The organism is Virgisporangium aurantiacum (assembly GCF_016863635.1).
GTDB lineage: Bacteria > Actinomycetota > Actinomycetes > Mycobacteriales > Micromonosporaceae > Virgisporangium > Virgisporangium aurantiacum.
On record NZ_BOPG01000043.1, the window covers coordinates 1 to 183,352 of the forward strand.

General features: G+C 70.7%; 169 protein-coding genes, 1 tRNA gene and 5 pseudogenes. 111 read left to right on the forward strand and 64 right to left on the reverse strand.

Annotated features, from left to right (window positions below):
• Window positions 1–316, forward strand: a 316-nt coding sequence (locus Vau01_RS31210; RefSeq protein ID WP_203999981.1) for an NUDIX hydrolase, incomplete at its 5' end; no start/stop codon positions are given.
• Between the two features lie 248 nt (window positions 317–564).
• Window positions 565–1,521, forward strand: a complete 957-nt coding sequence (locus Vau01_RS31215) for a CDP-alcohol phosphatidyltransferase family protein (protein WP_373320336.1) — start codon at window positions 565–567, stop codon at window positions 1,519–1,521.
• A gap of 70 nt (window positions 1,522–1,591) precedes the next feature.
• On the opposite strand, the gene Vau01_RS31220 is transcribed toward Vau01_RS31215, so the two are convergent.
• The 3 genes from Vau01_RS31220 to Vau01_RS31230 all read right to left on the reverse strand — a co-directional run bounded on the left by Vau01_RS31220 (window position 1,592) and on the right by Vau01_RS31230 (window position 4,807).
• A complete protein-coding gene (locus Vau01_RS31220; protein WP_203999987.1) occupies window positions 1,592–2,824 on the reverse strand; it encodes a phosphatidylserine decarboxylase in 1,233 nt (410 codons plus the stop codon).
• 109 nt (window positions 2,825–2,933) lie between these two features.
• Entirely contained in the window at window positions 2,934–3,158 is a 225-nt protein-coding gene (locus tag Vau01_RS31225) for a hypothetical protein (protein ID WP_203999990.1), read from the reverse strand.
• The gene (locus Vau01_RS31230) at window positions 3,155–4,807 is read right to left on the reverse strand and encodes a PspC domain-containing protein (protein ID WP_203999993.1); all 1,653 of its coding nucleotides are present in this window, start codon (window positions 4,805–4,807) and stop codon (window positions 3,155–3,157) included. The genes Vau01_RS31225 and Vau01_RS31230 overlap by 4 nt, the downstream gene beginning before the upstream one ends.
• 525 nt (window positions 4,808–5,332) lie before the next feature.
• Here Vau01_RS31230 and Vau01_RS31235 point away from each other — a divergent pair.
• Together Vau01_RS31235 and Vau01_RS31240 are read left to right on the forward strand one after the other, a co-directional pair.
• Window positions 5,333–6,634: an ATP-binding protein gene (locus Vau01_RS31235; RefSeq protein WP_203999995.1), complete on the forward strand. Its 1,302-nt coding sequence runs from the start codon at window positions 5,333–5,335 to the stop codon at window positions 6,632–6,634.
• On the forward strand, window positions 6,631–7,284 hold the full coding sequence (locus Vau01_RS31240) for a response regulator (protein ID WP_203999999.1): 654 nt from the start codon (window positions 6,631–6,633) through the stop codon (window positions 7,282–7,284). Before Vau01_RS31235 ends, Vau01_RS31240 begins: the two co-directional genes overlap by 4 nt.
• On the opposite strand, the gene Vau01_RS31245 is transcribed toward Vau01_RS31240, so the two are convergent.
• The gene (locus Vau01_RS31245; RefSeq protein WP_204000002.1) at window positions 7,285–7,608 is read right to left on the reverse strand and encodes a chorismate mutase; all 324 of its coding nucleotides are present in this window, start codon (window positions 7,606–7,608) and stop codon (window positions 7,285–7,287) included.
• A 233-nt stretch (window positions 7,609–7,841) separates the two neighbouring features.
• On the opposite strand from Vau01_RS31245, the gene pcrA reads away from it, so the two are divergent.
• Window positions 7,842–10,247: a DNA helicase PcrA gene (gene pcrA / locus Vau01_RS31250; RefSeq protein WP_204000005.1), complete on the forward strand. Its 2,406-nt coding sequence runs from the start codon at window positions 7,842–7,844 to the stop codon at window positions 10,245–10,247.
• 5 nt (window positions 10,248–10,252) lie between these two features.
• Here pcrA and Vau01_RS31255 read toward each other — a convergent pair whose 3' ends face one another.
• Complete coding sequence (locus Vau01_RS31255) at window positions 10,253–10,888, reverse strand: M23 family metallopeptidase (RefSeq protein ID WP_204000008.1); 636 nt, start codon at window positions 10,886–10,888, stop codon at window positions 10,253–10,255.
• A gap of 725 nt (window positions 10,889–11,613) precedes the next feature.
• Here Vau01_RS31255 and sucC point away from each other — a divergent pair.
• The 3 genes from sucC to Vau01_RS31270 all read left to right on the forward strand — a co-directional run bounded on the left by sucC (window position 11,614) and on the right by Vau01_RS31270 (window position 15,039).
• Window positions 11,614–12,792 carry an ADP-forming succinate--CoA ligase subunit beta gene (sucC, locus tag Vau01_RS31260; protein WP_204000010.1) on the forward strand — a complete coding sequence of 393 codons (1,179 nt, stop codon included), beginning with the start codon at window positions 11,614–11,616 and terminating at the stop codon, window positions 12,790–12,792.
• 1 nt (window position 12,793) lies between these two features.
• Window positions 12,794–13,681, forward strand: coding sequence for a succinate--CoA ligase subunit alpha (gene sucD, locus Vau01_RS31265; protein ID WP_204000012.1), 888 nt, complete (start codon window positions 12,794–12,796; stop codon window positions 13,679–13,681).
• Window positions 13,682–13,752: 71 nt separating this feature from the next.
• A complete protein-coding gene (locus Vau01_RS31270; protein WP_275423970.1) occupies window positions 13,753–15,039 on the forward strand; it encodes a cell division protein PerM in 1,287 nt (428 codons plus the stop codon).
• 54 nt (window positions 15,040–15,093) lie between these two features.
• Here the strand turns inward: Vau01_RS31270 and Vau01_RS31275 are convergent, their stop codons facing one another.
• Window positions 15,094–15,363 carry a DUF4190 domain-containing protein gene (locus Vau01_RS31275; protein ID WP_204000014.1) on the reverse strand — a complete coding sequence of 90 codons (270 nt, stop codon included), beginning with the start codon at window positions 15,361–15,363 and terminating at the stop codon, window positions 15,094–15,096.
• Between the two features lie 27 nt (window positions 15,364–15,390).
• Window positions 15,391–16,170, reverse strand: a complete 780-nt coding sequence (locus tag Vau01_RS64720) for a DUF4190 domain-containing protein (RefSeq protein WP_204000015.1) — start codon at window positions 16,168–16,170, stop codon at window positions 15,391–15,393.
• Window positions 16,171–16,327: 157 nt separating this feature from the next.
• Between Vau01_RS64720 and purN the strand changes: the two genes are divergently transcribed.
• Window positions 16,328–16,945 (forward strand): phosphoribosylglycinamide formyltransferase, encoded by a 618-nt coding sequence (gene purN / locus Vau01_RS31285; protein WP_204000017.1) that lies wholly within the window; start codon window positions 16,328–16,330, stop codon window positions 16,943–16,945.
• Complete coding sequence (purH, locus tag Vau01_RS31290; protein ID WP_204000019.1) at window positions 16,932–18,491, forward strand: bifunctional phosphoribosylaminoimidazolecarboxamide formyltransferase/IMP cyclohydrolase; 1,560 nt, start codon at window positions 16,932–16,934, stop codon at window positions 18,489–18,491. The genes purN and purH overlap by 14 nt, the downstream gene beginning before the upstream one ends.
• Before the next feature lie 5 nt (window positions 18,492–18,496).
• Here the strand turns inward: purH and Vau01_RS31295 are convergent, their stop codons facing one another.
• Window positions 18,497–19,396, reverse strand: coding sequence for a serine hydrolase (locus Vau01_RS31295; RefSeq protein WP_204000022.1), 900 nt, complete (start codon window positions 19,394–19,396; stop codon window positions 18,497–18,499).
• Window positions 19,397–19,448: 52 nt separating this feature from the next.
• Here Vau01_RS31295 and Vau01_RS31300 point away from each other — a divergent pair, with 52 nt between their 5' ends.
• Window positions 19,449–20,312: a bifunctional methylenetetrahydrofolate dehydrogenase/methenyltetrahydrofolate cyclohydrolase gene (locus tag Vau01_RS31300; RefSeq protein WP_204000024.1), complete on the forward strand. Its 864-nt coding sequence runs from the start codon at window positions 19,449–19,451 to the stop codon at window positions 20,310–20,312.
• Here Vau01_RS31300 and Vau01_RS31305 read toward each other — a convergent pair.
• On the reverse strand, window positions 20,304–21,899 hold the full coding sequence (locus Vau01_RS31305; RefSeq protein WP_204000026.1) for an outer membrane protein assembly factor BamB family protein: 1,596 nt from the start codon (window positions 21,897–21,899) through the stop codon (window positions 20,304–20,306). The genes Vau01_RS31300 and Vau01_RS31305 overlap by 9 nt on opposite strands.
• A 78-nt stretch (window positions 21,900–21,977) precedes the next feature.
• Between Vau01_RS31305 and mdh the strand changes: the two genes are divergently transcribed.
• From mdh to Vau01_RS31355, 10 genes are all read left to right on the forward strand, one after another.
• Window positions 21,978–22,928 (forward strand): malate dehydrogenase, encoded by a 951-nt coding sequence (gene mdh / locus Vau01_RS31310; protein ID WP_204000028.1) that lies wholly within the window; start codon window positions 21,978–21,980, stop codon window positions 22,926–22,928.
• A 91-nt stretch (window positions 22,929–23,019) separates the two neighbouring features.
• Window positions 23,020–25,359: a sensor histidine kinase gene (locus Vau01_RS31315; RefSeq protein ID WP_204000030.1), complete on the forward strand. Its 2,340-nt coding sequence runs from the start codon at window positions 23,020–23,022 to the stop codon at window positions 25,357–25,359.
• Window positions 25,359–26,009 (forward strand): response regulator, encoded by a 651-nt coding sequence (locus Vau01_RS31320; protein WP_239152011.1) that lies wholly within the window; start codon window positions 25,359–25,361, stop codon window positions 26,007–26,009. Before Vau01_RS31315 ends, Vau01_RS31320 begins: the two co-directional genes overlap by 1 nt.
• A gap of 168 nt (window positions 26,010–26,177) precedes the next feature.
• Window positions 26,178–27,893 (forward strand): Wzz/FepE/Etk N-terminal domain-containing protein, encoded by a 1,716-nt coding sequence (locus Vau01_RS31325; protein WP_239151987.1) that lies wholly within the window; start codon window positions 26,178–26,180, stop codon window positions 27,891–27,893.
• The gene (locus Vau01_RS31330; protein WP_204000034.1) at window positions 27,890–29,230 is read left to right on the forward strand and encodes an O-antigen ligase family protein; all 1,341 of its coding nucleotides are present in this window, start codon (window positions 27,890–27,892) and stop codon (window positions 29,228–29,230) included. The genes Vau01_RS31325 and Vau01_RS31330 overlap by 4 nt, the downstream gene beginning before the upstream one ends.
• Window positions 29,220–30,434 (forward strand): hypothetical protein, encoded by a 1,215-nt coding sequence (locus Vau01_RS31335; protein WP_204000036.1) that lies wholly within the window; start codon window positions 29,220–29,222, stop codon window positions 30,432–30,434. The genes Vau01_RS31330 and Vau01_RS31335 overlap by 11 nt, the downstream gene beginning before the upstream one ends.
• Window positions 30,431–31,321 carry a sulfotransferase gene (locus tag Vau01_RS31340; protein ID WP_239151988.1) on the forward strand — a complete coding sequence of 297 codons (891 nt, stop codon included), beginning with the start codon at window positions 30,431–30,433 and terminating at the stop codon, window positions 31,319–31,321. Before Vau01_RS31335 ends, Vau01_RS31340 begins: the two co-directional genes overlap by 4 nt.
• Window positions 31,309–32,811, forward strand: a complete 1,503-nt coding sequence (locus tag Vau01_RS31345; RefSeq protein WP_239151989.1) for a lipopolysaccharide biosynthesis protein — start codon at window positions 31,309–31,311, stop codon at window positions 32,809–32,811. The genes Vau01_RS31340 and Vau01_RS31345 overlap by 13 nt, the downstream gene beginning before the upstream one ends.
• Complete coding sequence (locus Vau01_RS31350) at window positions 32,808–33,551, forward strand: methyltransferase domain-containing protein (RefSeq protein ID WP_204000039.1); 744 nt, start codon at window positions 32,808–32,810, stop codon at window positions 33,549–33,551. The genes Vau01_RS31345 and Vau01_RS31350 overlap by 4 nt, the downstream gene beginning before the upstream one ends.
• Window positions 33,548–34,546, forward strand: coding sequence for a glycoside hydrolase family 26 protein (locus tag Vau01_RS31355; protein ID WP_204000041.1), 999 nt, complete (start codon window positions 33,548–33,550; stop codon window positions 34,544–34,546). The genes Vau01_RS31350 and Vau01_RS31355 overlap by 4 nt, the downstream gene beginning before the upstream one ends.
• An 80-nt stretch (window positions 34,547–34,626) precedes the next feature.
• Here Vau01_RS31355 and Vau01_RS31360 read toward each other — a convergent pair whose 3' ends face one another.
• Complete coding sequence (locus Vau01_RS31360) at window positions 34,627–35,586, reverse strand: WecB/TagA/CpsF family glycosyltransferase (protein WP_204000044.1); 960 nt, start codon at window positions 35,584–35,586, stop codon at window positions 34,627–34,629.
• A gap of 58 nt (window positions 35,587–35,644) precedes the next feature.
• Here Vau01_RS31360 and Vau01_RS31365 point away from each other — a divergent pair, with 58 nt between their 5' ends.
• The 3 genes from Vau01_RS31365 (at window position 35,645) to Vau01_RS31375 (ending at window position 38,768) form a co-directional block, all read left to right on the forward strand.
• A complete protein-coding gene (locus Vau01_RS31365; RefSeq protein ID WP_204000047.1) occupies window positions 35,645–36,577 on the forward strand; it encodes a sulfotransferase family protein in 933 nt (310 codons plus the stop codon).
• Window positions 36,574–37,482 (forward strand): glycosyltransferase family 2 protein, encoded by a 909-nt coding sequence (locus tag Vau01_RS31370; RefSeq protein WP_204000050.1) that lies wholly within the window; start codon window positions 36,574–36,576, stop codon window positions 37,480–37,482. The genes Vau01_RS31365 and Vau01_RS31370 overlap by 4 nt, the downstream gene beginning before the upstream one ends.
• A 149-nt stretch (window positions 37,483–37,631) precedes the next feature.
• On the forward strand, window positions 37,632–38,768 hold the full coding sequence (locus tag Vau01_RS31375; RefSeq protein WP_204000053.1) for a DUF1775 domain-containing protein: 1,137 nt from the start codon (window positions 37,632–37,634) through the stop codon (window positions 38,766–38,768).
• A gap of 271 nt (window positions 38,769–39,039) precedes the next feature.
• On the opposite strand, the gene Vau01_RS31380 is transcribed toward Vau01_RS31375, so the two are convergent.
• A complete protein-coding gene (locus tag Vau01_RS31380; RefSeq protein WP_204000056.1) occupies window positions 39,040–39,723 on the reverse strand; it encodes a hypothetical protein in 684 nt (227 codons plus the stop codon).
• Between Vau01_RS31380 and Vau01_RS31385 the strand changes: the two genes are divergently transcribed.
• Window positions 39,713–40,081, forward strand: coding sequence for a hypothetical protein (locus Vau01_RS31385; RefSeq protein WP_204000058.1), 369 nt, complete (start codon window positions 39,713–39,715; stop codon window positions 40,079–40,081). The two genes, Vau01_RS31380 and Vau01_RS31385, sit on opposite strands and share 11 nt — an antisense overlap.
• Window positions 40,082–40,136: 55 nt before the next feature.
• Here Vau01_RS31385 and Vau01_RS31390 read toward each other — a convergent pair whose 3' ends face one another.
• Window positions 40,137–41,351 (reverse strand): NADP-dependent isocitrate dehydrogenase, encoded by a 1,215-nt coding sequence (locus tag Vau01_RS31390; RefSeq protein ID WP_204000062.1) that lies wholly within the window; start codon window positions 41,349–41,351, stop codon window positions 40,137–40,139.
• Window positions 41,352–41,475: 124 nt separating this feature from the next.
• On the opposite strand from Vau01_RS31390, the gene Vau01_RS31395 reads away from it, so the two are divergent.
• On the forward strand, window positions 41,476–42,366 hold the full coding sequence (locus Vau01_RS31395) for a hypothetical protein (RefSeq protein ID WP_204000064.1): 891 nt from the start codon (window positions 41,476–41,478) through the stop codon (window positions 42,364–42,366).
• Here the strand turns inward: Vau01_RS31395 and cysC are convergent.
• The 3 genes from cysC to ppc are packed head-to-tail and all read right to left on the reverse strand — an operon-like array spanning window position 42,363 to window position 47,259.
• Window positions 42,363–43,919, reverse strand: a complete 1,557-nt coding sequence (gene cysC / locus Vau01_RS31400) for an adenylyl-sulfate kinase (protein ID WP_204000067.1) — start codon at window positions 43,917–43,919, stop codon at window positions 42,363–42,365. The two genes, Vau01_RS31395 and cysC, sit on opposite strands and share 4 nt — an antisense overlap.
• 39 nt (window positions 43,920–43,958) lie before the next feature.
• Window positions 43,959–44,486 (reverse strand): DM13 domain-containing protein, encoded by a 528-nt coding sequence (locus tag Vau01_RS31405; RefSeq protein WP_204000072.1) that lies wholly within the window; start codon window positions 44,484–44,486, stop codon window positions 43,959–43,961.
• A 34-nt stretch (window positions 44,487–44,520) separates the two neighbouring features.
• Window positions 44,521–47,259, reverse strand: coding sequence for a phosphoenolpyruvate carboxylase (ppc, locus tag Vau01_RS31410; RefSeq protein ID WP_239151991.1), 2,739 nt, complete (start codon window positions 47,257–47,259; stop codon window positions 44,521–44,523).
• 49 nt (window positions 47,260–47,308) lie between these two features.
• Between ppc and Vau01_RS31415 the strand changes: the two genes are divergently transcribed.
• Entirely contained in the window at window positions 47,309–47,674 is a 366-nt protein-coding gene (locus Vau01_RS31415) for a VOC family protein (RefSeq protein ID WP_204000076.1), read from the forward strand.
• A gap of 75 nt (window positions 47,675–47,749) precedes the next feature.
• Entirely contained in the window at window positions 47,750–48,409 is a 660-nt protein-coding gene (locus Vau01_RS31420) for a DedA family protein (protein WP_204000079.1), read from the forward strand.
• Here the strand turns inward: Vau01_RS31420 and Vau01_RS31425 are convergent.
• The gene (locus tag Vau01_RS31425) at window positions 48,394–49,038 is read right to left on the reverse strand and encodes a response regulator (RefSeq protein WP_204000081.1); all 645 of its coding nucleotides are present in this window, start codon (window positions 49,036–49,038) and stop codon (window positions 48,394–48,396) included. The genes Vau01_RS31420 and Vau01_RS31425 overlap by 16 nt on opposite strands.
• Complete coding sequence (locus tag Vau01_RS31430) at window positions 49,029–50,177, reverse strand: sensor histidine kinase (RefSeq protein WP_239151992.1); 1,149 nt, start codon at window positions 50,175–50,177, stop codon at window positions 49,029–49,031. Before Vau01_RS31430 ends, Vau01_RS31425 begins: the two co-directional genes overlap by 10 nt.
• Window positions 50,178–50,275: 98 nt before the next feature.
• Between Vau01_RS31430 and mfd the strand changes: the two genes are divergently transcribed.
• The 5 genes from mfd to Vau01_RS63635 are packed head-to-tail and all read left to right on the forward strand — an operon-like array spanning window position 50,276 to window position 56,939.
• Window positions 50,276–53,878 (forward strand): transcription-repair coupling factor, encoded by a 3,603-nt coding sequence (mfd, locus tag Vau01_RS31435; protein WP_204000082.1) that lies wholly within the window; start codon window positions 50,276–50,278, stop codon window positions 53,876–53,878.
• Window positions 53,878–54,657, forward strand: a complete 780-nt coding sequence (locus Vau01_RS31440; RefSeq protein ID WP_204000084.1) for a helix-turn-helix domain-containing protein — start codon at window positions 53,878–53,880, stop codon at window positions 54,655–54,657. Before mfd ends, Vau01_RS31440 begins: the two co-directional genes overlap by 1 nt.
• Before the next feature lie 29 nt (window positions 54,658–54,686).
• Window positions 54,687–55,244 (forward strand): TIGR03086 family metal-binding protein, encoded by a 558-nt coding sequence (locus Vau01_RS31445; RefSeq protein ID WP_204000085.1) that lies wholly within the window; start codon window positions 54,687–54,689, stop codon window positions 55,242–55,244.
• Between the two features lie 36 nt (window positions 55,245–55,280).
• Entirely contained in the window at window positions 55,281–55,940 is a 660-nt protein-coding gene (locus Vau01_RS31450; RefSeq protein WP_204000090.1) for a hypothetical protein, read from the forward strand.
• Entirely contained in the window at window positions 55,941–56,939 is a 999-nt protein-coding gene (locus tag Vau01_RS63635) for a nucleoside triphosphate pyrophosphohydrolase (protein ID WP_239151993.1), read from the forward strand.
• Between the two features lie 12 nt (window positions 56,940–56,951).
• On the opposite strand, the pseudogene Vau01_RS31455 reads toward Vau01_RS63635, so the two are convergent.
• Window positions 56,952–57,731: pseudogene (locus Vau01_RS31455) on the reverse strand (DMT family transporter); the annotation flags it as partial.
• A gap of 100 nt (window positions 57,732–57,831) precedes the next feature.
• Here Vau01_RS31455 and Vau01_RS31460 point away from each other — a divergent pair.
• On the forward strand, window positions 57,832–59,451 hold the full coding sequence (locus Vau01_RS31460) for a DUF885 domain-containing protein (protein ID WP_204000099.1): 1,620 nt from the start codon (window positions 57,832–57,834) through the stop codon (window positions 59,449–59,451).
• Here Vau01_RS31460 and Vau01_RS31465 read toward each other — a convergent pair.
• Window positions 59,448–60,146 (reverse strand): hypothetical protein, encoded by a 699-nt coding sequence (locus Vau01_RS31465; RefSeq protein ID WP_204000102.1) that lies wholly within the window; start codon window positions 60,144–60,146, stop codon window positions 59,448–59,450. The genes Vau01_RS31460 and Vau01_RS31465 overlap by 4 nt on opposite strands.
• Window positions 60,147–60,243: 97 nt before the next feature.
• Here Vau01_RS31465 and eno point away from each other — a divergent pair, with 97 nt between their 5' ends.
• Genes eno through Vau01_RS31480 form a run of 3 tightly spaced genes read left to right on the forward strand, consistent with a single transcriptional unit; the run spans window position 60,244 to window position 62,746 of the window.
• A complete protein-coding gene (gene eno, locus Vau01_RS31470; RefSeq protein WP_204000105.1) occupies window positions 60,244–61,527 on the forward strand; it encodes a phosphopyruvate hydratase in 1,284 nt (427 codons plus the stop codon).
• A gap of 56 nt (window positions 61,528–61,583) precedes the next feature.
• The gene (locus Vau01_RS31475) at window positions 61,584–62,237 is read left to right on the forward strand and encodes a septum formation initiator family protein (RefSeq protein WP_204000107.1); all 654 of its coding nucleotides are present in this window, start codon (window positions 61,584–61,586) and stop codon (window positions 62,235–62,237) included.
• Entirely contained in the window at window positions 62,234–62,746 is a 513-nt protein-coding gene (locus tag Vau01_RS31480) for a DUF501 domain-containing protein (RefSeq protein ID WP_204000110.1), read from the forward strand. Before Vau01_RS31475 ends, Vau01_RS31480 begins: the two co-directional genes overlap by 4 nt.
• On the opposite strand, the gene Vau01_RS31485 is transcribed toward Vau01_RS31480, so the two are convergent.
• Entirely contained in the window at window positions 62,726–63,652 is a 927-nt protein-coding gene (locus Vau01_RS31485; protein ID WP_204000112.1) for an RNA ligase family protein, read from the reverse strand. The genes Vau01_RS31480 and Vau01_RS31485 overlap by 21 nt on opposite strands.
• A gap of 42 nt (window positions 63,653–63,694) precedes the next feature.
• On the opposite strand from Vau01_RS31485, the gene Vau01_RS31490 reads away from it, so the two are divergent.
• The 3 genes from Vau01_RS31490 to Vau01_RS31500 are packed head-to-tail and all read left to right on the forward strand — an operon-like array spanning window position 63,695 to window position 65,598.
• Window positions 63,695–64,207: an amino-acid N-acetyltransferase gene (locus Vau01_RS31490; protein WP_239151995.1), complete on the forward strand. Its 513-nt coding sequence runs from the start codon at window positions 63,695–63,697 to the stop codon at window positions 64,205–64,207.
• Window positions 64,204–65,130, forward strand: a complete 927-nt coding sequence (locus Vau01_RS31495; RefSeq protein WP_204000118.1) for a Ppx/GppA phosphatase family protein — start codon at window positions 64,204–64,206, stop codon at window positions 65,128–65,130. Before Vau01_RS31490 ends, Vau01_RS31495 begins: the two co-directional genes overlap by 4 nt.
• A 42-nt stretch (window positions 65,131–65,172) precedes the next feature.
• Window positions 65,173–65,598, forward strand: a complete 426-nt coding sequence (locus Vau01_RS31500; RefSeq protein WP_204000119.1) for a hypothetical protein — start codon at window positions 65,173–65,175, stop codon at window positions 65,596–65,598.
• On the opposite strand, the gene Vau01_RS31505 is transcribed toward Vau01_RS31500, so the two are convergent.
• Window positions 65,595–66,017, reverse strand: a complete 423-nt coding sequence (locus Vau01_RS31505) for a hypothetical protein (protein ID WP_204000123.1) — start codon at window positions 66,015–66,017, stop codon at window positions 65,595–65,597. The two genes, Vau01_RS31500 and Vau01_RS31505, sit on opposite strands and share 4 nt — an antisense overlap.
• A 143-nt stretch (window positions 66,018–66,160) precedes the next feature.
• Between Vau01_RS31505 and Vau01_RS63640 the strand changes: the two genes are divergently transcribed.
• Genes Vau01_RS63640 through Vau01_RS31540 form a run of 7 tightly spaced genes read left to right on the forward strand, consistent with a single transcriptional unit; the run spans window position 66,161 to window position 71,972 of the window.
• A complete protein-coding gene (locus Vau01_RS63640; protein WP_239151996.1) occupies window positions 66,161–67,054 on the forward strand; it encodes an LppU/SCO3897 family protein in 894 nt (297 codons plus the stop codon).
• A complete protein-coding gene (locus Vau01_RS31515; RefSeq protein WP_275423971.1) occupies window positions 67,051–67,779 on the forward strand; it encodes a uracil-DNA glycosylase in 729 nt (242 codons plus the stop codon). The genes Vau01_RS63640 and Vau01_RS31515 overlap by 4 nt, the downstream gene beginning before the upstream one ends.
• Before the next feature lie 30 nt (window positions 67,780–67,809).
• Window positions 67,810–68,496 (forward strand): DUF4129 domain-containing protein, encoded by a 687-nt coding sequence (locus Vau01_RS31520; RefSeq protein ID WP_204000126.1) that lies wholly within the window; start codon window positions 67,810–67,812, stop codon window positions 68,494–68,496.
• Complete coding sequence (locus tag Vau01_RS31525) at window positions 68,493–69,092, forward strand: hypothetical protein (RefSeq protein WP_204000129.1); 600 nt, start codon at window positions 68,493–68,495, stop codon at window positions 69,090–69,092. The genes Vau01_RS31520 and Vau01_RS31525 overlap by 4 nt, the downstream gene beginning before the upstream one ends.
• Complete coding sequence (locus tag Vau01_RS31530; protein WP_204000132.1) at window positions 69,089–70,069, forward strand: AAA family ATPase; 981 nt, start codon at window positions 69,089–69,091, stop codon at window positions 70,067–70,069. The genes Vau01_RS31525 and Vau01_RS31530 overlap by 4 nt, the downstream gene beginning before the upstream one ends.
• Window positions 70,066–71,388, forward strand: a complete 1,323-nt coding sequence (locus Vau01_RS31535) for a DUF58 domain-containing protein (protein ID WP_204000135.1) — start codon at window positions 70,066–70,068, stop codon at window positions 71,386–71,388. The genes Vau01_RS31530 and Vau01_RS31535 overlap by 4 nt, the downstream gene beginning before the upstream one ends.
• The gene (locus Vau01_RS31540) at window positions 71,385–71,972 is read left to right on the forward strand and encodes a hypothetical protein (protein WP_204000138.1); all 588 of its coding nucleotides are present in this window, start codon (window positions 71,385–71,387) and stop codon (window positions 71,970–71,972) included. Before Vau01_RS31535 ends, Vau01_RS31540 begins: the two co-directional genes overlap by 4 nt.
• 6 nt (window positions 71,973–71,978) lie before the next feature.
• On the opposite strand, the gene Vau01_RS31545 is transcribed toward Vau01_RS31540, so the two are convergent.
• Window positions 71,979–73,721, reverse strand: a complete 1,743-nt coding sequence (locus Vau01_RS31545) for a VWA domain-containing protein (RefSeq protein WP_204000141.1) — start codon at window positions 73,719–73,721, stop codon at window positions 71,979–71,981.
• A gap of 106 nt (window positions 73,722–73,827) precedes the next feature.
• Between Vau01_RS31545 and Vau01_RS31550 the strand changes: the two genes are divergently transcribed.
• Window positions 73,828–75,186, forward strand: coding sequence for an NAD(P)/FAD-dependent oxidoreductase (locus tag Vau01_RS31550; RefSeq protein ID WP_204000145.1), 1,359 nt, complete (start codon window positions 73,828–73,830; stop codon window positions 75,184–75,186).
• Here Vau01_RS31550 and Vau01_RS31555 read toward each other — a convergent pair.
• Window positions 75,183–77,093, reverse strand: a complete 1,911-nt coding sequence (locus Vau01_RS31555) for a DUF6311 domain-containing protein (protein WP_239151997.1) — start codon at window positions 77,091–77,093, stop codon at window positions 75,183–75,185. The genes Vau01_RS31550 and Vau01_RS31555 overlap by 4 nt on opposite strands.
• A 95-nt stretch (window positions 77,094–77,188) precedes the next feature.
• Between Vau01_RS31555 and Vau01_RS31560 the strand changes: the two genes are divergently transcribed.
• The 4 genes from Vau01_RS31560 (at window position 77,189) to Vau01_RS31575 (ending at window position 79,261) form a co-directional block, all read left to right on the forward strand.
• A tRNA-Leu gene (locus Vau01_RS31560) sits at window positions 77,189–77,269 on the forward strand.
• Between the two features lie 66 nt (window positions 77,270–77,335).
• Window positions 77,336–78,202 carry a Bax inhibitor-1/YccA family protein gene (locus Vau01_RS31565; RefSeq protein ID WP_204000148.1) on the forward strand — a complete coding sequence of 289 codons (867 nt, stop codon included), beginning with the start codon at window positions 77,336–77,338 and terminating at the stop codon, window positions 78,200–78,202.
• Window positions 78,199–78,522 carry a hypothetical protein gene (locus Vau01_RS31570; RefSeq protein ID WP_204000151.1) on the forward strand — a complete coding sequence of 108 codons (324 nt, stop codon included), beginning with the start codon at window positions 78,199–78,201 and terminating at the stop codon, window positions 78,520–78,522. The genes Vau01_RS31565 and Vau01_RS31570 overlap by 4 nt, the downstream gene beginning before the upstream one ends.
• Before the next feature lies 1 nt (window position 78,523).
• Window positions 78,524–79,261 (forward strand): SDR family NAD(P)-dependent oxidoreductase, encoded by a 738-nt coding sequence (locus Vau01_RS31575; RefSeq protein ID WP_239151998.1) that lies wholly within the window; start codon window positions 78,524–78,526, stop codon window positions 79,259–79,261.
• Here the strand turns inward: Vau01_RS31575 and Vau01_RS31580 are convergent.
• Window positions 79,258–80,628, reverse strand: coding sequence for a cystathionine beta-synthase (locus Vau01_RS31580; protein ID WP_204000154.1), 1,371 nt, complete (start codon window positions 80,626–80,628; stop codon window positions 79,258–79,260). The two genes, Vau01_RS31575 and Vau01_RS31580, sit on opposite strands and share 4 nt — an antisense overlap.
• Window positions 80,629–80,647: 19 nt before the next feature.
• Complete coding sequence (locus tag Vau01_RS31585; RefSeq protein WP_204000157.1) at window positions 80,648–81,016, reverse strand: YkvA family protein; 369 nt, start codon at window positions 81,014–81,016, stop codon at window positions 80,648–80,650.
• Between the two features lie 154 nt (window positions 81,017–81,170).
• Here Vau01_RS31585 and Vau01_RS31590 point away from each other — a divergent pair, with 154 nt between their 5' ends.
• From Vau01_RS31590 to Vau01_RS31600, 3 genes are read left to right on the forward strand one after another with little or no spacing between them, the layout of a single operon-like run.
• A complete protein-coding gene (locus tag Vau01_RS31590; RefSeq protein ID WP_373320335.1) occupies window positions 81,171–82,187 on the forward strand; it encodes an SGNH/GDSL hydrolase family protein in 1,017 nt (338 codons plus the stop codon).
• A gap of 21 nt (window positions 82,188–82,208) precedes the next feature.
• The gene (locus Vau01_RS31595; RefSeq protein ID WP_204000162.1) at window positions 82,209–83,024 is read left to right on the forward strand and encodes an SGNH/GDSL hydrolase family protein; all 816 of its coding nucleotides are present in this window, start codon (window positions 82,209–82,211) and stop codon (window positions 83,022–83,024) included.
• A gap of 33 nt (window positions 83,025–83,057) precedes the next feature.
• Window positions 83,058–84,302 carry an acetyl-CoA C-acetyltransferase gene (locus Vau01_RS31600; protein WP_204000165.1) on the forward strand — a complete coding sequence of 415 codons (1,245 nt, stop codon included), beginning with the start codon at window positions 83,058–83,060 and terminating at the stop codon, window positions 84,300–84,302.
• Here Vau01_RS31600 and Vau01_RS31605 read toward each other — a convergent pair.
• Window positions 84,299–85,270 (reverse strand): S1C family serine protease, encoded by a 972-nt coding sequence (locus Vau01_RS31605; protein ID WP_204000167.1) that lies wholly within the window; start codon window positions 85,268–85,270, stop codon window positions 84,299–84,301. The two genes, Vau01_RS31600 and Vau01_RS31605, sit on opposite strands and share 4 nt — an antisense overlap.
• 38 nt (window positions 85,271–85,308) lie before the next feature.
• Window positions 85,309–85,755 carry a MarR family winged helix-turn-helix transcriptional regulator gene (locus Vau01_RS31610; RefSeq protein WP_204000170.1) on the reverse strand — a complete coding sequence of 149 codons (447 nt, stop codon included), beginning with the start codon at window positions 85,753–85,755 and terminating at the stop codon, window positions 85,309–85,311.
• A gap of 48 nt (window positions 85,756–85,803) precedes the next feature.
• On the opposite strand from Vau01_RS31610, the gene Vau01_RS31615 reads away from it, so the two are divergent.
• Window positions 85,804–86,175, forward strand: a complete 372-nt coding sequence (locus Vau01_RS31615) for a cupin domain-containing protein (protein WP_204000172.1) — start codon at window positions 85,804–85,806, stop codon at window positions 86,173–86,175.
• Between the two features lie 7 nt (window positions 86,176–86,182).
• On the opposite strand, the gene Vau01_RS31620 is transcribed toward Vau01_RS31615, so the two are convergent.
• Window positions 86,183–87,907, reverse strand: a complete 1,725-nt coding sequence (locus Vau01_RS31620; RefSeq protein WP_204000174.1) for an aminotransferase class V-fold PLP-dependent enzyme — start codon at window positions 87,905–87,907, stop codon at window positions 86,183–86,185.
• A 403-nt stretch (window positions 87,908–88,310) separates the two neighbouring features.
• Here Vau01_RS31620 and Vau01_RS31625 point away from each other — a divergent pair, with 403 nt between their 5' ends.
• On the forward strand, window positions 88,311–89,687 hold the full coding sequence (locus Vau01_RS31625; RefSeq protein ID WP_204000176.1) for an SMI1/KNR4 family protein: 1,377 nt from the start codon (window positions 88,311–88,313) through the stop codon (window positions 89,685–89,687).
• On the opposite strand, the gene Vau01_RS31630 is transcribed toward Vau01_RS31625, so the two are convergent.
• The 4 genes from Vau01_RS31630 to Vau01_RS31645 all read right to left on the reverse strand — a co-directional run bounded on the left by Vau01_RS31630 (window position 89,684) and on the right by Vau01_RS31645 (window position 93,141).
• Complete coding sequence (locus Vau01_RS31630; protein ID WP_204000178.1) at window positions 89,684–90,214, reverse strand: type II toxin-antitoxin system RelE family toxin; 531 nt, start codon at window positions 90,212–90,214, stop codon at window positions 89,684–89,686. The genes Vau01_RS31625 and Vau01_RS31630 overlap by 4 nt on opposite strands.
• A 3-nt stretch (window positions 90,215–90,217) precedes the next feature.
• Window positions 90,218–90,526, reverse strand: a complete 309-nt coding sequence (locus Vau01_RS31635; protein ID WP_204000180.1) for a type II toxin-antitoxin system prevent-host-death family antitoxin — start codon at window positions 90,524–90,526, stop codon at window positions 90,218–90,220.
• A 64-nt stretch (window positions 90,527–90,590) separates the two neighbouring features.
• Window positions 90,591–92,003, reverse strand: a complete 1,413-nt coding sequence (locus Vau01_RS31640) for an amidase (protein WP_204000182.1) — start codon at window positions 92,001–92,003, stop codon at window positions 90,591–90,593.
• 10 nt (window positions 92,004–92,013) lie between these two features.
• On the reverse strand, window positions 92,014–93,141 hold the full coding sequence (locus Vau01_RS31645; protein ID WP_204000184.1) for a cystathionine gamma-synthase: 1,128 nt from the start codon (window positions 93,139–93,141) through the stop codon (window positions 92,014–92,016).
• A 34-nt stretch (window positions 93,142–93,175) separates the two neighbouring features.
• On the opposite strand from Vau01_RS31645, the gene Vau01_RS31650 reads away from it, so the two are divergent.
• From Vau01_RS31650 to ilvA, 5 genes are read left to right on the forward strand one after another with little or no spacing between them, the layout of a single operon-like run.
• Window positions 93,176–93,598, forward strand: coding sequence for an HIT family protein (locus Vau01_RS31650; protein WP_204000187.1), 423 nt, complete (start codon window positions 93,176–93,178; stop codon window positions 93,596–93,598).
• Window positions 93,599–93,641: 43 nt separating this feature from the next.
• On the forward strand, window positions 93,642–94,295 hold the full coding sequence (gene msrA / locus Vau01_RS31655; protein WP_204000190.1) for a peptide-methionine (S)-S-oxide reductase MsrA: 654 nt from the start codon (window positions 93,642–93,644) through the stop codon (window positions 94,293–94,295).
• Window positions 94,296–94,355: 60 nt separating this feature from the next.
• Window positions 94,356–94,637: a type II toxin-antitoxin system TacA family antitoxin gene (locus tag Vau01_RS31660; protein ID WP_204000193.1), complete on the forward strand. Its 282-nt coding sequence runs from the start codon at window positions 94,356–94,358 to the stop codon at window positions 94,635–94,637.
• 3 nt (window positions 94,638–94,640) lie between these two features.
• On the forward strand, window positions 94,641–95,120 hold the full coding sequence (locus tag Vau01_RS31665) for a GNAT family N-acetyltransferase (protein ID WP_204000196.1): 480 nt from the start codon (window positions 94,641–94,643) through the stop codon (window positions 95,118–95,120).
• Window positions 95,121–95,143: 23 nt separating this feature from the next.
• The gene (gene ilvA, locus Vau01_RS31670; protein WP_204000200.1) at window positions 95,144–96,361 is read left to right on the forward strand and encodes a threonine ammonia-lyase; all 1,218 of its coding nucleotides are present in this window, start codon (window positions 95,144–95,146) and stop codon (window positions 96,359–96,361) included.
• On the opposite strand, the gene greA is transcribed toward ilvA, so the two are convergent.
• Window positions 96,358–96,870, reverse strand: a complete 513-nt coding sequence (gene greA / locus Vau01_RS31675) for a transcription elongation factor GreA (RefSeq protein ID WP_204000202.1) — start codon at window positions 96,868–96,870, stop codon at window positions 96,358–96,360. The two genes, ilvA and greA, sit on opposite strands and share 4 nt — an antisense overlap.
• A gap of 96 nt (window positions 96,871–96,966) precedes the next feature.
• Window positions 96,967–97,380 (reverse strand): DUF4307 domain-containing protein, encoded by a 414-nt coding sequence (locus tag Vau01_RS31680; protein ID WP_204000204.1) that lies wholly within the window; start codon window positions 97,378–97,380, stop codon window positions 96,967–96,969.
• A gap of 90 nt (window positions 97,381–97,470) precedes the next feature.
• Between Vau01_RS31680 and mca the strand changes: the two genes are divergently transcribed.
• The 3 genes from mca to Vau01_RS31695 all read left to right on the forward strand — a co-directional run bounded on the left by mca (window position 97,471) and on the right by Vau01_RS31695 (window position 101,386).
• Window positions 97,471–98,346 (forward strand): mycothiol conjugate amidase Mca, encoded by an 876-nt coding sequence (gene mca / locus Vau01_RS31685; protein WP_204000206.1) that lies wholly within the window; start codon window positions 97,471–97,473, stop codon window positions 98,344–98,346.
• Window positions 98,347–98,365: 19 nt separating this feature from the next.
• Entirely contained in the window at window positions 98,366–98,563 is a 198-nt protein-coding gene (locus Vau01_RS31690) for a hypothetical protein (protein WP_204000404.1), read from the forward strand.
• A gap of 216 nt (window positions 98,564–98,779) precedes the next feature.
• Window positions 98,780–101,386 carry a putative bifunctional diguanylate cyclase/phosphodiesterase gene (locus Vau01_RS31695; RefSeq protein WP_204000208.1) on the forward strand — a complete coding sequence of 869 codons (2,607 nt, stop codon included), beginning with the start codon at window positions 98,780–98,782 and terminating at the stop codon, window positions 101,384–101,386.
• On the opposite strand, the gene Vau01_RS31700 is transcribed toward Vau01_RS31695, so the two are convergent.
• The gene (locus Vau01_RS31700; RefSeq protein WP_204000225.1) at window positions 101,319–103,013 is read right to left on the reverse strand and encodes an alkaline phosphatase D family protein; all 1,695 of its coding nucleotides are present in this window, start codon (window positions 103,011–103,013) and stop codon (window positions 101,319–101,321) included. The genes Vau01_RS31695 and Vau01_RS31700 overlap by 68 nt on opposite strands.
• Before the next feature lie 63 nt (window positions 103,014–103,076).
• Here Vau01_RS31700 and ftsY point away from each other — a divergent pair, with 63 nt between their 5' ends.
• The 7 genes and pseudogenes from ftsY to Vau01_RS31735 all read left to right on the forward strand — a co-directional run bounded on the left by ftsY (window position 103,077) and on the right by Vau01_RS31735 (window position 111,954).
• Window positions 103,077–104,264, forward strand: coding sequence for a signal recognition particle-docking protein FtsY (gene ftsY / locus Vau01_RS31705; RefSeq protein ID WP_204000227.1), 1,188 nt, complete (start codon window positions 103,077–103,079; stop codon window positions 104,262–104,264).
• A 33-nt stretch (window positions 104,265–104,297) separates the two neighbouring features.
• Window positions 104,298–105,086 (forward strand): phosphotransferase, encoded by a 789-nt coding sequence (locus Vau01_RS31710; RefSeq protein WP_204000229.1) that lies wholly within the window; start codon window positions 104,298–104,300, stop codon window positions 105,084–105,086.
• A 254-nt stretch (window positions 105,087–105,340) separates the two neighbouring features.
• Window positions 105,341–106,651 (forward strand): ammonium transporter, encoded by a 1,311-nt coding sequence (locus Vau01_RS31715; RefSeq protein ID WP_204000389.1) that lies wholly within the window; start codon window positions 105,341–105,343, stop codon window positions 106,649–106,651.
• A 24-nt stretch (window positions 106,652–106,675) separates the two neighbouring features.
• The gene (locus tag Vau01_RS31720) at window positions 106,676–107,014 is read left to right on the forward strand and encodes a P-II family nitrogen regulator (protein WP_203925194.1); all 339 of its coding nucleotides are present in this window, start codon (window positions 106,676–106,678) and stop codon (window positions 107,012–107,014) included.
• Window positions 107,015–107,033: 19 nt separating this feature from the next.
• A pseudogene (locus tag Vau01_RS31725) lies at window positions 107,034–109,223 on the forward strand ([protein-PII] uridylyltransferase); the annotation flags it as partial.
• A gap of 147 nt (window positions 109,224–109,370) precedes the next feature.
• On the forward strand, window positions 109,371–110,879 hold the full coding sequence (ffh, locus tag Vau01_RS31730; RefSeq protein ID WP_204000233.1) for a signal recognition particle protein: 1,509 nt from the start codon (window positions 109,371–109,373) through the stop codon (window positions 110,877–110,879).
• Window positions 110,872–111,954, forward strand: coding sequence for an amidohydrolase family protein (locus Vau01_RS31735; RefSeq protein ID WP_204000235.1), 1,083 nt, complete (start codon window positions 110,872–110,874; stop codon window positions 111,952–111,954). The genes ffh and Vau01_RS31735 overlap by 8 nt, the downstream gene beginning before the upstream one ends.
• Window positions 111,955–111,994: 40 nt before the next feature.
• On the opposite strand, the gene Vau01_RS31740 is transcribed toward Vau01_RS31735, so the two are convergent.
• On the reverse strand, window positions 111,995–112,876 hold the full coding sequence (locus tag Vau01_RS31740) for a type IV toxin-antitoxin system AbiEi family antitoxin (protein ID WP_204000238.1): 882 nt from the start codon (window positions 112,874–112,876) through the stop codon (window positions 111,995–111,997).
• 126 nt (window positions 112,877–113,002) lie between these two features.
• Here Vau01_RS31740 and proS point away from each other — a divergent pair, with 126 nt between their 5' ends.
• From proS to Vau01_RS31755, 3 genes are read left to right on the forward strand one after another with little or no spacing between them, the layout of a single operon-like run.
• A complete protein-coding gene (proS, locus tag Vau01_RS31745) occupies window positions 113,003–114,409 on the forward strand; it encodes a proline--tRNA ligase (protein WP_204000240.1) in 1,407 nt (468 codons plus the stop codon).
• 5 nt (window positions 114,410–114,414) lie between these two features.
• Window positions 114,415–115,062: a ribonuclease FAU-1 family protein gene (locus Vau01_RS31750; protein WP_239152000.1), complete on the forward strand. Its 648-nt coding sequence runs from the start codon at window positions 114,415–114,417 to the stop codon at window positions 115,060–115,062.
• Entirely contained in the window at window positions 115,059–115,712 is a 654-nt protein-coding gene (locus Vau01_RS31755; protein ID WP_204000243.1) for a ribonuclease FAU-1 family protein, read from the forward strand. Before Vau01_RS31750 ends, Vau01_RS31755 begins: the two co-directional genes overlap by 4 nt.
• Window positions 115,713–115,719: 7 nt before the next feature.
• Here the strand turns inward: Vau01_RS31755 and Vau01_RS31760 are convergent, their stop codons facing one another.
• On the reverse strand, window positions 115,720–116,742 hold the full coding sequence (locus tag Vau01_RS31760; protein WP_204000245.1) for a damage-control phosphatase ARMT1 family protein: 1,023 nt from the start codon (window positions 116,740–116,742) through the stop codon (window positions 115,720–115,722).
• Between the two features lie 50 nt (window positions 116,743–116,792).
• Between Vau01_RS31760 and Vau01_RS31765 the strand changes: the two genes are divergently transcribed.
• The 12 genes from Vau01_RS31765 (at window position 116,793) to Vau01_RS31820 (ending at window position 124,340) form a co-directional block, all read left to right on the forward strand.
• Window positions 116,793–117,647 carry a PPK2 family polyphosphate kinase gene (locus Vau01_RS31765; RefSeq protein WP_204000247.1) on the forward strand — a complete coding sequence of 285 codons (855 nt, stop codon included), beginning with the start codon at window positions 116,793–116,795 and terminating at the stop codon, window positions 117,645–117,647.
• 151 nt (window positions 117,648–117,798) lie between these two features.
• Window positions 117,799–118,341: a 30S ribosomal protein S16 gene (gene rpsP / locus Vau01_RS31770; protein ID WP_204000249.1), complete on the forward strand. Its 543-nt coding sequence runs from the start codon at window positions 117,799–117,801 to the stop codon at window positions 118,339–118,341.
• On the forward strand, window positions 118,316–118,597 hold the full coding sequence (locus tag Vau01_RS31775) for an RNA-binding protein (protein WP_239152001.1): 282 nt from the start codon (window positions 118,316–118,318) through the stop codon (window positions 118,595–118,597). Before rpsP ends, Vau01_RS31775 begins: the two co-directional genes overlap by 26 nt.
• Before the next feature lie 7 nt (window positions 118,598–118,604).
• Entirely contained in the window at window positions 118,605–119,111 is a 507-nt protein-coding gene (gene rimM, locus Vau01_RS31780) for a ribosome maturation factor RimM (RefSeq protein ID WP_204000393.1), read from the forward strand.
• On the forward strand, window positions 119,111–119,854 hold the full coding sequence (gene trmD / locus Vau01_RS31785) for a tRNA (guanosine(37)-N1)-methyltransferase TrmD (RefSeq protein WP_204000251.1): 744 nt from the start codon (window positions 119,111–119,113) through the stop codon (window positions 119,852–119,854). The genes rimM and trmD overlap by 1 nt, the downstream gene beginning before the upstream one ends.
• Before the next feature lie 64 nt (window positions 119,855–119,918).
• A complete protein-coding gene (gene rplS / locus Vau01_RS31790; protein WP_204000253.1) occupies window positions 119,919–120,278 on the forward strand; it encodes a 50S ribosomal protein L19 in 360 nt (119 codons plus the stop codon).
• A 350-nt stretch (window positions 120,279–120,628) separates the two neighbouring features.
• Entirely contained in the window at window positions 120,629–121,495 is an 867-nt protein-coding gene (gene lepB / locus Vau01_RS31795; protein WP_239152014.1) for a signal peptidase I, read from the forward strand.
• Window positions 121,492–122,133: a signal peptidase I gene (gene lepB / locus Vau01_RS31800; protein WP_204000255.1), complete on the forward strand. Its 642-nt coding sequence runs from the start codon at window positions 121,492–121,494 to the stop codon at window positions 122,131–122,133. The genes lepB (Vau01_RS31795) and lepB (Vau01_RS31800) overlap by 4 nt, the downstream gene beginning before the upstream one ends.
• Before the next feature lie 31 nt (window positions 122,134–122,164).
• Window positions 122,165–122,626 carry an NUDIX hydrolase gene (locus tag Vau01_RS31805; RefSeq protein WP_204000257.1) on the forward strand — a complete coding sequence of 154 codons (462 nt, stop codon included), beginning with the start codon at window positions 122,165–122,167 and terminating at the stop codon, window positions 122,624–122,626.
• Window positions 122,626–123,396, forward strand: a complete 771-nt coding sequence (locus tag Vau01_RS31810) for a ribonuclease HII (protein WP_204000259.1) — start codon at window positions 122,626–122,628, stop codon at window positions 123,394–123,396. Before Vau01_RS31805 ends, Vau01_RS31810 begins: the two co-directional genes overlap by 1 nt.
• Complete coding sequence (locus Vau01_RS31815; RefSeq protein WP_203925179.1) at window positions 123,393–123,713, forward strand: DUF2469 domain-containing protein; 321 nt, start codon at window positions 123,393–123,395, stop codon at window positions 123,711–123,713. Before Vau01_RS31810 ends, Vau01_RS31815 begins: the two co-directional genes overlap by 4 nt.
• Window positions 123,714–123,818: 105 nt before the next feature.
• A complete protein-coding gene (locus Vau01_RS31820; protein WP_204000262.1) occupies window positions 123,819–124,340 on the forward strand; it encodes a M23 family metallopeptidase in 522 nt (173 codons plus the stop codon).
• Here Vau01_RS31820 and Vau01_RS31825 read toward each other — a convergent pair.
• The 5 genes from Vau01_RS31825 to Vau01_RS31845 form a co-directional block, all read right to left on the reverse strand.
• Complete coding sequence (locus Vau01_RS31825; protein ID WP_239152002.1) at window positions 124,327–125,517, reverse strand: aminotransferase class V-fold PLP-dependent enzyme; 1,191 nt, start codon at window positions 125,515–125,517, stop codon at window positions 124,327–124,329. The genes Vau01_RS31820 and Vau01_RS31825 overlap by 14 nt on opposite strands.
• 8 nt (window positions 125,518–125,525) lie before the next feature.
• Window positions 125,526–126,764 (reverse strand): tyrosine recombinase XerC, encoded by a 1,239-nt coding sequence (locus Vau01_RS31830; protein WP_308440495.1) that lies wholly within the window; start codon window positions 126,762–126,764, stop codon window positions 125,526–125,528.
• A gap of 32 nt (window positions 126,765–126,796) precedes the next feature.
• Window positions 126,797–127,957: a DNA-processing protein DprA gene (gene dprA, locus Vau01_RS31835; protein ID WP_204000268.1), complete on the reverse strand. Its 1,161-nt coding sequence runs from the start codon at window positions 127,955–127,957 to the stop codon at window positions 126,797–126,799.
• Window positions 127,954–129,456, reverse strand: a complete 1,503-nt coding sequence (locus Vau01_RS31840) for a YifB family Mg chelatase-like AAA ATPase (protein WP_204000271.1) — start codon at window positions 129,454–129,456, stop codon at window positions 127,954–127,956. The genes dprA and Vau01_RS31840 overlap by 4 nt, the downstream gene beginning before the upstream one ends.
• A 75-nt stretch (window positions 129,457–129,531) precedes the next feature.
• Window positions 129,532–129,894, reverse strand: a complete 363-nt coding sequence (locus tag Vau01_RS31845; protein WP_204000274.1) for a YraN family protein — start codon at window positions 129,892–129,894, stop codon at window positions 129,532–129,534.
• A gap of 327 nt (window positions 129,895–130,221) precedes the next feature.
• On the opposite strand from Vau01_RS31845, the pseudogene Vau01_RS64725 reads away from it, so the two are divergent.
• Window positions 130,222–130,353 (forward strand): annotated as a pseudogene (locus Vau01_RS64725) (ACT domain-containing protein); the annotation flags it as partial.
• An 87-nt stretch (window positions 130,354–130,440) separates the two neighbouring features.
• Here Vau01_RS64725 and Vau01_RS31850 read toward each other — a convergent pair.
• Window positions 130,441–131,583: a pyridoxal phosphate-dependent aminotransferase gene (locus Vau01_RS31850; RefSeq protein WP_239152018.1), complete on the reverse strand. Its 1,143-nt coding sequence runs from the start codon at window positions 131,581–131,583 to the stop codon at window positions 130,441–130,443.
• Between the two features lie 84 nt (window positions 131,584–131,667).
• Between Vau01_RS31850 and Vau01_RS31855 the strand changes: the two genes are divergently transcribed.
• The 9 genes and pseudogenes from Vau01_RS31855 to Vau01_RS31895 all read left to right on the forward strand — a co-directional run bounded on the left by Vau01_RS31855 (window position 131,668) and on the right by Vau01_RS31895 (window position 141,818).
• On the forward strand, window positions 131,668–132,417 hold the full coding sequence (locus Vau01_RS31855; RefSeq protein ID WP_204000279.1) for a hypothetical protein: 750 nt from the start codon (window positions 131,668–131,670) through the stop codon (window positions 132,415–132,417).
• A gap of 245 nt (window positions 132,418–132,662) precedes the next feature.
• Window positions 132,663–133,484 (forward strand): 30S ribosomal protein S2, encoded by an 822-nt coding sequence (gene rpsB, locus Vau01_RS31860; RefSeq protein WP_204000282.1) that lies wholly within the window; start codon window positions 132,663–132,665, stop codon window positions 133,482–133,484.
• A gap of 29 nt (window positions 133,485–133,513) precedes the next feature.
• Window positions 133,514–134,341, forward strand: coding sequence for a translation elongation factor Ts (gene tsf / locus Vau01_RS31865; protein WP_204000285.1), 828 nt, complete (start codon window positions 133,514–133,516; stop codon window positions 134,339–134,341).
• A gap of 56 nt (window positions 134,342–134,397) precedes the next feature.
• On the forward strand, window positions 134,398–135,153 hold the full coding sequence (gene pyrH / locus Vau01_RS31870) for a UMP kinase (RefSeq protein WP_204000286.1): 756 nt from the start codon (window positions 134,398–134,400) through the stop codon (window positions 135,151–135,153).
• Window positions 135,154–135,220: 67 nt separating this feature from the next.
• Window positions 135,221–135,778, forward strand: coding sequence for a ribosome recycling factor (frr, locus tag Vau01_RS31875; protein ID WP_204000288.1), 558 nt, complete (start codon window positions 135,221–135,223; stop codon window positions 135,776–135,778).
• On the forward strand, window positions 135,778–136,710 hold the full coding sequence (locus Vau01_RS31880) for a phosphatidate cytidylyltransferase (RefSeq protein WP_204000290.1): 933 nt from the start codon (window positions 135,778–135,780) through the stop codon (window positions 136,708–136,710). The genes frr and Vau01_RS31880 overlap by 1 nt, the downstream gene beginning before the upstream one ends.
• A 75-nt stretch (window positions 136,711–136,785) precedes the next feature.
• Complete coding sequence (rlmN, locus tag Vau01_RS31885; RefSeq protein ID WP_204000292.1) at window positions 136,786–137,910, forward strand: dual-specificity RNA methyltransferase RlmN; 1,125 nt, start codon at window positions 136,786–136,788, stop codon at window positions 137,908–137,910.
• A gap of 142 nt (window positions 137,911–138,052) precedes the next feature.
• Window positions 138,053–138,511, forward strand: a pseudogene (locus Vau01_RS65700) (DivIVA domain-containing protein); the annotation flags it as partial.
• A 1,294-nt stretch (window positions 138,512–139,805) separates the two neighbouring features.
• Complete coding sequence (locus Vau01_RS31895) at window positions 139,806–141,818, forward strand: ArnT family glycosyltransferase (protein WP_204000294.1); 2,013 nt, start codon at window positions 139,806–139,808, stop codon at window positions 141,816–141,818.
• On the opposite strand, the gene Vau01_RS31900 is transcribed toward Vau01_RS31895, so the two are convergent.
• A complete protein-coding gene (locus Vau01_RS31900) occupies window positions 141,815–141,985 on the reverse strand; it encodes a DUF2631 domain-containing protein (protein WP_204000398.1) in 171 nt (56 codons plus the stop codon). The two genes, Vau01_RS31895 and Vau01_RS31900, sit on opposite strands and share 4 nt — an antisense overlap.
• A gap of 183 nt (window positions 141,986–142,168) precedes the next feature.
• Between Vau01_RS31900 and Vau01_RS31905 the strand changes: the two genes are divergently transcribed.
• Window positions 142,169–143,716, forward strand: a complete 1,548-nt coding sequence (locus tag Vau01_RS31905) for a Rieske 2Fe-2S domain-containing protein (protein ID WP_204000400.1) — start codon at window positions 142,169–142,171, stop codon at window positions 143,714–143,716.
• Here Vau01_RS31905 and Vau01_RS31910 read toward each other — a convergent pair.
• A complete protein-coding gene (locus Vau01_RS31910; protein WP_204000296.1) occupies window positions 143,667–144,386 on the reverse strand; it encodes a TetR/AcrR family transcriptional regulator in 720 nt (239 codons plus the stop codon). The genes Vau01_RS31905 and Vau01_RS31910 overlap by 50 nt on opposite strands.
• A 94-nt stretch (window positions 144,387–144,480) precedes the next feature.
• Between Vau01_RS31910 and Vau01_RS31915 the strand changes: the two genes are divergently transcribed.
• The 3 genes from Vau01_RS31915 to Vau01_RS31925 are packed head-to-tail and all read left to right on the forward strand — an operon-like array spanning window position 144,481 to window position 149,097.
• Complete coding sequence (locus Vau01_RS31915) at window positions 144,481–146,613, forward strand: MMPL family transporter (RefSeq protein WP_204000298.1); 2,133 nt, start codon at window positions 144,481–144,483, stop codon at window positions 146,611–146,613.
• Window positions 146,610–147,125 carry a GNAT family N-acetyltransferase gene (locus Vau01_RS31920; RefSeq protein WP_204000301.1) on the forward strand — a complete coding sequence of 172 codons (516 nt, stop codon included), beginning with the start codon at window positions 146,610–146,612 and terminating at the stop codon, window positions 147,123–147,125. The genes Vau01_RS31915 and Vau01_RS31920 overlap by 4 nt, the downstream gene beginning before the upstream one ends.
• 28 nt (window positions 147,126–147,153) lie before the next feature.
• Complete coding sequence (locus tag Vau01_RS31925) at window positions 147,154–149,097, forward strand: bifunctional metallophosphatase/5'-nucleotidase (protein ID WP_239152005.1); 1,944 nt, start codon at window positions 147,154–147,156, stop codon at window positions 149,095–149,097.
• 516 nt (window positions 149,098–149,613) lie between these two features.
• Here the strand turns inward: Vau01_RS31925 and Vau01_RS31930 are convergent.
• A complete protein-coding gene (locus tag Vau01_RS31930; RefSeq protein WP_204000303.1) occupies window positions 149,614–150,000 on the reverse strand; it encodes a hypothetical protein in 387 nt (128 codons plus the stop codon).
• A gap of 211 nt (window positions 150,001–150,211) precedes the next feature.
• Entirely contained in the window at window positions 150,212–150,676 is a 465-nt protein-coding gene (locus tag Vau01_RS31935; protein ID WP_204000305.1) for a hypothetical protein, read from the reverse strand.
• Between the two features lie 396 nt (window positions 150,677–151,072).
• Here Vau01_RS31935 and Vau01_RS31940 point away from each other — a divergent pair, with 396 nt between their 5' ends.
• The gene (locus Vau01_RS31940; protein WP_239152019.1) at window positions 151,073–151,456 is read left to right on the forward strand and encodes a transposase; all 384 of its coding nucleotides are present in this window, start codon (window positions 151,073–151,075) and stop codon (window positions 151,454–151,456) included.
• Between the two features lie 636 nt (window positions 151,457–152,092).
• Here the strand turns inward: Vau01_RS31940 and Vau01_RS65325 are convergent.
• Window positions 152,093–152,556, reverse strand: a pseudogene (locus Vau01_RS65325) (transposase); the annotation flags it as partial.
• A gap of 278 nt (window positions 152,557–152,834) precedes the next feature.
• Entirely contained in the window at window positions 152,835–153,953 is a 1,119-nt protein-coding gene (locus tag Vau01_RS31950) for a putative glycoside hydrolase (protein WP_204000311.1), read from the reverse strand.
• A gap of 233 nt (window positions 153,954–154,186) precedes the next feature.
• On the opposite strand from Vau01_RS31950, the gene Vau01_RS31955 reads away from it, so the two are divergent.
• From Vau01_RS31955 to Vau01_RS31965, 3 genes are all read left to right on the forward strand, one after another.
• Window positions 154,187–155,596: a hypothetical protein gene (locus Vau01_RS31955; protein ID WP_204000313.1), complete on the forward strand. Its 1,410-nt coding sequence runs from the start codon at window positions 154,187–154,189 to the stop codon at window positions 155,594–155,596.
• Window positions 155,597–155,637: 41 nt separating this feature from the next.
• Window positions 155,638–157,509, forward strand: a complete 1,872-nt coding sequence (pelF, locus tag Vau01_RS31960; protein WP_204000316.1) for a GT4 family glycosyltransferase PelF — start codon at window positions 155,638–155,640, stop codon at window positions 157,507–157,509.
• A gap of 82 nt (window positions 157,510–157,591) precedes the next feature.
• Window positions 157,592–157,741, forward strand: coding sequence for a hypothetical protein (locus Vau01_RS31965; RefSeq protein WP_204000319.1), 150 nt, complete (start codon window positions 157,592–157,594; stop codon window positions 157,739–157,741).
• A gap of 439 nt (window positions 157,742–158,180) precedes the next feature.
• On the opposite strand, the gene Vau01_RS31970 is transcribed toward Vau01_RS31965, so the two are convergent.
• From Vau01_RS31970 to Vau01_RS31980, 3 genes are all read right to left on the reverse strand, one after another.
• Complete coding sequence (locus Vau01_RS31970; protein ID WP_204000322.1) at window positions 158,181–158,489, reverse strand: hypothetical protein; 309 nt, start codon at window positions 158,487–158,489, stop codon at window positions 158,181–158,183.
• A gap of 84 nt (window positions 158,490–158,573) precedes the next feature.
• On the reverse strand, window positions 158,574–158,873 hold the full coding sequence (locus tag Vau01_RS31975; protein ID WP_204000326.1) for a hypothetical protein: 300 nt from the start codon (window positions 158,871–158,873) through the stop codon (window positions 158,574–158,576).
• Window positions 158,874–159,009: 136 nt separating this feature from the next.
• Window positions 159,010–161,907, reverse strand: coding sequence for an ATP-binding protein (locus tag Vau01_RS31980; protein WP_204000328.1), 2,898 nt, complete (start codon window positions 161,905–161,907; stop codon window positions 159,010–159,012).
• A gap of 71 nt (window positions 161,908–161,978) precedes the next feature.
• Here Vau01_RS31980 and Vau01_RS31985 point away from each other — a divergent pair, with 71 nt between their 5' ends.
• The gene (locus tag Vau01_RS31985; protein WP_204000330.1) at window positions 161,979–162,974 is read left to right on the forward strand and encodes a serine hydrolase domain-containing protein; all 996 of its coding nucleotides are present in this window, start codon (window positions 161,979–161,981) and stop codon (window positions 162,972–162,974) included.
• A 12-nt stretch (window positions 162,975–162,986) separates the two neighbouring features.
• On the opposite strand, the gene Vau01_RS31990 is transcribed toward Vau01_RS31985, so the two are convergent.
• Window positions 162,987–163,310: a rhodanese-like domain-containing protein gene (locus tag Vau01_RS31990; RefSeq protein ID WP_204000332.1), complete on the reverse strand. Its 324-nt coding sequence runs from the start codon at window positions 163,308–163,310 to the stop codon at window positions 162,987–162,989.
• A 32-nt stretch (window positions 163,311–163,342) separates the two neighbouring features.
• Window positions 163,343–163,918, reverse strand: coding sequence for a hypothetical protein (locus Vau01_RS31995; RefSeq protein WP_204000334.1), 576 nt, complete (start codon window positions 163,916–163,918; stop codon window positions 163,343–163,345).
• Window positions 163,919–164,079: 161 nt separating this feature from the next.
• Here Vau01_RS31995 and Vau01_RS32000 point away from each other — a divergent pair, with 161 nt between their 5' ends.
• The 4 genes from Vau01_RS32000 (at window position 164,080) to Vau01_RS32015 (ending at window position 169,482) form a co-directional block, all read left to right on the forward strand.
• Window positions 164,080–165,030 (forward strand): hypothetical protein, encoded by a 951-nt coding sequence (locus tag Vau01_RS32000; RefSeq protein ID WP_204000336.1) that lies wholly within the window; start codon window positions 164,080–164,082, stop codon window positions 165,028–165,030.
• Window positions 165,027–166,694: a M16 family metallopeptidase gene (locus Vau01_RS32005; RefSeq protein ID WP_204000338.1), complete on the forward strand. Its 1,668-nt coding sequence runs from the start codon at window positions 165,027–165,029 to the stop codon at window positions 166,692–166,694. The genes Vau01_RS32000 and Vau01_RS32005 overlap by 4 nt, the downstream gene beginning before the upstream one ends.
• A gap of 5 nt (window positions 166,695–166,699) precedes the next feature.
• Entirely contained in the window at window positions 166,700–168,076 is a 1,377-nt protein-coding gene (locus tag Vau01_RS32010; RefSeq protein WP_204000340.1) for a tetratricopeptide repeat protein, read from the forward strand.
• A gap of 74 nt (window positions 168,077–168,150) precedes the next feature.
• Window positions 168,151–169,482, forward strand: a complete 1,332-nt coding sequence (locus Vau01_RS32015; RefSeq protein WP_204000343.1) for a serine hydrolase domain-containing protein — start codon at window positions 168,151–168,153, stop codon at window positions 169,480–169,482.
• 60 nt (window positions 169,483–169,542) lie between these two features.
• Here the strand turns inward: Vau01_RS32015 and Vau01_RS32020 are convergent, their stop codons facing one another.
• From Vau01_RS32020 to Vau01_RS32035, 4 genes are all read right to left on the reverse strand, one after another.
• Window positions 169,543–171,147 (reverse strand): MDR family MFS transporter, encoded by a 1,605-nt coding sequence (locus Vau01_RS32020; RefSeq protein ID WP_204000345.1) that lies wholly within the window; start codon window positions 171,145–171,147, stop codon window positions 169,543–169,545.
• 103 nt (window positions 171,148–171,250) lie between these two features.
• Window positions 171,251–172,351 carry a S26 family signal peptidase gene (locus Vau01_RS32025; RefSeq protein ID WP_204000347.1) on the reverse strand — a complete coding sequence of 367 codons (1,101 nt, stop codon included), beginning with the start codon at window positions 172,349–172,351 and terminating at the stop codon, window positions 171,251–171,253.
• Window positions 172,348–174,147 (reverse strand): ABC transporter ATP-binding protein, encoded by a 1,800-nt coding sequence (locus Vau01_RS32030; protein ID WP_239152006.1) that lies wholly within the window; start codon window positions 174,145–174,147, stop codon window positions 172,348–172,350. The genes Vau01_RS32025 and Vau01_RS32030 overlap by 4 nt, the downstream gene beginning before the upstream one ends.
• A gap of 37 nt (window positions 174,148–174,184) precedes the next feature.
• Entirely contained in the window at window positions 174,185–174,691 is a 507-nt protein-coding gene (locus Vau01_RS32035; protein ID WP_204000351.1) for a TlpA family protein disulfide reductase, read from the reverse strand.
• Between the two features lie 147 nt (window positions 174,692–174,838).
• Here Vau01_RS32035 and Vau01_RS32040 point away from each other — a divergent pair, with 147 nt between their 5' ends.
• Window positions 174,839–175,081, forward strand: coding sequence for a hypothetical protein (locus Vau01_RS32040; protein ID WP_204000353.1), 243 nt, complete (start codon window positions 174,839–174,841; stop codon window positions 175,079–175,081).
• Window positions 175,082–175,208: 127 nt separating this feature from the next.
• Here the strand turns inward: Vau01_RS32040 and Vau01_RS32045 are convergent, their stop codons facing one another.
• The 6 genes from Vau01_RS32045 to Vau01_RS32070 form a co-directional block, all read right to left on the reverse strand.
• Window positions 175,209–177,050 carry a type IV secretory system conjugative DNA transfer family protein gene (locus Vau01_RS32045; RefSeq protein ID WP_204000356.1) on the reverse strand — a complete coding sequence of 614 codons (1,842 nt, stop codon included), beginning with the start codon at window positions 177,048–177,050 and terminating at the stop codon, window positions 175,209–175,211.
• Complete coding sequence (locus tag Vau01_RS32050; RefSeq protein ID WP_204000359.1) at window positions 177,047–178,108, reverse strand: hypothetical protein; 1,062 nt, start codon at window positions 178,106–178,108, stop codon at window positions 177,047–177,049. The genes Vau01_RS32045 and Vau01_RS32050 overlap by 4 nt, the downstream gene beginning before the upstream one ends.
• A gap of 2 nt (window positions 178,109–178,110) precedes the next feature.
• Window positions 178,111–179,754 (reverse strand): peptidoglycan DD-metalloendopeptidase family protein, encoded by a 1,644-nt coding sequence (locus Vau01_RS32055; RefSeq protein ID WP_204000362.1) that lies wholly within the window; start codon window positions 179,752–179,754, stop codon window positions 178,111–178,113.
• Complete coding sequence (locus Vau01_RS32060; RefSeq protein WP_204000365.1) at window positions 179,744–180,424, reverse strand: hypothetical protein; 681 nt, start codon at window positions 180,422–180,424, stop codon at window positions 179,744–179,746. The genes Vau01_RS32055 and Vau01_RS32060 overlap by 11 nt, the downstream gene beginning before the upstream one ends.
• The gene (locus Vau01_RS32065; protein WP_204000368.1) at window positions 180,421–182,469 is read right to left on the reverse strand and encodes a hypothetical protein; all 2,049 of its coding nucleotides are present in this window, start codon (window positions 182,467–182,469) and stop codon (window positions 180,421–180,423) included. The genes Vau01_RS32060 and Vau01_RS32065 overlap by 4 nt, the downstream gene beginning before the upstream one ends.
• Window positions 182,470–182,478: 9 nt before the next feature.
• The coding region (locus tag Vau01_RS32070) for an ATP-binding protein (RefSeq protein ID WP_204000370.1) at window positions 182,479–183,352 on the reverse strand (874 nt) is incomplete at its 5' end.

A 183,352-nucleotide genomic window follows, 5' to 3' on the forward strand; every position in this document is an offset into this window, starting at 1 on the left:
CCTGCCCGGCGGCGGCACCGAGGTCGGCGAAGCGCCGTCGGACGCGCTGTTGCGTGAGGTGGCGGAGGAGACCGGTCAGGTCGGGACGATCGGCCGGTTACTGAGCGTATCCCACCGGCATAACCCGGTTGCCCGTGGCTGGGAGGGGTATCCGATCAACTGGCACACCATCCGGGTCGTGTACGAGATGGCGGTCGAGGAGCCGACCGAACCTCGGGTCACCGAGACGGCCGGTTCTACCGTTGAGGCAACATGGATGCGGCCGGCGGAGATCGACAGGAGGGCGCTGACGGATCTGGCGTCATCGGTTCTGTGACGGGTCCTGGACTCGTCGGTGAAGCACGACTACTCTAAGCTACGGTCGTTTGAATGGTATTTGACCGGGTTTAGCCCATAAGAGAAGCTGTTTGACCGTCGCGAAATCACATATTGATGTGCGATGGTATAGGCCGCATCCGCGCGGGTGGGAACGGAACAAGGAGGTTCTACGTGCCGACAGCCCCATGGCGCCGGCGCCGCGTGAACGACATCCCCCGCCCGGCAGGGCGCAGGTGGGCCGGCCGGTTGCGGCGCGGTGGAACGTTGGCACGTCGGGTGCTTGTTGGTCCGCTCACCGATCCCGCGTCCCCGCCGGGCACCGATGCCTTGCCGACGCGTCGCCGCTTCACGCTGAGTCGCGGCGCCGCCGGTCGGGGTGGAACCGCGGTCGCGAGCCGGCCCGGTCGCTCCGAGCCCACCCCGTTGACCACCGTCGATCTCGTCGACCTGGTGCCGACCAGCCCGGCCATTCCGGCCCCGGCCGGCCCGGTGCCGTCCAGCGGCGTCAACATCCCGCTGCTTCCCGGCGAGCGGACGATCGGCCGCCGGATCCGGTTCGCGATCGTCAACGGTTGCACGCTGCTGAGCCTCGTCCTCGGCGTCACCGCGATCTTCCTCGCCACCGAGGGCGGCGACCTCAAGCTGGCCGCGATGTGCCTGATCTCCTGCGTCGTCTTCGACGGCCTCGACGGTGCCCTGGCCCGCCGCCTGCGGGTGGCCAGCCCGTTCGGCGCCCAGATGGACTCGCTGGCCGACATGTGCTCGTTCGGCATCGCCGCACCGGTGGTGGTGCACGTCCTGCTCTCCGGTGAGGCCGCGCCCGCGATCACCGCGCCGGCCTGCGCGCTGGTGGCGGTCTGCGCGGGCATCCGGCTCGCCCGGTTCAACGTCTCGCCGAAGGACGGCCGCTTCTTCAGCGGCGTGCCCACCACGATGGTGGCCGCGGTACTGGCGGTGGGCGTGCTGATCGCGCCGTCGGCGCCGGTGGCGCTGCAGGTGGCGGCCGTCGTGATGCTCGCGCTCGCGATGGTGTCGAGCTTCCCGTACGTCAAGCTGGCCCGGTTGCTGCGGCTGCCGCCGTGGGTGCTGGCGCTGCCGGTGGTGGGCGCGTTCGTCAACTACCAGCTGACGTTCGCCGTGGTGGTGCTCGCCTACCTCCTCAGCGGCCCGGTCCTCTGGGTCCGCAACCGCAACCTGGCCTAGACCCTTCCTCGATCTTGGACTCCGTGCGGTGCCAGAGGCCCGCACGCAGTCCAAGATCGCGTAGCGGGAGCTACTTCCAGCGGGCGATCACCGAGGCGCCGCCGACCACCCGTTCGCCGGGGGAGACGCGCGGGGTGGCCTTGTCGGCCGGTAGGTACACGTCGGTGCGGGAGCCGAACCGGATCAGGCCCATGCGCTCGCCCTTGGCCAGCAGCGAGCCGACCGGTGCGCGCTGCACGATGCGACGGGCGATCAGGCCCGTGCGCTGGGCCACGATCACCCGGCCGTGCGCGGTTTCGAGCACCGTGTACGCGGCCACGTTGTGCTCGGCCGACGGCTTCATCGCCGCGGCGTAGCCGCCGTCCTCGACGAAGTAGTCGGTCACCTTGCCGGCCACCGGCGAGCGGTTGACGTGCACGTCGAGCACCGAGAGGAACACCGAGATCCGCAGGTACTCGGTGTCGCCGAAGCGGTCGTCGGTGAGCCGCTCCACACCCAGGACCTTGCCGTCCGACGCGGCGACCACCGCCGCCGGGTCCTCCGGCACGTCGCGGTTCGGGTCCCGGAAGAACGCCGCGACCGGGGCGGCCGCGAGGGCCGGCACCAGCCAGAGCCGCGACTTTGGCCGGGCCGCCTTCGCGAGCGCGGCCAGGCCGAGCGCGATGCCGGCCGCGGCGACGCCGTTCGAGTCGATGTGCATGCCGCGGGTGATGCGCACGCTCGACGGGCGCACCGCCGGCGCCAGCTTCGCCGCCAGCGTGTGATCGGCGGCGCTGAAGCGCAGCCGGTGCACCCGTACCGGGGGGACGTTGCGCAGCACGAGGTCGCTGCCGACGCCGTAGAGCGCCACCTGCCGCTCGATCTCGTCGACGGCGCCGCTGGGGCGGCTGGTGGCGGGCACCACCACCGAGAGCACCCCGCCCTCGTTCACGTGCTTGCCGAGGCCCTCCAGGAGGGCGCGGGTCTGCTCGGCGGTGCCGGTGAGCGGCTCGGCGTAGATCACGACGTCGGACGGGTCGGCGGCGCCGACGGAGTCGACCACCGACACCCGGCTGGCGACCCAGCTCCCCTGGCTGGCGACGTGCTGACGGGTCCCCTCGTCGCCGACCACCACCAGCCGGTCCTCGGGCAGCAGCGCGTCGACGGCGGCGGTGAGCACCGCCGACCCGGCGCCGCCACCGATCAGCAGGCCGGTCTTGGGTCCGTTGTGCCGGGCCAGTTCGTCGACGAGGGTGGCTGCCGCTCGGTGGCCGACGATCGGGCGGCGCAACGCGGCCGGCAGGTTGGCGGGGAACTCGCTCATCGCGACGATCAGCTCCTAGAGACGGGAAACGGCACTGGCCGGCGGGGTTCCGTAAAGAACCCCGCCGGCCAGCATATTCCGAGCGGTGTGAGCTAGCCGCTCGAAGACCTCAGTCGGAGTTCAGCGGTGGGGTGCTCACCGGCTCCACCGGCTGCCGGGGCCGCAGCGAGCCGATCAGGCCGAAGATGCCGAACAGGATCAGGCCGCCGGCGAAGATCAGGCCCGCCGTGGGCATGTGGACCTTGAGCTGGCTGCCGAGCAGCCACCAGGCCACGAACCCGAGGAACAGCATTCCGATCCAGAGGGACCACCGGTCCGTGCGGTGGATGTTCATCGGTGGACCTCCAGGTTTCCGACGTCGACGGAGATGGTCAGTTGCAGCGAGCCGCCGCTGTCGGGCCCGTCGGCGCCGTAGTCGACGACGGTGCGCCACTGGTCGCTGAGGCCGCCCCACCGCGAGTTGAACACCCGCGCGTCGCCGACCTCGACCTTGGCCCGCACGGTGACGTCGACGTTCGGCGGCAGGATGATCTCGATCCGGCCCACGTCGTTGGTGGCCTCGAACGTGATCTGCTGGCCGTTGAAGTCGACCTGGGTGAAGTCCAGCGTGTGGTCACCGGTGTCGCGGGTGTACGGGTTGTTCTCGTTGACCTCGATGATCGTGGTCGGGTTGAACTGTTCCGGCCGGCCGGCCCGGTGCGGACCGTCCATCGACGACGCGGTGGAGGCCAGCAGGCCGATGCTGAGCGCGATCCCGAGTGGGATCAGCAGCCGCGCGCGGCCCACCCAGGCGCCCGCCACCAGGCCGAGGCCGACCACGGCCAGCGCCACGGCGAAGTACGCCGATCCGGCGATCGAGGCGCCGAGCAGGTGCACGGTCGCCAGCGTGCCGAGGGCGATCGCGGTCGCGTAGACCGTCACCTTGCCCAGGCGCGACTTCGGCCGCTTCACCTTGGGCTTCGGCGCCGGCGGGCCGGAGAACGGCATGCCCGGGTAGTGCGACATCGGGTCGACCGACACCGGCGCGTCCCACGGCAGCCCGGCGCCGGGAATCGGCGGGTAGGGGCCGTAGAGCGGCAGCCGCCGCGTCTGCGTCTGCGGGATCGGCCCGAACGCCGGCGGGTAGGGCCCGGGCGGCGCGAACGGTCCGTGCGGCGCGAACGCCTGGCCGTAGGGCAGATTCGGTGGTTGCGGTGGTTCCGGCAGCGTCAGCGTTTCGTCCGGCTCCGAGATGACGGCGTGCGTGGTCGCCGCAGCGACCTCCTCTTGCCGTGCGTCGTCGGTACGGCTCTCCGGCCCATCGGCCGGATCGGTGCCGGCCGGTACGCCGTCCGCGGTTTGCGCGCCTTCTGCGGCTTCCGCGGTTTCCTCGGCGAGCGGTGACTTCTGCACGGTGGGCTCCGATGCTGGCGATTCGATGCGGTCCGCCGGCATCGGCACCGTCGGGGCCGCGGACGCGGCGGCGGTGGGTACGACGGGCGGCACGACGGTGGGCATGGTGGCCGGGGCGGCGGTCGCCATCCAGGGCGTGTGCGGGCTGGGTGGCACCATCGGCGCCCCGAACGGTTGGGCCCCGAACGGAATGTTGTTCGGTTGCCCGGGTCGCTGCAGCGTGCCCCGGCTGAGGAGCACGGCCGCGCCGAGCACGACCAGCGCGCCCACCACCGCCGGCCGCAGCCCTTCGGACGCGACCAGCGCGAACACCAGGATCGCCACGATCGTCCCGATCACCGCGACCGGCGCCGACGTGCGCGACGTGCCCCGGCCGAGCACCGCCTCGACCGGCGACGCGGTGTCGCCGTCGGCGGGGATGAGCAGCCAGCCGATCAGGTAGGCGAGCAGTCCGACGCCCCCGAACAGGGTCAGGACGGCGAACAGCACCCGCCACAGGATCGGGTCGGTGTTGGTCGCCCGCCCGACCGCCGCGCAGACCCCGGCGAAGTGCCGACCGGTCACCGGCCGGACGAGCCCGTACTTGGCCATGAACCCCGGCGCGAACTGACCGCCGGGCCCGAACTGACCACCCCAGCCACCGGTACCGCTGGTTGCTCCCGCACCGGCAGCCGTACCCTGATCGCCCCCAGGGGCGTATGCCGCCCCCGAGGTCGCTCCGGTGGCCGTGCTTCCTGGCGTGCTCCCGGCGGGCGTGCCTCCTAGGGCGCTCCCGGCGGGCGTGCCTCCTAGGGCGCTCCCGGCGGGCGTGCCTCCTGGGGCGCTCCCGGCGGGAACGCCTTCCGGCGCGGTCGTGGTGCCGGCCACCGTCGGTTCCGGCTCCGGGGTGAGTGAGGGCCAGAGGGGGCCGGGCGGCGGGGCCGGCGGGGCGAGCGCCGGCTCGTCGGGCGCCTGATCCGGCCGGGCAGCGTCGGCAGGCTCGTTCGTCATGCTGTAGATGGTGGCCCCCGGTCGGGGTCCAGTGCCTCCGGAATCGACCCTGACGCGACCCTGAATTGCCGGTTCCGGGCCGTCTCTGGCTGGTCGCGAAAGCCTCGACCGTGTGACGATCGCTTCATGACAACGGCGACCCCACCACAGGCCCGGCCACAGCCGCGCCTGTTCCGTGATCCGGGTAACCGGGTGCTCGGTGGGGTGGCTGCTGGCCTGGCACAACACCTGGGCGCACCGGTGATGGCGATCCGCATCGCGTTCTTCGCCCTGGCGCTCACCGACGGGCTGGGCGCGATCCTCTACACGGCATTCTGGGCGGTCCTCCCGCTGAGCTCGCAGGCGCCGAAACGCAACTTCCGACAATTGGTGCCATTCGTGGCACTGGGGCTCGGCATCGCGATCCTGTCGGTGCTCATCGGCGGTCCGCCCGGGCCGAGCACGCTCATCGGGTGGCTGGCCGCCCTGGCGGCCCTGGGCGTCGGGGTGATCTGGCACCAGGCCAACCCGAAGCGGCGCAAGCGGTGGAGCGAGGCGCTGCCCGGCGCTCCGTGGCTCGGCGCGGTGCTCGACGACGACCGGCGCGGCGCGCTCACCCGGTTCCTCGGCGGCGGCCTGCTGGTGATCCTCGGCCTGATCGGCATCATCTCCTACTTCGCGCAGCCGCTGGCCAGCCAGGGCTTCGGCACGCTCATCGGCGCGCTGCTGTTCGCGGCGGTCGGCCTCGGCGGTGTCGGCCTGGCGCTGGCGCCGGTGCTGTGGCGGATGTTCACCCAGCTCACCACCGAGCGCGAGGCCCGGGTGCGCGAGCAGGAACGCGCCGAACTCGCCGCGATGATCCACGACCAGGTGCTGCACACGCTGGTGCTCATCCAACGCAGCGCCGACGACAAGAAACAGATCCTGCGGCTGGCCCGCGGCCAGGAACGCACGCTGCGGAACTGGCTGTACAAGTCCACCGCGTCGCCCACCGAGCGGTTCAGCGCCGCGATCGAGCAGGCGGCCGCCGAGGTCGAGGACACGTACGCGATCACCGTCGAGGTCGTCGTGGTCGGCGACCGCGACGTCGACGAGCGCACCGCGGCCCTGGTGGCGTCCACCCGCGAGGCCCTGGTCAACGCGGCCCGGCACGCGAAGGTGGCCACCGTCTCGGTGTACGGGGAGGTCGAGGAGGATCAAACAAGTGTCTTCGTCCGCGACCGTGGCGTCGGGTTCGTCCTGGACAATGTCGACGACAACCGGCACGGGGTACGCGGGTCGATCCTCGGCCGCATGCAGCGGCACGGCGGCAAGGCCGAGATCCGCAGCGAGCCCGGTGACGGCACTGAGGTACGGCTCACCATGCCGGTGACCGATCCGCGACGGGGACGGGTCAGTGACTGGCTGGGCGGGGAACCCGCGCGGGTCGAAAGTGCGGATAGGGGTTGAGTGCTGTGTCTGAGCGGCTACGGGTCTTCCTGGTGGACGACCACGCGATGTTCCGTGCGGGTGTCCGGGCCGAACTCGGCGCCCACGTCGACGTCGTGGGCGAGGCGAGCACCGTCCCCGAGGCGGTCTCGAAGATCGCCGCGATCGAGCCCGACGTGGTGCTGCTCGACGTCCACATGCCCGAGGGCGGCGGGCGGGCGGTGCTCGAGTCGATGCGCCGTTCGCACCCGAACGTGAAGTTCCTGGCGTTGTCGGTGTCCGACGCGGCCGAAGACGTGATCGGCCTGATCCGCGCCGGCGCCCGCGGCTACGTCACCAAGACCATCTCGCCCGACGAACTGGCCGATGCGATCCGTCGCGTGGCCGACGGCGACGCCGTGTTCAGCCCCCGGCTGGCCGGGTTCGTGCTCGACGCGTTCGCCGCGCGTCCCGACGCCCCGCTGGCCGACCCGGAGCTCGACCAGCTGACCAACCGCGAGCGCGAGGTGCTGCGGCTGCTGGCCCGCGGTTACGCGTACAAGGAGATCGCCAAGGAGCTGTTCATCTCGATCAAGACGGTCGAGACGCACGTGTCGAACGTGCTGCGCAAGCTCCAGATGTCCAACCGGTACGAGTTGTCGCGGTGGGCGGCCGACCGGCGCCTCGTCTAGTTACAGGGGACCGCGTCCGGCGCGCAGGATCAGGAGCGCGAGCTGCACGCCGTCGGCACCGAGCTGCGACCGGTAGCGCTCGAGGATCTCGTTCTCGCGGTTGAGGACGAGTCGGGTGCCGCCGGACGCGACCCGGGTGCGGCCCACCTCCTGCGAGATCGCCGCGCGTTCCTGCCACAACTCGATGATCCTTGCGTCGATCTCGTCGAGACGTTCGCGCAGGCCGGCGATGTGCTCGGTGGCGGCGGTGCCTTCTGCGGTGCCGGTGGTGCCAGCGGTGATGGTGCTCATGTCGGTGTCCTCCGGGACGTCATCTGGGCTCATGTCGGCCTCCAGGTGCCCGGACACACAAAACCCCGGGCTCCTTGGGAGGCCCGGGGCAGTAGGTCTGAATGATCAGGCGCGACCTACGGCTGCGGGACTCCCGTAGCCGTAAAAGTAAAATCGCACCTGCGTGATCTTCACGGGTTGAAGTATGCCACGCCTGCGCAAGGTGGCAAGGCCCAACCGGATCCTGAGAGATTTCTGTCCCACCCCACGAATAGACTTCCGCACCGATGCTTCCTCTTCCCGGATTCTCCGATGTCGCCCCGCCGGCCCAACCCGCTCCCAAGCAGGCGCGCCAGCAGAACCCCGGCGCGGCCGTCCTCCTGAACGGTCTCAACCCGGAGCAGGCCGAGGCCGTCAGGCACGCCGGGTCGCCGCTGCTCATCGTGGCCGGTGCCGGTTCGGGCAAGACGCGGGTGCTCACCCACCGCATCGCGTACCTGCTCGCCGAGCGCGACGTGCATCCGGGGGAGATCCTGGCGATCACGTTCACCAACAAGGCCGCCGGTGAGATGAAGGAGCGGGTCCGTCACCTGGTGGGCAACCGGGCCCGGTTCATGTGGGTGTCCACGTTCCACTCGGCGTGCGTGCGCATCCTGCGGGCCGAGCACGAGCACGCCGGGCTGAAGTCGAGCTTCACCATCTACGACGCCGACGACTCGCGTCGCCTGATGCAGCTCGTCGCCCGGGAGCTCGACCTCGATCCCAAGCGTCACCCGGCCCGGTCGCTCGCCGCCGAGGTGTCGAACCTCAAGAACGAGCTGGAGAGCCCGGGCGAGTTCACGGCGAAGGCGGCCGGCCCGCACCAGCGCGCGGTGGCCGAGGCGTACACGCTGTACCAGCAGCGGCTGCGCGAGGCGCACGCGCTCGACTTCGACGATCTGATCATGCGGGTGGTCGACCTGTTCCGGCAGAAGCCCGACGTGGTCGACAAGTACCGGCGGCGGTTCCGGCACGTGCTCGTCGACGAGTACCAGGACACCAACCACGCCCAATACGCGCTCGTGAAGGAGATCGTCGGCGACACGGGCGAACTGTGCGTCGTCGGCGACGCCGACCAGTCGATCTACGCGTTCCGCGGTGCCACGATCCGCAACATCCTCGAGTTCGAGCGCGACTACCCGAACGCCCGCACGATCCTGCTGGAGCAGAACTACCGGTCCACCCAGACGATCCTGTCGGCCGCCAACGCTGTGATCGACCGCAACACCGAGCGCAAGCCGAAGCGGTTGTGGAGCGATCAGGGCGCCGGCGAGCAGGTGGTCGGGTACGTGGCCGACTCCGAGCACGCCGAGGCCGACTTCGTCGCCCGCGAGGTCGACCGGCTCTGCGACAACCACGGCTACCGGCCCGGCGACGTCGCGGTGTTCTACCGCACCAACGCGATGTCCCGCGTCTTCGAAGAGGTGTTCGTCCGGTTCGGCCTGCCGTACAAGGTCGTCGGCGGGGTGCGGTTCTACGAGCGCAAGGAGGTCCGCGACGCGCTGGCCTACCTGCGCGCGGTGGCCAACGAAGACGACACGGTGAGCGTCCGGCGGGTGCTGAACACGCCCAAGCGCGGCATCGGCGAGCGGGCCGAGGCGTGCATCGAGGCGCTGGCCGGCCGCGAGCGCATCTCGTTCGGCGCGGCCTGCCGTCGCGCCGACGAGGCCACCGGCATCTCCACCCGGGCGGCCAACTCCGTCAAGGAGTTCGTGGCGATGCTCGACGCCGCCCGCGAGATGGCCGGAACCAGCACACCGGAAGAGGTGCTGGAGGCGCTGCTCCAGCGCAGCGGCTACCTCACCGAGTTGGAGGAGAGCCTCGACCCGCAGGACGCCGGCCGGGTCGAGAACCTGCAGGAACTGGTGAGCGTCGCCCGCGAGTACACCGAACGCACCGAGGCCAACGCCCCCGAGGCCACCGACGACGCCGACGCGGGTGCGGCCGCCGCCGCGCCGGTCGCCACCCTCGACGGCTTCCTCGAACAGGTCTCGCTGGTCGCCGACGCCGACCAGATTCCCGCCGACGACCCCGAGCACAAGGGCGTCGTCACGCTGATGACGCTGCACACCGCCAAGGGTCTGGAGTTCCCGGTGGTGTTCCTCACCGGTCTCGAAGACGGCGTGTTCCCGCACCTGCGCGCGCTCGGCGACCGCAAGGAGCTGGAGGAGGAGCGCCGCCTCGCCTACGTGGGCATCACCCGCGCCCGGCAACGGCTCTACATCACCCGCGCGGTCACCCGTTCGGCGTGGGGCCAGCCGCAGTACAACCCGCCGTCGCGGTTCCTCGAGGAGCTACCGCCCGAGCTGGTCCGCTGGGAGCGCACGCAGGCCTCCTACACCAGCTGGTCGGGTGGCGGGCACGGCGGTCGCGTCGACCGGACCCCGCGTCAGTCGAGCTTTGTCGGTGGCACCCCGAAGGCGGCCGAGCTGGCGGGCCGGCTGGGCATCGACGCGAGCCGGTTGGCCACGGCCAGTGAGCTGAAGGGGAACGTGCCGGCGCTGGCGGTGGGCGACCGGGTCAATCACCAGCGGTACGGCATCGGCCGGGTCACCCAGGTCGAGGGGTTCGGTGCGCGGGCACAGGCCCAGGTCGACTTCGGCGACCAGGTGATGTGGATCGTGCTCCGGCACGCGCCGCTGGAGAAGCTCTAGCGGCGTTACCCGGTGGGGGCGTCGGCCTTCTTCGGAAGCTCGGCGCCCTTGCCCTTCAGGTATTCCATCGGGTCTACCTGCTGGCCGTCGACGCGGACCTCGAAGTGGAGGTACGGCCCGAACGCGTAGCCGCTGTCGCCGACCGCGCCGATGGGCTGCCCGGCCTCGACGACCTGGCCCTCCGTCACGGCGAGGCTGTTCGAGTGACCGTACACCGACACGACGCCACCGCCGTGGTCGATGATGACGCAGTAGCCGTAGCCGCCGTTGGCCCGGGCCAGAACCACCTTGCCGCGCGCGATCGCGTAGTAGGCGGTGCCCTTCGGGGCAGCCAGGTCGATGCCGGTGCGCCCGTTGGCCTCGGCGTCGAGCTTGCGGAGCCCGAACTTCGAGGTGAGCGTGTACTCCTTGAGCGGCATCACGTAGATGTCCGGCGGGGCGATGTCGGCCGTGCCGGTAGTGGCCGCGCGGGTGTCGTTACGACTGGCCCGATCGTCGCCGACGGCCTTGGAGCGATCGGCGTTCTCGGAGGCGACGGCGTTGGCGTCGACGAGGTTGAAGCCGTCGGGTTCGCGCATGTCCGGCATGACCGTGCCGGTGACCAGGGCGACCACGCCCGCGCCGACGAAAGCGGAGGTCACAACGGCGGCATAGCGGCTCCGGGAGGCTCCCCGAACGCGACGACGGCCGCAATAGCGGTCGCCCTGCTGCCGATTCGCCACTCACGCTCCCGATTTCGCTGGGCGCATCTCCGACCCGATCCCCAGGTGGAGGAACCCCGGGAAATCTCGGCCGCTGGAAGGATGCGGGGCAACCTTTCGCGCGGATGCCGTCGAGAACGGTAGCGCCAGGTACCAGGCTCCACAAGCCGAGACGCGCATTCAAGCGGCTACGCAGAGCGATTCTCCGTCATTTCGTTGAACTTCCGTCACTGTCCACGTGCGACATCGTTACCCGCAAACCCATGGAATGCGGTGCGAGGGCCACTCGCCATAAAAAATCCGCCAACTGGCGTATGAGTACGCGCCGGTGGCGGAATTGGGGAATCGACCGATCAATATGTGCGCGAGGTCACGCACAGAGTGAGGGGCCGGACGCACCCCTCACACGTCCGGCCCCTCGATGCGCGATGCCCCGCCGCCACCCCTCGACCGACAGGGCATCGGCCGTTTCTGGTGCCGACCTGCGCAGCAGGCCGGCATCTCACTCAACGACGCCTTGCAGGGGCGGTTACGCCCGTCACCCGTGCGGGTACGCGCCCGTGCGTCACACGCGGAGCACCCGCCCGACACCACGGCGTGACCTGCTCGCTAGGCTGCGGCGAGATGCCCAGGAAGCCGTCGAAGAGCTGGAAAGAGCTGACGAAGTGGACCTGTACGAGTACCAGGGGCGTGCGCTGTTCGCCCGGCACGGGCTGCCGGTGCTGGACGGCGGGGTCGCCACCAGCGTGGCGGAAGCCCGCGAGATAGCCGACCGCCTCGGTGGCCGGGTCGTGGTCAAGGCCCAGGTGAAGGTGGGCGGTCGCGGTAAAGCGGGTGGGGTGAAGCTCGCCGACGACGCGCCGGAGGCCGAAACCCACGCGCAGAACATCCTCGGCATGGACATCAAGGGCCACACCGTCCACAAGGTCATGCTGACGACGACCGCCGACATCGCCGAGGAGTACTACTTCTCGTACCTGCTCGACCGGGCCAACCGCACCTTCCTGTGCATCGCCAGCGTCGCGGGTGGGATGGAGATCGAACAGGTCGCCCACGAACAGCCCGACAAGGTCGTCAAGCGGCCGATCGACGCGAACGAGGGCGTCACCGAGGCCATCGCCCGCGAGATCGTGCAGCAGGGCGGCTTCCCCGACGACGTCAAGGACCAGGTCGTCGACATCGCGGTGAAGCTCTGGCAGGCCTTCAAGGCCGAAGACGCGACGCTGGTCGAGGTCAACCCGTTGGCCAAGACGCCCGAGGGCCGGGTGCTCTGCCTCGACGCGAAGGTCACGCTCGACGCGAACGCCGACTTCCGCCACCCCGAGAACAAGGAGTTCGAGGACACCGCGGCCGTCGACCCGCTGGAGCAGAAGGCCAAGGAGAAGGACCTCAACTACGTCAAGCTCGAGGGCGAGGTCGGCATCATCGGCAACGGCGCGGGCCTGGTCATGTCGACGCTCGACGTGGTCGCCTACGCCGGCGAGGAGTTCGGCGGCGTGAAGCCGGCCAACTTCCTCGACATCGGCGGCGGCGCCAGCGCCCAGGTGATGGCCAACGGCCTGGAGATCGTGCTCGGCGACCCGGCCGTGAAGAGCGTGTTCGTCAACGTCTTCGGCGGCATCACGGCCTGCGACGAGGTGGCCCGCGGCATCCTGAGCGCCTTCGACCTGCTCTCCGAAAGAGGCGAGACGGTCACCAAGCCGCTCGTGGTACGGCTTGACGGCAACAACGCCGAGGAGGGGCGCCACATCCTCGACTCGGCCGCGAACCCGCTGGTGGAGCGGGTCGACACCATGGACGGCGCGGCCCGCCGCGTCGCCGAGCTCGCGGCGCAGGGGGCGTGACATGGCGGTCTGGCTGACCGGGCAGAGCCGGGTGATCGTGCAGGGCATGACCGGCTCCGAGGGTTCCAAGCACACCCGGCGCATGCTGGCGTCGGGTACGAACGTCGTCGGCGGCGTGACGCCCAAGAAGGGCGGGCAGGTCGTCGAGTTCGACGGCGCCAAGGTGCCGGTGTTCAACAGCGTCGGCGAGGCGATCGCCGAGACCGGCGCCGACACCACGGTCGTCTTCGTGCCACCGAAGTTCGCCAAGGGCGCGGTGCTGGAGGCGGTCGACGCGAACATCGGGCTGGCCGTGGTCATCACCGAGGGCATCCCGGTGCACGACAGCACGGCGTTCTGGGCGCACGCCGGCAGCAAGGGCAACGGCACGCGGATCATCGGGCCGAACTGCCCCGGTATCGCGAGCCCGGGCAAGTCGAACGCCGGCATCATCCCGGCGACGATCGCCGGCGCCGGCCGCATCGGCCTGGTCAGCAAGAGCGGCACGCTGACCTACCAGATGATGTACGAGCTGCGCGACATCGGCTTCTCCACGTGCATCGGCATCGGCGGCGACCCGGTGATCGGCACCACGCACATCGACGCGCTCCAGGCGTTCCAGGACGACGACGAGACCGACGCGATCGTGATGATCGGCGAGATCGGCGGCGACGCGGAGGAGCGGGCGGCCGACTTCATCAAGGCCAACGTCACCAAGCCGGTGGTCGGCTACATCGCCGGCTTCACCGCCCCGCCCGGCAAGACCATGGGGCACGCGGGCGCGATCATCTCGGGCTCGTCGGGCACCGCCGACGCGAAGAAGGTGGCGCTCGAGGCGGCCGGCGTGCGCGTCGGCAAGACCCCGACCGAGACGGCGAACCTGATGCGCGAGGTCATGACCTCGCTGTAAAGACGCTAAAAGCAAGACACGGCGGCCGGTCGGCATGACCGGCCGCCATCCTTTTGGCACAGTGGAGCCCGATGCCAGCCACCCCGGACCCGCCGACGGAGACGCGACGCGTTCCGCAGGAGCGGCGTCCGCGGAACGGGGCTCCGCGCGAGCGTCGCGGTCCGCGCGTCGATGAAAAAGCGGCGGGACGCACCGGCGGCGCGCCCCTGGTTCTGGCGGCGGCCGTCACCACGGGCTGGGCGGTGCTGGTGTCGGCCACCCCGGTGCTGCTCGCGGCGGCCGCGGTGCTGCTGATCTCGCCGAACCCCACCGACTCCGAGACGGTGCTGCGCAGCGGGTTCGCCGCGTGGCTGCTGGCGCACGCGGTCCCGTTGAAGACCGATCTCGGGCCGATCGGCCTGACCCCGCTCGCGATCAGCGCGCTCGCCGCGTGGCGGGTGGCCCGCGCGGGTGTGCACGCCGCGCGGGCGGCCGCCGCGCGGCGCAGCCGGTCGGTGCTGCCGGCGGTCAAGGCGGGTGCGGCCGTCGCGGTCGCGTACGGCCTTTACGGGACGGCGTTGGCGCTGGCCGTGTCGACCACGGGCCTGCACGTGCCGGCGGTCCGCGCGGGCCTGACGACGACGCTGTTCGGCCTCGGCGCGGGCCTCGCCGGTGCGCTCTGGGAGGGCGGCTGGCCGGCCCGCTGGGCGCCGGTGGTGCCGGTGGCCGTCCGCGACGCGGTCCGGACGGGTGCGGTCGCGGCGCTGCTCGTGATCGCGGCCGGCGCGGCGGCGACCGGTCTCGCGCTGGCGCTCTCGGCCGGGGTGGCCACCGACATGCTGCGCGAGTACCGCACCGGCGTGGTGGGCCAGGCCGGCCTGACGCTCGTCTGCCTCGTCTACGCGCCGAACCTGGCCGTGTGGGGGGCGAGTTACCTGGTCGGGCCGGGGTTCACCCTGGGCGTGGGCACCACGGTGAGCGCCGGTGCGGTGTCGCTGGGCCCGGTGCCGGCGCTACCGGTGCTGGCGGCGGTTCCGGCGCGGCCATTGTCGGCGTGGAGCGGGCTGTTGCTGGCGGTGCCGCTGGTCGCCGGGATGATCGCCGGCTGGCTGCTGGCACGGCGACAACTGCGGGCGGCGCACCAGCCGCGGAGCGGGGCGTGGGTGCGGCTCCTGGTGCCGGCGGCGCTGGCCGGCCCGGTCGCGGGTGCGGTGCTGGGGTTGGCGGCGCTGGCCTCACGCGGTTCGGTGGGGTCGGGGCGGTTGACCGACATGGGTGCCGAGGCGTGGCCACTGGCCGCGATAGCGGCCGCGGTGGTGGGCGCGGGTGTACTGGCCTCGGCGGCCGTCACCAGGGGGATGACCGCCCGGAAAGCGTGAAGCCTGGCCACCCCGCGGGGATGACCAGGCTCGACGACGGCCTGTCGGTGTTCGCTAGTTCCGCAGCATGATGTTGAGCGTCGTCCCGATGATGATGCCCACGACGGACGCAACGATGGCGAGGATGCCCAGCGTCTTCGGCTTGCCCCACTTGTTCGCCTCGACGATGGACAGAACACCGAAGATGATGCCGACCAGCGGGCAGCAGATCAGACCGATGACGATACCGAGGATGCCCCAGAGCTGGGTGCGGTCGGTACCGGCCGGCTGCGGCTGGCCGTAGGCCTGGCCACCGTAGGGCGGTTGCTGGGGTGGGTAGCTCATTCGTTTGCCTCCTGCGTTCTTCCCTTGTCAGCTGTAGATGTTGTTGCTGCTGATGACGCTGGTCAAATACAAACCGATAACGGTAAGGCTGATCAGTAGCCCGACGATGCCGGTGACCAAACCTCCGATGGCCAGACCCTTGTTGTTGGCCAGCCCCTGATCGGCCTTACGCATGCCCAGGATTCCGCAGATGATCGCCGGGATGGGCAGGATGAGCCCGAAGAAACTGCAGCAGCCCATCGGGATCGACAGGATGCCGAGGCACAGCGACACGATGCCGAGCGCATTGGCCGAACCCGATCCCGGCGGCGGCCCGTACCCGGGAACCTGGTACCCGGGCGCCGGGTAGCCCGGCGGCGGCGCCGGTGCCACGTACGCGCCGCCCGACACCTGGTACGGGTTCGCCGACACGGGGAACGCCTGGGCGGCGCCCGATGTGGGGTGGGCGTACGGGTCGGCGTACGGCGGCTGCTGCGGCTGCTGCTGGTACGCCGGCGGCGGTGGCTGTTCGTACGCCGGCTGGGCGTAGGACTGGGGCTGCTCGTACGAGGTGGGCTGCTGCTGCTGCGGCTGCTCGTACGACTGCTGCTCGTACGACTGCGGCATCGTGAACTGCTGCGGCTGGCTGTAATCGGGCGCGAAGGGGCTCGGCGCCGGTTCGTTCGGGTTGGGCTGTTGCTGCTGCTGGTACTCCTGCGGCTTGGGCGGCTCAGGCTGCTGCGGCTGCCCATACTGGCCCTGGCCCGAGGGGTCGGTGTACGGCTGACCGTACGGGTCCTGACCCGACGGGGGATAGCCAGGCTGCATCGCGAATAACTCCCTCGTGAGGTGTAACTGCCCTCAGCCCCAACTCCGTCGACACACACGGCGCGGAACCTGCGCAGCGTACTTGCTTTACCGTCGTAGCGCAGGCAGGCAAGGGGCGCGGATCGGGCAGATCAACCCCGGCGGCTAGGGTGTCCGGGTGCGTAAGCGGCTGGTGGTCCTCGTTTCCGGGTCCGGCACGAATCTGCAGGCGCTGCTCGACGCCGCCGTCGACCCTGCTTATGGTGCCGAAATTGTTGCGGTGGGTGCCGACCGGGCGGACACGAAGGGTGAGGCGCGGGCCGCTGATCACGGCATTCCCACCTTCGTCGCGGCCGTACGCGAATTCGCCTCACGGTCGGAGTGGGATATGGCGCTCACTGCGGCATGTGCGGAACATTCGCCCGATCTGATCGTATCGGCGGGGTTTCTGAAGCTGGTCGGCCCGGAGTTTCTGTCGCGTTTCGGGGGTCGATACGTAAATACGCACAATGCGCTACTGCCGGCCTTTCCGGGCATTCACGGCCCCCGGGACGCGCTGGCGTACGGAGTGAAAGTGGCGGGCGCCACACTCCATTTCGTGGATGCCGGCGTCGACACCGGCCCGATCATCGCGCAGGTGGCGGTTCCGGTGCTCGACGACGACACCGAGGAGACCCTCACCGAACGCATCAAGGACGCCGAACGGCGCCAACTCGTTGAGTACGTGGGACGGATGGTCCGCCAGGGATGGACCGTCGACGGCCGGAAGGTGAAGATCGTAAATGACAGCCAGTGACGGGCGCCGCCCGATCCGGCGCGCCCTGGTGAGCGTGTACGACAAGACCGGGCTCGATGGCCTGGTGCGGGCGCTCGCCGACGCGGGCGTCGAGATCGTGTCGACCGGCTCCACCGCCGCCCGCATCGCGGCGACCGGTGTGACCGTGACGCCGGTCGAGGAGCTCACCGGCTTCCCCGAGTGCCTCGACGGCCGGGTCAAGACCCTCCACCCGAAGGTGCACGCCGGGCTGCTGGCCGACCTGCGACTGCCGTCGCACGTCGCCCAGCTCGACGACCTCGGCGTGGCGCCGTTCGACCTGCTGGTGAGCAACCTCTACCCGTTCACCGAGACGGTCGCGTCCGGCGCCTCGCCCGACGAGTGCGTCGAGCAGATCGACATCGGCGGCCCGGCGATGGTGCGCGCGGCCGCGAAGAACTTCGCGTCCGTCGCCGTGGTCACGTCGCCGTCCGGGTACCGCGCGGTCACGAAGGCACTGGCCGCCGGCGGGTTCACGCTGGGCGAGCGGCGCGCGCTCGCCGCCGACGCGTTCGTGGCGATCGCCGAGTACGACGTGGCCGTCGCGAACTGGTTCGCCGTCCAGGCCGACGAGGCCGACGGGTGGCCGGCGTTCGCCGGGCAGACGCTGGTGAAGAAGGCCGTGCTGCGGTACGGCGAGAACCCGCACCAGCAGGCCGCGCTGTACACCGATCCGGTGGCGCCGGCCGGGCTGGCGCAGGCGGAGCAGTTGCACGGCAAGGAGATGTCCTACAACAACTACGTCGACGCCGACGCCGCCTGGCGCACCGTGCACGACTTCACCGACCCGGCCGTGGCGATCATCAAGCACGCCAACCCGTGCGGCGTGGCGCTCGGCGCCGACGTCGCGGAGGCGCACCGCAAGGCACACGCGTGCGACCCGGTCTCCGCGTTCGGCGGGGTGATCGCGGTCAACGGCGAGGTCACCGTCGAGTTGGCGAAGCAGATCGCCGAGATCTTCACCGAGGTGGTGGTCGCACCGGTGTACGCGGACGGGGCCGTCCAGGTGCTGGCCGCGAAGAAGAACATCCGGCTGCTGCGGGCGGCGCCCTTCCGGCCGTTGCCGGCCGAGACGCGGCAGGTCAGCGGCGGGGTGCTGGTGCAGATGCGCGACGCCGTCGACGCGCCGGGCGACGACCCGTCCGGCTGGAAACTGGCGTGCGGGCCGGCCCTGTCCGGGGCCGACCTGGCGGAGTTGGCGTTCGCGTGGCGGGCGGTGCGCTCGGTCAAGTCGAACGCGATCCTGCTCGCCGCCGACCGGGCCACGGTGGGCGTCGGCATGGGTCAGGTGAACCGGGTCGACTCGGCCCGCCTCGCGGTCGCCCGGGCGGGTGACCGGGCCGCGGGTTCGGTTGCCGCGTCCGACGCGTACTTCCCGTTCGCCGACGGCCTGCAGGTGCTCATCGACGCCGGTGTGCGGGCGGTCGCCCAGCCGGGCGGCTCGATCCGCGACCCGGAGGTGATCGAGGCCGCGTCGAAGGCCGGGATCACGATGTACTTCACCGGGACCCGGCACTTCTATCACTGAGCGGTCTACGGGCCCTTCACCTGGCGCGGCGGGCGTCCGAACGCCAGCGACACGACGTCGCTGATCGTCTGGGCGCCCTGCTTCGCGCTCCGGCCGGGCGGCTGGTCGTAGGTGACCGCGACGATGTAACGCTCGCGCGGCCCGGCGAAGCCGACCGAGTGGACGACCCAGTGGTCCGGGGTGCCTTCGGGCTTGAACGCCCAGCCGGGCTTGTGGCCGGCGTCGGATCCGGCGGCCCACACGCCCCACTGCTGCACGCCGGCGGCGGCCTTCAGCCAGCCGACCAGCTGGGTGCGGTCGGCCGCCGGCAGCTTCGCCAGCGCGTATGCCATCACCGTGGCGAGGTCGGTGGCGCTGCACTGCAGGTGCCGCCAGTACGGGCGGTAGCCGCTCACCACGGCCAGCGTCGCCATGCCGTACCGCTGCTTGAACTGCGGGATCATGTCGACGCCGTCGAACTTGTCCCAGAGCGCGTCGGTGGCGTCGTTGTCGGAGTCGACCAGCATCTTCCGCATGTTGTCGCGGTCGCCGGCGGTCAGCGTGAAGTCGCTTTCCAAGAGGCTGGTCGCGATGGCGAGCTTGATCGTGGACGCCGTCCAGGCGGCATGCGCCGGGTCACCGGCCTGCCAGGTGGACCCGGTGACGGTGTCGCGGACGACCAGCCCGAGCGTGCCCGGCGCCCCGGCGATGTAGCTGGTGAGCGCCTGGCTCGGTGCCGGTCCACCCTTCGCGGACGAGGCCGGAGCGGTCGGTGCGGCGGAACCGGAGGGTGGACCGGCACCGGGGCTGGTGGTACTCGTCGGTGCGGTTTCCGCCGGCACGCCGACCGCCCTTCCCGCGTCTCCCTGACAACCGGCCACGGCGAGCATGAGCCCCGCAGCCACCCCCGCCATCCATCGCCTCATGACGCACAGCACCGTAGCGTGCCCACCTGGGACCGGGCGATAGAGTCTTCGGGTGAGTGCGACGATCCTGGACGGCAAGGCCACCGCTGCGGCGATCAAGGACGAGCTCCGGTCGCGGGTGAAGGCGCTGGCCGAGCGGGGAATCGTCCCGGGGCTGGGCACCGTGCTCGTGGGTGACGACCCGGCGTCGCACATTTACGTGGCCGGCAAGCACCGCGACTGCGCCGAGCTGGGCATCGCCTCGATCCAGCGCGAGTTGCCGGCCGACGTCTCCCCGGCCGAGGTCGACCGGGTCGTCGACGAGCTGAACGCCGACCCCGCCTGCACCGGCTACATCGTGCAGCTGCCCCTGCCGAAGCACATCGACGAGCAGCGCGTGCTCGAACGCATGCTCCCCGAGAAGGACGCCGACGGCCTGCACCCGGTGAACCTCGGGCGCCTCGTGCTGCAGAAGCCGGGTGCGCTGCCGTGCACCCCGCGCGGCATCGTCGAGCTGCTCACCCGCTTCGGTGTGCCGATCGCCGGCGCCGAGGTCGTGGTGATCGGGCGCGGGATCACCGCCGGCCGGCCGCTGGGCCTGCTGCTCACCCGCCGCTCGGAGAACGCCACCGTCACGAGCTGCCACACCGGCACCCGCGACCTGGTGGCACACACCCGTCGGGCCGACATCGTCGTGGTCGCCGCCGGCGTGCCCGGCCTGCTCACGACCGACATGATCCGCCCCGGCGCCGCGGTGGTCGACGTGGGTTCCACCCGCGTGGTCGGTGCCGACGGCAAGGGCCGCATGGTCGGCGACGTCGACCCGGGCGTCCGCGAGGTGGCCGGTTGGCTGGCCCCAATTCCCGGCGGCGCCGGCCCGATGACCCGGGCGATGCTGCTCGCCAACGTGGTGGAAGCGGCCGAGCGCTCAGCGTAGGGCGGTCACGGCGTTGGTGGTCGTGGTCACCAGGAGGGTCCCGGGGGCGAGCCAGAGGCCGGTCGACGCGTCGTCGACCTGGCGTTCGGCCAGGTTCGTGCCGGTGTTCAGGTCGTAGCGGACCAGCCGCGCGGGGCCGCCGCGGTCGGGGACGACCAGGGCGAAGCCCGCGCCCTCGATCGCCGCCACCGCAACCGGGGTGGTGGCGGCCGGCAGCGGTACCTTCCAGCGTTCCCGGCCCAGCGCGAGGTCGACGGCCGTCGCGTTGTCGCCGCCCAGGTACAGGCCCGTGGCGCCGGCCGACGCGGCCAGGCGCCCGCCGGCCGGGTGCGCGGCGCCGGCGCGCCCGCCGCTCATGCTCAGCACCAGGCCGGTGGGGCCGTCGTTGACCAGCACGCCGCCGGCGGTCGGCACCAGGAGGGGCGCGTACCCGCCGGGCAGGCTGCCGCCGGGTGCGGTGCCGCGGGGCGGCAACCCGTCGACGGCGTCGGACGGGGACGACGGTGCCCACGTCCAGCGGACCGCTCCGTCCACTGTGGACAGCCCGGACACGCGGCGGCCGTCGGGGCAGGAGAACGCCACGGCCAGCGTGTCGTCGCGGTCCGGTTCGTCGGAGGTGGCGGCCGCCACCACCGCGCATTCGGCGTTCGCGGGGCGCCAGGCCCAGCGACGCTCGCCGGTGCGGACGTCGAGCGCGAGCACCGGCGCCGGTTTGCCGCGCGGTACCAGCACCACGAGGCCGGCCGAACCGGTCACCTGGTGGTCGGCGGCCGGCGCGTCGACCGTCCGCTGCCACCGCCGCTTCCCGGTGTAGGCGTCGAACGCGATGGCGAGCGTCTCTCCGTCTCCTTGCCAGAGCCCGACCACGAGGCCGCCGCCAGCGGCCGGACCGAGGCCGACCAGCGACCGGCCCGAGCGCAGGTGATGCCAGGCGGCGCGGCCCGTGCGGACGTCGAGCGTGCGGACGCCGGCCCTCTCGCGCAGCAGCACGACATTGCCCGCGACGCCGGCCACCGGTCCGCTCGGCGTGGCCTGCCAGGCGGTGGCGAGGCCCGGCGGGGGCGCCGCTTCCGCGGCCGGCACCGCCGCGACCGTGCGGGCATCGGTGCCCGAGCGGGCCAGCCGGGCGGCGCCCACCGGCCCCAGCCACCCGACGAGCACCACCAGGATCGTCGCGCCCACCAGCAGTCCTGGATGAAGCCTTCCGGGAAGGTCGGCCGTGAGCGCCGCGACCAACCAGCCCCCGGCAGCGAGCGTGGCGCCGACCGCGGCGAGCGGCCCGCCGGGCGCGAGGCCGTCGCGGGTCGCCTCGCCGGCGGCCGCGCCCACCGCGAGCGCCGCCGCGATCGCCGAACCCGCGCCGGCGACGGCCGCGATCCTTCTCGCGGCCAGCTTTCTCGTGGCCAGGGAGAGCGCGGACAGCACCGGCCCGAGCAGCACGACCGTCACGAGGACGGCCACCGCCGGCTTCGCGTGCGCCTCGCCCTGCCGCCAGGTGGCCGGACCCATCGACGCCGCGACGACCAGGAGGCCGCCGCCCGCCACCAGTCCGAGGGCGCCGCTGCGAATGATCGTGATGCGGTTCATCGCGGCTAAGCATGCCCCCCGGGGCCTCGCCCGGAACGCCCGACTAGGGTCGCAGGTGGATTGTCACCGGGAGGTTTCATGGGCAAGAAGGTCACCGTCGTAGGCGCCGGCTTCTACGGATCGACGACAGCGCAGCGCCTGGCGGAATACAACGTGTTCGAGACGGTTCTGCTCACCGACATCGTCGAGGGCAAGCCGGAGGGCCTGGCACTGGACATGAGCCAGTCCCGGTCGATCGAGGGCTTCGAGACCCGTGTGGTGGGCCAGACCACCGGCCCGAACGGCGAGGGTTACGAGGCGATCGAGGGCTCCGACATCGTCGTGATCACCGCCGGCCTGCCGCGCAAGCCCGGTATGAGCCGGATGGACCTCCTGGAGGTCAACGCCAAGATCGTGCGTTCGGTGTCGGAGAACATCGCCAAGTACGCGCCGGGCGCGGTGGTGATCGTCGTCTCCAACCCGCTCGACGAGATGACGGCGCTGGCGCAACTGGCCACCGGCTTCCCGAAGAACCGGGTGCTGGGCCAGGCCGGCGTGCTCGACACCGCCCGCTTCACCCACTTCGTGGCGGAGACGTTGAACGTGCCGGTCGGTTCGGTGAAGACGCTCACGCTCGGGTCGCACGGCGACACGATGGTGCCGGTGCCGTCGCGGTGCACCGTCGACGGCAAGCCGCTCGCCGACGTGCTCGACGCCGCCAAGATCGAAGAGCTCGTGCAGCGGACCCGCAACGGTGGCGCCGAGATCGTCGGGCTGCTGAAGACCGGCTCGGCGTACTACGCGCCGTCGGCGGCCGCGGCCCGGATGGCGCGCGCGGTGGCCGAGGACTCGGGTGCGGTGATCCCGTCGTGCGCCTGGGTCGACGGCGAGTACGGCATCTCGGGCGTGTACCTGGGCGTCGAGGCCGAGCTGGGTGCCGGCGGTGTGAAGAAGGTCATCGAGACCCCGCTCACCGACGGCGAGCTGGCCGCGCTGAAGGAGGCCGCCGAGGCAGTGCGGGCGAAGCAGGCCGACGTCGCATCCATGTAGTTCGGGGGCCTCTCTACCTGTGGGTGGAGGGGCCCATCCGTCGGCTCGGTGACGAAATCCGCTCGCGGTAGCCCGTAGGGTCGTGAGCAGCATGTCTGCGATCCGGATTTGGTGGCTGCCCGTCCTCATGGGGATCGGGCAGCTCCTCGTGTGGCCGGTCGCCCCGTACGTCTTCACGCAGCCGCCGCAGCCGTTGGACGCGGCCGGTGCGGTGGTCATCACCGTGGTTCTCGTCGTCGCGTTGGGGTGGCGGCGGCGGGCACCGGTGCCGGCGCTCGTCGTCGCGGTGATCGCGGCCGGCACCGGCACGGTGGTCCTACCCACCGACGTGCTCATGATCATCGGCGTTGCCGACCTGGTGATCCTGTACTCGCTGGCGGCGCTGAAGCCCGCCCGGCACGCGCTGGTCGCGGTCGTTCTGCTGCTGGTCATCTGGATCTCGACCCTGGCCGCGTCCCGCGATCCCGATCTCGGGTGGGCCATCGGCCTGGTCGTGATCGTCTACACCGGTGTCGCCGCGCTCGGTGCGAACCGCGGCCGGTGGCAGCGGGCCCGGGCGGCCGCCGCCGGCCGGCTGCTCGCCGCCGAGGCGGAACAGCGGCGGGCCGCCGAGGCCGAGCGCGAGCGGCTGGCCCGCGAGCTGCACGACGTCACCGCGCATCACCTCACCGCGATCGTCGTGAACGCCGGTGCCGCCCGCCGGCTCGGCGCCGGCAAGCCCGACCTGGTGTGGCAGGCGCTCGAGTTCGCCGCCGACACCGGCCGGCGGACCCTCACCGCGCTGAACCGGCTGGTGACCGTGATCGAGCCGGGGGTGGGGGAGCCGTTGGCGCCCCGGCTGGCCCGGCTCGCCACCACCGCCCGGTCCGCCGGCCAGCAGGTCGAGGTCGAGGTGACCGGGCCGGCCGAGGAGCTGCCGCCGACGGTGATCGACGCCGTGTTCGCGGTGGTGCAGGAGGCGGCCACGAACGCGTTGCGGTATGCGGCCGGTGCCCTCGTGAGCGCGGCGGTCACGGTCTCGGCGGACAGCGTGCTGGTGACCGTGACCAATCCGCCGTCCGGGGGTGCCGACCGTTCTCTCGGTTCCGGCCGGGGTCTCGTGGGCCTGGCCGCTCGGGCGAAGGATCTCGGCGGCACGTTCGAGGCCGGCCCGTGCCCGATCGGTGGCTGGCGGGTGCGGGCCTCGGTGCCGGTGGGGACCCGCACCCAGCGGCAGCACCGCCTGCTGTCGAGCGAGGGGGCGCTCGACGCCGCGATCGTGCTGCTGGTGCTGATCCCGCCGATGCTGGTCATGCTGATCGACACCAAACCGGTGCGGGAGCACTGGTGGCTGCTGGCGCTGCTGATCCTGTTGCACGCCAGCCCGGTGTGGTGGCGGCGGGTGGCACCGTGGCGGACGCTGGCGGCGGTGACCTGCGCCGGGCTCGCCTACGCGGTGATCATCACGGTCACCCATTTGCCGACCGACGCCATCGACCCGCTGGTCATCGGGTTCGGGGCGGAGATGGCCGCGGTGTGGGCCGTCGCGCTGCGGGCCAGGCCGGCGGCATGGACGTGGTGCGGGGCGGTCGGGGCGGCCACCGCCGTGGCGGCGATGATCATCATCGTCGGCGACGAGATGCGGGGCCTGGCCGGCACGCCCCAGCCTCCACTGCAGATCATCCTGTCGTTCGCGGTCGTGGGGATGATCCAGATCGTCGCGTACACGGTCTTCCTGCTGGTGACGATGTGGACGCCGGCGACGGTCCTGCGGCGCCGCCGGGAACGGACCCTCGACGCCGAGGCGGTGGCGCTGCGGGCGGCCGACGAGCGGGCCGCGGCGGCCGCGCAGGACCAGCGGCAGCGCTTCGCGGTGGGGCTGCACGTGTCGGTGATCGAGCCGGCCGAGCGGCTCATCGCGGCCGCCGAGTCGGTGCCGCCCGACGCGTCGCCCGCCGCCGCGCTCGCGGCCGTCGACCAGGTGATTGCCGAGGCCCGGGCCGGGCTCGCGGCCATGCGGGAGCTGCTCGGCGCGATCCAGCCGATGCCGGCCGGTGACCGCAGCGCCCCGCCGCGCGGCATCGCCGACCTGGCCGACCTGTGCGCCGAGCGGCGGATCGACCTCGAGGCCGGCCCGATCCTGCATCCGCTGCCGGTGGCCGTGGACCTGTCCGGCTACCGCATCGTCGACGCGGCGCTCGACACCGACGACACCGCCGGGACGGTGACGGTCTCGGTCGACCACATCCGGGAGACGCTGGTGGTGACGATCTGCGGCGTGCCCGGCGCGACGCGGGGAATCGTCGCCGCCCGGATCCGCGCGCGGGCGGCCGCGCTGGGTGGGAAGATCCGGTTCGACCCGGCCGGGGTGGTACAGGTTCACCTGCCGGCACCGCCGGAGGCGGCCGGACCGGCGAGCGCGGGGGAGGTGCCGGCATCGACATCCGCGTGATGGTCGTCGACGACCAGCCGGTGGTACGCGCCGGCTTCGCCGCCATCCTCGACGCCGAACCCGACCTCACGGTGGTCGGCACCGCCGCGGACGGCGCCGCCGCCCTGAACCTGGCCGCCGACACCCGACCCGACGTGGTGTTGATGGACATCCGCATGCCCGGCATGGACGGACTGACCGCGACCGCGCGGCTCACCGCGTCCGGCTCCGCATTGAAGGTCCTGGTGCTGACCACGTTCGACCTGGACGAGTACGTCTACCAGGCGCTGCGCGCCGGCGCGTCGGGCTACCTGCTGAAGGACGCCGACCCGGCCGACCTGGTGGCCGCCGTCCGCGCCGTCGCCGCCGGTGACGGCACGCTGGCGCCGCCGGTGCTCCGCCGGCTGATCGAGTCGTTCGCGGTGGGCCGGGTGGCGCCGGCGGTGGTCCCCCCGGACGGCACCCCGGCCGGCCTGACCCCGCGCGAGGCCCAGGTGCTGACGCTGGTGGCCCGCGGGCTGTCGAACACCGAGATCGGGGTGGAGTTGAACATCGCCACCGGCACGGTGAAGACGTACATCAACGGCCTGTTCGCCAAGCTCGGCGTGCGCGATCGCGTGCAGGCCACGATCCGCGCGTACGACCTGGGTTTGGTCCGCCCCCGCGCCTAGCCGGGCCGCTTCACCGATCTTGGACTCCCCGAGGTGCCAGGGCACCGCAAGGAGTCCAAGATCTACATCCGCCGCGTTACGTACGTCCCTTTCGTGGCGTTAGCCCTCTGGAGCGGCTTCCGCCGCCCGGACCGGCGGAGGGGTGTTTTGGACGCGGCTTCGTACGACATGTCAGACCTGCTGGGCATGGTGCGCCGGCACTGGTGGATCGTCGCGTTGCTGACCATCTTCGGGGTCGTCGGAGCGTATGAGGTCACCGCCCGCCAGCCCAAGGTCTTCGAGTCGGCCACCTCCGTGCTGGTGCAGCCGACCGGCGCCGGACAGGACACGAACGTCTCCGGTGGGCGCACCAAGGGCGAGATCAACCTCGACACCGAGGCGCAGTTGGTGCGGAGCACGGCGGTCGCCACCGACGCGGCCCAGCTGCTGAGGTCGACGGCAGCGCCGGACTCCCTGGCCGGGAAGGTGTCGGTGGAGGTGCCGGCGAACACGAGCGTCCTGGTGATCACGTTCAAGGCCGGCGGCGCCCGGGACGCCCAGGCCGGCTCGCACGCGTTCGCCGAGGCCTACCTGCGTAACCGGGAAGAGACCGCCGCCAACGAACTGGCCGAGCAGATCGCCACGATCGACGGCAAGCTCAAACAGCTCAACGCCGCGCTGGCGCCGATCAACTCCCGGTTGGCCAGCCTGCGGCCGGACAGCAGCGAGCGTCCCAACCTGGAGAGTCAGCGCCTGACGATCACCAACCAGGTGAACACGCTCTCCGCGCGGCTGAACCAGTTGGTCACCACCACCGTCAGCGCCGGAAAGATCATCCGGGACGCGAACCTGCCCGAGCGGCCGAGCAAGCCGGTGCTGCCGCTGAACCTGGGCTCCGGTGCCGCCGTCGGCCTGCTGCTTGGTGCCGGTGCGGCCATCCTGCGGGAACGGCTCGACCGGCGGATCCGCCGGCCCGACGATCTCACCCGCCGATGTGACGTCGCCGTGCTCGCCGCCCTGCCCCCGAAGGTCCGCCCGCGCCTGGACGACGTGTTCCCGCCGTTCGGCGCGGGCGGCCGCGTCTTCAACCGGCTCCGCAACGAGGTCGTCGCCGGGTCGCCGATGAAGGAGAACGGCACCGGTAGAGCTCTCGCCGAGAGAGGCGACCGGGGGCAGGTCATCGTCGTCGCCGGGGCGAGCCGGGGTTCGGCGTCGACCGTGGTGGCGGCGAATCTGGCGGCGGCGTTCGCCCGCACCGGCGGGCAGACCGTGCTGGTCTGCGCCCACCTGCCCGACAGCGTCGCCGAACTGGCGCCGGTGACCCGGCTGCTCGGCGTCCGCGCCGTCCCCGGCCTCAGCGACGTGCTCGCCGGAAAGGTGGCGCTGGGCCGGGCGGTCCAGCGGGCGTCGCGCCAGCCGCGGCTGTCGGTGATCACCACCGGTGGCACCGCGAGCGCGTCGGGCCTGCTGCAGTCGCAGATGCTGCGGGACGCGCTCACGTCGCTCAGAAGGCAGGCCGAGTACGTGGTGATCGAGGCGCCGGCGACGTCGACCAGCGCCGACGCGCAGAGCGTCGCCAGCCTCGCCGACATCGCCCTGGTGGCCGTGGAACTCAAGCGGACCCGCTACGCCGACGTCACCGACGCCGCCGAGCAGCTCAGAAGGGTCGGTACGCCGCTGCTCGGCGCGGTGGTGCTGCCGCGCCTCGTGCGTCACCGCGACGAGCCACCACCGGCGCCGGCCCGGGCCCACGACGAGGACGACGACAACGACGCGCTCGACCTCGACGAGGAGGAGACCGAGGACGAGGCGGTCGCCGACGCCGACACCGTCGTCATGAAGAAGGTCGGTACCCGGAAGAAGCCACGCAAGGCGCCGGCCACGAACACGTCGGCGCCGCGGTGACGACAGCACTGATCGAGGCCGCGGATCTCGACGAGCCCAGGAAGCGACGACCCGAGCCGAAGCCCGGGCGGGGCCGCCTGGTCACGTGGATCATCATCGGGTACCCGGTGTGGTGGGCGCTCGGCCTCGGCGTGCTGATCTTCCTGGCCGTGGCGCCGGTGATGGTGATGACCCTGTTCCGCCAGCACCGGGCCGGCCGGAAGGTGCAACTGCCGCCGGGGTTCGGATGGTGGCTGGCGTTCCTCGCCGTGGTGGTGGCCGGCGTCGCCGCGCTCGGCGCCGACCCGCAGGGCACGGTGCCCGACACCGCCTCGGGTCGCATGGTCGCGGTGGTGTTCCGGTTCGGCCAGTACCTGGCGCTGACCGTCTTCCTGATCTACCTGGGCAACCGCACGGCGCTGTCGCAACAGAAGCACGTGAAGCTCCTGGGCTGGCTGTTCGTGGTCACCGTCGCCGGTGGCCTGCTGGGCACGTTCGCCGGGACCTTCGAGTTCACCTCGCCGGTGGAGCTGCTGCTACCGAAGCACATCGCGAAGATGGGCTTCGTCCAGTCGCTGGTGCACCCGTCGGCGGCACAGGTGATGGACCTGATCGGCGACCCGAAACCGCGTCCGGCCGCGCCCTGGGGCTACACCAACACGTGGGGCAACAACTACTGCCTCCTGGTGGTGTGGTTCATCGCCGCCGCGAAACGCCGGGTGCTGGCCGTGGGATGCCTGCTGGTCTCGCTGATCCCGGTCATCTACTCGCTCAACCGCGGCCTGTGGATCGGGCTGGGCGTGATGGGCGTCTACGTCGCTGTGAGGATGGCGATGCGCGGCCGGCTCGGCGCGCTGGTCACGGTTGTCGGTACGGCGCTCGTCCTGGGGGTCGCGCTGACGGTCACCCCATTGGGCGACGTCGTGAACGCGCGCCTCGACAACGGCAAGAGCAACGGCGTGCGCATGTACCTCACCGAGCGCGCCGTCGACGGGATGGTCGAGTCGCCGCTGATCGGGTTCGGCTCGACCCGCAGCACGATGGGTGGGCGCAACTCGATCGCCGTCGGCCCGAACAGCCGGTGTGAGCGCTGCGGCAGCTTCACCATCGGCGGCAACGGCCAGCTGTGGCAACTGTTGTACGCACACGGCCTGCTCGGCACGGTGACGTATCTCGGCTTCTTCCTGTACGGCCTGTGGCGGTTCCGGCGCGATCACAGCGCCATCGGCATCGCCGGTTCGGCCGCGATCGTGGCGAGCCTCGCCGCGATGTTCTGGTACAACGCGCTGGTCACGCCGCTGGCCTGGACCTTCTGCGCATACGCCCTGCTCTGGAGGAATTCCGACCATGCCGGTTAGGACGGCGCCGGCGAACCTGTCGGCCGACGATGCCCAGTTGCGCGCGGAGTACGTCCGCGAAGTGCTCGCGCTGCTCTATCCCTCGCCGCACGACGACGCGACAACGAGCACCGAGTACGTCCTCGTTCCCGACGCCCGCCGGCCGCGGATCCTCGTTCCGGCGGCCGATCGGAAGGTCGCGGCGGCCGCCGTCGCGCGCTATGCCGAGCCGCAGTCGCGGCTCGCGCGGTTGAAGCGGGACGCCGTGGTGGCCGCCCTGCGTACGGGCGCGGCGTCGGCGCTGCTGCGCGACCGCGTCACGGCGCCGGGCGGTCGCGACACGATCGAAACCCATCTCCGGGACGCGCTGGGCATGGACGTCCGGCTCGGTGTCCACATCGGACCGGCGCGCGCGAACCGCAAGCCGGTGCTGCAGGTGCTCACCCCGGCGGGTGAGACGGTGGCGTTCGTGAAGCTCGGCGTCAACGAGTTGACGCGCGGGCTGGTGAAGGCCGAGGCGGCGGCGTTGGTGACGCTCAGCGGTGCCGCGATCGACGGCGTCGCCGTGCCGAAGTTGCTCCACAGTGGACAGTGGCGGGAGCACGAGGTGCTCGTGCAGGCGGCGCTGCCGGTGTGGGAGCCGCGGGTGCCGGCCGACCGGGCCCGCTGCGCCGCGGCGATGCACGCCGTCGCCACCGCGTGCGGGATCAGCTCCGGCACGCTCGGCGGCAGCGGCTACTGGGCCCGGTTGCTGGCCCGCCTCGCCGACGTCGCCGACCACCCGGACGGGTTCCAGCTGGGTCGCGCCGCGGCTCGGTTGGGCACCGCGGCCGGCGACGTGCGGCTCACGTTCGGCGCCTGGCACGGCGACTGGGCGCCGTGGAACATGCGCCCGGTGGCCGACCGCATCCTCGTGTGGGACTGGGAGCGGTTCACGATCGGCGTCCCGCTCGGCTACGACGCCGTGCACCACGACCTGCAGCAGCGGATCAGCGCCCAGTCCGACGGCGCCGACGCGGTGCGCCAGACGCTCGCCGCCGCACCCGGCCTGCTCGCGCCGTTCGGGGTGACCACGCCGGCCGCCGTGCGGGTCACCGCGCTGCTGTACCTGGTTGACCTCGCCGCCCGGTACCTCACCGACCGTCAGGCCGAGGCCGGCGCCCGGCTCGGCGTGCTCGGCAGTTGGCTGCTCCCGGTACTTCTGTCCACTGTGGAGGATCTGTGAAGCTCTCCGGTCGTAACATCCCCGAGCCGGTGAAGGCCGTGGTGCATCTCGGCTCCCGCAACTACGGCCGGCTCACCGCCGAGCAGCGGATGCTGCCGTCGTTCCTCATCTGCGGCGGCCAGCGGTGCGGCACCACCTCGATGTACCGGGCGCTCGCCACGCACCCCGCGGTGCTGAAGGCCGTGCTGCACAAGGGCGTGCACTACTTCGACGTCGGATACGACCGGGGCCTGCGCTGGTACCGCGCGCACTTCCCGACGTACCGGCAGGCCGCCCGCATCGAGCGCGACCTGGGCGTGCCGGTGCAGACGTTCGAGTCGAGCCCGTACTACATGTACCACCCGCACGCGATGGAACGGATCGCCACCGACCTGCCGTCGGTGAAGCTCGTGGTGCTGGTGCGCGACCCGGTGGAGCGGGCGTACTCGCAGCACGCCCACGAGGTCGCCCGCGGATTCGAGACCGAGCACGACTTCGCGGCGGCGCTGGCGCTGGAGCCGGAACGGCTCGACGGCGTCACCGAGAAAATGCTGAGCGAGCCGGGCCACTACAGCTTCTCCCACCAGCACCACGCCTACCGGGCCCGCGGCGAGTACGTGCGTTACCTGCGGCGGATGGCCGAGCACGTCGGGCGGGAAAGCATCCACGTCGTCGACAGCCACGAGTTCTTCACGAAGCCGGAGCCGGTGTACGACGCGGTGCTGGACTTCCTCGGGCTGCCGTCGCCGACCGAGGTGGGCGCGCACTACCCGGTGTTCGAGCGGCACAACGCGCGTCCGCGGGTGCCGTTGCCGGACGCGCTGAGCACCGAGCTGACCGAGCACTACGCCCCCTACAACGAGCAGTTGGCCGAGTGGCTCGGCCGGACCCCGTCGTGGCTGTCCTAGCACCGCCGCCACGCGCCGGAAGCACATCCGACCGCACCGCGCTGCTGCGCGGGGCCGGCCGGGGCGGGGTGCTGAACCTGATCGGCGCGGCCGTCGCCGGTGCCGCCGGATTCGGCGCCACCTGGCTGGTCGCCCGCGGGCTCGGCGATCCCGGCCGGGTCGGCGCGTTCCTCACCGCCCTCGCGGCGTTCACGCTCGCCGCCGGCGTGGCCCGGCTCGGCACCCAGACGTCCCTGGTGTACTGGCCGGCCCGGCTGCGGACGCTGGGCGCCCGGCAGGACCTGGAACGGTGCCTGCGGCACGGGCTAGTCCCGGTGGCCGTCGCCGGTGCCGTCGCCGGGCTGGCGCTCGGGCTCGTGGCGTCGTTGGCGCCACCGGCGATGGCCGGCGCGATGCGCGTCCTCGCGGTGTTCCTGCCGCTGGCCGTGCTCACCGACGCGATCCTCGCGGCCGCCCGCGGCTACCGCGCGCTGCGCCCGACCGTGGTGCTCGACCGGCTGCTCCGGCCGTCGCTGCAACTGATCGCGCTCGTCGCCGTGATCGTGTGGGGCGCGGGCGGCACCGCGGTGTTCGCGGCCGCCTGGGCCGCGCCCTACCTGCCGGTGGTGCTGCTCGCCGGCTACACGCTCGGCCGCGTGCACGCGATGGACGGCAGCGCCAGCGGCGCCGAGGTCTTCACGCCCAGGGCCTATTGGACGTTCACCGCGCCGCGCGCCCTCGCGAGCGTCGCCCAGCTCGCCCTGCAACGGGTCGACGTGCTGCTGCTCGCCGCCCTCGGCGGCCTGCACGCCGCCGGCCTGTACGCGGTGGCCGGCAAGTACGTGGTGCTCAGCCAGGTGGCCGGCGGTGGCCTGTCGCAGGCGGTGCAGCCCCGGCTCGCCGAACGGTTGGCCGTCGAGGACGTCGACGGCGTGCGCGTGCTCTACCAGCAGGCCACCGCATGGCTGATCCTCGCCACCTGGCCGCTGCACCTCACCGTCGCCGCGAACGCCACCGTCTACTTGGGACTGTTCGGACCGTCCTATGAGGACGGTGCGGCCGTCGTGTGGATCCTCGCCGGCGCGATGCTCGTCGCGACCGGCTGCGGCATGGTCGACATGGTGCTGTCGATGGGCGGCCGCACCCGCTGGAACCTCTACAACGTGCTCGCCGCGCTGCTCACCATGGTCGCGTTGGACGCGTTCCTGATTCCCTTGTGGGGCGCGGTCGGCGCGGCGCTCGGGCTGGCCGCCGCGGTGCTGGTGAACAACCTCGTTCCGCTGGCCCAGATCTGGCGGACGCTGGGCGTGCACCCCTTCGGGCGGCCCACCCGCAACGCCGCGGCGCTCGCGGCCGGCGCGTGCGGCGTCCCCCCGTTGTTGGCGACCGTGGCCGGAGCCGGCCCCGCGGCCGTGACCGCGACGAGCGCCGCCGGTGCCCTCTGCTTCCTCGCCGGCGCCTACCGGATGCGCCGGCTCCTGAACCTGCACCTGTTGAGAGGAAAGTCATGAGAGCCGACTACGCGGAGATCTTCCAGTCGACGGAGAACGTCGACAAGTACACCGACGTCGTGTACGCGCCCGGGAGCTACGCGTCGCACGTCAACAACCGGCAGCGGCGGTTCGTGCGCGACCTGGTGGCCCGCACCTTCCACGACCGCCGGCCGGTCCAGCACGACTTCGCCTGCGGCACCGGACGGGCGATCCGGTTGCTGCACGGGCTGGTGCGGGCCGCGCACGGCTACGACCCGTCGGCCGAGATGCTGGCGAAGGCCGCCGAGGCCGGCACCCGCGCCACGCTGCACCGCATCGCGGCCAGCGGCCCGCTGCCGGTACCCGCTGCTGGTTCCGACGGTCCCGCGCTGGTGACGATGTTCCGCCTGCTGCTGAACGTCCCCGAAGATGTTCGCGACCGCGCGATCGCCTTCGCCGCGACCGCCCTGCCCACCGCCGACGCCGGGCTGCTCGTGGTGGAGAACCACGGCAACCGGCAGTCGTTGCGGCACCTCGCCGCGCGCCGGCACGCCGCGGAGGCGTGGTTCTCCGAACTGTCGCACGCTCAGGTCCTGTCGCTGTTCGAACGGCATGGGTTCGAGCTGGTGACCGCGCGGGCGTTCGCGGTTCTGCCGGCGGGCGCCTACCGGCGGTCGTGGCTGCGGCCGGCGGCCCGGGTGGTCGACGACCTCCTGTGCCGGGTGCCATTCCTGTGGCGGTGGGGAACCGACGTGTTGTACGTGGCGCGGCGCCGATGATCCGTTCCCTCGTTCTGGTGGCGGGCACGGTGCTCGTGCTCGCCACCGGCTGCTCCCACGAGTCTCCCGCGCCGCCCGAGCCGAACCTCTCCGCGGTGCCGTCGTCACAGGCGACGCACCCCGGGCCGTTCGCCGCCGGGCCGGTGTACGTGCCGCCGACGGGTGCCCTGTTCGGTTCGTGGGTGAAGCCGCGGGCGGTCACCCAGCCCGGCCGCATCGAGGCCGTGTCGACGTGGGAGGCCGCGCTCGGCCGGCAACTCGACATCGTGCACACGTACAAGCGTTTCGACGAGCCGTTCTTCACCGACTCCGACCTGACGTTCGGCGCGCGGTCGACGCTGATGCTGAGCTGGGCGGGCGGCGACAGCCGGTCGGTGGTCTCCGGACGGCACGACGCGCTGATCCGCGAGCGGGCCCGGCAGGTGCGCGACTACGGGAAGCCGCTGCTGCTGCGCTACCGCTGGGAGATGGACCGGCCGAACCTCCAGGCGACGATGTGGTCGCCGGAGGACTACATCGCGATGTGGAAGCACGTTCGCTCGTTGTTCGCCGCTGAGGGCGTGCGCAACGCCTCGTGGGTGTGGTGCCCGACGATCGAGGGCTTCGAACGCGGCAACGCGCCGTCGTTCTATCCCGGTGACGACCAGGTCGACTGGGTGTGCGTCGACGTCTACTCGGGCGCGCGGTTCGTGCCGCTCGGCGACCACCTGCGGCCGTTCTTCGCGTTCGCCGCGGCCCGCCCGTCGAAGCCGGTGATGATCGGCGAGTTCGGCGTCGCCCGCCAGTACCCGTCTTCCCAGCGCGCCGCCTGGATCCGCAACGGCACCGCCGTGTTCAAGGCCAACCCGCAGGTCAAGGCCGTGCTCTACTTCGAGTCCGACCCGGACGACCGCAAGCCCGACGGCATGTTCAGCATCACCGACGACGCAGCGGCGCTGGCCGCATTCCGGGAGATGGCGTCCGACCCGTACTTCAACGTGGCCCCGCGCGGGTGAGTCCCGGGAAACGACCGGGCACGCATGAACATCATTTCCGAAGTTGATGTTCATGCGTGCCCGGTGAGTTTCGCGGCCGTCTACCGGGGGCGGGGGCGCGGCCTCGGGCGGGCGGCCCGCGGCGGCTCCGGGGTGGGGCTCTCCTGGGGGACCGCGAGGTGGGGGGCCGAGGGGACGTGGTCGGGGGCGCCGTCTTCGCTGAACCACTTTTCGCGTTCGGTGGGGGTGAGGACGTCTTCCCACTCGTCGGGGTCGGTGCGGTCGCGGCGCATTGCGCTGGTTGCCAGCAGGCGGACGGCGTAGGGGGCGTCCTCGCGGAGGTAGCGGCGGGCCAGCCGGCGGGGCTCCTTCGCCAGCCGGTGGGCCCACTCCAGGCCGGAGCGTTGCATCCAGACGGGAGCCCGTTCGCAGTCACCGGCGACGAAGTTGATCGCGGCGCCGCAGCCGAGGAACCACGAGGTCGGCAGCACCGGCCGCAAATGTTCGATCAGCCGTTCCTGCTTCGGGAAACCCAGCCCCACGAAGACGAGGTCGGGCTCGGCCTCGACCACGCGTTGCATGACGGTCTGCAGTGAGCGGCGGTCGCGTTCGAACCCGTACTCGGGGCTTTCGCAGCCGGCGATCCGCAGGCCGGGGAACTGGCCGAGGAGGTTGTCGGCGGCCCGCGCGGCACCGTCCGTCGCCGGGTCGCCGCCCAGCAGGTAGACGGAGGACCCGTCCTGGCCCAGGCCGTACGACAGGGCCCAGATCAGCCCCGACCCGGTCACCCGTTCGGGGAGCGGGGTGCCGGCGAGCCGCGCGGCCCACACCAGCGGGGCGCCGTCGGCGACCAACAGGTCGGCGGTCTCCAGGTCGGCCCGGACCGAGTCGTCCAGTTCGGCCCGGCGCAGGATGTCCACGTTGGGCGTCGCGATGCGACCACCGATGCCCCGCGCGAGCGCGGCGCGTACCCGGTGGACGACCTCTCCCTCGGTCAGCGCGGCGAACCGGAGGCCGCCCAGGGCCACCGTGTCCGGGTCCGGCAATACGAAAACTGACATATCGTCTCCGACCCCCCGTACTCCTCGTTATACGGACATAACGAGACGAGGAGGGTCCGTGGTACGCGTGCTCTTCCTGGGCGGCCTTGGCCGCAGCGGGACGACGTTGTTGGAGCGCCTGTTGGGGCAGCTCCCCGGGGTTAGCCCACTCGGCGAGGTGGTGCACCTCTGGCAACGGGATCTTGTCGATGACGAGCGGTGCGGTTGCGGCGACCGCTTCTCCGCATGCGGGTTCTGGCAGAAGGTCGGTGTCGAGGCGTTCGGCGGATGGGACGCGGTCGACCCGCAGCGCGTCCAGAAGCTCGCGGCCGACGTGGAACGGACCCGGCACATCCCGCGGATGGCCTTCGGCCGTAAGCCCAAAGGCCTCACCGAATATGCCGACTACTACAGCAAGGTCTACGCGGCCGCCGCGACGGTGACCGGCGCGACCGCCGTGGTCGACTCGTCGAAGCACAGCGCGCTGGCCTACTGCCTGCGCCAGGCGGAGGGCGTCGACCTGCGCGTCGTCCACGTGGTGCGGGACAGCCGCGGCGTCGCCTATTCGTGGACGAAGAAGGTGATGCGTCCCGAGGCCGAGACCGACGAGGAGATGACCCGCTACTCCCCGAGCCGGTCGGCACTGCTGTGGAACGCGCACAACGCGTCGTTCGGGCTGCTCGGCCGGCTGGGCGTGAACGTGCTGCGGGTGCGGTACGAGGAACTGCTCGCCGACCCGATGACCACGCTGCGGGAGATCGCCCGGTTCGCCGAACTGCCGGAGGCCGCGCACGAGATGTCGTTCCTGCGGGCGACCGACGACGGCTTCGTCGCCGACCTCGGGCCGTCGCACAGCGCGGCCGGCAACCCGATGCGGTTCACGATCGGGTCGGTTCCGCTGCGTCGCGACGAGGCCTGGCGGCGGTCGCTCCCGAAGGGCCAGCGTCGTCTGGTGGGTGCGCTGACCGCGCCCCTGCTGTCCGCGTACGGGTACATGGGACGCGCGTCGTGAGGTGGCCTTCCGTCGGGGTGGTCATCCCGACGCGGAACCGACCCGAGATGCTCGACCGGGCGATCGCCGCCGTCGAGGCGCAGGACTACCCGGGCGAGGTGCGCACGGTGGTGGTCTTCGACCAGGCGACGCCGGACTACATGCTCGCCCGGGCCGGCGACCGCCCGGTGATGGTCCTGGTGAACTGCCGCACGCCCGGCCTCGCCGGCGCCCGCAACACCGGCATCCTCAACCTCTCGACCGACCTCGTGGCGTTCTGCGACGACGACGACGTCTGGTCGCCGAAGAAGCTCCGCCGACAGGTCAGGTTTCTCGGGACCGGCGAGTTCGCGACCTGCGCGATGAACGTGCGGTTCGACGGCATCAGCACCCCGCGCCTGGCCGGAATGGGCCGGGTCGGCGTGCCGGAACTGGTGCGCTCGCGGATGGCGATGCTGCACGCGTCGTCGTTCCTGATCCGACGAGCGGTGCTGGGCGAGGAGGGTGCGCTCGGGCTGGTCGCGGAGGACGCGCCGGGCAGCCAGAACGAGGACTGGGACCTGCTGCTCCGGGCGGCGAAGCGGGCGCCGGTCCGGCACCTCGACGAGCCGCTGATCGAGGTCGCCTGGGGCCGGACGTCGTTCTTCGCGCACCAGTACGACACGAAGATCTCGTCGCTGCGCTGGATGATGGAGCGCCACCCGGAGATCGGTCTCGACGGTGTGGGCGCCGGCCGGGTCTACGGTCAGCTCGCCTGCTGGTCGGCCGCGCGGGGCGACCGCAGCGGTGCCGTGCACTGGGTGCGGCAGGCGGTGCGCTCGAACTGGCGGGAGCCGCGGGCGGCGATCGCGCTGGCCGCGCTCTCCGGCGCGGTCCGGGTGGAGACGGTGCTCGGCGCGCTGCACAAGCGCGGTCGCGGCATCTGACCTCGCGCGCTCACGGCGTCACCCCGAATTTGTTTTAAGATCTTGGGAACCGCACGGCGCCGCCGTGCGAATACCCCGGTATGGGTTATGCGCAGCGGGCGACACGCGCCTGGGCAGGTCTCGTCACAGCCGTTGCCGGACTCTCGGCGGTGGCCGTGTTCGGGTTCGCCGGGGCCGCATCGGCCGACGTGTCGTTCGATACCGAGCAGGCCCAGCGCACCGGCGGCGCGCGGGTCGCGTTCAAGCTGACCAACGACAGCCCGACGGCGTCGGTCACCAAGTTCGAGGTGCGCTTCCCCGGTGAATACAACATCGCCGAGATCTACCCGATCGCGGTGGGTGAATGGGCGCCGTTGATCACGATGAAGAAGGTCGACGACAACCCGGAGAACGACGTGCCGATCGCGGTCGTCTGGACCACCATGCCCGGCAAGGAGATCAAGCCCGGCGCCACGTCGTTGCTGCCCCTCGCGATGGGCCCGATGCCCGACGCCGAATTCCTGTATCTCGACGTGATCGTGACGCGGTCCGACGGTTCGACCGAGACGTGGGCCGGCGTCGACGCCCCCACGGCCGGGGCGCAGCACCCCGCGTTCGCGGTCAAGCTGGTGCCACTCAAGCCCGGCGAGGTGCCCGAGGTCGGGCACGGCGGCGCGGCAGACACGGGCGTGGCGCAGACCGAGGCGGCCGCCGATCCGGCCGCCCAGGATCCGGACAACGCCGGAAGCTCCAACACGGTCAGGCTTGCCGTAGCGCTGCTGCTCATCGCGGCACTGACCGGGTTCGCGCTGTACTGGCAGCGCCGCCGTGGCGCCGCGAGCGCGAGCGCGAAACTCGCCGACGAGGCCGCTCCCGCGGCCCGGGTTCCCGCCGGCCAGCGCAAGAAGGGCGCGCCGCCGAAGAAGGCCGCGGCCTCGACGAAGGCGGGCACCGCCACGAGGGCGGGCACCGCCACGAGGGCGGGCACCGCCACGAGGGCGGGCACCGCCACGAGGGCGCCGGCTCCGGCTTCGGCGAAGACCGCACCGGTGAAGGCCAAGGCCAAGGCCACAGCCGCTGCGGCGAAGGCCGAGCCGGAGGCCGTTCCGGCCGAGGTCGAAGAGGTCGCCGAACCTGTGCGCGTTCAGCGTCGCTCGGTGGTGCGGTCCACGGCGGCGAAAAAGGCCGTGGATCGGCGGCGGACGGTGACCCGGAAAACAATCGGCGGCGCGGCCACCGCCACCATCGCGCGGCGGGGTGGAAACGCGTCGGAGCGTGGCGGCGATACCGATCGCGATAACGCGTAGCACGCGCCGCGACACTATTCGTCCCGCCAATTCACGGCCCGGCAACGGGCGCCTTAAATTGATCTTTCGAAATCGGCAGCCGCGCATTAGTGGCATCGCTTATACCCCTGCTGACCTGCGCTTATGTGCTATGCGTCGGAACCGGGTCAACCGTCGAAACGGCCATCCTGAAGTCTCCATTAAGTGAGTTCGGGGGGTTGTTTATATCGGCCAACTTGCGTTGACACCGATATTCCCCACTCATAGCTTGGTGGGGTACAGAGACGTCGAGTCAGCCGTCGGAAGAGACGGCGCACTCCCGGACTCGCCGCACGAATTTGGCGGGCCCCGATGAGAGAACGAGAAAGGTATCCGCCATGGGCCGAAGGTCGGCAAGTACGCCGCCCCCATACAGGAACAAGCGCGTGCTCGCGGTGCTCGCAGCAGTGGTCGTCGCCGGTGGTCTGCTCACGGTGACCCAGGTAGCCGGCGCCTCGACCTGGCGCCGGTGGGGTGGAAACAGGCCGCCACAGTCGGCATGCCCGCCCACCAGCACGGGTGGCGCAACCCAGGGCAGCACCGCTTCCCCGAGCAGCAGCGCCAGCAAGAAGAGCGGCACGCAGGTCACCACGCAGAACGGTCGCAAGGTGTACCAGTGGGCCGACGACGACAACCCGAACCAGCGGATCAACCGCACTGGTCGCAACCCGCGGCCGAACTGCACGCCGACCACTCCGTCGACCGCATCGGCCAGCCCGAGCAGCACCAGCACCACACCGCCGCTCGACATCCAGTCGACCAGTTGCGACCAGAGCCAAAAGACGAAGCACGACGGTTTCCAGGCGGACGCCGAGCGCTGTGTCGCGACCGACCACGGTGAGGTCGGCCCGCTCGCGAAGAACCCGACCGCGTTGATCGTGGAGTTCCCCGAGAACGGTGTCACGGCGAACACGCCGTTCACGTTGGTGATCAGCACCCGGAACATCATCCGCGACCGGTTCCTCGCCGCGGCTCAGGGCGGCTACTACGCCGAGATGGACACGCTCGCCGCCAACGGCCTGCCTCACGGTCACGCCCACATCTCCTGCAACGTCCTGCCGAACGAGAACGAGGCTCCGGCGCCTAACCGGTCCCAGTTCTTCGTCGCGCTCGAGGACAGGGCCGGATCCGAGACGCCGGACCGGATCACGATCAACGTGACCGGACTGCCCACCGCCGGAACCGCCCGCTGCGCCATCTGGCTCGGTGCCAACTCGCACCGGCTCCCGATGATGGCGTTCGCCAACTCGACGCCCGGCTTCGACACGGTCCGCTTCCCGGTTCGCAACGCCTAGCACCTAGCCGAAAAGGCCCCGGACCATATGGTCCGGGGCCTTTTCGGGCCTTCCGTCAGCTGAGCTTCTTGCCCAGGTTGTCGGTGAGGGCGTTCATGAACTCGTCGGTGGTCAGCCACGGCGCGTCGCGGCCGATCAGCAGCGCGAGGTCCTTGGTCATCTGGCCACCCTCGACGGTCTCGACGCACACCTGCTCGAGCGCCTCGGCGAACCGGGTGACCTCGGGGGTGTTGTCGAGCTTGCCGCGGTGGGCGAGCCCCCGGGTCCACGCGAAGATCGAGGCGATCGGGTTGGTGGACGTCTTCTCGCCCTTCTGCCACTGGCGGTAGTGCCGGGTGACGGTGCCGTGCGCCGCCTCGGCCTCGACGGTCTTGCCGTCGGGGGCCATCAGCACCGACGTCATCAGGCCCAGCGAGCCGTAGCCCTGCGCGACGGTGTCGCTCTGCACGTCGCCGTCGTAGTTCTTGCAGGCCCAGACGAAGCCGCCCTCCCACTTGAGCGCGGCGGCCACCATGTCGTCGATCAGCCGGTGCTCGTAGGTGAGGCCGGCGGCCTTGAACTCGTCGGCGAACTCGGCGTCGAAGACCTCCTGGAAGAGGTCCTTGAACCGGCCGTCGTAGGCCTTGAGGATCGTGTTCTTGGTGGACATGTAGACCGGGTACTGCCGGTCGAGCCCGTACCGGAGCGACGCGCGGGCGAAGTCGCGGATCGAGTCGTCGAAGTTGTACATGCCCATGGCGACGCCGCCGCCGGAGAAGTTCGCCACCTCGAACTCCATCGGTGCGCTGCCGTCCTCCGGAGCGAACGTGATGGTGACCTTGCCGGGCCCGGGTACCACGAAGTCGGTCGCCTTGTACTGGTCGCCGTGGGCGTGCCGGCCGATGATGATCGGCTTGGTCCAGCCCGGCACCAGCCGCGGAACGTTCGACATGATGATCGGCTCGCGGAACACGACGCCGCCGAGGATGTTCCGGATGGTGCCGTTGGGCGAGCGCCACATCTTCTTGAGGCCGAACTCCTCGACGCGGGCCTCGTCGGGCGTGATCGTGGCGCACTTGACGCCGACGCCGTGCCGCTTGATCGCATTCGCCGAGTCGACGGTGACCTGGTCGTCGGTCTCGTCGCGGTACTGGATCGAGAGGTCGTAGTACTCCAGCTCGACGTCGAGGTACGGCAGGATCAACTGCTCCCGGATCTGCTTCCAGATGATCCGGGTCATCTCGTCGCCGTCGAGCTCGACGACCGGGTTCGCAACCTTGATCTTGGCCATCGGCCGGGCGCTCCTCTCATGGAATCTGCTAGCAGTACGAGCGTACTGGATTCAACACGGCCGGGCCGTCCGGGGCCTCATGACGGGGCAGCCAACTCGTTCATGAACGTCTAGTCTCGTATCTATGCCTGTTTCGTTTGAACACGAGGCGCTGATCGACCTGATACGCCAGCGCCCCGAATCCGTCGCCGACCTGCTACGTAGGCAGTTCGACGTCAAGGTGCCCGACTTCCGGAGGGCGGTGCTGCTCCCCGCCGATCTGACCAACGTCATGCCGACCGAGTACCGGGCCGACGCGGTGATCGCGTTCGAGGACCCCGATCCCGACGTCGAAGAGCCGGTGTACGCCGTGGTGGTCGAGGTCCAGTTGCGGCCCCTCGCGAGGAAGAAGTACGTCTGGCCGGTCTACGTCGCCACGGTCCACGCGCGGCTCGAATGTCCCGTCTCGATTCTCGTCATCTGTCCTGACCTGGCCGTGGCCAAGTGGGCGGCCATTCCGATCAGCACCGGCGAGCCGGGCCTGCTGCTCGAACTGGTCGCCCTGGGGCCCGACCAGGTGCCGGTCGTTGCGACGGAGGACGACGTCGTCGACTGTCGCGAACTCGCGGTGCTGTCGGCGCTCGCACACGGCGGCGAACACCCAGGGCTGGTGCTGCCGGTGCTGGTGGCCTCGCTCGAGCGGTTCAATCCCGAGGATGCCCAGGTATATCTTCAATTGGTCGCACAGGCACTGCCGGTGGCGGCCAGAAACCTTCTGGAGGAAATGATGGGAACTGTTCAGGTCTCGGACATCGAGTTCGCCAAGACCGTTCTTCCCAGGACCTACGCCAGGTTGATGGCCGAGGGCCAGGCCGAGGGTGAGATCCAGGCGATCCTCGCGGTCCTCAAGGCGCGGAACGTCGAGGTCCCGGAGTTCCTGCGCACACGCATCTCCACCTGCACCGACCTCGAACAGCTCGAAATCTGGATCGCTCGGGCGGCCACCGCCACCACGATCGACGAACTGTTCGCTTAGGCGCTCGGAGCCTGGGCGCGCTTCTCCGTTGCCTGCCGCGGTTCGATCCACCCGTTCGCGCCCAGGTACCGCATCACCGTCGCGATTGCTTCGCCGCTCGGGAGGTCGGTGGTGTCGATCGTCAGGTCGGGGTTGACCGGGATCTCGTAGGGGTCGTCGATGCCGGTCATGCCCTTGATCTGCCCGGCGCGGGCCTTCGCGTAGAGGCCCTTGCGGTCGCGGCGTTCGCACTCCGCCAGCGGCGTGTTGACCCAGATGAGGATGAATCCGGCGCCGGCGGCCCGGGCGAAGTCATGGGCGGCCCGGCGGGCGGCCTCGTACGGGGCGATCGGGCAGCACACCGCCATCCCGCCGTGGCGGGCGACCTCGGCGGCCACCCAGCCGATGCGACGGACGTTGATGTCCCGGTCGATCGCGGAGAAGCCCAGACCGGCCGAGAGGTGACGGCGCACCACGTCGCCGTCCATCAGGGTGACCGTGCGCTCGCCGGTCTCCAGAAGCGTCTCCACGACGCCGCGCGCCATCGTCGACTTGCCCGACCCCGACAGGCCGGTGAAGAACAGCACCAGGCCGCGTTGCCGGCGGGGCGGCCGGGCCCTGATCATCTCGCGGGCGACCGCGGGCGGCGTGTGCCACTCCGGCAACGGTGCGCCGCGGTCGAGCAGGTCGTCGACCTCCGCCGGGTCCAGCGCCGGCCGCCGGTGCTTCGGCGGGATGTCGTCGCGGCTGCGCCACTGGCCGTCGCGGCTGTCGTAGGCGAGTTCCCGGGGGACGAGCACGCGCAGCCCGCCGCCGGACATCATCGACGCGCCGGTGGCGAGCAGGTGCGTCACCCCGTACGCGGCGGCCACCCGGGCCCGCAGCAGTGCGTCGCGGATCTCGTCGCCGTGTGCCGACAGGGGCACGCCGACGATCGTGGCCGGTGGCATCCGGTCGCGGGCGGCGAGAATGCACCGCACGAGCGACTCGGCCGAGATTCCGTCGGCGGTGGGCCCGCCGACCGGGATCAGAACGAGCAGGTGACCGTTGAGAGTGCGGGCCGCGTGCGCCAACTGGGCCAGTTGCGGCCGGTGCAGCGGCCGGTCGGCGAAGATCCCGAGCACCCGGCCCTGCGGCAGCACGCCGCGCACGTCGGCGGGGGAGCGGCGCAGCCGGCGGAACGGTCCCTGCTGCCCCTCGCCGATGCGCCGGATGCGGCCGCACACCCCGACCGTCCCCTCGCGGGTGGGCCAGCTCTGGGTGACGTCGACGGCCGCGACCGGCGCGCCCTCGGGATCGGTGAGCACCAGGACCCGCCGCAGCGGATTGTCGACGTCGAGCTGCTCGGCGATGCCCGGCGGCACTTCGAGCGTCACCGGTACGGGCCAGGGCGTGCCGTCGACCAGGCGACCCGTGCGGGCCAGCGACGCCACGTCGTCGCGGCCGAGGAAGCCGGTGAGCGGTGCGTAGGCGCCGGAGAGGATCAGTTCCAGATCGGCCAGCTCGTGCGGACGCGGTGTATATGCGGGAGCATCGCGCAGCACGCCCTCGGGCAGGACCCAGCCGTTGGTCATGAGGACATATCCTGTCAGGCCCTGACGCGAAGCCGACAATCAGGTGAGAGCTGCGGCGCCGAACGAGACGGAGAAGCGCTTGCACCAGATCGCGACGCTGCGCAGCGCGGTGAGGTCGGCCTCGGCCGGTATCTCGTAGACCTGGTTGCCGCGGTTTCCCTTCAGCTTTCCGAGCTCGACCCACCGGCCGTCGTCGAACACCCGCCAGCCCGAGGTTCCTTCGCGCACCGGCTGATCGGAGAGCCATACGCGCAGGTCGGGCCCGTCGGACGTATCGAGGTCGACCAGTTCCAGCGTGTGGCGCCCGTCGGGGTGGCGCACCACGCGGACGTCACCCTTCGTCTCATGTTCATGGGTGACGAACGCACCGCGCAGCACCACCTGCGGCGCCGCCGGAGCCGCGGAAGCTGAAACCGACGCGGACGGCGCCGGCGGGGTCGCCAACGATTCGTTGACCGTCGTACTGGTCACCAACCGCCAGGGCTCGAACCAGTACAGCCCGGCCCCGACGGCGACCGCGACCACCCCGATGGCCACCCACAGGAAACGCTTCACGCGTCCAGTCAACGCGCTGCGGCGTCCGATGACCCTTACGGTTCGCTTACCCGGTGTTGCGCAGCCCCGCCGCGATCCCGTTGACGGTCGTGAGCAGCGCCCGCTGCAGCGTCGGGTCCGCCGGCGTCCGCGGGTCGTTCTCGGCCCGGTACCTGCGCAGCAGCGCCACCTGCAGGTGGTGCAGCGGCTCCAGGTACGTGTCCCGGACGGCCAGCGTGCGGCGCAGCACCGGCTGGCGTTCCAGCAGCTTCGACTCGCCGGTCAGCGCGAGGATCTCGGCCACGGTCCGGTCGTACTCCTCGCGGATGCGGTCGAACAGCGGTCGCAGCCGCTCCGGCACCAGCGCCGCCACGTACCGCGAGGCGATCGCGAGGTCGGTCTTGAAGAGCATCATCTCGACGTTGGAGAGGAACGTCTGGAAGAAGAACCAGCGTTCGTGCATCTCCTTCAGCTGGTCGCCCAGCCCGGCGTCACGGGCGGCGGCCAGGCCCGTGCCGACGCCGTACCAGCCGGGGATGATCTGCCGGGTCTGCGTCCAGCCGAACACCCACGGGATCGCGCGCAGCCCGCCGAGGCCGGCGCCGCTGTCGGGACGCTTGGCCGGGCGCGAGCCGATGTTCAGCGCGCCGAGCAGTTCGGTGGGCGTCGACGCCCAGAAGTACGCCGGAAGATCGGGCTCCTCCACCAGTTGCCGGTAGCGGCGGAACGCCGCTCCGGAGACGGTCGACATCACGTCGTCCCATTTCGAGAGGTCCTCGGCGGGGAACCGGGCCTCGGTGTGCAGCAGGGCGCTGCGCAGGACGGCGGCGACCGTGAGTTCCAGGTTGTCGCGGGCCAGGCTCGGCAGCGTGTACTTGTCCGAGATCACCTCGCCCTGTTCGGTGACCTTGATCGCGCCGTCGAGCGTGCCGAACGGCTGGGCCAGGATCGCCTCGTGGGTGGGGCCGCCGCCGCGTCCGACGGTGCCGCCGCGGCCGTGGAAGAGCCGGAGCCGCACCCCGTGCCGGGCCGCGACATCGCGCAGCGCCCGCTGCGCGCGGTGAATGCTCCATTGGGACGTCGTGATGCCGGCCTCCTTGTTGGAGTCGGAATAGCCGAGCATCACCTCCTGCACGTCTCCCCGGGCCCGCACCACCGCGCGGTAGGGCTCGATCGTGAGCAACTGGTCGAGCAGCGGGCCGGCGTTGTCGAGTTCGGCGGTCGTCTCCAGCAGCGGCACGAACCCGATCCGCGCCCGCTCGCCGCCGAGATCCACCAACCCCGCCTCGCGGGCCAGAATCACCGGCGCCAGCAGGTCGTCGGCGCCCTGCGTCATCGAGACGATGTACGACTCGACCACCTCCGGCCCGAACCGCTCCTGGCTGCGGCGGATCGTGCGGAACACGTCGAACGTCTTGCGGGCGCCGTCGGTGAGCGGGGTGTCGACGCCGCTGAGCGGGCGCCGGCTGGCGAGTTCCTTCGTCAGGGCCCGTAGCCGGCCGGCCCGGTCGAGCGTCGCGTAGTCGACCTCCCCGACCCGCTTGTACATCTGCGCCAGCACTTCGTGGTGGGCGTCGGCGTGCTCGCGGATGTCGAGCGTGGCGAGGCCCAGCCCGAACGCGGCCAGCGTGCGGATGGCCGAGGCGAGCCGGCCGGTGGCCGTCAACTGCCCGCCGTTGCGGGCCAGTGACGCGCGCATCAGTTCCAGGTCGGCGAGCAGTTCGCCGGTGCCGAGGTAGTCGCGGCCGGGCCGGTGCTCCGCGCCGGACGCCAGCCTCCTCCGCGTGTTGCCCAGCTTGAGGTGGATGCAGCGGGCCTTGAGCCGGTACGGCTCCTCGGCGTTCACGCGGCGGTACCGGTCGGCGAGTTCGGGCAGGGCGTCGAGGTCGGCGGCCAGGCTCGCGGCCAGGTCGAGCGAGATGCCGCGGACCCGACGGGACACGCTGAGCTCGTCGACGAGCCGGTCGGCGAGCCGTTCGGCCAGCCGGATGCCGTGCTCGTGCGCGATCAGCAGCACGTCGTGGGTGACGGCCGGGGTCACGTAGGGGTTGCCGTCGCGGTCGCCGCCGATCCACGATCCGAAGGTCAGGGGACGCGCGGTCGGCGAGAGCGGTACGCCGAGGTTGGCCAGCGTGTCGGCGAGGTCCTCCAGCACCGTCGGTGCGGCGGTGTCGGCGAGGTCGGCCAGGTAGTAGACGGCGTTGCGGGCCTCGTCGGCCGGTTCCGGGCGCTGCAGGCGCAGCTCGTCGGTCTGCCAGAGCAGGTCGATGACCTCGGCGAGCCGGCGGTCGGTGCCGCCGCGGTCGGTCCAGCCGTCGACGGCGGCCGCACGGGCCTCCCGTTCGAGTTCGGTGGCCACGGCGCGGAGCTTGGTGAGGATCGAGCGGCGCGCGGCCTCGGTCGGGTGCGCGGTGAATACGGGACGGATGGCCAACCGGCTGACCGCGGCGCTGACCTCCCGCACGCCGACGCCCCGGTCGGCGATCAACTTGGCGGCCCGGTCGAGCCAGCCGCCCGCCTCGCCGCGGGCCCGGCGCAGGTCGCGGGCGCGGTGCACCTGCTCGGTGATGTTGGCCAGGTGGAAGTACGTGGAGAAGGCGCGGGCCAGCATGATGCCGGTCGGCACGTCCATGGTCGCGAGACGTTCGGCGGCCGCGCCGCCGTCGACCCGCACGAGCGCGCGCACCTCTTCGACGAGGTCGAGCAGGGGCTGGCCCTCCTGGCGGGCGAGCGTCTGCCCGAGCAGGGTGCCGAGGCGGCGGATATCGGACCTAAGGGCGGCGTCGTACTCCGCGTCTTCCTTCACGTGGTCCGAGCGTAGTGGGCTCCTGTTTCCGGGTTGAACATAATGGGGCATGGCAGTCGGAGCCCTCGGGCAGGTGCACATCAGCGTCAGCGACGTCGACCGGTCGATCGAGTTCTACCGGGATGTGCTGGGGATCACGTTCCTGTTCCAGGTGCCGAACCAGCCGATGGCGTTCTTCCAGGCCGGCGACGTCCGGCTGTACCTGGGGACGCCGGAGTCGCCGGAGTTCGCCAGCAAGTGCGTCCTCTATTTCCGCGTCGACGACCTGGACGCCGAGTACAAACGCCTGGGCGAGGCGGGTGTGGCCTTCCTCGACGCGCCGCACGTGGTGCACCGCGACCCCGCCGGTGACCTGTGGATGGTCTTCCTCGTCGACCCCGACGGCCACCAGATCGGCTTGATGCAGACCCGCTGACCCTGGGGTAAACCACAGGTCGATTCGGCGGGGCGCCACATTACGGTCGGCATGATCCATTTCTAGGTTCGAGAGATGGATATCGCGGGCTGGGCCGTGTCGGTGATGGAGGCGTTGGGCGCGCCGGGTGCGGGGCTGCTCATCGCCCTGGAGAACCTGTTCCCGCCGTTACCGAGCGAGGTCATCCTGCCGCTCGCCGGGTTCAGCGCCAGCCAGGGCAACCTGAGTCTCACCGCCGCGTTGATCTGGACGACGGCCGGCTCGGTGGCCGGTGCGATCGTCCTGTACTGGATCGGTGCGCTCATCGGGCGCGACCGGTTGCGGCGCATCGTCGCGCGCATGCCGCTGCTCAAGCTGTCCGACGTCGACCGCACCGAGGCGTGGTTCGCCCGGCACGGCACCAAGGCCGTGTTCTTCGGGCGGTTCGTGCCGATCTTCCGGAGTCTCATCTCGGTGCCGGCCGGGGTGGAGCGCATGCGGTTCGGCGTCTTCCTGCTCTACACCGCGCTGGGCAGCGCGATCTGGAACACCGTGTTCGTGGTCGCCGGGTACGTGCTGGGCGAGAACTGGCACGTGATCGAGAGCTCGGTGGGCGTCTACTCGAAGATCGTCCTTGCGGCGGTCGCGGTCGCCGCGGTGGTGTTCGTGGTCGCGCGGGTGCGGCGCAACCGCCGCGAAAGGGCATTGGCGACGACGCGCGCGGTCGGCCGCGCCCGCGCCTACGACCCCAGGTAGCGCAGCACCGCCAGCACGCGGCGGCTGTAGCCGTCGGCGTCGGCCAGGTCGAGTTTGTCGAAGATCGCCTTGACGTGCTTCTCGACCGCGCTCTGCGACACGTGCAGCCGGGCGGCGATCGACGGGTTGTTGTGGCCCTGCGCCATCTCGGCGAGCACGTCCTGTTCGCGGGGCGTGAGCCGGCTCAGCGGGTCGGTGTGGGTGGTGCGGCGCAGCAGTTGCCGCACCACCTCCGGGTCGAACGCGGTGCCGCCGGAGCCCACCCGGGCAAGCGCCTCCAGGAACTCGCCGACGTCGGCGACCCGGTCCTTCAGCAGGTAGCCAACCCGCGCGCTCGCGCCCGTGAGCAGGTCGACGGCGTACTTCTGCTCGACGTACTGGGAGAGCACGAGCACACCGACCGACGGCCAGCGGCGCCGGATCTCCAGGGCCGCCCGGATGCCCTCGTCGGTGTGGGTCGGCGGCATCCGCACGTCGACCACCACCAGGTCGGGTTCCGCGGCGGAGACGGCCGCCAGCAGCGCCGCGCCGTCGCCGACCGCGGCGGCCACGTCGTACCCCTCGTCGGTGAGCATGCGACGCAGCCCGTCGCGCAGCAGCGCCGAGTCCTCGGCCAGGATCACCCGCACGGGAACTCCGCGGACACCACCGTCGGGCCGCCGACGGGGCTGTCGACGAGGAACCGGCCGTCGAGCGCGGCGACGCGACGGGCCAGCCCGGTGAGGCCGCTGCCGGCGGGATCGGCCCCGCCGGCGCCGTCGTCGGTGATCGTGACCAGCACCGCACCATCCTCGCCGGTTGCCACCGCGATGGAAATGCGGCCGGCCACAGCATGCTTGGTCGCGTTGGTGACCGCCTCCGACACCACGAAGTAGGCCGCCGCCTCGACCGGCGCCGGCGGCCGCTCCACCAACTCGTACCGGAGCGAGACCGGCACCGGGGAACGCTCCGCCACCCGGGCCAGCGCCTCCGCCAGACCCAGGTTGTCCAGCGCCGTCGGGTACACCCGCCAGGCCACCTCGCGCAGGTCGTCGAGGATCTGGCGCGACTCGTCGTGCGCCCGCTCGACGAGCTCCGCCGACCGGGTCGGATGGCGACGAGCCTGGCCGAGCAGCATGCCGAGGGCCACCAGCCGCTGCTGCACGCCGTCGTGCAGGTCGCGTTCGATGCGCCGGCGCTCGGCGTCGACCGCCTCGACCACCTCGGCGCGGCTGGTCGCCAGTTCCTCGATGCGCCGGCGCAGCGCGTCGGCGTCGGTGGGGCCGAGGAAGCGGCGGGCCAGCCGGCGCTCCAGGCGCACCACGCCGATCAGCCCCTGCAGCGCGAGAAACGCCAGCACCCCCGCGAACACGAACAGATACGCGGCGATCCACAGCTCGAACCGCATCCCGTCGGGCGTGCCGCCGGTGGCCCACATCCACGTGAACGCCACCATCGTGCCCGCGCCGTACGCGGTGAGCAGCAGGATCGCGCCGCCGAGCAGGCCCACCGGCCAGCGCACGCCGAGGTAGGCCAGGGCCCGTTCGCGCCCGTACCCCCGGTAGCCGGCGGCCTCGGCATCGCCGAGGAAGCGGCCGAGGCGCCACTGCTCCAGCCGCGTGAGCCGGATCACACCGGTGCTCACCAGCCGGAACACGGTGGCCCGCCCGGCGGGCCAGGCGAGCGTGGGCGCGATCACGAGGCCGGCGAGCGCCAGGCACGCCACCGCAACGAGCGCGGTGAGCATGCCGATGGCCAGGCCCGCCACCGCCCGCACCGCAACCCGCACACGGCCAGCGTAATGAGGGGACGCGGGTAGTCTTGGGGGCATCGAACCCCCCGGCTCCGCCGGTCTGGGGTCAACATGCCGTGCGCAAAGGATTAACGATGAAGCTCGCCGGCCTCCTGCCCGCGGCCCTGGCCGACCGCGCACTCGCCCGTACCAAGGACCTAGCGAACGGAAACCACCGGCAGCAGACCGACATCACGGCGCCGCCCGCGTCGCGTCCCTTCATCGTCGCCGCGATGGCTGAGAAAGAGGCGACGGGCCACCGAGTGGTGCTGGCCGTCACCGCGACCGGCCGGGAGGCCGACGATCTCGCCGACGCCCTCGGCTGCCTGCTGCCGCCCGACAGCGTCGCGGTGTACCCGGCCTGGGAGACGCTGCCGCACGAGCGCCTGTCGCCGCGGTCCGACACGGTCGGCCGTCGGCTGGCGGTGCTCCGGCGCCTCGCGCACCCCGGCAAGGAATCGCTGAAAGTGATCATCGCCCCGGTCCGGGCCGTGCTCCAGCCCCAGCTCAAGGGCCTCGGCGAGCTCGAACCGATCGAGCTGGAAACCGGCGGCACCCACGACCTCGACGGCATCGTGCAGCGGCTGGTCGACGTCGCCTATGCCCGGGTCGACCTGGTGACCAAGCGCGGCGAGTTCGCGGTGCGCGGCGGCATCCTCGACGTGTTCCCGCCCACCGAGGAGCACCCGCTGCGGGTCGAGTTCTGGGGTGACGAGGTGGAGGAGATCCGCACGTTCGCCGTCGCCGACCAGCGCACCATCGAGAAGGTCGAGCACCTCTACGCGCCGCCGTGCCGCGAGCTGCTGCTCACCGACGCGGTCCGGGCCAAGGCGAACCAGCTCACCACCGAGCACCCGCAGCTCAGCGAGATGCTCGACCGCATCGCCGCCGGCATCCCGGTGGAGGGCATGGAGAGCCTCGCGCCGGCGCTGCTCGACGGGTCGGACTCGCTGGAACTGCTGATCGACACGCTCCCCGAGAACACGCACATCCTGCTCTGCGACCCGGAGCGGATCCGCACCCGGGCGCACGACCTCACCCGTACCTCCGAGGAGTTTCTCCAGGCCAGCTGGGCCGCGGCCGCGGTCGGGGGCAAGGCGCCGGTGGACCTCGGGGCCGCGTCGTTCAGGACCCTCGCCGACGTGCGTGAGCACGCGAACCAGCTCGGTCACCCGTGGTGGTCGGTGAGCCCGTTCGGCCAGGTCGAGACCGTGAAGCCGCGCGAGGACGAGCCCTGGCGCGACCCCGACGAGGACATGCTGCCGGCGATCGCCGACGACGACACCCTCGTGCTGACGCTGGGCGCCCAGCCGGTGCCGCTGTACCACGGCGAGACCGGCCGCGTGGTCGACGACCTGAAGCGCTGGAGCGGCGACGGCTGGCGGGTCGCGGTGGTGTTCGCCGGCCACGGGCCCGCCGACCGGGCCGCCGAGGTGCTGCGTGACGCCGGCCTCGGTGTGTCCGTCGTCGAGAGCCTCGACGCCGAGCCGCCGAACGGCATCGTCACGATCACCACCGGCGGCCTCGACCACGGGTTCGTCGACGAGTCGGCGAAGCTGGCGATCGTCACCGGCAACGACATCTCCGGCGGGCGCGGTGCGTCGACGAAGGACATGCGCAGGATGCCGGCCCGCCGGCGCAACACCATCGACCCGCTGGAGCTGCGCGCCGGCGACTTCGTGGTGCACGAGCAGCACGGCATCGGCCGGTACGTCGAGATGGTGCAGCGCACGGTGAACGGCGCCGAGCGCGAGTACCTCGTCATCGAATATGCCCCGAGCAAGCGCAACCAGCCCGGCGACCGGCTGTTCGTACCCACCGACTCGCTCGACCAGCTCTCCCGCTACGTCGGCGGCGAGAACCCGTCGCTGCACAAGATGGGCGGCTCGGACTGGCAGAAGTCGAAGGCCCGCGCCCGCAAGGCGGTCCGCGAGATCGCCGCGCAGCTCATCCAGCTGTACGCGGCGCGGCAGAGCTCGAAGGGGCACGCGTTCGGCCCCGACACGCCGTGGCAGCGCGAGCTCGAAGACGCGTTCCCGTACACCGAGACCCCCGACCAGCTCGCCGCGATCGAGGAGGTCAAGGAGGACATGCGCAAGCAGGTCCCGATGGACCGGCTGATCTGCGGCGACGTCGGCTACGGCAAGACGGAGATCGCGGTGCGCGCGGCGTTCAAGGCGGTGCAGGACGGCAAGCAGGTGGCCGTCCTGGTGCCGACCACGCTGCTGGCGCAGCAGCACTTCAACACGTTCTCCGAGCGGATGGCCCAGTTCCCGGTGGTCATCAAGCAGCTCAGCCGGTTCATCCCGCCGAAGGAGAGCGCGATCACCCTGGAGGGCCTCGCCGCGGGCTCGGTCGACATCGTGATCGGCACCCACCGGCTGCTGCAGACGTCGACGAAGTTCAAGCACGTCGGGCTGATCATCGTCGACGAGGAGCAGCGGTTCGGCGTCGAGCACAAGGAGTACCTGAAGACGCTGCGGGCGTCCGTCGACGTCCTGTCGATGTCGGCCACGCCGATCCCGCGCACGCTGGAGATGGCGATCACCGGCATCCGGGAGATGTCGACGATCGCCACCCCGCCGGAGGAGCGCCACCCGGTGCTCACCTACGTCGGCGTGCAGGACGACAAGCAGGTGGCCGCCGCGATCCACCGCGAACTGCTGCGCGACGGCCAGGTCTTCTACCTGCACAACCGGGTCGAGTCGATCGAGCGGGCGGCGCGGCGGCTGCGCGAGCTGGTTCCGGAGGCCCGGGTCGCGGTCGCGCACGGCCAGATGGGCGAGGACGCGCTGGAGCGCATCATGGTCGGCTTCTGGGAGAAGGAGTTCGACGTCCTCGTCTGCACCACGATCGTCGAGAGCGGCATCGACATCGCCAACGCCAACACGTTGATCGTCGAGCGGGCCGACATGCTCGGCCTGTCGCAGTTGCACCAGATCCGCGGCCGGGTCGGCCGGGGCCGCGAGCGGGCCTACGCCTACTTCCTCTACCCGCCGGAGCGGCCGCTCACCGAGCAGGCCCACGAGCGGCTGGCCACGATCGCCCAGCACACCGAGCTGGGCGCCGGCATGTACGTCGCGATGAAGGACCTGGAGATCCGCGGCGCCGGCAACCTGCTCGGCGGCGAGCAGAGCGGCCACATCGAGGGCGTCGGCTTCGACCTGTACGTGCGGATGGTCGGCGAGGCGGTGCAGCAGTTCAAGGGCGAGGAGCCGGAGGAGGAGACCGAGGTCAAGGTCGACCTGCCGGTCGACGCGCACCTGCCGCTGGAGTACATCGGCTCGGAGCGGCTGCGGCTGGAGATGTACCGCAAGCTGGCCGGCGCCCGGTCGAACGAGGCGCTCGACGAGGTGGCGGCGGAGATGCGCGACCGGTACGGCGAGCCGCCGACGGAGGTGGCGAACCTGATCGCGGTGGCGCGTACGCGTCAACTGATCAAGGCGTACGGCGTCACCGACGTGTCGCTGCAGGGCCGGCACATCCGGTTCGGTCCGCTGGCGCTGCCCGACTCGAAGCAGATGCGGCTCAAGCGTCTCTACCCGGAGGCCGTCTACAAGCAGGCCACCGACACGGTGTCGCTGCCCCGGCCGATGACCGCCCGGGTGGGCGGCCAGCCGCTGCGCGACGTCGCCCTGCTCGACTGGGCGGCGGAGCTGCTGCGGTCGGTGCTGGGTGAGCCGGTGCCAGCGGCGTAATGCGTGACCCGCGCGAGGTCGGCGGCGGCTGGACGGCGTTCCAGGACCACTGGTACGGCGAGCCGGCCGCCGACCTCGCGCCGTACGTGGCGCACTACTGGGCCGTCTCGTGGGACCTGCGCGGCCAGCCGCCGTACCGGCAGAAGATCGTGCCGTACCCGCAGGTGCACCTGTCGTTCCTGACCGGCTCCGAAGACGCCGCGTTGGTGCGCGGGGTGGCCCGCGGGTTCGTCGTCCGCACGCTCGACGGGCGGGGCCGGGTCTTCGGGGTGGCGTTCCGCCCGGGATGCTTCCGGCCGCTGCTCCGGCGTCCCGTATCGACCATCACCGACCGCACGCTGCCGGCGGCCGAGATTTTCGACGGCGCCGCGCTTCCCGGCGAAGCGACCACAGCGACCGTCGACGCGTTCCTGCTCGCGCGCCGGCCCGCGCCCGACCCGGTGACGGAGACGGCCGCCGGCCTGGTCGACCGCATCGCCACCACCCCCGGGCTGACCCGGGTCGACGCGCTGGCCGCCGACGCCGGGCTCTCGGTCCGGTCGCTGCAGCGGCTGTTCTCCGAGTACGTCGGCGTCGCGCCGAAGTGGGTGATCCGCCGGTACCGGCTGCACGAGATCACCGAACGCCTCGCCGCCGGCACAGGTGTCGACTGGGCCGCGACCGCGGCCGAGCTGGGCTACGCCGACCAGGCCCACCTGACCCGGGACTTCACCAAGCTGGTCGGCGAGCCACCGACCGCCTACGCCGAGCGGTATCCGTCGCGTTTGTTCAAGACCTGAGCGGGCGGGCGTCGCTACGGTCGACCGCCATGCAGGAAAGCTCACTCATCGCGCTCGCCGTTCCGCCGACCCTCGCCGTGGTCCGGGCGATCCCCGCCGACCGGCTCGACGCGCCAACGCCGTGCGGCGACTGGACCGTCCAGGATCTCGTCGACCACCAGCTGCAGTGGGGTCCGGCGCTGGTCGCGGCGGCGCGCAAGGAACTGCTGACGCCGGATCCGGTCTCGAAAGGCGCGCCGGTCGACCTCGAACGGCATTTCGCGGCGCTCACCGCGGCCTGGAGCGAGCCCGCCGCCTGGACCGGCGTCACCCGGCTCGGCGGCCCGATGGAACTGCCCGCGGCGATGATCGGCGGCATGGTGCTCGGCGAGGTGGTGGTGCACGGCTGGGACCTCGCCGTGGCCACCGGCCAGCGTCCGGAGTGGCCGGCCGAGGTGCTGGAGTGCACCCACGAGGAGGTCGCGAAGACCGCTGAACAGGGCCGGGCGATGCACGTCTACGGCCCGGCCGTGGCGGTGCCGGACGACGCGCCGCTTCTCGACCGCATCCTCGGGTTGACCGGCCGCGACCCGAAATGGCGCCCTTGAGAAAGGTGCCCGATAAGGGCGTGAGAAGGTGACACCATGCCTTCGCCCCGTCGATCGGTCATCGTCGCTGTGCTCGTTCTCCTGGCCGGGCTCGGATTCGCCGGCTGCGGGCGGGCCCAGCCGGGGGTCGCCTTCTACATCGGCGACACCCGCTACACCGAGAAGCAGCTCGACGAGATGGTCGACGAGATCGTGGCGGCGGTGCCGGGCGTCGACGCCGCCGACCTCCGCGCCAGCGCGGTCAACGCGCTGGTGCTCCGCGACCTGGGCCGGCGGGTCGCCGAGGAGAAGTCGGTCACCGTGCCCGCGGCCGACTACGCCAGAACCGCGCAGCAGTTGCGCATGCCCGAGAACGCCGAGCTGACCCGCGTCACCGCCGAGTACACGGCGGTCGCCGGCGCGCTGGTCGAGACCACCGGCCCGGTGCAGGTGACCGACAAGGACATCAAGGGCATCTACGACGTGCTGCTGGAGGCCGCGGGCGACCAGCAACTGAAGCCGTACGACGAGGTGGCGAACATCCTGCGGTCGGACCCGGTCCTGCCGAAGGTGCTCGGGGTGCGCGACCTCCTCGTCGTGCACGCCGACAAGGTGGGCGTGGAGGTCAACCCCCGGTACCTCCCGCTGACGGTGGCGCTCGGCGAGGTGCCGGTGCCGCTCACCGACGGGATCGGCACCGTCGTCGACGAGTCCTGAGTGGCGCGCGTCGTCCTGCTGGTCACGTCGCCGCGGCTGCCGGCGGGCCTGCTCACCGCCGAGGCGTGGGACCTGGTCCGGGCGTTCCCGGTCCGGGCCGCCGCCGAGGGCGCGCAGGTGGCGGCGCTGCGCCACGCGGGGGTACCGGTGACGGTCGAAGCGCCGGATCCGCAGGTGCTGCTCGATGACGCCGACGCCCACGGCACAGTCGTGTGGCTGGCCGGCCCGACCGGCGACGAGGAGTTCGCGCGGTCGCTGGGGCTGCGGATCGCCCGCGAACCCGGCCGGGCCGAACTCGAGCTGATGTACGGGTCCTGGGATCCACCCGGTGCCCGCCTCCTCGACGCGGTCCAGGTGATGGCCCGCCTGGTCGCGCCCGACGGCGACCCGTGGAAGCGCTCGCAGACCCATCGCAGCCTCGCGCCGTACCTGCTGGAGGAGGCGTACGAGGCGTACGACGCGATCCTCACCGACGACCATGACGCGCTGCGCGAGGAGCTGGGCGACGTCCTGCTGCAGGTGGTGCTGCACGCCGGCCTGGCCGAGAACAACGGCGAAGGCTGGACCGTCGACGACGTCGCCGGTGGCCTCGTCGACAAGCTGATCCGCCGCAATCCCCACGTGTTCGCCGGCGCGGTGGTCGACGGGCTCGACGACATCGTCGCCAACTGGGAGCGGATCAAGAAGGCGGAGAAGGCCCGCGACTCGGTGCTCGACGGCGTCGCGCCGCACCAGCCCGCGCTGTCGCTGGCGGCGAAGGTGCTTGGCCGCGTCGCCAAGGCGGGCTTCGAGGCGCCCGCGCTACCCGGCGATGCCGACCTCGGCGCCGCGCTGCTGCGGCAGGTCGCCGACGCCGTCCGCGCCGGGCTCGACCCGGAGGCCGCCCTGCGCGCCGCCGTCCTCGGTTACATGGACCGGATCCGGGCTGTCGAGCGTGGACCCGCGCAGGCCGAGGACGAGACCGGCGGCGACGACGAGGACGCCGACGATCTGAACTAGCGCCGGCATCCGCTGGTCGATGAGCGCCGTCACCACCAACGAGACCGGTGGCAGCAGCCCGACGAACAGGCCCGCCCGCTCCGGGCCGAGCCGGTTCAGGCCGCCGTACCAGGCCAGGAACGCGATGACGGTCAGCAGCCCGCCGAGGTACGCGTAACCGGCCGCCTCGGCCGCGGTCGGCACCCGCCACCGGGCCGGCTCGCCGGCCACCACCAGCGCCACGGCCAGCATCGGCACGGCGAGCAGGCACGAGTACATCGACACCCGCAACGGTCCGAGGCGGGGCAGCAACGGCACGGCGAACAGCGAGAACAGCACCTCGCCGGCGAGCGTGCCGAGCGCGGCGGCCAGCCCGACCGGGTCGGCCGAGCCGCCGCCGTGCACCAGGGCGCCGCCGACGATCACCACAACGGCGGCGAGCAGCAGGAGGCCGCCGGGTCGCCGCCGCCGCAGCAGCGGACCCAGGATGGCGAGCACCAGCGGGGTGCCGCCGACGACCGTGCCGACCACCGCCGGGTCGGCGTGCCGCAGCGCGGTGAGCAGCAGCACGTTGAACAGCACCAGGCCGGTTGCGGCAAGGGCGACCAGGCGCACACCGTCACCCATCGACAGCCGCATCCGGGGCAGCCTGCGGATCCGGGCGATCGCGAGGAACGCGAGCGCCGCGAGCGCGTATCGACCGGCCTGGCCGGTGAGGTCGGGGAAGTCGAGAACCAGGCGCGAGACGGGCACCGAGGCGCCCAGGACGACCATGCCGAACGCGCACTGCAGAACTCCGGACCGGGTGAGCATGCGCCGACGCTACGACCGCTGCGGTCCATTCAAGAGGTCCAGAAACGCGCGAGGAATGTGGACCAATGGCGGGTAGGTCAACGCCGGGTAGGTTCTCTGCATGCCGCAGCAGTTCCTCAACAGCGCCGAGCGCATCGTCGACGCGATGCTCGGTGAGAGCCCCGCCCTCGCGCAGACCGCGGGCGACCACACCTACGACGACTGCCTGCCCGACTGGTCGCCCGATGCGGTCGCGGCGCACGTGCGGATCCTGCGGGATGCCGCCGACGCGCTGTCGCAGGTCGACACCGACGTGCTGCCGCCGGCCGAGGCGGTGGACTGCACCGTGCTGCTGGCCCGCGTCGAGCGGACGCTGTTCGAGCTGACCGAGGTGCGCGAGCACGAGTGGAACCCGCTGTGCCACAACCCCGGATCGCTGCTGCACCACCTGATCGAGCGGCCGTTCGCCCCGGTGGCCGAGCGGTTGGAGCCGCTCGCCGGCCGGCTGGGCGCGATCCCCGACGCGCTGGCGACCGCCCGCGAGGTGCTGGTCGACTGCCCGCGCGTCCACCTGGAGACCGCGATCGACCAGTTCACCGGCGTCGCCGGCCTGGTGCGCGGCGAGGTCGACCGGATGCTGGGCGAGGCGCCGGCACTGCGCGACAGGGTGGCGCCGGCGCAGGAGGCGGCGATCGCCGCGCTCGGTGAGTTCACCGGCTGGTTGCGGTCCAAGCTCGACGCCGCCGTCGATGCCCGCGACCCGCGGCTCGGCCGCCGGGTCTGGGAGGCCCGGCTCTGGCACACGCTCGACACCGACCTCACCGCCACGCAGATCCGCGACGCCGCCGCCACCAACCTGGGCAGGGTGCTGGAGGAGATCCGGGAGACCGCGGCGGCGATCACCGGCGGCCGACCGAGCGACGGGACGGTCCGCGAGGCGCTCGCCCGCGCCGCCGCCGACCGGCCGACCAACGAGACGATCGTCGGCCTGGCCCGCGTGGCGCTCACGGAGGCGACCGCGTTCGTCGACCAGTTCGAGCTGATGTCCCTGGTCGACGACCCGTGCGAGATCCGGGAGATGCCGGAGTTCGCCCGCGGCGTGGCGATCGCCTACTGCGACCCGCCGGGGCTGCTGGAGACCGCCGACGTCCCCACCTACTACTGCATCTCGCCGACGCCGACGAGCTGGTCCGCCGAGCGGGTCGACTCGTTCTACCGCGAGTACAACAACCAGATGGTGCGCAACCTCACGGTCCACGAGGCGATGCCGGGCCACTTCCTGCAACTGGCGCACGCCCGCCGGGCCGGCGGGTCGAAGAAGATCCGGGCGGTGTCGCGGTCGGGGTCGTTCGTCGAGGGGTGGGCGACCTACGCCGAGGAGCTGATGGCCGAGCACGGCTACGGCGGGCGCGAGGTCAGGTTGCAGCAGCTGAAGATGCAGCTGCGCATGACGATCAACGCGATCATCGACCAGGCCGTGCACTGCGACGGGATGACGCGCGACGAGGCGCTCGCGCTGATGCGCGACAGCGGGTTCCAGGAGGAGGGCGAGGCGGTCGGCAAGTGGCGGCGGGTGCTGCTTACGTCGACCCAGCTCTCGACGTACTTCGTGGGCTACACCGAGGTGGCGGCGATCGCCCGCGCCCGCCCGACCGGCACGGCCCTGCGCGCCTGGCACGACGCGATGCTCTCGCACGCGTCACCACCCCCGCGCCACCTGCGGACGCTCCTGGGGATCTAGTCGGTGCGCTGGTCGTCGATCTCGGCGCCGGCGGGCAGGTCGAACGTCGCCGCCTCGGCCGTGGGGGCGTAGCTGGTCAGCTCGAACGAGTACAGCCGGCCGCCGACCGTGCCGGTGAAGCTGCCGAGCAGGCCGCTCGCGGTGACGCACGTCGTGAACCCCGTCGGCCCGTGCACGCCCACGCACGTCGACGACTCGCCGGCGATGGTCTTCTGGTACCGCGTCACGGTGGCGCCGTCGACCATCGCGGTGCTCACCAGCCGCACGGCGGCGCTGGGCGCGACCAGCCCGGCCACGGCGTGGGTCGACGGGCTCGGCGTCGGGGTGGGCTGGCCCTCGCCGGACGTCGCGGCCAGCAGGTCGAGGGCGGGCTCGGTGCCCGGCGACGGCGGTGCCAGCAACGTGCACCGGTTGGCGTCGCATTTGGCCAGTTCCGTCTCGGTGAACACGGCCTTGCCACCCGGGTGGACGTACGCGGCCCGGCGTGGCTCCTGTGCCTGCGCGATCAGCGCCTCGTCGCCGCCGTCGAGCCGGTACTCTGCGGTGAAGGTGAGGTCACCGGCCTTGTCGAGCCGGGTAGCGAGATCGTTGAGCAGTTCCGGTTCGTCGGCGGCGGCACGGCCGCACCCGACCGGCGCGAGTAGCGCCACAGCCACGGTGAGTGCCGCGAAGAACCGTCCCCGCGCAGAATGCATGGCCTACACCTTGGACTGCGGGGGCTGTGCGTCGCAAATCCGCTCGGCGACTAGGCTGCTGGCCGGATCCAGGCACCAAACCTGAGGGGGAGCAGCCATGGGCACCATCGAAGCCGTCGTCGCCCGGGAAATTCTCGATTCCCGCGGCAACCCGACGGTCGAGGTCGAGATCGGTCTCGACGATGGCACCGTCGGGCGGGCCGCGGTGCCGTCGGGCGCGTCGACCGGCGCGTTCGAGGCGATCGAACTGCGTGACGGCGACCCCAAGCGGTACCTGGGCAAGGGCGTTCAGAAGGCGGTCGAGAACGTCACCGAGACCATCGCCGAGGAACTGCTGGGCTTCGACGCGAGCGACCAGCGGCTCATCGACCAGACGATGCTCGACCTCGACGGCACGCCCGACAAGTCGAACCTGGGCGCCAACGCGATCCTCGGCGTCTCGCTCGCCGTGGCCAAGGCCGCCGCCGACTCGGCGCTGCTGCCGCTGTACCGGTACGTGGGCGGCCCCAACGCGCACCTGCTGCCCGTGCCGATGATGAACATCGTCAACGGCGGCGCGCACGCCGACTCGAACGTCGACGTCCAGGAGTTCATGATCGCGCCGATCGGCGCCGCGACGTTCGCCGAGGCGCTGCGCTCCGGCGCCGAGGTCTACCACGCGCTGAAGTCGGTGCTGAAGAAGAAGGGCCTGTCGACCGGCCTGGGCGACGAGGGCGGCTTCGCGCCGAACCTGGAGACCAACCGCGCGGCGCTCGACCTGATCGCCGAGGCCGTCTCCGCCGCCGGCTACACGCTGGGGACCGACATCGCGCTCGCGATGGACGTGGCGGCCACCGAGTTCTTCGCCGACGGCACCTACACGTTCGAGGGCTCCGCCAAGAGCGCCGACGAGATGATCGCGTACTACACCGACCTGGTGAACAACTACCCGATCGTGTCGATCGAAGACCCGCTGGCCGAGGACGACTGGGCCGGCTGGGCCGCGCTCACCGCCGGGCTGGGCGACCGCATCCAGATCGTCGGCGACGACCTCTTCGTCACCAACCCGACCCGCATCGCGCGCGGCATTGAGGAGTCGGCGGCGAACGCGGTGCTGGTCAAGGTCAACCAGATCGGTTCGCTCACCGAGACGCTCGACGCGGTCGACCTGGCCCACCGGGCCGGCTTCCGCTGCATGATGAGCCACCGCTCGGGCGAGACCGAAGACGTCACGATCGCCGATCTCGCCGTCGCCACCGGCTGCGGCCAGATCAAGACCGGTGCGCCGGCCCGCTCGGACCGCGTCGCCAAGTACAACCAGCTGCTCCGGATCGAGGAACAGCTCGGCGACGCGGCGCGGTACGCGGGCCGGGCCGCTTTCCCCCGGTACCGTTCGTCCTGAGGTTCATGTTCCTCGTCGCCTCCCTCGGCGACAGATCTACCGTTTCAGGGGGTTTCATGCCGGCCAGTCGCGGTGGAGCGGCACCGCCGCCCCGTCGTGGCGGGCAGGGCCGCGGCACCGGCGCCGCTTCGGGGCGCCGGGCCGCGAGGTTCGAACCGGGTCGCGCTTCCCGCGCGGAGCCGGGCCGCTCGGCGCGGCCGATCCGGATGGACGCGGGACGCACCGCGTCGTCGTCGGCGGCGCGTCCGGCGCAACGGGGACGCCCCACCGCGGCCAGCCGTCCCGCCGGCGTGCGCCGCCCCAACACGGGTACCGCCGCGACGCGCACCCGGGCACCGCAACCGCGCCGGTTCACCGGCCGGGCCGCCGTGCTCGGGATGGTGCTGGTCGGGCTGCTGCTGGCCTACGCGTACCCGGTGCGGGTGTACCTGGCCCAGCAGGCCGAGATCGCCGGGCTCGAACAGCAGCAGCGCGAGCAGCGGGAGCGGATCGCCGGCCTCGCCGACGAGCGGGCCAAGTGGGACGACCCGGAGTTCGTGAAGGCGAAGGCCAAGAAGGAACTGCAGTACGTGCTGCCGGGCGAGATCTCGATCGTCCCGCTGCCCGACGCGGTGGCCGCCGGCGCGAGCCCGTCGGCCCAGCCCGACCCGGCCGCGGCCGACCCCTGGTACAAGAAGCTCTGGTCGAGCGTTGAAGTGGCCAACGGGTGACTGCCGACCCCGGCGGTCCCACGCGGGATCCGGCGACCCCGGCCGACCTCGACGCCGTGGCGGCACAACTCGGCCGCACCCCACGCGGCACCCGGTTCGTCGCGCACCGCTGCCCGTGCGGGCGTCCCACCGTCGTCGAGACCACGCCGCGCCTCCCTGACGGCACCCCGTTCCCGACGCTCTACTACCTGACCTGTCCGCGTGCGGTGTCGGAGTGCAGCCGCCTGGAGTCGGGCGGGCTGATGAAGGACCAGAACGCCCGGCTGGCGGAGGACCCGTCGCTGGCCGCGCGGTACGCCGACGCGCACAAGGACTACCTGACCCGCCGCGAGGCCGCCGGTCACGTGCCCGAGATCGCGGGTGTTTCGGCCGGCGGCATGCCCACGCGCGTCAAGTGCCTGCACGTCCACCTGGGCCATCGCCTGGCCGTCGGCCCCGGGATCAACCCGATCGGCGACGAGACCCTGGCCCTGATCGGCGAGTGGTGGTCAGAAGGCCCCTGCGTCTGAGTCGCCGGCCAGAGCCCGGATGTGGCCCTGGAGAGCGGCCTCGTCCGCCGCGGTGAGCGCGCCCATCGCGGCCGGGAACGCCTCGGCCAGGTCGATCATCACGTCGAGCGTGACCTCGTCGAGCAGGTCGGCGCCGGCGTCCGGGCCGACCTTGGACCGGGCGCTCGCCAGCCGTGGGCCGTTCACCATCGTCGCGGCTATCTCCCGTAGCTCGGCCGGGCTGAGGTGCAGCCACGGGTCCCATTTGCGGCTCGCGCTGAAGCGGTGCTCGTCGAACTCCGCGATCTTCAGCTTGCGGACCGGGCGGTCGGCCGGCGCCATCGGGGCGTCGGGACGCAGGACGACGCCCTCGGCGAGGTTGCCGTCGAGTTCGGGCAGGCCGAGCACGTGCGGCACCCGCGTCGGGAACCGGACCGGTACGGCGTCGATCGCGGTGCGGGTGCCGCGGGCCAGCAGCGGTACGACGTCGAGGCCGGCGTCGGCGGCGACCGCGGCCACCTCCGCGTACGGCAGGAACACGCCCGCGTCGCCGGGCTCGGCGTGACGGAGCACGTCGAACAGCGCGTACCGCACGGTGGGGGAGTACCAGACACCCGTCTGCACGGGCGCCATCCCGGGCGCGGCCGGCACGTCGGGATGCGGGTAGGCGCCGCCGTACAGCTCACCGAAGATCCGCACGGCCGCACCGCCCCGGCCCAATGCCGCCTCGGCGGCGAGCTGGAACCGGTCGCGGAGCAGTTGCCATCCGAAGAACGCCTCGTCCGGGCGCAGCCACGCCTTCCGCTTGCCCACGTGCAGCGCGCCCCCGTCGTAGCCCAGCACGAGTTGACCGCCGTGGATCTTCTCGGTGGCCACCCAGTCGCCGCCCACGGCGGCACCGCCGGTGGTGATCCTGGGATAGGTCATGTGCTCCACGCCCGCCATGGTGCGCGATCTACGCTAGGCGGCGTGGAGGTACTCACCCGGCGGGCCAGAACGCGAGACGTCCGTGAGATCCGGCGGCTGGTCGACACGTACTCCCAGCCGCGGATCATGCTGTCGAAGGCCACCGTCGCCCTGTACGAGGACGTGCAGGAGTTCCGGGTCGCCGAGCGGATCTCCGACGGTGCGGTCGTCGGGTGCGGCGCGCTGCACGTCATGTGGGAGGACCTCGCCGAGGTGCGCACGGTGGCGGTCGACCCCGACTGCCGGGGCCGGAAGATCGGCCACCGCATCGTCACCGAACTGATCGACACCGCCCGGGAACTGGGCGTGCGGCGGGTGTTCGTGCTGACGTTCGAGACGGCGTTCTTCGGCTCGCTCGGATTCGAGCCGATCGACGGCACGCCGGTGACCCACCAGGTGTTCGAGGAACTGCTGCGCTCCTACGACGAGGGCGTCGCCGAGTTCCTGGACCTGGAACGGGTCAAGCCCAACACGCTCGGGAACACCCGCATGCTGCTGCATCTGGAGGACCGTTGAGGGTCGCCGCCATCGACTGTGGCACCAACTCGATCCGGCTGCTGGTGGCCGACGTGACGGGGGAGCGGCTCACCGACGTCAGCCGCCGCATGGAGATCGTGCGGCTGGGCGAGGGCGTCGACCGCACGGGTCGACTGGCACCGGCGGCGATCGAGCGCACCCGCAAGGCGCTGGCCGGCTACACCGCCGAGTTGCGGGAGGCGGGCGCCGATCGGGTCCGGATGGTGGCCACCAGCGCCAGCCGCGACGCCGCCAACGCCGACGAGTTCCGCGCCATGGTGCTCGACACCCTGGGCGTCGAGCCCGAGGTGATCACCGGTGACGAGGAGGCCCGGCTGTCGTTCACCGGTGCCGTACGCGGGCTGGACGCACCCGGTCCTTACCTGGTGGTCGACATCGGCGGCGGGTCCACCGAATTCGTCACCGGCAGCCACGAGGTCGAGCACGCGATCAGCATCGACGTCGGGTGCGTGCGGATGACCGAGCGGCACCTGCCCGACGACCCGCCCGGCGCGTGCGAGGTGGCGGCGGCCCGGGCCGACGTCACCGCGGAGGTCGATCGCGCGCTCACGGCCGTCCACGCACATCCCGGCGATGGCGCCGAACGGACGCTCGTGGGTCTCGCCGGATCGGTGACCACGGTGACCGCGCTCGCCCTCGGCCTGCGGGAATACGACCCGGCGCGGATCCACCAGGCCCGGATCGACCGCCCCGCGGTCGAACGGGTGACCACCGAACTGCTGATCGCCACCCGCGCGGAACGCCTGGCCCTGCCGGTGATGCACCCCGGTCGGGCCGACGTGATCGGTGCCGGTGCGCTGATCCTGCAAGTGATCATGGAGCGGTTGGACGCCGCGGCGGTGATCGCCAGCGAACACGACATTCTCGACGGCATAGCTTTCAGTGCTGCCAGCATTCAGTGACGGCCTTGAGTGCGGTAAGGACCGGGCGTACCGTCGGGTGCCATGAAGTGGTGGTCGATCGAGGTCCGGGACGGGGTTCTTCCGGCGCAGCGCTGGAAGGACGGATACGGCGAGTCGCTGCTCGAAGCGGCGATCACGCACGGCGCCAAGCGGTGGGAGTGGACCCTCATGCCCGGCGGTGTGCTGCTCGAACTCGGCTTCCGGGAGGTTGACGACTGGGACCGGTTCCGGGAGCTCCCGGTGGTCAAGGCCGCGCTCGACGCGACACCCGACCCGGTCAACGGCCTGTACGTGTACCCCGGCCGGGGCGGCAGTTCCACGGCACCGAGCCGGCCGCGCAAGCCGCGCCCGATGGGTGCCGGATCGGCGGCCATGCCGGTGCCGGTCGAGCCGTCGTTGCCGATGCGGCTGGCCGAGACCGAGCCGCCGGTCGAGGTGCTGCGGGTGTTCCGGGGAGCGGCCGCCTAGGCGGTGCGGCGGACCTCGGCGCGGCTCTGTTCCCTCGGTTCGGCGTCGTCGCGCGACCACCACCAGCCGTAGGTCAGCGAGGCCTCGGCCGGAATCGTCATGAGAATGCGGGCCGGCATCGGGCCGTCGTACGCCGAGAAGACACCGGGCCGCGCCTCGAGAAAGCGGACCACGCCGGGCAGTTCCAGGCAGGCGACGTGCAGTTCCAGCCGGCCGCCCTCGCCGGCCGTGAGAACCGTGTGCTCGACGTGCTGGAGCCCGTGTGAGTCGCTGAACGCCTCATAGTCGAGCACCACGGCCCGGCCGCGGACGATCGGGGTGACCTGGATCCGGGCGATGAACGGCCCGCTCTCCATACCGTCGCCCCGGCCGCGGTACAGGCCGGGCGCCTTCGTAAGGCGTTGCAGCAGGTCGAACACCTCGACACCGTAACGGGCGGTGTCCAGTACAAGGTAGGTCGGACCAGGTTCGCGCAGAAACAGATCATGTGAGCCGGTACCGCACACGAAGGGTAGTGGCGCTACGGTGAGTACTGATCACAGTGATACTTGTCGGAGGACTCGTGTCTGACCAGCACCCACCGCCGTACGGCGACGGTTCCAACCAGCCGCCTTACCAACAGCCACCGGCTGGCGGCGGAGGGTACCCCCCGCCTCCGCAGCAGCCGCCACCGACCTCGGGAGCCGGCGCGGGCTACCCGCCGCCGCCCGGAGGCTTCCCGCCACCGACGTCGGGAGCCGGCGGATACCCGCCGCCGCCCGGCAACTTCCCACCACCCACCTCCGGTGCTCCCGCCGGTGGCTACCCGCCGGCGAACCCGCCCACCTCGGGCGGGGGCTTCACACCTCCGGGCGGCTATCCCCCACCGACCTCGGGCGCTCCCGGCGGCTTCCCGCCACCGGGCGGTTTTCCGCCGCCCGGGCAGGCACCCGGCGGGTTCCCCCCGCCCGGACAACAGCCACCCGGCCAGCCCGGGTACGACCCGAACACGTCGGCCACCGGGTTCGGCCCGCCCGGCTACGACCCCCACCAGCAGCAGTTCGGTGCCGCCCCGGGATCGCCGCTGCCACCGATGACCCCACCGGGTGGTGGCGGTAACAAGACGAAGATCATCCTCGCCGTGGCCGGCGCGGTGCTCCTGCTGCTCTGCATCGGCGGCGTGGCCTGGGGCATCATGTCGTTCGCGGGTGGCGGAGCGGCCGACGCCAAGGTCGGTGAGTGCCTCAGCGGCAAGTCGATCGACCGGAGTTCCGACCGGTTCCAGGAGACCGAGCTCGAGGTCGTCAAGTGCTCCGACGGCGACGCCCGGTACAAGGTCGTCGGCAAGGTGGAGGACAAGAAGCAGAACGAGGCCACCGAAGACGTGTGCCGCCAGTTCCAGGGCGCCGAGGTCATCTACTGGGAAGGCCAGGAGGGCGAGGCCGGCACGGTCCTCTGCCTGCAGACCAACAAGTGACCGAACAGAGCGTTCCCGGGCTCGCGCAGAGCTCGGGAACGCTGGCGGAGCTCGACGCCGCCGTCTCGAACTGCTTCGCGTGCCCGCGCCTGGTGGCCTGGCGGGAAGAGGTCGCCACCACCAAGCGCGCGGCGTTCCGCGACTGGACGTACTGGGGCCGTCCGGTGCCCGGCTTCGGCCCGCCCGACGCCCGCATCGGGATCCTCGGCCTGGCCCCGGCCGCACACGGCGGCAACCGCACCGGACGGGTGTTCACCGGCGACCGCTCCGGCGACGTCCTCTTCGCCGCCCTGCACCGGGCCGGCCTCGCGAACCAACCGACCAGCGTGAGCAGCGACGACGGGCTCACGCTGTACGACACCCGGATCTTCGCCGCGGTGCGCTGCGCGCCGCCGGCCAACGCGCCCACGCCTGAGGAGCGGGACACGTGCGCGCCCTGGCTGCACCGGGAATTCGAACTGCTGCGTACATCACTGCGGGTGGTCGTCGCGCTGGGCGCTTTCGCGTGGGCGGCATACTGGCCCGTACTGCGTTCGGTGTACGGCCGAACGGTGACACCGCGTCCGAAGTTCGGGCACGGCGTGTTGTGGCAGGCAGACAACGGTGATGCACCGGCGTTGCTCGGTTGTTACCACGTCAGCCAACAGAACACCTTTACCGGCAAGCTCACGCCGGTAATGCTGGACGACGTCATGGCCCGGGCAGTGGCGATCGCCCGGTCATGACGGTGGGGCCGGTGAGGAGGAACGCGTACGGTGGTGCGCCGGTGGCTGCCATTGCTCGCCGTCGCGGCACTGCTCGCGGCGGCGTTCGCGGCTGCGGCATTGTCTGAGCCGCAGTTCAACGTTCGTCCGCCGTCGTCCTCGGAAGAGGAACTGGTCCCCGATCCGAGCGGCAGCATCACGGTGACGGTGGTGCCGGAGGAGTCGGCCCCGCCGGCGAAGAAGTCCGGGTTCGTGCTCCCCGCCTGGGTCGAAACGGTGCTCGGCGTGCTCTGCGCCGTGGTCGTGCTGCTGATCGCCGGCGTGCTGATCTTCTTCGCGCTGCGCGACTCGGTGCAGGCCCGCGGGCGGCCGATCGAGATCGACAAGGACGCGCCCAAGCCGGCCAGCCATGCCGCCGAGGTGGCCGCCGCGCTCGACGCCGGCCTCGACGAGCTCGGCCGGAGCGGATCCGACCCGCGCAGCGTGGTGATCAGCTGCTGGGTCCGGCTGGAGGAGGCCGCCGCCTCGGCCGGCACCCCGCGGCACCCGTCCGACGCACCGTCCGACCTGGTCCTGCGGCTGCTCGCCGGTCACCAGATCAGCCGGCCGGTGCTCGACCGGCTGGCCGCCGTCTACCTGGCCGCCCGCTACAGCTTCGGCGACGTCGACGAGTCGATGCGGTCGGCCGCCGTGTCGGCGCTCCAGCGGCTGCGGGCCGAACTGGACGTGACCGTGTGAGTCCGCGGGAGAAGAAGACCCCCGAGCAGGTGACGCTGCACGAACTGCTCACCTACAGCGACGTGCGGACCGAGATGCCGGAGCCGACCCGCCGCTGGTGGCTCGCCGACCTGGTCATCTCCGCGGTCGTCGCCACCGGCGCGTACGTCGTGATCCGGGTCATGGGCTTCGAGACGCCGCTGCCCGTCCTCTTCGCGATCGTGCTCACGGTGCTGCTGCTCCGGCGCGCGATGAAGGCCGTCCCCGCGGCACCGCCACCCCCCGCGACCCGCAGCGACCTGTGGGGGGTGACCGACGACGGCGCCGATCGGAGCCCGCCCGCCGACGGCGTGGTGCGGGCGGTGCAGCGGTGGGAGTCGCGGTTCGGATGGACGGAGCGCGATCCGTCCCGGTACAAGTCGGCGGTGCAGCCGCGGCTCTACGAACTGGTGGACGAGCGGCTACGGCAGCGGCACGGCATCACCATGCGGAGCGATGCGGACCGGGCCCGCGCGCTGATAGGAGAACAACTGTGGACGTTCCTGCACGCGCGGGTGGCGCGCACGCCCAACGCTCGCGAGATGGCGGCCGTCGTCGACGAAATGGAGAAGATATGACCGCGGCGTTGTCCCCCGTCGACGCAGGACAGCTCGGCCAGCGGGTGCTCGACGAGGTGTCGACGGTGCTCGTCGGCAAGCGCGGCGCGCTGGAGATGGTGCTCGCCGGCATCCTCGCCGGCGGCAACGTGCTGCTGGAGGACATGCCCGGTCTCGGCAAGACCCTCGCCGCCCGCTCGTTCGCGCAGGCCCTCGGCATCGGGTTCCGCCGGCTGCAGTTCACGCCCGACCTGCTGCCCGCCGACGTCACCGGGTCGTTCCTCTACGACCAGCGCAACCACGACTTCGTCTTCCGGGCCGGGCCGGTCTTCACCAACCTGCTGCTCGCCGACGAGATCAACCGCACGCCGCCGAAGACGCAGGCCGCGCTGCTCGAGGCGATGCAGGAGAAGCAGGTCTCGGTCGAGGGGACGACGTACCGGCTGGAGCCGCCGTTCCACGTGCTCGCCACCGCGAACCCGATCGAGTACGAGGGCACGTACCCGTTGCCGGAGGCGCAGCTCGACCGGTTCCTGCTCCGCGTGTCGTTCGGGTACCCGACGGCCGAGGAGGAGTGGGAGGTGCTGCGCCGGCGGATGGGGCGGCGCCGGGAGGAGTCCGAGGTGGCGGCCGTCGTCGACGCGCCGACGTTGCTCGCCATGCAGGCGGCGATGGAGGACGTGCAGGTGGAGAGCTCGGTGGGCGGCTACATCGTGTCGCTGACCGCGGCCACCCGCGTCCATCCGCACGTGCTCGTCGGGGCGTCGCCGCGCGGGTCGCTCGCGTTGCTGCTGCTGTCGCGGGCGTGGGCGGCTTTGTCCGGACGCGCGTACGTGGTGCCCGAGGACGTCAAGGCCGTCGCCGTTCCGGCGCTGGCGCACCGGATCACGCTGCGGCCGGAGCTGTGGTTGCGGCGGGTGGAGCCGGGCAGCGTCGTGGCGGATGTTCTGGAGCGGACGCCCGTGCCCGCGAGCGGCGCGTTGCCGCGTCACTCATGACGTCGGACGACGACCTCGTCGGCGGAATCTGGCAACCGACGCGGGCGCTGGGCCGGGCGCTGCTGCTCACCGGGATCCTGCTCCTGGTCGCCATCATCCTGGGCCGGTTCGACCTGGTGGTGGTGGTCGCGCCGGTCGCGCTCGGTGCGGGGGTCGCGCTGATCCGGCGACCGTCGCAGCCGCCGGCGACGCAGATCACGGTCGCCGACTCGGTGGTCGTCGAGGGCTCGCCGATCGACGTGCGGCTCGGCGCCGTGAACCCCGATCGCACCGCCTACGACCTGATGCTCATCCGGGTCCGCACGCCGCAATGGGTGACGCTGAAGCACGGCGACCGGCCGTACGTCGCGGGCACCAGCCCGCGGTCGGTGGTCGACGTCGACCTGACCGGGCACGTCCGGCGGTGGGGGCGGCACCGGCTGGGCCCGGTGACCGCGCACGGCGTCGCCTGCGACGGCATGCTGATGAGCACCGCCGCCGTCACCGAACCGCTGATGCTGGCCGTGTACCCGCAGGTCGAGCCGTTCATGGCGGCCGAGGCGATGCCCCGGGCGGCCGGGCTGGTCGGGGGGCACCGGTCGCGCCGGCCGGGCGAAGGCGGCGAGCTGGCCGGCGTGCGGCCGTTCGCACCGGGCGACCGGCTGCGCCGCATCGACTGGCGGGTGTCGCTGCGCGCCCGGCAACTGCACGTGGCGGCGACCCTCAGCGACCGCGACGCCGAGGTGCTGCTGCTCCTCGACGTGCTGCACGAGGCGGGACGCTCGGGCGGCCACGGCGGCGCGGCGTCGGTGCTCGACACCACGGTGCGGGCCGCGGCCGCGATCGCCGAGCACTACCTGACCCGCGGCGACCGCGTGGCGCTGCTCGAGTACGGCTTCCGCTCGCGGTGGCTGCGCCCGGCCAGCGGCCGCCGCCAGTACCTGACGGCGTTGCAATGGCTGCTCGACGTCTCGCCCACGGACTCCCCGTACGAACCCAGCGCCGGCGCGTTCGGCACCAGCCTGATCCCGTCGCACGCGCTGGTGATCGTGCTCAGCCCGCTGCTCGACCAGCGCACCGTCGGCATGCTGGCCCGGCTGGCCCGCGGTGGGCGGGTGGCCATCGCCGTCGACACGTTGAGCAGCACCGACGTGCGGCTGCCCAGCTCGTCGTGGATGCCGGTGGCCCAGCACATCTGGCGGCTGGAGCGGGAGAACCTGATCGGCCAACTGCGCGAGCACGGCGTCCCGGTGGTCGCCTGGGCCGGCGCCGGCAGCCTCGACGCGGTGCTGCGCGACGTGTCCCGCCTCGCGACCGTCCCCCGCGTGGGGTTGCGGTGAGCGGTACGGGCGGTCTCTTCGTTCGGGGGTTCCAGGACCGGATCGCCCGGACCCGGCGCATCTTCGCCCGCGCCACCGCGTGGCCGTTCGGCGTGCGGCTGGTGGTGTTCGCGGCCGCGATGATCGCGCAGGGCTTCGCCTATCCGCCGCAGGCCATGCTGGGTCCGCCGGTGCTGCTGATCGCCGGGCTGGGTGTGCTGCCGGCGCTGTGGCCCAGGTCGACGTGGGTCACCGTGTTCTGGCTGATCACCGTCACCGGCTGGATCGCCGCCACGATGCTGTACGACTCGCAGGTGACGCTGCCGCGGTTGATCGGGCTGTCGGTGGCGCTGTACGTGGTCCACTCGGGGTCGGCGCTGGCCGCCGTGCTGCCGTACGACGCCGTGGTCGACCGGGTGGTGATCCTGCGCTGGTTGATGCGGGCGACGCTGGTGATCATCGTGTCGGTCGGGCTGTCGGTGGGCGGCCTGTACGTGGTCAGCTCCTGGCCGGCCAAGTACTACCTGGCCGCGACGATCCTCGGCCTGCTCCCGGTGATCGGCGTCGTCTGGCTGATCGCTTTCGTCGCCAGACGACGCCCGTAGCGCCCCTCAGGGGAGGAGGCCGGCCTGCCTCGCGAGGCCGAGCCAGCTCGGGTACTCCGCCATCATCAGGTCGAACAACTGCTCGTCGGGGACGTTGGCCGGGTCGGTGACGGCGAAGAAGTTCGCGTTGTCGATGAAGCGGCCCGGCAGGTTGTCGAGGTTCTCCAGGAACGTGAAGTCGCTCTGGAGCAGCCGCTTGAAGAAGCCCTTCTTCTTCGTCTTGTCGGCGTCGATGGCCTGCGGCGAGTCGCCGATCGCCATGAACTGCCAGAAAATCGGCTCGAACGCGCTGTACTTGAGCTGCTCGATGGTCACCGACTCGTCGAACGTCGCGCCGTCGGTGACGAACATGACGTACACCGGCTGCTGGTCACGAACGGGCTGGTTACGGGGGCCGGAATGCTGCCAGTAGTTGGCCCGGATCGCCTGCATGGCCTTGCCGTAGTAGGTGCCACCCTCGAGCGGGTGCTGTTGCAGCACCCCGCCCAGGAACGCCTGGAAGTTGTTCATCCGCAGCTCGCCCACTTCATGCGCCTCCGCGCCGAAGAGGAACACGTCGACGGCCTCGTTGTCGTCGAACCGCAGCCCGAGCGCGAGCACCCGCTCCACCAGCGCCTGGATCTTCCCGGACCGGTACAGCCCGCCCATCGACGCGGAGATGTCGAGGCACAGCGCCACCCGCGCGGTGTGATCGGACAGCCCGCGCTTCTGCAGGCTCACCGCCGCCTGCTTGGTGAGGTTGAGCAGTTGCGGCGCCTGCTGCGCCGCCCGCTTCTCCATGTCGACCAATTTGCGCTGTTTCGCGAGGTTCACCGGGCCACCCGCGGCTGCCGGCTGGGCACCCGGTTGCGGTGCCTGCGGCGCCGGGACGCCCGGAGCGCCGCCGGGCGGTGCCTGGTACGGCCCGGCGGGCGGTGCCTGGTACGGCGCCTGCGGTGCCTGGTACGGCCCGGCCGGCGGCGCTTGATAGGGGCCGGTCGGCGGCGCCTGGTAAGGACCGGTCGGCGGAGCCTGTGGCGCCTGGTACGGCCCGCTGGGCGGGGCCGGCGGCGCCTGATACGGCGCGGCCGGCGGAGCCTGCGGGGTCGGCGGCGCCTGGAACGGCGCGGCCGGCGGAGCCTGCGGCGGCGCTGCCGGCGGCGCGGCAGGCCGAGATGCTGCCGGAGGCGCGGCAGGCCGAGATGCCGGCGGGGGCGCGGCGGGCCGAGACGCAGCCGGGGGCGCCGGGGCCGGGTCGTCCACCGACACGCCGAAGTCGGTCGCGAACCCCTTCAGCCCGGACGCGTAGCCCTGGCCGACCGCGCGGAGCTTCCACGAGTCGCCCCGCTTGTAGACCTCGCCGAAGAGGTAAGCGGTCTCGGTGGTGGCATCGGTGATGTCGAACCGGGCGAGTTCCGCACCCGACGCGGCGTCGAGCACGCGCAGGTGCAGGCCGGGCGCCTTGCCGAAGGTGCCGCCGTCGGCGGAGGCGCCGATGATCACGCGTTCGACGCCGGCGGGCAGCCTCGACACGTCGATGCCGATGGTGTCGGCACCGGCCTGCTTGCCCTCGTGCCGGACAGCGCCGCTCGGGTGCGTCGGCTGGTTGAAGAAGATGAAGTCGGCATCGTCGCGGACCTTGCGGTCCGGGCCGAGCAACAGGGCGGACGCGTCGACGTCCGGTGCGCCGCCGGCGGCGCTCCAGCCGATGACGGCGCGCACGGCAGTGGCGGTGAGCGGCATGTTCTGGCCCTTGGAGAGCGTCGTCATAAGGCCAAACTTAGCAACGTGACGGGCGTCGCACCGGGTGAGACGGCGGTGACAATATTGTGCCCTGCCGGAAAGTCAAGCACCCAGGGGCAGGACGATTACCAGCGTGACTGCACAACGCATCCTCGTCGTCGGAGCCGGACACGTCGGCCTGTACGCCGCGCTTCGGCTCACCAAGAAGCTGAAGCTACGAGAGGCTGAGGTCACGGTTGTCGACCCCCAGCCGCACATGACGTACCAACCGTTCCTGCCGGAGGCCGCTGCGGGCAACATCTCCCCGCGGCACGCCGTGGTGCCGCTGCGCCGTGAACTGCAGAAGGCGCACGTGCTGGCCGGCGAGGTCACCCGGGTCGACCACGAGCGCAAGGTCGCCACGGTCAAGCCGATCATCGGCCCGGCCCGCGAGGTCTCCTACGACCACATCATCGCGGCGCCCGGCAGCGTCTCCCGCACCCTGCCGATCCCCGGCCTGCGCGAGCACGCCGTCGGGTTCAAGACCATCGGCGAGGCCATCTTCCTGCGCAACCACGTCATGGAGCGGCTCGACGTGGCCGCGGCGACGAACGACCCGGCGACGCGCAAGCGGGCGTTGACGTTCGTGTTCGTCGGCGGTGGCTACGCGGGCATCGAGGCCCTGGCCGAGATGGAGGACATGGCGCACGACGCGCTCAAGTACTACCCGGAACTCCAGCACAGCGACATGCATTGGGTGCTGGTCGAGGCGACGAAGCGCGTCCTGCCCGAGGTCGACCCCGACATGGGCGCCTACACCGTGCAGGTGCTGCTGCGCCGCGACATGGACATCCGGCTCGACACCCGGCTCGAGTCGTGCGTCGGCGGCGTCGTGAAGCTCAGCGACGGCGACGAGTTCCCCGCCGACACGATCGTCTGGACCGCCGGTGTGAAGCCCAGCCCGATGCTGGCCAACACCGACCTGCCCCGCGACGAGCGCGGCCGGGTCCGCTGCAACGCCAGGCTGCAGGTGGTGAACGAGGACGGGTCGATCGTCGAGGGCGCCTGGAGCGCCGGCGACTGCGCCAGCGTGCCCGACCTCGCCTCGGACCGGCCCGGCGCGCTGTGCTCGCCCAGCGCCCAGCACGCGGTGCGCCAGGCCGCGCGGTTGGCCGACAACATCGCGGCGGTCATCCGCGGGCAGGAGCCGAGGGAGTACAAGCACAAGCACGTCGGCTCGGTGGCGAGCCTCGGCCTGCACAAGGGCGTCGCGCAGGTGTACGGCATCAAGCTGAAGGGCCTGCCGGCCTGGTTCATGCACCGCACCTACCACATGAGCCGGATCCCCAGCCTGAACCGCAAGATCCGCGTGGTCGTCGACTGGACGCTGGCGCTGTTCCTGCGGCGTGAGGTGGTGTCGCTCGGCGAGCTGCACCGGCCGCGCGAGCCGTTCACGGTGGTGACGCCGTTCGTGCGTCCCAAGCAGGACGACGACCGCCAGAAGGCCGCCTAACCCAGTTTCCACACGTCGACGTCGGCGACCCGCTGCGGCGGGGAACCGAGCAGCCGTTCGACGGTCTCCCGCAGCGGCGCGTCGTTCCGCTGCGGGGCGAGCACGAAGCAGCGGGCGCGCCACAGCCGGGCGTCCGCGCGCGCGTCGGCCCGCTGCGCGTCGGTGATGGCCGGCACCTGCCCGGTGTCGGCCACCTGCGCGAGCAGCAGTGACGTCGGCCGGGGGAAGGCTCCGAGCGACGCGCGGCCGCCCTCGCCGTACGGGCCGATGAAGGACCCTTCGGGGAGGGCGAATCCCGCGTCGGCCGCCGCGGCCCAGCGCATGCTTTCGGGCCGCCTGGGCTCGGGCAAGGGGACGGGCACCAGCACGCCGCCGTCGCCCGCGCAGCCGCGCCACAGCCCGCTCGTGAAGTAACGCGGCACCGCCGGCCGCTCCTCGGTCGGCAGCGGTGTCGGCGCGACCGGCGCGAGGGCCGCGAGCACCGCGACGGGGACGATCACCCGGGCCCAGGTGGAGAGCGCCAGCGCGGTGTCGATCGCGATCGCGATGAGCACCGCGAACAGCGGACCGGCGGCGAGCGCGAACCGTCCGGGCAGCGCCGCCGACACGCCGGGAAGGCCGTCGACGAGCGCGAACGGCAACGGGACGCCGGTCTGTTCGCCGTCGACCGTGAGCGCCGGCCCGAGCGCCAGCACCACCATCGCGGCCGCCGCGGCGGCGCAGGCGACCGCCACCGGCCGTCGCCACAGCCACAGCGTGATCCCGGCGACGGCGAGCAGCAGCGGGATGCCGAAGAACCCGTTGTACTCGGCCGGGTCGGTCGACAGGCTGGCGGCGGCGCGGTCACCGCCGAGGGCGAGCGGGGAGATCGTGGTGACGCTGGCCGCGTCGAGGCTGAACGTGTACGAGGAGAACGGGCCGCCGGTGACGTGCTGCGGCCCGGCGAACTGCAGCCACAGCGGGTAGGCGAGCAGGACCGCCGCCACCCCGCCGGCGATGCCGAGCCCCCGGCCCAGAGCGCCCACCCGCCGCCTGGCCTCCGGCCAGGCGGCTGCCCCGTAGGCGGCGCAGAACAGGAGCAGTGCGATCGCGGTGATCATCAGCACCTCGGGGCCGAGGTGGTACTGCAGCGTCACGAGGAAACCGAGCAGGGCGGCGGTGAGGGTCCGGTGTCTCCGGTCCGGGTCGCTCAACCGGAGGACGCACCACACCAGGGCCGGCACCAGCCACTGCGCGGTGATGTGCGGATGCCCGTTGGCCTGCGACATCATCCCCGGTCCGAACCCGGCGAGCAGGCCGCCGACGGCCGCCGCGAACCGGTGCGTGCCCACCGTGCGGGCGAGCAGCAGGTACCAGGCGGCCGCGGTGGCGGCCAGGTTCAGGCCGATGGCCAGGGCGAAGCTCACCGGCGCGCCGAACGCCAGCGTCACCGGCCCGAGCAGCAGGCCGAGCAGGATCACCGAGGCGTTGGCGAGCAGGTTCACCCCGTCGGGTGCGTTGAGGCGGTCGGTGACGAGGCTGAAGTCGCCGGCGTAGACGCGCGCGTCGTAGGCCAGGAACCACTCGCTGAGCACCTGGTCGTTGCCGCCGAGGGCGAGCTGGCGGGTGTGCGGGTCGGGCCACAGGCCGATCGTCAGCAGCGCCGCCACCAGCGCGAACCCGCCGCAGACGGCGAGGTCGAGCCACCCCCGGCGCGGTGCCGGCGGCTCCGGCGGCGGTTCGGCCTCCGCGCGGCGCGGTGTGCGGGCGTTGATGACCCGTGACGGTCGGTCGGCACCGATCAGGCCGACGATGCGGATTGCGGTGCTGTCGGTGCTGCCCTCTTCGCTGCGTTGCCGCGGTGGTACGGCCGTGACCTGGGTATCGTCGTCCGGCCGACCATCGCCGGTCGGCGCAGCGCTCCTCACACTGAGGGACCATACTGCCGTCCGGTCGGCCGAGCCCTGCCGTTCAGCACACCCGTTACGGTGATATGGGTCCACGACCTGGACGCCCAACGCCCGCCCGGGTGGTGGAACGGCAGACACGGCCGCCTTAAAAGCGGCTGCCGAAAGGCATGCGGGTTCGAGTCCCGCCCCGGGCACAGCGCGCTCCCAGCCAGCCGGGATACCCTCTACGCATTATCTGAGCTCCATATAGGAGGCGGAACGTGCGTAGTTCCAATCCCGTGCTCACTCGCCTCGGCTCTGCCGCCGGGCAGGGCCGTACGGGTTATGCCCAACCGGGTTATGCGCCGCCCGGGCAGAACCCCTTCCAGCAGCAACCGCCACAGTCCGGCGGCTACCAGCAACCGCCACAGTACGGCGGCGGATACCAGGCGCCACCGTTCGGCGGCGAGCGGGTCATGTCGCTCGACGACGTGGTGGTGCGCACGGTCATGCTGCTGGTCGTCACCGGCATCTTCGGCGCGGCGGCCTGGGCCCTACTGCCGGAGACCGGTGGTGTGGCCACGCTGGCGCTGATCGGCTCGTGCCTGGCCGGCCTGGTGCTCGGCCTGGTGATCGCGTTCAAGCGCATCACCAATCCGCCGCTGATCATCGCCTACGCGGCGCTACAGGGCGTGCTGCTGGGCGTCGTCAGCGAGTTCTTCGAGCAGCGGTACCCGGGCATCGTCATGCAGGCGGTCGCGGCGACGTTCGCGGTGTTCTTCGTGATGGCGGCGCTGTACAAGTTCCGGGTGCTACGGGCGACACCGAGGTTCGCGAAGTTCGTGCTCGGCGCGTTGCTCGCGTTCGTCGCGCTCAGCCTGATCAACCTCCTCGCGTACGCGTTCGGCTTCGACATGGGCCTGGTCGACACCGGCACCGACGAGGTGAACCCGATCGCGTTCCTGTTCGCCGGCGCGGGCATCGTCATCGGCGCGCTCACGTTCATCCTCGACTTCGCGGAGATCGAGGAGGGCGTGCGGCAGGGCATCCCGGAGAAGTTCGCCTGGTACTCGGCGTTCGGGCTGCTCGTCGGCCTGATCTTCCTGTACTGGCAGATCCTGCGGATGCTGAGCTACCTGCGCAGATGACCGCCGACGAGTTGGCGACCGAAACGCGCCGGCTCGTCGACCGGGTATCGACCTGGACGCCGCCCCGCTGGGCGGCGTCCAGTGCGTCCGGGACCGGAACCCGAGCCGACCGTTTCCACGCCCTGGTACAGGAGTTGGCCGATCAGGCCGCCGACGCGGAGGACCAGCCCCGCCGCGCGGTGCCGCGGCTGTCGCCCGACACCGCCCTCCCCGATCAGCTGAAGGTCGTCGTGGCGGACCTGATCGCCGCCGCCCGCGACGACGAGGCCCGCCTGGCGGTGGCGACCAAGCGCGTCCTGACGACGAAGCGGGCTTTGTAAGGTGTTCGGGCTCAGCGGGCGCACGGCGGTCGTGACCGGCGGCAACTCCGGCATCGGGCGGGTCATGGCGGCGGCCCTGCGGGAGGCGGGAGCGGCCGTCGTCCTGATGGCCCGGGACCGGGAGCGCCTCGAAGCGACCGCCGCGGAGTTGGGCGCTCACGCGGTCACCTGTGATCTTTCCGATCGTGCGGACCTGGCGCGGGCCGCGGACGCCGCGGCGCGACTGGCCGGCGAACCCGACATCCTCGTGAACGCGGCCGGCATCAACCCGCGCCCGCACATGAACGACCTCACCGCGGCCGTGTGGGACGACGTGCTGGAGGTCAACGTCACCGCGCCGTTCCTGCTCGGTCAGCGGTTCGGCCCCGGCATGGCCGACCGTGGCTGGGGGCGGATCATCAACGTCGTGTCGCAGCAGGCGCTGCGGGCGTACGGGAACAGCGGTGCGTACGGGGTGAGCAAGGGCGGCCTCGCCTCGCTGACCCGCTCGCAGGCCGAGGCGTGGTCGCCGCACGGGGTGTGCTGCAACGCGGTGGCGCCGGGCGTGGTCGAGACGCCGATGACGGCGGCGATCTTCCGCGACCCCGAGCGGGCGGCCGCGGCCGCCGCGCGCACGATGATCGGGCGCAACGGCAGGCCGGAGGACTTCGCCGGCATCGCCGTGTTCCTGGCCGGCGACGGGTCGGCGGCCATCACCGGCCAGGTGATCTGCGTCGACGGCGGCTTCTCAGCCCATTAGGCGTCGAGGTGGGCCAGCAGGTCCTGCCTCGTGAGCACGCCGGCGGGCTTGCCGTCGACCAGCACCAGCGCGGCGTCGGAGCTCTCCAGCAGCTTGACCGCCTCGGCCACGGGCTGGCCGCCGCCGATCATCGGCAACGGGGGTCCCATGTGCTTCTCGATGCTGTCGTGCAGGTGCGCCCGCCCGCCGAACAGCGCGTCGAGCAGGTCCTTCGCCGCGATCGAGCCGGCCACCTCGCCGGTGACCACCGGTGGCTCGGCCTTGAGCACCGGCATCTGGGAGACGCTGTACTCGCGCATGTAGTCGATGGCGTCGCGCACGGTCTCGTTCGGGTGGGCGTGCACCAGGTCGGGCATGCCGGCGCCCTTGCCGGCGAGGACGTCGCCGACGGTCGCCTCGGTGTCGGAGCCGGTGGCGAGGAAGCCGTACCGGGCCATCCAGTCGTCGTTGAAGATCTTGGACAGGTAGCCGCGGCCACCGTCGGGCAGCAGGACGACCACGACGGCGTCCGGACCGGCCTCGGCCGCGACCTTCAGCGCGGCCACCACCGCCATGCCGCAGGATCCGCCGACCAGGAGCCCCTCCTCGCGGGCCAGCCGCCGGGTGAGCGCGAACGACTCCTTGTCGGAGACCTCCACGATGTCGTCGGTGATCGTGCGGTCGTAGGTGGTCGGCCAGAAGTCCTCGCCGACGCCCTCGACCAGGTACGGGCGGCCGGTGCCGCCGGAGTAGACCGAGCCCTCCGGGTCGGCGCCGATGATCTTCACCGCGCCGTTCGACACCTCCTTGAGGTACTTGCCGACGCCCGAGATCGTGCCGCCGGTGCCGACGCCGGCCACGAAGTGGGTGACCTTCCCGGCGGTCTGCTCCCAGATCTCCGGCCCGGTGGTCTCGTAGTGCGAGATCGGGTTGTTGATGTTGGAGTACTGGTCGGGCTTCCAGGCCAGCGGGATCTCCCGGGCCAGCCGGTCGGAGACCGAGTAGTACGAGCGCGGGTCCTTCGGGTCGACGGCTGTCGGACATTCGACAACCTCGGCGCCGTACGCGCGCAGCACGTTCTGCTTGTCTTCGCTGACCTTGTCGGGGCAGACGAACACGCAGCGGTAGCCCTTGAGCTGGGCGACCAGGGCCAGCCCGACACCGGTGTTACCGCTGGTGGGCTCGACGATCGTGCCGCCGGGCCGGAGCAGGCCGGTCTTCTCGGCGTCTTCGACCATCCGCAACGCGATGCGGTCCTTGACGCTCCCGCCGGGATTGAAATACTCGATCTTGGCCAGGACGGTCGCCTCGATGCCGGCGCTGACGTTGCGCAGGCGCACGAGGGGCGTGTGACCGATCAGCTCGACAACGTTGTCGTAGTAGCGCACCCGGCCATTATGCGGGCAGCTACCCCACCACGTGGCCGGGCACCGCTTCCTGGCGCTTCTCCCACTCGAGGAACCGCTCGGTCTCGCTGAGCAGGGCGCCGGCGAACCAGGCCGCCACGGCCGCGTCGTCGACCAGCCCGATGAACAACAGGATGCCCTCCGGTACGAAGTCGATCGGCGACACGATGTACGCCGCCGAGACCAGCATCATCGTCATCCGGGACTTGCCGTCGTACCTGCCGCGAAGCGTGGCACCGATCATCCGGGGGATCGCGCCGAGCCGGCGGGCCAGGCCGGGCGTGTCGGACCGGAACGTGCGGACAAGGGCGGTCCAGGCCGTGCGCCGCCGAAGCTGGGTCGCCGCCCGGTTGGTGCTGTACGTGGCCATCGTGCATCCCGCCCTTCACATGGGTGCCTTCCATGGTGCATTACCCGCGCTCGTGGCGTACGCAACAGGCGCAGTGGGGAACTTGGTTGAGCAAGATGGATGACAAAGCAGGTAGTGAACGTTCGTTAACCTCGGGACCATCGGTTGATCGGGGGTGGCTATGGCTGACGAGACCATTACGCAGAGTCGCCTGAGGAACTTGGCGACGGCCGCCGCGTACGGAAGTGCCGGCGTCACGGCGCTCGGAATGCTGGCCACGGGCGTGGTGATCGGGCAGGCGTTGATCGCCCGCCGGGCTTTTCCGATCGCCGAGCACCCCCCGCCGCGCTGTGACGGACGGTACGGCTTCGAACACCCGGGGACACCGGTGCGGCTGGCGGTGCTCGGTGACTCGTCGGCGGCCGGGTACGGCGTCGACGCTCCGCGCAAGACGCTCGGCGCCCTGCTCGCCGCGGGGCTGGCCGAGCAGCTCAAGCGGCCGGTCGACCTGCACTGCGTCGCCGTGGTCGGGGCCCAGTCGCGGCACCTCGCGCCGCAGATCGAACGGCTCATCGACGACGACCCGCCCGACCTCGCGGTGATCCTCATCGGCGGCAACGACGTGACGCACCGGACCAATGTGCCCGACGCCGTCCGCGCCCTCGGTGACGCGGTGCGCGCGCTGCGCGTGATGGACGCCGACGTGGTCGTGGGTACCTGCCCCGACATGGGAGCGATCGCGCCGATCCAGCCGCCGCTGAAGTGGCTGGCCCACCGCTGGAGCCGCCAGCTCGCCGCGCTGCAGACGGTCGCCGTGGTCGAGGCGGGCGGGCGCACGGTGTCGCTGGGCGACCTGCTCGGGCCGAGCTTCGCCGCCGACCCCGAACGGATGTTCGCCTGGGACCGGTTCCACCCGTCGGCCGACGGCTACGCGGCCGCTGCGGCGGTGCTGCTGCCGTCGATGGTCTCCGCGCTGGCCGAACCGGCCGGGCCGCGGCCCGCCGAGCCCGACGGCGCCGGCGTGCGCAACCTGTACGCGGCCGCCGCGAAGGCCGCCGAGCAGACCGGTACGGAAGTGGCGCCCGCCACTGTGGCCGGCCGGGAGCGTGGACCGAACGGCCGGTGGGCACACCTACGTCGGCGGGCTTGGCGATCGGTAGGACGCCCTACTGATCCGGCGCACGTACCCTAGGGGCCTGGGAGGTCTTCAGTCATGGCCGAGGGCAGGGCCGGTAACAGGGCCGACGGTAGGGCGATCCGGCAGTTGTCGCGGGCGGCTGCGGTAACCGCGCTGGCCGGCGCGATCGGCGGCATGGCGCTCCTGGCGGCGGAGACGTTGGCGGCCCGCACCCGCCGGTACGCCAGCCCCGACATGCAACTTGCGATCCGGTCCACCGTCGGTCCGGCGAAGGCGCCCACGTTGCGGCTCGTGCTGCTCGGCGACTCCACGGCCCTCGGCGTCGGCGTCGACCAGGTTGCCGACACCGTCGGTGGCCAGTTGGCGGCGCTGCTCGCCGAGGGGCCGGGCGGCCGCCGGGTCGAACTGTCGAGCGTGGCGGTGGCCGGCTCGCACTCGTCCGACCTGAACATCCAGGTGGCGCGGGCGCTGGTCGGCCTGCGTCCCGACGTCGCCGTGATCCTGATCGGCACCAACGACGCGGTGCGCCTGGCCCGGCCGACCGAATCGGCCGACCAGCTCGCCGCCGCCGTGCGCCGGCTGCGCGACGCGGGGGCCGCGGTGGTCGTCGGCACCTGCCCCGACCTGGGCGGTACCCGCGCGTTCGCCCAGCCGCTGCGGCAACTGCTCGGCTGGCACGGCCGCCGGCTCGGCCGGGCCCAGGTGGAGGCGGTCCGGGCGGCCGGCGGGGTGCCGGTCGACCTGGCCGAGCGCACCGGGCCGGTGTTCCGGGCCGACGCCGGAACGCTCTGCCACGACGGCTTCCACCCGTCGGCCGACGGCTACCGGGTGTGGGCCCACGCACTACTGCCCGCGGTGGTTGCCGCGGTGGGTGGTCTTCGTCACCCCTGAGTGGGGCCGCTTAACGGGCGTTAAGATGCGGGCATGCCGGAAGCCGTCATCGTTGCCACCGCCCGTTCGCCCATCGGGCGCGCGTTCAAGGGTTCCCTGCGCGAACTGCGTCCCGACGATCTTGCCGCCACGATCGTCCGGACCGCCCTCGACAAGGTCCCCCAGCTCGACCCCAAGGACATCGAGGACCTGTACCTCGGGTGCGGCCTGCCCGGCGGCGAGCAGGGGTTCAACATGGGCCGGGTGGTCGCCACCCTGCTCGGGTACGACCATCTGCCGGCCGCCACGCTGAGCCGCTACTGCGCCTCGTCGCTGCAGACCACCCGGATGGCGTTCCACGCCATCAAGGCCGGCGAGGGTGACGTGTTCATCTCCGCCGGCGTCGAGGTGGTGTCCCGGTTCGCCCGCGGCAACTCCGACGGCCTGCCCGCCGAGGCGCAGGCGCTGGTCGGCGGCTCGTGGGAGAACGCGAAGTTCGACGACGCGAAGGCCCGCACCGCCAAGCGCGCCGAGGGTGGCGCCGAGCCGTGGCAGGACCCGCGCGAGTCGGATCAGATCCCCGACATCTACATCGCGATGGGCCAGACCGCCGAGAACCTCGCGGAGATCAAGGGCGTCACCCGGGCCGACATGGACGAGTTCGGCGTCCGGTCGCAGAACCTCGCCGAGGAGGCGATCAAGAACGGGTTCTGGGAGCGGGAGATCACGCCGGTCACCACGCCGTCGGGCGCCGTGGTGGCGACCGACGACGGCCCCCGGCCCGGCATCACGCTGGAGGGCACGGCGGGGCTCAAGCCGGTGTTCCGTCCCGACGGCCGGATCACCGCCGGCAACTGCTGCCCGTTGAACGACGGCGCGGCCGCGGTCGTGGTCATGAGCGACACGAAGGCGCGCGAGCTGGGGCTGACCCCGCTGGCCCGGATCGTGTCGACGGGCGTCACCGCGCTGTCGCCGGAGATCATGGGCCTCGGCCCGGTGGAGGCGTCGAAGCAGGCGCTGGCCCGCGCCGGCATGACCATCGGCGACATCGACCTGGTCGAGATCAACGAGGCGTTCGCCGCCCAGGTCATCCCGTCCTACCGCGACCTCGACATCCCGATCGAGAAGCTGAACGTCAACGGCGGCGCGATCGCCGTCGGGCATCCGTTCGGCATGTCGGGCGCCCGCATCACCGGCACGCTGATCAACTCGCTCCAGTGGCACGACAAGCAGTTCGGGCTGGAGACGATGTGCGTCGGTGGCGGCCAGGGCATGGCCATGATCATCGAGCGGCTCTAGTTGTCGAGGGGCGTCGGCACGGCGATCACGTCGACCAGCGCCCCTCTCCGCAGCGCCGTGATGGGCAGCCGCGTGCCGATCGAGCTACCCAGCATCAGCCGCTGCACGTCCTGAACGCCCTGCACCGGGCGGCCGCCGGCCGCGATCACGACGTCACCGATGAAGAGCCCGGCCTCCGCGGCCGGGCCTCCCGGCATCACCTCGACCAGTTTCAACCCGCGCCGCTGGCCGAGCTTCGTGGAGAGCGCGGCCGGCAGCGGCGCCGGCGTGCCCGCAATGCCGAGGTACGCCCGGCGGACCCGGCCGGTCGAGACCAGTTCCTGGACGATCTCCCGGGTGGTGGCGTTGATCGGCACGGCGAGGCCCAGCCCGTAGCCGGCGATGGCCGTGTTGATCCCGACGACGCGGCCGGCTGAGTCGGCGAGCGCGCCACCGGAGTTGCCCGGGTTGAGGGCGGCGTCGGTCTGGATGACGTCGTCGATGAGGCGCAGGCGGCGGCCGGCGCGGACCGGGAGCGACCGGCCGAGCGCGCTCACCACGCCGGCGGTGACCGAGCCGGCGAGGCCGAGCGGGTTGCCGACCGCGATCACGAGTTGGCCGATGCGCAGGCCGTCGGCGTCGCCGAGGACGGCCGGGCCGGCGCAGGCGGCCGGATCGTGCAGGCGCAGCACGGCGAGATCGGCGAGCGGGTCGCTGCCGACGACGTCGAAGCGGGTCTCCTCGCCCGAGGTGAACTCGGCGAGGCCGCTGTTGGCGCCCTCGACGACGTGGGCGGAGGTCAGGGTCAGGCCGGCTGGCAGCGGCTGACTTGTCGCCGAGGGAGGCGACAGGGTGAAGACGACGGCGGAACCGCCCCCGTCGCCGCGCGGCGACTGCACGGTGAGGCTGGCCACGCTGGGCAGCAGGGTGGCCGCGACGGTGGTCACGGCGCGGGAGTAGGCGTCCAGAGCGTCGACATCAGGCTCCATGAGCGGGGTAACGCTCGTCGCGCGGAGCGCATGCCGGGTTACGCCGTGGGCGAAGTGCTGATGATGCTCTGCAGCGCGCCCTTGAGCGAGGCGAGCTCGGGGTCCTTGAGCAGCACCGCGTAGTCGGCTTCGAGTTCGGCGATGACCGCGGCCGCCTCGGTGCGGATCGACTGGCCGTGCTCGGTCATCGTGACCACGACGGCGCGCTGGTCGTCGGGGTGGGTGGCGGTGGCGAGGTAGCCGAGCGCCTCGAGCTCGCGCACCAGCCGGCCCATCATCTGGCGGGTCATCCCGGCCCGGTTGGCGAGGTCGGTGATCCGGGTGCCGTCGTCGCCTTCCGTGTTCAGGCCAGCGAACACCGGGATGTGCCCGGTACGCAGCCCGGGATGGCCCCGTTGCTGCAGGCGTTCGATGTAGGTCGACTGCACCGCGCGGACGGCGCGGAGCAGTAGTCGCGCGATGTGGACATCGGTCACGAGCGCCATAAGAAACCTCGTTTACAAAATACGAACCTACGTTTAGTATCGTCCTCTATGAAAACTATTCTGCGGGCGGCCGATGCGCCGCGATTCGAGATCCCCGGTGTCACGTTCATCGGGATGGCGTCGCCCAGCCGGGGGACGGAGCAGGTGTGCACCTGGAAGATCGTCGTCGATGCCAACCACCAATCGGGGGCGGCGCACACGCTCGATCGGGACGAGGTCTTCATGGTCCTGTCGGGCTCGATCGGCGTCGCGGGAGAGGTGCTCGGGCCCGGTGACGTCCTGGTGGTGCCGGCCGGCGACAACATCGACGTCTCCAACCCCGGCGACGTTCCGGCCGAGGCGATGGTCGCCATCCCGGCGGGTTTCACGGCGACGATGGCCGACGGCACACCCTTCGGTACGCCGCCCTGGGCCAAATAGTTCCGATTTATGTCGATCTTGGGGCCTGCCGGAGGCACTCGGGCGGCAGGTCGAACCAGCGGAGTTCCTCGAAGGTCGAGGAGACCGTGGCCGTGGTCGCGCCGGGGGCGCTGGGCGGGCCGGCCCGCTCCGGGTCGGGCGGCTTCAGGCCGGTGACGACGTCGTGGGCGGCGCTCAGGTAACCGGCTAGCGCGTCTTCGCCGGCGCGCTCGTGCTCGGCGGCCCGGCCCGGCCAGTGCAGTTCGCCGTCGGGGGTGTACCCGAGGTCGGCGAGCCGCAGCGGGGGTTCGACCAGCCCGTTCCGGTGTCGCCAGAGGCCGTTCTGCAGCTCGAAGCGGTACTCGGGCAGCAACGCCCAGCCGTGCGTCGCGACGAACAGCACCGCGTCGACGATGTACCGCGCCACGGCGTCGGAAATGAAGTAGTTGAAGCTGACCCGCACCCAGCCGGGCTTGATCCCCTCGCAACCGTCGAGGATCTCCCGCTCGAACCGGTGTGACCGCTCGATGTCGATGCCGAGCAACCGGTGCCCGTACGGGCCCGCGCACGAACACCCGCCGCGCGACTGGATGCCGAACAGGTCGTTCAGCAGCGCCACCACGAAGTTGTGGTGCAGGTACTTCCCGCCCGGTCGTCTGATGACGAACGAGAGGATCGACAGCCGCTCGGCGTCGAGGTTGCCGAGGATCTCGATGTTCGGGTGGGCCGTCCACGCGTCGATGGCCGCGCGCAGGAACCGCTGCTCGTGCGCCTTGATCACGTCGACGCCGACGGCGCCCTTCAACTGGAACACCAGGCCGGCGCGGATCGACTCGACGATCGCCGGCGTGCCGCCCTCCTCGCGGTGGGCGGGGTCGCTGATGTAGTGGTGCTCGGCGGCGTTCACGTAGTCGACCGTGCCGCCGCCGGGCACCGTCGGCACCCGGTTGCGCAGCAGTTCCCGGCGGACCACCAGCACGCCCGGGGTGCTGGGGCCGCCGACGAACTTGTGCGGCGAGATGAACAGCGCGTCCTTGTGGCCGTCGGACATGTCGATCGTGACGTAGGGGGCCGCGGCCGCGTAGTCCCAGAACGACAGCGCGTTGTTGCGGTGCAGGAGGTCGACGACCGCGCGGGCGTCGGTGACGATGCCGGTGACGTTCGACGCGGCCGAGAACGAGCCGATCTTGAGTTCCCGGTCGCGGTACTCGTGCAGCCGCACTTCGAGGACGCCGAGGTCGATGTGGCCGTCGATGTCCTCGGGGATCACCACGACGTCGGCGATCGACTCGCGCCAGGCCAACTCGTTGGAGTGATGCTCGAACGGGCCGATGAACACGACCGGACGTTCGTTCTCCGGGATGTGCCGGTCGAGCTTGTAGCGCTCGTCGAGCGCCGCCGGGATGCGCAGCCCCAGGATGTGCACCATCTTGTCGATCGCGCCGGTCGAGCCCGCCCCGGTGAAGATGACGACGGTCTCGTCGTCGCCGCCCACGGCGTCCCGGATGATTTTTCTCGCGTCTTCCCGCAACCGCGTCGTCTGCAGGCCGGTGCCGCTCGACTCGGTGTGCGTGTTGGCGTACCGCGGCAGCACCTCGGCCCGGATGAAGCTCTCCAGGAACGACAGCGCCCGCCCGGACGCGGTGTAGTCGGCGTACGTCACTCTTCGTGGCCCGTACGGCCCCCACATGACCTGGTCGTCACCGATCACCGCCGCGCGGATGCGGCGGAGCAGGGGCGAGTCGTCGGTCATGGTCCTCATTATTCGCACGACGCCCCGGAAGTTGAACCTGCCCGTCGGTCGCACACTGTGTCCGGTGGGGGGCTGTTGCGCCGCCTACCGTTCAAATCGCAAGCGCAACCCACTACGGGCAGAAGCGTTAGAACCACCAGAAACAACTTGAAAGCCCGGTGGCCTCGGTGGTGCCCGCCAACACCACCAACCGCCACCTGCGAAAACCCGCTCGAGCACGGGACCGGCAATGCCTCCGCCGGCCCGGCGCCTCCGGCCAGGCGCCCTCCCCAGGGCCGGGCGGGTTTCCGGGCGGGCGAGGGCACGCGATGACCGGTTCCCCCGCAGAGATCGCGATCGCGTACCCTCGCCCGCCCAATAGAACTCCCCGTTACGCTGTGTCGCAGCCGAGCGGGGAGTTTCGATGTCTTGGGATGGAACGCGGCCGTGGGTGGTGGCCGCGGCCGGCGCGGACGCCTGGATAACGGTGGCCGCGGCGCTCGCCGCCAGCGCCGGTGACCGGGTGGCTGCGGTCGTCATGGGACCGGCGGAGCCCGTCCTTCTGCGTTCCCTGGCGGCGACGTTCGTCGCCGTGCCGGTCGCGTCCCGGGCCGACGACGTGGTGCGGATCGCCGAGGCGCTGCTGCCGGCGCACGACCGGGTGCTGGTGACCGCGCCGGGCGGGCTGATGGCGCCGCTGGACGGCGGGTTCACGCTGGCCGACGTCGCGTGGGCGTTGCGGGCACCGGTGGTGGTGGCGGCCGACCCCGGCGCGGCGAACGACGTCCGCTTGACGCTGGAGGTCCTGGAACGGCGGCACGTGCCGGCCGCGGTGGTGGCGATCGAGCCGACCGACGATCTGGCCGACCTGCCGGTGTCGCTGGCCGGGACGATTCCGGCCGGCGCGGCCGACCTGCCGGACTTCGCGGACCGGGCGGCGGAGTGGCTGGACCCGCTGCTCAACGAGCCCGCGGTCGCGACGCCGCCGGCCGGCCGGATCGTCACCGGAAAGCGGATCGCGATCGCGCTGCTGCTGGTCGTCGCCGTCGCGGCGCTGCAGGTGCTGTACATGATCAGCCTGTCCGCCGACGACCCGCCCGAGGTGGAGTCGCAGCCGGTGCGCGGGTACGTGGAGGTGCAGACCGCGCACGCTCTCCCGCCGCCGGCGGCGCATTCGGCGGTCCCGGCGCCGGTACCGGCCGGATGCTCGCCGACGCGGTCCGGCGTCCCCCGGACGGTGCCCGACGCCGCGACCACCGCGCGGGTGAACGCGGCCTGGAGCCGGATCGAGGCCGTGCTCGGTGCCAGGGCCCCGCTGGTCGCGGCGTCGCTCCGTCCCGGCGCGCTGGCCGCCGACCTGGCCACGGTGGAGGGTCTGATCGGGACGCCGTTCCCGGCCGACCTCGCGGCATCGCTGCTGCGGCACAACGGCGCGGCGACGCGGACGGGCTTCGAGTTCCCGCCGTTCTTCCGCTACCTCGGGCTGGACGAGCTGTACGCCAGCTGGTCGACCACGTGCCGGGTGCTGGGCCGCACCAGCATCGGCGGGGACTGGTGGCACCGGTCCTACGTACCGTTCGCCGCGGCGATCACCGGCGGCTACCTGGTGGTGGACGCCCGTCCCGGTATGGGCGGCCGGGTCGGCGACTACTACCCGGACGCGGGCACCCGGTTCGAGAACCAGCCGCGGTCGCTCACCGACCTGCTGGAGGGGGTGGCGGCCAGCCTGGAGACCGGCACCCCGTACGCCGGCTACCGCCCGATCATCACGCCGGACGGCACCCTCGACTGGGCAAACTAGTCATTGCTTTCCGCGGCGCGCGACACGTGGGCGGTCCAGCGGTCGACCGCCTGCTTCAGATCGAGGGCGGCGACCTCCTCGCGCGGAACCCCGACGGTGTGGATCAGGCGATCGGCGAGCCAGTCGGGAACCGGCTCCCTGGCCGGCTCCGACTCGACCGGGGCGTCGCCCGCGATTCGGCCGAGACGTTCCACGACCGTGGCCAGTTGAACGAGTTCGGGTCGTGCGTCACCGGCGGATCGAATTCGGGCGGTTGTCTCCGCGTACACCTCGCCGTCGGCGCGGGCGCCTATGGCCCAGACCTCACAGATCTCGATGGCCTTGTCGTCGGCGATCCGGTAGACGATGCGCCACGTGTTCCGGCCGACGACGAGCTTCCGGAAGCCCGTGAGCTGGCCACCGAGTGGATGTCCCGCCTCGGCGTTGTCGACCAGCAGGAGGATCTTTTTCAGCACCTTCGGGACGGCGTGTGGACCGATACGTCGTAGGTCGTCGATCGCCGGCTCGGTGAAGCGGATCTCCGTCATCGTTCAGTCGTCGTCCGGCATCGCGTCGAGGGACTCACGGGTGTGGCCGAAGGCGGCCAGCACGTCATCGAGGGGAACCCGCCGGCCGTTGTCGGTCGCCGCGCGCGCGAGCACGAGCGCAAGATCACGAAGATCGGAGACGGTCTCGTCGATCTCGGCAAGTCGGCGCATGCTCACCACGGCGACAACGGGTCGTTGCCGCCGGGTCACCACGACGTCGGACCCCTCCTCCGCGTCGGACACCAGGCCCGCGACCCCCCGCTTCGCCGCGTCTGTGACGCTGACCTCGCGAGGCTCATGGAGAATCGTCATGGGAATACTGTACAGGTTTCTGTATAGGAGCGCTGTCGGTTGATCGGCCGGCCTCCCATACGCCTCAGTGGTGGGCGGTTCGCTTGCGGGGGTTCTGGGCGCCGGCCCGGGGCCAGCCGGGGGCGTGCCGGCGCCACGGGGCGGCCTGCTCCAACTGGCCGGCGACGGCCAGCAGGGTCAGTTCGCTGCCCGGGCGGCCCACCAATTGAACGGCGGCCGGCAGGCCGTCGGGGCGAACGCCGGCCGGCACGACCATCGCGGGTAGGCCGGCCAGGTTCCAGGGTGCGGCGTACGGGGCGAACCTCGCGCAGGCAGCCAGGTTGGCCTGCCACGAGCGGTTGGCCCAGTCGGCCGCCACCGGGGGTGGGCCGGCCAGCGCGGGGGTGATCAGCACGTCGTAGCGGCCGTCGTCGAGCCAGCGGACGACGCGTTCGCGCCAGGACTCGCGGTCGCCGGAGCGGACCAGGCCGCGGCGGATCGCCTGCTCGCCGACCGCGATGTGCCGGCGCGACCTCGGTTGCAGCGTGTCGAGGTCGACGCCGAGGGCGGTGGCGTCCTCGTAGACGCCGGCGAACCACGTCGCCATGCCGCGGGTCTGCAGCCAGAGGGGGTAGGACACCTCCGCGGTCACCGCGTTGTGCCCCAGACCGACCAGTTCCCGGACGGATGCGGTGACGGCGCCGCGCGCACCCGCGTCCGCTCGAATGCCGGCCGCCGGGGACCGCAACGAGACCGCGAACCGCAACCGGCCGGGCTCCTCCAGCGGGGCGGGGGTCCGCCCCGCGATCACGGCGAACCCGATCGCGGCATCGCCCACGGTGGTGGCCAGGATGCCGTTCTCGACCATGCCGTACCAACCGGCGCCGACGTCGGCCGGCACGACGCCGCTGCCCGGCTTGATACCGACCAGGCCGCAGCACGCGGCCGGGATGCGCACCGAGCCGAACCCGTCGTTGCCGTGCGCGATCGGGACCAGCCCGGCCGCGACCGCCGCCGCCGAGCCGCCGGACGAGCCGCCCGGCGTGCGGTCGGTGCGCCACGGGTTGCGGGTGATCGTGTGCCCGTCGTCGGTGAGAGCCCAGATGCCCAGTTCGGGCATGCGGCTGGTGCCGACGACGATCGCGCCCGCGCCGCGCAGCCGGCGCACCACCTCGTGGTCGGCGGTCGCCACCGGCCCGCGCACCGCCGCCGAACCGCGCCACGTGGGCACGCCGGTGACCGGCACGTTCTCCTTGACCGCGATCGGCACCCCGGCCAGCGGCAGGTTCGACAGCTCGGGCAGCTCGTCGACGATCTCCGCCTCGGTGACCGCCGCCGCCGCGCGGACCTCGCGGAACGCGCCGACGATGCGGTCGTAGTTGCGGATCTGGTCGAGGTGGTTGGCCACGACCGCGGTCGCCGAGGTGTCGCCGCGGCGCACGGCGCGGGCGATCTCGCGGGCGGTCCGGCCCACCCAGGCGTCTGGACGGTCGAGCATTCCGGTCTCCTTAACTGAGTGCCCGATCGAGGTCGGCCAGCAGATCGTCGACGGTTTCGATGCCGACCGACAAGCGGACCAGGTCGCCCGACACCTCCAGCGGCGAACCGGCCACGCTGGCGTGGGTCATCCGCCCCGGGTGCTCGATCAACGACTCGACCCCGCCCAGGCTCTCGGCCAGGATGAACAGCTCCGTGCTGTTGCAGACCCGCTCCGCGTCGTCGGTGCGGAAGCTCACCATGCCACCGAACCGGCGCATCTGTTTGGCTGCCGTCTCGTGGCCGGGGTGGTCGGACAGGCCGGGGTAGTAGACCTGCCTGACCTTCTTGTGGTGGACCAGGAAGTCCGCGATCCGCTCGGCGTTGTCGCAGTGCCGGTCCATGCGGACGCCGAGCGTCTTGATGCCGCGGGCGGTCAGCCACGCGTCGAACGGGCCGTTGACCGCGCCCATCGCGTTCTGGTGGAACCGCAGCCTCTCGGCGAGCTCGTCGTCGTCGACGATCAGGCCGCCGCCGATGACGTCGGAATGTCCGCCGAGGTACTTGGTGGTCGAGTGGACGACGATGTCGGCCCCGTGTGCCAGCGGCTGCTGCAGGTACGGGGAGGCGAACGTGTTGTCGACCACCAGGAGCGCGCCGAGGTCGCGGGCAAGCTGGGCGGCACCGCTGAGGTCGGTGATGTTGAGCAGCGGGTTGGTGGGCGTCTCGACCCAGACCATCTTGGTATTGACCTGGGCGGCATTTCTCATCGCCGCGATGTCGGGGCCCTTGGCCGGCGTGACCTGTACCCCCCACTCCTGGTGGACGCGGGCGAACAGCCGGTAGGTGCCGCCGTACGCGTCGCCCGGGATCACCACGTGGTCGCCGGGCTTGAGGAGGGCGCGGAGAATCGTGTCTTCCGCGGCGAGGCCGCTGGCGAAGGCGAGCCCGTGCCGACCGCCCTCGATCGCGGCCAGGGTCTCCTGGAGGGCGTCGCGGGTCGGGTTGGCGCTGCGGCTGTACTCGTAGCCGAGCCGCGGGGCGCCCACCGCGTCCTGCGCGTACGTGCTCGTCTGGTAGATCGGCGGGATCACCGAACCGGTCCGCGGATCGGGGTCCTGGCCCGCGTGGACGGCGAGCGTGTCGAAGCCGTGGCTCATCCGTAGAAGGCTAATGGCCGTTACCGTTGGCTCCGTGGCCGACTGCCTGTTCTGCTCGATCGTTGCCGGTTCGGTGTCGTCGTTCGAGGTCGCCTCCACCGACGAGTGCGTGGCGTTCCTCGACATCCGGCCCGTGTTCAAGGGGCACATCCTGGTGGTGCCGCGCCAGCACGTGGTCACCCTGGCCGATCTTGATCCTTCGCTTCTGTCGCCTTTGTTTCAGTTCGTTCAGCGGCTCTCGGCGGCGGTGGAAAAAGGGCTGGGCGCGGGCGGATCGTTCGTGGCGATGAACAACAAGGTGTCGCAGTCGGTGGCGCACCTGCACGTCCACGTGGTTCCGCGAACCAAGGGCGACGGCCTGCGCGGTTTCTTCTGGCCCCGCACCAGGTACGAATCGGACGAGGAGGCCACCTCGTACGCCACGCGTGTGGCCGACGCCCTGGCCGGGCATTCCTGAGGGGTCCCCGACGTTAGGCCTTGCGATAGGAGGGTTGTGACCCGTGTTTCTCAGGCATAAGAAGCTCGAACTGCCCACAGCCGACGAGGCCCTGCCGGGCCGTAACACCGAGATCCCCGTTGCCGACCGCCACACCGTGCTCGACACCCCGCTGAAGGGCCCCTGGCCCGCCGGGATGCAGACGGCGGTGTTCGGGATGGGCTGCTTCTGGGGCGCCGAGCGCCTGTTCTGGCAGGTGCCGGGCGTCTACTCCACGGCCGTCGGCTACGCGGGTGGGATCACCCCGAACCCGACGTACGAAGAGGTCTGCTCCGGGCGCACCGGCCACACCGAGGCCGTGCTGGTCGTGTACGACCCCGACCGGGTCTCCTACGACCAGTTGCTGAAGGTCTTCTGGGAGAACCACGACCCGACCCAGGGCATGCGCCAGGGCAACGACATCGGTACCCAGTACCGCTCGACGATCTACTCGACCACCGACGAGCAGCACGCCCGGGCGCTGGAGTCGAGGGACCTGTTCCAGAACGTCACCCGGGACGCCGGCTTCGGCGACATCACCACGGAGATCGCCCCGGCCGGCGAGTTCTACTACGCCGAGGACTACCACCAGCAGTACCTCAGCGACGTCAAGAACCCCAACGGCTACTGCAACCACGGCCCCAACGGCATGAGCTGCCCGATCGGCATCGCGTCGTAATTCGGGTGGTGTGAGGCTCCCTTCTGTCCGTACAGTGGTACGGACGGAAGGGAGAGGGTCGTGACGATCGCAGCGACCGCCCGGTTCGAGTTCCGCCTCCGGCCCGACGCCAAGAGGCGCATCGAGCAGGCCGCGGAACTCGTCCACGAGACCACGTCGGACTTCGCCCGTACCGCGGCCGAGGAGCGCGCCGAGCGGGTGCTCAAGGAGCACGCGTTGCGCACGGTCGCCCCGTCGGAGTTCTTCGATCAACTGCTGGCGGCACTCGACGAGCCGGCCGCGCCCAACGCGTCCCTCGCCGCGGCCGCGCGGCGGGCCCGCAGAGCAGTGGAACGGCGTTGACCGGTGGGCTTCGTCAGTGAACCGCTGAGCGAGCAGCACGACCTCCGCTTCGACAGCGGGCGGCCCGAACTCGACACCTGGCTCCAGCGGCACGCCCTGGCGAGCGAGGCGCGGCGCACTGGCCGGACCTTCGTCTGGCTGCACGACGAGCGGGTGGTCGCGTACTACACCGTCACCGGGCATCTGCTCGCGCGGGCGGAGCGACCCCGCGGGAATCCAACCGAGGTACCCGCCGTCATGCTGGCCAGACTGGCGCTCGACAAGGGCCTGCACGGGCAGGGTCACGGCGGCGTTCTGCTCGCCGACGCCCTGCACCGCATCGTCGCCGCCACGCAGACCGTCGCGGCGCGGTTCGTTCTCGTCGACGCCATCGACGAGGTCGCCCACGCCTTTTACCGGTGCTACGGGTTCCGCGAGATTCCCGGAACGCTTCGGCTCGTCCAGAAGATCAGCGATGTGGCGGCCGCCCTCGACGCGGCCTGACCGGGCAGTGCGACCATGCAGTCATGACTGAACTGGTCACCCTGGCCGAGGTGCGGGCCGCCCAGGAACTGCTCGACGGCGTGATCCGCCGTACGCCGATCGAGCCGAGCCGGCCGCTGTCGGCGAAGCTCGCCGGCCCGGTCTGGTTGAAGTGCGAGAACCTGCAGCGGGGCGGCTCGTTCAAGGTGCGCGGCGCGTACGTGCGGATCGCCCGGCTGAGCCCGGCGGAACGGGCCCGCGGGGTGGTGGCGGCCAGCGCCGGCAACCACGCGCAGGGCGTCGCGGTCGCGGCGGCGGCGCTCGACACCGCCGCCACGGTGTTCATGCCGATCGGCGCGGCGCTGCCGAAGGTCGCGGCCACCAAGGGCTACGGCGCCACCGTCGAGTTGGCCGGCGGAACCGTCGACGAGGCGCTGGTGGCCGCCGGTGAGTTCGCCGAGCGGACCGGCGCGGTGCTGATCCACCCGTTCGACCACCGGGACGTGATCGCCGGGCAGGGGACGGTGGCCCTGGAGATCCTCGAACAGGTACCCGACGTCCGCACGATCCTGGTCGGTATCGGCGGCGGCGGGGTGATCTCCGGCATCGCGGTGGCGGCCAAGGCGCTGCGGCCCGACGTGCGGATCATCGGCGTCCAGGCGTCCGGTGCGGCGGCCTATCCGGCGTCGTTGGCGGCCGGGCGGCCGGTGCGGCTGTCGCAGTTCGGCACGATCGCCGACGGCATCGCCGTCGGCTGCCCGGGTGATGTGACGTTCGCGCACGTCAGCAAGCTCGTCGACGACGTGGTGACGGTGACCGAGGAGGACATCTCCCGGGCGCTGCTGGTACTGCTGGAGCGGGGGAAACTGCTGGCCGAGCCGGCCGGTGTGGTGGGCGTGGCGGCGCTGCTCGCCGACGTGGCCGGCGAGGTGGAGACCCCGGCGGTGGCCGTGCTGTCGGGCGGGAACATCGACCCGATGCTGCTGCTCCGCGTGATCGAGCACGGCCTCGCGGCGGCCGGCCGGTACCAGACGTTCACCGTGCGGTGCCCGGACCGGCCCGGCCACCTCGCCAAGCTGCTGGGCGAGGTGGCCGCGCACGGAGCGAACATCGTCGACGTCGACCACCGGCGGCAGGACCCGCGCCTGCGCCTGGGCGAGGTAGAGATCTCGATGTCGGTGGAGACCAGGGGCGCCGCGCACGCCGACCGGCTCACCGGCGCCCTGCGGGCGGCCGGCTACACGGTGACGTTCGCGAACTAGCCGGCGAACGGCTCGAACTTGACGACCGTCACCTTGATCTCGGCGCCGCTGGGCGCCGTGTAGGTGACGGTGTCGCCCTTCTTCGCGCCGACGATGGCCTGGCCGAGCGCCGACTCGGGGCTGTACACGGTGAGGTCGGTGCTGGCCGAGATCTCCCGGGAGCCGAGCAGGAACGTCTCGGTGTCGTCTTCGTCGTCGTCGAACTGGATGGTGACGACGACGCCCGCGCCCACCTTGCCGGAGTTGGCCGACGGCGCCTCGCCGACCTGCGCGGTGCGCAGCAGTTCCTGCAGGTAGCGGATGCGCGCCTCCTGCTTGCCCTGCTCCTCACGCGCGGCGTGGTAACCGCCGTTCTCCTTGAGGTCGCCCTCTTCGCGCCGGGCGTTGATCTCGGCAGCGATCACGGGCCGGTTGGCGATGAACTCGTCGAGTTCGGCCTGCAACCGGTCGTACGCTTCCTGCGACAGCCAGGTGTCAGACGGCACTGAAGATCCCCTTTGCAAGTACATGGGTCGGCGCAACTTGCAGATGAGCCAGACCTACCAAGGTAGCAAAAGCGCCCAACTTAACGTGAGCCCGGCGATTGCTGCCAGTTACTCCGCTCGTTATGCGGCCCGGCACTTCGGAATGTCGACCACGAATGCCCGTTCGCGGGTGACCAGCGTATATGTCTGGACGCTCCGTTTGCCGGCCGGCACCGGTACCTCCGCCGATCCGACCACCAGGCCGTCCTGCGCCCTGGCCCGGACGATGCAGACCGACGGGTTGTGCCCGTCGCTGCGCACCTCGAACCGGATCGTGACGTGATCGGCGGTGCGCTCGGACTCGGACAGGATCCGGGGTGAGTGCTCCGGGTCGCCGTACTGCTTGTACAACCGGTAGCCGATTCCCGCCGACGCCACCATGACCAGCGCACCCACCAGCACGGTGAGCCACGGGCGGCGCCGGCGTTCGGCCCGGCGACGTCCGTACCGGCCGGGTGGGAATACCGGCGTGGCGGTAGCGTCTTGATCAGTCACGGCGTCCTAAATTTCCTCGCGGTCTGCGGCAACAATAGGCGGCGCCGATGCGTTGGGTCACGGTAGTGGCTACGTAGGGAGGGGCACGGGGTGGGGGAGCAGTTGCGCCTGATGGCGGTGCACGCGCATCCGGACGATGAGTCCAGCAAGGGTGCGGCAACGATGGCCCGGTACGTCGCGGAGGGCGTCGACGTGCTGGTGGTGACGTGTACCGGTGGTGAGCGCGGAAGCGTCCTGAACCCGAAACTCGACCGGCCGGAGGTCTGGGAGCAGCTGCCCGAACTGCGCCGGGCCGAGATGGACCGGGCCCGGGAGATCCTCGGCATCCGCCAGGAATGGCTGGGCTTCGTCGACTCCGGCTACCCGGAGGGTGACCCGCTGCCGCCGCTGCCCGACGACGCGTTCGCGCTGGTGCCGGTCGAGCGGGCGGCCGCGCCGCTGGTGCGGCTGATGCGCTCGTTCAAGCCGCACGTGGTGCTCACCTACGACGAGGAGGGCGGCTATCCGCACCCCGACCACGTGATGACCCACAAGGTCAGCATGGTGGCGTTCGACGCGGCCGGTGACCCGGAGCGGTACCCGGAGGAGGGGCCGGTCTGGCAGCCGTTGAAGCTCTACTACCACATGTGGAACATGAAGCGGATCGCGACATTGCACGCCGCGCTGCTGGCCGAAGGCCTCGAGTCGCCGTACGAGGAGTGGCTGAAGAACCTCGACCCGAAGCGCGACAAGAGCTCCCGGGTCACCACCCGCGTCGAGTGCGCCGACCACTTCGAACAGCGCGACGACGCGTTGCGGGCCCACGCCACCCAGGTCGACCCGGACGGGCAGTGGTTCGCGGTGCCGCGTGAGCTGCAGGTGAAGCACTGGCCGACCGAGGACTACGAACTGGTCCGGTCGTTCGTCGACAGCGCGGTGCCCGAAGACGACCTGTTCACCGGGGTCCGCGAACGCGTCACCTGCTGAACAGGCGTACGGTGGCGGCGTGGACGGGATCGCGCAGAACATCTTCGGTGACACCCGCTCCGGTAGCCTCGCCGGGCCGCTCGGCCTGCTCATCATCGTGCTGCTCGCGATCGGCACGGTGCTGCTCATCCGCAACATGAACAAGCGCATCAAGCGGCTGCCCGAGCGGTTCCCCTCGCAGGACGAGCCCGATTCGCCCCAGTCGCCGGGAAACTGACTGTTGCGGCCCTGTTTCGGCGTCTCGCAATGTGTTCGCGACCTCTGTCGCTCGATCGGTTGATGTTCTAGCCTCGCCAGTGGGCTGGGCAACCCGACGCGGGAACAACGGGTCCGCAAGCGATGACGCAGCGCGGAGGGGCGGTGACGCGTGGTCGATAGACGCGCGACCGTGCCGGTCGCGTCCCCGGATCCGCCCCCGTCGATGACGCCGTTGATGCCTCCATCCACCGGTACCGATCCGGTCCGTATACCGGCGCAGCGGTCGTCGGCGGTCGCGTCGCCCGGTGCCGTCTGGCGGTGGTCGTGGTACCTGATGCGCGCCGTCGCGGTGCTCTCGGTCGTCGGCGGGCTGGTGTACACACTCGTCACCGGGGCCGAGATCCCGCCGCCGGCCGTCCTCGCCGCGGTCTGCGCGCTGGTGGTGCTCGGGCACGTCCTCGTCGTGCGGGTCCGTACCGGAACCGGCGTCCTGCGGCTGGGCTGGGGCGAGGCGGCCCTGATGGTCGCCTGCTACTTCGTGTCCGTGGGCCTCGTGCCGGCGGTGTTCCTCGTCTCCGTCGGGCTCCAGCAGTACGGCGGCCTGCGCGCCGGCAAGGTCGCCAACCGGCGCAAGATGGTCAACAACACCGCCGCGCTCACGGTCTCCGCGGCGGCCGCGGCCACGACGGCCGCCCTTTTCGGCCTGCGACCGGAGGCCGAACTCGACGGGCGCACGGTGACCGCCCTGGTCGCCGGTGCGGCGGTCTTCCTGGTGTTCAGCGCCGGGATCGTCGCCGGTCTGGCCACGATCGAGTTCGACCAGCGCGCGGCGCGGGTCGCCCGCACGCTCATCCGTACCAAGGTTCCGATGGCGGTCGGGAACGCGATCGTCGGCCTCGCCATGATCGCCGGGTTCGCCGGGAACCGGATGTGGCTGCTCGTGCTGCCGCCGTCGCTGTGGCTGCTGCACCAGACGTTCGCGTTCCGGGCCGTCAACGAGGACGAGCGCCGGTCGTGGCAGACGTTCGCCGAAGCCACCCGGGAACTGAACCACCTCGACGAGCCGCAGGCCGCGGCCGCCGGCCTCGACGGCGCGATCCGCCTGTTCGGGGGCCGCACCGGGGAGATCGTGATCGACGGGCCGCCCGGCCCGCCGCGGGTGTACTCGATCGCCGGCGACGGCGTGGTGACCCGCGTCGAGGCTCCGCCCGGCCACCGCGACGGCGACCCGCTCGGCGACCTGGCCGGGCCGGGCCGGGGCCGGGCCCTGGCCACCCGTGCGCTGCTGGTGGCCGGCGCCCGCATCGGCGAGCTGCGCATCCTGTCGGCCAACGTGCTCAACCGGCGCGACGCGCTGATGCTCAACGCGTACGGTGACGCGCTGGCCGCGTCCCTTCATGACGCCGCGACCAACAGCGAGCTCCGCGCCCTGACCGAGCGCAGCGACCACGACGCCAACCACGACCCGCTGACCGGGCTGGTCAACCGGTCGGCGCTGCTCGCCCGCGGGTCGGCCCGGCTGGGCGCGCTCGACACGGCGGCGCCGGTCGCGCTGCTGCTCCTGGACATCAACCACTTCAAAGAGGTCAACACGACGCTCGGCCACAAGGCCGGCGACAGTCTCCTGGAGATCATCGCCGAGCGCCTGTCGGCCCGGTCGGCGCCGGCCGACCTCGTGGTGCGGCTCGGCGGGGACGAGTTCGCGGTGCTGTTCGCCGGCACCGGCGCGCAGCAGCCGGCCGCGGTCGAGCGGGCCCGGTTGCTCGCCGCCGACCTGGCCCGGCCGACCGAGGTGGCCGGGGTGCAGCTGTCGGTGGAGGCGTCGATCGGGGTGGTCGCGGCCGCCGCCGGCGAGATCGACGTGACGGAGCTGCTGCGCCGCGCCGACATCGCCATGTACCAGGCGAAGCGGGACGGTGCGAGCGTCGCCTGGTACGAGGCCGACCGCGACAACGCGAGCACCGACCGGCTGGCCCTGCTGGCCGAACTGCGCGAAGCGCTGGCCGGCCGGGACCAGTTGTACCTCGACCTGCAACCCGTCGTCGGCCTGCCGAGCCGGCGGCCGGTGTCGGTGGAGGCGTTCGTGCGGTGGCGGCACCCGCGGCGCGGGACGCTCACCCCGAAGGACTTCGTCCGGGCGGTCGAGCAGAGCGAGCTCCTCGGCCAGTTCACCCGCTACGTCCTCGACGCCGCGCTCGACTTCGCCGCGAAGCTGCGCGCCGTCGGCACGGCGCTTCCGGTGTCGGTCAACCTGTCGCCGCGCAGCCTGCACGACCGCCAGCTGCCCGCCGACGTGGCCCACCTGCTGCACGAGCGCGACGTCCCGGCGAACGGGCTGATCCTGGAGATCACCGAGACGGTGGTGCTCAGCGAGGACCGGGTGGTCGACGAGGTGCTGGCCGAACTGCGCGCCCTCGGGGTGCAGCTGTCCGTCGACGACTTCGGCACCGGCTGCTCGGCGCTGACCTTCCTCACCCGGGTCGCGCTCGACGAGGTCAAGGTCGACCGCACGTTCGTCACCCGCATGGTCGACCGGCCCGAGGCGGCCGCGATCGTGCGCACCACCGTGGAACTCGGCCGCGAGCTCGGCCGTCGGGTGGTGGCCGAGGGCGTGGAGACGCCCGAGCAGTGCGCCGCCCTGATTGCGCTGGGCTGTACCACCGCGCAGGGTTACCACTTCTCCAAGCCGATGCCCGCGCACACCGCCGTCGAGGCGCTGCGCGGAAACGGGCCCGTCGTCCGGACCGACCCGGCACCCCCGCGCCGCCGGGCGACTAACGGGTCAAGCGGACCCGCGCCATCCGGTGGAGCAACTTATCGGGCTCCGTCCCCATTATCGTGACCACCGCGTCGCGGCGGTCGTGCCAGAGCTCGCTGACGGCGTTCTTGTAGACGGGACCCGCCACCCGGTGCCACTTGACCACGGGCGGCGGAAGGCCGGCCGCCTTCGCGACGCCGCGCCCGATCGCCGCCGCCACCCGGCTCCAGCTGAACCGCATCGCCGGCTTCATGAACCCGGGCAGCGCGTTGTGCACCGGTGAGCAGGTGAGCTGGAAGATCGGGCTGCGGGTGGGCACGTCGGCCTTGGCCACGTAGGAGTGGTGCACGTCGCCGGAGAGGACGCACACGGTGGCCGGGCCGTTCTCCCGGTCGGCGACGGCGGTGAGCAGTTCGGTGAGCGCATCGAAGGACCGGCCGAACGCGGCCCAGTGCTCCAGGTCGACCGCCCGGCGGATCTTCTCGGCCCGCTTGCGGACCCACGGCCGGCGCGACTCGGTGAGCTTCTCGCTCGCCGCCTCCAGGTGGTGCACGGCCGGCGGCATCAGCCACGGCAGCGACGAGCCGAGCACCACGTGGTCGTGGTCGCCGGCCACGGCGTCCTGCAACCAGGCCCAGTCGGCGTCGGAGGCCATCGCCCGCGAGCCCGGCCGCAGCTGGCGGCCGGCCCGGTTGTCGAGCACGACGACCCGGGTGCGACCGAGGTCGAGCGAGTAGCTCCACCGGTACGAGGCCGGGTCGGCGTCGGCCCGGGTGCCGAACTCGTCGAGGACGCCCGTCGCGTCGTCGGCGTTGGCCATCACGGCCTGGTAGACGGGGTCCTTCTCCAGCTCGGACGGCGGGATGTTGCCCAGGTGCTGGTACACCCAGTAGGTGGACAGGCCGGCCTTGATGCGGGTGGCCCACCACGTCTCGCGGGCGATGTCGGTGCGCCAGGTGTCGGAGATGTTCCAGTCGTCGATGATCTCGTGGTCATCGAAGATCATCACGCTGGGCACGGTGGAGAACAGCCAGCGGATGTCGGGGTCGGTCCACGAGTCGACGTAGAGCTGGGTGTACTCGTGGAAGTCGACGACCTGCTCGTCGGGCGCGTCGGGGCGGCGCTGGGCGCGCCGCTCCTCCAGGACCCGCTTCATCGTCGTGGACGTCTCGTCGGCGTACACCTGGTCGCCGAGCAGCATGAGCAGGTCGGGCCAATCGGGGTTCTCCGCCTCGGAGAGTTGTACGGCGTACGCGTCGAGCGCGTCGGGCGGGAACCGGTCGGTGTGCAGCGGCGACGACTCGCGGCACGAGCCGAACATGATGCGCACGCCGCCCGCTGGCAGCGGCTGATTTGTCGCCGAGGGAGGCGACGAGGGCCGGGTGCGGATCGCCGGCTGCGGGTACTTGTAGTCCGGCGGCGGCCAGGCCTTCTCGCCCTCGAAGAAGACCTCGTAGGGGACGACGGAGTCGGGCGGCAGCCCGTCGACCACCACGAAGCCGTAGTGGTGCCCGTGCGCGCTGAACGTACGGGCGGTGCCCGTGCTGCCTCCGGCCCGCACCTCGACGGTGCCCGGGCGGTCCGGCTCGACCCAGATGGTCGCCTGGCCGCCCTCGACCCGGCGCAGCACCGGCCCCAGGATCAGTGGCGAGCGGACGCTGATGGTCGATTCGGACCTGAATGGTTCCTCCACGGCGGGCACGGGTCCCATGATTCGCCAAGAACGGTGGCCCTGCCACCCGGTCCGGTCGGGTGAGTCTGAGACGATTCGGGCATGGAGTACGTCGTCATCGCCGTTGCGCTGCTGGTCCTGTTGATCGTGGGGGCCGTCGCGTACGTCGTCCCGAAGCGCCGGCGCGAACTGCCGCCCAGCGTGCCGGGCACGACCGGCACCGAGGTGCTCGAACGCCCGCCGACACCCGCGGTGGAACCGGAGGCTGAGCCGGAGGTCGAGCCGGGCCTCGTCGAACCGCCCGCGGTCGTCGAACCTGAGCCCGCGGTCGAAACTCCGCCGGCACCGGTCATCGAGACGCCCGAGCCGACGGCCGGGCGGCTGACCCGGCTGCGGGCCCGCCTCTCGCGGTCACAGAATTCCCTCGGCCGGGGCCTGCTTGCGCTGCTGTCGCGCGACAAGCTCGACGACGACACCTGGGACGAGGTCGAGGAGAGCCTGATCCGCGCCGACGTCGGTGTCGGCCCGACACAGGAACTGGTGGAACGGCTGCGCACGCAGGCCCGGGTGCTGGGCACCGGTTCCGCCGACGAGCTGCGCAAACTGCTCGCCGAGGAGCTCACCAACGCCCTCGAGCCGTCGCTCGACCGGTCACTGACGGCCACCGCCGAGGGGCGCCCGGCCGTCGTGCTGGTCGTGGGCGTCAACGGGTCGGGCAAGACCACCACCTGCGGCAAGATCGGCCGGGTGCTGGTCGCCGACGGGCGCACGGTGATGTTCGGCGCCGCCGACACGTTCCGGGCCGCCGCCGCCGAGCAGCTGGCCACCTGGGCCGGCCGCGTCGGCGCCGAGGTCGTCCGCGGGCCGGAGGGCGGCGACCCGGCCGCGGTGGCCTTCGACGCCGTGAAGCGCGGCATCGAGACCCGGGTCGACACTGTGGTGATCGACACGGCCGGCCGGCTGCAGAACAAGATCGGCCTGATGGACGAGTTGGGCAAGGTCAAGCGCGTCGTGGAGCGTCACGGGCCGGTAGATGAGACCCTTCTGGTACTCGACGCCACCACCGGACAGAACGGTCTGGAGCAGGCGCGGGTGTTCACCGAGGTGGTCAACGTGACCGGCGTGGTGCTCACCAAGCTCGACGGCACGGCGAAGGGCGGGATCGTCATCGCGGTTCAGCGCAAACTGGGCATCCCGGTGAAGCTGGTCGGGCTGGGCGAGGGGCCGGATGACCTTGCGCCGTTCGAACCCGCCCAGTTCGTCGAGGCGTTGCTGGCGACGGACGCGTAGCCTTCGAGGACGTACGCAGATGATGGAGGGCCGGTGACCCAGCAGGAAGTACCGCTTCACGGCGGTAACACCTCGGTGGTCCACCGTGTCGGTGACACGGTCCGCCGCAACGCCGGCCCCTGGACGCCCGCCGTGCACTCGCTGCTGCGGCATCTGGAGTACGTGGGGTACACCGGTGCTCCACGCGCGCTGGGAATAGACGAGAAGGGCCGCGAGGTCCTTTCGTACATCACGGGCGAGTGCGGCGAGTACCCGCTGGCGCCGCACTGGGTCACCGACGAGGCGCTCACCACCGTCGCCCAGATGTTGCGCATGTTCCACGACGCGCAGTACGGCTTCCGGCCGCCACCGGGCGCGGTGTGGCGCTCGTTCGGCCCGCCGCCGCCCGACACCGAGGTGATCTGTCACCACGACGCGGCGCCGCACAACGTCATCTGGCGGCCCGACGGCACGCTGGCCCTCATCGACTTCGACCTGGCCTCGCCCGGCGCCCGCATCTACGACGTGGCGTACGCGGCCTGGACGTGGACCCCGCTGTTCTCCGACCGCGACTCGTACACGCTGGGCTGGAAGCGGCCCAACCGGCCGCGCCGGCTGCGCATGTTCGCCGACGCGTACGGGTTGACCCCGCGCGACCGGCACCGCCTCGTGCGCGTCATCCGGAAACGGATCGTCGACCACATCGAGGGCATCCGGCGGATGGCTGCCGCCGGTGATCCGGCGTTCGTCCGGATCGTGCACAAAGGCCATTTGCGTCGCCCGGTGCGTGATCTCCGGCTGATCGACTACGAGCGCCACATTCTCGAGTACTCCCTCCGCTAACCGGCCGGCCGGCCTCATCTGATCGGTCAGCGTGAGCAAACGTTCACACGTTGGAAACCTTGCGTGATGGCGCGGAAACCGTGCTGGGCACCTTTCGAAACACCTGGCCGTGAAGCTTTCGTGCATTCCGGCGTGAGTGGCGAGGGTGCCGAACGGGCCGGAGAGAGGAACTCGCCAACCAGGAGGCCAGCGTGCCTGAATTCAATGCCAGCAATACCGCTTGGTTGCTGGTATCCAGTGCTCTCGTGTTGTTGATGACCCCGGGCCTGGCACTGTTCTACGGCGGTTTGAACCGGTCCAAAGGCGTGCTCAACATGATGATGATGAGCTTCGCCACGATCGGGCTCGTCTCCGTCCTGTGGCTGTTCTACGGGTTCTCGGCGGCATTCGGTTCGGACACCGCCGGCGGCCTGCTCGGAAGCCTCGGCGACTACCCCGGCTGGAACACGTACCTCGCCGAAACCGACCTCTGGGGAACCACCGGCATTCCGGTGTACGTCTTCATGGCGTTCCAGGCCACCTTCGCCATCATCACCGTGGCCCTGATCAGCGGCGCCGTCTCCGACCGCATGAAGTTCGCCGGCTGGCTGATCTTCGCGGCCGGCTGGGCGACGCTCGTGTACTTCCCGGTCGCCCACTGGATCTGGGGCGGCGGCTGGATCGCGACGAAGCTGCACGCACTCGACTTCGCCGGTGGTACCGCGGTGCACATCAACGCCGGTGCGGCCGCGCTCGGCCTGGTGCTCGTCCTCGGCAAGCGCGCCGGCTGGCCCGGGCAGGGCTTCCGGCCGCACAACGTCCCGTTCGTGGCGCTGGGCGCCGGCCTGCTGTGGTTCGGCTGGTTCGGGTTCAACGCGGGTTCGGAGCTGACCGTCGACGCGGTCACCGGTCTGGCCTTCATCAACACGTTGGTGGCGACCGCGGCGGCCCTGCTCGGCTGGATCATCGTGGAGTGGATCCGGGACAAGAAGCCGACCCTGGTCGGTGCCTCGTCCGGTGCCGTCGCCGGCCTGGTGGCGATCACCCCGGCCTGTGGCTTCATCGAGCCGTGGGCGGGTGTGGTGCTCGGCCTGGTCGCCGGCATCGTCTGCGCCCTCGCGGTGAGCCTGAAGTACAAGCTGGGCTACGACGACTCGCTCGACGTGGTCGGCGTCCACTTCGTCGGTGGCTGGATCGGCTCGCTGTGGCTGGGCCTGTTCGCCACGAACGAGGTGAACGCCGCGATCGGCGACGTGGTCGGCGCCAGCGACGGTCTGTTCTACGGTGGTGGCGTGACCCAGCTCGGCCGCCAGGCCGCGGCCAGCGGTGTCGTGACGGTCTACTCGCTCGGCATCGCGGCCCTCATCGCCCTGGTGCTCAAGGCGGTCAAGCTGCTGCGCACCAGCACCGACGCCGAGGTCGACGGCATCGACCTGGCCGAGCACGCCGAGGCGGGCTACGACCTGTCGACGGGCAGCGGTGGCACCGGCGGCGCGTTCGCCCTCGCCGGAATCGCGCCGAGTCAATCGTCGGCATCCGCGTCACCACCGGCCGAGGCGCCCGTGGCCGAGCAGGTTACTAGCTAACGTCGGGACATGGAGGGAATGGGCATGAAGCTCGTGACCGCGGTCATCAAGCCTTACCAGCTCGATGCCGTGAAAGAGGCGCTGTCGACGCTGGGCGTCAGTGGCCTGACCGTCAGCGAGGTACAGGGATACGGCCGCCAGAAGGGGCACACCGAGGTCTACCGGGGTGCCGAGTACACGGTGGAGTTCGTGCCGAAGATCCGGGTCGAGATCGTCACCGACGAACTCGACGTCGAGAAGGTCGTCGACTCCATCGTCACCGCCGCCCGCACCGGCAAGATCGGTGACGGCAAGGTCTGGGTCACGTCGGTCGACGACGTGGTGCGGGTCCGCACCGGCGAGCGTGGGCTCGACGCGCTCTGACGGCGGGTCGACGGCAGCAGTGAGCAGCGTGGCGCCCACCCCGGGGATCTCCTCCGGGGTGGGCGCCGCCGCACGGGCGGGCCGCGCCGACGCGCTCGACCCGTGGCTCGCCAGCCTGCTACCCGACCTGCCCGGAGCCGCGCTGGTCGCCGTCGGCGGCCTGGGGCGTCGCGAGATGGCCCCGTACAGCGATATCGACCTGGTGCTCGTGCACACCGAGGACTGCGTGATCGACCCGGCCCAGGTGTGGTACCCGATCTGGGACGCCGGGTTCAAGCTCGACCACTCCGCCCGCACGGTCCCGCAGGCGCTGGAGGTGGCCGACACCGACGTCAAGGCGGCCCTCGGGCTGCTCGACGCGCGGCTGATCGCCGGCGACCGCGACCTCGCCCGGCGCCTGCACGAGGCCGTGGTGCAGAAGTGGCGGCGCGAGGCACACCGGATCCTGCCGATGCTGCGCGAGCTCATCGACCAGCGCTGGGAGCGCTACGGCGAACTGGCGTTCCTGCTGGAGGGCGACCTCAAGGAGGCCCGGGGCGGGCTGCGCGACGTCGGGGTGCTGCGCGGCCTCGGCTACGCGGGCGTCGCCGACGGCACCCGGCCGGCCGTGCGCGCCGCCCACAACTTCCTCCTCGACGTGCGCGACGCGTTGCACGTCGCCCGCGGCCGGCGCGGCGACCACCTGCTCGCGCAGGAGCGCAGCGAGGTGGCCCGGCAACTCGAACTTCCCGACGGCGACGCGCTGCTGCGGCGGATCACCGACGCCGCCCGCACCATCGCGCACGCCTCGGACGACGGGTGGCGCGCGGCCACCCGGTGGCTCACCCGGCGCGGCAAGCCACGGGCGGAGCGGACCCGCACCCCGCTGGCCCGTGACGTCATCGAGCAGGACGGCGAGGCGGTGCTCGCGCGCACCGCCGTCACCGCCAGGCCCGACCCGGCCCTCGCACTGCGGGTCGCCGCGGCAGCGGCGCGCAGCGGGCGTCCCATAGCCAGACCGACGCTGGAGTGGCTGGCCCGGTACGCGCAACCACCCACCAGGCCGTGGCCTCCCGGGGCCCGGTACGCGTTCTTCGCGCTGCTCGGCGCCGGCCCCGGCCTGGTGCAGACGTGGGAGGCGTGCGACCGGTACGGCCTCGTGACCGGCTGGCTGCCGGAGTGGGCCCGGATCCGGAGCGCGCCGCAGCACAACCCCGTGCACCGGTTCACCATCGACCGGCATCTCGTCGAGACCGCCGCGAACGCCGCCGTGCACGCCCGCGAGGTGGCCCGGCCCGACCTGCTGGTGCTGTGCGCGCTGCTGCACGACATCGGCAAGGGGCTGCCCGGCGACCACAGCACGGTCGGCGCGCCGATCGCGGCCGGCGTGGCCGAGCGGATCGGGTTGCCGCCGGCCGACGTGGAGATCGTGCGCCGGGTGGTGCGGCAGCACCTGCTGCTGCCCGACACCGCGACCCGCCGCGACCTGGCCGACCCGATCACCATCGACATGGTGGCCGAGGCGGTCCGCGACACCACGACCCTGGATCTTCTGTACGCGCTGGCCCGGGCCGACGCGGCGGCGACCGGGCCGGCGGCGTGGTCGGGGTGGAAGGGCCGGCTGGTCGACGAGTTGGTGCGGCGCGCCGGCGGGGCACTCGCCGGGCGGGCACCCGAGCCGCCGCCGGCCGCGCCGCCGCGCCCGGAGGGCCCGCTGCCGGCGGTGCGGGTCACCGCCGAACGGGTGACGGTGACCGCGCAGGACCGGCGCGGCCTGCTCGCCGCGGTCGCCGGCTGCCTGGCGCTGCACCGGCTGGAGGTGATGACCGCCGACACGTCGACGGTCGACCGGTTGGCGTACGTGTCGTGTGCGGTGCAGCCGCGCTTCGGTGGTGGCGTCGATCTCGAGGGGCTCGCCGTCGACCTGCGCCGGGCGCTGGCGGGTGAGCTGCCGCTGGGTCGGCGGCTGGCGGTGCGGTCCGCCGGGATCGACGCGCGGCTGGTGTGGCATCCCGCCACCGACGCGGCCGTGCTGGAGGTGCGGGCGGCCGACTCGCCCGGCCTGCTGTACTCGATCGCGTCGGCGCTGGAGAACGCCGGCGCCGACGTGCGGGCGGCCCGGATCTCGACCCTGGGCGCGGCGGTGGTCGACGCGTTCTACCTGGAAGGCACCGACTGGACCGACGACCGGCGGAAGGAGATCGAGGTGGCGGTGCTCAACGCGGTGGGCGGTTCCGGCCCGGCGCCGGCGGCGTCTGGACTGAGGAGCGCAGGGAGCGGAGCGACCGGAGCGACGAGGGAAGACGCCGCCGAGTAGGCGCCCGGGCCCGCGCGAGCGGAGCGAGCGCCAGCAACAGCGCCCAGTAGACTGGCCTCCGTGTTCGACACCCTGAGCGATCGCCTGTCCGGGATCTTCACCAAGCTGCGCGGCAAGGGCAAGCTGTCCGACGCCGACATCGACGCCACCGCGCGTGAAATCCGGCTCGCGCTGCTGGAAGCCGACGTGGCGCTCGCGGTGGTGAAACTGTTCATCAACCGGATCAAGGAACGGGCCCGGGGCGCCGAGGTCTCCCAGGCGCTGAACCCGGCGCAGCAGGTCGTCAAGATCGTCCACGAGGAGCTCATCGGCATCCTCGGCGGCGAGGCGCGGCGCCTGCAGTTCGCCAAGCAGCCGCCCACGGTGATCATGCTGGCCGGCCTCCAGGGTTCCGGTAAGACGACGCTCGCCGGCAAGCTGGCCCGCTGGCTGAAGGAGCAGGGCCACCAGCCGCTGCTGGTGGCGGCCGACCTGCAGCGTCCGAACGCGGTCAACCAGCTTCAGGTGCTCGGGGGCCGGGCCGGGGTCGAGGTGTACGCGCCCGAGCCGGGCAACGGCGTCGGCGACCCGGTGCAGGTCTCCCGCGACGCGATCGGGCACGCCCAGCGGCAGATGCGCGACGTGGTTATCGTCGACACCGCCGGTCGGCTCGGTATCGACACCGAGATGATGCAGCAGGCGGCTTCGATCCGCGACGCGGTGAACCCCGACGAAGTGATCTTCGTGATCGACGCGATGATCGGTCAGGACGCCGTGGCCACCGCCGAGGCGTTCCGCGACGGCGTCGGCATCACGGGCGTCGTCCTGTCGAAGCTCGACGGTGACGCCCGCGGTGGTGCCGCCCTGTCGGTGCGGGCCGTCACCGGGCAACCGATCCTCTTCGCCAGCACCGGCGAGAAGCTCGAGGACTTCGACGTCTTCCACCCCGAGCGGATGGCGTCGCGGATCCTCGACATGGGCGACATGCTCACGCTGATCGAGCAGGCCGAACGGGCCTTCGACGACGATCAGAAAGAGCGCATGACCGCCAAGCTCATGGGCGGCGAGTCGTTCACCCTCGAAGACTTCCTCGAGCAGCTGATCGCCGTGCGTCGCATGGGTCCGATCGCCAACGTGCTCGGCATGCTGCCCGGCATGGGCCAGATGAAGGACCAGCTGGCCGAGGTCGACGACAAGCACTTCGACCGGGTCACCGCGATCATCCGCTCGATGACCCCGGCCGAGCGCTCCAACGCGAAGCTCATCAACGGGTCGCGGCGGGTGCGCATCGCCAACGGGTCCGGCACCACCGTGATGGACGTCAACCAGCTGCTGAACAGGTTCGCCGACGCGCAGAAGATGATGAAGCAGATGGGCGGCATGATGGGCCTGCCCGGCGGCCGGCGGAAGGCGACGAAGTCGCCGAAGAACAAGCGCAAGGGCAAGGGCGGCGGCCAGCGTCCGCAGCGTCCCGCCGCGCTGCCCCAGATGCCGGCGAATTTCGACCCGAACGCGCTGCCCGGGATGGCGCCCGGTTTCACCCCGCCGAAGCTGGACTTCTCCCAGCTGCAGAAGCGGCAGCGTGACTGAGGTTCTGCACGTCCGGGGCGTGGTGCTGCCGGACGACGTCACGCGGGATCTGTGGCTCGTCGGCGACCGCGTGACGTTCGAGCCCGTCCCGGGCGCGACCACCGTTCTCGACCGCGGGTTCATCCTGCCCGGCCTCGTCGACGCCCACTGCCACATCGGCATCACGGTCGGCGGCGAGCCGGCGACGATGTCCGGCGCCCGCGAGGCCGCGCTCGTCGATCGCGCCGCCGGGGTCCTGGCGATCCGGGACGCGGGCTCGCCACTGGAGTACGGGTCATCCTTTGATGAAGAGCTGGACTTCCCGCGGCTCGCCCGGGCCGGCCGGCACATCGCAGCTCCCCGCCGCTACCTGCGCGACATCGGCGCCGAGGTGACCGGTGCCGACCTCGACGCCGAGGTGCGCAAGCAGGCGGCGGCCGGTTCCGGCTGGGTCAAACTGGTCGGCGACTGGATCGACCGGTCCGTCGGCGATCTTGCGCCCTCCTGGGACTCCTCCCTGATGGCGTCGGCCGTGGCGACCGCGCACGCTGCCGGTGCCCGCGTCGCGGCCCACGTGTTCGCGGAGGAGTCGGTGGCCGCCCTGGTACGGGCCGGCATCGACTCCGTCGAGCACGGCACCGGCCTCAGCGACGACGACATCGCGCTCATGGCCGTTCAGGGCACGGCGCTCGTTCCCACCTTGTTGAACGTGCGGACGTTCGACCGCATCGCCGCCCAGGCGGAAGACAAGTTCCCCAGGTACGCCGCGCACATGCTGGCCCTCCGCGACCGACTACCGGGCGTGGTACGCAAAGCGCACGAGGCAGGGGTGCCGATCTACGTCGGCACCGACGCGGGCGGAACCGTCGAACACGGATTGGCCGCCCGCGAAATGCTCCTGCTGGCCGAGGCGGGCCTCTCGAATGAGGAAGTCCTTTCGGCGGGTTCCTGGGGCGCCCGGGCCTGGCTGGGCTTCCCTTCTCTTGTCGAAGGCGGCCTGGCCGACCTCGTGATGTACGAGCACGACCCCCGGAAGGACCTGCGAGCCCTCCTGAACCCCGCCGCGCTCATCCTCCGCGGGAAGTTGATCTCCTGACCGGGCACTCAGGCACGTCTTCTCGTCCGAGGCAGGTGCCTCAGTGCCCGGTCAGGAGATCAACTTCGAGTGCGGCTCGGACCAGCTCGACGATCCGGTCCGGATTGCGGTAAATGTCGGCAGCGGCGAAGCGCAGAACGATCCAGCCGCAGGCGCGCAGCGCGTTGATCCGGCGGAGATCGCGCTGGAACGTGCCACGGTCACGGTGATGATCTCCCTCGTACTCGATTCCAAGCCTGTGCTCCGGGTAGGCGAGATCGAGACGGGCGACGAACGTTCCACCTGCGTCGCGCACGACGTGCTGTGTGACCGGCCGGGGCAGGGATCCGCCGACGAGGATCATCCGGAGGCGGCTCTCCTGCGGCGACTCGGCACCGGCGTCGCTGAGCGCGTGCACCTGCCGCAAGCGGTCAACGCCGGGCCAGCCGGGATGGTCGACGGCGAGCCGGAGCAGCGTGTCGTCGACAATCAAGCGCTTGGCCAGCATGGCGTCGACGGTGACCACGGCCTCGACGATCGGCAACCGGCGGGCGACATCGAAAGCGGTGCGGGCGGGCGTGGTGACCGGCGTTCCACCCACAGCGATCAGGTCAGCGGTACCGAGCGACGATCGGATCACCCGCAGCCCCGCGGGCGGCCGGATCCGTACGTCCGCCGGAACGGTGACCTCGATCGGGTCGCCGCGGGTCAGCGTGTCAGCTCCCCAGAACGCGGCGGCCGAGCGGCCGCTGACGGCCCCTCGGCCGCGAAGGTAGAGGCCGGCCGCCTGGCACCGGAGGTGGTGGTCGAGTTCCAACTGGGCACAGGCGTAGATGTCGGGGAAGAGGCGGCGCCAGGTGCCGCCCTGGAGTTGGCGGCGGGTGAGCAGCCCTTCAGCGATGGCGGCGGAGCCTACGAAAGGGAGATCACGGGGCACGGGCATCGGGACAGGATCGGGGCCTGGCCGGCCGGAACGGAAGGGCGTCTTTCCTGCCTGTGGATAACCCGGAAGCTTTCCACAGGGCACCGGCACCGAGGAGCACGGCGGCTGCGCCTACGATTGGCGGTCATGGCGCGTGTGCTCACTCCCCGTGCGGACGATTTTCCCCGCTGGTACCAGGATGTCATCGCTAAAGCCGAGCTGGCCGACAACGGCCCGGTGCGGGGGACGATGGTGATCCGGCCGACCGGGTACGCCATCTGGGAGCGCATGGTCGACGAGATGGACGCCCGCATCAAGGCGGCCGGCTCGCAGAACGCCTACTTTCCGCTCTTCATCCCGGAGAGTTACCTGCGGCGCGAGGCCGAGCACGTCGAGGGGTTCTCGCCCGAGTTGGCGGTCGTTACCCATGGCGGCGGCAAGCAGCTGAGCGAGCCCGTCGTGGTGCGGCCCACCAGTGAGACGGTGATCGGCGAGTTCATGGCCAAGTGGGTCAGCAGCTACCGCGACCTGCCGTTGCTGCTGAACCAGTGGGCCAACGTGGTGCGGTGGGAGCTCCGGCCCCGCATCTTCCTGCGTACGAGCGAGTTCCTCTGGCAGGAGGGCCACACGGCCCACGCCACCGAGGCCGACGCCCGTGCGTACGCACGACGGATTCTGCACGACGTCTACGAGGATTTCATGGTGAACGTCCTCGCAATGCCCGTCATCGTCGGGCGGAAGACGGCGCGGGAGCGCTTCGCCGGCGCGACCAACACCTACACGCTCGAAGGCATGATGGGCGACGGCAAGGCGCTGCAGATGGGCACCAGCCACGAGCTCGGCACGAACTTCGCCAAAGCTTTCGACATCGAATACTCGTCAAAAGAAGGCGGCCGCGAGCTCTGCTGGACCACCTCCTGGGGCTCGTCCACCCGCATGCTCGGCGGCATGATCATGTGCCACGGCGACGACAACGGCCTCCGCGTGCCGCCGCAGGCGGCCGCGGTGCAGGCGGTGGTCACCGTGGTCAAGGACGGCGATCAGGTCATCGCCACGGCCACAAAGCTCCGTGACGCGCTGAGCGACGCCGGCGTACGCGTGATCCTCGACGACCGGGTCGACACCCCGTTCGGCCGGCGTGCCGTCGACGCCGAACTCAAGGGTTACCCGGTGCGGGTCGAGGTCGGCCCGCGCGACCTGGCCACCGGCAACGTCACGCTGGTGACCCGCTACGACGGCGTGAAGCAGCCGCTGCCGCTCGACCAGGCCGTCGACGCGGTGACGAACGCTCTCCGGGCCACGCAGGAGAACCTGCTCACCGAGGCACGCACCCGGCGCGAGGAGAACACCGCCGAGGTGTCGACCGTCGACGAGGCGATCGAGGCCAGCACGGCCGGCTGGGCGCGGCTGCCGTGGAGCGCGGTGGGCGTCGAGGGGGAGAACAAGGCGAACGCGCAGGGCGTCACCGTGCGTTGCCTCACCCGCGAAGACGGCACCGTGCCCGACTCCGAGGATGAACCGGGCCTGGTCGCCTACCTCGCGCGGGCGTACTGACCGCCGTGGCGTTCGCGGCGGGCACCCCCGCGCTGCGGCGGCACTACATGCGTGACCACGAGATCGGCCGGGTCTGGGTCGGGCATGTCGCGGCCGACGACGAGCACGGCCTGTGGCTGTGGTTCGCGACCGGCAGCCCGTGGCGCACCATCGGCGCGGCCGACGGCCGCACCTTCCGGGACGTGCCGTTCACCGACTGGGGACGCGTCGAGCACGCGCTCCACGACGGCACGTGGAGCGGTGACGTGCTCATGCTGCACCCGCCCGGCGCGGCCTACTCGGTCTGGATGTTCTTCACGGCCGGGCGGTTCACGAGCTGGTACGTGAACCTCGAACGGCCCGGCGCCCGCTGGGAGAACACCGACGGGCTGGTCGGCCTCGACACGATCGACTACGACCTCGACATCGTGGCCGCGCCCGACCGGACGTGGCGGTGGAAGGACGAGGACGAGTTCGCCGACCACCTCGCCGTCCCGGAGCTCTACTGGTGCGACGACGAGGCCGCGGTGCGCACGAGCGGGGCCGAGGTGGTCAAGCTGATCGAGGCCGGCGAGTTCCCGTTCGACGGCACCCGCACCGACTTCCGTCCCGATCCGCGCTGGACCGTGCCGACGGCGATCCCGGCCGGCTGGGACCGGCCGCGGGCGTGGTGACCCGGTTCAAACCGGGGCAACTGCTCGTGCACCGGCACTTCACCCACCGCGACCTGGTGTGGGTGCCGCTGGTGCGGGTCGTCTCCGACGACGAGCGGGGCCTGCTGATGTGGATGCCGCACGGCACGCCCATGCGACGAGAGGTGACGCTCGACGGCCGCGGCCCGCGCGGCATGCCGTTCGCCGACTGGCTCCAGGAGCCCAAGCACATGGTCGGCGACGTCCATCGGGGGCCGAACATCCTCAAGTTCGTGCCGCCCGACGCGGCGCACTCGGTGTGGTGGCTGTTCCGTCCGGCGGGGGTGTTCGCGGCCTGGTACGTCAACCTGGAACGACCGATCGCCCGGTGGGACGACGGCGACCTGGCCGGCATCGACACCACCGACTTCGACCTGGACATCTGGGTCTGGCCGAACCGCACCTGGCAGTGGAAGGACGAGCACGAACTCGCCGAGCGCCTCGGCTTCCCGGACCACTACTGGGTCAGCGACCCCGACGCGGTGTGGGCCGAGGGCCGGCGGGTGATCCCCAAGATCGAGGCCGGCGAGTTCCCGTTCGACGGCACCTGGTGCGACTTCATGCCCGACCCCGGCTGGACCATGCCCGGCCAGGTTCCCGACGGCTGGGACCGCCCGCGCGTCACGGGATGAAGACGCGTCACGGGATGAAGACCTGCACCGACCCGTACCGGCCGTTGGTGCGCCAGTCGCCCTGATCGGCGAGGGCGGCGACCACGGCATCGTCGACGCCCACCAGGACGTCGGACTTCAACGTCCGCAGCGCGACCACGGCCGTCCCGTCGAACGCGGGAAGCGTCGAGGCGAAGGGCGTCGAGGTGGGCCAGTGGTTGTCGCCGACCAGGCGGCGGTAGTTCAGGTCGCCCTTGAAGATCAGCACGTCGGCCCGGCCGAACAGGTCGGGCGGTGCCTCGTGGAACGGGAGCGGGGCGCAGAAGAACGGATCCGTGTCGATCAGCAAGCGGCCGGCGGCGGCCGCGGCGTGCAGCCGGTCGGCGGTTCCGGCCGCCCGGCCGCCGGCGCCGGCCAGGGCCCGCAGGCACTTCACCAGGTCGGTGGTGGTGGCGTCGGAGACGTAGTACGGGTGGGGCTTGAGGTACAGGGTCACCGCACCGACCCCACCCGGACCCAGCAGGAAGTCGATCAGGCCGAGGTCGGCCAGCAGCTCCTTGCCGGCGTTGTCGGCGACCAGGCCCACCCTCGCGGCGCCGGTGAGCACGGATAGAGCGTCGTCTGTGTCGTCGGCGACCAGGTGCGCGGCCGGGCCGACGGCGATGCCGAGCTGGAAACCGAGGTCGGCCTGGTTGCCCCAGAGCGAGGCGATCAGGTGTTCGGCCGGCGTCAGCTCCGGGAGATCGTGCAGTGGCGCCGACGCGAGGTCGGCGTCCTTCAGGAACGCGAAGAGGTCGAACCCGGCCCATGGACCCGGCGAGAAATAGCCGATCGCGTCGAGGAGGCGGCGGTAGAAGGTACTTTCCGCCGACAGGAACGGTGCGTCGAGCCAGGGCGGGGTCAGCGTCTCGGCGAGCAGGCCATCGAGCGCCGTATGAATCTCCGGCGGGAACGGGTGGGCCTCCTTGATCCTGGCGAACAGGACCGGATGCCGTTCGTGCCAGACGTGCCAGGCCAGCGAACCGGGCACGTTGCTGAGGATGGGCTCCACCGCAGCAGGTTACTGCGCGATCTTCGGCCCGGCGGGGGATGATCGTGCTCATGGCGTCCCTTCGGAAGCTTTTGAAAGCACCGACCCCCGCAGACCTGGCGGCGATCGACCCGAGATCGACGCCCGGCCTGCCGAAGGCGGGCCGCAAGGCGGAGGACCCGAAGGCCTGGTCGGCGGCCGAACTCGCCCGCCTCGGCACGGACCTGGCCGGGCTGCAGGAGCGGCTCTACGCGTCGACGCGCTCCGGAGAAGACCGGCGCCGGCTGCTGATCGTGCTGCAGGCGATGGACGCCGGTGGCAAGGACGGGCTGGTCCGCCACGTCGGCGGGGTGTTCAACCCGCTGGGGTTGGAGGTGACCAGCTTCAAGGCGCCCACCACGGAGGAACTCGCCCACCACTTCCTGTGGCGGATCCGGCAACGCCTACCCGAGCCCGGGCACGTCGGGATCTTCAACCGCTCGCACTACGAGGACGTGCTCATCGTGCGCGTGCACGACCTCGTGCCCGCCGAGGAGTGGCGGAAGAGGTACGACGAGATCAACGCGTTCGAGCGGGAACTGGTCGACGACGGTGTGATCCTGGTCAAGATCATGCTCCACATCTCGCCCGGGGAGCAGCTCGCCCGCCTGCGCGAACGGCTCGAAGACCCGACAAAATACTGGAAATACAATCCAGCGGACGTCGATGAGCGGGCCAGATGGGACGACTACCGGGCCGCGTACGACGAGGCGCTGACCCGGTGCACGGAGGCGGCGCCCTGGTACGTGGTCCCGGCCGACCGCAAGTGGTACCGGAACTGGGCCGTGGCGAGCCTGCTGGTCGAGGTCCTGTCGGCGGCGGATCCGGCCTACCCGCCGCCGGACTTCGACGTGGCGGCCGAGAGGAAGCGCCTGCTGAAAGGCTGACTCCCGGGGTGTGGCACAATTACGGGCTGGAATCCGGCACACGTCCGTGCCCTCTAACCCGGGCGTGCCGCCACCCATGAGCGAAGCAGGCCACATGTCCCCACGTGGCGGCCGGCCCGGCTCAGCCTCGAATACGTAGGAGTAGTTCACCGTGGCTGTACGCATCCGGCTTCTGCGGATGGGAAAGATCCGTCACCCGCAGTACCGCATCGTCGTCGCCGACTCGCGCACCAAGCGCGACGGGCGGGCGATCGAGGAGATCGGGATCTACCACCCGAAGGAGGAGCCCTCGCGGATCGAGGTCAACTCCGAGCGGGTGCTGCACTGGCTCAGCGTGGGCGCCCAGCCCAGCGACCCGGTGAAGGCGATCCTGTCGAAGACCGGCGACTGGCAGAAGTTCAAGGGGCTGCCGCCGCCCACCGAGCCGCTGCGGGTGGCGGCCCCGCGGGCCGACCGCACCGCGATCTACGAGGCCGAGTCGCAGGCCGCGGCGGGCGTCGACACCAAGCCGGCGAAGAAGGCCGAGCCGGCCAAGAAGGCCGAGCCGAAGAAGGCCGACGCCAAGAAGGCCGACGACGCCAAGAAGGCCGAGCCGAACAAGGCGGAAACGGTCGAAGCGAAGAAGGCCGAAGAGACCCCGGCCGCCCCGGCCACCGAGGAGTCGGCCGGTGCCGGCGCCGACCAGGCGGGCTGAGCCGGCGTCGGCGCGGCGCGCCGACGTCCTGCGTCCGGCCCTGGAGCACCTGGTCAAGGGGATCGTGCACAACCCCGACGACGTCCGGGTGCGCATGATCGACTCACGCCGTGGCCAGCGGCTCGAGGTGCGCGTGCACCCCGAGGACCTGGGCACGGTGATCGGCCGTGGCGGCCGCACGGCCAAGGCGCTGCGGCAGGTCATCGGCTCGATCGGCGGGCGCGGCGTCCGGGTCGACATCATGGACTCGTACTAGCCGTATGTTGCTCGTCGTCGGCGAGATCGCGCGTCCGCACGGGGTGCGCGGCGAGGTCGTGGTCACCGTGCGTACCGACGAGCCGAGCGAACGGTTCACGCCCGGGGCGGTGCTGGTCACCGACCCGGGCGAGGCCGGGCCCCTCACCATCGAATACGTCCGGCCGCACCTGGGCCGGCTGATCGTCGCGTTCGAGGGCGTCGAAGACCGCGATGGCGCCGAGGCGCTGCGCCGGGTGCTGGTGTGCGTCGACTCCGAGGAAATTCCCGAGCCCGACGACCCCGACGAATTTCATGATCACCAGTTGGTGGGTCTCGCCGCCGTCGACCCCGACGGGGAGAAGATCGGCGAGGTGGTCCGCATCGACCACGGTCCGGCCCACGACATGCTGATCCTGCGCCGGCCCGACGGACGCACCGCGCTGGTGCCGTTCGTCGGCGCGATGGTGCCCGAGGTCGACCTCGCCGGCGGTCGCCTGGTGATGACCCTGCCCGAGGGCCTGCTCGACCTCTGATGAAGATCGACATCGTCTCCATCTTCCCGGAGTACTTCGGCCCGCTCGACCTGTCGCTGATCGGCCGGGCGCGCGGCGCCGGGTTGCTGCGCGTCGACGTGCACGACCTCCGGCAGTGGACGCACGACGTGCACCGCACGGTCGACGACACCCCCTACGGCGGCGGGCCGGGCATGGTGATGCGCCCCGAGCCGTGGGGCCAGGCCCTCGACGCCCTGGTTTCGCCGTCGTCGGTGCTGGTGGTGCCGTCGCCGGCCGGAGAACCGTTCACGCAGTCGACGGCCGTTTCGCTCGCCGCGGCGTCCCATCTGATCTTCGCCTGCGGCCGGTACGAGGGCATCGACCAGCGGGTGGTCGACCACTTCGGCGGCCGTGAGGTGTCGCTCGGCGACTATGTGCTCTTCGGCGGCGAGGTGGCGGTGCTGGCCATGGTCGAGGCGGTGGCGCGGCTGCTGCCGGGCGTGCTCGGCAACGCCGAGTCGCTGGTGGAGGAGTCGCACACCGACGGCCTGCTGGAGGCGCCGGTGTACACGAAGCCGGCGTCGTGGCGTGCCCACGACGTCCCGGAGATCCTGCGTTCGGGTGACCATGGCCGGATCGCACGGTGGCGCCGCGACCGGTCTCTGGAGCGGACGGCCGCGCGCCGGCCCGATCTCCTGGCCCGTGCCGCCCTCTCCGCGCGTGATCGCGCCGCCCTCGATGAGGCCGGATTTCCGGATACCGGGGATGGTGTGGCAAAGTAGTGAGGTTCCCTGATGACCTGACGCGCGCTTCGGCGCGCCCGCGAGCCGCGAGGAAGTACACGCGATGAACACGCTCGATGCCCTGGACGCCGCGTCGCAGCGCACCGACATCCCGGCCTTCCGGGCCGGCGACACCGTGAAGGTGCACGCGCGGGTGGTCGAGGGAAGCCGGTCCCGGGTGCAGATCTTCCAGGGTGTGGTGATCCGTCGGCAGGGCTCCGGGCTGCGCGAGACCTTCACGGTCCGCAAGGTCACCGGTGGCGTCGGCGTGGAGCGCACCTACCCGATCAACAGCCCCGGTGTCGACCGCGTCGAGATCGTGACCCGTGGTGACGTCCGCCGCGCCAAGCTCTACTACCTCCGTGACCTTCGCGGCAAGGCCGCCAAGATCAAGGAGAAGCGCGACAAGGTCCGTTCTTCCTGATCTCCTGACCCGCCGCCCGACCCCGTGGGGGTTCGGGGCGGCCTGGCGCTCTTAATTCTCGTCGGGGCGGGATACCCTTCTCATCAATGGACCCATATCCCGGCGAGCGGACGCCTCGGGCGGCGCAGCGGTACACGAGCGGCGGTGCCACCGGCACCGCTCGCGGACGTGCCTGGGAAGGGTCGCCTGAGCTGCGCGGATCGTCCGGCCGGGGCGGCGCCCGGGTGTACGGCCGGTCCTCACCGGAAGAGCGCGCCCGGCGCGCGCCGTTGCGGGCTCAGCCCACGTCGCCGGCGCCTCCGCGGGCGCGCGTGGCCGTGACCGCCGACCCCGATCCCGAGCTCGACGCGCTGCCTCCGCCGTTGTGGCGCCGGCGCGGTCGGCGGCGGCGGGCCATGCCGCTGTGGCAGGAACTGCCGCTGCTGCTCGTCGTGGCGTTCTGCCTCGCGGTGCTCATCCGCACGTTCCTGCTGCAGGCCTTCTACATCCCGTCGTCGTCGATGGAGACCACGTTGCTGGTCGGCGACCGGGTGCTGGTCAACAAGATCGTGTACGACATGCGCGACCCCACCCGCGGCGAGGTCATCGTCTTCCGCGGCACCGACCGGTGGGCCGCCGAGGAGCGCCAGCCCACCGCCACCGGCTTCCTCGCCAAGGTCGGCCGCACGGCCGGCGACCTGGTGGGCCTCAGCCAGCCCGGCGAGAAGGACTTCATCAAGCGCGTCATCGGCCTGCCCGGCGACACGGTCGAGTGCTGCGACGAAGACGGCCGGGTCAGGGTCAACGACGAGCCGCTCGACGAGAGCGCCTACCTACCCGAAGACATGAACTCGCCGATCGACGCGCCGCCCACCCCGGGCGCCTGCGGGCCGCGCATTTTCGAGCCGGTCACCGTCCCGGCGGGCCAGTTGTTCGTGATGGGCGACTACCGCGGGGTGTCGCAGGACTCCCGTTGCCAGGGCCCGGTGCCGATCGAGAACGTCATCGGTCGGGCGTTCGCGGTCGCCTGGCCGAGCAGCCGCTGGCACGGCCTGCCGGCGTTGACCACTTTCGAGGGAACCGCCACCGCCGCTCCGGCCGTGGGCCCGGGGCAGGCGCCGATGAAATCCGACACCGGTGCCGGGTGGGTGCTGGTGGTGCCGATCCTCGCGGGATTGGTCATACCGGCGCGTTCCCGACGGACGTGGTGGGCCGGGCAGCGTAGGCTTTTGGAGTGATTGACGAGTCCTCCTCCACCCAGCGCCGTGGCAGCTTCTGGCGCGAGCTCCCGATGCTGCTCATCGTCGCGATCGTGGTCGCCGTGGTGGTGCGGGCATTCGTCCTCCAGACGTTCTACATCCCGTCGGAGTCGATGGAGAAGACTCTGCTCATCAACGACCGGGTGCTCGTCAACAAGTTGATCTACAACTTCCGATCGCCGCACCGGGGCGAGGTGATCGTCTTCGAGGCGCCGGCCAACTGGCGCAGCGGCGTCGCCGACGAAGACTTCATCAAGCGGGTCATCGGCACCCCGGGCGACCACCTCGTCTGCTGCGACGACCAGCAGCGGATCATGATCAACGGGTATCCGCTCAACGAGCGCTACATCTACACGTCCGACGACGGGGTCTCCGACCTGGCCAGCGAGCAGCCGTTCGACGTCGTGGTGCCCAAGGGCCGGTACTGGATGATGGGCGACCACCGGTCGCACTCCAGCGACTCCCGGGAACGGTACATTCGCGACGGCGACCTCACCGGCGCCACCATCCCCGAGAGCGCCATCGTGGGGCGGGCATTCGTGATCTTCTGGCCGGTGGGCAGAGCCACCTGGTTGACCGTTCCGAACACGTTCGACAAGGTGCCCGACCCGGATTAGCGGCGGCCGTCCGCGTAGGCTGGCTCGCGTCATGTCCGAATCACCGGTGATCGAGCGCCGCGCGGCGCGGGTGCTCGTGGTCGACACGGCCGGGCGCGTGCTCATGTTGCGGGGCGCGGATCCGGCGGACCCGGCCCGGCCGTACTGGTTCACCGTCGGTGGGGGTCTGGAGCCGGGGGAGTCGGTCGCCGAGGCCGCGGTGCGGGAACTGGCCGAGGAGACGGGCCTGCGCCTGCCGATCGGCGAGGTCGGCGAGCCGGTGTGGAACGACGTCACCGAGTTCCCGTTCGACGGACGGCGCTACCGGCAGGAGCAGTCGTGGTTCCTGGTGCGGGTGCCGTCCTTCGAGATCGACCGGTCGGGGTTCGACGAGATCGAGCGGGCGACGGTCACCGAGGTCGCCTGGTGGTCGTCCCATGATTTTGTGGCTTCTTCCGAGCCCTTCTATCCGCCCGACCTGCCCATGCTGCTGGGCCGCCTGGGGGTGATGTGATGCTTGCGCCGCCGCGCACGATCGTGCACCGCGAGGGCGGTGTGTACGCCCTGGAACGGGCGCTGCAACGACGCGGCTTCGAGTTGGTGGCCGGCGCCGACGAGGCGGGGCGCGGCGCGTGTGCCGGTCCGCTGGTGGTCGGGGCCGTGGTGCTCCCGCCGGGCAAGCGCGGCGAGATCGACGGCCTGACCGACTCGAAGCTGCTCACCGCCGCCACGCGGGAGCGGCTGTACACGGAGGTCGTCGCGCGGGCCGTCGCGTGGTCGGTCGTGGTGATCGAGCCGGGCGAGGTCGACCGGACCGGCCTGCACGTCTGCAATCTCGCCGGGATGCGGCGGGCGCTGGCATCGTTGTCGGTGGTGCCGCAGTACGTGCTCACCGACGGATTCCCGGTCCCCGGGCTGGCGGCGCCCGGGCTCGCGGTGTGGAAGGGCGACCAGGTCGCGGCCTGTGTCGCGGCGGCGAGCATAGTGGCGAAGGTCACGCGCGACCGGATCATGGTCGACCTGCATTCACGCTGGCCTGTCTATGGCTTCGACGAGCACAAGGGCTACGCCACGCCGGAGCACTCGGCGGCACTGAAGTCGCACGGGCCGTGCTCCGAGCACCGGTTCTCGTATGCGAACGTGGCGGCCTGCACGGACGCGGCCGAGCTGCCGCCGGCCGTCAGGCGACGGGTGCGGGGAGGTACGGTGGCTGTCGCCGGCGTTGCCGCGCGTACCCAGCTCGTGCTGGGAGAGAATGTCGGCATGGAGGGCGGTTTCTCATGAGTGCGGAAGATCTCGAGAAGTACGAAACCGAGATGGAGCTGCAGCTCTACCGGGAGTACCGCGACATCGTCCGCCAGTTCGCCTACGTGGTGGAGACCGAACGGCGGTTCTATCTCGCGAACCAGGTCAACATGCACGTGCGCAACTCCGACGGCGAGGTCTACTTCGAGGTCGAGATGCACGACGCCTGGGTGTGGGACATGTACCGCCCGGCCCGGTTCGTGAAGAACGTTCGCGTGATGACGTTCAAGGACGTCAACGTGGAAGAGCTCGAGAAGCCCGAGATCTCGTTGCCCGACAGCGGGTTCTCCGGCTAGCACACGCCGGCGCGTGGACGGGCGTTGTCCACATGCCAACCTGACTGTCCACAGTTGACGATTCGTCGTTGTGGGTGGCGGCTGGTGGGGCCGAGGCTCGTGGGTATGCGTGTTCTTCTGACCCTCCTCGTTTTCGGTGCCATGTTCGCCGCGCCGCCGGCGGCCGCCGCCGGGCCGGTGCCTCGCGCGCCGGTTCCCGCCGCCGGCTTTGGCTGGCCCCTCGGTGGGACGCCCACGGTGGTCCGCCGCTTCGACCCACCGCCCCAGCCCTGGCTGGCCGGTCATCGCGGTGTCGACCTGGCCGGCGAACCGGGCGCGCCGGTACTCGCGGCCGGTCCGGGAACGGTGGCTTTCGCCGGAACGGTGGCGGGCCGCGGCGTGGTCAGCATCGACCACGCGAACGGCCTGCGTACCACGTACGAGCCGGTCCTCGCCTCGGTCGCCGCCGGTGCCGCGGTCGGCCGGGGAAGCCGGATCGGTGCGCTGGCTCCCGGGCACGCCGGTTGCCCCGTGGCGGCGTGCCTCCACTGGGGCCTCCGCCGGGGCGACAGCTACCTCGATCCGTTGCTGCTCCTGGGGTTCGGCCGCGTCCGCCTGCTGCCGCTGGCGGGGGCTACAGCGCCTTGAGGAGCGGGGGGAGGCGGTCGGCGAGCCGGTCGTACTCGTCGGAGCGGTTGTAGACGTTGGCGGAGAGCCGCAGGAGGCCACGGCCGCGCCAGGCGTTGATCGCGACCTCGGTCTGGAGTTCGTCGGCGATGCGGCGGCGGAGCGTGGTCGCGCCGTCGACGGTGGCGCCGGTGCCGGCGGGTAGCGGCACGACCCGCATCGGCAGGGGTGTAGCGGCGCTGCCCGATGCGCCGTCTGAGCCGGGGAGGTCCGTGGGGGACACGCCGAGGGCGGCTCCCACGACCGACTGGCCGTAGGCCGCGAGGGTGGCGTTGTGCTGGCGGACCTGCTCGAGCCCCAGCGTGCGCAGCACGTAGGCGCCGACCGGGGCGGCCAGCCACGCCGTGGGATCGGTGACGCCGCTGTACTCCAGGCAGCCGGGAAAGCCTTCGCCCTCGCGCCAGGACACGATCGGCGATCGCACCCGGTCCCGCCAGGGCGGGGCCACGTACAGGAGTGCGGTGCCCCGTGGGGCGTAGGCCCACTTGTGCAGGTTGCCGACCCAGAACTCGCCCGGCGTCGGGTCGCTGATCACGCCGGGGGCGTGTGCGGCGTCGACCAGCAGGGGGATGCCGGTGCCGCGCAGGGCGGCGTGGACGGCGGCCACCGGCATGGCCTGCGCGGTGGGCGACGTGATCTGGTCGAGCACCACCAGCCGGGTGCGACCGGTGATCCCGGTCTGAACGGCGGCGACCACGTCGTTGTCGGTGGCGTCGAGGCGGATGGGCACCTCACGGGCCACCGCGCCGGTCTCCCGGCAGGTCCGCTCGATCGCCATGGCGACGGCGCCGTAGCGGTGGTCGGTCGTGAGGATCTCGTCGCCGCGGCCGAGGCCGACGGAGCCGAGGGCGATGCCGACGCCGGTGGTGGCGTTCGGGACGACGGCGCAGCCGTCCGGGTCGAGCCCGACGAACGTGGCCAGGTGGCGGCGGGCGGCGGTGACGCGGTCGTCGAGGGCGCCGCCGGCGAAGAACTTGACCGGGTTTGCTTCCATTTCGTCGCGCAGCCGCTGCTGGGCCCGCTGGACGGGCACCGGCACGGCACCGAACGACCCGTGGTTGAGGTGGCTGACGGCGGGATCGAGGCTGAACAACAGCCGGGCACCCGGTACGGGCTCGGGCGGTTTCACCATCGGCACACCTGATCTTAGGCCCGGGGATGTGCCTGCCGGTACGCGGTGCGTAACCGCTCGATCGAGACGTGGGTGTAGATCTGCGTGCTCGACAGCGACGCGTGTCCCAGCAACTCCTGCACGCTGCGCAGGTCGGCGCCGCCTTCCAGAAGGTGGGTGGCGGCCGCGTGCCGCAATCCGTGCGGGCTGGTTCGCGGCAACCCCGCGGCGTCGGCCGCGCGCGAGACGATGCGCCGCACCACCGTCGGATTGAGGCGGCCGCCTTTGGCACCGAGCAACAGGGCGCCACCGCTCGCCGGGGTCGCGAAGGTCGGCCGCCCGTGGCGCAGCCACGCCTCCAGCGCCCGCTCGGCCGGGACGCCGTACGGCACCGCCCGTTCCCGCGCGCCCTTCCCGAAGACCCGCAGCAGCCGCCGCGATCGGTCGACGTCGTGAAGGTCCAGGCCGCAGAGTTCGGCCACGCGAATGCCGGCCGCGTACAGCAACTCCAGGACGACGTGGTCGCGCAGCGAGGCGGCCAGGTCCGCCGCGGAGGCGCCAGGAATGGGCGAGGCGCCGGGTGTGGCGGCGGAGACGTCCGATGTGGCGGAGGCGCCGGGGGTGGCGGTGGCGCCGGGGGTGGCGGTGGCGCCGGGGGTGGCGGTGGCGCCCGATCTGGCGGTGGCGCCGGGGGTGGCGGTGGCGCCCGATGTGGCGGAGGCGCCGGCCGCAGCGGAGGCGGCGGCCGCATCGGGGGCGGCGTCGGGTGTGGCGGGGGAGGCGGTGGAGGTGCCGATTGCGGCGGCATGGCTGGTGGCCGGGGGTTTGGCCTGTGGCGAGTCCGGGTGGCTGGGCGAGGAGGTTGGGGGTTGGAGGAGGTCGGCCACCTGGTCGGCGCGGAGGACGGTTGGCAGATCGCGGTGGGGTTTGGGGCTGGCCAGGCGTTGGCCGGCATCGGTCTCGGCCAGGCCTGCCTTGTGGGCCCAGGCGGTGAAGGTGCGGGCGGAGGCAGCTCGGCGGGCCAGGGTCGTTCGGGCCGCGCCGGTGGTGCGTAGGCGGGCCAGCCAGCTGCGCAGGATCAGCAGGTCGAGGTCGGCCGGGGTGGTTGCGCCCATGCGGGTGGCGTGGTCGAGCAGGGACACCACGTCGCCGACGTAGGCGCGGACCGTGTGTGGGGAACGGTTGAGTTCGGCGGCCAGGTGGACGGCGAACGCGTCCACCGCCGTGCGCATCGGGGCGGGTAGGGCGGCGTGCCGGGTTTCGGTGGCTCCCACGCCCTGGACGGTGGCCGGTGGACCGACGTGCGTCAAGCGGGGCGCGCCAGGCGGTAGCCCTGGTCGATCGCCTCCACGTGCCCCAGGGCCACCAGCATCGGCAGGGACCGGCGGGCGTCGCGGCCGCTCACTCCGGCCGCGGCGGCGATCTCTTCGGCCGGCAGGGGCTTGCGGATCGGTACGCCCTCGAGGACCTGCCGGCTCGTCGGGTCGAGGCGGTCGTGCGGGCGTTCCGGCGTCGACGGTAGCGGGGCGAGATCGGTGCCGATGCGTCCGACCTCCTCGATGACGTGGGCCACCGACGCCACCGCCCGGGCGCCCTCGATCCGGAGTTCCTCGTGGCAACCGGCCGACATCGCCGACGTCACCGGGCCCGGCACCACGAGGGCCGGCCGGCCCAGCAGCCGTGCGCGGCCGAGCGTCTGCCGGGCGCCGCTGCGGTGGGCCGCCTCCACCAGGACCGTGCCGGCCGACGACGCGGCGATCACGCGGTTGCGGATGAGGAAGCGGAGCTTGTACGGCGGCGCGTCGGGCGGCCATTCGCTGATCACCAGGCCCTCCTCGCCGATCCGTTCGAACATGCCGGTATGGCTGACCGGGTACGGGCGGTTGATGCCGCAGGCGAGTACCGCGACGGTGACGCCGCCCGTGGCCAGAGCGGCCCGGTGCGCCGCGCCGTCGATGCCCAGGGCGCCGCCGGACACCACCGTCCAGCCGCTCTCGGCCAGGCCGTGGGCCAGGTCGCCGGCGACGTAGTTGCCGTATCCGGTGGCGGCCCGCGCACCGACGATCGCGACCGAGCGGGCCAGCGCATGGTCGAGCCGGTGCGGGCCGCGGACCCACAGCGCCAGCGGCGGGTCGGTGTCGCGGTCGGCCACCTGACCGGTGTAGCCGCGGCTGATCCGGACCAGGTGGGCGAGCTGGGACGGCCACTCCTCGTCGTCGGGGCAGACGATCCGGACGCCCAGCCGGTCGGCATCGTCGAGCAGGCGTGCGCCGAAGGCCTCCACGGCCGGCAGGCGCAGCGGCTCGCCCAGCCGGGTGGTGGCCGCGCCGACCAGCTGCTCGGAGACGCGTTCCGAGCACAGCGCGTCGGCTGCAACGTACGGCCCGACCCGGCGCACGATCTGCCCGAGTTCGCGGTTGCCGGGCTCGACAAGAGCGCTCAGGCCGACGTAGAGCTCGCGGGTCATCGGGTTCCCCTCCGTAGGTCGAGTGCTTCGCAGACGTCGTTGAGGTCGGGGAACGCGCGGCCGTCGAGGTCGCTCATGGTCCACGCGACGCGCAGCACCCGGTTGTGTCCGCGGGCCGAGATGAGGCCGCGGTCGAGGTCTTTCGCCAGCGGCGCGGTGGCCTCCCGGGCCAGCCGGAACCGGGCGTCGCGCAGCGTGCGGGCCGGCACCCCGGCGTTCGTGGCGTTCCACCGCTCCGCGGCGGCCGCACGGGCCGTGGCCACCCGGGCCGCCACCGCCGCCGACGACTCGCCGGCCTCCGCACCGAGGACCGCCGCCGGCCGGGCCGGTGTGAGCTTCACTTGGAGGTCGATCCGATCGAGCAGCGGACCCGATAGCCGGCTCAAATAACGGCGACGCACCCAGGGCGAACAGTCGCAGTACTGGTCGCCACCGGGACGGGCGCAGGGACACGGGTTAGCCGCTAGGACGAGCTGTATACGGGCCGGATACTCCCTCTCCGCCCGGGAGCGGCTGATCCGTACCACGCCTTCTTCCAACGGCTGTCGCAACGCCTCCAGAGCCGCAACGCTGAACTCTGGTGCTTCGTCCAGAAACAGGACTCCGTTATGAGCACGGGTCAATGCGCCTGGCCGACCTATTCCATGGCCACCGCCGACCATTGCCGCGACCGATGCGGTGTGGTGTGGGGCCTGGAACGGCGGACGGCGGATCAATGGACATTCAGGCGGCAGCGCGCCAACGAGTGAGTGCACCGCCGTCACCTCCAGCGCCTCTTCGTCGGACAGCGGCGGCAGGAGACCGGGCAGGCGCTGGGCCAGCATCGATTTTCCGGCGCCGGGCGGGCCGAACAGGGCCAGGTTGTGTCCGCCGGCGGCGGCCAGTTCGACGGCGCGGCGGCCGCGATCCTGCCCGAGGACATCGGCCAGGTCGGGACCGTCGGGCGGCGCCGGCAGCGCGACGCTGGGCGGATCGAGCAGGGGACCGTCGCAGCGGAGGAAGTCGATGAAACGCAGCAGCGTGTCGGTGGCCTGCACGACGATGCCCGGCACCAGTGCGGCCTCGGCGGCGTTCGCGACCGGGACCACCGCGTAGCGCAGCCCTTCGCGCATCGCCGCGACCACCGCCGGCAGCACGCCCCGCACCGGCCGCACCGCGCCGTCGAGGCCCAGCTCGCCGATGAGCACCGCCTCGCGCAGCGGCTCGGCCGGGATGACGCCGGCGGCCGCCAGCAGGGACGCCGCGATGGCGAGATCGAACGACGACCCGTGCTTGGGCAGGTGGGCCGGCAGCAGGTTGACGGTGAGCCGCCGCTGCGGCCAGGCCTCGCCGGAGTTGACGACGGCCGCGCGCACCCTGTCGCGCGCCTGCGACAGAGCCGCGTCGGGCAGGCCGGTGAGGACCAGCGACGGCAGCCCCTTGGCCACGTCGGACTCGACGACGACCACCTGGCCCACCATCCCGACCAGGGCGACCGCCCGGACCTGTGCATAACTCATGCGATCGCCTCGCTCCGCTCGGCGATGCATTCGCGGGCACTGCGTTGATGATTCGCTCGCTGACGCTCGCTCATGTCAGAACGCCGCCCGCACGTGCTCGATCAGCGCCGGCCCGCTGCGCGGGCGCAGGACGCTCACCACGTCGAACCGGATCGCCTCGTGGTGACCCGGGTGCGCGGCCAGCCACCGCAGGGCCAGCCGGCGTAGCCGGTGCCGTTTCGCGGGCACGACAGCCTCCGCCGGCAGCCCGAACTCCCGGTCGCGGCGGGTCTTGACCTCGATGAACACGATCTCGTTCGCGTCGCGGGCGACGATGTCGAGCTCGCCGTCGGCGCATCGCCAGTTGAGGTCGAGTACCTGCATGCCCGCCTCGTTGACCAGGTAGGCGGCGGCCCGACGTTCGCCGTACGCGCCGACCGCGTTGCTCGCCAGTGACATGGCGAAGACGATCGCCGTCCGTCAGGTACCGGGCAACGAACAGGAGAACGAGATGTGGACAGCGAGGGTGCCTGTGGACGGGTCAACGGTAAGCGAGTTGATCTGCTATGGCAGATACAGGCAGTGACTCTCGTCACTTCTTGGCACGACCTTGGGATTTATGTACGTGGAGCCCGTTCCTACTGTCAGTACCAAGTAGATGACACACAAGCGCAGAGCGGCGGCACTCGGAGCACCCCGGGTGCCGCTGTGTCATGTCTGGAATGACGTGAGGTAATGACGCGGGAACGAAACGTCAGGGAAATGAGGATTGTCCAGGCTGGGCGGATGTTGGTGCGACGGCTCCTGGTTCGCCTACCCGACCGGCCCGGCTCCCTGGGCAAGGTCACCACGCTGCTCGGCCGTCTCGGCATCGACATCCGCGAGGTGCGGATCCTCGGCCGCGACGGCGCGTACGCCACCGACGAGTTCATCGTCGCCATCCAGGGCCCCGTGCTCGAAAACTGCCTGGTGGACCTGCTCGAAGAGATGGAGAGCGTCTACGTCCTAACGTTCGAGGAGGCGAAGCCGGCGAACGGCCTCGTCGAGAACGTCGTCGCGCTTGCAGAAGGCGAACCGGATCAGGCGCCGGCCCTGGTCGACGTTGTCGTAGAAGACCTGGGTGGGCACCGCGACGACCCCGCACCGCTCGGGCAGTGACCGGCAGTACGAGATCCCGTCGGCACCGGAACCGAGATCCACGGTGACGAAGTACGTGCCGGAAGACCGGAGAACCCGGAAGCCCGCGGAGGACAGGCCCGCGCACAACCGGTCGCGCTTGGACTCCAGGGCCGCGCGCACGCCGTCCACATAAGAAGAGCCCAGCCCGAGTGCCACCGCGACCGCCGGTTGCAGCGGGCCCGCGTTCACAAAGGTCAGGAACTGTTTGACCCGCAGGACGGCCGAGACCAGCGACGCCGGCCCGCACGCCCAACCGACCTTCCAGCCCGTGCACGAGAAGGTCTTGCCGGCCGAGGAGATCTGGATCGTGCGCTCGCGCATGTCCGGCAGCGTCGCGATCGGAATGTGGGCCAGGCCGTCGTAGACGAGATGCTCGTACACCTCGTCGGTGACGGCGACCGCGTCGAACTCCTGGCACAGCTCCGCGATCAGCGTGAGCTCCTCCCGGCTGAACACCTTGCCGGTGGGGTTGTGCGGCGAATTGAGCAGCACCAGCTTCGTGCGGGGGCCGAAGGCGGCGCGGAGCTGGGTCGCGTCGAAGGCATAGCCTTCGCCGCTTTCGTCGGGCGTCAAGGTGACGGGACGCCGCACCGCACCGGCCAGCGCGATGGACGCCGCGTACGAGTCGTAGTACGGCTCGAAACAGACGACCTCGTCGCCGGCGTCGCAGAGCGCGAGGATCGCGGCCGCGATCGCCTCGGTGGCACCGGCGGTGACGACGATCTCGCCGTCGGGGTCGTAGTCGAGGCCCCAGTACTCCTTCTGGTGCGCGGAGATCGCCGCGCGCAGTTCGGGCACGCCCGGCCCCGGTGGGTACTGGTTGCGGCCGTTCCGGAGCGCGTGCGCGGCCGCGTCCAGCATCTCCGGCGGACCGTCGGTGTCGGGGAAGCCCTGGCCGAGGTTGATCGATCCGGTGCGGACGGCAAGTGCGGACATTTCGGCAAAGATCGTCGTGCCGAAGGGCTGCATCCGCGTCACCAGCGGGTCACTCATGGGGATCAGCCTAGGCCGCCCTCTGGCGAGGTTCCCGCTCCTGCCCTACGGTGCGAATCCGTGGAGCCACAACGAAACGTTTCGGACGACGGCGAGCACCGCTGGTTCGAAGGTGGGGAATGGGAGCGCGGCCGGCACGGCGCGCCGGGGCCGGGGCCGGTCGGGTCGTACCGCGGCGCCGAGGAGGAGTACACGGGCGCCTTCAGCGAACCGGCGTCGGCTCCACCGGCCCCCGACCCCGCCGAGACGTCGCGACGCTCGACCGAGGCGATCGACGTCGCCGCTCTGCGCCGGCCACCGGCGGCCGGTCCGCCCGGCGAATACCCGCCGCCCGCGGCGGCCCCGCCGGCCGAGTACCCACCGCCACCGGCCGGGTATCCGCCGGCCGCCGCGTACACCCCGCCGGAACAGCCGCTGTACCCGGCGAGCCCGGCCGCCGGCGGGTTCGGCGCGCCCACCGCGGCGGTGCACACGATCCCACCGCCCCATCACCAGCAGCCGGGGCCGGGTCCGTCGATCTACCAGAGCCGCAAGCCGGTGGTGCTGATCGCGCTCGTGGCGCTGACCGTGCTGTTCGAGATCCCGGCGCTGCGGCTGCTCACCTCGGCGATGGTCGCCGACGCGGTGCCGGCCAGCGGGGTGGTGGCCGGCACGTTCCTGGTACTCGGCATCCCGGTGTCCGCGTACGGGCTGTACGGGATGCTCGGCGGCGGCCCGGTCACCGGAAACCTGTCGGTCTGGCTCAAGCAGCCGTTGATCTACCTGCCGCTCGGCGTGCTCCTCTTCCTGTTCGCGGCCCTGGCCGCCTGACCCGCGGCCTGACCGGCCGCCTGATACCTGCCCGCGGCCTGGCGTACACTTGCCACCGGCGACCACCTCAGGTGGTCGACCTCGCGTGCCCTCCTCCAGATCGACGTTCGGATTCGAGCGGGAGGCGGCGGTCGCCCTGGTCCCGGGTTCGAAGAACGCTCCGGGTAGCGCGGCCGACGACCGGGCACCAGGGCGGGTGTCAACCGTGTCATCCGCAACAACCAGGGCGAAAGAGGACAACGACCATGGCAGTGTCCATGCGCGAACTGCTGGAGAACGGTGTCCACTTCGGGCACCAGACCCGGCGGTGGAACCCGAAGATGAAGCGGTTCATCTTCACCGAGCGTAACGGCATCTACATCATCGACCTGCGCCAGACGCTCGAGTACATCGAGAAGTCGTACGACTTCATCCGCGGCACGGTCGCGGAGGGCGGGCACATCCTGTTCGTCGGCACCAAGAAGCAGGCCCAGGAGGCCGTCGCGACCCAGGCCATGCGGGTCGGCCAGCCGTACGTGAACCACCGCTGGCTCGGTGGCATGCTCACGAACTTCCAGACGGTGTACAAGCGGCTGCAGCGGCTCAAGGAGCTGGAGGGCATCGACCTCACCGGCACCGCGCAGGGTTTCACCAAGAAGGAGACCCTGCAGCTCAGCCGCGAGCGTGACAAGCTCAGCCGCACCCTCGGCGGCCTGCGCGACATGCAGAAGCTGCCGGCCGCCATCTGGGTGGTCGACACCAAGAAGGAGCACATCGCGGTCGACGAGGCGCGCAAGCTGGGCATCCCGGTGATCGCCGTCCTCGACACGAACTGCGACCCCGACGAGGTCGACTTCCCGATCCCGGGCAACGACGACGCGATCCGTGCCGCCGCCCTGCTCACCCGGGTGGTCGCCGACGCCGTCGCCGACGGCCTGATCGCCCGGTCGGGCAAGGCGTCGCGCTCCGGTGGTGCCGACGAGAAGCCGGAGCCCGGCACTGTCGCGGCCGACGAGCCGCTGGCCGAGTGGGAGCGCGAGCTCCTCGAAGGCAAGAAGAACGAAGAGCCCGCTCCCGCCGCCTCCTAGTCGACGTCGAAGACAATCGAGAGAGAGTCATGAGCAACTTCACCGCCGCTGACGTCAAGCGGCTCCGCGACCTCACCGGCTCCGGGATGATGGACTGCAAGAAGGCCCTCACCGAGGCCGAGGGCGACTTCGACAAGGCCGTCGAGATCCTGCGTATCAAGGGTGCCAAGGACGTCAACAAGCGGGCCGGCCGCACCGCCGCCAACGGGCTCGTCGCCCACCACGGCAGCGCGCTGCTCGAACTGAACTGCGAGACCGACTTCGTGGCCAAGAACGCCGACTTCGTCGCGTTGGCGCAGAAGCTGGTCGAGCACGTCGACGCCACCAAGCCGGCCGACGTGGCCACGCTGAGCGCCTCGACGCTCGACGGGCGCAGCGTCGCCGAGATCGTCGACGGCGAGTCGGCGCGCATCGGCGAGAAGATCGTCATCAACCGGTTCGGCACCGTCGACGGCACCGCCGCCGTCTACCTGCACCGCAAGGACCCGCAGCTGCCGCCGCAGGTCGGCGTGCTGGTCGAGTACACCGGCAAGAGCGACGAGGCGGCCGACGCCGACGCGCGCGGCGTCGGCATGCAGATCGCGGCCATGCGTCCGCGGTTCCTGACCCGCGACGAGGTGCCCGCCGAGACGGTCGAGTCGGAGCGGCGCATCGCCGAGCAGACCGCCCGCGAGGAGGGCAAGCCCGAGCAGGCCATCCCGCGGATCATCGAGGGCCGCGTGGGCGCCTTCTTCAAGGACTTCGTGCTGCTCGAGCAGCCGTCGGTGACGGATCAGAAGAAGACCGTCCAGAAGGTTCTCGACGAGGCCGGTATCACGGTGACGAAGTTCGTCCGGTTCGAGGTCGGCCAGGCCTGAGTGTCTGTGGAGAAGGGGGTCGCGCCATCGCGCGGCCCCCTTCCCGTAGCCAGTTGATGTTGTGCGACCGAGTGGGGGATCCGATGACCGCTGACGCCGTGACCGAGCACCGCCGGGTGGTGCTGAAACTCTCGGGCGAGGTTTTCGGGGGTGGCGCGGTCGGCGTCGACCCGATCGTCGTACAGGACGCCGCGAAGCAGATCGCCACGGCGGTGCGGCGCGGTGTGCAGGTGGCCGTCGTCGTCGGGGGTGGCAACTTCTTCCGGGGCTCCGAACTGCAGGCCTCCGGCATGGACCGGGCCCGCGCCGACTACATGGGCATCCTCGGCACGGTGATGAACTGCCTCGCGCTCCAGGACTTCCTGGAGAAGGAGGGCATCGACACCCGGGTGCAGACGGCCATCCACATGGCCCAGGTCGCCGAGCCCTACATTCCCCGGCGGGCGATCCGGCACCTGGAGAAGGGCCGCGTGGTGATCTTCGGTGCTGGGGCCGGCATGCCGTTCTTCACCACCGACACGGTGGCCGCCCAGCGGGCGCTGGAGATCCACGCCGACGTGGTGCTGATGAGCAAGAACGGTGTCGATGGCGTCTACACCGCCGATCCGCGGATCGACCCGACCGCCCGCAAGCTCGACACGGTGACGTTCGCCGATGCGCTGCGGCAGGGCCTGCGGGTCGCCGACGCCGCCGCGTTCAGCCTCTGCCAGGAGAACAAGCTGCCCATGGTGGTGTTCGCCGCGGAGGGCGCCGACACGATTGTGCGCGCCGTGGGCGGCGAGAAGATCGGAACACTGATCACCGCGGGCTGAGCGTAACCTGAGCCAACACCACCCCCGCAGCGCGCGTAACAAGGGATTGAAGGAGGCGACGAACCCGGTGATCGATGACACTCTTCTCGAGGCCGAGGAGAAGATGGAACGGGCGGTCGAGCACGCCAAGGAGGAGTTCGCCGCGATCCGTACCGGCCGGGCGACCCCCGCGATGTTCAGCAAGATCCTGATCGATTACTACGGCACGCCGACGCCGCTGCCGCAGATGGCCTCGATCGGCATCCCGGAGCCCCGGATGGTGATCGTCAAGCCGTACGACGCCTCGCAACTCGCCGCGATGGAGCGCGCCATCCGCGACTCCGACCTGGGTGTGAACCCGAACAACGAGGGTACCCAGCTCCGCATCCACCTGCCCCAGATGACGGAGGAGCGGCGCCGCGACATGGTCAAGGTCGCCCGGCACAAGGCGGAGGAGGCGCGCGTCGCCATCCGCAACATCCGCCGGCACGGCAAGAGCGACATCGACAAGATCGTCAAGGACGGCGAGGCGGGCGAGGACGAGGGGCGTCGCGGCGAGAAGGAACTCGACGACGTCACCCACCGGTACGTCGCGAGCGTCGACGAGCTCCTCAAGCACAAGGAAGCCGAGCTGCTCGAGGTCTGATGTCCGGACCCGATGCCACCCCTGATCTACGCGCGACGCACGACCCGCCGCCCCAGCCCGAGGCCAGCCCGGTGGGCGGCGGGACCCGCGTGAACCACCCAACTGAAGAACCGCCCCGGAAGAGTCGCGCGGGCCGGAACCTGCCCGCGGCCATCGGGGTCGGTGTGGGGCTCGGCGCGGTCGTGCTGGCGTCGCTGCTGTTCTGGAAGCCGGCGTTCTACGGCGTGATCCTGATCGCCCTCGTGGTCGCCACCTGGGAGATGGTGCGCGCGGTCGGCACCGCCGGCATGCGGCCGCCGATGCTGCCGTTGCTGGTCGGCGGGGCGGCGATGATCGCCCTGACCTGGCACGCCGGTGCCGGCGGCCTGCCGTACGGCCTGCTCGGCACGGCTGTGGCGATACTCATATGGCGGCTGGCCACCGGTCCCGAGGGTTACCAGCGCGACGTGGTCACCGGCCTGCTCATCGCGGCGTACGTGCCGTTCCTCGGCGGGTTCGTGGTGCTGCTGCTCGACCCCGACGACGGGCACCTGCGGGTGCTCGCGATGCTGGCCGCGGTGGTGATGTCGGACACCGGCGGCTATGCGTTCGGCGTATTCCTCGGCCGGCACAAGCTGGCGCCGAGCATCAGCCCCGGCAAGACCTGGGAGGGCTTCGCCGGATCGCTGTTCACGGCGGCCGTCGGCGGCGCACTCCTGGTGCGGTTCATGCTCGACGGGCAGTGGTACTGGGGCGTCGTCTTCGGGGTCGCGGTGGCCGCCGCGTCCACGGTCGGTGACCTCGCCGAGTCGATGCTGAAGCGCGATCTCGGGGTCAAGGACATGAGCAATCTGCTGCCAGGACACGGTGGCCTCATGGATCGGCTCGACTCGATCCTGCTCGCGGCGCCGGTCGCGTACGCGGTGTTGACCAATCTCGTTCCGCCCGGGTGACACCAGCGTGGATCAAGAAAGCTACGCAGCGCGATAAATACGTGTGCGGCCAGTCGTGGGACACTTGGAGCCGTTATGACTTTGCTGCGCCTTACACCAGTCCAAACGTCCCCGGAGAAACCCGGCCGACGGCCCGCGCCGCCGCGTCACCTCGCCGATCTTGACGCGGCCGGGCGCCGGGCGGCGGTCGCCGCCCTCGGCGAGCGCGAGTTCCGGGCCGGGCAACTGTCGGCGCACTACTTCGGCCGCCTCGTGCGCGAGCCCGCGGCGATGACCGACCTGCCCGCGGCCAGCCGCGAGCGGATCACCGCCGACCTGCTGCCGACGTTGCTGACCCCGGTGAAGGAGCAGGCCTGCGACGGCGGCGCCACCCGCAAGACGCTGTGGCGACTCCACGACGGCGCGCTCGTCGAGAGCGTCCTCATGGGCTACCCGGACCGGGTGACCGTCTGCATCTCCAGCCAGGCCGGCTGCGGCATGGCGTGCCCGTTCTGCGCCACCGGCCAGGCCGGGCTCACCCGGAACCTGTCGACGGCCGAGATCGTCGACCAGGTGGTGTGGTTCGCCGGCGAAACCGCCCGAGGCGCACTCCCTGGGTGTCCCGACCGGCTGTCCCGGGTCGTTTTCATGGGCATGGGCGAGCCCTTGGCCAACTACAACCGGGTGCGCGACGCGATCAGCCGGCTCACCGACCCCGCCCCCGACGGGCTGGGCCTGTCCCAGCGGCACATCACGGTGTCGACGGTGGGCCTGGTGCCGGCGATCCACCGGCTGGCCGACGAGAAACTCCAGGTGCGGCTCGCGGTCTCGCTGCACGCTCCCGACGACGACCTGCGCGACGAACTCGTACCGGTGAACCAGCGCTGGAAGGTGGCCGAGGTCCTCGACGCGGCCGACGCCTACGCCCGTCAGACGGGGCGGCGCGTTTCCATCGAGTACGCGATGATCAGGGACGTGAACGACCACCCGTGGCGTGCCGACCTCCTCGGCCGGCTGCTGTCCGGGCGGCTGGCGCACGTCAATCTCATCCCGCTCAACCCCACGCCCGGAAGCCGGTGGGACGCCAGCCCGAAAGTGGTCGAGCGGGAGTTCGCCCGTAGGCTGCGGGCAGCCGGCGTCACCACCACGGTGCGCGACACCCGGGGGCGCGAAATCGACGGCGCCTGCGGGCAGTTGGCCGCTGCGGAGGTGGCGTCGTGACTGCAGACTGGGGTACACGCTGCGAACGGGCTAGAGCCGTGTCACACCGGGGTCCAGGTGGCACAGTGAACGGTGCGGAGCCCCGGCGTCCGGGAACCCCACCGCGGGGTACCGGGCGACGTGGCGCGAACCAGGAGGAACAGTGACGAGTCAGGGCCAGCGGTTCCGGCGGCGGGCGCTGCGACGTGGGTACAAGGTCGACGAGGTCGACTCGTTCCTCGACCGGGTCGAGGCGACACTTGCGGGTGACCCGATCGGCACGTCGGTTGCCGCCCAGGAAGTCCACGATGTCGTGTTCCGGGTTCGTTTCGGTGGATATGACGAATGGCAGGTCGACCTGCACCTCGACCGGGTGGAGCGGCAGCTCGCCGAGCTCGAGGAGCGGGGCGGCTACGTGCGTCCCGACGGTCGCCAGCCGATGCTCGAGAGCGGCCCGGCCCGCGAGCGCGTAGGCGCCGCCGAGCGCATGGGCCCGCCCGACCGGATGGGCCCGCCGGAGCGCATGGGTCCCCCCGACCGCATGGGCGGTGGTCTGCCCGAGCGACCTGCCCCGATGGGCCCGCCGCCCGAGCGCATGGGCCCGCCCGACCGCATGGGTCCCCCGGATCGCATGGGTCCGCCCGACCGGATGGGCCCCCCTGACCGGATGGGTCCGCCCGACCGCATGGGTCCCCCCGACCGCATGGGCCCGCCCGACCGGCTGCCCCCGGCCCTGCCCCACCGCCCGCCGGGTGCGGCGATCGCCGGTGGGCCGCGCGATGGCGGCTACCCGCAGTACGACGAGCCGACCGGTGGCTTCGGCCCGCCCAACGAGCAGTACGAACCGGGCCGGCGGGCCCGCGCGGACATGACGGCCGAGATCCGCATGGGCGACGCGACGTTCGGCGGCGCACCGCCGGCGGCGCGTCCGCACCCGGGTGGCGGCTTCGGCGGGCCGAGCGGTCCCGGTGGCCCGGGTCCGGATCGTGGTGGCCCGGACCGCGGCCCTGACCGCGGCGGACCGGACCGCGGTGGCCCCGGCGGCTTCGGCCCCGGTGGCCCGGGTCCCGGCCCCGGCGGTCCGGGTGGCTTCGCACCGGGTGGACCCGGCGGCCAGGGTCCCGGCCAGGGCGGCTTCGCGGGCGGCCCCGGTCCCGGTGGACCCGGTGGCCCGGGCGGTTTCGCGGGCGGACCGGACCGCGGACCGGATCGCGGCGGCCCGGATCGCGGCGGACCGGACCGTGGTGGCCCCGGCGGGTTCGGTCCCGGTGGACCCGGTCCCGGTGGGCCCGGTGGTTTTGCGCCGGGCGGTCCCGGCCCGGAGCGTGGTGGCCCCGGCCGGCCCGGCTACGGCGGTGCGCCGGTCAGCGGTGGCCCGCCCGTCAGCGGACCCGCGGGCTACGGCTCGCCGGTGAGCGGTGGCCCCTACGGCCGGCCGGTCAGCGGCGGTCCGCCGCCGGTGAGCGGTGGTCCGTACGGCCCGCCCGTCAGCGCCGTACCCGGCGGCGGCTACGGCGGCCCGCCCCCCGGCTACGGCGGCCAGGGCCCAGGCCCCGGCGGCCCGGGGCCTGGCGGACCGGGCGGCCCCGGTGGACCCGGGGGACCGGGTCCGAGCGGCCCGGCCCTCTCCGGTGACGCCCAGCGCCTCGACCAGTTGCGCCGCACGTTCCAGCTGCGCCGGTTCGGCAGCGGCTACGACCGGGCCCAGGTCGATCAGCTCTTCGAAGGGCTGATCATGGGGCTGGCCGGGCGTGGTCCGCTGCCCAACAGCGAGGCCGAGCTGGCACCCAACCGGTTCGAGCTGGTGCCCGGTGGCTATTTCGAGGCAGAGGTGGACGCGGCGCTCAAGGAGGCCCGCGACATAATGTCCCGGCGTCGCTGACCACTGTCGCTGATAGGGCCCCTCACAAACGAACATGACAACAGTCCGGTTCGGGCTGGTCGTGCTGCCGATCGTCACGTTTCTGTTGACGCTCTACGCGGTGCGACCGGTCACATCCGCCGTCGCCCCGCGCCGGCTCGCGGTTGTCCGCGCTGCCGTGATCGTCGGGGCGTTCGGCGTGCTCGCGGTCGAGGCGCTGTCGGCCGCCGGCTGGCTCACCGCCGTCGGGATCAGCGCCGCCTGGGTCGCGGCCGCGGCGGCCGCGGGCGTCGGCGCGTGGTTGCGCTTTCGAAAAATGCCGGATGACGCGTCGAGCGTGGCCCCGCGTACCGCGTCTACAGCCGCTGCGGCCCTCCGGGCCCTCCCCAGGGCCGACCAGCTGGTGCTCGGGGCGATCGTCGCCCTGGTGACGGCGGAACTCGTGCTCGCGCTGTTCTCCCCGCCGAACACGTACGACTCGCAGACCTACCACCTGCCCCGGATCGAACAGTGGGCGCAACGGGGCAGCGTCGACCTGTACCCGACCGGCATCCGTCGCCAGATCACCTATCCGCCCGGCGCCGAGTTCCTGCTGCTGCACCTGCGGCTGCTCACCGGGGCCGACACGCTGTACAACCTGCTGCAGTGGTCGGCCGGGGTGCTGTGCCTGCTGATCGTCGCCCGGCTCGCGGCTCAACTCGGCGTGCCCCGCCGCGGGCAACTGCTCGCCGCCCTCGTGGCCGCGTCCGTCCCGATGATGGTGCTGCAGGCGTCGAGCACCCAGACCGACCTGACCGTCGCCGCCTGGGTGGCCTGCGTGGCGACGCTCGCGCTCGACGGGGTCGGCCGGGTGCCGCTCCGCAAGCCCGACCTGGCCACGGTGCTCCTGCTCGGCGCCGCGACCGGCCTGGTGACCCTCACGAAGGCCACCGGTGGCCTGCTGGCCGGGCCGTTCCTGATCTGGTGGACGCTGGCCCAGGTGCGCCGCGCCTGGGGCAGGCCGTTGCCCGTCGCTCGGGTGGCCGGCGCCGCGCTGGTGATCGTCGGGGTGGCCGGGCTGGTCAGCGGCCCGCAGTTCGTGCGGATGACCGAGACGTTCGGGCATCCGCTCGGCCCGCAGAACCTGCGCGACACGCTCGCCATGCAGCGCCACGATCCGGCCAGCCTGCTGATCAACGGGCTGCGTCAGGCGCACACGGCGCTGGAGATCCCGGTTCCGCCGGTGAACCGCTGGGTCGGCGACCGGATCGTCGACCTCGCCGAGGCACTCGGCCGCGACCCCAACGACCCGCAGACCACGTTCCTGGAGCAGACGTTCCCGGACGAGTCCTGGTACCCGAGCGAGGACAAGGCGGCGCTGCCCCTGCAGGCCCTGCTGCTCGCCGCTGGCGTGGTGGTCGCCGCCGTGCGCGGGTGGCGTCCCGACGGCGACCGCCGCCTGCTGATCTACGCGGCGACGATCGTGGTGGCGGCCACCGGCTACGCGGTGGCGTTCAAGTGGCAGCCGTGGGGCAACCGGCTGCTGCTGTTCATCATCGTGGTCGCGGCGCCGCTGGCGGGAGCCTGGCTGGGCTCGGTCTTCGAACGCCGGGCCACGCTTACGCCGTCATCCATGGTTTTCAAAGCCGTGCCCCGGATGGCGGCCGCGCTTCTCGTTGTCGCGACGCTGGCCGGAGCCCTTTCCGCGGTTTACGGCTATCCGCGGCGGCTGGTCGGCAGCGGTTCGGTGTTCACGCGCGACGACCTGGCCGCGCGCTTCGCGATGCGGCCGGAATGGCGGGCCAGCTACGAGAAGGCCGCCGCCGACGTGAACGCCCGGGGGCCGAGGCGGGTCGGCCTGGTCACGACCGTCGACGGCTGGGAGTATCCGTGGTACGTGCTGCTGAAGGCGCCGGAGTTGCGGTCGTTGCAGTCGTCGGAGCCGACGAAGCTGCCGCCGACCACGGTCGAGGAGGTCGACGCGGTGGTGTGCACCGGCCCGGCCTGGATCTGCTACAAGTACGTGCGCCCGTCGTGGACCTTCTGGTCGGACGGGGTGGTGTCGTACCTGCTGCCGCCGGTGACTTAGGAGCGCAGGCCGTTGCGGCGCAGCACCCAGTCGACGATGAGCAGGAGAATCAGGCCCGCGGCCGAGAGGGCCAGAAAGATGTCTTCGACCTTGCCCTCGTGGTTGCCCATGGTCATGAGCAGCAGGATGATCGCCGAGACGACCGCGCCGATGCGCAGCGCCTTCATGTTGGCCGGCTTGTGCTGGTCGGGAGAGGTCACCGGTGCATCATGATCGCCCGCCACGTCTGCTCCTTCTATGAGATCGCCGAGTCAAAGTGTGTCATGGCGGCGGCGAGCAGGGCGCAGGACCCTCTGTTGTAGTTTCGGCGGGAGCGGTTCGGAAGGGATCAGGGAATGTCATCGGTACAGATCACCGGCACGGGGCATGCGAGCATGCACATCCAGACGCCGGCGGGCAGCATCCTGTGTGACCCGTGGGTCAACCCGGCCTTCTTCGCGTCCTGGTTCCCGTTTCCCGACAACTCGCAGCTCGACTGGGAGTCGCTCGGCAGGTGTGACTACCTGTACGTGTCGCACCTGCACCGGGACCACTTCGACGCCGTGCACCTCAAGAATTTCATCAGCAAGAAGGCCACCGTTCTGCTGCCGAACTACGCGACCTCCCAGCTGCGCGACGAGCTGGAGGACCTCGGGTTCACGAAGTTCATCGAGACCGTCTCGAACGAGGTCGTCGCCCTCGACGGTGGGTTGAACGTCATGATCCAGTCGCTCACCGCGCCGAACGACGGGCCGATCGGTGACTCGTCGCTGTGGGTCGAGTACGACGGCATCCGGATCCTGAACCAGAACGACGCCCGGCCCAGCGACCTCGACATCTTCGCCGAGCTCGGCCACGTGCACGCGCACATGCTGCAGTTCTCCGGCGCGATCTGGTACCCGATGGTCTACGAGTTGCCGGCCAACGCGAAGACCGCGTTCGGCAAGCAGAAGCGCGACCGGCAGTTCGACCGCACCTGGCGCTACATCGACGACCTCAAGGCGTCGTACGTGTTCCCGATCGCCGGGCCGCCGTGCTTCCTCGACGACGAACTCTGGCAGTTCAACGACATCCACGGCGACGAGGGCAACATCTTTCCGGATCAGCACGTGTTCATGGAGGAATACGCCAAGGTCGGTGGCACCAACGGGGTCGTGCTGCTGCCGGGCAGCGTCTCCACGCTCACCACGGAGAGCTGCGAGACCACGCACCTCGTGCCCGACGTCGACGACTTCTTCGCCAACAAGGAAAAGCACCTGCGCGACTACCAGGCCCGGATGCGGCCGGTGATCGAGGCGCAGAAGGAGACCTGGAAGCACCCCGAGATCGACGTGCTCAAGGAGATGAAGCGGCGCATCGAGCCGCTGCTCGAAGAGTCGATCTACATGGCCAAGGGTGTCGGCGGGCCGGTGCGGTTCGACCTCGTCGGGTACGACGGCGAGACGGTGGAGTCGGTGCTGGTCGACTTCCCGAACAAGGAGGTGCGGCGGGCCGCCGACGAGAAGGTCCGCTACCGCTTCCGCACGCAACGCGTTCTCGTCGAGCACCTGCTCTTCATCGAAGAGGTCGACTGGGTGAACTCGCTGTTCCTGTCGTGCCGATTTTCCGCGGCGCGGATCGGGCAGTACAACGAGTTCGTCTACTCGTTCTTCAAGTGCCTCACCGAGGAGCGGCTGCAGTACTCGGAGGGCTGGTACGACGAGCACCAGCGGGCCACCGACGCCGAGGACATCACGCTCGGCGACTGGAACGTGCAGCGTCGCTGCCCGCACCTGAAAGCAGACCTCACCCGGTTCGGCATCGTCGACGGTGGGGTGCTCACGTGCCAGTTGCACGGCTGGAAGTTCGACCTGGCCAGCGGCCGGTGCCTCACGAGCGTGGGGCACCCGATCCGGGCGTCGAAGGCTTCATCAGACTGAGCATCACGGTCTTCAGTTCCGTCTCGAACATCGACTGCGCGTCGGTGAGCGCGAACCCGAGGTGCCCGAACACCTCCAGCGCCACCGACCCGTACAGCCTGATCCAGTGCGACAGGTAGACCTGTAGCGCGCCGAGCGTCAGCGCCGTGCCGGTGGCGGCCTTGAACGTGGCGAGCTGGTCGCGCAGGTCGGCGGGTAGGTCGTCGTCGGCGGGTGCCGCGAACGGGTGGGCCCGCCACAGCTCGTCGAACAGGACCAGGTAGACCGCGCAGAAGCGCATGCCCACGGCGTACATCGGGTCGTCGGGCGCCGGGAGCTGCTCGGACGGACGCCCGAACATCAGCGCGAACTCGGCCCGGTGCGCGAGCGACCAGCGCCGGAACTCGCGGCACGCCACTCCCAGCTTGGACGCGACGTCCTTTTGTTCGGCGACCGCGGCCTCGACGTGCCCGATGCACTCCTCGAACAGCGCGATGCTCAGGCTCTCCAGCAGCGCGTCGAGGCTGTCGTAGTAGCGGTAGAGCGCCGGCGCCGTCATGCCCATCTCGCGGCTGATCGCGCGCAACGTCACGGCCGGAAGCCCGTCGGCGACGAGGAGGCGGCGCGCCGTCTCGAGGATCTCCGACAGCGTGGCCGCACGCAGCCGGTCCCGACGAGACGTCACAGTCATGCGTGATACCCCTTGACCTGAGCTAACGACGCTGTAAAAGTTAACACCATTCACTCGTGCGATCGGTGTTGTCGGCAAGTCTAGGGGGAGACGGATGTTCGCGTGGTGGGGCAGGACGGTGGTCCGGGCCCGGTGGGGCGTCGTGGTCGCCGGGCTGGTGCTGGCGGTGATCGGCGGCGGCTGGGGAACCGGGGTGTTCGGCGAGCTGAAGGGCGCCGGATTCGACGACCCGGGCAGCGAGTCGAACCGGGCGCGGACCCGGATCGCCGCTGAGGTCGGGCAGCGGCCGTCCGACGTCCTGGTGATCTGGTCGTCGGCGTCGGCCACCGTCGACGACCCGGCGTTCCGGCAGGCGGTCACCGACGCGCTCGCCACGGTGCGCCAGCACGCCGGCGTCGCGAGCGCCGTCTCCTACTACGACACCGGCAGCGACGCGTTCGTCTCCACCGACCGGCGGGCGACCTACGCGGTCGTCGCGCTCACCGATTCGTCGCTCGAACAGTTCGCCGCGCTGCGTCCGGACCTCGACGCGGCCGGGCTCACCACCGAGGTCGGCGGGCCGGCGGCCGTCGGCGACGCGGTCGGCGGCCAGGTGAGCGCCGACATCGCGCGCGCCGAGTCGTTCTCCATGCCGATCCTGCTGATCCTGCTCTTCGTGGTGTTCGGCAGCCTGGTCGCGGCCGGGATGCCGCTGCTCGTGGGCGGCCTGGCGATCCTCGGCGCGTTCACCGTCACCCGGCTGTTGAGCCTGTTCACCGACGTCTCGGTGTTCGCGTTGAACGTGATCACGCTGATCGGGCTGGGCATGGCGATCGACTACGCGCTGTTCGTCGTCAGCCGGTTCCGGGAGGAACTGGCGGCCGGTCGCGACACCGCCGCCGCCGTCGAGCGCACGGTCGACACCGCCGGGCGGACGGTGGTGGTCAGCGGCCTGACCGTCGCGCTGGCGCTGGCGGGCCTGCTCCTGTTCCCGCAGATGTTCCTGCGGTCGATGGCGTACGGCGGCATGGCGGCGGTGCTGATCGCGATGCTGGTGGCGGTGACCGTGCTACCGGCGGTGCTGGCTCTCCTCGGGCCACGGGTGAACCGGTTGCGGCTGCCGTTCTCCCTGCCGTCCGGCGGCACCGGCTGGGCGCGACTCGCGCACGGTGTGATGCGCCGGCCCGGCCTGGTCATCGTCGCGACCGTCGGCCTGCTGGTGCTGCTCGCGGTGCCGTTCGTGCGGGCCGAGTTCGGCGTGGCCGACGAGCGGGTGCTGCCTACCGAGGCCGGGCCGCGGGTGGCCGCGGAGCGGTTGGCCGCCGAGTTCCCGCAGACCGACACGGCGCCGGTGCAGGTACTGGTGAGCGGGGCCGACCCCGCGGTTGCCGCGGCGTTCGTCGAGCAGATCCGGGCGCTCAACGGCGTCACCTCGACGACCGTGACCGCGACGCGCGGTGACTCGACCGCGATCGCGGTCGGTTTCGACGGACCGCCGACCGGCGACACCGCCCGGGCCGTGGTCGACGAGATCCGTGGCCTGACGCCGCCCGCGGGCGCGGAGGTGCTGGTCGGCGGGACCACCGCGGAGCTGACCGACCTGCTCGACAGCCTCGGGTCGCGGTTGCCGTGGATGGCCCTGCTGGTGGCGCTGAGCACGTTCGTGCTGCTGTTCCTCGCGTTCGGGTCGATCGTGCTGCCGCTCAAGGCGATCCTGATGAACGTCGTCTCGATCGGCGCGGCGTTCGGCGCTGTCGTCTGGGCTTTCCAGGATGGGCACCTCGCCGGCCTGCTCGGCTTCACGTCCACCGGGAACCTGGAGGCGACCCAGCTGATCCTGATGCTGGCCGTGCTGTTCGGGCTGTCGACCGACTACGAGGTGTTCCTGCTCTCGCGGGTGCGCGAGGAGTGGGACCGCACCGGCGACAACACCGCGGCCGTCGCCGGCGGGCTGCAACGTACCGGCGGCATCATCACCGCGGCGGCGCTGCTGCTCATCATCGTGATCGGCGGCTTCACCACCGGCGACGTGCTGTTCATCAAGATGATCGGGTTCGGCATGATCGTCGCCCTGGCCGTCGACGCCACGATCGTGCGGGCGCTGCTGGTGCCGGCGACGATGAAGCTGCTGGGGCGGGCGAACTGGTGGCTGCCCTCTCCCCTTGCTGTTCTGTACCGGCGATTCGGGATCCGCGAGGGTTTTCCGCCTGTTGCCCCGGAGCGGGAGCTGGATACCGTCTCGGCGTGATCGTTTTCGAGACGCCGCGGCTGGCCATGCGCTTGTGGACGGCCGACGACGCCGACCGCCTGTTCGACATCTACTCCCGCTGGGAGGTCGCCCGCTGGCTGGGCGCGACGCCCAAGGTGCTGGAGACGCGCGAGCAGGCGGTCGCGGTTGCTTCCCGGTGGTCGTCATCCTGGGAACCGCCGTTCGGGGTGTGGGCGGTCTCGGTCCGCGAGACCGGTGTGATCGCCGGATCGGTGCTGTTGATCCCGCTGCCCGGCTCCTCCGACATCGAGGTTGGCTGGCACCTTCACCCCGATTCCCAGGGCCACGGCTATGCGACGGAGGCCGCGCGCGCCGCCCTCGACCGGGCCCGCACGGCGGGGGTGGGGGAGGTGTTCGCGGTGGTGCGGCCGGGCAACGACCCGTCGATGGCGGTCTGCCGGCGGTTGGGCATGGAGTCGATCGGACGCACGGATCGCTGGTACGGCGTGGAGGCGGAGGCGTTCCGCATCCCGCTGGTTAAGGTCTCGTGAACGCTGTTGTGATCTTTCCCCTGGTCACTTGACCTCCGTCCTCGTCCTCCGCAGTGTGTGGCGGGTGCCGTGGCTGGTGAAGATCGCCACGGCCTCCTTCGTGCATTGCCTTGAGGAGATCTCGTTGCGAAAGACTTCGCTGCGTGCCCTGGGTCTGGCCGGTGCGCTCGCCGTCGGCGGAGCGACCGCGCTTGTGGGGGGCAACCCTGCCGCGGCGGCGCCGACCACCATTCAGATTCTCGGCTTCAACGACTTCCACGGCCGGCTGGAATCGCCCGGCAACGACGCCAACGGCAAGCCGGTCGGTGGCGCGGCCCAGATGGCCGGCATGATCAAGCAGTTGCGGGGCGAGAACCCGCAGACGGTGGTGCTGGCCGCCGGTGACAACATCGGCGCCTCGACGTTCATCTCGGCCGTCCAGCAGGACAAGCCGACCATCGACTTCCTGAACGCGATCGGCCTCGACGCCACCGCCGCGGGCAACCACGAGTTCGACAAGGGCTACGCCGACCTGACCGGGCGCGTCGCCGACGCCGCGAACTTCGAGATCCTCGGCGCGAACGTCTACAAGAACGGCGCGCCGGCGCTGCCGGAGTCGTTCACGAAGACGGTCGGCGGGGTGAAGGTCGGCGTCATCGGCGTCGTCACGCAGGAGACCGGGACGCTGGTCTCGCCGGACGGTGTTCAGGGCATCACGTTCAAGGATCCGGTCGCCGAGGCGAACCGGGTGGCCGCTTCGCTGAAGGCCGACGGCGTCGACGTGGTCGTGCTCGTGTCGCACGAGGGGTCGCCGTCCGCCGGCGACTGCGCCGCGGTCGCGAACCCGGCCACCGTGTTCGGCAAGATCGTCACCAACACGTCGAAGGACGTCGACGCGATCATCTCCGGCCACACCCACGTGGAGTACAACTGCTCCTACCCGGTGGCCGGCCTGAACCACCCCCGTCCGGTCATGCAGACCGGCGAGTACGGCCGGGCACTCGACCGGCTCAACGTGACGGTCGACGGCGGATCCGTCACCAACATCACCGCCGACGTGCTGCCGATCGTCGGCTACCCGCAGGACGCCGACGTGGCCGCGCTGGTAGCAAAGGCGAAGGCCGATGCCGACGTGCTGGGCCAGGTGCAGATCGGCTCGATCACCGCCGACGTCAAGCGGGCCACGACCTCCGCCGGTGCCGAGGACCGCGGCGCCGAGTCGGTGCTGGGCAACTTCATCGCCGACGTCCAGTTGAGCCGCACGAAGGACGCCGGCCGCGGTGGCGCCCAGATAGCGCTGATGAACCCGGGTGGCCTGCGGGCCGACCTACTCATGGGCAGCGACAACGGCGTGGTCACCTACTCTGATGCGTTCACGGTGCAGCCGTTCTCCAACGACGTGGTCACCAAGTCGCTCAAGGGCTCGGATATCAAGGCCGCGCTGGAACAGCAGTGGCAGCCCGCCGGATCCGCGCGGCCACTCCTGCACCTGGGCGTGTCAAAGGGTCTGACCTACACGTACAACCCTGCCGGAGCGGCGGGGAGTCGCATCGTGTCAATCTCGTTCAACGGACAGCCGTTGAACATGAACGGCACCTACCGGGTGACGGTGAACTCGTTCCTGGCCGCGGGTGGGGACAACTTCGCGGCGCTGGCCGGGGGTTCCGACAAGACCACCACGGGCGACAACGATCTGACCATGCTGACCGACTACTTCAAGGCGAACAGCCCGGTGACGGCCGACACGAAGTTCCGGAGTTCGGTAGCTGGGGTGCCTGGTGAGCCGTCGGCTTCGCCCAGTGTTTCCGGGTCGGCTTCCGCTTCGGCATCGGCTTCCGCCAGTCCGGCGCCGGGTGGTGGGTCCGGGGGTGGTGGGCTTCCTACTACGGGGGTTGCGCTTTTCAGCATCCTCGGGGGTGGGCTGCTACTCGTCGCGGTCGGTGTTGCGGCGCTGTTCCTGGCGCGTCGGCGTCGGGTGGAGACGATCGCCTGACACAGTACGCGTAGACGAAGGGGCGTCGGAGTTTCTCCGGCGCCCCCCTTTCGTATGCCGCTCCGCGATCGGTCAGCGGGCTCTCACGGGTCGGGTCGCAAGGATGGCGATGATGTCGAAGGGACGTTCGGCGGCGCCGAGGATGGACTGGTACGACCTTCCGAAGGCGTATCAGAGGGGTGAGCTGAACGCGAAGGTGAAGCCTGCAAGGTGACCGATGCCGGCGGTTCTGTGGCGGCGGAGGTCGTCGCCGCGACAGAACCTGCTAGGCCCTCCGGCTGCCCTGCGGTCGGTGTTTCGCTGGACGGGTGGGGAGACCCGGTAGAAGTTGGGCTTGTCCTGACGTCTACATGCCCAGTGCCAGTGGCCAGCGGAGTGCGGACGTAGGCGCCGGCGGTGGTGATGGTCAGGCCCATGATCGCGGCGCAGCCGAGGGCCACCAGTCCCCACCGCCACCGGCGCAGCGTAGTTCCGTGCTTCATGCGCATGTTGACCACCAAAAATTTGAGAGTGGAGTCAGGCGGCGATGGCCGTGTACTTCAGGTTGATCCGCCGGCCGAGGCAGCCGGTCTGGTCGAAGGTTGGGCTGCTGCGGAACTCAATCGAGGCGCCGGACCAGTCACCCGACCCTGTCCCTGTGACCGTCGATGCTCCGCTGATCGTGAACCGTTGTCCGGCCGGTGGTACCGCGTCGGTGGTGACGAAGTTGACGCCCGGTTGAATGTCGCAGGTGCCGGAACCGGCGTTGATGCCGGTCACGGTGACTTTCACGCGGGCGACAGAGACGGTGAACGTGTTGTCGTTGACGAAGGACCCGCTCAGGGCGCGTGGTTCATCGAGATTGAGTGCGATCTCTGTCGGTCCAGTCACGCTGATCTTCTCCAGCGGTGCGCCGGTTGTCACGGCGCCGTGGCCAGTTCCCGGTCCCGCGCTGACCCATGCGTAGGCGGTCGCGGATACCAGCAACACGACGACTGCGATCGATCCGACGGTTCCGACGCGACGCTGACGCGATGCCCACCGCGCTCGCCAGCTTCTACCCATCGCGGGTGCCTCCATCAAAGTCGGAGGAGGGCGGCCGCATCCGGGCGACCACCCTCCTTGCGCGGGTCGGTCAGGCGGCGGTGATGGCGAGCGTGATGGGGCTGCCGAGGCAGGCGTCCTGAGCCGCATTCGCGTTGTTCAGGGTGACCTGCAGGCCCGTGGCAAGGGTCTGCTGGACATTGGCCGTCGTCAGCGTCCAGCCGGTGTTCGATGCGTTCGGGGTCACCCCGGTGCCGCCGGTGACCGTGAACCAGGCGGCATTGCAGCCGGCGGGAACGGCGTCCACGGTGATGGTCAGCGTGTTGATGCGGCGGTTGGCCTTGTCGGAGGTGGCTTTGACCGTGATCGCCGCGGGGGTGTCCAGGTCAGTGATCGTGGCGCTGACGTCAAAGGTGAGGTTGGCCGCGGTCGCAGACGCTGTGGCGGTGCCGTTCCCGGAGCCGCCGGCGGTGATGTATGCCCACGCACCCGTGCCGACGGCCAGGGCGGCGGCGACGGAGGCGACCACGACGGTGATCTTCTTCTTGAGGCGCAACGTATTTTCCTTCCATAGGGTTGTGCATTCCGTAGGGAGCGCAGGCGGCCACGTCCGGCCGGTATCGGCCATGGTGGTGGCGGGCTGCGCCGACGAGCGTTGGTTGACCCGTCACGACGATGGCGGCGCCGGGAGGCGACGTGCGACTGGGACGCCGAAACCTTGCTGGATGGTTATCGCTGAGACAAGCTGCCCGGGGCATCTCCATGCATCCTGGGTCAACCGTTCGTCCCAATCGCACCCAGAAGTTCCCCATAAATGGATTTAATTGGACATTCAGCCGGTCTCTTGAGGGGTCGTCGAACCGGTTGGCCGAACCGTCGTCTTTCGGATGCATGCTGCCGATTCGGAATGGTTATTCGACGAATCAACACCTCGGATGTGGGCGGGTTGAGAGTGATACCGCCGAACGGCAACAACAACGGCGACGCTCCCGCCAGACTCGTTGCTCCACTCGCTTGCTGCATTTCGAGTCGGCGGCTCGGACGGGTTGCGGCGGACTGGCGGCTGTTCTGCCCGCCGTGCTGGGACGACACCACCATCGCCGGCCCGGACAAGGTCGCGCAGGTCCGCCGCCGGCGTGACCGGGCCGGGATCGGTGAGGAGGTGCGGCACCGGGAGAAATGGCGCCTGGCGCTGGACATGTTCGACGAAATGATCGAACAGTGCGGGCTACCGACGCTGCCGGTGGCGGCAGACTTTGGCTACGGCGACTGCACCCTGTTCCGGCTCGGACTGGTGTCGGGGTACAGGCTCTGTTGCAGAACCGGGTACGGCTGAACGTACAGAGCTACTCCCACGTCCCGACCCGGTACGACTTCCACACAGGCCACGGTCGCCGATCTCGAGCACCTCCGAAAGCGAGTAGCCCTCGCCAACGAGTCGCGCGGATCGCTCTTGATTCGGGCCGGGCGACGACGGACCGGGGATCGTTGGTCCGCGCACCCCACCGGGTACCGGGTGACGAGTCGCGTCCAACCCGGGCGCCGAGACGTTCGGAGATGTCCGCCGTAGCGAGTCAGATCATCGATTCCGCATCGACGGCGATCGCGGCAAGAACGCCACGGCCGCGTCCGCAGCGACGATCAGCCGGATTTCGACGTACTCGGCATCGCTGATCTTGTGTACATCGAGCCGTACCCGGCTCTGCACTACATGGGGTACCCCGACAACTGGCCGAACGGGGCCCGCACTACGTCGTCCAGGTCGACCCGAACGCCACCGCCTATCCGGCCGACGCGGTCCCGGTCACCCCGCCCCACACCGGCCGGGCCGGCCCACCCGCCCGGCCTACCCCGACCCGCCGGCCACGTTCAAGGACCTTGCGTTGGCCGAAGGCCGGGCCGGTGCCCGGCGGGTGACGGGACGGCGCGGCAGCCGACGCACCAAGAGGAACCCGACCGCAGCGATGCGGAAGAATGGTCGTGGATTGTTGTTCCAGCCGGTGATCCAGGCTCGGATGTCGGCTTCGAGGGCTTGGACGCTCTTGTGTGCCCCGCGGCGGATCTTCTTGTCGGTGAGGAGGCCGAACCAGCGTTCGACCTGGTTGATCCAGGACGAGCCGGTGGGGGTGAATTGCTTGTGGAAGCGGGGGTGGCGGGCCAGCCATGCCTTGGCTGCCGGGGTTTGTGGTGCCGTAGTTGGCACAGATGAGGTGGAGTCGAGTTCGGCCGGCACGGCTTTGTCAATGGCGGCGAGGAGCTATTGAACTCTGCGGCGCGGTGTTTGCGGTGCAGCTCGCCGATCACGGTGCCGTCGGCGATGTTGAACGCGGCGAACAGGCTGGTGATGCCGTTTCGGACGTAGTCGTGGGTACGCCGTTCGGGCATTCCCGGCATCATCGGTAGCGCGGGCTGAGCACGGTCTAATGCTTGGACCTGTTGGGTCAGGGACGGGACGCCATGCCGCCTCTCGGCGGCTGGGTTCCCCGTCCCCGCCCGCCGAACCCGGCGTGCGGGTCGTCCCCGCACCGGGCTCTCCACGTGATCCGGGTAGGTCAAGCGATGAGTTCTAAGACGCGCCCGACGAATGCCGTATCGTCGTGACTGGTCCGGCGGTAGCGCCGAGTGCAGACTCTCACCGGAGACACAGCACGCGTAGTTTGCAGGGCGCCGGAGTTCTACTCCAGCACCCCGTTCTTTACCTCGAGCGTGGGCTTCTACCCCGCATCGGGGGACCGAAGGTACAGCCGCCCTTCGCGAGGGCGGAGCGTCAGGACCCGAGGTGGTGCGCTGCCGTGAGCGCCGATCAGGCCCGGTGGCACGTGGATCGTAATCTCCTTTCCGAGAATCCGATGATCCTGATTTAATGCGGCCCATCCATTGCTGAATGCCCGCATCCGGCCCGGGCCTCGGCGCCGTATCTTGCCGGTCGGCTCGCCCAGATCCCAATCCTGGTAGGGGTTGAACGGTGTCCCGCTGTACTGGTCGTGGCCGGTAGCGGAGAAGCTTGTTCCTGGCCGTCCGCCACCGAAGATCCAGAACGCCGCGAGGCCGAACATGAAGTTCGGATGGCCGTCGGTTCCATCGGTGGCCGTCCGAACGATCGAAAGGCCAGGGCCTTCCAGGCAGACCATTTGAGCTTCGGTCGTCGCAACGTCGAAATGGTGATCGGGCGAGTGCGCGAGCCATACCTCTTCGAAACCGCCGCCGTATGCGGCGTGGCGGGCCCACCGCCCCGTCTCCCGTCGAGACTCGGCGATGTTCGGGACCAATAGCTTGTTGATGGAGTTCAACGCCGAGCCGGCGTCCTGAACAAGGGTGTCGAGAGCGGCGCGGATCTGTTCAATGCGTCGGCCGCCCTCGATCGGGTAGTCGATTCCGTAGTAGTCGTCGAATACATCATTGTCAGCCATGACGCCGTCCCAGGCAGAGCCGCTCATCTCGCGGTGAACGTTCTCGATCCATGCGCTGCGATACTCGTCCGACCAGACGGCCATCTGCCAATGACCAGGATAGCCCTTCCACTCAATTCGGCTGTTGTCGGCGTGGCGATGTGCGAAGAAGTGCTCCCCTCGGCGCTCGGCCTCCGAGTGGCTGACCCCGGACGAGTACGTAGGCCCCGGTTCGTAACTGCGTGAAGACGAGAGGCATTTATATGCCAACACTTTCATGTCCGGCCTCGCGCGCTTAAGTTCCGTGAGAACATCTCGCTCCCAGGGTTGCAGGATTGCGACCTGGTAGTGCTCGATCGCAAACTTCACCTGATCAGATGAGACAGGGCCGCCGTAGCGGATCCACGCGGCGAACCTACGCCTCGTCGCGGTCTGTTCGGTCATACCCGCATTATGGCCACCGACACGCAGCGTCGGATCGCCACACTTGCTTCAGCCGATCTCCGCGGATGAATCATCCCTTCCGCCATAGCTGCGACTGATGATGTGTCTTTCCCTCGTTCGAGTGTTTGGGGAACCGAGCACCTGACTCATCCTGGTCGAGTCACATCGAGACAAGTGATCAAGGGGGATTGGTGCAGGGTCACCGGCGGCGGCAGTGGAATGTTCTTCCGGTCATGACAGCGGCGCTACTTGTCGGAACGCTCGTGTTGCCTTCGCTCGGGGGGGCGCTGCAACGACTGATCAGCCACTGCATGACTCTCGTCGACCGAGAACCGTTTGCATTTGGAGTCTTCGGCGTAGGTTGCCTGGCGGCGGCCGGAGGCGGGGCGGCGCTCCTGCTCGGGAGGCTCGGGCTGGGCCGGGTGGCGCGTACTTTCGGCGGCCGCGTCTTGCGCCTCGGTCTGCACTTGTGGCCCGTTGTGTTGCTCACACTGATATATCCGAATGCCAGTTTGCGAATGGCCGACCACGACGTGGGCAATATTCCGCTGACCACATTCCTCCTGGCAGTGGCGCTCACGGTGCCGTGGGTCGGGCAAGCAGTGTGTATGCCGCTTTACCGTGTGGTTGGTTCCGCCGCTTCGGCTGGGGATCTCGAGGAAGCCCGGCGTCGCTTCGGCGCGGCGTGGCCAACGACCTTCTTGCAGGCGGCACCGCTGCTGGTGACGTCATGCGTACCGCTGGCGCTGATCATGCGGTGGCCGGCAGACGCGCTCGCGTCTTATCTGTTGCTGGTGGCTCTGGACATAACCTTCGCGCAGACTCTGGTGCTGGCGAATCTCAGCGGATCCAGGCTGAACTGGGCGCTGGCCTGGACAGGCTACGCCCTCCCGGTGATGTTGTTCCCGACGTTTTGGTTTCTCCCGCCCCTCCTCGGGCTTCTCACGCAGATCGTGCCCCTCGCCAAGTACCTCACCGCCAACCTGCATTGGATGTCCGTGAAGGAAACAGTCGTCGACTTCAGCCGGGGGTTCCTGCTCGGCGCGGTGCTTTGGGCTGACAAGCTGTTCTACTTCTATTCGGCCGACGGCGACTTCCCGGTAGGTCTCGTGTTCTTCGCGTTGCTGCCCGCAGTTCTGGCCTACAACTACTACTTCATTTGCTTAGCGCCTGGTTTCGACGCCTCGGTGGCTCGGCTCCGGACGGCGATGCAGGACGAGACCATGGACTCCCTGCGGCGGGCGTCGACGGCACTTGCAGAGACGGTGGCCCAGTCTGTGAGGCGAACGGCCTTCCTGGGCGCGCTCTTCGCGTGTATCACCAGCGCGACATTGGCCGGCGCTTCCCCAGACCGTGGGCTCCTGATCGCCGCGATCACCATGTCGTCATGGTTGCTGCTGATGATCACGGTCCTCAGCTACAAACTCGACTACATCGGGGAGAAGCTCTGCGGACAGGTTGTCGGCGCGTTCTACGTCGCGCTCTGCGCGATAGCGTTTGCGGGCTTCCCTACCGAAAGCGGCACCTACCTCGTGATCCTAGCGACAACTTCGGCGGCACTAGGTGTGGTGTTCGTGGTGTTTCGCCGTGCGTGGCGGACGCCGGAATACAACCTGTTCTGGCGGCATGCGCTCGCCTGGTGACGTCTTCCAGAATCTTTAGCTTCTAGGCCGTGAGGAGTTCCGTGCACTACGACAGGGTTGATGACCGGCCCGTTCCGGACGTTGCGATCGTCATGGAGTCAACGTACCCGTACCTGAAGGGAGGAGTCTCGGCGGTAGTCCATGACATCGTCCGCGAAAATCACGATCTCACCTTCGGAATCATCCATATCTCCTGGGATTCGTCCTCGCCCACCGAGGACCTGTATGGAGTGCCCGAGAACGTCCTTTGGATCCACACGCTCTACTTGAGCATGCAGGAACACCGCCACGACTTCATGGCGTTGAATCCTGGTGTCCTGAAGATGAACTCGGCTGACCGGGCGCGGTTGGCGACCCGCCTTTTCAGTGCCGTCCAAGCTATCTTCGACGGTGACATGACGCCGATGTGGCGGCTCTACGACGAGGGCATGAACCCGCTCACCCGAGAGTTCCCTGTCTGGGCACTTCTCGGCTCGCGTGAGTTCATGGAGGTCCTGCAGACGAAGCTGGCGAGTCTCGGGCTGCCCTTGACGGACGCCTTCTGGCTGATGCGCGAATTCTTCTCGCTTTCATATGCGCTCCTTAATGAGGTAATTCCGCGCGCCCGCGTGTATCACGCCCATACGACCGGCTACGCCTCGCTGATCGGGGCTGCTGCTGCCCGGCAGCACGGGGCAAAGTTCTTGCTTACCGAACACAACCTGTACGTTCGGGACACCGTAAACACGCTTCTCGATCGGAACATGGCTTTGCAGGTCAAGGCCAATGACTGGCGTGAATTCGATGTCGATCCGACGAAGCGGGCCTGGATGGCATGGTGGATCGAGATGGGGCGGTTCTGCTACCCCAGTGCCAGTCACATCACCTATCTTTACCGGGAGGCGATCGCCGAGGCGCGCGATCTTGGTGCGCCCATGACCGACGATGTGATGTCGATCGTCCCCAACGGCATGACCATGAAGGACTTTGACGGAGCGTACTCGAAGCGCCTCCGGGCAATCGAGGAGATGCTGCTTGACGGCTCAAGCCGGGTATGGCGGCTGGCCTACATAGCGCGAGTCGTGCCCATCAAAGGTTTGCTGGAGTTCGTCTCGTCTGCTCGTCTCCTGATAGACCGCGGTGTCACAAACTGGGGCATAGACATTCTCGGGCCGACGGACCACGTGCCTGCGGCATACCTGAAGTCGTGCATGGACCGGATCGACGAACTCGGTATGAAGGAGTTCTTCACCTTCCGGGGCACCGTCAATGTTCGTGCGGTCATCGGTGACTATGAACTTTTGGTGTTGCCGAGCTTCAATGAAGGGCAGCCTATAGTGGTGTTGGAGGCAATGACCGCAGCGGTTCCGACTATCGGCACTATCGTGGGCGGAATGCCCCAGCTCATCTCGGAACGGCTGACCCACGAGACCGGCCGCACATGGGATTCGTGCGGCGTCCTCGTCGACCCGGCCAACATGATTCCAGGCATCGCCGACGCGCTGCAGAGTGTGCTTGCCGACCTTGAGGGTTACGAGCAACTGGCCCGCAACGCGCGAGGCAGAGTCGAAGACTTCTTCCAGCTTCACGAAGCGATGCTGTTGTACAACCGGCTTTACCGCCACCTCGCCGGTCTATCAGCGACGTCAGTAGCCGACAACGCGGCCGACACGAATTTTCATGGTTCCGTTGAGGTTGGACCGAACGCCGCGGTCGGTCGAATTCCTGTCCGCGTTGACTGGCACCAGGTGAACGAACGCGTATTGCCGCAGCAGGTAACAGGCGAGGCTCGGTCGACGATCTACTACAGCGCAAACGTGCGTGCAGCTCACGCTGATCTCGGTACGGAGCTGACAGCCGGCGATCTAATTGGTCGCGACGAAGATCATCCCAACGCTCCGATCGCTGTGGCGGCACCCAAGAGCGATCATTGAGGCAGTCCAGGTGCAGTCAACGGTGTTGCTCCTACTACTGACCTATGGACAGAGGTACGCCTCGTCCGGACTGGCTGGAGTCATGGTCGGCGCACGGCCTCTGTTCCTCGCACTCCTGGCGATCCGATACGCGCCTGACGAACGGCCCCAGGGTCGCCTGGGCGTCATCGACATCGCCGCGGGACTGTCCGGCCTCATCATGCTCTCCGGTGTCGACCTTCGTGGCGGCTAGCAGACGCTCGTCGGCGGCGCGCTTGTGCTGGCCGAAGCGCTGGGCTACGCCGCCGACGCGATCATGATCCACCGCCGGCACACCGATGCCCAGCCCTCGGCGTCGCCACCCCAGCCATGCTGGTCACCAGGCGGCCACGGCTATTCCTGCGAGATTCGCGCTGCCTCCGCGCCCCGAGCTCGAAGCGAGCGTCGCCTTCGGGTCGGCTTTCCTCCATGAAGGTGTCAGCCCGACAGCGCTGGTGGGACTGGTTGCCATCACCCGCCGGCTCAATCCTCGCCGCCCACCGCACCGAGCCCGCACCATTATGACCTCCTTTGCCAGGCTCGAACTTGCGGTAGTGGACTCCAGCGGGATCGTTGACCGAGGATTTGAGTCCTGGTAGCTGGATCAGTGACTGTGGAGTTCGGGTCCGGAAGCCGGCAAGGGCGCGGACAGCTCAACGTGTGCCATTGGTCAACCGGATGAGGTCTCGCACCGCCTGGGCCACCGACCCCAGCGCCGGTGCCGCATCAGCAACCGCGTTGAGCAGAATCCGCATCCGCCCCGGCTCCGGGCGGCCCGTGCGTACCTCGTCACTCGCCGCGGCAACGGCGGCGTGGGCGCCATCCGGGTCGTTAACCTCGGCGGCATGTGTTGCCAGCAAATGGCGAAGCTCGTTCAGGAGGCGTTCGATGTCGGGCAGGCGGGCCTGGGCAGCCAGCTGCCCGGGGACGACCCGGAACGTTGCTCGTGTCACGTCGACCATGGGATTCCTCGAGAGTTGACGTTGCCGGATAACGCGATCTAGGGGGATGGCGGCGGCCGGATACAAGGCCGCCACCCACAGCGCCTACGTCGTTTCGGCGATGACGAGAACCGACACGTACCCCTCATAGCGATCGTCGAAGTTCTTGTCCGCATACAAGCACTCGACCGTAAACTCCACCGTGTTGCCGGGCGTCCCGGTGACATCGACGTCTACCTCGACGGTGTTGATGTGGTGGTCGTTGTCGAGGAAGTCGAACTTGAAGCCCTCGATGGCGCCACCGGCGCTGGTCACGGACCGCGAGAAGGCGGCGGAGCCCTTGAATGAGCGTCTACCGGTGCCCGCCGGGATCTTGATCGACTGACGACGGAACTCAACTGCCATGTCCCCCTCCTGGGAGTCTGCTCCGGCCACGAGCGACCGGAACGGGATCAGGTTAGGAGCGGCGACGCGCCACCGTCATGACGAGAAATGACGAGAAATGAATGAGCTCCGCGGAAACGCGAGTAGTGAGATCTTGTTATACGAGACCCAGCCGGCGGGCGGCGGCGACGGCCTGGCCGCGGTTCGCGACGCCGAGTTTGGTGAGGATGTGCGACACGTGGACGCTCGCGGTGTTCTGGCTGATGTACAGCTTCTCGGCGATCTGACCGTTGGTGAGCCCGTCAGCCAGGAGAACCAACACCTCCCGCTCGCGGCGAGTAAGGCGGGTAAGGAGGCTGGAAAGCGGCGCTGCGACCGTCCCGGATGATTTTTCCGGTAGCCGGACGCGCGCTCGGCGGGCGATCGCCGCGAGTTCGTCGGCCAACGGCCGGAACCCCGCCCGATCGCATTGTTCCCACGCGCCGACCACGACGGCGGCGACGTCGCGGGTCGCGGCGCCGGCGGCCACGAGTGCCTCGGCCTGCCGGCAGCGCGCGTACGACGCGAGGTACAGGGAGCCGAAGCGGTCCCAGTTGCGGGCCACCTCGCGCCAGCGGACCGGGTCGCCCGGGCCGGCGATGCGGGTCCACTCGGCCTCGGCCATGGCCAGTTTGGCCAGCAGGCGCTTGCTGGCGTGCGGTCCGACGGAACCGGCCGCCGCGCGGGCCCGGCGGAGAAGATCGGCACCGCTCGCTTCGCGAGAAGAGCTCGCGGCCACCGCACCCAGCCCGATGACGCACAGCGCGACGACCACATCCGGCATGGTGTTGGCGAGCGAGGCGAGCCCGGCGCCGACCGCGGCCTCCGCCTCGGCGGGCCGGCCCTTGGCCAGGTGGAAATGGGCGAGAAGCTGGTGAACGGCCGCGGCCCGGTAGGGGTGCGCGGCACCGTCCATGTCCTGCAGCGCGCGGAGATCGGCCCAGGCCGCGTCCGGATCGCCCTGCCACAGCCGGAGTTCGGCGCGCACCTCGAGCGCGCGGGGATTGACGCTCCGCAGGTCGAACTCGAAGAGCTCGGCGAGAAGGCCCTCGACGTCGCCGAGCGATCCGCGGTTGAGCAGTCCCCACGCGGCGGCGATGAAGTTGATGGCGCCGTAGCCGTGCACCAGACCCAGCTGCCGGGCCCGTTCGCAACCGGCCAGCGCGACCCGGATGGCGTCGTCGGCGCGACCGTCGATGGTGAATGCCACCGACAGGTTGTGGTAGGCGTGGCACAGGTCCTCGACGCTGCCGACCTCCTCGGCCACCCGCAGCGCTTCCTCAAGTGCCTCGATCGCCGCAACCGTCCGTCCCGTCAGGGAATTGGCGCTGCCCACCGTGTTGAGCGCGAGACCCTCTTCGCGCCGGGCGCCGGCCGCGCGGGCCGTCGCGACGGCTTCGAGGCCGCGCTGCCGGGCCTCGTCGGGCCGGCCGCGCAGAAGCAACAGGCTCGCGTCGGCCGCGAGCACCGCGGCCCGCTGCCGGGTGGGCGGCAGGTTCGGGGTGACCGCGACAGCGCGCTCGATGGTGGCAGCGGACCGGTCGAGGTCGGCCGTCTGCCACTGATACTCGGCCAGCCGGGCCAGCAGCGCACCGGTGCGGGCCGGGTCGTCGTCACCGATCAGCGCCAGGGCCCGCTCGGTGAGCGCGGCCGCCCGGGTGGTGTCGCTCATCAGGGACGCCGCATCGGCGGCCCGTTCGAGCAGAGCGGGCCGGTCGAGCGGGCCGCCCGGAGCCCGGTCCCATAGTTCGTCGGCGTGCTCGAAGTACTGCAGCGCCTCGGCCGGCGCGATGGCCGCCTCTGCCGCGATGCCCGCCGCCACGTAGGCCGCGGCGGCTCGCCCGAGGTCGCCGGCGGCGTGCCGGTGACAGGCGAGGCAACCGAGTTCGGCGACGCTGCGCGCTTGCGTGCCGCGCCGGTCGATGGTGTCGGCGTAGCGGGCGTGCAGCGCGGCCCGCCGGGCCGGCAGCAGGTCGCGGTAGACCGCTTCCTGGACCAGCGAGTGGCGGAACCGGTAGTTCCCGCCGTCCTCGGTCACGAGAACCCCGCACTCGATCGCCTCGCGCAGGTGGCCTTCCAGGACGTCGGGTGCGGTACCGGTGACGTCGCGGAGCAGGTCGTGGTCGACCCGGTTGCCGGCGGTCGCGGCGGCCGCGATCGTCTCCTGCGCCTTTTCCGACAGCGTGTGGACGCGTCCCAGCAGCGCGTCGTACAGGTCCGTCGGTTCGGCGCCGCCGCGGCGGTGGGCGCTGACCAGTTCCTCGGCGTGGAAGGGGTTGCCGTCGGAGCGGGTCATGATGTCGGTGACGAGTTCGGCCGGCGGCGGTTCGGCGAGGATCGCGCCGAGCAGGTCGGTCATGTCGCGCCGGCCGAGGCGCTGCAGGTGCATCCGTTCGGCGCGGGCGTCGCGGGTGAGTTCGGCCAGGAACGTGCGCAGGGGATGGGTGCGGGGGACGTGGTCGCTGCGATAGGTGACGGCGATGAGCATCCGGCCGTGGCCGTTGCGGACGAGGAAGCGGAGCAGGTCGCGGGTCGACCGGTCGGCCCAGTGCAGATCCTCGATGACGAGGAGCGCGGGGTGGCGTTGGGTCAGCCGGTGCAGGACGCCGAGGACGAGTTCGAACATCCGGCCCGGCTCGCCCGGTACGAGATCCAGTGCGGGCTCGGGTGCCAGGTCGGGTATCAGCAGTGTCAGGTATGCGCGTGCCGGTCCCAGAATCCGGTCCAATTCCGCGACGGGCATCGAGGCGGCCAGCCGACGAATCGCCTCGGCCAAGGGTGCGTACGGCAGGACGCCCTCGGCGAGGTCGATGCACCCGCCGAGCAGCGTCGTGAACCCGCGGCCGTCGGACCGGGCGAGCAGCTCACCGACCAGCCGCGTCTTGCCGACCCCGGCCTCACCGCCGACGACGAGCGTGGTGAACCGCCCCGCCGCCGCGGCGTCGAGGATCACTTCGAGCCGGGCAAGCTCGTCGGCCCGGCCGATGAAGATCGGGCTGGATACCCGCGCGACCATCGTCACATCGTCCCAGATCAATTCCGTTTAATTCGGTCGAGTGCCGGAACCGACGGAACTACGCTGCGCCGATGACGTCCTCCGCATTCGAGGCGATCGACGCGATCGCCGGCTTCTCCGGCGTGGTGTCGGTCGACCGGGGCGGCGAGGTCGAGTTCGCCCGGGCGTACGGCTTCGCCCATCGTGCGCACCGGATCCCGAACACGGTCGACACCCGGTTCGCGATCGCCAGTGGCGCGAAGGGGTTCACCGCCCTGGTGGTGGTGAGCCTGATCGAGCAGGGAGTGCTGGACCTGTCGACCACCGCCAGGTCGCTGCTGCGTGACGACCTGCCCCTCGTCGACGACCGGGTGACCGTGGAGCAACTGCTGGCCCACCGCTCCGGCATCGGCGACTATCTCGACGAGGACGACGAGAGCCTCGACGTCGACGACTACCTGCTGCCGGTCCCCACGCAGAATCTCGCGGAACCCGAGCAGTATCTCGCGGTCCTCGACGGTTTCCCCACCAAGTTCCCGCCGGACGAACGGTTCTCCTACTGCAACGGCGCCTACGTGGTGCTGGCGCTGATCGCCGAGCGCGCCAGCGGCGTGCCGTACCACGACCTGGTGCAGGCCCGCGTCTGCAAGCCGGCCGGGATGCCCGACACCGAGTTCCTGCGCTCCGATGATCTCCCTTCCCGGGTCGCCACCGGCTACCTGCCGACCGGGCGCAGCAACGTGTTCCACCTCCCGGTGCGCGGCGTGGGCGACGGCGGGGCGTACACGACGGTGGCCGACATGAGTACGTTCTGGCGGGCACTGTTCGACGGAAGGATCGTCTCCCCGACGTGGGTGGCCGAGATGGTGCGGCCGCGCAACGACGTGCCGAACGAGCGGCTCCGGTGCGGGCTGGGATTCTTCCTGTACGAGTCCCGCGACCAGGTCATCCTGATCGGCCAGGACGCGGGGGTGTCGTTCATGAGCGTGCACGACCCGGCGACGGTGCTCACGTACACGGTGATCTCGAATACGGCCGACGGCGCCTGGCCGGCGCAGAAGATCCTGCGGGAGACGTTCTCGGCCTGAGCGCCGATCAGCTCAGGCTGTGTCGATCGGCTGCCCGGCGCCGACCCAGTCCTCGATCCCGTCGACGTACCTGCGCACGTCGGTGTAGCCCCGCGCGTCGAGCAGGTCGGCGAGCTCCGGGCCGCGGGTGCAGCCCGAGTCCGTGGAGTACACGACGATCGGCGCATCGGTGTCGGGAAGCCGCTCGGGTGCCCGGTCGATCTCCTCGGCGGCGAGATTCACCGCTCCGGGGAGGTGCCGGCGCTGGAACGCACCGGACGGCAGCGCGTCGACAACGGTCACGGTTCCGGCGTTCATGGCGGCCCGCAACTCGTCGCGGGTGATCGTTTTAGGCATAGCAAGCAACTCCCTGTCATTCGGTCCCTCGATCAGACCAGCGCCACGACGATCAGCGCCGGCCCGACCACCACGTCGATGACGCCGCAGAACTCGGCGTACGTGCGGTGCACGACCTTGTTCGTCGCGAAGTGGTACGCATCCCATGCGCCGTGCGCCAGCCACCCGATCCCGGCCAACGCCAGCCCCCACCGCGGCGCGATCGCCGCGCACAGCAGCGTGACGGCGCCGAAGCCCACCAGGCCGGCGGTCTGCAACCGGAACGTCGATCCGTCGGTGAACCGGCGCCGCAGCACGGTCCACAGCCACAGCAGCACCACGACGCCGGTCATCACCACAGCCGGATCGGCGGGCAGCGCGTCAAGGTCGTCCAGCGCCCGGAGCACCCCGAATACGATGCTCAGCGCGACGAAGGCGGGCCACACCGTCAACGGCGGGCCGAGGGCGTACGTCAAAAGGTAGATCCCGGCCATCGTCACGACGAGCGGACCGAACTGTTCCACCGTGTGGTCGAGCAGGACGATCGCCGCCACCGCCGAGACGAGCGCCAGTCCGGTCGGCCACCGCTGCGTCAGCGATGCCCGGGCGGGGACCGTTGTGTCGGTCATCGCGAAACCTCAACAGCCATGTCGTATTCACGCCCCCTCGCACCGATTCGCCAGATCCGGTGCAGGATCACACGCCGCTGTTTCATCCCGGCTTCACCGCCGTCCGGGCCGGGCTCGATACCCGCTTCGATCCGTCGGCGGGTGGCCGTACGATGACGCGCGTGATCGGCCCCTTGTCGTCCCTCGTTCCGTTGCGAACCAAGACAATCGAGCATTATCCGGACCTCGCGCCGCTGCGCGCGGCCGTGCGGCGGAGCGACTGGGCCGCGGTCTCGGCCCACTTCGGCGGCTTCCCCGCCCGCGCCGACCGGTCGACGGCCGTCCGGGTGGTGGCCGAAACTGCCGGATCGGAGCGGTTCCTGCAGCGGGTTGTCGACACCCAACGAGACTCGTCGCTGGCCCGCACGCTGCTGGGTGCCCGGTTCATCGTCACCGCGTGGGACGCCCGCGGGGCGACGCGGGCGAAGTACGTCAAAGGCGACCAGTGGCGGGTCTTCCACGACCACCTGCGGCGCGCCGACGGTCTCCTCGCCGACGCCACCGCGATCGACCCGTTCAACGCGGCCGCGTGGAGCGAGCGGGTCACGGCGGCGCGCGGTCTGAGCCTCGGCCAGGACGAGGGACGCCGGCGGTACGAGCGGGCCGCCGAGCTCTGCGACGCGCCGTACGGCGCGCAGCGCCAACTGCTGCAGACCCTGTGCCCGAAGTGGGGCGGATCGGTCGATGCGGTCCTCGCGTTCGCGCGGGAGTGCGCCGAATCTGCGAAGCCGGGCGAACTGGGCGCCGCCAACGTCGCGGCCGCGCACGCGGAGATCGCGCTCGACGACGACGATGCCGGGGTCGCTCGGCACCTCACCGTTCCGCAGGTGCGGGAGGAGGTGGCCGCCGCGGCGGCGCGCAGCGTTCTCCATCCGGACTTCCGGCCGGTGCACGGGTGGCTCGGCGCCCACTCGGTCTTCGCGTTCGACCTGTTCCACGCCGCCGCGCCCGACAGCGCCGCCGTCCATTTCGCCGCGATGGGCAACCGGGTCAACAGCTATCCGTGGGACGCGCAGAGCGGACTGTGGAAGTCGGACTTCCGGCAGGCCCGTCGCGCGGTGGGCGTCCGATGAAAGACGTCGACGGCGTTCCCACCCTCGTGGCCAAGACCACCGGTCCGATGCGGGCCGGTCTGGTGTTCCGGGTCGGCCGGGCCGACGAGACGCTCGCGACCGGCGGGATCACCCACCTCGTCGAGCATCTGGCGCTGCACCGGCACGGCGTCGCCGACTACCACTACAACGGCACGACCGGCGTCACCACGACGAGCTTCCTCACCCAGGGCACGCCGGAGGCGGTCGTCGCGTTCCTGCACGGGGTCTGCGCCAGTCTCCGTGATCTGCCGACCGCGCGGCTGGCCACCGAGAAGAAGATCATCGAGACCGAGGCGTCCGGTCGCGGCAGGTCGATGACCGACCAGCTCGCGTTGTGGCGGCACGGCGCCCGCGACTACGGGCTCACCGGCTACCCCGAGTTCGGCATACACACCCTGACCACCGAGCAGGTGGCGGACTGGGCCGCCACGCGGTTCACGCGCGGGAACGCCGTGCTGTGGGTGGCCGGCGACGACATCCCGGCGGGGCTGCGTCTCGACCTGCCCGACGGCGGGCGTCGGGCCCTGCCCGCCGAGTCGTCGGCGCTGCCGGTGACGCCCGCGTACTTCACCGCCGGCGCCAACGCCGTCCTGCTGGACGCGACGGTGTCCAGAGGCGCGGCGTCGATCGCCTACGCCCAGCTCCTGGAGCGGGCGCTGTTCCGCGAACTGCGGCACGAGCGCGGCCTGTCCTACACCGCCTCGGCGGACTACAGCACCGACGGCCGGCCCCGCGCCACGGTCACCGCCGTCGCCGACGCCCAGCCGGACAACGTCGACGCCGTCCTCGACGCGTTCCTCGGCCAACTCCACGCGCTGCGCGACACGGGTGTTGCCGTCGAGGAGCTCGACGCCGTGCGGGCGTTGATCCTGGAGCAGTTGCGCTCCTCCGACGTCGAGGCGAACCGGTTGCCCCGGCGCGCCGTCGACCTGCTCGCCGGTCTGCCGGGCACCACCACCGAACAGCTCATCGCCGACGTCGAGACGCTCACCGTCGACCGTGTCCGCAAGGTGGCGCGCAAGGTCGACCGGTCCGCGCTGCTCATGGTTCCCGAGTCGGTCCCGCGTCCACCCGCGGGGTTCGAGGCGGCGCCGACGATGTCGCGGTTCGCCGTCACCGGGAAGCGGCACCGGTCCCGCAACCACCACGGGGTCGTGCTCGTCCACGGCGGCGACGGCGTCAGTATCGACACCCCCGCCGGCCCGGTCACCGTGTTGTTCGAGGAGTGCGCGGCCCTGCTCCGGTTCCCCGACGGCGGCCGCCAGCTCATCGGCCACGACGCGATCGTCGTGGCGATCGAGCCCAGCCTGTACCCGGTCCCGGCCAGCGCGCTGGCCGCCGTCGACGCCGCGGTCGCGCCGGCCGCGATCGTCGACCTGCCGCCGCGCGATCCCGACAGCGTGCCGAAACCGGCCCGCCGGAAGGCGTTGCGCACCACGCTGCGCTCGTTCGCGCGGTCGGTGCGGATCCGGTCGGCCCGGCTGTGGTTCAGCGGCCGGCGGCGGTGGTCGCTGTTCGTCGTGCTGATGTTCGGGGGACCGGCCATCGCGTTCGTCGGTGCGCTGGTCACCGGCCGTCCCCTGATCGTCGGTCTCAGCGTCGTCGGTTTCATCGCGGCGTTCCGGGCGACCCGCCGCCGCTGACGCTGATGCCGGACTATGTCGCTGTGGCCGGACCCTTTTCGACGTGCCGGACGTGCGCATCCGACAGCTGGCTTCCGCCGGAGGTGGCCCTGGCTCTTGTGGAGCATGGCCGATTCCAGGAGGCGCGGCTGCGTGCCGAGGATGGTGACTGGCACTGTGCTCGGCCGCTCGCGCAGGCGCTGGTGACGCGGGGCGAGGTGGACGCCGGGCTGGCTGTCCTTCGTCCGTTCGCCGACCACGGTCACTGGGAAGCGGTGGAAAGCCTTGCCGGCGTCCTCGACGAGTGCGGGCGCACGGACGAGGCAATCGAGCTCGTCCGTCGTCACCTGACGGCGGGCGGCCCGTACGGCGCGACGCGACTCGCGGCGTTGCTGGCGCGGCAAGGACGCACGGATGAGGTGATCGGGCTGCTTGGTCCGCACGTCGCCGATTTCGTCTACGCCGAAGCGCTGGTCGCCCTGACCGCCGGCACCGGTCGCGATGAGGAGGTCGCTTCGCTGCTACGGGAGCGCATCGAGGCAGACCGGCATCGGGCCGGTCGTTGGCCGAACCTGCCGCCGAACACCGAGGCGTTGCTGGTCGCGGTCCTGGAGCGGCAGGGTCGGATAGATGACGCGGTGGCAGTGTTGCGGGCACGCCTGCGCAGCGGCGACGCGTCGGCCAACCATGTGGAACACCTCGCGGAGATCCTTGCCCGGCACGGCCGCGAACGGGAACTCCGCCTGCTCGCCGCCGAAGCCGACGGCGCCGCTTGGCCTCTCGCCGTCTGGCTGGAGGAACAGGGCCGGGTCGATCAGGCGGTCGAGGTGCTGCGGCCCCTCGCGGATGGCGGCTCGTCGAACGCAGCGGCAGTTCTGGCCGAGTTGCTGACCCGACACGGCCGGGTCGACGAGGCAGTCGGGATCCTGAGGTCGACACCGGACGACGAATGCCTGCTCACCCTGCTGTGCGACCTCCTGATCAGCCAAGGCCGGCCCGACGAGGCACTCGCCGCCGTCGACGACGTTGCGGCGCGCCACGGTGACATGTGGTCGGAACTACGCGTCCAACGATGGAGGGTGCTTGCCCAATGCGGCCGCATCGAGGAAGCGATCGCCGCCGCGCGCGACGTCCCCTACCTGACCACGGAACTGGCTGACCTCCTCGTCGAGGCGGGTCGGCCCGACGAGGCCATCACGGTGCTGCGCCGCGCTCAGCACGATGCCTGGAGCACCACCCAGTTGGCGAAACTCCTCATCCAACAGGGGCACGTCTCGGAAGCGATCGAGCCATTCCGGGCCGCAGCAGCGGCGAGGCAGGAAGCCAAGGCCGAGGACGACGCGGCCTTCTGGCACCAGTTCCGGGCCGGCAACCAACCCCGACATCCTGCCCCGCCCACCTGACTTTCGACGGCGCATCCTCGTCTTGCCGACCACGAGGCGACTGTTTGCGTGGCGGTGGCCCGTAGACTCATCCGGTGCAGGGGATCTCTTCGATGGATGGCGCGTCGGTGGTGCTCGACCAGGGACGGTTCGACGAGGTCGTTCGTCGCCACCAGGTGCCTGGCGCGTGCCTGGGTGTGCTCGTCGGCGATCAGGTACAGACCATGGCGACGGGGGTGTTGCACACCGGTACCGGCGTGGGCGCGACGGTCGATTCGCTGTTCCAGATCGGTTCGATCGCCAAGGCGTACACGGCCACGATGGTGATGCGACTGGTCGAGCAGGGCGTGGTGCGTCTGGACTCGCCGGTCGTCGAGGTGCTGGCGGACTTCAAGGTGGCTGATCCCTTTGTCACCGACCATGTCACGCTGAGGCACCTGCTCACACACACCTCGGGCATTGCCGGTGACTTCTTCCACGACACCGGTCGCGGCGATGATTGCCTGACCCGGTACGTCGCCGACTGCATCGACCTCGGCCAGGACCATCCGCTGGGGGCCACGCTGTCCTACTGCAACACCGGCTACACCATTCTCGGCCGCATCATCGAGGTACTCACCGGCACCACCTGGGACCAGGCCCTGTCCGCGCTGGTGGCCGAGCCGCTCGGATTGACCCACACCTGGACGCTGCCGGAGGATGCGCTCCGGTTCCGGGCGGCGATGGGCCACGTCACCACCGGTGCGACCGATGCGCCCCGCCCGGCCACGCGATGGGGACCGCCGCGCAGCGAGGGGCCCTGCGGGCTGATCTGCGCCAGCGCGTCCGACATGCTGGCCTTCGCCCGGCTGCAGCTGAGCGACGCGTACCTGACGCAGATGCGCCAACCACAGATGGCGGTGCCCAACCCGGTCGTGGACCACTGGGGACTGGGTTGGATGCTGTGGAACTGGGACGGGCACCAGGTGTTCGGCCACTCCGGCGACACCATCGGGCAGGCCGCGTACCTGCTGATCGTGCCGGACCTGCAGGTTGCCATTGTCCTACTGGCCAACAGCAACCGGATCGGGACGCTCTACCAGGAACTGTTCGGGCATCTCCTGCGGGAACTGTGTGGAATTAGCATGCCCGCGCCGGTGACGGTGCCCGCTGAACCCGCCCCCATCGACGTGGAGCGCTACGTCGGTGTCTACCGGCGTGTCGGCACGCACCTGACGGTCACCGCCAACGACGACGGCGGGCTGTTGCTGGCCGCTACGCCAACCGGTGGGCTGGCCAGCGTGCTGAGCCCGTACCAGATCGACCTGGTACCGGTCACCGATCGTCTGTTCGCCGGGCTTCCGTCCTACTCCACCCGGCCGACGCCGGTCACCTTTGATGGTGACTACCTGCACGTGGGCGTCCGGGCCGCCACCCGGGCCGCGTAGTCGTTCGGACAGGTGCCGATCGTGGTGGATCGGGCTGAGGGACGGCTGCGGGCGATCCGCTCAGACGCCGAGCGTCTCCAGTTCGCTGCGGACCTCCGTTTCGGTCAGTCGGATGTTCTTGAGGAACAACGTGAGGACGAATGCCAGTGCCATCACCGGAACCGACCACAGGAACACGGTGCTGATGCTGTCCATGAAGGCGTTCTGGACGTTGCCCCGCAGCGGTTCCCCCAGCGCACGTACCTGTTCGGGCGAGATCTGGGAGGTTGCGCCGGTGAGCTGTGCGGCGGCTCCTGCGGGGACATGGACCGCCAGTTCGGCGCTCAGCCGGCTGGCGAACAGCGCGCCGAGCGCGGCGAGCCCGAACGCGCCACCGATGCGCTGTGAGAACGCCGCGGTTGCGGTGGCCACGCCGAGGTCCTGCTCCGGCGCAGTGGCCTGTACGCCGAGGGTGAGCGGCTGCATGACCAGACCGAGGGCGAGCCCGAACACCACGAAGTAGGTGATGACCAGGAACCACGGGGTGTTCCGGTGCATTGTGGAGAACAGGAACGTGTCGACCGTCGCGAGCAGGCAGCCGAGCACCGGCGACCACTTGTACCGTTCCAGCTTGGTGATCAGGCCACCGCCGACGACCGAGGAGAACATCAGCCCGGCCACCATCGGGATGGTCAGCAGGCCGGTGTCGGTGGCGGTGCGGCCGGACACCAGTTGCAGGAACATCGGCATGAACGTGGCGGCCCCGTTGACCACCGTGAAGATCAGCATGTTCGCCACGCACGCCAGGGCGATCGTCCGGTTCCGGAAGAGCCGCAACGGGATCAGCGGTTCGACCGCGGTGCGTTCGGCGAGGATGAAGAGAGTGAACAGAACCAGCGAGGCGACGGCGAGGCCGATGATCATCGTCGACGACCACGCATATCGGGTTCCACCCCAGGAGGTGAACAGCGTGACGCAAGTGGCAGTTCCGGCCAGCAGCAGGAACCCGAGGATGTCGACGCGGTGCGAGGTTCGTTTGCGGGGCAATCGCAATGCGATGAGCATGATGGCGAGCGCGAGCGCGCCGAGCGGAAGGTTGATGAAGAACACCCAGCGCCATGTGAGGTGATCTGTGAAGAAGCCGCCGAGGATCGGCCCGCCGATCGACGCGACCCCGAGCACCGCGCCGTAGAGGCCCATGTATTTCCCGCGTTGCTTGAACGGGACCACATCGGCGATGACGACGAGCGACAGCACCAGGATCCCGCCGGCGCCCAACCCTTGGACGGCGCGGAAGACAATGAGCTGCATCATCGACTGGGCGACTCCGGCAAACAATGAGCCGGCCAGGAATGTGATCAGGGCGAACAGATACAGCGGTCGCCGCCCGTACATGTCGACGAGCTTGCCGTACAGCGGTGTCGATACGCCTGCGGTGATGACGTAGGCGGTGAACACCCACGACAGAACGTCGAATCCGTGCAGTTGGCCGACGATCGTCGGCAATGCCGCTGCCATGATCGTCTGGTCGAGCGCGGCGAGACAGGTCGACAGCAGAACCGCTGTCATCACCAGGGAAAGCGAGCCCCGGCGCAGCGGCTCCCGTGCTTCGTCGGTCGTGTTGTGTCCGGTAGTGTCGGTGATGTCGGCGGGTACGACGGACCCGCAGTCGTTGACAGGGTTCATGGTTCTCCCAGCGCAGCGGACAGCGTGCATGGGTGGGACGAACGGTGTTTGAGCAAGGCAAGGCCGGCGACCGGGTGGTGTCCGGTCGCCTGGTGCCGGGTGGTCAGTGCTTGAAGCCGCTTTCCAGTAGGTCGAACGCCTCGTCGATGAGTTCGTTGACAGACTTGCCGTCCGTACGGACCCAGGAGAACCGCACCGCCCACTGGATGATCGAGAACGCGGTGGTGACCAGGACGGTTGGATAGACGTCCTGCCACGGGTCGACTCCGGTTTTCCTCGCCGCGGCGAGGAAAAGCACCCGGAAGATCTCCTCCTCGCCGTCCGGCTGGACACGCGAGAGCAGGTCGGGGTGGCGAGCCCACAGTTCCCGCCACAGTTCGGCATCTTCGGGCGCCGGCACGAAGGAGTCGGCGATCTCCTGGACCACCATCCGCATCGACCTCACCGCGGGCTCGTCCGCCGGTCGGGCGTCGAACAACGCGAGCAACTCCTTGGCCGACCAGGAGGGCTCCATGATCAGGAGCACCTCCTCCTTGGTTGAGAAGTAGTTGAAGAACGTGCGGTTGGAGATGTCGGAAGCCTCGCTGATGGCCTCGACGGTGAACGCGTCGAGGCCCTGGTCGAGGATCAGGCGAACCGCGGCCAGCTTGATGGATTGCCGCTTCTTCGCCCGCCGCCGTTCCCGGCGGTCCCCAGCCGTGCTCACTCTTTCACCGTACGCAGAATCCGCACGAACTGCAAGATCTGCACGTCGTGCAAAAACGCTGAGTGGTTCGAATCGCGACATGACAACGGCTACCAGCCCCTCGGCCGGATAGAAGCCGAGCGTTCGTGAGTCGGTGCTGGTGACGTTGTCGCCCAGGACGACAAACTGACCGGGCGGAACCAGGACGACGTCGCCTGTGGCAGACCGCACGGCAGGCGGCACCGGTTCGCCCGGTGTCGCCGCGACCCGCTTGATGCTCGGCGGCAGCAGCACTCCCGAAATCGGCGGCGGGTGGATCACCACCACGCTGCCGCGGCGGACCGCGCCGGCGGGCCGGCGGCGGGCCAGGACGTGGTCACCCGAGGCGTACGTCGGTGCCATGCTGGTGCCGACAACGGTGACGATCCGGAACTGCCGGCGGCACCACAGCACGGCCGCCACGACCAGCACACCGGCCAGCACACCGGCAGACGCGCCGGCAACCGCCGCTCCGGTCATCCGGCGATCCGGTATGCACTCGCCTGAACGTTGAACAGCCTTGCGTACGCGCCGCCGAGCGCCACGAGTTGGTCGTGCCGGCCGTGCTCGACCACACGTCCCTGACCGAGCACGACGATCAGGTCCGCGTCGCGCATCACGCCGAGCCGGTGCGAAATCAGGATGCTGGTATGACCGGCCCGGTACCGGCGCAGCCGCCAGTGGATCTCGTACTCGGCCTGCGCGTCGAGTCCGGCACTCGGTTCATCCAGAATGAGCAGGTCCCGGCCGCTCCGGAGGAGGGAACGGGCCAGGGCCAGCCGCTGCCATTGCCCTCCGGAGAGCTGCGCGCCCGTCGCGCCCTCGTGCTCCGGTCCGAAGACGCGGCTGAGCATGGTGTCGTATCCGTGCGGCAGTCCGAGGATGGTCTCGTCCACACCGGCCTCCTGCGCCGCGTGGCGGATCTGGCCGCCGTCGTGCAGAAATACCGGGTCGCCGACGCCGATGTTCTCGCCGGCGCTGAGGTCGTACTCCATGAAGTCCTGGAACAGCACGCTCATCCGCCCGCGCAGTTCGACAACCGGAAGTTCGCGGATGTCCACCCCGTCCCATAGAATTTCGCCGTGCTGCGGGTCGTAGAACCGGCACAGCAATTTGACCAGTGTGCTTTTCCCGGCACCGTTGAGGCCGACCACGCCGACCGTCCGCCCGGCCGGGATGACGAAGCTGGCGCCGCGTAGCACCCACTGGTGCTCCTCGTCGTAGCGAAACCAGACGTTGCGCAGCTCGATACCGCGACGCAGCCGTGGGGCCCGCGGATAGCGTGGCTCACCGGTCAGGTCGTTGGGGAGGCGGGTCACGGCCGCGTAGTGGTCGAACACCAGCAGCGCCTGATACGCGCCGGCGACGTCACCGACGAGCCCCACCACCGCCGACTGCGCGCCCGCTACGGCGGCGACGAACGCGGACACCGAGCCGACGCTGAGCTGCCCGTTGCCCGCCGCGTACACCGCCCAGACGAGCCCGGTGCCGCTCACCACCGCGGCGAGCAGCGCCAGCGAGGACTGCACACCCATCGCGATCCGCTCGGAGCGACGCTCGCCGGCCTGTACCTGCTGGAGTCCGTTCAGCAGCCGACCCTTCAGCAGCCGACCGAGGCCGAACAGGCGGACCTCCTTCGCCGCTTGCACATCCGACAAGATCGTCGCGAAGAACACGTGCCGTCGCATGGCGGGCGACAACTGCTCGAGAATGTTCATTTCGCGCCGGCTCAGCCAGATCTGCGCGACGAGCGCCGGCACACCGGCGGCCAGGACGACACCGGTCATCAGCGGGCTGAGCAACCAGAGGGTCGCGGTCAGGCTGGCCAAGGTGATCAGATTGCGGACCAGGCCGAGCATGCCCATGGTGGCGGCGGACATCGCATTGCCGGTGGCCTGCGTGGCCAGGTTCAACCGGTCACGGAACGCCGGGCTCTCGAAGCGCGACAACCCATCGAACCCGTTGATCGCGGTGTACAGCCGGTCCTGAAGGCACACGTCGAGGCGCCGGCCCTGTTCGGCCTGAAGGTACCCGGACACGTACGGCAGCGTGGCGGCAAGCAGGCCGATCCCGGCAAGGCCTGCCGCCACACCGACGAGAGCGCCGCCAGGGCGGCCACCTGCCACACCGTCCACGACGAGCTTCGTCAGCCAGGCAGCGGCAGCGGGCAGCAGCCCGTTGACCACCATGGCACCGAGGTTGAGCACGCCGAGGAGTCGTCCGCTGCGCCAGCTCAGGCCCCCGACACTGACCGCGTGGCCGACCAGCACACGCATTCCGATCCCGCGCGACCGCATCGTCGACTGTGGCGGGTCAGCCGAGCGACCGCACGGACGCGCCCGCCGCGACCACGGTGTTCTCCGCGTCGACCAGCATGATGCTGGGAAAGCCGTCGACGCCGAACTCGCCGGCGATCGGATGGTCGCGCTCCACCACGACCGTCGGCACGCCTACCAACGCGGCCCTCAACTCGTCGACACCCGGCCCGTCACCCATCACGACCGACAACGCGGCGTTGGAACGAGCCTCCGCGAGGCGGGCGAACTCGGGTGCCTGTTCCTTGCACGGCGCGCATGTCGCGGAGAAGAAACCGATCACGTACTCGCGCCCGGCCAGGTCGGACCGGCTGACCGTCTCCCCTTCGCTCGTCCGGACAGTGAACTCGGGCACGGTCCGGCCGACCAGATCTTCGGGACCGCTCGAAATGGATTCGAGCAACGCGGCGTGCAGACGGAGGCGTCGCAGCACCGCGAAGGTCAGCAACAGATTGAGCACCGCGGTCGCGCCCACGACAAGGACCGCAACGGCCTGGACAGTCATGACGCTAGACCGTGCCATACCTGACCTGACCCACACCTGACTCGCGTCACCCACACGGTGAGAGGAGTAAGAAAGCACCGGCGTGCTTCGCTGTCGGCGATTCTGTCCATCGATCGAGAGGAACAACACGTGCGTTTGGTGAACTCCATGGGACGGCTGACCCACGGGGCGGGGGACCGGCTTCTCGGCCTGTTCCTGCCCCGCATCGAGGCGAACGCCGCCTACCAGTGCGGCCCGACCTATCAGGCCGGTGGCTATCCCTGTTGGGGCAGGGGCATCACATACGCCCAGTGCGAGTGCCGTGGTGGCCGCGTATACCAGCGGTGGCACACCAGCTGCCGCACCTACAACAACTACACCGGTTGGTCGCGCACCAACCTGGCCTGCTGACAATCCTGAGCCGCCCGTGCCGCTGGCAGTCGCCCAACGGCACGGGCGCTTTGCGAAGTTGCCGTCGAGGCGGCGTAGTGACAGATGCCCGACTCCAGGCCGCGAACCCGCACCTGAGCCCTTGCACTCACCCGGATTCGGTCTTGTCCGCCGACGCGGCGAGGTTCAGCCTGGCCCGGGTCTTCGCCGCGGCCGAGCTGATGTTGCGCCTGATCTGTTCCTCGGTGCGCCGCTTCGCACGCCGGATCTCCCGACCGTCGTGACGCTTCCACCACGGTGTCAGTTCGACCTCCACGGCGCGGGCCGAGCGGGCCAGGACCACCGCGCGGCCGAACTTCATCGTGCGGATCTCCTCGGGCGACATCACATCGCGAACCACGGTGCCCCGGCGGTCGTCGGTCCTGCCCATGAGCCTGGACAGTTCGTTGAGGTCGTCGGAGTGTCCGCCGCCGCCGAGCACCACCCGCACGGTCGCGTTGCTCCACAACGCGCTCGCGCCGGCGGCGCCCCAGGCGTCGCGGGCGGAGGCGAGGTCCTGGAGGTACACGTGCACCGCGATCGACAACGCGCTGAGGTCGACCATCATCGACGGCGTGCCGGTCAGCGACGCCACACTCACCACATCGTTGAGCTCCAGCGTGAGCGGGGGATCGAGGCGGCCGTCGGGGCTGCGGATCGCCGCGGTGCGGGCCCGCCCGACGAGATCACCCAGGATCAGTCCGACGAGCGCTCCCAGGTGGCTCCCCGGGCCCTCGCGGGCGAGCAGGTACAACGTGTTCCGGCCGGCCATGAACTCCGTCATGTCGAACGCGTCCGCGGCCTGGGCGGAGCAGGCGTCCATGATCGCCGGCGCGGCGAACATGCCCAGGGCCCGGCTGATGAAGTAGTACACCTTGGTGCGGTGGTCGGAGTCGACTGCGGCCGTCCGCTCCACCGCGGCCGCGGAACCGGGCGCCGCGACACCGACAGCTTCGTAGCGCCGCAGGATGTCGACCGGCTCGCGGTTGTCGGGGTCGCCGGCCCACCGGGACACGTCGCGGATGGTCCGGTCGGCCACCGCGGCCGCGAACAGCAGGTGGCGCAGCGTCGACTTGGCCTCCAGGACAGCGTGCCCGTCGTGCCCTTCGGCCGTCAGCCCGGTGGTGCCCATCATGTAATCGGCGAACTTCTTCGCGTCGTCGACGTTGTCGCAGGACCGCACGGGCGAGAACCGCAGCACCTCGGGCCACAGGGTCCAGTTCTTCGGGTCGAACACATAGATCTTGCCGACCCTGCTGCGCGCCTCGTACGTGGTCGTGAAGATGTCGCTGCGTGATGCGGTGACGATCACCGGTCCCGGCGCGTCGATGATGTTCGCCGTGCAGAAATGGGCGTCCTTCCCCTGACGCGGAGCACCGACCACGACCATGCCGTCCTCCACCGACGCCCACAACTTCCGACCGGACCTGCTGTCACGGCCCAGATAGAAGCCCACGTCGGCCGGCCTGACGCGACCGGAACCGCGGAGGGACGGACGGAGGTGGCGTGCCTTCGCCACCAGTGCCCTGGTGCCGAGCAGCTCGACGACCTCGCTACGGGATGCGAAACCTAGACGGAACCGGCGCCAGACCCGGCGCCGCCTCAGGTCGATGACGAGCCGGCCGACCAGCACGATCAGCGCGATCACCGGTACGTTGAAAAGGACGCTCAACACGACGATCAGCCGGTCCGGCCCGAGACCGGCCCGAACGGCCTCCGGCCACGCACCCGACACGTCGCCGGGGTCCCCGATCAGAGCGACGAGGATCCGGAAGCCCGCACCCGGAGGGACATCGGGCCAGGGATGGCCGGTGAGCACGGCCGACAGCTGACCGGCCAGCCAGATCGCCAGGCCGACACAGTATGCGATCGGGGCCACCACGACCGCGGCGACGAACCCGGTGACCACCACGTCATCCAGGTCTCTGCTCACGCTGACGTTCGGTCTCACGAAGCGCTCCGTTCTGCTGTCTTGTGGGGTGCGTGGGCACGGATCCGGCGCGCCAGCCGGCGAAGTTGGCCACCGGCCAGCACCGGTGATCCGTAGGAGAGCCGGGCGGCCAGCAGGTCACCCCTGATCACCAGCACGTCGGTCTCGCCATCCGTGGTGACCCGGGTCAGACCGTTGGTGAAGCCGGCGTTGAGAACCGCCAACACCGGCTGGACCGGTGTCCGCAACCGCTTCTGCGCCAGCCGGGCGGCGTGGATCGCGACCCGCACCTTCGGCAGCCGCCGGCCGTCGATCAGCAGGCGGGTTCCGCGTGGGGTGACCGCTACGGTGCCCCGGCCGACCAGCGCGGTGATGCTGTACGTGCCCGACGGCGCCGTCAACACGCACACCGGCCGGTCGGGCCGTCCGGCGATCGCGCCGACGTACCCGCCCGGCACCGCGGTCAGCAGGTCGTAGAGCTCCGGCGGCACGCCGGGTGGACACCCGCGTCGGCGGCCGCGCGCCCGGAATCCGGTGCGCCGGACGAGTACCGCGATCGTCGCCACGTACCCGACCATCCATCCGGCCGTCGGTACCACATACGAGGCGGCCACGACGGTGCAGGTGTTGGTGGCCCAGGCGATCCCCACCGTCAGGGCCGGGCGGGGCTCCCGGCTCAGCACCGCGAGCAGCCCGGCGACCGCGCCGAGAACACCGACCGTCGTGGTGGCCGGTGAGACCGTGAGCAACGCCCGCGCACCGTCGATCCCGGTGGCGGAGATCAGCGCCACGGCGGGAGCCGTGAGGAACCACCACCCCAGCACGAGGGCGGTCGTCATGAACGCGCGGTGCGCCGTCCAGGCGACCCACAACACGCCCAACGCCGCCGCCACCACGAATCCGAGCGCCAGCCGCGACTGATCGGTGCACCAGGCCAGCGCGCTCAGCATCGCCACACCGACCACGGCGTACCCGTACGTCCGGTGCCGGTCGACCGGCGGACGCGCTCGCGCCGGCCGGATCTCATCCACCCGGCGCCGCACTCGCCGCACCCGCCGCACCACAGCCGCAGCCCGCACGGTCAGCTCCAGTAGCTGACGCCGTGCTTCACCAGCAGCGGCTTCGGGTCGACGTAGTTGCCCGCCCAGGGGTCGGCGACCGCACCGGTGAGGGTGTTGAAGTGCAGGTGGCAGTGACCGGTCGCGTCGCCCTTGTCACCGACGTCGGCGATGTGCTGCCCGCGCTGCACCGGTTGCCCCGCCGACACGTACATGGCCTGCTGGTGGCCGTACCCGGTATGGAAGCTCTGGCCGTGGTCGATCACGATGTACTGGCCGTACCCGCCGACGTTGTCGCTGGCGAAGATGACGACGCCGTCGGCGACGGCATTGATGGGCGTGCCGCACCCGGCGCCGAGGTCTATTCCGTTGTGCATCTTGCGCTCCTTGGTCACCGGGTGGATCCGCAGACCGAAGTTCGAGGTGACGACCGCGTTGTCCACCGGGCGGGCCCACGTTCCGTCCGGCCCACCGGCGGCGAGGATGCCCTTGACGCGTCCGACCCCCATCACCGTCGCCCACCGCGACGGGCTGTACGTCGACCGGATCACCCCGCGGCCGGTGCTGTGCGCCTCGACCACCTCGCCACCGCCGATGTACATCGCGACGTGCCCGATGTGGGCCTGAAGGCGGGTGGAGTACCTGATCGGATCGTGGTCGCCGTTGTCGATGAACAGCATGTCGCCGGGCATGAGGCCATCGGGCCCGGTGACGGGTCTACGTTTCACGATCTGTATCTGCTCGTCGTCGGCCTGGTCGGCCGCGACCCGCGCGACGGTGATCCCCACGGTCTGGAACGCGGCGTACATGAGGCCGGAGCAGTCGAATGCGTCCGGTCCCTCCGCGCCCCAGACGTACGGGCGGCCCACCTGTTTCAGCGCGAACCCCGTCACCTTCTGGAGGAGGACGGAGTCCGAGCCGTCGCAGACTATTCCACTGTCTTCGAGGGCCTTGTTGGTGTCGTATTTCGACGCCCAGAACAGGATGTCGTTGCGATAGGTGTCGCGTGGGTTGTAGCGCCCGATGGCGGAGTTGAATCCGAGCAGCCCTTCGAGCACCCTGGTTCGCTTGAGCATCGACGCCGTGGTGTGGATCTGGTCGCCGACGCTCTCGTCGCTGATCCTGCCGTCGCCGTCGCCGTCGACGCCGTACTCCTTCCACGTGGCCGGAATGAACTGCATCGGCCCGTAGGAGTGGTCGGAGGACTGGTTGCGGTTCCACGTGTCGGGGTCGGCGCCGTGCCGGGTCTCCTGCCACGAGATCGCCGCGAGCAGATACCAGGGGACGCCGTACTGCTCCTGCGCCGTCTGCATGTACCGCAGATAGGGCACCATCTGTCCGCGGTTGTTGTAGGTCTCCGGCACGGGACCCGGCACGGCCGACTCGTCCCTGGTCTGGTCCCGCTTGGCCGGATCGGGGTCCCACCTCGCGAGGAAGAAGTTCGCCCGGTTGAACGCCGCGGTGCAGCCGTCGGCGTTTCCTCCCGCTCCCCCCTGGCCGACCGGGGGCTTGACCCCGGCAACGGGCGCCATACACACGAACAGCACGACAAGCATCGCGGCGGTCGTCGCGCCGACCATCAGCACCAGCAGTGGCGACGACCCCGATCCGCCGGTGTCGGGGCGGCGGCGCGCCGCCGCCGCGCCGAGGAGCAACCTAGCGGCCACCGGAGTCACCTTCTCGCGGGTCCCGGACGGTGGTGACGAGCCATGCGCCGGTCTCGCGGGTCAGCGTGATCGCGAACACCAGCGACTCGTTCCGGGACGTGCCGGCAGCCTCCACCGATCGGGTGCCCTCGACGAGAAGGGTCCCCTGCTTGTCGGCCATGATGAGCCAGCGCGCGGCGGCCATCCGGTAGGTGCACGTCTCCTGGTTCTCCTCGCTCGGCCGGATCTGCTGGTACCGGCTGAACACCAGATCGAGAGCCGCCGGCGCGACGAACGGCCTGATCTTCGCGATCCGGGCGTCGACGGGCTCGTCCCACCGGGCGTTGGCGAAGACCTCCACGAAGGACATCGCGTGCTCGTAGGCCGCGGCCATCTGGTCTGCCGACAGCGGCAACGCGGGCGTGCCGCCCGGACGCGGTGGCACCGACACCGAGCCGCCCGGGCCGACCGGCGCCCGGTCGTCCTGCTCGTGTCCGGGTGGAGGATTCACCTCGACGTCGGCCGGTGGTTCGGCCACCACCGTCGGTGGTGGTGGCGGCGACGGGTCGCCCGCCCGCTCCCCGCGTACCGCCTGGACGGCCAGGTAGCCGAGCAGCAACACCACCACCCCGCCGACGCACAGGAACGCCGTCCGCCGCACCGGGTCGGTGCTCGACCATCGGGACGTCATGGACGGGGCGGCCTTCCGGACGTGAAGTCATAGACACTGCGGAGGGAATCGGGCGAGGCCTCGCGAACCGCACCCCGGACGGCGCCGTAGAGGGGATTTCGACGTGCGTAGGCGGCGCCGAGTGCCCCGCCGATCGTGCCGAAGCCGATCCGTGCGGTCTTTCGCGCGGTCACCCGCGTCGCGGTCCCGCCCAGCTGGGCGGCCCTTCGCGCCAGGTCGCCGTCCTGATGGAACGCGGTGCTGCCGGAGAAGTTCAACGTGAACGCGTCGGCGAACCGCCTCCGGTAGATCAGCCCGAAGAGGGCGATCGTGCAGATCAGCAGCAGCTTCATGAGATATGGCATCGGAATGGTCAGGACGACGCCGTAGATGGACACCAACAGGCCCACGAACAACCCGAGCACTATCCGTTTGATGAACGTACCCAGAAGCAGTTCCAGCCAGCGGAGGAACACCTGGACGCCGAATCCGGGTATCAGCCCGATCAGGAACGCGACCGGTGCCATCAGCGCGAGCATGATCGTGCCGACCTGAAGTGTCAGGTACGCGAGCGACACGAGGATGAGGACGATCGCTATCGACGACGAACCGATCAGGGCGAGAATGGCGATCTGGAACCGTTCGTCGGCCCTGCCGCCGCTCCAGTGCTCCCAGTACTTCTTGTTCTTCTTGGCATCGACGTCCTTCCACTCACCCCACTTGGGAAACTGGTCGTCGTCGGCGCCGAAGACCTCCTGGCGCATCGTGGCGCGGTCACAGGCCTTGCCGGAGAACGAACTCGGCGGCCGTTCGACCACCGGGATGTTCTTGCAGATGTCGGCGGAGAAGTCGTTACCGCGATAAGTGCGCGCATCGGTGTAGCGTCGCGGATTGTCGTTGCGGTTACGGTCCTTGTTCGCCTCGATGTCGTCGAACGAGTATGCCTTGTGCATCAGGATCCGCTGGGCGAGAGCCATGTCCTGGGTCGGCGGGCCCGGTCCGCCGCCGTCCAGATTGGGTAATGGGCGTTCGTAACTGCCGATCATGCCGATCGCCCACGGCACGAAGATCGTCACGTTGTAGAAGTTCTCGGCGGCGCACTCCAGCGCCATGTCGCGGCTCGCTCGTGACTCCTCCTCCCCGGCCGGAGCAGCACTTCCGGTCTTCACCCCCTTGTTCGTTTCGCAGTCGGTGCCCGAGAATGCCGCGAGAACCACGATCGTTATCTCGTTGGTCCAGTCGTTGAAGGTCTTCAGAACGGTTGCGGCCTGTGGCTTCCCCTGCGGGCCGGGTACCCCGCCGTAGACGAGCGCGAGGCCGGCGACGACGACCATCCAGGCGAACTTGCCGAGTACCTCCGACGCGGCGGCGCGGCCGATCAGCCACCTCCAGGCGATCACCAACGCGCCGATCAGGGTGGCGACGGCGGCCAGATGCAGGTAGACGTTGACGTGGGCCTGCCGGATGATCTGGTCGAGGGTGGCCGTGCCGCCGGCGACCCTGGTGTCCGGGGCGAGGAAGACGTCGAGCAGTAGTCCCTTGAACGTCCACATGAAGATGGCGATCGCGAGTGCCGACAGATCCCGGGCGATCCCGAACAACGCGTTCGCCGCGAAGTTCACGACCAGTCGGGTGTCGAAACAGTCCAGCCAGAACGTGCTCCAGTCGGTACCGGCCGTACCGTACTGGGCCCAGTTGGTCTTGGGTGTCCTACCGGCCACGCGCCGGTTGACGTACTCCTCCTGGAGCAGTTCGCCCACGATGCCGTCGCTGGCCCGGTCGGGGCTGAACAACTTCCGCCAGCCGCAGAAGTTCCATTCCGACTCGGCGTGCGCCGGCGAGCCGCCCGCCACCAGTCCGCCGGCGGCCACCAGCACGAGGGTGAGGGTGGCGACCCGCCGCAGCCATCGGCGGGAGGTCATGCCGGCACGTGCCCCACCGCGCAGGAGCAGCCCGGTGACGCCGGCGCGGGTGCGCCTGCGCTCGTCCCGGGCGACCCCGTTCAGAAATGCGACGTCGACGGCTTCGAGCCGTCGCGTCAGCGCCGGCATCCGGTGACCCTTCATCGATTCACCTCACGTGACAGGCTGTGGCTCGGTCGGGGTGCCGGAGCCCGGTTGGGTGATGACGCGGCCGGCGGTGTCGGTGACGATGCGGCGGGCGGCGGCCTGGATGCGGCCCGACCCATCGTCGGGTGTGGAGTCGAAGGCGGCGACGACGTCGGGCAGGTAGGCCATGTCGACCCGCATGGTGCCGACGTGGCCGCGGATGTCGCGCATGATGCATTCGGAATCGTGACCGGTGGGCAGGGTCGCGATGGCCTGCCGGTGTTCGGGGGTGTCGGTGATGCGGAGGAGTTCGAGGTCCGCGCCGATCTCGGTGGGGTCTTCGGAGCGGAAGATGAACATGGTGGTGAGGCAGTTGCGGACGTCTTCGGCGAGGAGGTCCTTGGCGTTCTGGGAGACGAGCACCAGCGCGGTGTTGCGCGACCGGCCGAGCCGGGCGACCTCGGCGACGAGTTGTTCACCCTGCTGGGTCTGTGTGATGGCCCATGCTTCGTCGATGACGAGTGCCTTCGGCCCCGTGTACATCGGGTCGGTGACGAGCTGCCGGGTGTAGGTGGTCACGAGGTACAGGAGGGTGACGGACAGGCGCTGGGCGTAGGTGTAGCGGTCGACCGAGATCTGGGCGGTCGGCAGGGACAGGCCGGCGAGGGTGATGATGGTGAGCCGATTGCGGGCGACCTTCACCTCGGTGCGGGCTTCGGAGAAGCAGAGATTGCCCAGCGGAAGTTCGCTGATGACTTCGAGGAGGCCGCCCATGGACCGGGCGACGGCCATCTGCTGCTCGATGTAGGCGGTGCGGTCGGGTTGGGTCGCTTCGACACCGCCGGCGAGGAGGAGATCCACGACCTTACGGAGGTTGGGCGTCGGCCGCCTCGACACGAGG

Coding starts and splice junctions, on each gene's coding strand:
- Vau01_RS31805 (WP_204000257.1), top strand. CDS start 122,165: ATGTCCGAATCACCGGTGATCGAGCGCCGCGCGGCGCGGGTGCTCGTG.
- Vau01_RS32010 (WP_204000340.1), top strand. CDS start 166,700: ATGCCGGACTATGTCGCTGTGGCCGGACCCTTTTCGACGTGCCGGACG.
- Vau01_RS31900 (WP_204000398.1), bottom strand. CDS start 141,985: ATGAAGGCGCTGCGCATCGGCGCGGTCGTCTCGGCGATCATCCTGCTG.
- Vau01_RS31325 (WP_239151987.1), top strand. CDS start 26,178: ATGTCAGACCTGCTGGGCATGGTGCGCCGGCACTGGTGGATCGTCGCG.
- Vau01_RS31530 (WP_204000132.1), top strand. CDS start 69,089: ATGACCGCGGCGTTGTCCCCCGTCGACGCAGGACAGCTCGGCCAGCGG.
- Vau01_RS31720 (WP_203925194.1), top strand. CDS start 106,676: ATGAAGCTCGTGACCGCGGTCATCAAGCCTTACCAGCTCGATGCCGTG.
- Vau01_RS31645 (WP_204000184.1), bottom strand. CDS start 93,141: ATGAGCCACGGCTTCGACACGCTCGCCGTCCACGCGGGCCAGGACCCC.
- Vau01_RS32005 (WP_204000338.1), top strand. CDS start 165,027: ATGAAAGACGTCGACGGCGTTCCCACCCTCGTGGCCAAGACCACCGGT.
- Vau01_RS31585 (WP_204000157.1), bottom strand. CDS start 81,016: ATGGCCACGTACAGCACCAACCGGGCGGCGACCCAGCTTCGGCGGCGC.
- Vau01_RS31970 (WP_204000322.1), bottom strand. CDS start 158,489: ATGGTCGACGTGACACGAGCAACGTTCCGGGTCGTCCCCGGGCAGCTG.
- Vau01_RS31570 (WP_204000151.1), top strand. CDS start 78,199: ATGACCGCCGACGAGTTGGCGACCGAAACGCGCCGGCTCGTCGACCGG.
- Vau01_RS31715 (WP_204000389.1), top strand. CDS start 105,341: ATGACCCCGGGCCTGGCACTGTTCTACGGCGGTTTGAACCGGTCCAAA.
- Vau01_RS31475 (WP_204000107.1), top strand. CDS start 61,584: ATGCCGGCCAGTCGCGGTGGAGCGGCACCGCCGCCCCGTCGTGGCGGG.
- trmD (WP_204000251.1), top strand. CDS start 119,111: ATGAAGATCGACATCGTCTCCATCTTCCCGGAGTACTTCGGCCCGCTC.
- Vau01_RS32020 (WP_204000345.1), bottom strand. CDS start 171,147: ATGAACCCTGTCAACGACTGCGGGTCCGTCGTACCCGCCGACATCACC.
- Vau01_RS31320 (WP_239152011.1), top strand. CDS start 25,359: ATGGTCGTCGACGACCAGCCGGTGGTACGCGCCGGCTTCGCCGCCATC.
- Vau01_RS31630 (WP_204000178.1), bottom strand. CDS start 90,214: ATGACGGAGATCCGCTTCACCGAGCCGGCGATCGACGACCTACGACGT.
- Vau01_RS31245 (WP_204000002.1), bottom strand. CDS start 7,608: ATGAGCCCAGATGACGTCCCGGAGGACACCGACATGAGCACCATCACC.
- rplS (WP_204000253.1), top strand. CDS start 119,919: ATGAACACGCTCGATGCCCTGGACGCCGCGTCGCAGCGCACCGACATC.
- Vau01_RS31995 (WP_204000334.1), bottom strand. CDS start 163,918: ATGACCGACACAACGGTCCCCGCCCGGGCATCGCTGACGCAGCGGTGG.
- Vau01_RS31595 (WP_204000162.1), top strand. CDS start 82,209: ATGGCCGAGGGCAGGGCCGGTAACAGGGCCGACGGTAGGGCGATCCGG.
- mfd (WP_204000082.1), top strand. CDS start 50,276: ATGAAGCTCGCCGGCCTCCTGCCCGCGGCCCTGGCCGACCGCGCACTC.
- Vau01_RS64720 (WP_204000015.1), bottom strand. CDS start 16,170: ATGCAGCCTGGCTATCCCCCGTCGGGTCAGGACCCGTACGGTCAGCCG.
- proS (WP_204000240.1), top strand. CDS start 113,003: ATGGCGCGTGTGCTCACTCCCCGTGCGGACGATTTTCCCCGCTGGTAC.
- Vau01_RS32030 (WP_239152006.1), bottom strand. CDS start 174,147: ATGCGTGTGCTGGTCGGCCACGCGGTCAGTGTCGGGGGCCTGAGCTGG.
- greA (WP_204000202.1), bottom strand. CDS start 96,870: ATGTACTTGCAAAGGGGATCTTCAGTGCCGTCTGACACCTGGCTGTCG.
- Vau01_RS31485 (WP_204000112.1), bottom strand. CDS start 63,652: ATGACCTATCCCAGGATCACCACCGGCGGTGCCGCCGTGGGCGGCGAC.
- Vau01_RS31700 (WP_204000225.1), bottom strand. CDS start 103,013: ATGGGACCCGTGCCCGCCGTGGAGGAACCATTCAGGTCCGAATCGACC.
- Vau01_RS31450 (WP_204000090.1), top strand. CDS start 55,281: ATGCCTTCGCCCCGTCGATCGGTCATCGTCGCTGTGCTCGTTCTCCTG.
- Vau01_RS31545 (WP_204000141.1), bottom strand. CDS start 73,721: ATGACGACGCTCTCCAAGGGCCAGAACATGCCGCTCACCGCCACTGCC.
- Vau01_RS32040 (WP_204000353.1), top strand. CDS start 174,839: ATGGGACGGCTGACCCACGGGGCGGGGGACCGGCTTCTCGGCCTGTTC.
- Vau01_RS32065 (WP_204000368.1), bottom strand. CDS start 182,469: ATGAAGGGTCACCGGATGCCGGCGCTGACGCGACGGCTCGAAGCCGTC.
- Vau01_RS31275 (WP_204000014.1), bottom strand. CDS start 15,363: ATGAGCTACCCACCCCAGCAACCGCCCTACGGTGGCCAGGCCTACGGC.
- Vau01_RS31615 (WP_204000172.1), top strand. CDS start 85,804: ATGAAAACTATTCTGCGGGCGGCCGATGCGCCGCGATTCGAGATCCCC.
- Vau01_RS31605 (WP_204000167.1), bottom strand. CDS start 85,270: ATGGAGCCTGATGTCGACGCTCTGGACGCCTACTCCCGCGCCGTGACC.
- Vau01_RS31220 (WP_203999987.1), bottom strand. CDS start 2,824: ATGAGCGAGTTCCCCGCCAACCTGCCGGCCGCGTTGCGCCGCCCGATC.
- Vau01_RS31440 (WP_204000084.1), top strand. CDS start 53,878: ATGCGTGACCCGCGCGAGGTCGGCGGCGGCTGGACGGCGTTCCAGGAC.
- Vau01_RS32035 (WP_204000351.1), bottom strand. CDS start 174,691: ATGACTGTCCAGGCCGTTGCGGTCCTTGTCGTGGGCGCGACCGCGGTG.
- Vau01_RS31810 (WP_204000259.1), top strand. CDS start 122,626: ATGCTTGCGCCGCCGCGCACGATCGTGCACCGCGAGGGCGGTGTGTAC.
- Vau01_RS31360 (WP_204000044.1), bottom strand. CDS start 35,586: ATGTCAGTTTTCGTATTGCCGGACCCGGACACGGTGGCCCTGGGCGGC.
- Vau01_RS31980 (WP_204000328.1), bottom strand. CDS start 161,907: ATGGTCGCGCGGGTATCCAGCCCGATCTTCATCGGCCGGGCCGACGAG.
- Vau01_RS31445 (WP_204000085.1), top strand. CDS start 54,687: ATGCAGGAAAGCTCACTCATCGCGCTCGCCGTTCCGCCGACCCTCGCC.
- Vau01_RS31845 (WP_204000274.1), bottom strand. CDS start 129,894: ATGTCACTGGCGAGCAACGCGGTCGGCGCGTACGGCGAACGTCGGGCC.
- Vau01_RS31315 (WP_204000030.1), top strand. CDS start 23,020: ATGTCTGCGATCCGGATTTGGTGGCTGCCCGTCCTCATGGGGATCGGG.
- Vau01_RS31850 (WP_239152018.1), bottom strand. CDS start 131,583: ATGCAGCCCTTCGGCACGACGATCTTTGCCGAAATGTCCGCACTTGCC.
- Vau01_RS31910 (WP_204000296.1), bottom strand. CDS start 144,386: ATGACTGTGACGTCTCGTCGGGACCGGCTGCGTGCGGCCACGCTGTCG.
- ilvA (WP_204000200.1), top strand. CDS start 95,144: ATGACTGAACTGGTCACCCTGGCCGAGGTGCGGGCCGCCCAGGAACTG.
- Vau01_RS31420 (WP_204000079.1), top strand. CDS start 47,750: ATGGATATCGCGGGCTGGGCCGTGTCGGTGATGGAGGCGTTGGGCGCG.
- sucD (WP_204000012.1), top strand. CDS start 12,794: ATGGCGGTCTGGCTGACCGGGCAGAGCCGGGTGATCGTGCAGGGCATG.
- Vau01_RS31625 (WP_204000176.1), top strand. CDS start 88,311: ATGTCTTGGGATGGAACGCGGCCGTGGGTGGTGGCCGCGGCCGGCGCG.
- cysC (WP_204000067.1), bottom strand. CDS start 43,919: ATGACCAACGGCTGGGTCCTGCCCGAGGGCGTGCTGCGCGATGCTCCC.
- Vau01_RS31640 (WP_204000182.1), bottom strand. CDS start 92,003: ATGCTCGACCGTCCAGACGCCTGGGTGGGCCGGACCGCCCGCGAGATC.
- Vau01_RS31975 (WP_204000326.1), bottom strand. CDS start 158,873: ATGGCAGTTGAGTTCCGTCGTCAGTCGATCAAGATCCCGGCGGGCACC.
- Vau01_RS32025 (WP_204000347.1), bottom strand. CDS start 172,351: ATGACCGGAGCGGCGGTTGCCGGCGCGTCTGCCGGTGTGCTGGCCGGT.
- Vau01_RS31230 (WP_203999993.1), bottom strand. CDS start 4,807: ATGGCCAAGTACGGGCTCGTCCGGCCGGTGACCGGTCGGCACTTCGCC.
- Vau01_RS32060 (WP_204000365.1), bottom strand. CDS start 180,424: ATGACGTCCCGATGGTCGAGCACCGACCCGGTGCGGCGGACGGCGTTC.
- Vau01_RS31465 (WP_204000102.1), bottom strand. CDS start 60,146: ATGCATTCTGCGCGGGGACGGTTCTTCGCGGCACTCACCGTGGCTGTG.
- Vau01_RS31270 (WP_275423970.1), top strand. CDS start 13,753: ATGCCAGCCACCCCGGACCCGCCGACGGAGACGCGACGCGTTCCGCAG.
- Vau01_RS31500 (WP_204000119.1), top strand. CDS start 65,173: ATGAAGTGGTGGTCGATCGAGGTCCGGGACGGGGTTCTTCCGGCGCAG.
- eno (WP_204000105.1), top strand. CDS start 60,244: ATGGGCACCATCGAAGCCGTCGTCGCCCGGGAAATTCTCGATTCCCGC.
- Vau01_RS31460 (WP_204000099.1), top strand. CDS start 57,832: ATGCCGCAGCAGTTCCTCAACAGCGCCGAGCGCATCGTCGACGCGATG.
- Vau01_RS31990 (WP_204000332.1), bottom strand. CDS start 163,310: ATGCCTAAAACGATCACCCGCGACGAGTTGCGGGCCGCCATGAACGCC.
- Vau01_RS31390 (WP_204000062.1), bottom strand. CDS start 41,351: ATGGCCAAGATCAAGGTTGCGAACCCGGTCGTCGAGCTCGACGGCGAC.
- pcrA (WP_204000005.1), top strand. CDS start 7,842: ATGCTTCCTCTTCCCGGATTCTCCGATGTCGCCCCGCCGGCCCAACCC.
- Vau01_RS31815 (WP_203925179.1), top strand. CDS start 123,393: ATGAGTGCGGAAGATCTCGAGAAGTACGAAACCGAGATGGAGCTGCAG.
- Vau01_RS31295 (WP_204000022.1), bottom strand. CDS start 19,396: ATGAGGCGATGGATGGCGGGGGTGGCTGCGGGGCTCATGCTCGCCGTG.
- Vau01_RS31335 (WP_204000036.1), top strand. CDS start 29,220: ATGCCGGTTAGGACGGCGCCGGCGAACCTGTCGGCCGACGATGCCCAG.
- Vau01_RS31965 (WP_204000319.1), top strand. CDS start 157,592: ATGGTCGGCGCACGGCCTCTGTTCCTCGCACTCCTGGCGATCCGATAC.
- Vau01_RS31840 (WP_204000271.1), bottom strand. CDS start 129,456: ATGAGTTATGCACAGGTCCGGGCGGTCGCCCTGGTCGGGATGGTGGGC.
- Vau01_RS31695 (WP_204000208.1), top strand. CDS start 98,780: ATGCCTCCATCCACCGGTACCGATCCGGTCCGTATACCGGCGCAGCGG.
- Vau01_RS31620 (WP_204000174.1), bottom strand. CDS start 87,907: ATGACCGACGACTCGCCCCTGCTCCGCCGCATCCGCGCGGCGGTGATC.
- Vau01_RS31915 (WP_204000298.1), top strand. CDS start 144,481: ATGTTCGCGTGGTGGGGCAGGACGGTGGTCCGGGCCCGGTGGGGCGTC.
- tsf (WP_204000285.1), top strand. CDS start 133,514: ATGAGCAACTTCACCGCCGCTGACGTCAAGCGGCTCCGCGACCTCACC.
- Vau01_RS31610 (WP_204000170.1), bottom strand. CDS start 85,755: ATGGCGCTCGTGACCGATGTCCACATCGCGCGACTACTGCTCCGCGCC.
- Vau01_RS31395 (WP_204000064.1), top strand. CDS start 41,476: ATGCCTGTTTCGTTTGAACACGAGGCGCTGATCGACCTGATACGCCAG.
- Vau01_RS31235 (WP_203999995.1), top strand. CDS start 5,333: ATGACAACGGCGACCCCACCACAGGCCCGGCCACAGCCGCGCCTGTTC.
- Vau01_RS31600 (WP_204000165.1), top strand. CDS start 83,058: ATGCCGGAAGCCGTCATCGTTGCCACCGCCCGTTCGCCCATCGGGCGC.
- ftsY (WP_204000227.1), top strand. CDS start 103,077: ATGGAGTACGTCGTCATCGCCGTTGCGCTGCTGGTCCTGTTGATCGTG.
- Vau01_RS31355 (WP_204000041.1), top strand. CDS start 33,548: ATGATCCGTTCCCTCGTTCTGGTGGCGGGCACGGTGCTCGTGCTCGCC.
- dprA (WP_204000268.1), bottom strand. CDS start 127,957: ATGACCCGCGAGCTCTACGTCGGCCTGAGCGCTCTTGTCGAGCCCGGC.
- Vau01_RS31415 (WP_204000076.1), top strand. CDS start 47,309: ATGGCAGTCGGAGCCCTCGGGCAGGTGCACATCAGCGTCAGCGACGTC.
- Vau01_RS31950 (WP_204000311.1), bottom strand. CDS start 153,953: ATGACCGAACAGACCGCGACGAGGCGTAGGTTCGCCGCGTGGATCCGC.
- pyrH (WP_204000286.1), top strand. CDS start 134,398: ATGTTGTGCGACCGAGTGGGGGATCCGATGACCGCTGACGCCGTGACC.
- rpsB (WP_204000282.1), top strand. CDS start 132,663: ATGGCAGTGTCCATGCGCGAACTGCTGGAGAACGGTGTCCACTTCGGG.
- Vau01_RS31765 (WP_204000247.1), top strand. CDS start 116,793: ATGGCGTCCCTTCGGAAGCTTTTGAAAGCACCGACCCCCGCAGACCTG.
- Vau01_RS31985 (WP_204000330.1), top strand. CDS start 161,979: ATGACGTCCTCCGCATTCGAGGCGATCGACGCGATCGCCGGCTTCTCC.
- Vau01_RS31880 (WP_204000290.1), top strand. CDS start 135,778: ATGTCCGGACCCGATGCCACCCCTGATCTACGCGCGACGCACGACCCG.
- rlmN (WP_204000292.1), top strand. CDS start 136,786: ATGACTTTGCTGCGCCTTACACCAGTCCAAACGTCCCCGGAGAAACCC.
- Vau01_RS31895 (WP_204000294.1), top strand. CDS start 139,806: ATGACAACAGTCCGGTTCGGGCTGGTCGTGCTGCCGATCGTCACGTTT.
- Vau01_RS31535 (WP_204000135.1), top strand. CDS start 70,066: ATGACGTCGGACGACGACCTCGTCGGCGGAATCTGGCAACCGACGCGG.
- mdh (WP_204000028.1), top strand. CDS start 21,978: ATGGGCAAGAAGGTCACCGTCGTAGGCGCCGGCTTCTACGGATCGACG.
- Vau01_RS31225 (WP_203999990.1), bottom strand. CDS start 3,158: ATGAACATCCACCGCACGGACCGGTGGTCCCTCTGGATCGGAATGCTG.
- Vau01_RS31350 (WP_204000039.1), top strand. CDS start 32,808: ATGAGAGCCGACTACGCGGAGATCTTCCAGTCGACGGAGAACGTCGAC.
- Vau01_RS31740 (WP_204000238.1), bottom strand. CDS start 112,876: ATGCCCGTGCCCCGTGATCTCCCTTTCGTAGGCTCCGCCGCCATCGCT.
- Vau01_RS31955 (WP_204000313.1), top strand. CDS start 154,187: ATGACAGCGGCGCTACTTGTCGGAACGCTCGTGTTGCCTTCGCTCGGG.
- Vau01_RS31820 (WP_204000262.1), top strand. CDS start 123,819: ATGCGTGTTCTTCTGACCCTCCTCGTTTTCGGTGCCATGTTCGCCGCG.
- purH (WP_204000019.1), top strand. CDS start 16,932: ATGACAGCCAGTGACGGGCGCCGCCCGATCCGGCGCGCCCTGGTGAGC.
- Vau01_RS31635 (WP_204000180.1), bottom strand. CDS start 90,526: ATGACGATTCTCCATGAGCCTCGCGAGGTCAGCGTCACAGACGCGGCG.
- Vau01_RS31305 (WP_204000026.1), bottom strand. CDS start 21,899: ATGAACCGCATCACGATCATTCGCAGCGGCGCCCTCGGACTGGTGGCG.